Genomic DNA, 229,127 nt, shown 5'->3' on the forward strand with positions numbered 1-229,127 from the left:
TGGACGATGAGATTCGACATGATATGGGGGCGTATCGGTGACTGACGTAGGCCCATATGATGCCATTGGTCGGCACGCGGCGTGGAATGTTCGGAGGGGGAAAAGGGGAATCGGCGCGCGAGATTGACGGTGTTTGACGTTGGGCGTGAGCGGTACCGGCATGCCAACCGAGAAATCGTCCCGCAAAAAATGAAAACGACCTGCCGCGGCCAACTGGATCGGAATGGTTCCTTATCTCGTAAAATCGAGATCGGATTCCCGAATGCGGCCGTTCATGTCAACACCATCTCCCCAATCTCCTTTAAATGAAGATGTTTCTGCGAACGCTGACGGGCGGCCGTGGACGCATGATGAACTCCGTTCTTCCGTCGATGAATATCTCAAAATGCTCGAAAACGAGCGCACGGGGCAGCCATACGTCAAGAAAGCGGTGTACGACAGGCTGGCCGGAGAGTTCAATCGCACGGCGAAAGCCTTCGAGTACCGGATGCAGAACATTTCCTATGTGCTGGCGCTGATGGGCCGCCAATGGCTTTCGGGACTCAAGCCCGCAAAGAACGTCGGTGCGAACGGGGTGCTGATCGAGCAGTTCATTAATGAACTGGAGCAGCGGTCGGCTGCTCCGACCGTGAAATTCGAACTCGACGTGCGCGACGCGTTGAAAAAGACGCAGATTGCGCCACCACCGGGCAACGCGAATCCTGCTACCACCAGTGCGACCGTGACCCAAATTCGTCGTGATCCGTGGGTCAAGGCCTGGGTGCTCGCACAAGCAAACGGGACTTGCGAATGCTGTAGCGAACCCGCCCCGTTCAAGGGGGCCGACGGGCTGCCGTACTTGGAAGTCCACCACATCCGCAAGCTGGCGGAGCGAGGCCCCGATCTCGTATCGAATACGGTGGCCGTTTGCCCGAACTGCCACCGCGAGCTGCATTACGGCGAGAGCGCCCGACAACTCGTCGAACGCCTCTACGCGCGCCTGCCGCGCCTCGTTCGCGCGTAATCGGCGACGCTCGTCGGCCACGCGCTCACTGCGTCACCGCGCCGCTCGCATCCGCGCGGCGACCACCAGCGAGATCAGGCAGCCGACCGCCAGATAGCCGGCGACGAGGTGCCACGAACCGCCTGCCACGCTGACGAGGCCGACCGCGATGAACGGCGTGAACCCGCCGCCGACGACGCTCGCGAACTGGTAGCCGACGCCCGCGCCGCTATAGCGGTATTCGGCGCCGAACAGCTCGGTGAACAGCGGCTGCTGGACGCTCACGACCATGTCGTGTGCGGCGTTCGCCAGCAGGATCGAGAAGATCACGATCCACGCGATCGATCGTGCTTCCAGCGCGACGAAGAACGGCACCGCGGACGCGAGGCCGATCAGCGCGCCGATCAGGTAGATGCGGCGCAGGCCGTAGCGGTCGGCCAGCCACGCGAAGCAGGGGATCGTCACGCAGCTCACCGCACCCACCAACAGGCCGATGTTCAGGAACAGGTCGCGCGACATGCCGAGGTTCGTCGTCGAATAGCTGAGCGCGAACGCGGTGACGATATACATCGTGAACAGTTCGGCGAGCCGCAGCGCGACGATCAGCAGGAACGCCTTCGGGTGGCGCGTCAGCGCTTCCAGCACCGGCAGGCGCAGCTTGCGGTTGCCGTGCTCGACCTTCTCGACGAACTCCTGCGATTCGTCCATGTTCTTGCGCACCCACAGCCCGATCAGCACCAGCACGATGCTGAACACGAACGGCAGGCGCCAGCCCCACGACTTGAACGCGGCCTCGCCGAGCGTATGGCTCAGGATCGATACGATGCCGGTGGCCAGCACGAGCCCGACGCCGTAGCCGACCTGCACGCCGCTGCTGTAGAACGCTTTCTTCTGTTTCGGCGCGCTCTCGACGGCCATCAGCGCCGCGCCGCCCCATTCGCCGCCGACCGCGAAACCCTGGATCGCGCGCATCAGCACCAGCAGCACGGGCGCCCACCAGCCGATCGTCGAGAATGCCGGCAACAGGCCGATCGCGACCGTCGACAGCCCCATCAGCATCACGGTCAGCACGAGCATCCGCTTGCGGCCGAGCCGGTCGCCGTAGTGGCCGAACACGATGCCGCCCAGCGGCCGGAATAGGAAGCCGACGCCAAAGGTGGCGAACGCCGCCAGCGTGCCCATCGTCGGGCTGACTTTCGGGAAAAACTCGGAATTGAACACCAGCGCGGCGACGATCCCGTACAACAGAAAGTCGTACCAGTCGACGACGGCGCCGACGAAGCTGCCGACCGCGGCCTTGCGGGCCTGGCTGCGTGCTCGGGCGCTGGCGGCGGCGTCGAGGGTGTCGAAGGTGGGGGTCATGGCGATGTCTCCTGGCACGGCGCATCGTGGAATCGTGGCGGCGCCGCGTCCGATGCTGCATTGAAGTCGATGGGTGAACGGAGAATAGGGCGCGGGCCGCACGGCGGCAATTGGCCAATCGGATAATGTGCGCGATTATCGTTCAATTCCGTGCGATTACCGAACGCTTTTCGGGTTTGCACTAGGCGGCGCGGCGATATCCCGTTCGGCCGGGGTGTGCCGCCGTGAACGATCTGGTTAAAATCTGCAGCATCGACAACGCGCCCGTTCGGGGCGGATGCGAGGCCGCCGCATCGGCCGCGCATGCCGCACGCGACAGGCGCAATCGTCCCATCGACCGCATGCCCCCGGAGACTGGAATGCCCGGCAATTCCCACCCCTTGTCCAGCGATACGCCGCCCGTCGCCGATCCGGCCGCCAATCCGCTCGGGATGGCCGGCCTCGAATTCGTCGAATTCGCGGCGCCCGTGCCGGAAGCGCTCGCGCAGCGCTTCGAGCAGTTCGGGTTCAAGGCGATCGCGCGGCACGTCAGCAAGAACGTCACGCTGTACCGGCAGGGGCAGATGCATTTCCTGATCAACGCCGAGCCCGATTCCTTCGCCGCGCGCTACGCGGAGGAATACGGGATGGGTGTCTGCGCGATCGGGTTGCGGGTGGCGAATGCCCGGCGCGCGTTCGAGCGCGCGATCCAGCTCGGGGCGTGGGCCTTCGAAGGCGAAAAGGTCGGCGTCGGCGAGCTGAAGATCCCGGCGATCCAGGGCATCGGCGATTCGCACCTGTATTTCGTCGACCGCTGGCGCGGGCGGGACGGCCAGCGCGGCGGCGTCGGCGACATCTCGATCTTCGACATCGATTTCCGGCCGATCGACATCGCGACCGCGCATACCGATCTAGACTGCGCGGGCGTCGGCCTGCAGCAGGTCGATCACTTCACGCAAACCGTCGGTGCGGGCCGCATGCGGGAGTGGCTGGATTTCTACCACGACCTGCTGCATTTTCGCGAGATCCATCAGATCGACGCGCACTGGCATGTGTCGGAGGAGTCGCGCGTGATGGTGTCGCCGTGCGGCGCGGTGCGGATTCCGGTCTACGAGGAAGGCACGCGGCGCACCGAGCTGATGCATGCGTACCTGCCCGACCATCCGGGCGAGGGCGTGCAGCACGTCGCGCTGGCCACCGACGACATCCTGTCGTGCGTCGATGCGCTGCGTGCGAACGGCGTCGAATTCATCGAGCCGCCCGCACGCTATTACGACGACGTCGACGCGCGGCTGCCCGCGCATGGTGTCGATCTCGACGCGCTGCGCCGCCGCGCGGTGCTGGTCGACGGCGAGATCGGCAGCGACGGTGTGCCGAGACTGTTCTTCCAGACCTTCGTCAAACGTCGCCCCGGCGAGATCTTTTTCGAGATCGTGCAGCGCAAGGGGCACCACGGGTTCGGCGAGGGCAACCTCGCGGCCCTCGCCCGCGCGCGCGACGCCGGCTGAACGATCCGGCGGCGGCGGTCGGCACGCGGTTCGGCGCGGGGCGTTCGAAGTCCGTATCTGCGGCGGCGTAACTGCTTCGGTCCCGTCAGGACCGCCGGTCGACCGAGGGTCGAAGTATTGCGGCGAAGACCGACAGCCCGTCGCGGCCGGTCGGTTTGTCACGCCGGATCGCCCGCCGCGAGTTTGCGGCTTTGCCGACGCATGCCCGCGTATATCGCGTCTGCCACGTCCGCCGGAAAATCCGCTGGGATCTGCGCGGCGGCTTCGGCAATCGCGGGCTCCGTTCGTGTTGCGACGGCCGTCATCGCGGCCCGCACGTCGTCTTCGCTCAGGCCCACGCGCCGGCCCTGTGCGATCCAGTGGCGCGGCTGGATTTCCCCGATCACGTAGTGCCGGTTCTTCCCGCAGACGGCCATCGCCAGGCGCGCGCGGCTCGGCGGGATTTGATTGCGGCGCGTACCGATGATCGGATGCGCGGACAGCACGTCGTACAGCGGCGTGCTGCGATACGCATTACCGGGCAGGTGCGCGATGCTGAAATTCTTCGCGTGGCCGTCGATCGCCGCCAACACCCAGAACACGAGTTGTGCGACAAAGAAATTCATCCGGTCACGGGAAGCGTCGGCCGAATTCGCGAGGATGCCCATGATCGTCTCGATGCCGGGGCCGCCGTCCGTTTCGTATTTCGCCCCCGACGGCGTGCCGGTCGCCTGACACATGTCCTCCTGCGGCAGCCGCACGATCCACGAGCCGTCGCGCGACGGGCGCCGGTCGAAGCGCTCGACGATCAGCGCCTTCTGATCGTCGAACCGGCCGATATCGCACGGTGCGACCGGCAAGCCGTACGCGGCGACGATCTTCGAGCACAACCATTCGTTTTCGACGGACGTGCGCATGTCGGCCTGCATGTTGCCGACGCGCCCGAGCGGCAGCTTGAAGATGTGGGTCGTCGGCGTGCTGCCCGACGGCCGCAGCCAGCGGTTGCGCTGACGCAGCAGCGCCGTCTTTTCCTGCGCGCCGGCAATCGACAGGCGCAGGTCGCCGTCCGGTTCCCCGCGGCCGGGCAGCGGCGTCGCGGTCGCGTGGCGCAGCACATCGGCAACGGCTGCGTCGTCGAGCGGCGCGCCTTCGATTCCCTCGAGATTGACCGGTATCTCGTCGGGCGGCAGCATTTGGATCGCGCCGACGCAATCGCGGCCGATCGACGCGAGCAATTCGAACGGCGCTGTCGATCGGAGCCGGTAACGCTGCGCGATGCGGCGGCGGATCGGCTCGCTGTCCGGCAGCAGATTGTCGAAGTAGTCGGCCACGATCGCGCCCTGGTGCGGCTGGTTGCCGGGCGTGAAGGGCAGCGACAATGACAGTGGCCGGCCCTGGGGATCGTCAAGCCAGTCCGGCAGGTAGACGAGACGCTCGACCCCGCGCCGGATTTCCCAGTAGCCGACAGGAATGCCGTTCATCCACAGGTCGAGCCGGTTGCTGCGGGCGCGTGCGACCATCGTCACCAGTCCTCCCGCTCCGAGACGCGTGGCGTGGCCCGAGTCGTCGCTGTCGGGCGCATCCGCGCAGTTCCGGCGGCGGCCGCGGTCGGGGTTGTCGCGGCCGGGGTGCCGCGCTTGCTCGCGCCCGGCTGGCGGCGCACCACCGGTTCGGCAGCGGAAGCCGAATCGGCCGCTTCCGCCGGTGCATCCCGCTCGTCGAGGCTGAGCATCATGCGAACGCCGAGCGCGTTCATCACCTTGAAAAGCCGTTCGATGCTGACCGCGGACGGATTGGCTTCGAGCTGAGCATAAGATTGCTGGGTGATGCCGAGGCGGGCGGCCAGTTGTGCCTGCGTGAGCCCCGCGGATTTGCGGAAGCCGACGAGGATCGGGCGCAACTGGGTCAAGGTCTGGACAGGAAAGGCCATCGGGCGCTCCGCGAGATGACAGACGATCGTTTGTAATCGGAAAATACAGTCTATGGCATGTATCGTCAAAATACAAACTGCAGACTGTATTACCAAAAAACAAGCAATAGCCTGTTACACGCAGCCTAATCGGTCAATTCGCCTGTGGTCGTCGCGCACGACACCCGCGCATCGCCCCGTCACGCCGCCGGCGGAGCATACGTGTGCGTCGCGGGATGCCGTGCAAGACGTCCCGATACTCCATTGGGCGAAACCGTCCCATGCTGTATGCCGCGGCTGTTGTTCGGCGGCGCTCGTGCGGATTTTGCCCGGGAGTGTCGTGCCGCCCGGGTGGGCGGTAGCATCGGTACGCCAAGAACTCCATGCCGATGGCGACATCACGCAAAGGAGGCTCGCGGGGGCGAGCCTCTTCTTCATCCCGTGCAGTCGATCACGCGTATCGAAGCATCAACGCGCGGCGCGACTACCCGTGTTCACGACCCGCGCGTCGAGCGACTCGCCCAATCGGCCAATGCCGGCCACTGCGCACAGCCGCGCCGGATGAACCCTGCGCCCGTGCGGATCACGAGCGCGCCGATCGCGAGCGCGGCCAGATCGTCGAGACGGCCGAGGCCGAGCAGCGCCGCGCTCATCGCGAGCGCCGCGAGCAATGACGACAGCGCATCGGTGCGCACGTGCCAGCCGCTCGCCTCGAGCAGCGCGGAGCCGGTCTCGCGCGCCTTGCGCAGCATCCAGTACGACAGCACGGCCTTGCCGGCGAGCGTGACGGCAACCAGCACGATCGCGGTCGCGCCCGGCTGCACGACGGGGGGCGTATCGAACCGCGTCAACGCATGCCAGATCATCTGCGCGCCGGTCGCGGCCAGTAACGCGCCGAGGCCCGTGAGTGCGAGCGGCTCGTAGGTCGGGCGTCGCTCCGGCGGCAGGCGCGCGTCGAACCGGCAGGCGACGAGGATCAGCGCATCGGCCGCGAGATCGATCGCGGCGTGCGCGACGTCCGCGAGCAGCCCGGACGAATGCGCGGACCATGCCGCCGCCGTCTCGACGGCGAGCAGCAGCAGATTGACCGCGAGGCTGACGGCGAGGGCGCGGGACGTGGCTGTGTAAACGTGGGGCGCGTGGGGCGTGGCGCGCGACGGGCGCTGCATGGCGGATCGCTTGTCGGAATCGGGGCGGGTTCGAACGTTACCGGCCTACGGTGGCACGCGAATGACAGACGAAACGAAGGCGCTGGGCGAGGATTTGGCGCATGGCAATCCACTTACCGATAACCCGTCGCGCTCCACGCTTTCGCTCTTGCTGAAAAAATTACAGCACGCGTTCATTTGGTAGCGAATTCGACGGCATCGCTTGATGCTGCCGCGCCATCGACGCAGGCCGTTCGAGCGAGCGTCGAAGCGCGACAAGCGACACTGCCCGCTTGCGGCAGGACCGTGATTTGCTTGCGCGACGGCCCGGCATGTTCGCCCAAACGGCGTATGGGGCGGGTTCTCGCACGCCATCGGGCACCGCCGAGCACCGAAATGGACTGCCCACTCGCTCCAGCAACCAGATGCACGACAGCCAACGCCTTTCCCCGCCCGACACGATGCGCGAATCAAGCACGATCGTCGTCAGCCGCGTCGTTCATCCGGGGCGGGAAAGGCAATTCGATCGATGGGCGCGCGAAATCGACGCGGCAGCGCGGCGTTACCCGGGGCACCTCGGCAACGTTCGCCTGAGCGATTCAAGCGGCATCAACTACCTGATTTATCGTTTCGACTCGCCGGAGCACCTGCATGCGTGGGAGGCCTCCGGGGAACGGCGAAAGCTGGTTGCGAAGGGCGACCAGATATCGGACGAACATCGCGACGCCGCGATCGGCATGGATGCGTGGTTCGCGATCGCCGGCAAGCCCGCCACACCGAAGTGGAAGACGTTTCTCGTGACGTGGCTGGCCGTTTATCCGGTCCTGCTGTCGATCACTTACCTTCTGAATGCGCTCCTTCCCGCCCTGGAGCGTCCTGTCCAACTCGCGCTCAGCTCCGCACTCCTGACTTCGTCGCTGACCTGGATCATCATGCCGTTCCTCACGAGGCAACTTCGGCCATGGCTGCTCCGGGGCGTGAAGCAGGTCGACCGGTTGAGCGACCGACAAAGTAACGGATGACGACCCATGCAGAATGAACAATCGATGTCAGGGATGCCGGTGGCCGGCCTGCCCGCCGGTTTCGATCGACGATTCAGCCGGCACTACGCGCAGGTCGACGACGTGCGCCTCCATTACGTGACCGGCGGGCCGGACGACGGCGAGATGGTGCTCCTGCTGCATGGCTGGCCGCAAACCTGGTACACGTGGCGTCACGTGATGCCCGCGCTGGCCGAAGAGGGGTATCGCGTCGTCGCGGTCGATTACCGCGGCGCGGGCGAATCCGACAAACCGCTCGGCGGCTACGACAAAGCCTCGATGGCAGGCGACATCCGCGCGCTTGTTCGCCAGTTGGGCGCGACGCGCATTCACCTCGTCGGCCGCGACATCGGCGTGATGGTGGCCTACGCGTACGCCGCGCAATGGCCCGCCGAGATCGTGAAGCTTGCGATGCTCGACGTTCCGGTGCCGGGCACGCGCGTCTGGGACGAAGCGAAGGCCCGTGCCGATCCGCAGCTCTGGCACTTCGGATTGCATCAGCAGCGCGATATCGCGGAAATGCTGATTGCGGGCAAGGAGCGCGCGTACATTCTCGATTTCTACAAGAAGAGAACCCACGTCCCGCTGTCGGACGACGATATCGCCGTCTATGCCGCCGCTTATGCAGCCCCAGGCGCGCTGCGCGCCGGCTTCGAACTCTATCGCGCGTTTGCGCAGGACGAGACGCAGTTCAAGGCATTCATGCAGCACAAGCTCCCGATGCCGGTGCTGGCGCTCGCCGGCGACAAGAGCAATGGCACCAAAGAGATCGACATGGCTAGGGAACTGGCGCTGGACGTGCGCGGAGCCGTTGCGCCGAACACCGGGCATTGGCTGCCGGATGAGAATCCGGCCTTTCTGACACGACAGTTGATCGACTTCTTCAGGGAAGCGGCGCCCGGCCGCTGAAAGTCGGCGCGCTTCGTGCCGTCGTCGCACGCACGCTCGTGTTTCGTTGCCGCGCGTGTGGCGCGTGGCGCGATCGTATTTGTCCGGCTGCTGCCGTGCAAAGGGCGGCTGTCCCGATCCCGTGATTTACCCGTGCCGGCCGGCTGGGAATGCGGTTGGATGCCGGCCGCCTGCAGGCGGCGCACTCGGCGACTCAGTGGGCCATGACCCGGTAGGGGATTCCAGCATTTCGACGCCGCACCGCGCCACGCCGTAATCAGCGGGGCCGGGCGTGCACGTCTTCCGCCAGCCAATTCTCGACATTATAGAAATAATGTCAAATCGTCGCCGGCCGATGATTGGATATTTAACGGTTTACGTTATATTATTTACGAAATTCCAGACAACAATCGACCATGTCCGACCTCGCTGCCGCCGAACCCCGCCTGACCGCCGAAATCGAGCGCCTCAAGGCCGACTTCCCCAAAACGCGCGAGCTGTACCGCGAAGCCTGCGCGCTGCTGTTCTTCCGTTTCGGCATCACGCCGACGGCGAACCGCCTGTACCAGCTCGTTCGCAAGGGCAGCATGAGTACGCCGACGGCCGTTCTCGGCGAGTTCTGGGCCGAGCTGCGGGAAAAAAGCCGTGTGCGCATCGAGCATCCGGACCTGCCGGCCGATCTGCAGGCAGCGGCGGGCGAACTCGTCGCGGCGCTGTGGAACCGGTCGAGCACCGACGCGGCAGCGGCGCTCGACGCGTTGCGCACGGAAGTCGAAGCCCAGCGGGCCGCGGCGCAAACGGAAGTCGCGACGTTGCAGGCCGAACTGGCCCGAACCGAAACCGCGCTGGAGCAACGCACGGCCGCGCTGCTGGCTGCGCAGGTCCGCATTCAGGAACTGGAGCAGGCGAGGGCGGCGGACGATGCATCGCGGCAAGCGCTGCAAGCGGATATCGAACGCCTGAAGGCCGACAACGCGGAGGGCGATCGTGCACTCGCCGAGGCGCGTGCGGATTTCACCGCCCAACTCGACCGGTTGCGCGACGACGCCGGCCGCGCCGAGGAGCGGCTGCGCGCATCGGAGAAGCGGGCGCTTCAGGAAATCGATCGCGAGCGGCTCGCCGCCGCGCGATTGCAAAAGGAACTCGACGCGGCGACATCGCGCGCGGAACAACGCGATGCGCAGCAGCGGAAAGACACAGCCGCACTACAGGCTCAACTTGGCGACGCGCTGCATCGCTGCGGCGTGCTTCAGGGGCAGCTCGACGGCGCACTGGCGGCGGAGGCAGCGCGCGGCAACGAACTCGATGCATTGAGGCGCGAGATGGCGGCGCTGGTGCGCCGGCCGCCGTTGCGCGGCGTCAAGATCGCGCCGGCCGCCGAACGTAGCGAGCGACGGGCGCGCACGAGAAAGCGCGCCGGCGAGGCGCCGCGCTGACAGCGCAACCGAGTCGCCGCCATGACGCAACACGCGCATACGACTCAGACAGACGAGAAGCGCGCCAGCCAGACATTGGGCCTGCGACGGGGATCGGGTAAAGTGCCGCTCAACATGCCGGCTCGACGTTACTAGACGACCGGTCTAATCGTTGCTACCATACGCCATCATGAATGCATCGTCAGGCGCCGAAGTCCGCCAGCACATCCTGAATATCGCGAAGCCGATCATGCTCCACAAGGGGTTTTCGGCGGTCGGTCTGAACGAGATTCTCGCCGCGGCGGGCATCCCGAAGGGCTCGTTCTACCATTACTTCGGCTCGAAAGAGGCATTCGGCGAAGCGCTGCTCGAATCGTATTTCGAAGGCTATCTCGCGCATCTCGACAATCTGCTCGAGCAGCAGGCCGGCACCGGCGCCGAGCGGCTGATGACGTACTGGGGCAACTGGCTGCACACGCAATGCGCGGACGATCCGGAAGGCAAGTGCCTCGCGGTGAAGCTCGGCGCGGAAGTGTCGGATCTGTCGGAAGCGATGCGCACGGTACTGCGGCGCGGCACCAGCCAGATCATCGAGCGGCTCGCGGGCGGCATCGAGGCCGGCCTCGCCGACGGTTCGCTGAGCGGCGTCGACGATCCGTCGTACACGGCCGCGATCCTGTACGAGCTGTGGCTGGGCGCGACGCTGCTGGAAAAGATTCACCGCAACCGCAAACCGCTCGAAAGGGCGATGGTCGAAACGCGGCGCATGCTGAACCTGCCGCCGGCCGCGCACGACGGAGCGCAGTCGTAATCCGGGCGCGCATCGGCGCGCCTTGTTTTTGCCCTGATTCTAGACGACTGGTCTACTCAATCGTTCATGACGAATGCCTCACGCCGCGTTACGCTGTCCCCATCGCTCCACCCGCCTGCCTGCGACCGCACCGGCTCGATCGCCGATGGCGCCGCGGGCGCGCACTTCCCGCTGGTCCATCCCTGATCCGAGCGTGCCCACGCAGCACGTTCATTCCTGTTGACGGAGGCTCACATGCCGCAAAGCAAGACTGCAAACCGCCAGATCGTCCTGAATTCGCGCCCGGTCGGCGCACCGACGCCGGACAACTTCCGCGCCGAAACCGGTGACGTGCCGGTGCCTGGCGCAGGCCAGGTGCTGCTGCGCACCGTCTGGCTATCGCTCGACCCGTACATGCGCGGCCGGATGAGCGATGCGCCGTCCTATGCGCCGCCGGCCGAACTGGGGCAGCCGATGGTCGGCGGCACGGTCAGTCGCGTGGTGGCGTCGAACCTGCCGGCGTTTCGCGAAGGCGATCTCGTCGTGGCCGGAGCCGGCTGGCAGGACTATGCGCTGTCCGACGGGCGCGACCTGATCCCGCTCGGCCGCGACTTCGCGCACCCGTCGTACGCGCTCGGCGTGCTCGGCATGCCGGGCTTCACCGCGTACACGGGGCTGCTGCAAATCGGCGAACCGAAGGCCGGCGAAACCGTGGTCGTCGCCGCGGCGAGCGGCGCGGTCGGCGCGGTGGTCGGCCAGATCGCGAAGCTGAAGGGTTGCCGCGTGGTCGGTGTCGCGGGCGGCGCCGACAAGTGCGCGTACGTGACCGGCACGCTCGGCTTCGACGCGTGCGTCGACCATCGCGATCCGGCGTTTGCCGCCAAGCTGAAGGACGCGTGCCCGAACGGCATCGACGTTTATTTCGAGAACGTCGGCGGCGCCGTGTTCGACGCGGTGTGGCCGCTGCTGAACGACCATGCGCGCGTGCCCGTCTGCGGAATCATTGCGCACTACAACGATGCGGCATACGACGACAAGGCTGTGTCGACCGGCCGTGACCGCGTGCCGGCGCTGATGGGCGCGATCCTGCGCAAGCGCATCCGCGTGCAGGGTTTCATCATCCTCGATCACTATGCGACCGGCTATGCGCCGTTCCTGAAGGACATGAGCGAGTGGGTCGCGCAAGGCAAGGTGAAGACGCTCGAGGACGTCGTTCCCGATCTCGCCGACGCGCCGCAAGCGCTGATCGGCTTGCTCGCCGGCAAGAATTTCGGCAAGGTCGTCGTGCGGGTCGGCCCGGACGAATTGGCCTGATCCCTCCGCTCGACGACATACGACCACTGCACGCTGGCGTCGCGAGACGCCGGCTTGTGGCATGCTCGTTTCCGTTTTCAAAGGAGTGGAAAAAATGGCGCTTCACGTGATTGCTTCGCTGTTCCCGAAACCCGAACACGCGCAGGCCGCCGAGGCCGAACTGCGCAGCCTGGTCGCCAAGACGCGCACCGAACCGGGCAACCGGCGCTATGACCTGTTCCGCGAGCAGGACGGTTCGCCGAACCTGCATCTGTATGAAATCTACGACGACCAGGCGGCGTTCGACGCACACCTCGCGAGTCCGCATTTCGGCGAATTCCGCAGGAAGTCGGCCGACTGGTTCACCGCACCGTCGGTCATCAAGGTGCTGTCCGGCATCGACGTGGCCGAGTAACGACGCAAGCATGCAACACCACCGCCGCGGCTCGTCCGCACCCGGGCCGCGCGGCACCCGTTGCGCACGACGCAACGGCGACGACGACCACACGGCGCAGCGTGCCCCGTTCGCGCCGCTTCCCCAATACAACGGCCCCGGAGGCTGAATGATCACCCTCAACATCAACGGCGAAACCCGCTCGGTCGACGCCCCCGACGACATGCCCTTGCTCTGGGTGCTGCGCGACGTCGTCGGCCTCACCGGCACCAAGTTCGGCTGCGGGATCGCGCAATGCGGCGCGTGCACCGTGCATCTCGACGGCGTTGCCGCGCGTTCGTGCGTGCTGCCGGTCGCGGCCGTCGCGGGCCGCAAGATCACGACGATCGAAGCCGTCGGCGCGACGCCGGCCGGCCACAAGGTCCAGCAGGCCTGGCGCGAGCTCGACGTCGTCCAGTGCGGCTACTGCCAGTCGGGGCAGGTGATGGCCGCCACCGCGCTGATCGCATCGAACCCGAACCCGAGCGATGCCGACATCGACGCGGCCATGGCCGGCAACATCTGCCGCTGCGGTACGTACCACCGGATTCGCGCGGCCGTCAAACAAGCCGCGAAGGAGGCCTGACATGTCGCGAGGACTGATCGAAGCAGGTCGGGCCGGCACGGGCGTGTCGCGCCGGTCGTTCCTTAAACTTGGGATGTCGCTCGGCGCAGCGGCCGGCGGCGGCTTGCTGCTCGGCTTCAGCCTGCCGGCGGCGGGCGACGACGCACGCCGCTCGGTGATCGGCGGCGACGCAGCCGAACCCGCTGCGCCCGGCGTGTTCGCACCGAACGCCTTCGTGCAGATCGACCGCGCCGGCAAGATCACGCTCGTGATGCCGAAGGTCGAGATGGGTCAGGGCGTCTACACGGCGCTGCCGATGCTGATCGCGGAAGAACTCGAAGTGCCGCTGTCGAGCGTGACGCTCGACCATGCGCCGCCGAACGAGAAACTGTTCCTCGATCCACTGCTCGGCGGCCAGCTCACCGGCGGCTCGACGTCGGTGCGCTACGCGTGGGAACCGCTGCGCCGCGCGGGCGCCACGGCGCGCACGCTGCTGGTCGCGGCGGCCGCGAAGCAATGGAACGTCGATCCGGCCAGTTGCCGCGCGGCGAACGGCGAAGTGCAGCATCCGCCGAGCGGCCGGCGCGCATCGTACGGCCAGTTGGCCGACGCCGCGGCGAAGCTGCCGGTGCCGAAGGACGTCGTGCTGAAGAAGCCGGCGGATTTCAAGCTGATCGGCACGCCCGCGAAGCGCCTCGATTCGCCGGAGAAGGTCGACGGCACCGCGCAGTTCGGGCTCGACGTGCGCGTGCCCGGCATGCTGTATGCGGTGATCGTGAACAGCCCGGTGTTCGGCGGCACGGTCGCGAGCGTCGACGACACGGCCGCGAGGAAGATCCCCGGCGTGCGCCAGGTCGTGCGCGTCGACAACGCGGTCGCGGTGGTCGGCGATCACACGTGGGCCGCGAAGCGCGGCGCATCGGCGCTCGTCGTGAAGTGGAACGAAGGCGCGGACGCAAAGGTGTCGACGAAGGATCTTTTCGCGGATCTCGCGCACGCGGCGGCGAACGGCAAGGGTGCGGTCGCGCGCAAGGAAGGCGACGTCGGCAAGGCGTTCGCGAACGCGAAGACGCGCGTCGACGCCGTCTACGAACAGCCGTTGCTCGCCCACGCAACGATGGAGCCCGTGAACTGCACGGTGCACGTGCGCGGCGACGGCTGCGAGATCTGGGTCGGCACGCAGGTGCCGACCCGCGTACGCGACACGGCGCAGCAACTGACCGGGCTGTCGCCGGACAAGATCGTCGTGCACAACCACCTGCTCGGCGGCGGGTTCGGCCGGCGGCTCGAAACCGACATGGTCGGCCAGGCCGTGAAAGTCGCCAAACAGGTCGATGCACCGGTGAAGGTGATCTGGACGCGCGAGGAAGACGTCCAGCACGACATGTACCGCCCGTGCTACTACGACGCGATCTCGGCCGGCCTCGATGCGAACGGCAAGCCGGTCGCGTGGCAGCACCGGATCGTCGGCTCGTCGATTCTCGCGCGCTTCGCGCCGCCCGCGGTCAAGGACGGCGTCGATCCCGATGCGGTCGAGGTCGCGGCCGAACTGCCGTACGACCTGCCGAACCAGCTCGTCGACTACGTGCGCCAGGAGCCGCGCCACGTGCCGACCGCGTTCTGGCGCGGCGTCGGGCCCACGCGCAGCACGTTCGTCGTCGAGAGCTTCATCGACGAACTGGCCGCTCAGACCAAGACCGACCCGGTGCAGTACCGCCGCGCACTGCTCGACAAGACGCCGCGCGCACGCAACGTGCTCGACGTCGCGACGAAGGCGGCCGGCTGGGGCGCGTCGCTGCCGAAGGGGCAGGGGCGCGGCGTGTCGGTCATGCATGCGTTCGGCAGCTTCTTCTCGATCGTCATCGACGTCGCGGTGGACGGCGGCGAGGTGCAGGTCAAGCGCGTCGTGTGCGCGGTCGACTGCGGCATGTATGTGAATCCGAACACGATCGAGGCGCAGGTGCAGGGCGGCATCATCTTCGGGATCACGGGCGCGCTGTACGGCGAGATCACGATCGAGGACGGCCGCGTCGTGCAGACCAACTTTACCGACTACCGAATGATGCGAATCAACGAGGTGCCCCCGATCGAAGTCCATCTGGTGAAGAGCGGGGAGGCGCCGGGCGGGATCGGCGAGCCCGGCACCGCCGCGACCGCGGCGGCGCTGTCGAACGCGATCTTCGCGGCCACCGGCACGCGGCTGCGCAAGCTGCCGGTCGGCAACCAGCTGAAAACGGCCTGAGGGAGGGAACGACCATGCGACTTCTCACCCCGAACCTGAACCTGAATGCGCTCCGCGCATCGTTGCTCGCGCTGTCCGCCCTGGTGGTCGGCACGGGCGCGCATGCCGCGCAGACGGCGCCCGCCGACAGCGCGCTCGTCGCGCGCGGTGCGTATCTCGCGAAAGCCGGCGACTGCGTCGCGTGCCACACCGCGCCACGCGGCACGCCGTTCGCGGGCGGCCTGAAGATGGTCACGCCGATGGGCGCGATCTACACGACTAACATCACGCCCGATCCGGACACGGGCATCGGCGGCTATACCGAAGCCGAGTTCGCCGGCGCGTTGCGCAAGGGCGTCGCGAAGGACGGCCACAACCTGTATCCGGCGATGCCGTATCCGTCGTACGCGAAGCTGAAGGACGACGACGTGAAGGCGCTGTATGCGTACTTCATGCACGGCGTCGAACCGGTGAAGCAGGCGAACCGTCAGTCCGACATCCCGTGGCCGCTCAACATGCGCTGGCCGCTCGCGTTGTGGAACATGGTGTTCCTCGACACGACGCCCTACGCGGACAAGCCGGCGAAGGATGCGACGTGGAACCGCGGCGCGTATCTCGTGCAGGGGCTCGGACACTGCGGGTCGTGCCACACGCCGCGCGGCGTCGGCTTCCAGGAGAAGGCGCTCGACGAAAGCGGCGCGGCGTTCCTGTCGGGCGCATCGATCGACAACTGGTTCGCGTCGAACCTGACCGGCGAGCACAACACCGGGCTCGGCCGCTGGAACGAGGCCGACGTCGCGCAGTTCCTGAAGACCGGCGCGAATCAGCACGCGACCGCGTTTGGCTCGATGGTGAGCGTGATCAACCACAGCACGCAGGAACTGACCGACGACGATCTGGCCGCGATCTCGCGCTACCTGAAATCGCTGCCGGCGGCAGGCGGCACGGGCGCGCCGCCGTACCGCTACGATCCGAAGGCGACGCAGGCCGCGCTGGGCCGACCGGCAACCGATCCGGGCGCGAAGGTGTATAACGCTTACTGCCTGCATTGCCACGGTGTGGACGGGCGCGGCTATGCGCCGCTGCTCGCGCCGCTCGCCGGCAATCCGAACGTGCTCGAGGCCGATGCCTCGTCGCTGATCAACGTGACGCTGAACGGCAGCGACACGCTCGTGATCGGCGGCGTGCCGTCCGCCTATCCGATGCCGGCATTCTCGAACCAGTTGAACGACCGGCAGATCGCCGACGTGCTGACGTTCATGCGCGCCGGCTGGAACAACGGCGCGCCGGCCGTGCAGGCGGCGGACGTCGCGAAACTCCGCAAGGCGACGGCGGCCGCGCACTGAGCGCGGTCCCATGCGGAACGACGGCAGGCCGACGTGCCTGCCGTCTGCGCCGCCGGGCGGTTGTCAGCCCCGGCGGCGTTGCTCTTTCTGTCAACCGGCGCGCGGCCGCTCGCGGCAGCGCGCGTTTTATCGACGCAATGTAGGGGTGTCTGGATGGCTAACGTGACTTATACGGATACGCAACTGCTGATCGACGGCGAGTGGGTCGACGCCGCGAGCGGCAAGACGATCGACGTCGTGAACCCGGCGACCGGCAAGCCGATCGGCAAGGTGGCCCACGCGGGCATCGCCGATCTCGACCGTGCGCTCGCCGCCGCGCAGCGCGGCTTCGAGGCATGGCGCAAGGTGCCCGCGCACGAGCGCGCGGCGACGATGCGCAAGGCGGCCGCGCTGGTGCGCGAACGCGCGGACACGATCGCGCAGTTGATGACGCAGGAGCAGGGCAAGCCGCTCACCGAAGCGCGCGTCGAAGTGCTGTCGGCGGCCGACATCATCGAATGGTTCGCGGACGAAGGCCGCCGCGTGTACGGCCGGATCGTGCCGCCGCGCAACCTCGGTGCGCAGCAGACGGTCGTGAAGGAGCCGGTCGGCCCGGTCGCGGCGTTCACGCCGTGGAATTTCCCGGTCAACCAGGTCGTGCGCAAGCTGAGCGCGGCGCTCGCGACCGGCTGCTCGTTCCTCGTGAAGGCGCCGGAAGAAACCCCTGCATCGCCGGCCGCGCTGCTGCGCGCGTTCGTCGATGCAGGCGTGCCGGCCGGCGTGATCGGCCTCGTGTACGGCGATCCGGCTGAAATCTCGTCGTACCTGATCCCGCACCCGGTGATCCGCAAGGTCACGTTCACGGGTTCGACGCCGGTCGGCAAGCAGCTGGCCGCGCTCGCGGGCCAGCACATGAAGCGCGCGACGATGGAACTGGGCGGCCACGCGCCGGTGATCGTCGCCGAGGATGCCGACGTCGCGCTCGCGGTGAAGGCCGCCGGCGGTGCGAAGTTCCGCAACGCGGGGCAGGTCTGCATTTCGCCGACGCGCTTCCTCGTGCACAACAGCATCCGCGACGAATTCACGCGTGCGCTGGTCAAGCATGCCGAAGGGCTGAAGATCGGCAACGGCCTCGACGAAGGCACCACGCTCGGCGCGCTCGCGAACCCGCGGCGTCTGACCGCGATGGCGTCGGTGGTCGACAACGCGCGCAAGGTCGGCGCGAGCATCGAGACCGGCGGCGAGCGGATCGGCGCCGAAGGCAACTTCTTCGCACCGACCGTGATCGCGAACGTGCCGCTCGAAGCGGACGTGTTCAACAACGAGCCGTTCGGCCCGGTCGCGGCGATTCGCGGCTTCGACAAGCTCGAGGATGCGATCGCCGAAGCGAACCGTCTGCCGTTCGGTCTGGCCGGCTATGCGTTCACGCGCTCGTTCGCGAACGTACACCTGCTCACGCAGCGCCTCGAAGTCGGGATGCTGTGGATCAACCAGCCGGCGACGCCGTGGCCGGAAATGCCGTTCGGCGGCGTGAAGGATTCGGGCTACGGGTCGGAAGGCGGGCCGGAAGCGCTGGAGCCGTACCTCGTCACGAAGTCGGTAACGGTGATGGCGGTTTGACGACAGGTCGAGCGTAGTGAGGCCGCCGCTTCCGCGTATGGGGGCGGCGGCGTTTTTTTTGGCGCGTCGACCGACGGCGAACTTCAGCGGGTCGGCAGAATGCCCTCGAAGACGCCTCGCACTGCGCTCTGCTGGGCGGGAGTCAGATTTCCGTAGGCTGGCGGCACCGTGCCGCATTGGTCGCCCTTCGCGCTTTTGACCTTTTCTTTCGCGACTGCCCACTCGCCCGACAGATTGCCTTCGAATGTCATGCCGAAGGGGCTATTGGCGCCTGCCCTCTGGCCCCAGCCGTTCACCATCATGGTTTCCTGCGCGCCGCCCCACGCGAGCGGGTGCTTGCCGTTCTGCGACTCGCTGTGGTTCTGGCAGGACGAGGCATTCGGCACGCAGTGGCCCCCGATGATTTGCTCCGGCGTGGCCTGCTTCACGTCGGCCAGGTCCATCAGCATGTAGTTCTCGAGATTGACGAGATAGTCGCGATTGCTTTCGGCGATCAGGATCGCCGCCATCGCGTTGCCGAGCGCCTGATCGTTCGCGGCGGTTCCGCTCAGGCCGCCCGAGTAAACCATCTTCATCGCCTTGAGCAGGTCCGCCGGCTTCCTCTTTTCGGTGGCCTTGGCAAACATCGTCGGGTAGTCGCTGGCGAAACACGTGCTCGAGTTCCCGTTCGCTCGTCCCCAGAAGTGAATGTAGTTCGAGTATTGCCCGCCTCCACACTGGCGATAGTAAATGGCCTGGTTCATCGAGAAGAACTGACTGCGGCCTCCCGCTCCCGCGCATTGATAGGCCGCGAGACGCAGGAATTTCAACGGGCTCACGACATTGCCGAAGTAGTTGTCGCGCTCGGGACCCGCCGCAGGAAGGTGATCGTTCGCCCCGTCGCAACGTTTCGGGTCGGGCGGGGGCGCTTCCGTCCTCAACGGCGGATTGCCGGCAGTGGTGACTCGCGCGTTCGCGACGTTGAGCGCGGCTTCGCGCAACACATCCGCCGTTACGTAGAGCGGCCCTCCGCGCATGGCGACGGCATAGCAGGCGGTCGCCCCCTGCGCCTGCGCGGCGAAAGAAAGTGCGGCGGCAAACGAACATGCGGCGATCCCCAGGGTGCCGCCGATACGGTGACAATCGATATCCATGAACGGGCTCCAGTGATTCGTGAAAGGGAGAGGGCCCACGAGCGGGCATGCGTCAACGACAAGCAGGCACGGCCGATGGGCCGAAAGCGCTGCCCGACGTCATGGGATGAAGAACACAGGAGGAAGGGACGCTCGGGGCGAGCTGTTGTGAGCGGCCCGGGGGACGGAGGCGCGCTGTGCGTTTAGTCGCGCATCGTTTGGAGTGCGACCTGCGACGCGAGCGATATTGCAGGCCGCAGGTCCATCGCCTATGCTCTGATCAATACGAATATCGGGATTTCACGGAAGGCAAAGGCGCCTGCAATAAAAAAATGACTATCGCTGCGTTGCCGCACCGCCTCTCCGAAACGGGGATCACGCCAACATAACTTGCAACAATCGTCGCGAGGCGCCGCCTGATTGAAACAGTCGGCCCGTGGTTGGCTGCGCCTGCGATTTTTCGATCCGTTTGAAGGGGGCGATCGGCACGCGATCGACATGACTTTCCGACACCCAGGTCAGAACCTGGCAGTTTCAACAAACAACACAAAAGAGGGGCGCGTTTCGCACATTGACCACCAATACGGAGATCTCGTCATGACCAACTCGGTAGCTAATCAATTTGTCGATTGGGGTTCGGAGTTTCACAATCCGCCGTGGCAAGCGAACGACGGCATCGCGATTGCCCCCGGCGTTACAACCGTATTCGATCTTCTTACGGCCGACGGCGTATCGCCCGCTCTAAGCCCGCAATCGCAGGGTTCAGGCGCGAGCCTGTTCGTGACGGCCTTGGGTGGAGTAGAGGCGAACCAGGGCGGCAACGGATACTGGTGGGTGTATTTCGTCAACGGCCAGATGCCCGACGTCTCATGCGCGGTCTACACACTGCAACCCGGCGATAGCGTAGCCTGGGACTACAAGCACTACTCAAGCGGATTGAAACAGGCCGTTCATCCGCCGCTGGTCTGACGTCCGTCGCGCAGACCCATGCGATGCGGCCGGCATCCGCCCCTTCAATGCCGGCCGCTCCCCCGATAACTCTCGACTTCCGCATCGTAAGCCGCCAGGAACGCCTTGCCGAACACCGACGCGAAATCGTCTTCGATCGCGAACATCGTATCGCGATGGGTCGCCGCGTAGCGATCCCACATCCTCGCCTTGTACAGCGCGGGCACGCGCTTCTCGTACCAGCGCATCGCATCGTCGCGCTCGCGCAGCCGTTGCGGCGAAAAACGCGTCAGCAGGTCCATCAACGCGGCACGCATCCCGGCGACCATGCCGATCTGGTGCGCGTGCAGATCCTGGAACGCATCGCTGACCGCGCTTTGCGGCGACATGAAGCCCGGCAGCGGCAGGCCGAACATCTGCCGCAGCACGGCGCCGCCGTCCGGCAGCAGCTTCAGCGGGTTGTTCTCGCGATCGAGCAGCATCGTCATGTGCGCCTTCACCTCGCGCTTCAGGATGCTGCGCGACGACAGCAGCTCGACCGTGCCGTTCGCGAACAGCGCAAGCAACTGGCCCGCGATGTACAGCTGTTCGGCCGACCACTGATGCGATTCGGCGGCCGTATCGAGCCCCGCGCCTTCGAAGAACGCGTTCAGCAGTTCATCGGGCGTCGGCGGCACCGGCGCGTGCACGGCATGCTGCGCCGGTTCGTCGGCCGGCCGCGCTTCGGCGCGCGCGGCCGCCGGCTGCACGCGTACGTGCTGGGTCCATTCGGGCGCGTGGTCGGCCTGCGTCGAAGACGGCACGTCGCGATCCGCATTGCCGCGATCGACCGACGGCGCCGCGCCCAATGCGCCGAGATCGCCCGACGACTGCGCGAACAGGTCGAGCGGATCGGTCGACAACTGATTCAGGTCGCGTTGCGACGGCACGGGTGGTTCGGCCTGCACGGTGCGGTTCGTCGGCTGCGCCGGGGCCGCGCGTGCCGGGCCGCCCGGCCGGGTGCCGGCGTCCGACGGCTTGCCGCGCGGAGCGAGGCGATCCTGGAGCAGCCCCCATAGCCGATTGCCGGCGCCTTTCGCGTCGTCGCGCAAAGGCGGGGGCGAGGGTGCTGGTTGCAACGGTGCGGCAGCCTCCGGCGCGCGGCGCCTGTCGACGTGCACGTCGGTATCCGGCGCCATGTCGATGACCGAGGCGTCGCCGCCATCGTCGCGTTCCGCCCGCAGCACGTACGGCCCGATGCGGATGATGTCGCCGGTATTGAGCTGCCGCTCCTGCGCATAGCCGACCGCCTCGCGGTTCACCTCGATCGTCGAGACGCTGCTCAGGTTCTTCAGCAGGCACGCGTCGTCGCCGACTTGCAGCAGCGCCTGCAGCCGCGAAATCTGCCGCGTGTCGTCGCGCAGCACCAGATGGTTGTCGCTGGCCCGGCCGATGGTGCCGCCGGGCGGATGAAACACGACGGCGTCGTAAGAGTCGTTTTCGACCGGCTCGCCGGCATGTTCGATCACGATCAGTTGCATGTCATACGTCGCTCGGTGGATGTAGCGCTCGCGTGGAAACCGGTTCGTTCAGGATGACGACGCATGTCTGCGGCGCGCGAATTCGAACGCAGGCCCCCAGATCGGATGCCCCTTCTCGGCGGGGGACAAGTCGAAGCGCGGGTTGAGGTCGAGAATCTTCGAGAACTCGGCGCGGCACGGCGCGACGCGGTTGGTCACGCAATAGCTGAACGCGAGGAGCTTGTGCGCAGTGACCTGCGTGTCGGTGTCGGCGCCGTCGATCTCCTTCGCGCGGCTCAGGAGCGCGATCGTGCGCCCGTAGTCGCCGGTGTCGTATGCGGCGCGCGCGCTGTCGACCGTCGCGCGCGCGGCCGACTGAGTCGGGGACGTGCTGCACCCGGCCCCCAGCAACAACGCGCCGAGGAAAAGAACGATCGACGAACGGCCTTTCATTATTGAAATAAATAATTTGCGTAATTGGAAGGGGCACACACGCGCTGTTGGATTCTAGTGCCAATCATCGGGGTCGATGTTGCTGTTACGTTTTGTTTCAATTGGTCGATTCGATTTCACTTGAATGCTAAATCCACTACGAACTTCAGCCCTTGTGAATCCAAAAAAACGAACCTATAGTTCGCTGTGTTTTTCGGATTCGTCTGTTGTTTGGCCAGCGCGCGTCAATGCATGAAAAAACGGGCCATCCGTTCGGGCTGCGCGAATAGCCTGGCACATCATCAGCGTCGCCGAGCATTCCTTGCCCGGCGGGCGGTCGGCTTGTGCCCCGAGCCTATCCGACAGGTATCCACGCAATAGAACCGGGCCGCCATGGCGAACCGGTCGGGTTAATTTTTTCAGTTTAGTGATCAATCCCAATTCAATTACCTGTCATTTCGCCAAATCAACCTTCATAAACCCTGGGTGATCCGACCCGGCTTTTTGCGAGAATAATTTGCCGCACGAATTTTAATGTAAGGACAAGCAAGTTACGAAATTACGGTCGATTAATTGTCCCTTTTTAATCCGATCATCCGGTTCAGTTCTCGAAAACCGGCGAATGGCTATTGGGTCGCGAGGGTGGAATATGCAATGGCGGTCGAGCAGTTTCATCGTATGGGGATGCGTGCTGCTGTTTCCGGGGTGCGGTGCGACGGAGCACGCCGCCGCGGTGCCGTATGCAATCACGGTGGACGTCGCGCCCGACGTCAACCCTGACATGAATCGCAAGCCATCGCCGATCGTGCTGAAGGTATTCCAGCTCCGTGCCGCGTCGGCGTTCGACAGCGCGGATTTCTTCTCGCTGCAGGACAAGCCCGAGAACGTGCTCGGCGCCGACCTGCTCGGCACCGACCGCGTGATCCTGCGGCCGGGCGACTCGCGCACGCTGCACTATCGCGGCAATGTCGAGGCCGGCGCGATCGGCGTGATCGCCGAATACCGCGTGCTCGAAAAGAACCGCTGGCGGCTGACGGTGCCGCTGCCGCGCGCGAAGCAGCTCAATCTCTACAAGTTCTGGCAGACGTCTCCGGGCGAGTTGAAGCTGTCGATCTCGGTCAGGAACGGCGGCATCGCACTGAACGACGCGCGGGGGCGCTCATGACCGAACCGACGATGTCCGCGACGCCGGTCGCGGCACTGCGCCAGCGCGTGGTATGGACCGAAGGCATGTTTCTGCGGCCGCAGCATTTCCAGCAGCTCGAACGGCACTGGGAGCGCTACGTCGCGCTGCGCTGCCTGCCGCTGCAAGGCTTCTACTGGGGCTTCGACACGCTGGAAATCGATCGCGAGCAACTGGCGTTCGGCAAGGTCGCGCTGCGCACCGCGTCGGGCGTGATGCGCGACGGCACGCCGTTCGACCTGTCGCATCCCGACGATCTCCCCGCACCGCTCGACCTGCCGGCCGACGCGAAGGATCAGCTCGTCGTGCTCGCGCTGCCGCTGTGGCGCGGTGGCGGCGAGGAGGTGTCGTTCGGCGCAGGCGCCGGCGCCGCGAACGGCACAATCGTCGGAAATGCCGGAAACGGCAACGCGGACGTCGCGCGCTACGTCGTGCGCGAATACGAAGTGGCCGACGCGAACGCGGTCGCGCTCGGCCCCGCGCTGCTGCAGACGGGGCGCCTGAACGTGCGGCTGATGCTCGAAGCCGAGCTGACCGGCGACTGGCACGCGCTCGGCGTCGCGCGGATCGTCGAGCGGCGCACCGACGCGCGGCTGCTCGTCGACGACGGCTACATTCCGCCGCGGCTCGTCGCGCAGCGCGATGCCGTGTTGCTGGCCTATGCGCGCGAGCTGCACGGGTTGCTCACGCAGCGCAGCGAGGCGCTCGCGGAACGGCTGTCGGAGCCGGGGCGCGGCGGCGTGTCGGAAGTCGCGGATTTCCTGCTGCTGCAGCTGGTGAATCGCTATCTCGCGCTGACCTGGCATACGCAGCAGCATGTTTCGACGCACCCGGAAACACTGTTCTGCGACTGGCTGAAGCTCGCGTGCGACCTGAGCACGTTCACGGCGGCCGGCCGGCGTCCGCAGTCGCTGGCGGTTTACGTCCACGACGACCTGCGCACGAGCTTCGCGGAACTGATGACGGAACTGCGGCGGTCGTTGTCGACCGTGCTCGAACAGAATGCGATCCAGATCGAGTTGCGCGATGCGGGCAACGGCATCCGCGTCGCGACGCTCGCCGATCCAGCACTGCGCGACACGGCCGGCTTCGTGCTCGCGGTGCGCGCGGACGTGCCGGCCGACAGCCTGCGCACCCGCTTTCCCGCTCAGGCGAAGCTCGGGCCGGTCGAGCGGATCCGCGATCTCGTGCAGTTGCAGCTGCCGGGCATCACGATGCGCCAGTTGCCGGTCGCACCGCGGCAGATCCCGTATCACGCGGGTCATACGTACTTCGAGATCGACAAGGGTAGCGACCTGTGGAAGCAGCTGGCGCGCTCCGGCGGTCTCGCATTTCATTTCGCAGGCGAATTCCCGGGGCTCTCGATGGAGTTCTGGGCGATACGCGGGTGAGGGCGGGCATCGCGATGAATTCTTCCTCCGATTCGATCTCCGCCGGCGCCGGCGGATTCGTGCCGCCGAATCCGGGCGGCATGCATCCGGCCGCATCCGGCGCGCCCGGGATGGCCGGGCCGACGGCCATGCAGCCGCAGCCGGGCCGCTGGGCCGCGAGCGGCACGAACCCGCTCGTCGCGGCCGCAAACCCGCTGCTCAATCTGGTGCCGCAGATCCGCTCGACCGTCCATCATCCGAATCCGGCATGGCTGCGCGAGCATCTCGTCGTCGAGATCCGGCAGTTCGAGGCGCGCGCGCAGGAGGCCGGCGTGCCGTCCGAAGCGATCATCGGTGCGCGCTACTGCCTGTGCACGGCGCTCGACGAGGCGGCCGCGCTGACGCCGTGGGGCGGCAGCGTGTGGTCGTCGCACAGCCTGCTCGTGTCGTTCCACAACGAGACGTGGGGCGGCGAGAAGTTCTTCCACCTGCTCGAACGCCTGTCGCAGCAGCCGCGCCAGCATCTCGACCTGCTCGAGCTGCTGTATTTCTGTCTCGCGCTGGGCTTCGAGGGCCGCTATCGCGTGCTCGACAACGGCCACGCGCAGCTCGATGCGTTGCGCCGGCAGCTCGCACAGACGATCCGCTCGGTGCGCGGCGAATTCGAACCCGCGCTGTCGCCGCACTGGCGCGACGTCGTCACGCGCGACGTCGCGCGCCGCTTCGTCGTGCCGCTGTGGGTGTGCGTCGCGCTCGCGCTGCTGATCGGCTTCGGCGTGTTCGTCGGGCTGCGCATCGCGCTCGCCGGGCATTCGGATCGACTGTTCGCGTCGATCGACGCGCTGCACGTGCCGAAGCTGCAGCCCGCGCAGGCGCCGCCGCGCCCGGCGCCCGCGCCGCGCATCGCGAAGTTCCTGGCACCCGAAATCGCGGCCGGCCTCGTGTCGGTGCGCGACGCCGCCGATCGCAGCGTGATCGTGCTGCGCGGCGACGGGCTGTTCAAGTCCGGCTCGACGTCGGTGATCGACCGCTACGCGCCGGTGCTCGCGCGGGTCGCCGATGCGCTGAACAAGGTGCCGGGCAACGTGCGCGTGACCGGCTATACCGACGACACGCCGGTGCATACGGCGCGCTTCGCGTCGAACTGGGATTTGTCGCGCGAACGCGCGGAATCCGTGCGCAGCATGATCGCCGCGCGGCTCGACCATCCGGAGCGGCTCGCGGCGGAAGGGCGCGGCACGCTCGATCCGGTCGCGCCGAACGATTCGCCCGCGAACCGCGCGCTGAACCGGCGCGTCGAGATCACGCTGCTGCCGGCGCCCGGCAGCGCCGCCGTCGGCGCGACGCAAGGGGCCAACTGACATGAACCAGGCTGTCGCGCGTTTCGTCCGGCCGTTGCCGTCTCGGGAGATCTGGACCTTCGCCGGTCTCGTCGTGCTCGCGTGCTTCGTGTGGCTCGCGGGCCCGCTGTTCGCGTTCGCCGAGGTCCGGCCGCTCGAAAGCGGCTGGGCGCGCGGGCTGACGATCGCGGTGCTGTTCGTCGCGTGGGGCGCGCGGGTCGCGTGGCGAAGCTGGCGCGCCAGCCGCCTCAACGCACAACTGCTGAACCAGCTTCGCGAAGCCGCGCCGGGGCCGGCCACCGCGGGCGATCCGGCGAAGGCGCAGCTCGACGAGTTGCGCAGCCGCTTCGACGAAGCCGCGACGTTGCTGAAGAAAGTTCGCTTCGGGCAGGCCGACACCGTGCGCAAGGGCCTGCCGCGCTGGTTCGACCGGATGTCGCGCCAGTATCTGTATCAGTTGCCGTGGTACGTGTTCATCGGTGCGCCGGGGTCGGGCAAGACGACCGCGCTCGTGAATTCCGGGCTCAGCTTTCCGCTCGCCGAGCAGTTCGGCCGCGCGGCGATTCGCGGCGTGGGCGGCACGCGCCATTGCGACTGGTGGTTCACGAACGACGCGGTGCTGATCGACACGGCCGGCCGCTATACGACCCACGAGGGCAACCGTGCGCTCGACGAGGCCGAGTGGAAGGGCTTCGTCGACCTGCTGAAGAAATACCGCACACGCCAGCCGCTGAACGGCGCGATGCTGACGATCAGCGTCGCCGACCTGCTCGGCGCGTCGGAAGCCGAACGCACGCAGCACGCGATGGTGCTGCGCAAGCGGCTGCTCGAACTGCGCGCGCAGCTCGGCATCCGTTTTCCCGTGTATCTGCTCGTGACGAAAGCCGATCTGCTCGCGGGCTTCGCCGAGTATTTCGGCGCCTACGGCCGCGCCGAATGCGCGCAGGTGTGGGGCTTCACGTTCCCGCTCGCGCAGAGCGAGGCGCCGGGATTCGACCTGCGCGCGGCATTCGACCGCGAATACCGGCTGCTGCATCAGCGGCTGAACGACGGGCTGCCCGAACTGCTCGCCGCGCAGACCGACGCGCGCCAGCGCGAGATGACGTACCTGCTGCCGCAACAGATCGCCGACCTGCAGGACATGCTCGGCCAGTTCGTCGCCGAAGTGTTTTCCGTATCGAGCTTCGAGCCGATGCCGATGCTGCGCGGCATCTACCTGACGAGCGGCACGCAGGAAGGCACCGCGTTCGATCGCGTAATGAGCGGCATCAAGCGCTTCCTGAAGATCGAGGGCGTGCCGCCGGTCGCGCAGGTCGGCTCGACCGGGCGCAGCTTCTTCCTGAAGGCGCTGCTGCAGGAGCACATCTTCCGCGAATCGGCGCTCGCCGGCAGCGACCTGCGCTGGCATCAGAAGCGGCGCGTACTGCAGATCGCCGGCTACGTGCTGCTCGCGCTGGTGTGCGTGGCCGTGCTGGTCGCGTGGCTGCGCAGTTATTCGAACAACCGCGCGTATCTCGACCAGATCGCCGCGCGCGTGCCGGCCGTCGATGCGCAGATCGCTGGCGCGAAGTTCTCCGGCGCGTCCGACATCGCCCGGCTGCTGCCCGTGCTCGACGCGCTCGGCAGCCTCGCGAATGCGGGCGGCGTCGACCTGTCGCATCCGCCGCTCGCGTATCGGTGGGGGCTGTTCCAGGGCGAGAAGATCGACGAGGCCGTCGACGCCGTGTACCGGCGCGCGCTCGACGACGTGCTGCTGCCGATCGCCGCGAGCCGGATGGAGGCCGCCCTGCGCGACGCGCGGCCCGACGAAACCGAATACGCGTATGCGGCGCTGAAGGCGTACCTGATGCTGTACGACAGCGCGCACTACGATCCGGCGTTCGTGCAGGCCGTCGTCGATCTGGAAATGGAACGCTCGCTGCCGCCCGATTTCTCGCCGGCCGAACGATCCGCGTTGCGCGCGCATCTCGCCGCGCTGTTCGGCAACCGCGTCGCGGTGTCGCCGTATCCGATGAACGAGCGGCTCGTGGCCGACGTGCGCGACCGGCTGCGGCAGGTGCCGTTCTCGCAGCGGCTGTACCGGCAGCTCACGCGCACACTGCGGCCGGCGACGTCGGCGTTCGACTTCAGCGTCGCGCGTGCGGTCGGCCCCGATGCGTCGCTGGTGTTCCGCCGCCAGAGCGGCAAGCCGCTGGCGGAAGGCGTGCCGGGCCTCTATACGCGCAACGGCTATCGCAACGTGTTCGCGCCGCACCTGGGCGGCGAGGTCGAGGCGTACGGGCGCGAGGAAGTGTGGGTGCTGAATCTCGGGCTGTCCGAGATCCCCGGGCCGAACGACGCGGCCGCGTGGGCGCGCGACATCCGCCAGCTCTACCTGAACGACTACCTGAAGATCTGGGACGACTATCTCGCGGACATCAAGCTGCAGCGCACGGCGACGCTCGCGCAGAGCATCCAGGTCGCGCGCGCGCTGTCGTCGGCCGATTCGCCGCTCACCCGGCTGATGGTCGCGCTCGCGCGCGACACGGCGCTCGGCGATGCGCCCGGCGGGGCGCGCAATCTCGCATCGCGTGCGCAGGACAAGGTCGACGAGGCGCGCAGTTCGCTGTCGCAGATCTTCGCGGGCCAGGCCAGCGAAGCGAACCCGTCCGCGGCGGCGCCAGCGAGCCCCGAGCAGGTGGTCGACAGCCACTTTGCCGGGTTGCGCGCGTTCGCGCCGGGCAGCGGCGACCAGGCCCAGGCGTTCGACGCGGTGCTGAAGTCGATCGACGCGCTGTATACCTACCTGACGGCCACCGACGACGCACTGCGCAGCGGCGCGCAGCCGCCGCCGTCCGACGCGCCCGCGCGGCTGCGCGCGCAGGCCGGCCGCCTGCCCACGCCGTTCCGCGAAGTGCTCGACGACCTGTCGAACGTCGCGAACGGCAGCGTCGCGACCGTCGAGCAGCGCAGCGTCGCGCTGCGGGCCGGCGCGAACGTCGGCGACTTCTGCCGGCAGGCGATCGCGGGCCGCTATCCGTTCGCGCGCGGCTCGTCGCGCGACGTCGCGCCGGCGGACTTCGCGCAGATGTTCGCGCCGGGCGGGCTGATGGACGATTTCTTCCAGAAGAACCTGCAGTCGATCGTCGATACGACGTCGCACCCGTGGCGTTTCGCGAATCGCAATGCGGACGCCGATCCGTCGGCGGCCGCGATGCTCGCGTCGTTCGAGAAGGCCGCGGTGATCCGCGACGCCTATTTCAGCGGCGGGGCGCGCACCGCGCAGCTGAAGGTGCAGATCCAGCCGCTCGAAATGGACCCGTCTATCACCGAGATGGTGCTGGACGTCGACGGGCAGATCGTCCGCTACGCGCATGGCCCGCTCGTGCAGAGCGCGGTGGACTGGCCGGGCCCGCGCGGCAGCAATCAGGTGCGGCTGCAGGTGTCGGCGCAGGCCGGCGCGACCGACGGTTTCTCGACCGACGGGCCGTGGGCGCTGCACCGGCTGTTCGACCGCGCGGCCGTGTCGGCCGGACGCGGCTCCGACCAGATGATTGCGCGCTTCACGGTCGACGGCAAACCGATCGTGCTGCAGGTGAATGCGGGCAGTGTCCGCAACCCGTTCCGGCTGCCCCAGATGGAGTCCTTTACATGCCCTCCGAAGCCATGAGCCCGACATCGCCGCTCGCGCGCGCCGACGGCGACGCGCCGGCCTGGTACGGGAAAATTCCCGGCGCCGGCGACTTCGTGAACAGCCGGCTGCCGCATGCGCTCGCGCTCTGGTGGGAACGCTGGCTCCAGCAAGGGATGGCCGCGATGCGCCAGCGCGGCGCGGACGAGATCGAGCGCTACTACACGGTCGCGCCGGTCTGGAATTTCCTGATCCCGGCGGGCGCCGGCGCGTCGTGCGTGCAGCCGGGCTGCCTCGCGCCGAGCTGCGACCGCGTGGGACGCTACTACCCGGTGATCGTCACGCTGCCGATGCGCGCGGCCGATTACTGGAACGGGCTGCCGGACGCCGCCGATGCGTTCTACTGGCAGGTCGGCCATGCGCTGCTCGACGCGATCCGCCACGCGCGCGCGCCGGGCGATCTCGAGCGGACGCTCGAACGCGTGCGGCTCGCGCCCGGCAGCGGCAGGCGCGCGGAAATCATCGATGCGGCGCCTGCGACGTTGCCGGAACGGCCGGCGCTCGCCGCGTGGCCGGGGCTGTCCGGTTATTTCGATCCACACGGCGGCACCAGCTTCTGGTGGACCAACCGCGCCGACGGATCGCCGCTGCGCACGCATGCCCATACGGGCACGCCCGACAACGCGCTGTTCCTGACGCTGTTCGGCGGCGGCTAGCCACCGGCTGACGGTCGGCGGGCGCGGCGGACAGACGGGATGCGGTTTCGAGAGGTGGACATGAAGGACCCTGGATCGAGAGACAACGAGTACGACACGGCGACCCGCGGCGACGCATCCGAATTCGCGGTGCGGCCGCTGCCGCTCGGCCATCGCCTGGGCGAACTGCAGCTCGACGAGGTGCTGGGAATCGGCGGTTTCGGGATCGTCTATCGCGCGTTCGACCGCACGTTGCGGCGCGCGGTCGCGATCAAGGAGTACATGCCGTCGATGCTCGCGACGCGCGGCGGCGACTACACCGTGTCGCTGCGGTCCGAGCGGTTCGCGCAGGCGTTCGACGCGGGACGCGGCGCGTTCCTCAACGAGGCGCGCCTGCTCGCGCAATTCGATCATCCGGGGCTCGTCAAGGTCCTGCATTTCTGGGAAAGCCACGGCACCGCGTACATGGTGATGCCGTTCTACGAAGGGCGCACGCTCAAGCAACTGCTCGACGGCGGCATGCGGATCAGCGAGACGCAGTTGCGCAACATCGTCGCCGCGCTGCTGGGCGCGCTCGACACGCTGCATCGCGCGCAATGCTTCCATCGCGACGTCGCGCTCGACAACGTGCTGATCCGCCCGAACGGCAGCGCGATCCTGCTCGATTTCGGCGCGGCGCGCAAACGGATCGGCGATCTCGTCGACGACGGCGCGATGATGATCAAGCCCGGCTACGCGCCGATCGAGCAGTACACCGACGATCCCGCGTTCAGCCAGGGGCCATGGACGGATCTCTATGCGCTCGGTGCGGTGATGCACGCGATGATCACCGGGGAATTGCCGCCCGCGGCCGTTGTGCGCAGCATCAAGGACACGTACCGGCCGCTCGTATCGCGCGAATTGCCGGCCGGCGAGGTGTACAGCCCGGCATTCCTCGCGGCGGTCGATCATGCGCTGCAGTTGCGGATTCCGGATCGGCCGGAGTCGGTCGCGGCGTTCGCGGCGGAGCTCGGGTTGCGGGACTTCGACCGGGCGGGCGCAGGGTATGGCGCGGCGGTCGTGCCGCCGGCCGTCGATGCGGACAGGGGCGGGGAAGAGAAGGGCGCGGCTTCTGCTGCGTCCGGTACCGCGTCGGCTGCTGCGGCGGCGATCGGCGCGGGCGCGACGGCTTCGGGTCACACGGCGCATGACGTGCGGCCGCCGCCGCCCGCGCGTGCCGGCGAGGTGTCTACACCGTCGGATTCGCCGGCTGCGTCGCCGCAGGCGACCGACAGCAAGCCGGAGGCCGGCGCATCGTCCGCATCGACATCGGCATCGGCATCGTCGTCAGGCGGGGCATCCGCGCCGACCGGCCCCCAACGCGGCCCGGCACCCGCCGCATCACGTAACCGCCGCATCCCCGTCTACGCCGGTGCCGCGCTCGTCGCACTGATCGCCGTCGGCCTCGCCGCGACCTATCTGTCGCGTCCCGCTCGCGTCGCCGACGACGCCGCGCCCGCCGCGAGCCAGCCACAGGCCGGCACGTCATCACCCGCCAGCACGCCGGACGCCATGCTGGCCCAGCACGGACCGACGCCGACCGTCGTGCCGCCGTCGAGCCTGCCGGCCGGATCGTCGGCGCAGGTTCCGCCGCCGCCCGTGGCCGCCGCGCCGGCCAGCGCGCCTGCCGTCGAGGCCGCCGCCGCACCGCAGGTCGCGACCGCCGTCACGAACCCGGCCCCGTCGCAAGCCGGTTCCAGCGCCACCATCGCGCCCGCCGGCAGCCTCGACGCGTCGGAACGCGTCGTCAACGTGCCGCCGTCGGACGCTGCCGCGCCACCGATGACGCCGGCCCCTGCACCGAAGCCGCCGACGGAGGCCGAGACCGCCGTCGCCGCCGTCAACGTGCCGGCTGCCGAGCAACGTCCTCCAAAAACGCAGGAAACCGTCCAGGTGCGTTTCAACGTGCGGCCATGGGGCGACGTCTACGTGAACGGCGCGCGGCGCGGCGCGAGCCCGCCGCTGCGCTCGGTGTCGTTGACGCCGGGCGTCTATCAGATCGAGATCCGCAACGGCTCGCTGCCGCCGTTGCGTCGCACCCTGGCGGTCGACTTCGGCAGCAAACCGATCAATATCGACTATGCATTCGAATGACGTCAGCCAGGCGGCGCTGGCCGCCGCCGCGCTTTCCGCGTCGCCGCCCGGCGTGCCGGCGGCGACGCCGCGTGCCGACTTGATCGGCCTGCTGCTCGCGGATCTCGCGCCCGATGCGCCGTGCGGCCCGAACCTCGAATACGACGCCGAGTTCCTGCAGTTGCAGGAGCGCGCGACGCCGCGCGCCGAGCAGCAGTACGGCGACACCGTGATCCCGGCCGAGGCGCCCGACTGGCGCGCGGTCGAGCGGCTCGCGCTGGCGCTGTCCACGCGCACGAAGGACTTGCGCGTCGTCGCGACGCTCGCGCGCAGCTGGACCGAGCAGCACGGCGTTCCCGGCTATGCGGACGCGCTCGTGGTCGTCGCGAACTTGCTCGATCGCCGGTGGGACGACCTGCATCCGCGGCTCGACGCGGACGGCGAACCGGACCCCACGCCGCGGATGAACGCGCTCGCCGACGTGGCCGGCGCGCACGACTGCGCACGCGCGGCGCGGCGCCAGCCGCTGTTCGACGGTGGCCCGAGCGTGCGCGATGCCGAACGGCTGCTCGATGGCCGCGGCGAAACCGGCGACCCCGTGACGGGCAGCCGCGAAAGCCTGATCGCCGCGCTGTCGGCCATGCGAGACGACGGCACGACGCCGCTCGACGCAGCGCGCGCCGCGTTGCACGCGCTGGACGCGATCCGTGCGTGCGTGACGGACCGGCTCGGCCGCGAATGGGCGCCCGATGCCGGCGATGCGGAGAAGGCGTTGCAGCGGATCGTGCGCGACGTGCCGCTGCCCGAGCCGCAACCGGGCGCACCGGGCGGCACGGTGCCCGCGCAACAGGCGTCGTCCGGCGACGCGTCGCAGGCCGGCGCCGCACCCGCCGCGCCGGCGGCCATGCCGAACGTCCATGCATGGCGCGACGCCGAGGTCACGAGCCGCGACGACGTGCGAATCGGCCTCGACAAGATGTGCCGCTATTTCGAGCTGCACGAGCCGAGCCATCCGGCGCCGCTGCTGCTGCGGCGCGCGCAGCGGCTGCTCGCGCTCGACTTCTACGAAATCATCCGAGATCTCGCTCCGGAGAGCCTGCCGAAGCTGGACCTGTTGAGCGGCGAGCGGAGCGAATGAAGCGAACGAAGCGAACGAAAGGGGCCGCCACGCGGGCGGCGACGACGTACAGCGCAATCTGATCGATGTGAAGGAGTGGACGATGACGGACAGAACCAAGGCGGCTGGCAGCGGACAGAAGTTCATCGCGCGCAATCGGGCGCCGCGCGTGCAGATCGAGTACGACGTCGAGACCTACGGCGCCGAGCGCAAGGTGCAGTTGCCGTTCGTGATGGGCGTGATCTCGGACCTGGCGGGCAAGCGGGCCGAGCCGCTGCCGGACCTGCCCGAGCGCAAGTTTCTCGAGATCGACGTCGACAACTTCGACGAGCGGATGAAGTCGGTCGCGCCGCGCGTCGCGTTCCAGGTGCCGAATACGCTGACCGGCGAAGGGATGCTCAACGTCGACATGACGTTCGAGCAGATCGACGATTTCTCGCCGGCCGCGATCGCGCGCAATGTCGACGCGCTGCGTCGGCTGCTGGAGGCGCGCACCGAGCTGTCGAACCTGCTGTCGTACATGGACGGCAAACACGGCGCCGAACAGCTGATCGAGCGCGCGATCAACGATCCCGACCTGCTGAAGACGCTCGTGCGCGAACCGCGCGAGCCCGCACAGGGCGGCAACGTGACCCAACCGGAGGCCCGCGATGAATGACCCCGCCCAATCCCGCGCCGATGCGCGCGCCGCCGCGCAGCCCGAGATCGCGCACGACGCGTTCGCCGCGCTGCTGCAGAAGGAATTCAAGCCGAAGACCGCCGAGGCGCGCGAGTCGGTCGAGCGGGCAGTGCGCACACTCGCGCAGCAGGCGCTCGAGCATACGGTCGGGATGACGACCGACGCGTATGGCAGCGTCAAGCAGATCATCGCGGAGATCGACCGGAAGTTGTCCGAACAGATCAACCAGATCCTGCATCACGACGAATTCCAGACGCTCGAAGGCGCGTGGCGCGGCCTGCATTACCTGGTCACGCACACCGAGACCGACGAGTTGCTGAAGATCAAGGCGCTGCCGGCGTCGCGCAACGAGGTCGCGCGGATGCTGAAGCGCTACAAGGGCGTCGCGTGGGACCAGAGTCCGCTGTTCCGCAAGATCTACGAGGAGGAATACGGGCAGTTCGGCGGCGAGCCGTTCGGCTGCCTCGTCGGCGATTTTCACTTCAACCACAGCCCGCCCGACGTCGAGATGCTCGGCGAACTGTCGAAGATCGCGGCGGCCGCGCACGCGCCGTTCATCGCCGGCGCGTCGCCGGAGCTGATGCAGATGGATTCGTGGCAGGAGCTGTCGAACCCGCGCGACCTGACGAAGATCTTCCAGAACACCGAATACGCGGCGTGGCGCAGCCTGCGGCAGTCGGAGGATTCGCGCTACGTCGGCCTCGCGATGCCGCGCTTTCTGGCCCGGCTGCCGTACGGCGCGCGCACCAACCCGGTCGACGAATTCGACTTCGAGGAAGACACCGACGCCGCGAACCACGACCGCTATACGTGGGCGAATTCGGCCTATGCGATGGCCGCGAACATCAACCGTTCGTTCAAGCAGTACGGCTGGTGTTCGTCGATCCGCGGCGTCGAATCGGGCGGGGCGGTCGAAGGGCTGCCGAGCCACACGTTCCCGACCGACGACGGCGGCGTCGACCAGAAATGCCCGACCGAGATCGCGATCAGCGACCGCCGCGAGGCCGAGCTCGCGAAGAACGGCTTCATGCCGTTCGTGCACCGGAAGAACTCGGATTTCGCGGCATTCATCGGCGCGCAGTCGCTGTACCAGCCGGCCGAGTATCACGACCCCGACGCGACCGCGAACGCGCGGTTGTCCGGCCGCCTGCCGTACCTGTTCGCATGCTGCCGCTTCGCGCACTACCTGAAGTGCATCGTGCGCGACAAGATCGGCTCGTTCCGCGAACGCGACGACATGGAGCGCTGGCTGAACGACTGGATCATGAACTACGTCGACGGCGACCCCGTGAACTCGTCGCAGGAAACCAAGGCGCGCAAGCCGCTCGCGGCCGCGCAGGTGGTCGTCGAGGAGGTGGAGGACAACCCCGGCTACTACACGTCGAAATTCTTCCTGAGACCGCACTACCAGCTCGAAGGGCTCACCGTGTCGCTGCGGCTCATCTCGCGGCTGCCGACCGCGAAGGCGGCGAACGAGTGAGCGGCAACCGGCATTCAACCTGACATCGCACCGAAACGGAGACGGCAATGGGCGTGGCAATGTTTATGAAGGTGGACGGCGTGACCGGCGAATCGGCCGACGCGCAGCACAAGGGCTGGACCGATATCCAGTCGTTCACGTGGGGCGCAAGCCAGCCGGGCGCGATGGCGAGCGGCAGCGGCGGCAACGCGGGCAAGGCGAGCTTCAACGACCTCGTCGTCGCCGCGTACATGGACAAGGGCGCGCCCGCGATCATCAAGAACTGCGCGAACGGCAAGCACCTGTCGTCGGTCGAGATCTCGGCGTGCAAGACGGGCGGCACGCAGGTCGAGTTCATGCGCGTGACGCTGCAGGAAGTGCTCGTCACGGCCGCGCAGGTCGCGGGCGTCGATCCGGGCGACGCGGCCGACCGGCTGATGATGCATTACGGCTTTCAGGCCGCGAAGGTGAAGAAGCAGTACTGGCAGCAGAACGACAACGGCGGCAAGGGCGCCGAGGTGACGGTCGGCTGGAACATCAAGGAAAACAGCGAGATGTGACGGCGCGGAGACGACCATGGACGACCCGCAAACCCGCGACGGCCGGGAGGGCAACCTGCGCGACCGGCTGCAGCCCGCGCTGCTCGACCGGCTCACCGACGACGCGCCGCAGCGCGCGACGGAAGCGCACGGCGCGCAGTGGATCGGCACCGACCGCCTGCGCGCGGCCGTGCTGCGCGATCTCGCGTGGCTGCTCAACACGCGCAACGCCGAGGACGGCTTCGTCGACTGGTCGGCGTTCGCGCACGCGCAGGCGTCGGTGCTCAACTACGGCATGCGGCCGCTGGTCGGCAAGCCGATGTCGGGCGTCGAGCGGATGTCGGTCGAGGCGTCGATCCGCGATGCGATCGTCCGCTTCGAGCCGCGCATCGTGCCCGCCAGCGTCGAAGTGCGCAGCGTGATCGACGCGCCCGGCGGCCGGGCCGGCGAACGGCGCCACAACGTGCTGCTGTTCGAGATCCGCGGCACGCTGTGGTCGATCCCGCATCCGCTCGAATTCGTGCTGCGCTCCGACCTCGATCTCGAGACGGGCGCGATGTCGCTTCAAGCCGTGACGGGGGCCTGACGCGATGGATACGCGCCTGCTCGACTACTACAACCGCGAACTCGCGTACCTGCGCGAACTCGGCGGCGAATTCGCGCAGCAGTTCCCGAAGGTCGCCGCGCGGCTGCGGCTCAACGAATCGGGGCCGCCCGACCCGTACGTCGAACGGTTGCTCGAGGGCTTCAGCTTCCTCACCGCGCGCGTGCAGCTGAAGATGGACGCCGAATTTCCGCGCTTCACGCAGGCGCTGCTCGATGCCGTCTATCCCGGCTATGTCGCGCCGCTGCCGTCGATGGCGATCGTGCGGTTCGCGCCGATGATGAACGAAGGCAGCGTGGCGCAAGGCTGGCGGCTGCCGGCCGGCACCGCGTTGCGCGCACGGCCGGCCGCATCCGAGCAGACCGCGTGCGAGTTCCGTACCGCGCACGACCTGACGCTGTGGCCGCTCGAACTGACCGATGCGGCCGTTACCGGCGCACCGTCGTGGCTGCCGCGCGGCGCCGTCGCGGCGCGGCAGGACGTGCGCGGCGCGCTGCGCATCCGGCTGAAGGCGCGCGGCGGCGCCAAACTCTCGCAATTGCCGCTCGACCGGCTGACGTTCCATCTCGCCGGCCCCGAACGCGACGCGCTGCATCTGCTCGAACTGCTCGCCGCGCATACGCTCGGCGTCGTGTGTCACGACCCGGGGCAGCCGCCGCGCTGGCTGCACACGCTCGACGCCGACGCGATCGTCCACGAGGGTTTCGATCCGGCCCAGGCGATCCTGCCCGACGACGGCCGCAGCTTCCACGGCTATCGGCTGCTGCGCGAGTATTTCGCGTTTCCGGCGCGCTTCCTGTTCTTCAGCATCGGCGGGCTGCGCGCGGCGCTGGCACGCTCGACCGGCGACGAGTGCGAGCTGACCGTGCTGTTCGACCGCCACGATGCGGCACTCGAAGCGGCCGTCGACGCGCGCCACCTCGCGCTGAACTGCACGCCGGCCGTGAACCTGTTCGCGCGCCGCGCCGACCGCATTCCGCTGCAGCCGGGTGCACGCGAGCATCATGTCGTCGTCGACCGCAGCCGGCCGCTCGACTTCGAGGTCTATGCGGTGCAGCGGCTCGCGAGCGAGCAGCGCGACGACGGCCAGTCGCGCGAATTCCGGCCGTTTCACGCATCGTTCGCCGGCGACGACGGCAACTACGGCGCGTACTACACGGTGCGGCGCGAGCCGCGGCTGGTGTCCGCGCAGGCGCGCGCGAACGGCACGCGCACCGGCTACGTCGGCAGCGAGACCTACGTGTCGCTCGTCGACAGCCAGTGCGCGCCGTACGACGAGACGATGCGCTACCTGTCCGCCGATACGCTGTGCACGAATCGCGACCTCGTGCTGCTGCAGCCGCCCGGCGACGCGAATACGTTCACGCTGCGCGTATCGGCTCCGGTCGAGCGCATCGTCGCGATCCGCGGCCCATCGCGGCCGCGCCCGCCGATCGCCGACGCGCAAACCGCGTGGCGGCTGATCCGCCACCTCGGGCTCGCGCGGCACACGCTGACCGATCTCGACGACGACGAGGGCGCGCATGCGCTGCGCGAACTGCTCGGCCTGCATGCCGACCCGGCCGACGCGGCGATGCGCCGGCAGATCGACGGCCTGCAGCGCGTCGCGTTCTCGCCCGTGTTCCGCCGCCTGCCGGCGCTCGGGCCACTGATGTTCGGGCGTGGCGTGCAGGTCGACGTGACCGTCGACGATCACGCGTTCTCCGGCGACAGCCCGTTCCTGCTCGGCGCGGTGCTCGAACAGTTCTTCGCGCGTCACGTGTCGATCAACGCATTCGCCGAATGCGTGCTGACCAGCGCGCAGCGCGGCACGCTCGCGCGCTGGCCGGCGCGCATCGGCAGGCGGCCCGCGATATGAAACGCGACACGTCACCCGGCACTCGGCCCGCCGCCGAAACCGCGCGCCACGACGCGTGGTGGGCGCGGTTGCGTGCCGCGCCGCACGGCTACGACCTGTTCCAGGCGCTGCGCTGGCTCGATGCGCTGTCGCCCGGCCGCGCGCCGCTCGGCCATGGCACGCGACCGCGCGACGAGCCCGTGCGGCTCGGGCAGCAGCCGTCGCTCGCATTCGCGGCGTCGATGCTGGCCGGCATCCATGACGACGACGGCGCCGCGCGGCCGCGCATCGCGATCCACGGTTTCGGGCTGTTCGGCCCGAACGGGCCGCTGCCGACGCACCTGACCGAATACGCGCACGAGCGCGCTGCCCAGCACGGCGACCCGACGTTCGCCGCGTTCGCCGACCTGTTCCATCACCGGCTGATCCTGCTGTTCTACCGCGCATGGGCCGACGCGCAGCCGACGGTGAGCCTCGATCGCCCCGAGCGCGCACGGTTCGACGGCTATGTCGCGAGCCTGGTCGGGCGGGCGGCGCATGGCGACAGGCCGGCCGCGCAGGCCGATGCGGAACGCACGCCCGCCGACACGCTCGCGCCGCATGCGCTTTATTGCCACGCGGGCCATCTCGTGCGGCACACGCGCAACCCGGAAGGACTCGTGCAGATTGTGCGCCGGTATTTCGGCGTCGATGCGCGCATCGTCGAGCACGTGCCGCAATGGGTCGCGATCGAGCGCTCGCAGCGCTGCACGATCCGCGCGACGCGGCCGACCTTGCGCGTCGGCGCCATCGCGCTCGGCGTGGCGGTGCGCGACGCGCAGTCGCGCTTCCGGATCGTGCTCGGCCCGCTGTCGCTCGACGCGTACCGCCGCTTCCTGCCGGGCGGACCGCACGCGCGCCAGCTCGCGCAGTGGGTGCGCGAGTACGTCGGCATCGAATTCGACTGGGACGTGCAGCTGGAACTGGCGGCCGATGCGGTGCCGGCGATCGCGCTCGGTGCGCCGCAGGGCATCGGCCGCACCGCCTGGCTCGGGCAGCGGCTCGAACCGGGGCCCGCGCGCGACCTCGTCGTCCGCTACGACGTGCGGCGCGGCGGCACGCCCCTTCATCGCGAAACCGCCTAAACGGGAGTCGTCATGTCCGATATCGGCCGCGTCAACCTGTTCGGAAAACTGAATCCGTTCCTCTACGAGACGCTCGAGCAGGCGACCGGATTCTGCCGGCTGCGCGGCAATCCGTACGTCGAGCTCGCGCACTGGTTCAAGCAGATCCTGCAGCGGCCCGACGGCGACCTGCAGCGCGTGCTGCGCCGCTTCGACATCGATGCGGCGGCCATCGAGCGCGGGCTCGTCGCGGCACTCGACCGGCTGCCGCGCGGCGCCGGATCGGTGTCCGACCTGTCCGTGCACATCGACGACGCGGTCGAACGCGCATGGGTCTATGCGACGCTGAAATACGACGCGACACGCATTCGCGGCGCCGTGCTGCTGCTCGCGATCCTGAAGACGCCGCAGTTGCGCAACGTGCTGTTGGCGATCACGCGCGAATTCGAGCGCATCGTGCCCGACGTGCTCGCCGACGAACTCGAATCGATCGTCGACGGCTCGCCCGAGACGCAATCGGCGGCACAGGGTTCGCAGGCAGGCACCGGCGGCGACGCAGCCGTGCGAGGTACGCCCGCCGCCGACGGTTCGGCGCTCGCGCGGTTCGCCGTCGACTTGACCGCCCGCGCGCGGGCCGGCGAGATCGACCCCGTCGTCGGGCGCGACGCCGAGATCCGCCAGATCGTCGACATCCTGCTGCGGCGCAGGCAGAACAATCCGCTGCTGGTCGGCGAGGCCGGCGTCGGCAAGACCGCCGTCGCGGAAGGCTTCGCGCTGCGGATCGCCGCCGGCGACGTGCCGCCTTCGCTGCGCGACGTCGCGCTGTACCTGCTCGACATCGGGCTGCTGCAGGCCGGTGCGAGCGTGAAAGGCGAGTTCGAGAGCCGGCTGCGCGGCGTGATCGACGAAGCGATGTCGTCCGAGCGGCCGGCGATCCTGTTCATCGACGAAGTGCATACGCTGGTCGGCGCCGGCGGGGCGGCCGGCACCGGCGACGCCGCGAACCTGCTGAAGCCCGCGCTCGCGCGCGGCCTGCTGCGCACGATCGGCGCGACCACGTGGTCCGAGTACAAGCAGTACATCGAGAAGGATCCGGCGCTGACGCGGCGCTTTCAGCTCGTCCACGTGCACGAGCCGGAAGAAGCCGCCGCGCTGACCATGCTGCGCGGCCTCGCCGCGAAGCTCGAGGCTCATCACCGCGTGCTCGTGCTCGACGACGCGCTGCAGGCCGCCGTCACGCTGTCGCACCGGTACATCCCGGCACGCCAGTTGCCGGACAAGGCGATCAGCCTGCTCGATACGGCCTGCGCGCGCGTCGCCGTCAGCCAGCACGCGGTGCCCGCGCCGATCGAGGACGCGCGCCGCCGCATCGACAGCCTGCGCGTCGAACAGGAGCGAATCGGACGCGAGTGTGCGCTGGGCACCGGCGATGCCGACCGGCGCGGCGCGATCGATACCGACATTGCGACCGCGCAGACTGAACTCGACCGGCTCGATGCGCGCTGGCAAACCGAACGCGACGCGTTGACGGTGATCGTCGGCGCGCGCGCTTCATTGCTCGACGACGATCCGTCGCATGAGCTCGATGCGGACGCGCGCGCCGCCGCGCAGGCCAGTCTCGCTGCCGCGCAACAGGCGCTGGCCGACCTGCAGGGCGATGCGCCGCTGGTGTTGCCCGCCGTCGATACGCACGCGGTGGCGGCCGTCGTCGCCGACTGGACCGGCATTCCGCTCGGCCGGATGGTGCGCGACGAAACCCAGGCCGTGCTGAAGCTCGCCGATACGCTCGGCGAACGCGTCATCGGCCAGCGGCATGCGGTCGAACTGATCGCCGAGCGGATCCAGACCGCCCGCGCGAAGCTCGACGATCCGACCAAGCCGCACGGCGTGTTCCTGCTGTGCGGGCCGTCCGGCGTCGGCAAGACCGAGACCGCGCTCGCGCTCGCCGACACGCTCTACGGCGGCGAGCACAACGCGATCACGATCAACATGAGCGAGTTCCAGGAAGCGCATACCGTGTCGACGCTGAAAGGTGCGCCGCCCGGCTATGTCGGCTACGGGCAGGGCGGTGTGCTGACCGAAGCCGTGCGCCGCCGGCCGTACAGCGTCGTGCTGCTCGACGAGATCGAGAAGGCACATCGGGACGTGCACGAGATTTTCTTCCAGGTGTTCGACAAGGGCTGGATGGAGGACGGCGAGGGGCGCGACATCGATTTCCGGCATACCGTGATCCTGCTGACGTCGAACGTCGGCGCGGATCGCGTGATGCAGCTTTGCCGCGATCCCGAGCATCTGCCGGGCGTGCAGACGCTCGCCGATGCGTTGCGCCCGCCGCTGCTCGACGTGTTTCCGGCCGCGCTGCTCGGCCGGCTGACCATCGTGCCGTATTACCCGCTCACCGACGCGACGCTCGCGCGGATCGTCGCGCTGCAACTGCGGCGGATCGAGAAGCGGATCGACGCGCATCACGGGATCCGGTTGCGCTGCACCGATGCGGCAACCGCGTTGATCGTCGAGCGCTGCCGGACGATCGAATCCGGCGGCCGCATGGTCGATGCGATCCTCACGCATACCGTGATGCCGCGCATCAGCCGCGCGATCCTCGAGGCCACGCTCGAAGGACGCACGCTGGCATCGATCGAGGTGAGCGCGACCGATGGCGAATTCGCTTACCGGTTCGACGAGGAGGCCACGGCGTGAATCGCGTCTTCACACTCGACAGCCCGCACGGCGACGATCTGAAATTCCATACGCTCGACGGCAGCGAGGAACTCGGCCGGCTGTTCGAATTCCGGATCGAGGCGCTGGCCGACAGCCATAGCCTGTCGTTGAAGAACATGCTCGGCAAACCCGTGACGGTCCGGATCGAACAGCAGGACCTGTCGACGCGCTACCTGAACGGCATCGTCGCGCGCGCGTCGCTCGCCGGCCGGCGCGCCGAGCGGCATTACGGCTATGAGTTGATCGTACGCCCATGGCTGTGGCTCGCAACGCGCCGCTCCGACTGCCGGATCTTCCAGAACAAGACCGTGCCGGAGATCGTGCAGGAAGTGCTGTCGACGTATGGATTTCCGATCGAGAACAAGTTAACCGAATCGTATGTGCCGCGTCAGTACTGCGTGCAGTACAACGAAACCGATGCCGCGTTCGTATCGCGGCTGATGGAATTCGAGGGGATCTATTTTTATTTTCGGCACGCGACAGACAATCACACGCTCGTGCTGTGCGATGCGATGTCGTCGCATGTCGCGCTGCCCGGCTACGAGACGATTCCGTATATCCCGCGCGACCGCACCGCGATCGCCGACGAGGAACATATCGACGGCTGGCTGCCCGCGCAGGAGGTGAGCGTCGGCAAGCATCAGACCACCGACTACGACTATACGAAGCCGCGTGCCGATCTTTCGTCGCAGAAGGTCGATCCGCGCGGTCACGATCACGATAGCTTCGCGTCGTTCGAATGGCCGGGCGGCTATCGCGACGATGCGCCGGGTGCGCATTACAGCCGCGTGAGGCTCGAGGAACAGCAGGCCGAACATGAGCGGGCGAATGCCGATACCGATGTGCGTGGCGTGGCGCCCGGGTATCTGTTCACGCTGGAGCATTGCCCGCGCGCCGACCAGAACCGCGAGTACCTGGTCGTGCGGTGTCAGTACCGGTTTCAGGAGAACGCTTATGCGAGCGATCAGGGCGCGGAGGCCGTCGTACATCAGACGATGATGCTCGTGCAGCCGTCGAGTTTGCCGTATCGGTCGCCGCGCGACACGCCGCGGCCGCGGACCAACGGGCCGCAGACGGCGACCGTCGTCGGGCCGCCGGGTGAGGAAATCTGGACCGATCAGTACGGGCGCGTGAAGCTGCAGTTTCGTTGGGACAGGTACGGGCAGAGCAATCAGGATTCGTCGTGCTGGGTGCGGGTGTCGAGTCCTTGGGCCGGCGGTGGGTTCGGGGGCGTGCAGATTCCGCGGGTGGGCGACGAGGTCGTGGTCGATTTTCTGAACGGAGATCCAGATGAGCCGATCGTGACGGGCCGTGTTTATAACGGCGAGAAGATGCCGCCGTGGGGGCTGCCGGGGAGCGCGACGCAGAGCGGGTTGCTGTCGCGGTCATCGCCGGGTGGGACGACCGAGCATGCGAATGCGTTCCGGTTCGAAGACAAGAAGGGCGCGGAACAGCTGTGGATGCATGCGGAACGGAATTTCGATGCGGAGACGGAGGCCGATCATTCGCTTTCTGTCGGGAACAACCATACGCATACGGTCGGGAACGATGAAACGATGCAGGTGAAGAACAACCGGCAACGGAGTGTGGGGCAGAACGAGACGGTGAATATCGGGAAGAATCGGGTCGCGCAGATTGGGGCGGATGAGACGCATGGGGTAGGAGGGAATCGAACGCGAACGGTCGGGAAGAACGAAACCGTGACGGTCGCCGCGAATCGCGACGCGACCATTGGTGGAATACACACCGAGACGGTTGCGAAAGCCAAGACCGAAACGATCGGTGAAGGCAAGACGCTGAACGTCGGACAGATGTATCAGACGACGTCGCAAGACATGAAGACGCTGGTTGCGTCGGCGCATACCGAAGAGATCGGCACGCGTACGTCGACGATCGCGAACGCGCATACGCACACGGTCGGCGGCGAACACACCGTCAACGTCGGCGCGAACCACACGACGAGCGTACAGCATCAGGTGCTCGTCAATGCCGGCGATCAGCTTTCTCTCGTCTGCGGGATGTCCAGCATCGTGATGAAGAGCGACGGCACGATCACGATCCAGGGCGTCAACGTCGCATCGACCGGCACGAACACCCACAGCGTGAACGGCAAGACGGTGACGTCGTCGGCGACCGCCGAGCACACGGTCGAAGGCGCCGTCCTGAAACTGAACCCGTGACGGAGGTCCGCACGAATGCAGAACTGGCAGCCGACCAATCCGGTGGAGCGCAGGTTCATGGATGCGCATACGGACTGGATGAGTTTCGCGCAGGAACGCGACGCACGATTGATGATCTGGCAGACCGACGAGACGGATGCGGAGCTCGTGCGGCTGTATTTCCAGGTGCAGGATGAGACGTCGTGTGCGGTGCGGACGATGCGGGCATCGTTCGTCAATGAATCGAGCTATGCGAAAGCGCTGTCGGACGAGCTTGTTGCGTTCTACGAGAGTCGGCGTGACGGGTCCGAAGCGCAGGGTGTGCGGGCGGATTGGCAAGCGCCGTACGACGATGGCAAGAATCCCTTGCTGTATCTGTTCGCGGTTGCCGACAGCCTGATGCAACATCATCCGGACGTTTTCCCTGCGATGGTGTTCGTGCTCGAACCAGCAAAAGTGCGGGATGACGCGGCATGGGTGCAGTGGATGGATGGCTTGCTGTCGATCATTGCGGTCGCGCCGCAGCTCGCCGAGCGCGTGCGCTTTGTCGTGCCGCGTACTGATATCGCGCCGTTCGCAACGCTGATGCAACGGCATCGGGCTGCGGTGCGCGTCGTGCACGGCAAGTATTCGATGGCGAGCGTGCCGCGCGAATTGCTGGCGGAGTCGGGCGAGCGCGGGCCGAGCGGGGAGTTTCGACGGCATTTCGTGATGCTGACCGAGATGATCGAAGGCAACAATCCTGCTCGGCTGGAGGAACTGCGCGCGGCGGCACTGAAGGTCGCGGAGCGCGAACAGTGGTTCGATCAATGCGTGGTCGTGCATCTGATCGCGGGGGCCGCGTATCTGAAATGGCGTGATCGGGAGAAGGCGATCGCGGCTTACCGGAGCGCCGCCAGCAGCGGTATGCGCGCGGTCGAGGCGGGGCATCCGGCGGGGCACAAGCTCGTTGCGAACGGGTTGTTCGGCGAGGCGAGCGTGCATTTGACGCACAAGGATTATGCGCATTCGGCGTATTGCTATGAGCGTGCGGCGGCATCGACCACGGCTGCGAAGGACGGGCTGATGACAGTCGAGGCCTGGCGCATGAGCGCCGTGTGCTGGGAACGGGCAGGGGAGCGAGAGCATGCGCTGGAGGCGGGGTTCAATGCGCTCGATGCAGGGTTGATGATCGACGAGTCGATACGGGCGAACAGTAATCTGCCGATGGTTGTCGAGTGGATGGTGTCGCAATTGGGTGTGCAGGACCGGCGGCGTAACGCGCTCAGCGAGAAGGTCGCTGCATTGCGTAGTGGGCGTTGAGCGCGAGCGAGGGCGGAAATCGTGGCACTACCAGCCGTCAAGCATCTCGATCCTGTTGTCGGCGTCGACGTTCACTCGGTACTGGTCACGCCCGGTACACCACCGGTGTTCCTGCCGCATCCTCACGTCGGGTTCATGCTCGATCTGCGTGAATACGTTCAAGCCGCGAAGGCCGTGGTCGGCTGCATTGCGATGATGGTCGCGCAGGAGAAGGTGACCGAATACATCGAAGATCATCCGGAGGATGTGAAGAAGCTGGAACACCTGGCCGACGAAGCAAACCAGCAGGTCAATGAACTGATGGGTGGCGGCAAGCTGCCTGATTTCAAGGATGACCCCACTGTTGCGGAGGGGATGAAGTTCGCGAAAGAGGCCAACAAGATCAAGAATCGCATAAGTAATGATCTTGGCTCGAACGTCGGATCAGGGGGCAGCAGCGGCAGGCCGATTTTCGTGAACGGGATGATGCGCGCCACGGCCGGGACGCATGCGTACCACGTTCCGGGGTTGCATTTTCCGCTTGGCGAATCGTTTGCTCCACCGCCGGCGGACTTCGAGCCGTCGAACGACGGGGAGTCGTTCATGGGCAGCAAGACGGTGCTCGCCAATAACGATCCGATGTCGTATATGGCGTTGGAGGCGTTGAGTTGCTGGTCGATTGGGATGGAGCCGCCTCCGCACAATAGCGCGCATACAGATCGGACTTATCCGTCGATGCCGAGTTCGGTGATGCTGCCAATTCCGGCAGGGCGGCCGGTGTTGGTGGGCGGGCCGCCGATCATGAACATGGCGGCGGCGGCGAAGGGGTTGTTCAAGGCGTTTCGGGGATCGAAGTGGGCAAAGGCGTTGGCGGACAAGCTGCATTTGAAGCCGGGGTTTCTCAAATGCAAAGTGTTAGATGCAGAGCCCGTCGACTCGATTACCGGAGAAGTGATTGTACAGGAGCAGGACTTTACGATCGCAGGACGACTCCCCCTCGTATGGGATCGCTACTATGCAAGTCGGAATATCCACCGCGGAGCAATTGGAGTGGGATGGCAGACGCCCGCCGATATCCGACTTGAACTTATTCACCACCTGAACGGAGTTGGCATTTCCGCGCACTTCCCCGATCACTCAACGGCTTTCGACGCAATACCCAATACAGACGGATCGCCGATGCACATATATGACTGGCAGTACGGCTATTTTTTATACCGACGAGGCGAATGCCTTGTCTTACGCACGCGTGCAGGAATTGAACACGAGTTTGTATTATCCACACACTCGCAACATGCAATAGAAACGCTGAGAGGAAATACATCGATGATGTTGCCTGTCAAACGCGTGAGGGACCTCAATGGTAATTCTTGGGAATTCGAGCGCGGATCTGAGGGCAACCTTGTGCGCCTAGTCGAGTGGAAAGGAGAAGTGACAAGCGGACGCAGGATCGAGTGCGACGCATGCGCGAATAGTCAGGTGGAAGAGCAATCAAGGTTACTCACTGCGTTGACTTTGATCGATGCTGACGGCCATGCACATCCGCTTGTCACATATGAGCATGACCGGAATGGGAATCTGCTTGCCACACGCAACGCGATGGGGCAACCGCATCTTTTCGCTTATACGGATAGCCACCGGATGGTTCGACACACGAGTGCCCGCGGGATATCTTTTTATTACAGCCACCTGCAACACAGCGACGGAATTTGGCGAGTCGATCACGCCTGGGGAGAAAATAGAATCTTCGATTATCACTTTGTTTACGATGTCAAACATCATGAGACGAGGATTACCAATTCTCTGGGACACACAACAACGCTTCAAGCCAACGAGCGTGGTATACCGATAGCTCGCATCGATTCGCTCGGTGGTATATGGAGTTACCGCAGCGATACGCAAGGACGCGCTAATGCGGAAACTGATCCTGCGGGACAGACCACCATATGGACTTACGACTTATATGGCAATCTACTTGACCAGACATTACCAGACTACAGCAGCATACGCGTGAATTACAATGATAACCACAAGCCATTGCATGTGACAGATACGGGAACAAGACAGTGGCAATTTACATGGGATGACCGCGGCAATCTCATCGAACAGATATCGCCAACACGAGCACGCTCACAGTATGACTACGATAGCCTCGGACAACTGGTCTCACATACCGGCCCTTGCGGCGCCGTAACGCGCTTTGCCTATGACCGCGACGGAAATCTTACGGAGGTTGTCAATGCGCTTGGACACCGCGCCCGGTACACCTATGACGCGCGTGCTCACATCATTCATACGATCAACGCATTGAATCAAGTGAGTCGTTACGAATACGATCGCAACGGCGATCTGACTAGGGCGATAGAACCTGGAGATCGGGAAATTTCTTGCAGTTACGATGCTGATGGTAACCTAGTGCGTTACCGCGATCCTAGCGGTCTGATCACGCAATTCGAGCGCTCATCTCTTGGTCAAATCACGAAACGATTGGCACCAGACGGTAGCGTAGTCGAATATAGGTACGATACTGAGGATCAACTGATTGGTGTCGTTAATGAGCGTGGTGAATTGTATCAGTTGAAGCGTGACGCCTTGGGGCAGATCGTCGAGGAAGTCGACTATTGGGGGCAATCGCGGCACTACAAATATAGGGCGACGGGAGAGTTGCTGCGGAGCGTTGACCCGATAGGGCAAACAATCGAATACGAAACGGATGCGCTTGGCCGTGTAGTGCAAAGACGTTTGGCCGATCCGCGGCAGCCCGGCGGATTCCGTACGGAGACGTTCTCGTATGACTGCATTGGCAGGTTGAATGTTGCAGAGAATTCTAATACTCGAGTCGAACTGAAATATGACGCCGCAGGTCGCGTAGTTCAAGAAAAGCAGGGTAGCGATTTCACGATCGCCAGTGAGTATGACTCAGCAGGAAATCGTATCGAACGGCGGACCTGCCTAAATACAGGCGGTAGAATTGTCACGCATACGGTTCGTTACAAGTACGACATGCTGGATCTAGTCAGTTCCATTCAAATCGACGACGCGGAACCGATTATGTTCGAACGGGATACGCTCGGGAGAATTCGCACTGAACAATTGGGGGCTGAACTGTGCCGGGAATTGTCTTACACGTCGGAAGGATTGCTGGCAAAACAGACCTTGATTTCCGGTACCGGCGTATTGTCCGTTAACGAATACGTACATGACGCCAACGGTGAATTACTTGAGAAACGCGACTCTCGTTTGGGTCTCGATCTGTATCATTACGATCCGGTGGGTCGGCTAACCGAGCACCTCGAACCGGTAGGTCAACTACGGCGTTTTCTATACGATCCAGCGGGCGATCTCTTGAAGACGAGAGTTCGCCACGAGCCGAAAACCGGCGCATTCGATCAAAAATCGAAAACTTATATCTGGGCTCGAGAAGGTGAATATGATGGATTTTTATACACATACAACCGCGCTGGAGATTTGATTCAAAAACAGGGAGTCAACCAAAATCTGATATTGCACTGGGATGCATCAGGGCAACTAGTAGAAGTCGATTCGCTATGGTCGACGTCGTCACCGATGGATGGCTATCACACAATATATGAATACGATGCATTTCAGCGGCGCGTACGCAAGATCGTGAAAGCAAAAAATGATCGAGATGAATCAACAGCAATCGGAGAGAATGTCAACGCATCGTCCTATGAGTGTCGTTATTACTGGGATGCAGCCACGATGATCGCTGATTCAATTTCCAGTATCGATGAGAAATCGCAAGATAATTGTCCGAATTTTAAGCGGCAGATCTACCAAGGACATGAGTGGATTTACTACCCCGAAACCTTCCAGATCCTAGCCGCCTTGTACTGTAGTCGCCAGCAACAAGGCGGTCTCAGTTCATCAAGCACGGATGTTAACTATATCTCTGGAAAAACACTCGAAACACAAGCACCTTGCAAAAGTATAGTTTATTTATTCGATAACAATCCAAACGGCGCTCCAGTAAGAGTTTACGATCATCGCGGCACCTTGGTTTGGGAGGCTCGCTATGGAGCACTTGGAAAAATCCTTGAAATCAAAGCGGATGACATCGATCAATCAATTCGATTGCAAGGACAATTTTTTGATCGAGAATCTGGACTTCACTACAATCGACACAGGTACTATGATCCGGATATTGGGATTTTTATCAGCCAAGATCCTATCGGCATCGTCGGAGGATTAAATCCATATCAATTCGCCCCAAATTCCTTTAGATGGACCGATCCAACAGGATTGGAGAGGGATTTCCTGAATCGCGTACGCGCCACCATTACAATAGGAAATGGAAAACCTCGAACCTATGAAAGTGGCTCGAGAGGGCACGCCGAGCAAGACGCATTCTTTGCCAATTTACTAAACATCAAAAATCAGCACGTTACACTCACCGACATTGAAGGAGATTATCGCAGCAATAGCAGCGGAGATTATACCTTACCCGCGACGATCTGCACCGTTCGTTGCAGAAGTGAGTTGTTTTGGGGGGCGCATATTGGCGACGCTGCCTCCTTGACATTTCCAATGGTTATTAACAAAACATTCCGGAGAAATGTAACAATAAACCGAAGTCATTTTAAATATCTCGCAGAGGAAATGACGCGAATAGAGAAATCCACGACCCACGCGGGATCCCGAGCAAAAAAACAATGGGATGCGATAACGCGTTGCGAGCAAGGACAATGTAGCCACCCTTGACTGTCAGCACGCCGTGGCGCCGGAGTCAGGCTCTCCGGATCGAAAACACGTTGATAACCAAGAACAGGGCAGGATTCAGTTGGTTCACTTAAATATATTTGACATAACGTGAATTATCGATGGTTTTGGTTGTAGCAGCCATATCCTAATGTCGTGTTCTGGCTATTTACAGATGTCGTGTTTTTGACTGCTGGCATGCTGGACGGCTCGTTGAGCAAGCACGGGAGCCGACCATGCAGCCAGCCGGATTGGTGACACTGACGATGCGAGAGCTTGATCGACTCAAGGTGATCCAGGCTGTGGTAGACACGGGTTTGAAGCCAGGCCGTGCAGCCGAACGGCTGGGCCTGAGCGTGCGCCAGGTGGAACGGCTGGTTATCCGGTATCGCGAGCGTGGGCCCGACGGCGTAGCTTCGGGCCGTCGTGGCCGACCGGGCAACCGCAAGCTCGACGACGGGCTGGCGTTACGTGCCCTGACCGTTATCCGTGAGCGCTACGCCGATTTCGGGCCGACGCTGGCTTGCGAGAAGCTATGGGAATGCCACGGCATTCGGTTGGCCAAGGAAACGGTCAGGAAGCTGATGACGGACGCTGGGCTCTGGATCCCGCGCCGGCAACGACCACCGAAGGTGTATCAGCCGCGAGCACGCCGGGCGTGTCTGGGCGAACTGATCCAGATCGACGGCAGCGATCATCGATGGTTCGAGGAACGGGCGCCGGCCTGCACGCTGCTGGTGTACGTCGACGACGCGACGAGCCGGCTGATGATGCTGCACTTCACTCAGACCGAATCGACCTTCAGCTACTTCGAGGCCACGCGGACGTATCTGGAGCGCCATGGCAAGCCGGTAGCGTTCTACAGCGACAAGTACAGCGTGTTCCGCAATACGAGCGCCGGTAAGACAGGCCAGAGCGTCACGCACTTCGGCCGCGCGATGTACGAACTGAACATCGACACGTTCTGCGCGAACAGCAGCTCCGCCAAGGGCCGTGTCGAGCGAGCACATCTGACGTTGCAGGACCGACTGGTCAAGGAGCTACGATTGCGCGGGATCAGCACGGTAGCGGATGCCAATGCTTATGCGCCCTCCTTCATCGCCACGTATAACGAGCGCTTCGCGAAGCCGCCACGCAGCGGCTTTGATGCGCACCGGCCGCTGCGATCCGACGAGGATCTGGACCTACTGCTGACCTGGCGTGAGACACGCCGGGTGACGAAGGCGTTGACGGTGCAGTACGACCGGGTGCTGTACCTGCTGGACGATACGCCGGGGAATCGAGCGTGGATCCATCGCGACGTCGAGGTGTGGGAGTACCCGGATGGTCGGATCGAAATCCGAGCAGCCGGTCAGATATTGGCAGCTCAGTCGTATGACCGGCTGGCCGAAGTCGATCAAGGCGCCATCGTGGACCACAAGCGCCTGAGTCACGCGCTGCAAGTGGCGCAAGCGTTTCAAGCGCAGCGCGACAGCCGGCGGATCGGGACCGCGCCGTCGCGAACGCATCGAGGGCTTCCGGTGCGGGAGAACGAAGCGCAACCCGGCACCAAGAAACCGCGCCGGTTCACGGCGGCTGACATGGAGACGGCGATTCTGGAGGTCACATCAAACGCAGGAACTGAGCGGCGGTCTGCGAAGGCCCGCGGGTGAGCGTAAGCGCCCTGCTGCTTCAGGCTCGGCGCTTCAATGCTGAATGACGAGAAAGCGGATGAAACATGCGACATCTGTATTTAGCTGGCGCTACGACATCTGAATCCGGGTATGACATTGGTTGTAGTGGCTAGATTGAAATGTCCGCTTTTGGCTACATAGAAATGTCCGCTTTCGTGCCGCGTAAGCTGTTCGGCCGCCGGGTGTCCGGCGCCGGAGGCTGCGATGGCTGCAACGGAGCGGATCACGATGACGATGCGCGAACTGGACCGGTTCAAGGTCATTCAGAACGTGGCGGATGGCAGGCTCAAGCCGTGGCGCGCGGCAGAACGGCTGGAATTGACGACGCGGCAGATTCGCCGACTGGTTGCCCGGCTTCGGAAGCATGGCGTGGCGGGATTGGTATCGGGATTCACGATTGGCTTGTCAGTATCGCCTTTCGTCCGTCGATGGATTCGTAGGCCATAGCGTCGTCAATCAGATCAAGGCTGAATTCCTGACCGAGGCTCGTCCTGAACACGGGATCGACAATCACGCTCTCGAGCGCACTCAGGGCAGCCACCAACCTTTCATGCTCTCGCACCGTGCGGCTCTCGAAATTGCTGAAACGCTGCATCGAAAGATCTTTCATCATGAAGAGCGGCGCCGACACGGGAAACGGAACGGGTCCGGCCATCGTGCCGTAGAAATATACCGACGAGCGCATCGGCAGACAGGCTGCCATCTGGCCGGTCAGTGCACCGCCCACACCATCGAATACAGCCGTCGTTCCAAGCTCGGAGGACAGCTTTCCGAGTGTGTCGGTAAAGTCTTCATCGGCGCGCACGATATGCTCGATACCGTGGCGTTGCAGCGCCTCCTGCGCAGCCTGGCTCCTCACCATGGAGATCGCCGGCATATTTCTCTGACGAGCGAGTGCCGCGAGCGCCAGCCCCGTTGCCGCGTTCCCCGCCGTGGCAATCACGCCCCGATGCCCGGCCTCGGTAATCGTTTCGAGAAACGCATAGGCTGTGATCACGTTGACGAGCGACCCGCAATAGTCCCGTGCGCTGACGTGTTCGGGCAAGATCAGGCAACTCGTGCAAGGCACCTGCGCTTTTTCGCACCAAAGCCCGATGTTGTACGCGCTACGGTTCAGCGAGCGGTAGACAGCGACGCGTCTCCCCATATAACGCGCCGGGACACCGGCACCTGTCGCCACCACCGTCCCGGCGCCGGAAGCGCCCCACACGCCGTGCTGGCTGGGCGCGAGCGCTCTGCCATCCTCGGCCCGCATACGCAAAAATATCTTGTCGCCATGGTTGATAGCAGATGCCTCCATGTCGATCAGCACATGACCTGCTTCCGGCCGGCTCGGCGGCCGGATATCACGAACTTCCAACGAGCGTTCAGCGGTAACGCAGATAGCTTTCATGACGCGTTTCTCCAGCGGTAAACAGTGATGACGGTAACTGCACAGGCGGTAACTTAAACAAGTAGGCCCGTTGCCGAAACGCAGCCTCCCGGCATACCATCGATTCCAGTACAGAATGGATCGATACGAATACTCATGGATCGCCTGAACGCAATTCGCCTGTTTGTTCGGCTAGTCGAATGCGGCAGTTTTTCCGCCGTCGGGCGCGAGGAAGGCATTGGACAACCGACCGTAAGCAAGCAGATTGCCGCGCTGGAGGAGTATCTCGGCGCTCAGCTGGTGTTGCGAACGTCGCGTCAGGTGGTGATCACCGCGACGGGGCAGGCATTCTATGAATCGGCCAAGCCCTTGATGGAAGACTTCGATTCGCTGGAGTCGTCGGTCGGGACGCGACAGCAGTCTCCACAAGGCTTGGTGAGAGTGACGACCGCGCCTGCCTACGGCCGCCTGTGCGTGACGCCGCTCCTTCCCGGGTTCTTTCGACAATATCCGCACGTTGCGCTCGAATTATCCGTATCCGAGCGACAGGTCGACCTCGTCGGGGAAGGACTGGATCTGGCAATCCGCCACGGGCCACTGGTGGATTCCTCGCTGACAGCGAGAAAACTATCGGAGACGGAATCGCTGCTCGTGGCCAGTCCGGGCTATATCGCGGCTAAAGGCCGGCCTGCCCGGCTGGCCGACCTGGACGGACATACAGGCGTCGTCTTCGCCCGAAACCATGAGCGCCGCCCTTGGCGCTTCAAGGTCGGGCGAGAAATCGTTCAGTGCGTTCCTCAGGGGTCTTTTTTGACGGGTGACGCAGAGCAGGTACGTGCCGCGGTACTGCACGGGCTCGGCATTGCCCAGGCGCCACGATGGCTCTTCGGAGCGGAAATCGATACCGGACAAGTCGAAGTCCTCCTGCCCGAGTTTCAGCCGGAACGCATGGCAACCCACCTCGTCTATCCAGCCGGTCGACGCGTACCGACGCGAGTCCGGGTGGTGATCGATTATTTGATCTCGGCACTCGGAACATGACGTACAACGAGTCGCCCATCGAACGCAAAGGCATGTGAAGGCTCTTCTTGACGAGAGCGTCGGCACACCTGTCAACGCGATGGAAACCAAAAAGGGATGCGGCGACGAGCAGCGTCCCGAAAACGGCAAAATACGGAATCGACGAGGCCGCCACGATATCGATTCAACGGCGAGGCGGGACGTGCGGCAACAACAGGTACGACGCATGCTTGCTACCCGTCGCGACAGTGTCCGTGCCACCGTAAAGAGCGGGATCGCGATTGGGATGAGCGGCGAAGAACAGCCCGGAATGGCTGTCGTCCGGAAGATCGTAGTCTTTGGCGTGCACGATGGGCGCGCCGGGCCCATAGCCGAAGTCCTTCCCCTGGATCGTCAGGGCCAGGCGATATCCCTTGGGAATGACGATGCTCGTCGGCTCCGTGAACTCCACGTCGACCGGATACAGTTGTCCGGGCGTCATCGGCTCGGCAGCGAGGTGCGGATGAAACGGTTGCCAGGCCGCGGATTTCGCCGGGTCGATAGCCCGGTGCGACACGCGCAGATAGCCCAGATCGAGCGGTACGTTCGGATCGCTGTTTCCCATGAAAGTGACATCACGGCCTTCGGGATCGATGAGCCGAACCGCCGCGAAAATGTCCATATCCGCCGTCGAGGAACCGACCCACAATCGCAAAGCGATGGGACCCGTAAACTCCGTTTCGTCCGCAAACGGCGCGGTCGTAAATGTCAGCCCTTCACCTGAGCCCGACCAGGATTTCGCAGCCGGTGCGGCGGCTTCGAGCGCAGGCCCCATCGATCCGCTCGCTGCGTCCAGGTAGTAAGGTTCCCAGTTCGTGCCAGGCAACGGCCACGCCTTTTCGTTTCGCCATGTCGCACCGTCCGGGCGCCTGACCTGCACGGCGACACGGGGCTCCTGCTCCCAGCCATTGCCGATGCCTTTCAGGAAATGATCGAAGAAGCGCTTTTGCAGCGCCAGCGCCTGGTCCGAATAGAACGGCGTCAAGTGGTCGCCGGTCTGGATGCGCAGCCACTTCTGCTTGCTGGCCGCCGCAAGGTAACCTTGCGTGCCCCAGTCGGTCCAGTTGGCGACGTCGAGCAACGGCACCGTGACTCGGCTGCCGTCCGGTGTGCGCTCGTGATACCAGGCGTCGTCGAACGGATGCCTGGCGAAGGCGCCGACGGGATCGATGCGGTTGTCCTTCAGACGCTCCTGTGAAAGCGGTAAGCCGGTGTCCTTGCCGCCGCCGATGGAATCGACCAGCGGTGTCCCGGCGTTCCCGTTCTGGTTGGGCACGACCTGATGTTCCCACCAGAACTGCCACGCCACGTTGAGGATGCCGCCGTAGTAAGCGATCTCACGATATTGATCGAAGGCGCCTTCCCACGGCAGGATCGCGGCGAGGCCCTCGGGGTTGAGCGCGGCGACCTGATACTGGTTGATTGCGTGGAACGACGTACCGAGCAGACCGACCTTGCCGGTGCTCCATGGCTGATGCGCGGCCCAGGTAATCAGTGTCGCGTAGTCTTGCGTTTCGCGCGGCGAAAAAGGATCGAGCACACCCGGCGATGCGCCGGCGCCCCGCACGTCGGCGTGGATCACGACATAGCCATTCGGAACCCAGCGTTCCGGATCGGGCGCCTCGAAACGGATATATCGGCAAGACGACTTTTTGCACAGATCCGGATACTTTGCGATGAGCTTGGCCCACGATGTCTTGTACGCGGGCGCGTCGGCCATGCTGGTGTCTTTGCCATAAGGCCCCATCAGCATCAGCACCGGATAGCGGCCGGGCTTGTCAGGACGATAGATGTTGATGCTCAGCTTTGCGCCGTCGTTCATGGTCACCGGCACGTCATGATCGAAGCGCATCCCCGGCACGCCACTGTCGACGCGCTCGGCGTGTGCCGACGGCGCGAACGCGATGGAAAGAGCCGCAGCGAGCGGTGCCAGTCTGGTCAAACCCATCATAAGCACTCCTGGTTGTCGTGAAACCCACGTCGCCGTCCATTCAGACGGCCCCTCGTTTTCCGCGGGCACGGCAATCACGTGCGGATGCCGCGGTGCCGTGTCCAGGCACGAGAGACGTCAACGACGTACGTCGCGCAAGGAAGCGATCAGGTCGGTCATCAACTGCGGATGCAGCGGCTCCCAGCCCAGTCGTTCCCGTGTGGCCTGACTGGAAACCGGATTATCGGCACGGACGAAGGGCGCCAGCCAGCCAAAATGCCGCGCGGCGTCTTCGGCCGACAAAGACGCAACGCGGACGTCGAGGTGGCGTCCAATCGCCTCGGCGATGTCACGGAACGGAATGCCCTCTTCCGCCACGGCGTGATAGCGGGCGCCCGCCTCGCCGCTTTCGAGCGCGCGCCGGAACAGCAGCGATGCGTCGAGCCGGTGCACGGCCGCCCATCTGTTGTTCCCGTCCCCCGGATACGCGGAAATTCGCTTCTTCCGTGCAATTTCGATCAACCGCGTGACGAGCCCGAGCCGGGTCTCGTCATGCACCGACGGCGGCAGCCGAACAACCGTGGCGCGCACGCCGGTCGCAACGAGATCCAGTGCCGCCTGTTCGGATTGCGCCCTGAGGCCGCCCACCGTGCCGAGATCAGCGGCATCGGTTTCGCGTGCCGGTCGCCCCGGCGCCATCGCCATCGTCGGAAACGCGATGACCAGCGAGCCTTTCCTTGCTTCGAGTGCGCCACCGAATGTGTCGATGGCGCGCCGCTCCGCTCCGACGGCCGCAGTCGTGAATCGCGCGACGATATTCGCAGGGCGACCGCCGAACATGATGCGTACTCGAGTCCCCAGGCTGGCGTGCGAGAGCGCATGAAAGAAGGCGGTGTGAATGACGCCATCCGCCGCTGCCGCAGCCCGGCGCAGTACAGGGAGATCCTCGATCGTCCCGCGGCAGGCTCGAGCTCCCAAGGCTTCGAGTGAAGCGGCGGCATTGGCCGAGCGTACAAGGCTGCTAACCTCGTGGCCGGCATCGACGAGACTGCGAACGACAGCAGAGCCGATAAAGCCCGTCGCACCCGTGACAAATACGCGCATCACCCACCTCCTGATCGTTTCAACGACAGGTTAAGGATTTGGCGCGGGACGGACTATGGCGTAGAGTTCGCATTTGGTTTGAGATCGTTCGGAATTGATTCATGGACCCGCTATCGGAAGTGTTGTCGTTACTGAGACTGCGCAGCTATGTGTCTGGCGGCTTCGATGCGAACGGAGACTGGGCCGTGCAATTCGGCGCGCACGACGGCATCAAGTTTCACGCCGTGCTGCGCGGCGAGTGCTGGGTTTGGGTCGAGGGGCTGCCCTCTCCCGTGAAAGTGAGTGCAGGTGAATGCTTCCTGCTGGCGGGAGGAAAGCCGTTTCGCCTCGCCAGCGATCTGGCCGTCGAACCGGTCGACGTCCATACGCTGTTGCCGCAGGTCCCGGATGGGCGCATCGTGACGCACAACGGCGGGGGCCGGTTCCTGAGCATCGGCGGCTATTTCACGCTAGCCGAAGGCCAGGCCGATCTGCTGTTGGGCATGCTGCCGCCGCTCATTCATGTCCGCGAAGAAACGAATCGGGCAACACTGCGATGGTGCGTGGAGCGCATGCGGCAGGAATTGAGCGATGCGCAACCTGGAGATTTCATCGTCGCGCAGCAGTTGGCGACGCTGGTCCTTGTCGAGGCGCTACGACTTCATTTGTCGAACGAGCGCCATGAAAACGTCGGTTGGCTTTTCGCGTTGTCCGACAAACGTATGCGGGCTGCGATCGACGCCATGCACGCCTCGCCGGGTCGCAGGTGGACCTTGCAGACCATGGCCGAGCAAGCGGCGATGTCTCGCACGACGTTCGCGCTCCGATTCAAGGAGACGGTCGGGCTCTCGCCCATGGAGTATTTGACGCGGTGGAGAATGATGCTGGCCGCGGACCGATTGACCCATTCCCGCGATTCGGTTTCGGAAATCGGTCTCGCCCTTGGCTACGAGTCGGAGAAGTCCTTCAGCACGGCGTTCAAACGCGTGATGAACCGTTCTCCACGCCAATACGGTCGACAGCGAAAAGCCGGGATGGGCAATATTGACGTTGATGTGGAAGGAGTCGGGTAGAACACCAGGTTTCAATGTCGCCGCCCTTCACATGGGGGTGCCGGACTGCCCGGGCCAACGCAGCCGACTGGGTGCGTCCACCCGCGCCTCCTTCACGCCTCGTAATCCGTGCTTCTCGTCAGATGCTCCCACGTGTCGAGGTCGACCCTCAGGTCCTCGAGCTTGGCGCGGACGAGATCGAGCGCATCGCCTCCGATGACGAGATGCAGCGGCGGCCGATCCGATTCCAGCGCAGCGATGATGGCTCGACTGCCGCGCACCGGATCGCCCTGCTGTTTTCCGTGCCCGGCGAGCACACTGTCGCGAGCCTTGCCGGCTGTGTCCGCATAATCTTCGAGACGTATGCCGGACTGTTGCATCGATGCGCCCCGGAAATCGGTCCGGAATGCGCCCGGCTCGACGACCGTCACGCCGATGCCTAGCGGGCCAATCTCTTTCGCCAGGGTTTCGGAGAGCCCTTCGACGGCAAACTTCGTCATGTGATAGAAGCCTACGCCGGGGAACGTCGTCAGGCCGCCGACCGAGCCGATGTTGACGATATGTCCTGTCCGGCGCTTGCGCATGCCGGGCAGGGCCGCCTTGATCATGTTCCAGGTTCCATGGACATTCGTCTCGAACATCGCCCTGACATCGCTGTCCTCGCCCTCTTCGATCGCGGCCAGATATCCGTAGCCAGCGTTATTGACGAGCACGTCGACCGCGCCGAATCGTTCGTGGGCGGCGGCAACGGCGGCCTCTGCCTGCTCCTGGCTGGTCACGTCGAGCCGGACGGCCGCGACAGCGTCGCCATACGCGCGGACGAGGTCCTCGACGGCTGCCTCATCCCGCGCGCTTGCCACGACGCGATACCCGGATTCGAGCGCGCTTCGGGCCAGTGCCCGTCCCAGCCCCTTCGAACATCCTGTGATCAGCCACACCGCATTTTTCTTCAACATAGTCGCTCCTTTCGTTCGCCCCACCCGCCCTCGCCCGCCAACCGGCATCCCGTGTCACGGTGGCCTGCCGCAGCACCTTGACCGAATTTTAGTTACGCTTATTCTTTCGATCATCCCGGATAATTCGAACGAGCCATGCAATCCAATGGAAAGATCGCGCGAGGAAGCCTCGACGACCTGTCCGCCTTCGCGACGGTTGCGAGGACGCGGAGTTTTACGCGCGCGGCGGCCGAGCTCGGGGTGTCGAATTCGATGCTGAGCTATACGATCAAGCGGCTCGAACGGCGGCTCGGCATCGTATTGCTCGGACGGACAAGCCGCAGCGTCGCGCCGACAGAGGCGGGCGAGAAGTTGCTGCTGACACTCGAGCCGGCGTTGCAAGCCATCGACGCCACATTGGGCGAGTTGGGCCGCGCGCGCGACCAGGTCGCCGGTACGCTGCGCATCACCGCGACAAGACAGGCTTATGAGGCCGTTATCCGGCCCGTGCTCGACACGTTCGGCAACGCGCATCCCGACGCGGTCGTGGAGGTCATCATCGACTACCGATTTCGCGATATCGTGGCAGACCGCTTCGATGCCGGCATCCGGCTCGGAGAGAAATTGCAGAAGGACATGGTCGCGCTGCCCGTCGGGCCCGCGCTCCGGATGGTGGTCGTCGCCTCACCCGCGTACCTGGCGCGGTGTCCGGCGCCGAGGACGCCGGAAGACCTTGCCACGCACCGTTGCATCAACTATCGGATGGTCTCGGCAGATACGGTGTATGCCTGGGAGTTCGAGCGGGATGGCCGGCCACTGAAGATCGCCGTTTCCGGGCCGCTCACGTTCAACGAGCCGGACCTCATGCTTCACGCCGCAGCGGATGGGCTCGGGGTCGCTTATGTCCTGGAACACGAGGCGGCGGACTGGCTTGCGTCTGGACGGCTGGTCCGTCTGCTGGACGACTGGATGGCGCCCTTTCCGGGCTTTTATCTTTACTACCCGTCCCGCAAGCAGATTTCTCCCGTGCTGGCGGCACTCCTGACGCTTTTGCGCGCGCGACGACCTTCGTAGCCTCAAGCGCATCCATGGCCCGCCTCGGTTTTGCAACGCCTGACATTTGATGATCAGGTTTCAGTCGTCGCAAGGGGGGCGCGTGAGCGCTTCGACACGGCGACGCGTGGCGTCGGGATCCGCAATCCAGTCGCGAGAGAAGCCGAACGGGCATTCGGCGACGCCATTCGCGCCATCGCCGGAATGAATCGTGCCGGTATAACCGCGATGCCTTCCAGCGCCGCTTGAGAATCACAGTCGATGCAAAAATCGCCGACCGGTCGATGCGGATCCCATTCGATCGACGAACCTAGCAGCACGTCGAGCGGATGCACTTCGGAGCCGTCCGCGTTGCGGGCCCTTCCCAGCGTCAACGCGTCGGTCGGTACCGCGGCGGTTGCATCGCTGTCGAATCCGCGAAACGACGACAGCGCACGCTTCATCTGCGTCACATACTGAACCTGGTTGAAGCTATCGAAGCACTGAAACTGGTTTACGAATGCGATCGGTGCCCGGCGCGCCGTAGTGCGCGTGCAACGTCGCCTCATCGAGGCTCTCAAGGTACGCGCGGTACTGCGCGAAGTCGGCGGGCGTCAGGCGCAGCAGCGGCCGGGAGCGGCGATCATCACGCCGAGCGCCCGATCCACATCGGCCAGGATCCACCGCGCCCTCCGGCGGATGGCTGCCGCGGCGCATCGGGGCTGGAATCGCCTGAAAGCCTTACCCAGCAACGCGCTACACGATCCGGATACATTGAAATACAAAATATCGCATGCGATTTAATCGAACACGCTTGACGTAAGCGGCCACCAAGCGGAAACTGCATCGCATGCGATCGAATCGCATCTGAAACAAACACCCAACCGACGGAGCAAACGATGAGCAAGATCGACAAAGTACTGTACACGGGCAAGACGCATACGACTTCCGGCGGCCGCGACGGCGCGGCGCGCAGTTCCGACGGTCGCCTCGACATTCAGTTGTCGTCGCCGGGAAGCGCCGGCGCCGGCACCAACCCGGAACAGCTGTTCGCGGCCGGCTGGTCGGCCTGCTTCATCGGCGCGATGCAGCTTGCGGCGCGCGCCGCGAAGGTGACGCTGCCGGCCGATCTCGCGGTCGACGCCGAAGTGGATCTCGGCACGGCGGGCAACGCGTACTTCCTGCAAGCCCGGCTGAACGTGAGCGTGCCGGGGCTCGAGCGCGACGTCGCGCAACGCATCGTCGACGCCGCGCACCAGACTTGCCCGTATTCGAAGGCGACGCGCGGCAACATCGATGTCGACATCCGGATCGCCTGAACGTTGCATCGGGTGGCCGAGCGCCGCCACCCCGAATTCCCGATTCCTTTTCCATCGAGGTGAAACATGAAAACCCAATTGATCGCTGCCCTGCTCGTCGCTGTTTCGGCTGCCGTTGCCGCTCCGGCGTTTGCCAACGAATCCACCGTGACGCGTGCGCAGGTGCGCGCCGAACTCGCGCAGCTTCAACAGGCCGGCTATCCGCTGAACCGTGCGACCGACGCCACTTATCCGAATGATCTCCAGGCCGCGCTGACGCAGATCCACGCCGACGCAGCCGTCGCGACTAACGCCGCGACTGCCGGCTACGGCAGCGACGGCGACACCGCGACGCAATCCGGCCGCCGGCATGCCGTCAGCGTGGCCGAGCGCTCGGTGTACTTCGGTCACTGAGCACCACGCCTGATACGTGAACCCTGATTCCTTTTATCCCTGATTCCATTTTGTCGAGGTGAATGATGAAAACCCGCTTGATCGCCGCCCTTCTCGTGGCTGTTGCCGCTTCCGCCGCCGCACCGGCATTTGCCGACGAAGCCGTCGTGTCCCGCGCGCAAGTCCGCGCGGAACTCGTCCAGTTGGCACAGGCCGGTTATCGGCCGGGCCGCGCGAACGATCCGCACTATCCGGACGACCTGCAAGCCGCGTTGACGCGCATTCATGGCAGCAACGCGTTGGCGGCCGATACGGCGGCATCCGGTTACGGCAACGATGCCGCTGCCGCTACACAGTCGGGCAGCCGGCCGGCGACACGAGTCGCCGAACGCTCGATCTACTTCGGTCATTGAACGAACGCGCGAGCGGCGCCGATGGCCGGCGTGCGGTGCGCCCCCCTGAATTCCCGAATCCCTGTCGAGGTGAATGATGAAGACCCAACTGATTGCCGCCCTTCTCGTTGCCGTGTCGGCCTCCGTCGCCGCACCGGCCTTTGCCGGTGAAAGCACCGTCACGCGTGCGCAGGTGCGGGCCGAACTGGCCGCGTTGCAGCAAGCCGGCTACCAGCCGAATCGCCCCAACGATCCGAACTACCCGGACAATATCCAGGCCGCGCTGAACCGGATTCGCGACGACGGCGCCGTCGCGGCCGATACGCAGGCAGCCGGTTACGGCAGCGATGCCGGCGGCGCCACGCAGTCCGGCAGCCGAAATACGGTGCGCACCGCCGAGCGCTCGATCTATTTCGGCCATTGAGCGCGGTACGGCGCATTCGGTCGCCGAAGCCCATCATATAAAGCGCATGCGATGTAATCGCGTGCGCTTTTTGTTTGCGTTGCGCTGGTCTGCGTCGCCAGCGCTACCTGTTCGCCCTGTCCGGGATTATTCTGTGCGGCACCTCATCTTTTCCCCAAGGAGCCGCCGATGCCGGACGTCATGACCGGAAACGCGACAGGCGCTACGCACGTACTGGACCGGGTCGTCTGGAATGCGCTCACGGGCAGGCAACGCCGTTTTGCGCTCGGCGAGGGTCGCGCGCTGCGGTTCCCGACGGCCATCGCGCCGTTTGCCGCGATCGACGACACAAGCCCGGCGTCGTTCGACGCACTGCGCGGGCTGATCGCCGCACACGGGCCGGCGGCGCTCGTCACGCCGGATGAGATCGAGCCGCCCGCGGGAATGTCGGTGATCCGGCGCGCGACGTTGCTTCAAATGACCTGGCAAGGGACGCTCGATGCGGCACACGAAGCGGGGCATGTTCCGCTCGCCGAAGCCGACGTGCCTGACATGCTCGCGCTGACCGCTGCCGCGCAGCCCGGCCCGTTCGGCCCGCGCACGTTCGAGCTCGGTCACTACATCGGCGTGCGCAGCGACGGCCGGCTGGCCGCGATGGCCGGTCCGCGGATGCAGGTCGATGGATATACCGAGATCAGCGCCGTCTGCGTGGATGCCGCGTTTCGGCGGCAAGGGCTGGCGGCGCGGCTGATCCGGTCGTTGATCGCGACGATCGGTGCGCGTGCGGAAACGCCCTTCCTGCACGTCCTCACGACGAACCAGGTGGCGATCGAGCGCTATCTCGCGCTCGGTTTCGTCGTCCGTCGCGAGATGCACCTGCTGGTGCTGGACGATGCGCGTGCGTGACAATGCGGCCGGCGCGATTCACGCGTCGGCCGCTTGCCGTGCCTGAGTGTTTTTATGTTTCGGTCGACCGGATCAGGTTGCCGCGCAGCGCGACGATCGCCTTCTGCACCTTGGCGAACTCGTCCGGCTTCAGCCCGGTGGCTTCGACCAGGTTCATGTCGAGCCCCTTCTCGCGCACGCGGCGACCGCTCTTCGTCAGGCTGACGAGCACCTGGCGTTCATCGGACGGATCGCGATGCCGCTCCAGATAGCCCATCGCCTCGAGCTTCTTCAGGATCGGCGTCAGCGTATTGGATTCGAGGAACAACTTCTCGCCGAGCTGGCCGACGGTCTGGTTGTCCTGCTCCCACAGCGCAATGATCGTGATGTACTGCGTATACGTGAGGCCGAGCTCGTCGAGGATCGGCTTGTATGCCTTGCCGAACGCGAGGTTCGCCGAGTAGATCGCAAAGCACAGGAACTCGGACAGCTTCGGCGTGGCGGGCGACGGGGTTTCGGTCGGTTTCATGGACTTCCTCCAGCGACGCGAATGGTCGCAGACAACCGCATTATATATCGCATGCGATCTTATCGGAAGCATGATAATCGGTGCCGACAGGCTGAGGCGTCGCGCGCTCAGCCCGGCTTGCGGCGCTTGCCGGTTTGCTGACGGCTGACCGACAGCAACGTGCACTGCACCGGATGCGCGATTTCGGTCGCGATCCCGCCCGCGGCAAACAGCAGGATCATCAGCCAGCGTTTCATGCATCCTCCACGACCGAGAGGCTTGCCCCATCGGCGACCGTCGCGTCGAGCGCATACGGATCGACGCCGTCGAGGCAGCCGAGATTGACGCGCCAGCATGCCGGGTCCTTGCGGGTCTGGTGGAACGGATAGACGCCGCACCGGCTGCAGAAATAGTGACGGGCCGTGTGCGTATTGAAGCGATAGCTCGTCAGCGCGCCCTCGCCTTCGACGATCGTCAGGTTGGCGGCGGCGAACATCGGGCTCATCAGCGCGCCGCGCCGGCGGCACAGGCTGCAGTTGCAGCGCACGGCCGGCGTAATGGCCGTGCGGACTTCGAATTTAACGGCCCCGCAATGGCAGGATCCTTTGAACCAGGTAGCAGACATGATGGACTCCAAAACGGTCATGTCTGCTTTATAGCGAACCCGCGCGCGAGCGTTGTATTGCACTGTATCGGCGATCCGCGCAGATACAGGACATTGCAAATCCGCGGCGCGCGATCAGTCCAGCACGTGCTGCATCCGCTCGATTGCCTCGCGCATTTCGCGTTCGAGCGCCGCGAACAGCTCGGCGGCCGGCAGCGCGCGAACCAGCGGCGCCGCCTGCCCCGCCCATTGCGCGCCATAGCCGAATTCGCCCTTCGCCTTCGCGGCCGCATGCAGCGCCTTGCCCGCATCGTATGCGATCGGATACGCGGGCGTGGCCGGCGCGTGCGGGTCGTCGCCGAGCGCGGTCAGCCGGTTCGCGATGCCGCGCGCGACGCGGCCCGAGATCGCGCGCGTGAACGTGGTGTGGCGCGCCGCATCGCCGAGGATCGCGCGGCGATAGCCGTCGTCGATCGACGTCTCCGGGCACGCGACGAACGCGGTGCCGAGCTGGGCGGCCTGCGCGCCGAGCGCGAGCGCGGCGGCAATGCCTGCGCCGTCCATGATGCCGCCGGCGGCAATCACGGGCAGCGCGCATTCGCGCACGATCAGGCGCGTGAGCGCGAACGTGCCGAGGCGATCGTCGTGCGCGGTCGAATCGAACACGCCGCGATGGCCGCCGGCTTCGATGCCCTGCGCGACGATCGCGTCGATGCCGGCGGCGGCGATCTGGCGGGCCTCGTCGAGATTCGTCGCAGCCGCGAACAGCGTGATGCCCGCACGCTTGAGAGCGGCGATCACGCCTGCGGACGGCAGCCCGAAATGGAAGCTGACGACCGCCGGCTTTTCCTCGACGAGCATCGCCTGCATCGCGTCGTCCGCGACGAAGCTCGTGTAGATCTCCGACAGCGACGCGGGCGGCGCCGCGCCGTACGCGCGGAACGCGGGGGCGAGCCAGTCGAGCCATGCGCGCTCGACGGCCGCGTCGGCTTGCGCCGGACGGTGGCAGAACACGTTGATGTTGAATGGCCGGTCGGTGAGCGCGCGCGTGTCGCGGATCATCTTGCGCGCGCCGGCGGCGTCGGTCGCGCCGACGCCGAGCGAGCCGAGCCCGCCCGCGTTCGAGACGGCGGCCGCCAGCGCCGGCGTGCTGACGCCGGCCATCGGCGCCTGGATGATCGGGGCGCGGATGCCGAGCGTGCGCAACAGGGTTGTCCGGTGGTCGGTGGGTTGATTCATGTCGCTTGTCTCCTGATGGCGGCCGAAGCGTCGGCCGCACGTATCGCATGTCCGGTTTCATCCCTAGAATAGCGGACGGAGAAACCGCGTCCAAGGCCGTCAGCGTGCAGCGTTCGTCGAACGCTTCGCCGACATTCAGGCGGTTTGGCCGAATAACGAACAACATCATTACAACATTCATGAAAAGAAGAACATTTCTCGCGCTGCCCGCCGTGGCGGCGTCCGGCATGCTGGCCGGCTGCGCCGATTTCGGTCCCGTCACCAAGGAATGGATGAAGGATTCGAAATACGACGAAACGTTGTCGACCTTCCTGATTACCTCCGACGGCAAGCAACTCGTCGTGCTCGGCAAGCGGTATCACTACATCTTCGAGATGCCGCCGGGTCTCGCGACCGTGCTCACCGCACCTTATCGCACGAAACTGCGCACGGCGTTCGACGATTTCGACGCGCATGGCGACACGATCACCGGTCATTACACGATGAGACTGAGTCGTTCGGATGCGCCGGTCGGCTCCGACATTCGCAACCGTGCGGTCGCCGATGGTTTCAAGGAGAACTCGGGCCACCTGGAGTCGGAAGGCACGATCAGCGGCAAGCGCTATCTGCCGAACGACGTTACGCCATCGGCGGTCCCGCAGGCGTTCAATCACGAGTATGGCGTCACGGTGACGGAGAAGCTGTCGGCCGTCGGCAAGGGCGCCAAGCTCGCCCTGTCGCCGATCGCGATGGCGGCGGACGGCGCGCTGGGGCTGCTTGGCATCGCGCTGTTCCCGATCGCGTTGACGGCCTTCATCATCGTCGCGAGCTAAGGGGGGATCCATGATGAAATCCCCTGCTCGACACCTGTTCCGGATCGGCTGCATGGCCGCTTGCCTGGCATTCGCGCAACACGCCGTCGCCGAAGACGACTGGGACGCCGCTCGTCATGTCCGCACCGACTGGGTGTTCGCCTCGATGAAGCAAAGCGACGTGCGGCCGACGCTCGATCGCGCACTGGAGGATCAGGTGCGCTGGGCCGACCTGCCCGGCAATGCACCCGATGCCGGCGCGTTCCGCTGCACGAAGCTCGCGGTGCCGCCGCCGTCGGCCGCTGCCCAGGCGGCGTTCGACGCAGCGCCGTCGTCGCGCGGTCGCGATGCCGACAAGGCGTACGCGAAAGCCGCGTCGCTCGGCTCGTGGCGCGCGGCGGCACGTCTCGTCAACAGTTCGCTCGAAGACGAGGATTGGGAAGGCGCGCAGCCGGCGGTCGCGTGGCTGCTTGCGCATCACGTGCCGGCCGGATACAACAAGCTCGCGGACGTGATGCAGGCGATGTCGGGCTACGACGGCGACACGCCCGGCGAACGCATGAGGGGAATGATCGCGTCGTTGCGCTGGCGCGCGGCGCGTGAGGGCGACCCGGTCGCGCAGATGGAGATGGCCGATCTGTTCGAGAAGGTCGGCCACGACGAGCGCGTTGCCGCGCTGCGCGCGTGTGCGACGCAGCAGAATCCGGAACTGAAATGACGCGCGCACCGGTACGCCGCCGGTGACGGCCGGCGTACCGGTGCGCGACAGGTTCGTCGTGTTCTCCCGGAACACGATTTCAGCGGTGCTGCGCAAAGCGATCCGACGACACGAGCCTCATGGTTTTCCCGGCCCGGCCGGCTGCGCGCGAGCACATCGTGTCCGGCGCGCCACTCTCCGCCATGCAGGCTGCAACGGCCTGTCGCGCGAAGTCGGACTGTCGCGCGCGCCCCACCCTTTCTGCTCAGGAAAGGATGCTTGAAAGATCCGCAATTATCACGTGCCGCCGATTTGCCCACCATGTGTCGGACGATCGGCGCTGCCCGCATGGCCGGCTCTTGCACGAGCCCGGCGATGCCTGTCCCGCCGCGTCGAGCGGCCGACGCGTTACGCCGGCCGCGACCGGCCGGGCCCCGCGCCACCGCCTATCGATAATCAGGAGACACGATGAACAGCCAATCCCTCGACCTCGGCGACCATGCCGGCGGATCCGAATCCGCCCGGCCACCGGCCGCCTCCGCAGGCGCCGGCGCTGATGCGGCGGCCCTTCCCGGCCGCTGCGTCACGCTCGGCGATTTCATGGACGATCTGCCGGTCGGTGCGTTGCATCGATTCGTCGTCTGGGTGATCGGCATCGGGTTGTTCTTCGACATGTACGAGATCTTTCTCGTCAGTACGATCGGCTCCGCGTTGCAGCACGAATACGGGCTGAGCCGGCAAAGCGCCGATTTCAAGCTATTGCTGGCGTCCGCGTTCATCGGCATGTTCGTCGGCGCGATGTGCCTGGGCAGCCTCGCCGACCGTATCGGCCGGCGCAAGGCGTTCCTGCTTACCCTCGGCTGGTACAGCGCGTTCTCGCTGGCCGGTGCGTTTTCGGTGAACGCCGACATGCTCGTCGCGTGCCGGTTCCTGACCGGCATCGGCGTCGGCGCGATCTATCCGGTCGCCGACAGCTTCCTGTCCGAAATCCTGCCGAAGGACAAGCGCGGACGGCTCGCCGCGTGGGCCTATACGACTTCGTATGTCGCGGTGCCGCTCGTCGGCTTTCTCGCGCTGTGGCTGAACCCGCTGCAGGTGGCGGGCGTGGCCGGCTGGCGCATCATCCTCGCGATCGGCAGCCTCGGCGCCGTGTACGTGCTGCTCGTCCAGCACCGGCTGCCGGAAAGCCCGCGCTGGCTGCTCGCGCAAGGCCGCACGGCCGACGCGCACGCGGCGCTGCGGCGTTTCGCGGAAAGTGCGGGCGTGCGCGTGCCCGAACACTTCGCGGAACCGGTCGAGCCACAGCGGCCGCTCGGGCTCGGCGAGCGCATCGCGCTACTGCGCCGCCAACCGTATGGCGCACGCTACCTGATGCTGGCGATCTTTCACCTGCTCCAGGGGTTCGGTTATTACGGGTTCGGCACGCTGGCCGGCACGGTCGTGAAGAGCCGCGGTTTCGACGTGACGGACAGCACGCTGTTCATTGCGTTGTCGTTCGTCGGGTATCCGATCGGGTCGCTGCTGTCGATTCCGCTGCTCAACTGGATCGAGCGCCGCACGCTCGTGATCGTGTCGATCCTGTCGATCGCGGTGTTCGGGCTGTGCTTCGCGTATTCGGGCAATACCGTGCTGATCGTCGGCTTTGGATTCCTGACGACGTGCGCGTCGAACGTGTTCAGCAATGCATATCACGTGTACCAGGCCGAGATCTTCCCGGCGCGCGTGCGCTCGACGGCGATCGGCAGTACCTATGCGCTGTCGCGCATCGTCAGCGGCGCGCTGCCGTTCGTGTTGCTGCCGGTGCTCGGCAACTACGGCGCGGGCGCGATGTTCGGCGTGATTTCGGTCGCGCTCGGCATCGTCGCCGTCACGCTGCGCGTGCTCGGGCCGCTGACCACGCGGCGCAGCCAGGACGACATCAATCCGGTGTAACGCGGCGATCGGCGCGGAGCGCATGAAAGGCGTGCGCGACGCATCGCGTTTTAGCGCACTTACCGCGCGGACATGAAATCGAACAGCTTCGCGACGTCGGTCGTCAGCACCGTGCCCGCCTTCACGCCGACCCACAGCGTGCGCGTCGCCCACGCGTCGTCGAGCGTCACGACACCGAGCCGGGCCGCCCGCTCGCCGGTCACCGCATCGCGCGGCAGCACGCCGATGCCGAGGCCGGCTTCGATCATCCGGCTCACGCCGTCGAAATTCGATACCTGGATCCGCAGCTTCAGCGAGCGCTCGGCCGCGAACGCAGCGTCGGTCATGCGCGTGAGCAGCGAGCTGCCGTCGCTCAAGCCCACGTAGTCCTCGTCGAGCGTATCCGCGAAGCGGATGCTGTCGTGCGCGGCGAACCGGTGCGTGCGCGGCACGAGCAGCACGAGTTCGTCGCGCCGGTACAGGCGCCGTTCGATGCCGGGCGCCGGCACGTTGTCGGCGAATACGCCGAGATCGGCCTTGCCCGACGCGAGCGCGTCGACGATCTCGTGGCTCAGCCGCTCCTCGAGACTGACCTTGATGCCGGGATTGTCGGTGAGGAACGCGGCGAGATCGGCGGGCAGGAACTGGACGATCGCCGACGTGTTGGTCCATACGTGGATGTGGCCGCGCACGCCGGCGACGTAGTCGCTCATCTCGTGCGCCATCCGGTTGACCTGCTCGATCACCTTCGCCGCATGATCGAGCAGCGCGCGGCCCGCGGGCGTCAGCTCGACGCCGCGCGCATGCCGGACGAACAGCGCGCTGCCGGTCACGCTTTCGAGTTCGGCAATGCGCTTGCTGACCGCGGACAGCGTGAGCTGGCCGTGTTCGGCCGCCTTCGTCAGGCTGCCGTGCTCGGCGACGAGCGCGAACACGCGCAGCGACTGCAGATCGAAATGAAGCGGGTTCACCATGTCGAGGTCCTGGAAGGCCGTGCGGGGGACGCGGTCGGCGCGCCGGCCTGACGCCGATCATACGCCGCGCCAGGCGCGTGCGATATGGCGCGGCTAGCGCGGCGCGACGGCGTGCAATGCGGCGAGCATCGCGCCGTCCGGCGTCGCGAGATCGTCGAGCACCGCGAAGTGCTGCATGCCGGGCAGCCACGCGCGGGCGATCCGCTCGCCGGCGGCTTCGCACGCCGTCGCGTATTCGTCTGCTTGCCGGATGAGTTCGGGTAGTTCGGCGTCGCCGACCGCAACGACGGTCGGCGCGCCGCGCCCGATGTGATGCAACGGACTGCATGCGTCGACTTCGTGCGCGGTGAGCTGCAGTTTGTCGTTCAGGCAGCACAGCGCGATCGGTTCGAGATCGACGAGCGGACTGATCGCGAGCGCCGACACGACGGCCGGATGCGCGCGATGCATGGCCGTCAGGTGGCCGCCCGCCGAATGGCCGCTCAGGTGGATCGGCCGTCCCGAGATACCGAGGCCGGCGGGGTCGGCCGCGAGATGGTCGAGCAGCGCGCCGATCTCGCCGACGATATCGGTCATCGTCGCGACCGGCGCGAGCGTGTATTCGGCGAGCACGACGTCGTAGCCGCGTGCGAGCGGCCCGCTCGCCGCATACGCGAAATCCTCTTTCGTGCAGTGCTGCCAGTAGCCGCCGTGGATGAACACGAACAGCGGCGCGTCGGGCCGCCCGCACGGCAGCCAGTCGAAGCGCTGCGCGGGTTGCGCGCCGTAACGCAGGTCGCGGCGGCCGGGCGTCGCCGCGTACAGCGCCGCGCTGCGCGCCTGACAAGACGCGAGCAGCGCCGGGAAATCGGGAACAACCTTCGTGTTCAGGTACGCGGCGTCGAGCGCCGCGCGGTCCATGCCGCGATAGAGGATCGTCATTCGGGAAGCGCCTGGATCGGGTTGCGGATGCGCGGCGGGTTTGTCCGGTGCGCGCGGCGAAGGCGGCGGCCGGGCCGACGCCGTTGCGCCATTATCCGCAGCGCGGCCGCGCACGGCTATCCGGAATCGGCGGGCGCGGCGCCCGCCTGTCCGCTTTCGGCGAAGGACTGTCGCGCCGTGCGCGCAGCGTGCCGGTGCTCGGGCGGGCGGCCGAACCGTGTTCGTCAGATCAGCTCGGAGATTTCGATCAGGTTCAGGTCCGGGTCGCGCACGTAGACGGAGCGGATCTTCTGCGTCGCGCCCGTGCGTTCGACCGGCCCTTCGATGATCGGCCAATCGAAGCGCCGAAGGTGCGCGATCACGTTGTCGAGCGGGACCGACGCGATGAAGCACAGATCGAGCGCGCCGGGTACCGGCACATGCGCTTTCGGCTCGAATTCCGCGCCGCGCACGTGCAGGTTGATCTTCTGGTTGCCGAAACGGAACGCGAGCCGGCCCGCGCCGAAGGTTTCGAGCTGCATCTGCAGCACCTCGGTGTAGAAATGCTTCGTCCGTTCCGGATCGACGCAGGTCAGCACGAGATGATCGAGACGGTCAATCAGCGCCATGGAATTCGCTCCTGTTCCCGTTCATGTTCAGAAAGCGCGTTGCGCGGACATGTCGCCGGCGTCGGCACGCGGCGGCGGATGAAGGTCCGAGCGGCGCCCGGCCTTCAGGATCTGGCTCGGCACGTCATGCCCGATCAGCGCGGGCAGCCGTGCCGACACGGCGAGCACCGCCGCGAGATCGACGCCCGTATCGTAGCCGTCGAGTTCGAGCATGTGCACGAGTTCCTCCGTGCAGGCGTTGCCGGTCGCGCCCGGCGCATAGGGGCAGCCGCCGAGCCCGCCGAGCGACGCGTCGAAACGGTCGATGCCGGCGTCGAGCGCGGCGAGCGTGTTCGCGAGCGCCATCCCGCGCGTGTTGTGGAAGTGCAGCGTGAGCTGCAATGCGCCGAAGCGCTCGCGTGCGCGGCGGGACAATTCGCGCACCTGCGACGGAAACGCCATGCCCGTCGTGTCGCACAGCGTGAAGCCGTGCACGCCGAGATCCGCGAAGCGCTGCATCCACGCGAGCACCGTTTCGGCCGGCACGTCGCCCTCCATCGGGCAACCCATCGCGGTCGACAGCGACACGTTGATCGCGACGCCCGTGCCGCGCACCGCGTCGATCACGTCGCGCAACTGCGCGAACGACTGCTCGCGCGTCATCCGCAGGTTCGCGCGGTTGTGGCTCTCGCTCGCCGACATCACGAGGTTCACTTCGTCGACGCCGCACGACAGCGCGCGCTCGGCGCCGCGCACGTTCGGCACGAGCACCGTATAGACGACGCCCGGCGCGCGCGCGATGCCGTGCATCACGGCCTCCGCGTCGCGCAGCGCGGGAATCGCCTTCGGCGACGTGAACGACGTGACCTCGATCTTCGCGTAGCCGCAGGCGCTCAGCGCGTCGACGAGCGCAATCTTGTCGTCGGTGTCGACGAACGCCGCTTCGTTCTGGAAACCGTCGCGGGTCGCGACTTCGTGGAGATGGATTCGTTGCGGAGGGTGGGTCATGGCTTCGTCCCGGTGGCTGTTTCAGATCACGCCGCGCGTGCGCCAGTCGTCGCGCGTCGCCGCATCGATGCCGATCGATTCGAGCACCGCATCGGTATCCGCGCCGAGCGCGGGCGCCGGCCGCTCGATGCGTCCGGGCGTGGCGTCGAGTTTCGGCACGATACCCGGCACGAGCACGGGGGTGCCGTCGGGCAGCGCAGCGTCGACGATCATGTCGCGCGCACGGTAGTGCGGATCGGCCGCGATGTCGGCCACGTCGTAGATGCGCCCGGACGGAATGCGCGCGTCGTTCAGCGCGGCGAGCACGTCGTCGAGGTCGTGGCGGGCGCTCCATTCGCCGATTGCCGCATCGATGCGCGCGACCTGCGCGACGCGCCCGTCGTTGTGCGCGAGCGCCGGATCGTTGCCGAGATCGGGCCGGCCGATGAGTTCCATCAGGCGCCGGAAGATGCTGTCGCCGTTGCCGGCGATCAGCGCGTACCTGCCGTCGCGGCAGCGGTATGCGTTGGTCGGTGCGATGCCCGGCAGGCTGCTGCCGGCCGGCTCGCGCACCGCGCCGAACGCCGCATATTCGGGCAGCAGGCTTTCCATCATGTTGAATACCGATTCGTACAGCGCGACGTCGACGACCTGCCCGTTGCCGCCCTGCCGTTCGCGATGCCGCAACGCGAGCAGTACGCCGATCACGCCGTGGAGCGCCGACAGCGAATCGCCGAGCGAGATGCCGACGCGCACCGGCGTGCGGCCCGGCTCGCCGGTGAGGTGGCGCAGGCCGCCCATCGCCTCGGCGATCACGCCGAAGCCGGGGCGGTCGCGATACGGGCCCGTCTGCCCGAAGCCCGACACGCGCAGCATCACGAGCCCCGGGTTGATCGCGGACAGCGCGTCCCAGCCGAGCCCCCAGCCTTCGAGCGTGCCGGGCCGGAAGTTTTCGATCAGCACGTCGGTTTCGGCGACGAGGCGGCGTACGACGTCCTGCCCTTCGGGCGTGCGCAGGTTGAGCGTGAGCGAGGTCTTGTTGCGCGATTGCGCGGCCCACCAGACCGACGTGCCGTCGTGCAGCAGCCGCCATTTGCGCAGCGGATCGCCGGTGCCGGGCGGCTCGACCTTGATGACGTCCGCGCCGAATTCGGCGAGCATCCGGCCCGCGAACGGTCCGGCGATCAATTGGCCGAGTTCAAGCACGCGGATGCCGTCCAGGGGGCGTGTCATGACTGTCTCCGATGAAATCGTGTTGTCGATGACGGCGATCATGACGGCGTTCGCTCACGGCGAAAATCGATCGATGGTCAACCAGCCTTTCCGAAACGGAAAAGGTGTGCGACGACGCGAGCGCGACGTCGGCGGCGAGCCGCGGCATGTCGTATGACACGTACAAACAGAACGGCCCCGCTCGATTGCTCGAAGCGGGGCCGACCGAAGGCGGGGCTGTTGAATGCGGGGCTGCTTACGCCAGCGACTCGGCACGTAACGGGTTCGTGCATCCGTCCTGTGTTGCGGCCGGCCCCGGATACCTGATGGACGCTACGTCAAGCATTCGGACCGGCGGTGACGCGGAGCAAGTCCGAACAGCGGAAAAGCCGCTCAGTAAGCGGACATCTCGACGCAAGGATCGACCTTGGACGGCGAGCAGATGACCGAGTACTTGGCGCTCTCGCGCATCAGCGCTTCGCCTTCGTGCAGCGCGATCTTGATCTCGGGGTGACGCTCGTACGCGAGGAAGGCCGAGCACACGACGGCGGACATCACGACGACGGAAAACACAAATTTTTCAAGGGCTTGGAAACGTTCAGGCATGATTTGACCTTTCTCTCAGCCTGTGATTATACCTTGAGATAAGGGTTTTCCCTATAACCCTGCCCGCATACCGAGGATGCATTCAAACGAGATAGGCGCGGTGCTCGCGCCCTTTTTTATCGGAAAAATGCGGCGGTGCGGCCGGCGAGGCCGATGCCGTCGATCCGGGAGAAAGGAACGAAGGCTTACCGTCCGCGCATCACTGCGGCACCGACGCGCCGCTTGCCGCATTGCCCGGCCACGCCTTGCCGATATGGTCGATCAGCGACTTCGCGGTGCCCGTCACGAGCGCCGCGTCGACGCCCGACGTCTGCCACGAGCCGTCGGCCGCCTTCACGAAGGTCAGGTTCGCGCGCGACGGCGAGTAATCGGCGTTGCGCCACGTGACCACGACGTCGCACGAATACGTGCGATCGCCGAGTTTCTTGCAGTCGCCGTCGGGTTTCGCCGAGACGACGTCGGCCGACACGGGCAGCGGCTGGCCGAACAGCGCGTTCAGGCCGCCGTGGTTTTCCGCTTCGAGCGCGCGGCGCACGGCGGCATCGACGTCGCTCGATCCGGGACCGTCGTGGAGCAGGTTGCAGGCGGCCAGCAGCGTCGAGGCGCCGGCGAGTGTCAGCAGCGTTTGAAACTTCATGGATATCCGTCGATCGGGTGAACGCCGCGTAGTCTGCAACGTCCGCGTGTCATGCGCGGTATCCATTTGTAACCAATTGCACGCTGCCTGGCGACCTCGTGCGATCGTACGACGCCCTCGCCTCGCCTACTGCCGCTCCTGCTTCACGCGGCTCACAAGCTGGGTCGGACTGACGAACTGCAGCGCGATCACGACCCACACGAGCGTGATGGCCATGTAGATCATCGCCATCGCGTCGATCGACTGCGGCGCGCGCACGCCGGTCGAGAACACCGCGTAATACAGCGCGACGACGAGCGTCTGCGTGCTCGGGCCGGCGGTGAAGAACGTCAGCTCGAACATCCCGATCGTGCGCACCAGCACGAGCAGCCCGGCCGCGAGCATGCCCGGCACCAGCAGCGGCAGCAGCACGTAACGGAAATAGCGCCACGTGTTGGCGCCGAAGATGCGCGCGGCGGCTTCGAGGTTCGGATCGATCTGCTCGATGAACGGCGTCATCACGAGGATCACGAACGGCAGCGCCGGCACGAGGTTCGCGAGGATCACGCCCGGCAGCGTACCCGCGAGCCCGATCTTGTACATCACGGTCGCCATCGGGATCCCGTACGTGACGGGCGGCACCATCAGCGGCAGCAGGAACACCAGCAGCGCGAAGCGCTTGCCGCGGAACTGCACGCGCGCGAGCGCATACGCGGCGGGCACGCCGAGCGCGATCGACAGCAGCACGACCGCGCCGACCACCTCGACGGTCACCCACAGCACGCTCGCGAGCTGGAAGTCTTCCCACGCTTTCGCATACCAGTGCAGCGTGAAGCCCTGCGGCAACGGCGTGCCGAACCAGCGCGTCGCGACCGAGTTCACCGCGACGGTCGCGATCAGCAGCATCACGTTCAGCAGGAAGAACGCCATCAGCGCCCAGACGAGCGCCTTCCACGCGCGGCCGGCGAGGTTGCTTCTCATCCGGTGCGGCTTCCCCGTATCGACGGGCCGCGCGTCGGGTGCGTCGTGCTTCGGCGGCCACGTGCGAGCGGCATGATTGTCGGTCGCCATCAGCCCTTGCCTCCCGTCACCGCGCCCGTATAGAAGAAGCGGCGCGCGCCGAGCATCGACGCGACCACCAGCAACTGCACGAAGCCCATCACGATCGCGATCGCCGACGCGAGCGAATAGTCGTAGCTTTCGAACGCGGCTTCGGCGGCCGCGATCGAGATCACGCGCGTCGGGCCGGCCGGCGCGCCGAGCAGCACGGCCGACGGAAACACCGAGAACGCCTGCACGAACGACAGGCACGCGGCCATCGTGAGCCCCGGCACGAGCAGCGGCAGGTAGATCTGGCGAAACTGCTGCCACGGGTTCGCGCCGAGCGTCGCGGCCGCGCGCGCGAGCGTCGGGTCGATGCCGCTGATGTACGACAGCATCAGCAGGAACGCGAACGGAAACCCGGACACGATCAGCGACAGCAGCACGCCCCAGTAGTTGTGCGTGAGGCGCACTTCGTCCGTGTACAGGTGCAGCCCCTGCAGCGCCTGCGGAAACCAGCCGTTCGGCCCGAAATACGTGAGCATCCCGTCGGCGACGAGCACTGTGCCGAGCGTGACGGGAATCACGAGCAGCGTCGTGACGAACTTCTGGTACGGCGAATTGCGGCGCAGCGCGAACGCGACCGGCACCGCGATGCCGACGTTGAGCAGCGTCGCCGGCACCGCGAGCTTCAGCGTGACGAGCACGGTCGGCCACATCGCGGTGTCGGTGAAGAACTGCACGTAGTTCGCGAGCGCACCGCCGCCGTTCATCGGCTGGAACGACAGCACGAGGCCGTACGCGAACGGATAGATGAACAGCGCGGCGATGAATGCGAGCGCCGGCGTGACGAGCCAGGCTTTCGCGTCGCGCGGCGCGCCGCCGGTCGCGAGCGTGCTCATGCGGCCTCCGGGCGGGACGCCCACGTGCATGCCCCCTGGCGCAGCCCGTTCATCGCACGTCTCCCGCATAGACCAGCGTACGTGCCGGCGCCACGCGCAGCCGCAGCGGTTCACCTTCGGTGAACTCGCCGGCCATACAGGCCCAGATCGCGCCGAACGGAGTGACCGCGCGGATCAGCGAGTCGCGGCCGCCGTACTCGACCGTCTCGACGGTCGCGTCGAACGCATTGTCGGCGCCTTCTTCCGCGCGCTCGATGTCGTCGGGGCGCAGCGCGACCACGACGTCCTTCGCGTCGAAGCCGGCCATCGGCACGCCTGCGAGGCGCACGCCGCCCGACGCGACGCTCACGTGATCGCCGGCCATTCCTTCGAGCGTAAATGGCAGCACGTTGCGATAGCCCATGAAGCGCGCGACATGCAGGTTGTGCGGGCGCGTGTACACGTCCTTCGGCGACGCGACTTGCTGCACGACGCCCTCCTTCATCACGACGATGCGGTCGGCCATCGACAGCGCCTCGTCCTGGTCGTGCGTCACGTAGATCGTCGCGCGTTCGAGCTGCGTGTGGATGCGGCGGATCTCCGCGCGCATCTCGATGCGCAGTTTCGTGTCGAGGTTCGACAGCGGCTCGTCCATCAGCACGAGCGGCGGCTCGATCACGATCGCGCGCGCGATCGCGACGCGCTGCTGCTGCCCGCCCGACAGTTGCCCGGGCAGCTTGCCTTCGTGACCGACGAGCTGCACGAGCTCGAGCGCCTGCTGCGCGCGCCGCCGCGTTTCCTGCCTCGGCACGCCGCGCATCTTGAGGCCGAAGCCGACGTTGTCGAGCACCGACATGTGCGGAAACAGCGCGTAGTTCTGGAACACCATCCCGAAGCCGCGACGCTCGGGCGGCAGCACGTCGATGCGCGTATCGTCGAGCCAGATGCCGCCGCTCGTGAGCGGCTGCAACCCGGCGATGCAGTTCAGCGCGGTCGATTTGCCGCAGCCCGACGGGCCCAGCAGCGCGATGAACTCGCCGCGCCGGATCTCGAGGTCGAGCCCGTTCAGCGCGGCGACCTGCGCGCCTTGCGCATTGGTGAAACTGCGGCACACGCCGTCGAGCCGCAACCGTTCGAAACTGTGCTTCATTCCACGAACTCCATCGACGCGGGCGCCGCGGCGCCCGCCGGTTCAGGCGTCACTTCGACTTCTGCGAACCGATCTCGCGATCCCACTTCTGGAACGCGGCGACCATCGCCTGCGCGCTGAGCGGCTGCACGTGCGGGCGATCGGCGAGCAGCTTCGCGTATTCGGGGCGGCCGAATTTGTGCACGACTTCCTGGCTGTGCGCGGGCGCCATCTCGAGCGTCACGCCCTTCACCGCCGGGCCCGGATAGAAGTACCCGTCGTCGTAGGTCATCGCCTGCTGCGCCGGCTCCAGCAGGAAATTCATCAGCTTGTACAGCACGTCGAGCTTTTCCTTCGGCACGCCCTTCGGGATCACCATGTAGTGCGCGTCGTTGACCCAGGTCATGTTGTCGAACGCCTGGATCTTGAATTCGGCCGGCACGATGCCGAGCGCGCGCGGGTTGAGGTCCCAGCCCGTGACGGTCACGGTCATGTCGCGCGTGCCTTCGCCGAGCTCCTTCATCACCGCCGACGTGCCGCCCGGGTAATACGGCACGCAGTCGTTCAGCGCCTTCAGGAACGCCCAGGTCTTGTCCCAGCCGTTGATCGGATCCTGCGGATTCTTGTCGCCGAGCACGTACGGCAGCCCCATCAGGAACGTGCGGCCCGGGCCCGAGTTCGCCGGGCGCGCATAGATCAGCTTGTTCGGGTGCGCCTTGCACCACGCGAGCAGTTGATCGGGCGTCTTCGGCGGATTGCTGACCTTCGCCGGGTTGTATTCGAGGAGCGGGCCGGCCGGCATGTAAGTGACTTCGAGGCCGTAGCCCTGCGCGAGATCCTGCATCTTGCGCGGGCCCGGCGCGTACTTGTCGAGTACGCCGGGGAACGCGGCCGCGTTGTCGGGCAGGAGCTTCTGCCACAGGTTCTGCTCGATGCCGGCGGCGAGCGCGTCGGTGCCCGTCAGCACGAGGTCGATGTCGGAGCGCCCCGCCCCCTGCATCGCCTTGATCTTGCCCGGCAATTGCGGCGCGGGTGCGTTCGTGAACGTGACGTTCGCGACGAGATTCGGGTTCTTCTCCTTGAACGCCTCGATGGCCTTCTGCGTGAGCTGCAGGTTGCCTGCGACGTCGACGATGTTCAGCGATACGGGGGCTGCAACGGCCGCGGCGGCCGACAGCGCGAAGCCCAGTGCGAGTGCAATCCGGCGGACACGGCGAGCGATCGGGGTGGTGTTCATGTCTCCTCACTTCGGTCGGTGGATGGGACCTTTCTTGTCAGGAAATCATGACGGCGTTATACGATGTCGGTCAACAAAAAACCGCGGAAGGTGGGGCGGGACTTTCCCTGACAAAAGGCTTCCGTTTGTTGATGAATTGCGTGACGACTTGATTGAGTCGGGGTCGGGGAGCCGTTTGCGGAGCGTGTTAGGACGTCGTATCTCGATGCAAGACGAAAACGCATCGGACCGTATGCGGCCGTCAGCCGACGGAGACGCGTTGCTCGCCCGTGGCTTGCGGCACCCATCGTGAGCGGCGCCGAGCACGGCTATCACGCTGAGCGGCCGGTGCCGACCGTCGCCTGCATCGATTTCCCGGATCGGCTACAGTGGGCGCTTTCGGCGCGCTCCGCCCCGCCGCCGCGCCGCGAACCGTGCGCGAGCGCGGCGGCACGGGCGGGCGCGGATCATTCACTTCGACGAGCGAACCTTCATGCCCGACCTGTCCGCCTTTCCGATCACGCAAAAGTGGCCGGCCCAGCACCCCGACCGTCTCCAGCTCTACTCGCTGCCGACGCCGAACGGCGTCAAGGTGTCGATCATGCTCGAGGAAACCGGCCTGCCGTACGAGCCGCACCTCGTGCGCTTCGACACGAACGACCAGTTGTCGCCCGAATTCCTGTCGCTGAATCCGAACAACAAGATCCCGGCGATCATCGATCCGAACGGCCCCGACGGCAAGCCGCTGCCGCTGTTCGAATCGGGCGCGATCCTGATCTATCTGGCGGACAAGACGGGCCAGCTGATTCCGCAGGATCTCGCGGGCCGCTACGAGACGATCCAGTGGGTGATGTTCCAGATGGGCGGCATCGGGCCGATGTTCGGCCAGGTCGGCTTCTTCCACAAGTTCGCCGGCCGCGACTACGAGGACAAGCGTCCGCGCGAGCGCTACGTCGCCGAATCGAAGCGCCTGCTCGGCGTGCTCGACGCGCATCTCGCGAACCGCGAGTGGGTGATGGGCGACGCCTACACGATCGCCGACATCGCGATCTTCCCGTGGGTGCGCAACCTGATCGGCTTCTACGAAGCAGGCGATCTGGTCGGCTTCAGCGAATTCCGGCACGTGGCGCGCGCGCTCGACGCGTTCGTCGCCCGTCCGGCTGTCGCGCGCGGGCTCAATATCCCGGCGCGCGGTTAAGACCGGGCAGCAACGCGGGCTCGCTGTGTGGGGCCCGCGCGCGGCTCGAGCCGGCCCGCCCCATTGCGCGGCGGGCAGTTTTTTGCCCGCGCGGTGCGCCGACGTCACGCATCCGGCGGCGCTACTTTCCGTCAGGCGCTTCCGGCGCAGGATTTTCCAGCCCCGCCAGCAGCTTTTCCGGCAGTTGCGACAACTGCGCCTGTTCCAGCCGACAACGGCCAGCAGCGCTCGCCAGCATCTCGCGGACCTGACGCCCGCATGGGTCGCGATGGCGTGCCTGTGTGTCGCGCTATTCGCGCTGGCCGCAGGGTTTGCGCCGAAGCTGGCGCGGCACGCGGCGCGGATCTGAGCGACGCCGCGGGCCGGGCGCTGGCGCGTTCAGCCCGCGCTCGCGTACAGCGTCGAATCCGCGAACCCTTCGGCGTCGAGCACGCGCCCGATCAGGATCAGCGCGGTGCGCTCGATCTGCGTGCCCTGCACCTTGCCGACGATGTCGGCCAGCGTGCCCGTCACGCGTTCCTCGTCGGGCCAGCTCGCGCGATAGATCACCGCCACCGGGCAATCGGCGCCGTAATGCGGCAGCACTTCGTCGACGATGCGCGCGAGATGGCGCACGCCGAGATGGATCGCGAGCGTCGCGCGATGCGCGGCGAGCGCGCCGAGCGCTTCGCCTTCCGGCATCGTCGTCTTGCCCGCGAAGCGCGTGAGGATCACCGTCTGCGCGACGCCGGGCAGCGTCAGTTCGACGCCGAGCGTCGCCGCGCACGCGGCCGTGGCCGTCACGCCCGGCACGATTTCGTATGGAATCCCGAGCGCTTTCAGGCGGCGGATCTGTTCGCCGATCGCGCCGTACAGCGACGGATCGCCCGAATGCACGCGCGCGACGTCCTGCCCTTTCGCATGCGCGGCGGCGAGCAGCGCGACGATCGCATCGAGATCGAGTTCGGCCGTGTTGACGACCTGCTCGGCGCAATGACCGTCGAGCACGGCGGCCGGCACGAGCGAGCCCGCATACAGGATCACCGGACACGTGCGCACGAGGCGCTGGCCCTTCACCGTGATCAGCTCCGGGTCGCCGGGGCCCGCGCCGATGAAATACACCGTCATCGAAATTTCTCCGTCAATTCGTGGGATGACCGCTGCGTCGCGTCAGACGCGCGCGGCCGGATCGAGTGCGTCGACGAGCGCCGTGACCGAGTCGAACGCGCGATCGGCATCGGGCAGCGGCGGCCGGCGCAGCATCACGACCGGCAGCCTGCGTTCGCGCGCGACCTCGAGCTTGGCCTCGGTGGCCGCGCCGCCGCTGTTCTTGCTGACGACGACGTCGATACCCGCCAGCGCGAACAGCGCGCGCTCGCCGTCGGGCGTGAACGGCCCGCGCGCCGCAACGACCTGCGCGCGGGCATTGCCGGGGTGGGCATCGAGGCAGCGCACGAGCCAGAACTGGTGCGGCGGAATCGCATCGAGATGCGCGAGCGGTTCGCGGCCGAGCGTGAACAGCGGCCGTTTGAACGGGGCAAGCGCGGCCTCGATGCCGGCCCAGTCGTCGACCATGCGCCAGTCGTCGCCCGGTTGCGGCGTCCACGGCGCACGGCGCAGCGCCCATAGCGGCACGCCTGCATCGCGCGTGGCCGCCGCCGCGTTCGCGCTGATTTGCGCGGCGTACGGATGCGTTGCGTCGAGCACGAGGCCGATGCCGGCGTCGCGAAGATATGCGGTCAGCCCCGCCGCACCGCCGAAACCGCCGACGCGCACGTCGCAGCGCAAGTCGTCGGGCGCCTTGCCGAGGCCGGCGAGACTATAGACATGATGCGGACCAAGCGCGCGCGCGATTTTCAGCGCATCGCCGGTGCCGCCGAGCAGCAGGATGCGCGGGCTCATCGCGCCTCCCCGACGAAGCGGCCCTGCCGGTCGATCGCGAACATCTCGACCGCGACCGACGGCGGCACGATGTCGCGCGCCACCTGCAACGCGTGCGCGCAAACGAGATCGCCGAGCGGCACTCCGTCGGCCCGCGCCAGTTTCAACGCTTCCTGGCTCGTGTTCGCGGCGCGCATCGCGGCCTGCAGCGCATCGCTCGCGCCGGCTTCGGCCGCCCACTGCGCGAGCAGCGGCAGGTCGATGCTCGAATGGCGGCTGTGCAGGTCGAGATGGCCGGCCGCGAGCTTGCTCAGCTTGCCGAAGCCGCCGCACATCGACAGGCGCGCGACCGGCGCGCGCCGCAGGTGCTTGAGCACCGCGCCCGCGAAATCGCCCATCTCGATCAGCGCCATGTCGGGCAGACCGTAGTGCGCGCGCATCGCGTCCTCGCTCGCGTTGCCCGTGCAGGCGGCGATGTGCGCGATGCCGTTCGCCCGCGCGACGTCGATGCCCTGATGAATCGACGCGATATAGGCCGAACACGAAAACGGCCGCACGATGCCGGTCGTGCCGAGGATCGACAGCCCGCCGACGATGCCCAGGCGCGGGTTCATCGTCTTCAGCGCGAGCGCCTCGCCGCCCTCGACGCCGATCGTTACGTCGAAACCGCCCGCGTAGCCCTGCTCGGCGGCGAGCGCTTCCAGGTGCGTGGTCATCATCTGGCGCGGCACCGGGTTGATCGCCGGGTCGCCGACCGGCAGCGTCAGGCCCGCGCGCGTGACCGTGCCGACGCCCGGCCCCGCATGAAAGCGCACGCCGGGCGCCGCCGCGAGCGCGACGCGCGCGAAGATCAGCGCGCCGTGCGTGACGTCCGGGTCGTCGCCGGCATCCTTGATCGTGCCGGCTTCGGCGCCGTCGGCCGTGGCGCGGCAGAATTCGAGCCGCATCATCACGCGTTGTCCCTTCGGCAGCACGATCTCGACCGCGTCGTCTGTGCGGCCCGTGAGCAGCAGCCGCGCAGCAGCGAGCGACGTCGCGGTCGCGCAGCTGCCGGTCGTGTAGCCGAAGCGCAGCGGCGCGGGCCGTTCGGGGGTTTCGTCGCGCATCACGCGTCCATTGGGTTCGTTGCGTTCGACGGATTCGACATGGTCGACGAGTCGGCCGCATCGGGCTTGCGCACGTCGTACAGCGTGACCGGCAACGGCTGTCGCCACGTGTCGAAGCGGCCGAGCGGTTCGGCATGCGCGAGCGACACGCGCGTGAGCGTGCCGCCATGCGCATCGCGCCACGCGGCGAGCGCCGTTTCTCCCTGCAGCGTGACCGCGTTCGCGACCAGCCGCCCGCCGGGTTTCAGCGACGCCCAGCAGGCGTCGAGCACGCCGGGCGCCGTCGCGCCGCCGCCGATGAAGATCGCGTCGGGCGTGGCGAGCCCCGCAAGCGCATCGGGCGCCCGGCCCGCGACGAGTTGCAGGCCCGGCACGCCGAGCGTATCGCGGTTGTGTTCGATGAAGCGTTGCCGCTCCGCATGCGCTTCGATCGCGATCGCCTGGCACGATGGATGCGCGCGCATCCATTCGATGCCGATCGAGCCGCTGCCCGCGCCGACGTCCCACAGCAGTTCGCCGGGCGCGGGTGCGAGGCGCCCGAGCGTCATCGCGCGCAGGTCGCGCTTGGTGAGCTGGCCGTCGTGGCGGTACGCGTCGTCGGGCAGGCCGGGCGTGAGCGCGCGGCGCGGCGCGTCCGGGGCCGCCCGGCAGTCGAGCGCGACGAGATTGAGCGCGGCCGTTTCGGCGACGCTCCAGTCTTGCGCGAGGCCATCGATCCGTCGTTCGAGCGGGCCGCCGAGGTGTTCGAACACGCTGACGCGCGTCGGCCCGAAGCCGCGAGCGGCGAGTTCGGCCGCGACGGCGGCCGGCGTGCGGCCGTCGGCGCTCAGCACGAACAGGCGCCGGCCCGGCAGCAGGTGGCGGGCCAGCATCGCGAGCGGACGCCCGACGAGCGACACGGCGCCGACGTCCTGCAGCGCCCAGCCGAGGCGTGCGGCCGCGAGCGACAGCGACGACGGCGCGGGCAGCACGCGCCATTCGTCGGGAGAAAGCGCGCGGGCGAGCGTCGCGCCGACGCCGAACAGCATCGGGTCGCCGCTCGCGAGCACGCACACGGGCGCGCCGCGGCGCGCGAGCAGCCCCGACAGGTCGAACGGCGACGGCCATGCTTCGCGCGTCGCCCTCAGCCGCGCGGGCAGCATGTCGAGATGCCGTTTCGCGCCGACCACGTGCGTCGCGTCGAGCAGCGCGCGCCGCGCGTGGCGTCCGAGCCCCGCGTAACCGTCGTCGCCGATGCCCACTACCGTCAGCCACGCCGTCATGCATCCTTCCCCATCGTTCGATTTCATCGTGTCGCCGCTCGGCCGTGAAAGCGCCGATGCGGCCAGCGCCGATGCGGTCGTCCGCATTGCAAAAAACGGCATGGTACCGTGTTCCACCCCGCGTTTCATCTGCCCGCCCGTTCGCGCCCGACCGTTGCCGGCTTCGCCCGCCGCGAACCGCCAGCCGATCGCGAATCGTGGCCGAAATCGGGTATCCTACGGCCGTTCGTTCGCCGGTGCCCTTCGGGGCCGAAGAGGGAACACAGGGCGCCTCGCGCGCCGCTGTGGCTGCCCCCGCAACTGTAGACAGCGAGCCGATCCCCCTCATGCCACTGGTTTCACCGGGAAGGCCGGGAGCCGGCGCCGACCTGTCAGCCAGGAGACCTGCCGGCCAGAAAGTGCGTGCGTGCCAGTCGGCGTCGGGCGGGGTGTACCGATGCGTTGGCCGCGGCGCCACACTGTTCCGGTATCCCGTTGAGTTCCGCTCCCGATTCGATTCCTGCGTCGCCCGTCGTGCGCCCGTCGGCCTGCCCGGGGCTCGCGCGCGTGGTCGCGGCCGCCGATGGCGGACTGTGCCGGATCAAGCTGCCAGGCGGCCGGCTCCACGCGCGCCAGGCGCGCGCGATCGCCGCCGCCGCGCGCCTGTACGGGTCCGGCGCGATCGATGCGACCAATCGCGCGAATCTCCAGCTGCGCGGCATTCGCGACGGCGTGGCCGATGCGCTGATGCGCGCGTTGCTCGATGCGGGGCTCGGCCCGCGCACAAGCGCTGACGACGCCACGGCCGATGCGGTCGACACGGCCTCGCTCGCAGCGAGCGACGACGTCCGCAACGTGATGGTGAGCCCGCTTGCCGGGCACGACCCCGCCGCCCTCGTCGATAGCTACGCGCTCGCCGTGCCGCTGCTCGACATGCTGGCGAGCGAGCCGCGCCGCGGCGAATTGTCACCGAAATTCTCGATCCAGCTCGACGGCGGCGAAACGGTCGCGGCGCTCGATCATCCGCACGACATCTGGCTGGCCGCGTGGCGCCGCGGCGACGGCGCGGTACGCCTCGCGGCGGGGCTGGCCGGCTGTCCGCCGATGGCGCGCGGCGACCGGCCCGCTTCGGTCGACGTGTCGGCCGATCAGGGCGTGGCACTGGTTCGCGCGCTGCTGCTCGCGTTCCTCGATCTCGCGCCGGCCGACGTCACGCGGATGCGCGCATTGCTTGCGACGTGCGGCGAACGCGCGCTGCTCGAGCGCGCCCGGCACTACCTGCCCTTCCCGCTCGCGGCCGATCCGGCGCTTGCCGCGTGGCGGCGCACGCGTGTCGACCCTGCGTTGCGTTTCGGCGCGCACCCGTCGCGCGATACGGCGCGTTGCAGCATCGGCGCGCAATTCGCGCTCGGGCGGCTCGACGCGGCGCAACTGGCGCAGCTCGCCGCACTGGCCGAAGCCGACGGCGACGGCACGCTGTCGATGACGCCGTGGCAAGGCGTGTTCATGCACGGCGTGCCGAACGCGCGCGCGGCCGCGACGCGCGAAGCACTCGCGTCGCTCGGCCTCGTGTGCACCTCGACCGACCCGCTGGCGACGCTCGTCGCCTGCACCGGCAGCACGGGCTGCGCGAAAGCGCGCGCCGACACGAAACACGACGCGCGCGCGCTCGCCGCGCGCGTCGGCCATCCGCTCGACGTGCATCTGACCGGATGCGAGCGCCATTGCGCGCTGCCGCACCCGGCCGCACATACGCTCGTCGCGGTGGCGCCCGCGCATTACGACCTTTACCGGCGCGACGCGGCCGCGGGCCTCGGCGCCCCCCTCGCGCGCCATCTGACGATTGACCAGGTCGCGGTCCGACTCATGGACGCGCGGCACAGCCAGGACACCACCGATGCTTGACTACATTCGCGACGGGCAGGAAATCTACCGCCAGTCGTTCGCGACGATTCGCGCCGAGGCCGACCTGTCGCGGGTTCCGCCCGATCTCGAGAAACTCGCGGTGCGCGTGATCCACGCGTGCGGGATGGTCGACGTCGTGTACGACCTGCGCTTCTCGGACGGTGCCGGCACGGCCGGCCGCGCGGCGCTCGCGGCCGGCGCGCCGATCCTGTGCGACGCGAGGATGGTCGCCGAAGGCATCACGCGCGCGCGGCTGCCTGCGGCCAACCGCGTGATCTGCACGCTCGGCGAGCCGGAGGTGCCCGATCTCGCGCGACACCTCGGCACCACGCGTTCGGCCGCCGCGCTCGAACTGTGGCGCCCGCATCTCGCGGGCAGCGTCGTCGTGATCGGCAATGCGCCGACCGCGCTGTTCCATCTGCTCGACATGATCGACGCCGGCGCGCCGCGCCCCGCGCTGATCGTCGGGTTCCCGGTCGGCTTCATCGGCGCGGCCGAATCGAAGGCGATGCTCGATGCCGACAGCCGCGGCGTGCCGTACGTCGCGCTGCTCGGCCGGCGCGGCGGCAGTGCGATGGCCGCCGCGGCGGTCAATGCGCTGGCAACGGAGGTCGAATGACGAGCGCGCGCGGACGGCTGTTCGGCGTCGGGGTCGGCCCCGGCGATCCCGAACTGATGACGATCAAGGCGCTACGCGTGCTGCAGGCGGCGCCCGTGGTCGCGTATTTCGTCGCGAAGGGCAAGAAAGGCAACGCGTACGGCATCGTCGAGGCGCACCTGCTCGACGGGCAGACGCAACTGCCGCTCGTCTATCCGGTGACGACCGAGGCGCTGCCGCCGCCGCTGTGCTACGAGACCGTGATCGCCGATTTCTACGACACCGCGGCCGAGATCGTCGCGGCGCACCTCGATGCAGGCCGCGACGTCGCGGTGATCTGCGAAGGCGATCCGTTCTTCTACGGCTCGTACATGTACCTGCACGACCGCCTCGCGCCGCGTTACGACACCGAGGTGATCCCGGGCGTGTGCGCGATGCTCGGCGGCACGGCCGTGCTCGGCCAGCCGCTCGTCTATCGCAACCAGAGCCTGTCGGTGCTGTCGGGCGTGCTGCCCGAGCACGAACTGCGCGAGCGGCTCGCGCGGGCCGATGCAGCGGTCGTGATGAAACTCGGCCGCAATTTCGACAAGGTGCGGCGCGTGCTCGACGAACTCGGGCTCGCGAAGCGCACGCTGTACGTCGAGCGCGCGACGATGGCGAACCAGCGCATCGTGCCGCTCGACGAGGTCGATCCGATGGCGTCGCCGTATTTCTCGCTGCTCGTCGTGCCGGGGGAAAAATGGCAAGGATGACGACACCGCCCGCGATCGTGATTCTCGGCGCGGGCGCGCTCGATACCGCGCGACGGATCCAGGCGCGTTACCCGGGCGCCCGTGTGCACGGCCTCGCATCGCGCGTCGACGCCGACGTGCCGTTCGACGAACTCGGCGCGCACCTGCGCGAACTCTATGCGCGCGGCTTGCCGATCGTCGCGCTGTGCGCGGCCGGCATCGTGATCCGCTGCCTCGCGCCCGCACTCGCCGACAAGGGCGTCGAGCCGCCGGTGCTCGCGGTCGCGGAGGACGGTTCGGCCGTCGTGCCGCTGCTCGGCGGGCTGACGGGCGTCAACGCGATCGCGCGCGACATTGCCGAATGCGTCGGCGTCGCGCCGTCGATCACGACGAGCGGCGAACTGCGCTTCGGCGCGTGCGTGCTCAATCCGCCGGAAGGCTATGCGCTCGCCGATCTCGCGCAGGGCAAGCGCTTCGTGTCCGACCTGCTCGCGGGCGCGTCGACGCGCATCGACGGCGCCGCGCCTTGGCTCGACGCGGTTGCGCTGCCGCGCGATGCCGCGGCGGCGCACGCGATTCGCGTGACGCCCGACGCGTGGCGCGGCGCGCGCGACGAACTCGTGATTCATCCGCGCAGCGTGGTGGTCGGCGTCGCCGCGGATGCCGTGCATGCCGACGACGCGCTGGCCGTGCGCATCGCAGCCGCGCTCGACGCGCAGGGTCTCGCGCGGCTGGCGCTCGCGGCCATCGTCGCGCCGGCGTCGGCGATCGGCGACCCCGCACTGGAAGAAGCGGCGAGCACGCTCGACGTGCCGCTGCGTTTCATCGATGGCGATAGCGACCACGACGCGGCCGCCGATGCCGACGCCGCCACGCTGCTCGGCCGCGCGTTGCGCGTCACCTACACGATGCGTGCGGCATCGCACGGTCTCGCGTGCGCGGTCGCGTCGCATCCGGTCGACCCGGCCACGCTCGGCCGCGCACGCGGCCGCCTGACGGTGCTCGGTCTCGGCCCGGGCGGGGCCGCATGGCTCACGCCGGCCGCGCGCACGGCGCTCGCGGACGCGACCGACATCCTCGGCTATACGACCTACGTGAACATGGCCGGCCCGTTTCGGGCGGACCAGCGCGTGCACGGCACCGACAATCGCGAGGAAATGCAGCGCGCGCGCCATGCGTTCGAACTGGCGGCCGAGGGCCGGCGCGTCGCGGTCGTATCGTCGGGCGACCCCGGCGTATTTGCAATGGCCGCGGCCGTGCTCGAAGCGCTCGACGAAGCGCGCGACCCGCAATGGGCCGCGGTCGACCTGCGCGTGGAGCCCGGCATCTCGGCGTCGCTCGCGACGGCCGCACAGGCCGGCGCGCCGCTCGGCCACGACTTCTGCGCGATCTCGCTGTCGGACAACCTGAAGCCGTGGGACGTGATCGAGACACGCTTGCGGCATGCGGCGCAAGCCGATCTCGTGATGGCCTTCTACAACCCGATTTCGCGCGCGCGGCCGTGGCAGCTCGACCGCGCGCTCGATATCGTGCGCACGCATCGTGCGGCCGACACGGTGGTCGTGCTCGGCCGCGACATCGGCCGGCCGGGCGCGACGCTTTCGACGACGACCCTCGGCGCGCTACGCGGCGACCAGGTCGACATGCGCACGATGGTGATCGTCGGCTCGTCGACGACGCGGCGCTTCGCGATCGGCAACGCTCGCGAATGGGTCTACACGCCGCGCTGGTATCGCTGAATGCCGCCGCGCCGGGCGCGGCGCGCATACCGCATCCGGCGGCGCTCTCGCGTGAATGCGAATACGCGCGCACCGGTCATCGGCATGCCGGCGCGTCGCCGGTTCGCTGGAACCGGTCCATGCGCACCGCGTCGCGCAATCGGTCGGAAAAAGTGCCCGCCTGCGTTTCGAAATACGACCGAATCGGCAAATTCGTTACGTATCCGGAATCGAATAACAAAAAGAAGAACACCTAAATTCCCTATTCGCCGCGAATCCTCCAAGATAGGCACGCCGCCGACGGGGCACGTGCCTGCCCCGTCGGCGGCGATACGCAGGCCAGCGTATCCCTCTTCCATTTGGAGAACACAGAATGAACAACAATGTGTTGCCGCATTTCGTTCCGCGTGCGTTTGCCGCGGGTTGTCTGCTCGCGATGGCGAGCGTGTCGCAAGGTGCCGGCGTCTATGCGCCCTATGTCGACGTGACGCTTTATCCGACACCGCTGGTCGATCAGATCGGCGTGCGGCAGGGCATCCAGCAGTTCACGCTCGCGTTCGTGGTCGCGGGCAACGGCTGCGCGCCGTCGTGGGGCGGCGTGCAGCCGATCGGCAACGGCGCGAGCGGCGGCCTGCTGACCGCACTGTCCACGTCGATCGCGAGCTACCGCGCGAAAGGCGGCGAAGTCGCCGTGTCGTTCGGCGGTGCGAACGGCACGCCGCTGATGCAGGCGTGCTCGACGGTCCCCGCGCTGAAAACCGCATACCAGACGGTGATCGATACGTACGGCCTCACCCATATCGACTTCGACATCGAGGGCGCGTCGCAGCAGGACACGGCGGCGGTCGTGCGCAACTTCCAGGCCGTCGCGCAACTGCAGGCCGACTACGCGGCGAAGGGCAAGCCGCTGCACGTGACGCTGACGCTGCCGACGATGCCGACCGGGCTCACGCAGGACGGCGTGAACGTCGTCAACGCGGCCATCGCGAACAAGACCGCGTTCGATGCGGTCAACGTGATGGCGATGGATTACGGCCCGGCGAACCTCGACATGGGCGCCGCGGCGATCAGCGCCGCGCAGGCGCTCTACTCGCAGCTCGACACGGCGTTCAAGTCGGCCGGCCAGCCGAAAACCAATGCGCAGCTGTGGCAGATGGTCGGCGTCACGCCGATGATCGGCGCAAACGACGTGCAGGGCGAAACGTTCACGCTCGCGAATGCGCAGACCGTGCTGAACGCGGCAGTCGCGAACGGCTACGGTTTCTTCGGCAACTGGTCGGTCGGCCGCGATCAGGCGTGCCCGTCCGGCGGCACGTATGCGTCGCCGACCTGCTCGGGCGTCGCGCAGCAGCCGTACGCGTTCGCGGCGATCTTCAAGAAGCTCGATGGCAAGTGGGGAGCGGGCGTGACGCAGGATCCGAACTACGGCGGCGGCTCGGACGGCGGCACGCCGCAGCCGGGCGCACCGTGGGCGGCCGGTCAGGTCTATACGGCCGGCGCGACGGTCACCTACCAGGGCACGACGTATCAGGCGCAATGGTGGACGCAGGGCGACGTGCCCGGCCAGGCGGCCGTGTGGAAGCCGGTCGGCGGCGGCACGCCCACGTGGTCGGCGACGACCGCCTACTCGGGCGGCACGTGCGTGACGTATCAGGGCGCGAAGTATTGCGCGAAATGGTGGACGCAGGGCGACAACCCGAGCGCGGGCGGCGTGTGGGTGAAGTCGTGACGTCGTAACGGGCTGGCGCGTGACGCGCGGCGGGTCGTTTTCGGCGTGGCAGGACCGCACGCCGGCGGCGGCCCGCTGCCGTCTTCGGCGGGCGCCGCTGCCCTACCCGCGCGCGTGCTCGGCCAGCAGCCGCGCCTTCGCGTCGACGAGCAGCGCCGCATGCGTGTCGCGATGCTGGCGAATCCGCTCGGTCGGCCCGACGACCGACAGCCCGTACCAGTCGCCGTCGAGCGTCAGCGCGACCGCGATCGCCGACAGCTCGGGCGCGCTCTCGCCGAAGTTCTCCGCCCAGCCGAGTTCGCGAAACCGCGCGGTCTGCGCGACGAGCGCCGGCAGGTCGGCCACCGTCGCGTCGGTGAAGCGTTCGAACGGCAGTTGCGCGCCGAGCGCCTGCTGCGCATCGCTCGCGAGTTCCGCGAAGATCGCCTTGCCGATCGAGTTCGCATGCAGCGGGCGCAGCTCGCCCGGCTGGCGCGTATAACGGATCGCCTGCTCGGATTCGACGACGTCGAGGTACGTGACCGACGCGCCCTGGATCTTGCCGAGTACGGCGGTTTCGCGGCTCGCGTCGCGCAGCGCGACGAGGTGCGGATGGACGATGTCGACGACCGGATCGGTCGCGTCGATCGCGGCGGCGACCGTCTGCAGGCGCCGCGTCGGATAGTAGCCGCCGCGCTTGCGCACTTCGTACAGATAGCCGCGGCTCACGAGCGTGCGCGCCATCGCGAGGCAGCTCGACGCCGGCACATTGAGCAGGCGCGCGAGTTCGGTCAGCGGCAGCGGCCGCTGTTCGGCGGCGAACAGCTCGAACAGGTCGAGCGTGCGGGCAACGAGTTTGACGTCCATGACGAGCGCTTGATTCGGAACGGGAAACCGCGCGCGGGGCGAGCCGCCGCGCATCAGTACGACTTCGGCAGCCCGAGCACCTTCTCCGCGATGTAGCACAGGATCAGTTGAGGACTCACGGGCGCGAGCCTCGGAATCATACACTCGCGCAGGTAGCGCTCGACATGGTATTCCTTCGCATACCCCATCCCGCCGTGCGTCGCGATCGCCGTCTGGCAGGCCTGGAACGCGGCTTCCGCGCCGAGGTATTTCGCCGCGTTCGCCTCCGCGCCGCACGATTGGCCCGTGTCGTAGCGCGTCGCGGCCTTCATCACCATCAGCCACGCGGCCTCGAGCTGCATCCACGCCTGCGCGAGCGGATGCTGGATCGACTGGTTCTGCCCGATCGGCCGGCCGAATACGACGCGCTCGCACGCATACTGCGTCGCGCGGCGCAGCGCGGCCTGCCCCAGCCCGATCGCCTCGGCGGCGATCAGGATCCGTTCGGGGTTCAGGCCGTGCAGCAGATAGCGGAAGCCGTCGCCTTCGTTGCCGATCAGGTCGTCGCGCGACACGCGCAGGTTGTCGACGAACAGCATGTTCGAATCCACCGCCTTGCGGCCCATCTTCTCGATTTCGCGCACTTCGATGCACGAACGGTCGAGGTCGGTATAGAACAGGCTCAGCCCGTCGGTCGGCTTCGCGACCTGGTCGAGCGGCGTCGTGCGCGCGATGATCAGCATCTTGTTCGCCACCTGCGCGGTCGAGATCCAGATCTTGCGCCCGCTCAGCACGTAGTGGTCGCCGTCGCGGCGCGCCTGCGTGGTCAGGTGCGTGGTGTCGAGGCCCGCGTCGGGCTCGGTCACCGCGAAGCACGCCTTGTCGCGTCCGGCGATCAGCGGCGGCAGGAAGCGGGCCTTCTGCGCGTCGTTGCCGAACACCTGCACCGGGTTCAGCCCGAAGATGTTCATATGGACGGCCGACGCCCCCGACAGGCCGGCGCCCGATGCGCTGATCGTGCGCATCATCAGCGCCGCCTCGGTCATCCCGAGCCCGGCGCCGCCGTAGGCCGGATCCATCGCGATGCCGAGCCATCCGGCGTCGGCGAGCGCCGCGTGGAAATCGGCCGGAAACCCGCCCGCGCGATCGCGTTCGAGCCAGTAGTCGTCGCCGAAGCGCTCGCAGATTTTCTCGATCGCGCTTTCGATCGCGCGCTGGTCGTCGGTCAGGTCGAACTGCATGGACTGCTCTCCCGGCAAGCGTGAACGGCCGCGCCGCTCACAATGGAAACACGCCCGTCGCGACCGCGGCGAATACCATCAGCACGGTGGCGGCGAACAGGAACGGAATCGTGAATTTCTGATGCTCGGCGAGCTCGACGCCGGTCAGGCCGACGATCAGGAACGTCGCGGGCGTGAGCGGGCTTACCGGAAAGCCCGTGGTCATCTGGCCGAGCAGCGCGGCCTGCGCCATCTGGATCGGCGGCACGCCGAGCAGCTTGCCGCTTTCCGCGAGCACGGGCAGCACGCCGAAGTAGAACGAATCGGGATCGAACAGCAGGCTGAGCGGCATCGACAGCAGCCCGAGCACGAACGGCATGTGGCGCGCATGCTCGACCGGCACGTGCGCGACGACGACCTCGGCCATCGCCTTCAGCATCCCGGTGCCGGACATGATGCCCGTGAACGCACCGGCCGCGAGCAGTACGCTCGCCATCATCAGCGCGGCCTTCGCATGCGCGTCGATCCGCTCGCGCTGCGCCTGTACGTCCGGGTAATTGATCACGAGCGCGGCAACCGTGCCGAGCATGAACATCACCATCGGGTCGACGATGCCCGACACCAGCGTGACGAGCACGACGAGCGTCAGCGCGACGTTGATCCCGAATCGTCCCGGCCGGCGCAACGCGCGTTCGGCGTCGGTCAGCTCGCGCGGCGCGATCGCGAGCGACGCCGCGCCGGCACGGTCGAGCCCGAGCCGTTTCGCCTCGCGCACGCCGAGCACGTAGGCGGTGCCGAACACGAACGCGAGCCCGACGATCTGCACCGGAATCATCGGCGTGAAAATCGCCGAACCCGGAATGTGCAGCGCGGCCGACGCGCGCAGCATCGGCCCGACCCACGGCAGGAAGTTGACGCCGGCCGCCATCGACGCGACGCACGCGAGGATGCGGCGATCCATCCCGAGACGCGTATAGAGCGGCATCATCGCGGGCAGCGTGACGAGGAACGTGACCGCGCCCGAACCGTCGAGATGGATCAGCAGCGCGAGTAGGGCCGATCCCATCACGATGCGCGGCGGATGGCAGCCGATCACGCGCAGCACGCCGGCGATGATCGGGTCGAGCATCCCCGCGTCGGTGAGGATTCCGAAAAATAGAATTGCAAAAACGAACATCCCGGCGATCGGACCGATGTTCTGTACGCCGTGCACGACGAACTTGCCGGTCTGCAGCCCGAAACCGGCCGCGAGCGACGCGGCCACCGGCACGACGATCAGCGCGACGAGCGGCGACAGCCGCTTCGTGATGATCAGGCCGAACAGCGCGACGATGGCGACCGCGCCGATCCATGCGAGCATGATGCGTCTCCTCTTCAGCCGGTGCGCAAGTCGGTGCGTGTCGACGCGCGGGCCGGCGTGATGTGCGAATGATGATGTGTCGGCGCGCACGGCCATGCGCCGCGGTGCGGCGCGGCCGGCAGCCGCGATGCCGGTCAGGTCCGGCGGTCGTCGTCGTTGTCGTTGCCTTTTTCGTCCGCAAACACCTGCGCCGCATGTTCGTTCAGCGCAGGCGGCGGACGCCGGTACGTGGCCGGCGTGCGGCCGAGCTTGATCGGCGACGCGATGCCGCGATGCCGGCCCAGCTCGACCTTCATCCGCCGATGCGCGACATGCGGGTGGTCGAGCGCCGCATCGAGCCCGAGCACCGGCGCGCACGGCACGCCGCGGCGCATCAGTTGCTCGGCGAGCGCGGCGCCGTCGTGCGCGGCCAGCGCCGTTTCGAGCAGCGTGCGCAGCGCGGCGCGGTTCTGGCTGCGCGCGCGGTTGTCCGCGAAACGCGGATCGTCGAGCCACTCGCGTGTGCCGAGCACGTCGCACAGCGCGGCGAACTGCCCGTTGTTGCCGACCGCCAGAAAGATATCGACGCCCGCCGTCGGAAAGCTGTCGTACGGCGTGATGTTCGGATGCGCGTTGCCGGTGCGCACGGGCGCCTTGCCGGAATGGAAGAAGTTCGGCGTATGCGGATGGAGGATCGACAGCGCGCAGTCGAACAGCGTCGATTCGACGAACTGGCCGCGGCCGCTGACGTCGCGTTCGCGCAGCGCCATCAGCACGCCGAGCGCCGCGTTCAGCCCCGTGACGAGATCGACGATCGGCACGCCCACGCGCAGCGGCGCACCGCCGGCTTCGCCGTTGACGCTCATCAGCCCCGCGAGCGCCTGCACGGCCGCGTCGTAGCCCGGCAGCCCGCCGAGCGGGCCGTCCGCGCCGAAACCCGACACGCGGCAATGGACGAGGCGCGGAAACTGCGCATGCAGCGCGTCGAACCCGAGCCCCCAGCGCTCCATCGTGCCGATCTTGAAGTTCTCGACCAGCGCGTCCGCGTGTTCGAGCAGCCCGAGCAGCCGCTCGCGATCGGCCGGCTGCGTCAGGTCGAGCGCGATGCCGAGCTTGTTGCGGTTCACGCCGAGGAAGTACGACGCGGTGTCGCCGTCGAACGGCGGGCCCCACGTGCGCGTCTCGTCGCCGGACGGCGGTTCGATCTTGATCACTTCCGCGCCGTGATCGGCGAGGATCTGGGTCGCGTACGGCCCGCCCAGCACCCGCGACAGATCGATGATGCGCAATCCCGCCAGCGCGCCCTGCTGCTCGTGTTCCGCCATGCGTCTCGCTCCTGGTTCCGGTTGATCGGACTGCCGGTTCCGGCGGCCCGGCGCTTGCGGCGCGGCTGCTCCGGATTCGGTGAATAATTCTTGTGCGTGAATTTATATTCACACTCAGGAATTATGTTGTCAAGCCCGGATGGACCCGGCTGCCGCGCCGACCACATCGGCATGCGCAAGTGGCACACACCGAACGCACGCCGGTTGCGGTCGCGCCCCGCCGTTGGCTAAGCTGGCGGGCAATATTCATCCTCACCAATACAAGGCGGAATTTTCATGAAACGGTTATGGCTGGCGGCCTTCGTGCTGGCGTCGACGCTGGGCGTCGCGCACGCGCAAAACCAGACTTTCCACTTCGGCGAAGGACAAACCGGCATGCCGGGCGCGGCGCCACACGCTGCCGCGCCGGCGGCTCGGCCCGCGCCCGCACGCCGGCACGTCACAGCGCCGTCTCCTCATCACCGGCGTGCGGTTCACAAGCGCCGCCATTCGCGCCGCGCGAAGCCGGCGCGCAGCGGGATCTACACGCAAGCGTGAGCTGTCGTCCGTGGCGCGGCCAAGTGCACGCGACTGTCACGAACGGCAGGTAACATCGGCGCGGCGGCTTGCATGCCGTCGCCGCCTGCTGCCGGACCCCGCGCCGCCGACGTGTCTTTCCTCCACGATTCAGCACCTGTTTTGCCAGAACATGAGCACCGGGCCGGATACCCTCGCCGTCATCAAGGAACGCGCCACGATCGTGTGCCGCCAGCGCGGCAGCGTGCTGCTGGTCGCGCGCACCGCGGCGCGCTGGTCGCTGCCGGGCGGCACGATCCGGCGCGGCGAGACGCCGCTCGAAGCGGCGCAGCGGGAACTCGCGGAGGAAACCCGGCTGGAGGGGCTTGCGCTCGACTACGCGGTGCAGTTCGGCGGGCTGACGAAGCTGCATCACGTGTTCGTGGCCGACGTGCCGGCGTACCTGACGCCGCGCGCGAGCAACGAGATCGCCCGCTGCAAGTGGTTCACCGTCGACCGGCTCGACACGCTGCGAGCCAGCGTGCCGACGCGCAAGATCATCGAGTTGCTGCGGCTCGACTGTTTTTCCGCGTTCGTGAGCGGGCCGCTTCGCTGAGGTCGACGCCGGCTCGGGTTCCGAACGCGGCGATTACGCGCGCAGGAACGGGCCGGCCTTGCGTTCGAGCAGCGCGACGAGTTCGGGTTGCATGAACGCGTAGCGGTCGGGGATGTCGAGGCAGACGATCTTCCGGTGCTTCAGATGCGCGCCGAATTGCGCCGACAGGCGCGCCTTGTGCGCGTGCTCCATCACGAACACGATTTCCGCCCAGTCGAGTTGCTCGACGGACAGCCGTACGTCCGCGTCGGGCGCGAGGCCCGCGGAGTCGGTTTCGATGCCGGGCCACGCGGCGAACACCGCTTCGGCCGTCGGGCTGCGTAGCCGGTTGCGGCTGCAGATGAACAGTGCCCGTGTCATGTCGCTTCGCGGCCGCCCGAGCGGCCGGGTCAGCCTTGCGGAATCGTGCCCGGCCGGACGTACGCGAGCATGTGCGGCACGTAATCGGCCTTGCCGAGCTCGACGCCGTGATGGCGCAGGATCGCGTATGCAGCGATCGCGTGGAAGTAGAACTGCGGGAGCGCCCAGTCGCGCACGTACTGTTCGCCCGTCATGTCGAACGCGATCCCGTTCGGCAGTTCGAGCGTGATCGGCAGCGCTGCGCCGCCGTCGAGCGCATCCGGCGCGAGTTCGCCGAGAAAGGCAAGCGTGCCGGCGATGATCGCCTGCGCATCGTCCGGCGAACCGGGTTGCGCATCGGCGTTCCAGCCCGCTTCGCGCAAGGCCAGCAACGCCGCCGGCAGCGGCTCGCCGCGCAGCCGGTGGACCGGCTCCATCGCCTGGAAACACGAGAAGCGCACCTGGGCGGCGAGCGGATACATGTCGGGCGCCAGCCTCAGCGTCATCACCGCGTCGGGTTCGCCGCCGGCGGACTGCCGGTGCGCGACGGCCTTGTCGAGCCACGCGGACTGCGCGCGCAGCATCTGGGTGTAGGTCGGAACGAGAAGTTGGGTCGGTGACACGCGTGCGCTCCTGTTCTGGGGTTCGCGCAACACGATAGCAGCGTCGGCGCGAACCTGCATCCTGGCCGGGCGCCGCCGTGTGCCGTCACGGCTTGCCGTGACGCGCCACGAACCGGTCGAATTGCGATGCGAACGCCTTGCCGTCGCGCGCGCTGAACGGCGCCGGCCCGCCCGTGTCGATGCCCGCGCTGCGCAACTGGTCCATCATCGCGCGCGTCGACAGGCGTTCCTCGATGTTCTCGCGGCTGAACCAGTTGCCGCGCGGGTCGAGCGCATGCGCGCCCTTGTCGAGAACGGCGGCGGCCAGCGGGATGTCGGCCGTGATCACGAGATCGCCGGGTTCAGCCAGCTCGACGATGCGCGCATCGGCCACGTCGAAGCCGGCCGGCACCTGCACGGCCTTGATGAACGGCGACGGCGGCGTGCGCAGAAACTGATTCGCGACCAGCGTCACGTGGATCTCGGCGCGACGCGCGGCGCGAAACAGCATGTCCTTGATGACGGCGGGACACGCGTCGGCATCGACCAGTACTTGCATGGCGGGGGTTTCCAGTGGGCAGAAGCGGGAGCAGAAGCGGCGATCATAGCGCACCGCCCGCCGGCCATCAGCCGGCGAGATCCATGCGAAGCGCGTCGGCCGTCACCCACTGCGCGCCCCACGCCGCGGCGAGCCGCACGCCCTGCCCGATCGGCACGGCCGCATCGTCAAAGTCGACGAACACGACGTGATCGGCCGCCGCGGGTTTGGCCGGCGTGTCGCGTGTGCGCCCGTCGGACAGCACCCACAGCCAGCGCGCTTTGCCGGGCTCGCGCCGGGCCGCGCGGGCGAGCAACTGCGCGACGGCCGCGATGCCGTCCGCGAGCGGCGTGCCGCCGCCGCCGTCGACCGGCTCGAGCCAGCGCGCATTCCACCAGCGCGGCACGGCCGGGCCGAAGCGCCGCGCGGCGCCGTTGCCGCCGAAGCAGACCAACGCGGTTTCGACGCGCGCGCGCGCGGCCTGGTCGAAATACGCGACGATCAGCCCCTTCGCGAGCGCGAGCCGGTCGCGCGACAGCATCGACGCCGAACAGTCGAGCACGAAGCAATGCAGCGCGTGCGGCGTGCCCGCGCGTTTGCCATAGCGCAGATGATCGCGATGCAGCGGGCCGCCGCGCTTCGCGGCGAGCGTCGCCGGCCATGCAATGGCAGTGCCCGCGCGCACCGTGCCCGGCACACGCGCCGCTGCGCCTGACTGCCATCGAGGACCGCGAATCGCGTTCGCGGCGGCGCCGGCTCGATGGCTCAGCGTTTTTTTAGCGGCAGCGGCACCACGCTTTTCACGTCGCGCAGCCCGACCGGTTCGGGCGGCAGGTAGCCCCAGTCGCCCTGCGATGCCGACGCGTCGGCCTTCGTGTGGCCCGTTTCGGGCGGTCGGTCGTCGGGCCGCTGGCGCGGCTCCGGCGGCGAACGGTCGTCGCGTTCGCGATCGTGTTGCGACGACTGGTGCGACGGCGGCGGTCCCGCGTGGCGCCGGTGCCGCAGCACGGCTTCGGCCACGCGCTCCACGTGCGACACCGTCACCGCCGCGGCCTGTTCCAGCGCGGCCAGCGCACGCGCGGCGCGCAGCATCACGAGATCGGCACGCAACCCGTCGACGGCCGCGTCGATGCACAGCGCGCTGACGCGCGCATGGACCGCATCGTCGAAATCCAGCGCCGGCAGCCGGGCGCGCGCCGCGTGAATCCGCTCCGCGAGTTCGCGCTGAGCGGACGTGTGATGCGCGCGAAACGCGTCGGGATCGAGATCGAACGCGAGTCGCGCCTTCACGATCCGCTCACGCTGCACGGCGTCGAAGCAGTTCTCCAGTTCGACCATCAGCCCGAAGCGGTCGAGCAACTGCGGGCGCAGCTCGCCCTCCTCGGGATTCATCGTGCCGACCAGCACGAAGCGCGCGTCGTGCGCGTGCGACACGCCATCGCGCTCGACGATGTTCACGCCGCTCGCGGCGACGTCGAGCAGCGTGTCGACGAGCCCGTCGGCGAGCAGGTTCACTTCGTCGACATACAGCACGCCGAGATGCGCGCGCGCCAGCAGGCCAGGCCGGAAGCGCACGCCGTTTTCGGCGAGCGCATGCGCGAGATCGAGCGTGCCCGTCACCTGCTCGTCGCTCGCCGACAACGGCAGCGTGACGAACTGCCCTTCCGGCAGCAGCTCGGCGAGGCCGCGCGCGGCGGTCGATTTGGCGGTGCCGCGCGGCCCGCTGACGAGCACGCCGCCGAGCGACGGGTCGATCGCGGCAAGCAGCAGCGCCTGCTGCAACGCGCCCTGCGCGACGAGCGCCGCAAACGGAAAAACCGCGCGGGCGCGGTGCGTCGTCGGATCGGTCATCGCCGTCCCCCTTCCTGGAGTTGTTCGCTCTCGAGCCAGACCGATTCGATCCGTTCGCGATAGTCGCCCGGCTGCTGCCACAGGCCGCGCTGCATCGCCTCGACGAACCGTTCGCAGATGCCGTGCAGCGCCTTCGGATTGTGCCGTTCGAGGAATGCGCGCGTGTCGTCGTCGAACAGGTACGCGTCGGCGACGAGCGCGTACTGGTGATCGGACAGCACGCGTGCGGTCGCGTCATAGCCGTACAGGTAGTCGACGGTCGCGGCCAGCTCGGCCGCGCCCTTGTAGCCGTGGCGTTTCACGCCGTCGAGCCATTTCGGGTTGACGACGCGCGAGCGGATCACGCGCGCGATTTCCTCGCGCAGCGTGCGCATCTTCGGCGCGGCCGGGTTCGCATGGTCGCCGTGGTAGAGGCTCGGCTGCTGTCCGGACAGGTGGCGCACCGCCGCCGTCATCCCGCCCTGGAACTGGTAGTAGTCGTTCGAATCGAGGATGTCGTGCTCGCGACTGTCCTGGTTCTGCACGACGACGTCGATCGCGGCCAGCCGTTCGCCGAACACGTCGGGCGCGGCGTCGCCCGCGCTGTTCTGCGCGTACGCATGGCCGCCCCATTGACGGTAGGCGTCCGCGAGATCGGCGTCGGTCTGCCAGCGGCGCTGGTCGATCAGGTCCTGCAGGCCCGCGCCGTAGCTGCCCGGCCGCGCGCCGAACACGCGCCAGCCGGCGCGGCGCCGCGCTTCGTCGGGCGCCACGCCCTGCGCGATCCATTTCGCGCGTTCGCGCTCGATGCGCGCGCGGATCGGGTTCAACGCCTCGGGCTCGTCGAGCGCGGCGACGGCCTGCACGGCCGCGTCGAACAGGTGCATCAGGTTCGGGAACGCATCGCGGAAGAAACCCGACACGCGCAGCGTCACGTCGATGCGCGGCCGGTCGAAAATCTCGATCGGCAGGATCTCGAAGTCGGTCACGCGATGGCTGCCGTGCGCCCATTTCGGCCGCACGCCGATCAGCGCGAATGCCTGCGCGATGTCGTCGCCGCCGGTGCGCATCGTGGCCGTCCCCCAGACCGACAGCCCGATCGCGCGCGGATAGTCGCCGTGATCCTGCAGATGGCGCTCGATCAGTTGCTGCGCGGATTTCAGGCCGAGCGACCACGCAGCCTGGGTGGGCACCGCGCGCGTATCGACCGAGTAGAAGTTGCGGCCCGTCGGCAGCACGTCGGGACGGCCGCGCGACGGCGAGCCGCTCGGCCCCGGCGGCACGAAACGGCCGTCGAGCCCGCGCAGCAGCTGACGCATTTCCTCGCCGCCGCAGGCGTCGAGCGCGGGCAACAGCATCGTGCGCACGCGTTCGATCACCGCGAGCGTATGCGGCCATTCGCCGGGCGGCGTCGTATCGGTACCGCGATTGCCGCCAGTGGCCGCACACAGCCCGTCCAGCCATTGCTGCGCAAGCCGTTCGAGCCGCTCGCGCGTATCGCCCGCATGGCGCCACGGCGACGCGTCGAGCGCTTGCAGAACGGTGGGCCGCGGCCCCGTCCACGGCGCGGCCCAGTCGGCCGCGAGCGGGTCGAAATCGTCGCCGAGCGCGAGGTCGCGCGCGAGCGCGCCGATCAGCCCGGCCCGTTCGCCCTTGCCGTCGCCGACCGGAAAACGGGCGAGCGCGAGCAGCGTGTCGCGCCGCTGACGCTCGACCGGCGACGCGCCGAACACGTGCAGCCCGTCGCGAATCTGTGCTTCCTTCAACTCGCACAGCCATGCATCGACCCGCGTGAGTAGCGCATCCTCGTCGCCCGCGTCGCGCGGCGGCGACACGCTCAGCTCGTCGTGCAGTCGATGCTCGGCGATCGTCGCGAGGATCGTCTTGCGCAGCAGCTTCGCGCGCCGCGCATCGACCATCAGCGCTTCGTAGTATTCGTCGACCTGCCGTTCGAGATCCTGCAGCGGGCCGTAGTTTTCCGCGCGCGTGAGCGGCGGCATCAGGTGATCGACGATCACGGCCTGCGCGCGGCGCTTCGCCTGGCTGCCCTCGCCCGGATCGTTGACGATGAACGGATACAGGTGCGGCAGCGGCCCGAGCGTGAGGTCGGGCCAGCACGCGTCGGACAGCGCGACGCTCTTGCCCGGCAGCCATTCGAGATTGCCGTGCTTGCCGAGATGGATGACCGCGTCGACGCGATACGCATCGCGCAGCCAGAAATAGAACACGAGATACGCATGCGGCGGCACGAGCTCCGCATCGTGGTAGCTCGCGTAGTCGTTGTCGTCGCGCGAGCGCGACGGCTGAATGCCGACGAACACGTTGCTCGCGCGCCAGCCGGCGATCGTGAAACGCCCTTGCCGCAGCGTCGGATCGGCTTCGGGCGGCCCCCAGCGCGCGTTCAGCGCGTCGCGCACGGCCGCCGGCAGCCGCGCGAAATGCGCGACGTAGTCGGCCAGCGGGAAGCTCTGGAACGACGGTCGCAACGCATGCACGGCCGCGTCGTTGGTCACGCCTTCGGTGAGCCGCGCGATCAGCGCGTCGCCGTCGGGCGGCAGGTCGGCCACCGTATAGCCCGCGTCGCGCAGCGCCGCGAGCACGCGCAGCGCGGAGGCCGGCGTGTCGAGCCCGACGCCGTTGCCGATGCGGCCTTCGCTTTGCGGATAGTTCGCGAGAATCAGCGCGATGCGCTTGTCGGCATTTTCCAGCGTGCGCAGCCTGCACCAGCCGCGCGCGAGCGCCGCGACGAACGCGATCCGCTCGGCATCCGGCTGGTAGCGCACGACGTCGACCTCGGTATGCGGGCAGCGATACGCGAGCCCCTTGAAGCTCACCGCGCGCGTGACGATGCGCCCGTCGACTTCGGGCAGCGCGATATGCATCGCGATGTCGCGTGCGTGCAGGCCCTGGTTGTCGGCCACCCACGCGTCGCGATTGCCGCCGGACAGGATCACTTGCAGCACCGGGGCGTCGCCGGCGAGCACGTCCGGCTCGGCAGCGTCGATAGCGCCCGCGGCGAACGCCGTCGTATTCAGCACGAGCGCGACGTCGTGCGTGTCGCAGAGTTGCGTGATGACCTCGCGGCTCACCGCGTCCTTCAGCGACGTCACCGCGATCGGCAGCGGATTCAGTCCTTCGCCGATCAGCGCGTCGGCCAGCGCGTCGAACACGGCCGTGTTCGCGGCCTGCCAGTGCGCGCGATAGAACAGGATCGCGACGACCGGCGCGCCGGGCGTCCAGCGCGGCCGCCAGTCGTCGACGCTCGCGCGGTCGCGCGCCGGGTGATACAGCGCGGCGGCCGGCAGCGGGCGCGGCGGTTCGGGCTCGTCGCCGAACCCGAGCGTGTGAAACGCGATGCTGCGCAGCAGTGCGTCGGCGTTGTGCACGCCGCCTTCGCGCAGATAGCGCCACCATAGCCGGCAAAGGTCGGCCCCGACCGTGCTCTTCGCGACGAGGTTCGGGTCCTCCTGCAGGTCGCCCGAGAACATCGCGAGCCGTTGTCCGCGCTTCGACGCGAGCGACACGGCTTGCTCGATGCCGTACGGCCAGTACGCTTCGCCGCCGAGATGATCGATCACGACCGTCTTCGCGTGACACAGCACGTCGTCGACGTAGAAATCGACCGACGCCGGCTGCCGCAGGAACGTGACGTTCGCGAGCCGCACGCTCGGGAACCCGGCCGGCAAGTGCGGCACGACGCTCGCGAGCAGCGACAGCGTCGTGTCGGCCGAACTCAGGATCACGATGTCGGCCGGTTGCTGATCGATCCGGACGACGCCCTGCGTATCGTCGACGAAGCCGCCCGGCGTGGTGCGCAGCAGATGCATCGTGCGTTACGCCTGTTGCGGCTCGGCCGCGCACGCGGCGTCGAACGCGCGTTGCAGCGCGGCCGCGTCGAGATCCTCGCCGATCAGCACGAAGCGGCTCGCGCGCGTTTCGCCGTCCTGCCAGCGGCGATCGAAATAGCTGTCGAAGCGGCGGCCGACGCCCTGGATCACGAGCCGCATCGGCGCGCCGGGCAGCGCGGCGAAGCCTTTCGCGCGGTAGATCGTGTGCGCTTCGACCACACGCTGCAGCGCGGCGATCGTCGCTTCGCGCGTGCCGGCGTCGCCCGACACGACCACCGAATCGAAATCGTCGTGATGGTGATCGTGATCGCCGTCGTCGGCCGAGCCTACGCCGGCCGCACCATGATGGTCGTGACGCAGGTGGATCGTTTCCTCCGACGCCGATTCGAGGCCGAGCAGCATCGCGAGGTCGAGCTCGCCGCGCGTCGCGCGCACGATCTTCACCTGCGGCGGAATCTCGTCGCGGATCGCGGTTTCGATCCGCGCGAATTCGGCGTCGCCGACGAGGTCGGCCTTGTTCACGATCACGAGATCGGCGGACGACAGTTGATCGGCGAACAGTTCGTGCAGCGGCGATTCGTGGTCGAGGTTCGGATCGGCGCGGCGCTGCGCGTCGACGGCCTGCGGGTTTTCCGCGAACTGGCCGCTCGCGGCGGCAGGCCCGTCGACGACGGTCACGACCGCGTCGACCGTGAAGCTGTTGCGGATCGTCGGCCAGTTGAACGCCTGCACGAGCGGCTTCGGCAGCGCGAGGCCCGACGTCTCGATCAGCACGTGGTCGATGTCCGCGCGGCGCTCGACGAGCGCTTCCATCACCGGATAGAACTCTTCCTGCACGGTGCAGCACAGGCAGCCGTTCGCGAGTTCGTACAACTGGCCCGATGCCTCGCCCGGTGCATCGTCGCAGCCGATGCCGCAGCCCTTGAGGATTTCGCCGTCGATGCCGAGCTCGCCGAATTCGTTGACGATCACCGCGATGCGGCGGCCTTCGGCGTGCTGCAGGATATGGCGCATCAGCGTCGTCTTGCCGCTGCCGAGAAAGCCCGTGACGATCGTGACGGGAAGCTTGCGTAGGGTCATGGTAGGTCCTGTGACGGAAATGGAATCAGGCCGGGATCGTCGCGTCGGGGGCGGCGCGGCCATTCATGAGGCGGGACGCGGGAAGGTCGCCGCGCAGTCCGGCCGGACAGCCGCAGGACGAGCGGGACAACGAATCGGGCATGGTGCTTCCTTGCGAACGGTCGACATCGTGAATGCCAACACGGCTGCCGCCGGCCCCGCCCGCGCCGCCTGCCGTTCGCCGCGCCGGCCGGGCACGTGCGCGGCGGCGGATGGGCGAAGGAAGCGTCGAACACCGGGCGTCGGGCCTGCTGCGGCCGTGGACGATGCGCCGCCTCCCCGCGGCGCTGAACCCCAACGTTTAGGCCGGTATCCGGGCTGACGAACACGCCGCTTCGCCTTCCCGGATACGCGCGGCATCCAGTGGCGGTCGTCCGCATGCGCACGGCATGCGGCGAAGCGGCGCTGTATCGCGCTGCGCGCGACACGTTCGCTTACCGTTGCGGGGGCAGCACAGGTTGGCTCGACTGCGGCGCAGGCAGGCTCCCTGTTTCCCGTTTAACTGCGTGCGCCGGAGCGGCGCGCGCGAGCACCAAAACGCGTGCGAGTGTAGGCGGCGGTGCGGGGAGCGTCAAGGCGAGCGTCCGGCGGCGAACGCGAATGATTGTCGTTTTCAATTGCGTGAGATAAACTTCGCCCGACAACGACGCCAACAAACGCGCAACGGTCATGTGAGGCAATCACTCAGTTATCCTTAAATTCTCATGTCGAAACGACAGATATCGGGGCGGCGTTTTCCTTTGCTTGCCCTGTCGCTGTGCTCGATCGCCGGCGTTGCTGCCTGCCCTGCCGCGGCGGCCGAGTTCGACGACGAACTGCCCGCGCTCGAGGTGCGCAGCCGACGCCATCCGAACGATCCGCGCGTCGAAAGCGTGACCACGGCGACCCGCACCGCGAGCGATCCGCGTGACGTACCGCAAACCATCGACAGCGTCCCGGTCGAGGAAACGCTGTCCTATGGCGGCCGCACGCTTGCCGACGCGCTGGCCGGCGTGCCGGGTGTGTCCAATACGTCGGATACGCGCTTCGATTCGTTCCGCATTCGCGGCTTTTCCGCCGCGGGCGACCTGCTGCTCGACGGCATGCGAGACGACGCGCAATACGTGCGCAGTCTCGGCAATATCGAACGCGTCGAAGTGCTGAAGGGGCCGGCGGCGGTGCTGTACGGGCGCGGCAGCGGCGGCGGCGTCATCAACCGGATCACCAAGCAGCCGTTGCCGGAAAACTTCGGACATGTCTCGGCGGCAACCGGCAGTTATGGACGGCTCGGCGCCTCGGTCGATCTCAACCGGATGCTGTCGAGCGCATGGAGCATGCGGCTCAATGCAGGGCGCGAACACGCAGGCAGCTTCCGCGACCACGTCGACGGCACGCGCCAGTACGTCGCGCCGTCGATCAAATGGCAGGACGCGCGGCGAAGCTGGCTGCTGCAGTTCGAATACGACACGTACGAACGCGTGCCCGATCGCGGCATGCCGGCGCCGGTCGCCGCGGTCGACGCGGCCGGCAGGCCGTTCGCGTTCTCGCTGCCGTCCGCGCCGCGCGCGACCTTCTTCGGTACGGCGGGCCGCGACACCATCCGCGACCAGAACATGAACTGGCGCTCGGTCTTCACGCACGTGCTCGACGGCGACTGGAAACTGCGCCATACGCTGGGCGTGCTGGACTTGCGCAGCACCTTCGACAATACCTACGTCACGCAAAGCTATGTCACGAAGCCGCGCGACTACCGGCACGTGCAACGTGCGCGCTACCTGCAGGACATGACGCATCTCAACGTGCAGACCGGCATTGAACTGAGCGGCAAAGTCGCGACCGGCCCCGGCTTGCATCATCTGCTGTTCGGCATCGAATACGGCTGGCAGAAACGCTCCCCGACGCTCTGGCAGGCCGGCGCGGCGCCGGTCCCGATTACCGGACCGGACCGTCTCGCACCGGTCGGTTCGCCGCCGCGCCCGTATGCGATGAATCGCCATCGCGTGAGCGACTACGCGATCTTCGCGCAGGATCGCATCGACCTCGGGCGAGCGTGGAAACTGCTCGGCGGCCTGCGCGGAGAACGCTTCGACGTCGATTCGACCAATGCGCTGAACGCGCTGCATGCGCGGCGCACGACGACGGCATGGAGCCCGCGGCTCGGCGTCGTATGGTCGCCGGCCGGCGCGCACAGCGTGTATGCGTCGTACAGCAAGAGCTTCGCGCCGGTCGGCGGCGATCTGATCGGCATCACGCCGGACGCGCGCGGCAACACCAACGATCTCGGCCCGCAATACAACCGCCAATACGAGATCGGCGTGAAAAGCGACTGGCGCGATGGTGCGCTGAGCACGACACTCGCGCTGTTTCAGCTCGATCTGTACAACCGCCGCGTCGCCGATCCAGTTCGGCCAGGCTTTTTCGACCTCAACGGCCTCGAGCGCAATCGCGGCCTGGAACTGGGCGTCGCCGGCCGGCTCACGGGCGACTGGTTCGTCCGCGGCGGCATCGGCTGGCAACACGCGCGGGTGGTCGACGCCGAGCCGAAGTACGCGGGCAAGCGCTCGGCGGGCGTGTCCGGGTCGAACGGCAGCTTGTTCGTGAGCCATGCGCCGCTGCGCGGGTTTTTCGCCGAACTCGGGCTGGTGTACGAGGGAGCGCGTTACGCCGATCGCGACAACCTGCTCGAACTGCCCGCATACGTCCGCTGGGACGGCAAGGCCGGATATCGCACGCGCGACTTCGAGGTGACGCTGGCGGTCGTCAATCTCACCGATCGCGACTACTACGCGAATGCGACGGGCCTCGCGCAGATCATGCCCGGTTCGCCACGCACGTTCACGCTGACGGCGGCGTACAAGTTCTGACCTCGCGGGCCGCGCCGGCGCCCCGCGCAAGCGGCCGGCCGGGCGGTTCGTGCGTTGCACGCCTGTGCTATCGTATGCGCCGCGTTCGGTGCTCGCATGCGCATTCCGTGCATGCAGTTAAACGGGAAACAGGAGGCGGATATCCGCCCGGCCTGTGCTGTCCCCGCAACGGTACGCCGCCCGCGCAACGCGCTTTCCCGCGCGTGCGCCCAGACCGCCCGCGATGCCACTGCCCTTGAACCGGGCGGGAAGGCTGCGGCCTGGCAAGCGGCCAGCCCGGATACCGGCCGACGCAAGGGGCGAGCGCGATGCTCGCCGAACGCCCGATCCGCGGGGGACGGATGGGGTGCGCATTCCACCCGCGTTCGCGCGGGTTTCGCCCGATCCGTCATGCACTGCCAGCCCGCCGGCCGCCGATGTGCCGCCCGCCTTCCCCGTTCCACCGCTTCGACACGGTGCGCGCCGTGCCGCGCGCGATGAGCCGCGCATGGCTCGTCGGCGCCGGCCCCGGCGACGCCGACCTGCTGACGCTCAGGGCCGTGCGCGCGATCGGCGCGGCCGACGTGCTGCTCGTCGACGACCTCGTGAACCCCGACGTGCTGCGCCATGCGCGCGCCGATGCGCTGATCGAGCACGTCGGCAAGCGTGGCGGCCATGCGTCGACGCCCCAGGAAGCGATCGTCGCCGCGATGCTCGCGCATCTGCGCGCGGGCCGCAGCGTCGCGCGGCTCAAGGGCGGCGATCCGTTCGTGTTCGGCCGCGGCGGTGAGGAACTGGTCGCGCTCGGCGCGGCGGGCTTTCCGGTGGAAGTCGTCAACGGCATCACCGCGGGCATCGCCGCGCCGGCCGCGCTCGGCATCCCGGTCACGCACCGGGGCGACGCGCAGGGCGTGATCTTCGTCACCGGGCACGGCGCGGGAGCCGACGAGCCCGACTGGCACGCGCTAGCGGCGACGCGCATGACGCTCGTGATCTACATGGGCATCCGCCGGCTCGACGCGATTGCCGCGGCGCTGCGCGACGGCGGCCTGCCCGGCGCTACGCCGTGCGCGGCAATCGAGAACGCCACGCGCCCCGAACAGCGCCACGTGCTCGCGACGCTCGATACGCTCGTCGAGCGCGTCGGCGCGGCCGGTATCGGTTCGCCGGCGATCGTCGTCATCGGCCGCGTCGCGGCGCTCGCCGACGATCCGGCGGTGCGTGCGGCGCTCGGCGGTCGCGCATGATGCGCGTCGCGCTCGGCGTCGGCTTTCGCGCTGGCGTCACGGCCGCGCAACTCGATGCCGCGATCCGCGCCGCACTCGCGCGCTATCCGGCCGCCGAACCGGCGCTCGTCGCGACGCTCGCGGACAAGGCACTCGCCCTTGCGCTGCGCACGCTGTGCGCGCGCCGTGGCTGGCCGCTCGTCGCGTTCGATGCGGCGCAACTCGCGAGCCGTCCGGAACTGGCCGCGAGCGGCCCGTCGCACGCCGCGCTGGCCCGCTTCGGCATCGCGGGCGTGGCCGAGCCGTGTGCGCAGCTCGCGGCGCCGCGCGGCCGGCTGCTCGGCCCCAAATCCATCCGGGACGGCGTGACGGTCGCGCTCGCCGGCCCGCTCTGAACCCATTGTTTCGCTTTCGACAGGACGATTCCCGATGAAGACCGATTCCGAATCCCATCAGCGGATGGCCGAACGCCGCCGCGCCGGCCACGAGAAGAAGCAGGCCGCCGCCACTCAGGAAAAGGGCCTGCTGATCGTTCATACCGGCAACGGCAAGGGCAAGAGCACGGCCGCGTTCGGGATGGCCGTGCGCGTGCTCGGCCACGGCATGCGGCTCGGCGTCGTGCAGTTCATCAAGGGGGCGCTGCACACGTCCGAGCGCGACTTCCTCGGCGCGGTCGCGGAATGCGATTTCGTGACGATGGGCGACGGCTATACGTGGAACACGCAGAACCGCGACGCCGACGTCGCGACCGCCCGCAAGGGCTGGGACGAGGCGCGCCGGATGATCGAAAGCGGCGACTACCGGATGGTGATCCTCGACGAGCTGAACACCGTGCTGAAATACGAATACCTGCCGCTCGACGAAGTGCTCGCGACGCTCGTCGCGCGTCCGGAGTCGGTACACGTCGTGGTCACCGGGCGCCACGCGCCCGATGCGCTGATCGATGCGGCCGATCTCGTCACCGAAATGCGGCTCGTCAAGCACCCGTACAAGGAGCAAGGCGTGAAGGCGCAGCGCGGCGTGGAGTTCTGAGCATGCCGGCCTGCCCCGCGCTGTTCGTCAGCGCGCCCGCGTCGGGCCAGGGCAAGACGTCGGTGACGGCCGGCCTCGCGCGGCTGCACCGCCGGCTCGGCCGCCGCGTGCGCGTGTTCAAGACCGGGCCCGATTTTCTCGATCCGATGCTGCTCGAACGCGCGAGCGGGGCGAGCGTGCATGCGCTCGACCTCGGGATGGTCGGCGAGGCCGGGTGCCGCGCACTGCTCGCCGAAGCCGCGCGCGACGCGGACCTGATCCTGATCGAAGGCGTGATGGGGTTGTTCGACGGCACGCCGAGCAGCGCCGATCTCGCGGCCGCGTTCGGCGTGCCGGTCGTCGCGGTGATTTCGGCGAAGGCGATGGCGCAGACGTTCGCGGCGATCGCATTCGGGCTCGCGCGGTTCCGGCCGGGGTTGCCGTTTCACGGCGTGCTGGCCAACCGCGTCGGCTCGGCACGGCACGCGGAATTGCTGCAACAGGCGTTGCCCGACGAACTACGCTGGCTCGGACACGTGCCGGCCGATGCGGGCATCGCGCTGCCGGAGCGGCATCTCGGCCTGCATCAGCCGGCCGATATCGACGATCTCGACGCGCGGCTCGATCGCGCGGCCGATGTGCTCGCGCGGACGGCGCTGGCCGATTTGCCGCCGGCCGTCGCGTTCGCGGAACCGGACGTGGCCGTGCCGCTGCCGCGCGCGCTCGCCGGCAAGCGGATCGCGGTGGCGCGCGATGCGGCGTTTTCGTTCATCTATCCGGCTAATCTCGCGCTGCTCGATGCGCTCGGTGCGGCGCTGCGATTTTTCTCGCCGCTCGCCGACGAACCCGTGCCCGACGATTGCGATGCGCTGTTTTTGCCGGGCGGCTATCCGGAACTGCATGCGGCAACGCTTGCGGGAAGTGCAACGACCGTGCGGACGATTCGCGCCCATGCGGCAGCCGGCCGGCCGATCGTCGCGGAATGCGGGGGGATGGTGTATCTGTGCGAGTCGCTGACCGATGCGGACGGCTCGACGACGCCGATGCTCGGCCTGCTGCCGGGGCATGCGACGATGCAGCGCCGGTTCGCGGCGCTCGGCATGCAGCAGCTCGATACGCGCACCGGGCCGATGCGCGGTCATACGTTCCACTATTCGCGGCTCGCGACGCCGCTGGAACCGGTCGCGAGCGCCGCGCGCCCCGACGGCGCGCGGGGCAGCGGCGAAGCCGTCTATCGCAGCGGCGCGATCGTCGCGACGTACATGCACATGTACTGGCCGTCGAATCCGGATGCGGTCGTGGCGTTGTTCAGCGGCGATGCGTTCTAGATAGTTCGATGCGGCGCGCGGATCGAGGCCGCACAAGTCATACCGGGATGGTGGGCCGCTTTGCGACGATCGCACCGCTCGACGTGTGCGGCTACGGATGTCGTTCGATGTCCATCCGCTGATGCAGGACCCGAAGCATATCGATCGTGTCATTCGTTTCACGATAGAACACGACGTGAGCGCCAACGGCATACCGGACATACCCATCCCGAACAATGCAGGTCCGCGCATTCGGCCGCTCCGGCAACCTCGTCTCCGTTACACGAGGAACGCCTCCGCCAGCTTGACCCAGTACGACGCGCCGGTCGGCAGCACCGCATCGTTGAAATCGTAGCCGGGGTTGTGCACCATGCAGCCGCCCTCCCCGTCACCGTTGCCGATGATCAGGTAGCACCCCGGCCGTTTTTCAAGCAGGAATGCGAAATCCTCGCTGCCGGTGAGCGGCACCATCGCGTCGATCAGATTGGCTTCGCCGACCCATTCGCGTGCGACGCCGCACGCGAACGCCGTCATCTGCGCATCGTTCACGAGCACCGGGTAGCGGCGCTGGTAGTCGATCGTCGCACTCGCGCCGAACACGGCCGCCTGCGCATGCACGACCTCGTTGATGCGCGTTTCGAGCAGGTCGCGCACCTCGGGCTTCAGCGCACGCACCGACAGGCGCATCTGCGCGCGATCGGGAATCACGTTCGGCGCCTCGCCCGCATGGATCGCGCCGACCGTGATGATCGCCATGTCGAGCGGCGACACGTTGCGCGATACGATCGTCTGCAGCGCGACGACGATGTGCGCGCACACGACGACCGGATCGATTGCCCGGTGGGGCACCGCGCCGTGACCGCCGCGGCCCTGCACGTCGATGACGACGGTATCCGACGACGCCATGAACGACCCGGGCAGGAAACCGAATTTGCCGGTCGGGAAGCCCGGCATGTTGTGCATCGCGAAGATCGCGTCACACGGAAATTGCTCGAACAGCCCTTCGTCGAGCATCTTCTTGGCGCCGCCGAGCCCTTCCTCGGCCGGCTGGAAAATCAGGTTCAGCGTGCCCGAGAAGCGGCGTTCGCGCGCGAGGTGTTTCGCGGCTGCGAGCAGCATCGCCGTGTGGCCGTCGTGGCCGCATGCGTGCATCTTGCCCGCGATCGTGCTCTGGTACGGCAGGCCCGTCGCTTCGTGGATCGGCAGCGCGTCCATGTCAGCACGCAGGCCGAGGCGTTGCTTGCCGTCGCCGACTTTCAACTGGGCGACGACGCCGGTACCGCCGAGCCCGCGATGCACGGTGTAGCCCCACGACTGCAATTGCTGCGCGACGAGATCGCTCGTCGCGAATTCCTCGAATCCCAGTTCGGGGTGGGCGTGGATGCGATGCCGAATCTCGATCATTTCGTCGGCAAGGCCTGCGGGGATCACGCTGTGCGTCACGGTGTCGTCTCCTGATGTGCGATGGGGAACATGCAGGCAACGATAGTCGATTCGGCAGCAACCGGGCAGACGGAAAGTCGTCGCGGTAGCAACTGATGGTTGCTATATGGCCATAAGGCTTACGGTACGGGGGGCCCGGCCGTCCGGACGAGTGCCGCGGACGATCCGGGCGCGCGAAACTGTGCGTTCACCGAGATTTTTCGTGCGGGAGTGCGTGGTCGTGGTCGTTCGTGTACCGGAAATACTGCCTTTACCTCAGTGGCTTATGAGATTTTGTTCACTCTTTGACGATTGTACATTTTTTGTGTACGCTGATAAAAAAGTGAACAAGCGATCCTCGTCGATGCCCAGGAATACCACTCTCCCGATGTCGGAACAGCAGGTGCTCGACGAAGCGTGCGCCGCGTTCGGCCGCGTAACCCGGCGCGTCAGTGCGCGGCCCGTGCGCGTGCCGGCGCCATACCGCGCGCGTGCCGACGCGATGATCCGCTTCGACGTGGCAGGACAGGTCGTGGAGATGCCGGTCGCCGTGAGCCTTCGTGTCGAATCGCTGGCGGACGCGCTCGCGGAACTGCGTCGCCGCGGCGGCGGGACCGCACACGCCTCCGGCGAGCGGCCGCTGATGCTGGTCGCGCCCTACCTTTCCGCCGAACTGGCCGCCAGCCTGATCGACCAGGGTATCCCGTTTCTCGACACCGCCGGCAACGTATGCCTGATCCAGCCGGAAGCGACCGTCATGATCGCGGGCCGGCCGAAACCTGCCCGCGCGCCGCGCCGGCAGGCGTCACGCGCGACGACGCCGAAGGGGCTCGCCATGATGTTCGCGCTTGCGACGCAGCCGGGCCTCGTTGCGCAGCCGTATCGGGGGATTGCGGCCGCGTCGGGCGTCGCGCTCGGCACGGTCAATCTCGCGATGGACGATCTGATCGCGCGCGGCCTCGTCGGGCAACGCCGCAACGGCGAGCGCCTGATTCCCGACTGGCCGCGCTTCGTACAGGAATGGGTCGCGCTGTACCCGAGCCGCTTGCGCGCGAAGCTGTCGAGTCGCCGGTTTGCCGGCCTCGCGCCCGACTGGTGGCGCGGCTTCGATTTCGCGGCTTTCGATGCGCAACTCGGCGGCGAGCCGGCGGCCGATCTGCTGACGCATGATCTGAAGCCGGCCGCGATCACCGTCTATACGCACGGCGCCGTGCCGAACCGCCTGCTGCTGCAGGGCCGCCTGCGTCCCGACGCGCGCGGAGACGTCGAAATTCTCGAAGCGTTCTGGCCGCGCTCGCCGGCGCTCGACTGGCGCGAGCAAGATGTGCCGCTCGTGCCGCCGCTCCTGATCTATGCGGATCTCGTCTCGTCCGGAGACAGCCGCAATCTTGCCGCCGCCGAACACATCCATGACCGATACCTCGCCCACCCGCCCGCTTGAAGTCGATGCGAGCCGGCCGCTCGAGCCGGCGGCCGTGGCGCTGCTGCAGTCGGTCGGCGCGGCCTGCGCGCAACTGGACGCGGCATTCGTCGTGGCCGGCGCGACCGCACGCGACATCCTGATGTGGCATGTCCACGGCATCCGGCCGGTGCGTGCGACGCGGGACGTCGACGTCGCGGTGTGCGCGATCAGCTGGCCGTTCCATGCACGGCTCGTCGATGCGCTCGTCGCGACCGGACGATTCGCCCGCGCGCCGAAGCATCAGCAAAAACTGCTGTTCGACAGCGGTACGCAGGGGTTTCGCACGGAACTCGACCTGGTGCCGTTCGGGCCGCTCGAAGCGCCGCCCGGCGAAATCGCATGGCCGCCCGGCGGCGATTTCGTGCTGAACGTGCTGGGTTTTCAGGAGGCGGTCGATACCGCGCTGACCGTGTCGATCGGTGCCGGCATCACGGTGCCGGTGGCGAGCCTGCCGGCGCTCGCGCTGCTGAAGCTGCTCGCGTGGAAGGACCGGCGCGCCCGCCAGAACAGCGACGCGTACGACTTGCTGTTCCTCCTCACGCATTTTCACGATGCGGGCAATCGCGAACGCATCTGGGACGTCGCGCCCGACCTGCTCGAACGATACGGCTTTCAGCCGGAGCTGGCGGCAGCGGCGCTGCTCGCGCGCGATGCGAAGCGAGCCGCGTCGCCGCACACGCACGATGCGGTCCGCGCGCTGTTGTCCGACGAGGCGACTTACGCGACGCTCGGGCAGGACTTGCAGGCCCGCGCGTTCGCGCTGTTGCCGGGTGAATTCAATGACGACGCCGACCGGTATCTCGATGCGTTCCGCAGTGGCTTCCTCGCGGATCCGCCCGTTCGTCGGGCATGACACGCCGCCGCGCGACAGCAATACCATCGTGCATTCACTGCGTCAGGCCGACGCCGCCCAGTCTTCGAGCGGCAACCCCGCGACACGACTGAATTCGCGACTATTGTTTGTGACGAGCACCGCACCGGCTGCAATCGCGTGGCCGGCGATCGATGCATCGTTCGCGCCGATCGGCGTGCCACGTGCGGCAAGGTCGGCGCGAATCGCGGTCGTTGCATCGATCGCCGCGGTATCCCACGACAGCACGCCGTCCAGCCGCGCGACAAAGCTCGTCACGAGTTCCGCATGCTTCGGTGATGCCTTTCTGCCGACCGCACCGAACCGCATTTCGGCATAGGTCACGGCCGACACGACGATCCGGTGCTGTGCGTTGACGCACGACTGCAACCGCGACAGCACCACGGGCGGCCGCTCGCGCATGATGAACGAACAGATGTTCGTATCGAGCATGTAGAGCGTGGTCACCGGCTGGACTCCGTCGGCGCATCGGCGTCGCCGGACAGGTCGAAGCGACCGGACTCGATGACGGCCGGGCGTTCGGCAAGGAAATCGGCATCGGCCAGCGGTTCGTTCGCGAACGACAGCCACGTGGGACGTACCGGCCGCAACAGCAGCGTATCGCCCTCGCGGCGGATCTCGAGTTCCGTGACGCCCTCGAACTCCATGTCCTTCGGGATGCGGATTGCCTGGTTACGGGCGTTCTTGAAAATGGAAACGGTGCGCATGAGCCACTCCATGGGAGTACGATGCGCCCATTGTAGACATATGCTGGCATATGTCAATTTAGCGGGATGCGAATCTGCCGCTGCGTCCCACGTTGCCGAGGATGTCTGATTCATGCTGCCAGCCTGTCGTCGAGGAGAGGAGCGATCCATTCTTCATGACGCAGGCCGCGCCGTCCATATACCGGACGGCCAACGCATGTGCATCGCAAGGCCGCGCACACCGTCGTCGCACCGACGCTGCGCGCCGCCCCCGTCATGGCAACCGGAAAGTGTCAAAGAACGTGTCGCGCTCGATCACGGTGAGCGCCGCGCGCTTGTGCGGGAAATCGAACTCCTTCAGCGTGTAGAACCCGAGTCGATGCATGTACGCGATATGCCGCACGTGGTCGACGCGCGGCTCGCCGACGAGCCGCTGCGTGCGCGGTTCGTCGACGAACATGTAGTGCAGCACCCCGCTCCACCACGCATGCAGCTTGCCGGCGCTCTGGAAACGCGAGTCGCCGATCAGCAGGTGCAGCCCGCGATCGTAGTCGTGCGCATCGTAGAACGGCGCGAGGCGGTCCTCCTTCGCCCAGTAGAACTCGAAATAGCCGAACGGCGTGTCGTCGAAATAGCCGATCGTCGGGTGCATGTGCGGATCGGCCAGCCGTTCGGCGAGATACGCCGCATGCTCGTCGCGCGTGCCGCGCTGGTCCCAGAAATGCGCGACACGGTCGAGGTTCATCCAGTGGCTGAACAGGTCCGCGTGTGCGTCGACGTCGACGGTGCGCAGGCTGAACGTCATGCCGACCTGCGGCATGGCGCGGGCGTAAATCTCGCCGGCCGGCGACGGCGGCCGCACCGGATGCCGGTGGCCGTTCGTGATCGCGTAGCGCAGCGGCATCCCGCCCGACGCAGGCGCCTTCAGCCACGGCCGCGGATTCTGCCAGAACGTCGTGCGCGACACGGTGAGCCGCAGCGTGTCGCCCGCGACCTGCGCGCCGTCGATCACGCCTTCGCGCACCGCTCGCGCCACGTATGACGCGACGGCCCCCGCACTGGCGCCACGGAGCGGCACCGAGATCGTTGCCGCGTCGTACCGCGTGTCGGTGTTGAACAACGGGACGAACGCCGCGAGCAGCCCGTCCGGCGAGTCGTCGGGGCGCCATGCGTCGAGCGTGTGCTCCGCAACCTGCGTCGCCTGGTCATGGGCGGCACCATCGAGCGCCGCGGCCACTTCACCTTCGACGGCGTCGGCTGCGCCGGCCGGTTTCGTCAGCGTGTCTTGCATCACAGTGCTCCCGCGTCGTGGCGATCGGCGAGCACGTGCAGCCCGCGTTCGAGCGCCGGAAACAGGCTGCGCTGGAAGTTGTTCCAGCGCAGTTCGAGAATCGTGTCGTCCGGCGCGATCGGCGTGTCGAGCACGTCGCAGATCACCTCGCCGGAATCGATACCGTTGTCGACGTAGTGGAACGACGCGCCCGTCATCGTCACGGGCTCGACGGACGACGTCGCGCCGGTGGCCCAGTCGACCCGTTCGCCACGTGCGCCGTGCAGCGCGTCGAGCGTCGCCCACGCGCCGCGCCGCTGGTACGGCGAATCGTCGGCCGTGATGCCCGGATGGATGTTCGCGATGCGCCGGTGAAAGCGCGCGCCCGGCCGCACGAGTTCGTCGAGGATCACGAGCAGCCCGTCGAGCACGACGATGTCGGCGTCGAGTTCGAGCAGGCGCTCGAGCAGGCGGCGCTCGAATGCCTGTTTGCCGGCCACGCGCTCACGTGCATCGCGCGGCAGCCGCCGGTACGTCGACGCAATCGTGCAGAACAGTTCGTCGACGGGGCGGCCTTGCACCGTCAAGCCTTCCGGCAGAATCCACGGGCGGCCCGGCGTGCGCGCGAACCCGTAATCGGCCACTTTCGCGCGGTCGGCCGGCGACCCGTCGTCGTCGTCGACGATCACGCCCTGGAGCGTGTAGCGTTCGCCGAGCGGCGAATCGTTCAGGCGCTCGACGAGGAATTCGAGCGGCGCCTTCATGTAGCGCGTGCCGCCGCGATAAGCGACCGGCTGGCCGGCACGATCGGCCGCGCCGTTGCGCAGCGACTGGATGTAGACGAGATTTTTCTTCGGCATGGATGCGTCGTGGAAAAAAGCGGACGAAGGCGCCGCGGCCGGCCCGCGCCGGCCACGAAGGCCGGCCGGCGCGCCGCGGCGCGCGACGTCACCAGTTGTATTTCGCGGTCGCGATCACCGTGCGGTCGGTCCCGAAAATGCAGACGTTCATCGACTGGCAACCGCTGATGTAATGGCGGTTGAACAGGTTCGTCCCGTTCACGGCGAAGCGCCAGTTGCGCGTGTCGTAATGCAGGCCCGCGTCGAACAGCGTGACGCTCGATACCGTGAGCGAGTTGTCGGCCGCACCGGCCGACGCGCTCTGGTAACGAATGCCGCCACCGAGGCCGAAGCCGGCGAGCGGCCCCGTGTGCCACGTCCAGTCGGTCCACAGCGACGCCATCTGGCGCGGACGCGGAATGTCGACCGGCCAGTTGTTCACCGTACCGTCGTTGGCCTGTACGTTCTTCACGTCCTGATAGACGTACGACGCGATCACCGACAGGTTCCGCGTGACCTTGCCGGTCGCGCTCAACTCGATCCCGCGCGAACGCACCTCGCCCGTCTGCACCGACTTCGTGCCGGTATTGTCCTGGCTCGGCAGCGCCGGCGTGAGCACGTTGGTCTGGTTGATCTGGTAGATCGCCGCGTTCAGCATCAGGTTCTTGCCGGGCGGCTGCCAGCGCAGGCCGGCCTCGATCTGCTTGCCGCGCGTCGGCTGCGGCAGCCCGCCGCCGAGCAGGTTCACACCGATCAGCGGATTGAACGACGTGGCGTAGCTGATGTACGGCGACAGCCCGTAATCGCCCTGATACGTGAGGCCGACGCGGCCGGTGAACGCCGTGACGTCCGCTTTCGTCGACGTACCGGCCGCGCGGTCGTCCATCCGCATGTTGACCCAGTCCTCGCGGCCGCCGAGCGTCAGCGTCCAGCGGTTCCATTTGATCTGGTCCTGCGCGTACAGGCCGAACGTGTTCATCGTCGTGTACGTGTTGGTGCGGAACGTGGAGTCGGGCGTGAACACCGCCGTCGTGACGGGCGTGTACACCGGGTTGTAGAGGTTCAGCGTCGGCGCGGCGGCCAGCCATTCGCTGTCGGTCGCGGTCTGGCGGTTGTACTGGAAGCCGAGCAGCAGCGTGTGCTGGAGCGGCCCCGTCGCGAAGCGGCCCTCGAGGTTGTTGTCGATGTCGAAGCGGCTGTAGTTCATCTGGAACACGCCGGCCCAGCGCGACACGTCGGTCGTGCTGCCGTCGACGAAGCCGTTGCCGAACACCGAACCGTTGTCGAGCGACAGATGCATCAGGCGCGTGTTCTGACGGAACGTCCAGGCCGGCGTCAGGTTGCGCTCGAACTGGTAACCGACCGACCACTGCTTCTTGCGGTAGTAGTTGAAGTCGCCGTCGCCTTCGTAGATGTCCTTGTTGATCTGCCCGTTCGGGTTCGGCAGCACCGTGCCCTGCGCGGGCAGGAAGTTCGACGAGATGTCGCCCCAGTCCTGCAGGTACGTCGCGGACAGCGTCAGCGACGTATCCGCGTCCGGGCGCCAGCGGAACGACGGCGCGAGCGCGACGCGCTGGTCGTTGTTCGGGCCGGTCAGTGCGTTGCCGTCGCGCGCGACGCCGACGAACCGGTACGCATACTTGCCGTCCGGATCGAGCTTGTCGCCGACGTCGATCATGAACTGCTTGCGCGCATAGTTGCCGATCTGCACACCGGCTTCGCGCACGCGCTCGCCGTCGGCGAGCTTGGTGTGCACGTCGATGATCGCGCCCGGATCGCCCGCGCCGTACAGCACCGAGGTCGGCCCGCGCAGCACGCTGATGCTGTCGATCATGTACGGATCGACGCGCCAGCTCGCCAGGTTGATCGTGTTCGGCACCTGCAGCCCGTTCACGTACGCGGTCGGCGTGAAGCCGCGCAGCGCCGCGTACCAGTCGGAGCGGTTGTCCGACCCGTACGACGAGAAGCCCGGCACGTAGCGCAGCGCCGCGTTCACGTCGGTGGCGCCGGTCATCTCGATCTGCTGCGCGGTGACGACGTTGATCGTCTGCGGGATCTCGTTGAGCGGCGTATCGGTCTTGGTGCCGGTCGTGCTGCGCTTCGCGACGAGCCCGACCGTGCCGTCTCCTGCCGAGGCCGCGTTGACGGTGATCGCCGGCAGCGTGCCGTTTTGCGCGCCGGTCGACGTATTCGCCGTCGCACCGTCTTGCGCACTGCTGGCCGGCGCCGCGGCGCCTGCGTTCACGGCCGGCGCCGTCTGGGCGTAAGCGTGCCCTGCCGCCGCCGTACCGAACGCCACGCTTGCCGCGGCTGCGATCGCACGCAAACGCGTGCCTGTTGCCCACTCCATCTTCTTCTGCTCCACTTTTTTCATGCGGTCTCCGACCGCGCCTTTGTCAAAGAGCGAAAGCCATCCGGCCCGCGCTCACCCCGTTGTTCGGTCGTTTTTCATGCGTTGCCCGGGCCGCGCCTTCGTCATGCGCGGGCGCGATCCCGTCTTCGAGCGACGCGCAGATTTCGTCCGCGCGGCGCGCCAGTACCGACAGCAGCGTGTCGGACAGGCCGTGGCTGTCTTCGCAGCAGCCTTGCAGATAGATGCGCGGCGCGAAGTGCTCGGGCGTCGCGAGCAGGTAGTCGCGCGTCACGTCGCCGCGCGTGAGCGCATCGCCCAGATGCGGCGCGAGGCCTTCGAGCAGCGCCGAATGCGTGTCGCGGCGGTAGCCGGTCGCGAGCACGAGCGCGTCGAAGCGCTCGACGCGCGTGGCGCCGCTCAACCGGTCGCGCAACGTCAACTCGATGCGGCCGTCGGCGGTGCGCACCGCGGCCTCGATCGCGCTGTTTGCGAGCAGCGCATGACGCGGCGTGCCGTCGATGCGCTGCAGGTAAAGCATTTCGTAGATCTGCTCGATCAGCGGCCGGTCGACCACCGCGTAGTTCGTGTCGCGATAACGCTCGAGCAGCGCGCGGCGCGCGTCGTGTGGCTGCGCATAGACGACGTCGGTGAATTCGGGGCTGAAGATTTCGTTGACGAACGGGCTGTCGTCGGCCGGCTTCAGGGCGCCCGCGCGCATCACGAGGCTTGCGTCGACGTGCGGGAAGCGGCGCGCGAGGTCGATGAACACCTCGGCCGCGCTCTGCCCCGCCCCGATCACCGCGACGCGGCGGCGCTCGCCGTCGGGCGATGCGACGAGCCGGTCGATATCGGTCAGGTAAGACGACGAATGGATCACGCGGTCGCGGCCGAGCGCGGCGAACGCATCCGGAATCGCCGGCGTGCCGCCGACGCCGACCGACAGCGCCCGCGTGACGCGCTGGCGCTCGTGGCCGGCCGCGTCGCGCGACAGCACGCGCAGTGCGTCGATTCTCGCGCCATCGCCGCGCACGGGCTCGATTCCCAGCACGGTCTCGCTGTAATGGACGCGATCGTCGAACGCCTCGGCAACCCAGCTCAGGTAGTCGTGGAATTCGACGCGGGTCGGATAGAAGTTCTTCAGGTTGACGAATTCGTTCAGCCGGCCGCGTTCGAACAGGTAGTTGATGAACGTGTAGCGGCTTTTCGGATCGCGCATCGTGACGAGATCCTTCAGAAACGAGATCTGCATCCGGCAGTCGTCGAGCAGCATCCCGCGATGCCAGCCGAACTCCGGCTGGCGCTCGACGAAGCAATGGGCCAGCGTGTGCGCACCGCCGCGCTCCGCGAGGCGCACGGCCAGCGCCAGATTCGACGGCCCGAAGCCCACGCCGATCAGGTCGAATACGGTTTCTCTCTGCATGTCTCAGCTCCCTTGTCGATGAATCCGGCCCGTCAGACGTGACGGCCGGAGAAGAACGTCTCGCGCAGCGTGCGCATCCACAGCGGCTGCGCATCGGCCAGCGCGAGGCGGCGCTGCCGCGCGAAGCCGTGCCGCGCGAGATGGTCGGCAACCCGCGTGTGGCCGGCCGGAACGGCACAGCCGACCGCTTCGGTACGCAGGTCGTCGAGAAACAGGTAATGCACGACGGACGGCAGCCAGCCGGCCACGCGGTGCGGGCCGCGCCAGCGCGGCTCGCCGACCAGCATCCGCAGCCCGCGGTCGTAGTCGCACGCCGCGACGTGCGGCGCGAGCGCGTCCTCTTTCAGCCAGAACGCTTCGAAATACGCGAACGGCTCGCCGTCGAAACAGCCGACGAGCGGCGTGACGTGCGGATCGGCTTCCTGCGGGCCTTGCACGCCGCATCGCGCGGGTCGTGCGGCCGGCCAGCCATCGCGTACACGCGGCTCGTCGAACCAGCGCGCGAGCCGCTCGGCGTCCTCCGCCGGCTGCCAGCCGCGCAGCGTGAAGCGCACGCCGAGCGCCGGCAGATCGCGCGCGTAGACGTCGCCGCGCGGTGCGGGCGGCCGGCGCGGATGACGTCGGCCGTCGGTGATCGTCGGCAGCGTCGCGCACGGCAGAGGCGCGCCGATGAGCCACAGATCGGCCTGTTGCGCCCAGCCGTCGCGCACGCAGCGGCCGCCGTCGGCGAGGACGCCGCTCGCGCGCAGCGCGTCGAGCGCGACCGCCGGCCACGCGGCCGGGTCGAGCCGGATCGCGGCGTGGCGCGCGCTGTCCGAAAACGCCGCGGCCAGTGCGGCCAGCAGCGCCCGCCGCTGGTCGGCCGGCGCCGCGCGATGGTTGTAGGCGACGAGGCGCAGCGCGCCGTCGTCCGCGAGTTGCGCGCGCAGCAACTGCGCGCCGATCCCGTCGCCCTGCGCGACGCGGATCTGCGCGCCGTCGCGCACGGCGAACAGGCCGTCCGCGAACGCGAGGCGGTAGGTATCGAGCATCGTGAATCCGTCCGGACGCACCTCAGCCAGCATGGCGCGCCTCCTGTCCCGTTTTCGTTTTCGCTTGCGCATCGAGCCGCGCGCCGAGCGCCGCGAGCGTCGGCGCCGCGAACACGTCGGCGACCGTCAGCGTGTGACCGGAACGGCTTGCGGCGTCGACGAAGCGCACGACGTCGAACGATGTCACACCGGCTTCGAACAGGTCCGTATCGGGCTCGGGAGCGGCCGTCGCGAACGTGTCCGACCACAGCGCGGCGAGCACGGCGGCGGCATGCGACGGCATTGCGTGGGGCCGTGTTGCGCCGCTGGCGCGTGCGTTGAACGCAGCGTGCGTGTCGGCGCGCGCATCGGGCGCGCCGAGCGCGGCTTCCGACGCACCGGCGAAACGCGCGACTTCGTCGTGATACAGATCGACGAGTACGTCGACGAAATCGCGCGCGAGCAGTTCGTCCGCATACGAGAACGCGGCGCTCACGCGGCCGTCCGGATGCTCGACGACGTCCAGCTCCAGCGTGAACACGACGCGATGGCGCACGTCGTCGAATTCGGCCAGCGACAGGCCGGCCCAGTCGCGCGCGGCCGCACCGGTCGGGCGCAGGTAGTTGAACATCACCTGGAACAGCGGATTGGCCTGCGCGGCACGCGGCGCGCGCAACGCGGCCACGACGTCGGCGAACGGCACGTCGGCATGCGCATACGCGGCGAGCGCCGTGTCGCGCACTTGCGCGAGCACGTCCGCGCGACGCGCGGCCGGGTCGATCCGCGTACGCACGACGACCGAGTTGATGAACAGGCCAAGCGCCGCGCGGGCCGCGTCGCCCGTAAGCTCGCGCGTCGATGCAAGCACGCCGACCGGCTGGTCGGCCGCGCCCGTCGTGCGGAACAGCGCGGTGTTGAGCGCCGCGTGCAGCAGCATCGGCAGCGTGGCGTGCGCGGCCGACGCGGCGTCGCGTGCGGCGCGAATCAGTTGCGCATCGAATTCGAACGCGATGCGGGCCGCGCGCCATTGCGGCAGGGCCGGCGCGTCCGCGCGCTGCGGCAGCACGCGCGACGGCAGATCGGCCAGTGCGTCACGCCAGTACGCGACTCGGGCCGGATGGCACGGCGCGGGCAGCACGAGTGGCACGGCCGGTTGAGCGGCTTCGTCGACCGGTGCTACGTCGCCGCGCACACGGGCGACGTAGCGGGCGCGCACCGCGTCGAGCCACAGCTCGATCGATTCGCCATCCGACACGATGTGGTGAATCGTCACCGACAGTACGTGATCGTCCGCACCGAGCCGCAACACGCGGGCACGCCACAGCGGCGCGTCGGCCGCGAGATCGAACGGCGCGAGCGCATCCGCGTCGGTCAGCGCGACCGCGCGGGCCAGCGCATCGTCTTGGGCCGACAAATCGATCATCGGCAGATCGACGGCGATGTCTGCCTCGATCCGCTGGCCCGGCAGCGTACCGTCGCGAGCGACGAGCCGCGCGCGCAGCGCCGGATGCACGGCCGCCGCATCCGAGAACGCCGCGCGTAGCGCATCGACGTCGAGCGGACCGCGCACGCGCAGCGCGACCGGAATGTTGTATGCGGCGCTGTCCGGCTGCGCGCGCCACAGGAACCACAGGCCGAGTTGCGCGGGCGACAGCGGCCACACGCCGTGCGCATCGGGTTTGGCGACCGCGACGCCCGGCGCCGCGGCACCGGCATGTGCCGCACGTGGCGCGTCGGCCACCTGCAGTGCGTACTGCGCGAGCACCGGCGCCTCGAGCAGCGCGCGCACCGGCACGTCGCGGCCGAGCCGTTCGGCCACCCGCGTCGCGACGCGCACGGCGGCGAGCGAATGGCCGCCGAGATCGAAGAAGTGATCGCCGCGGCCGACGCGCTCGAGATTCAGCACGTCGCACCAGATCGCCGCGAGCGCGGCTTCGTCACCGTCGTGCGGCGCCTCATATGCCCGTTCGACACGCACGGGCGCCGGCAGCCGCGCGCGGTCGACCTTGCTGTTCGCGTTGCGCGGCAGCGCGTCGAGCACGATCAGTTGCGCGGGCACCATGTAGTCGGGCAGCGTGCGGCGCAGGTGCGCGTCGAGCGTCGCGGCTTCGACCGGCTGCGCGGCTGCCTGCGCCTCGGCGGTCAGTTCGACGTACGCGACGAGCTGCGCGAGCGCGCCCTGCCCGTGCACGACCGCGCATGCTTCGCGTACCGCGTCGTGCGCGGCGAGCTGCGCTTCGATTTCGCCGAGTTCGATGCGCAGGCCGCGCAGCTTCACCTGGTGATCGACGCGGCCGATGAAATCGAATACGCCGTCCGCGCGACGCCGCACGAGGTCGCCGGTACGGTACAGTCGCGCGCCCGGCGCGCCGTACGGATCGGGTACGAAGCGCTCGGCCGTCAGCGCGGGGCGGTCGAGGTAGCCGCGTGCGACGCCGATCCCCTCGCCGCCCAGATACAGTTCGCCGATCACGCCGACCGGCAGCGGATGCAGCCGCGCGTCGAGCACGTGCGCGGTGCGCGCGCCGACCAGCGTGCCGATCGGCAGATACGCGGCGTCGCCGAGCTTCGCGAGATCGTCGCCGGGACGGAACATCCACAGCGTCGGCGTGATGACCGTTTCGGTCGGGCCGTAGCCGTTGACCACGCGCACGTTCGGCAGCGCACGGCGCAACATCGCGAACGCCTCGCGCGACGTCGCCTCGCCGCCGACGGTCAGCGAACGCAGCGTCGGCGGCGCGCCGTGCGCGAGCGCCCATTCGGCGAGCTGTGCCGCGCAGCCGGGCGGCACGTAGGTCATCGTCACGCCGTCGCGGATCATCATCGCGCAGGTCTGCGCGGGCGGCCACAGTACGTCGGCCGTCACCGACACGGCGGCGCCCGACATGTATTGCGAAAACCAGCCCTCGTGCGCGCCGTCGAAATTGACCGACTGAAACAGCAGGAACACGTCGTTCTCGCCCGCGCCATAACGCTCGGCGATCGCCGCGCAATGCAGCGCGAACGACGCATGGTCGACGATCACGCCTTTCGGCTTGCCGGTCGAGCCCGACGTGTAGATCGCGTAGGCTGCATGGCCCGGCAGCACGTCGGGCAGCGCGACACCCGCGGCTTCGTCGAGTGCATCGATTTCGTCGGCGCGCCACACGCGCAGTTCCGGCAGCTCGGGCAGCGACGCGGCGCTCGCGGCGTCGGTCAGGACGTGCACGATGTTCGCGTCGCCGACGATCTGCGCGAGCCGTTCGCGCGGATGAGCCGGGTCGAGCGGCACGAACGCGGCGCCCGACTTCAGCACCGCGATCAGCGCGACGAGCAGGTCGACCGAGCGCTGCAGCGCGACGCCCACACGCATCTCGGGGCGCACGCCGGCCGCCACCAGATGGCGCGCCAGGCGAGCCGCGCGTGCATCGACTTCGCCGCGCGTCAATGCGCGATCGATATCGGCGACGCCGCGTGCATCGGGCCGCGCGCGTGCATGCGCCGCGATGCGTGCATGCACCGGAACGAACGGCTCGGCAGCGCTCGCGCCGGCCGGCGCGTTCCACGCGAAGAGCTGTGCGCGCTCGTCGGCAGGCAGCCAGTCGAGATCGCCGATCGACTGATCCGGGCGCGCGAGCGCATCGGTCAGCAGCGTGACGAAGCGCGCGGCCAGCCGGGCGATCGCATCCGCGTCGAACAGGTCGAGCGCGTAGATGAAGGCGGCGTCGAAGGTGCCGTCCGGTGTCGCTTCGACGGACAGCGTCAGGTCAAATTTCGCGGACGGCGTACCCGACGGCAGCAACACGGCCGACGCCGCGCCGAGTGCCGGCAGCGCGCGGCGTTCGCCGTACGCGGCCATCACCTGGAACAGCGGATGGTGGCTGGCGCTGCGCGGCACGCCGAGGGCGTCGACCACCTGCTCGAACGGCACGTCCTGGTGCATCTGGGCGTCGACGAGCGCGCGCTGCGTACGCGCGACCAGCGACGAGAAATCGCCGTTCGCGGGCACGTCGACGTCGATCGCCAGCGTGTTGACGAAGAAGCCGATCAGGCCGGCGACTTCCGCGCGCTCGCGGTTCGCGGCCGGCACGCCGACGCAGATCCGTGCGTCGCCGGTCGCGCGCGCCAGCAGCGCGTCGAGCGCCGCGAGCAGCACCGCGAACGGCGTCGCGCCGGACGCGGCCGCGAATGCGCGCAACTGCGCACCGAGGCGCGCGTCGAGTGAAAACACATGACGCGCGCCGCGCGCACTGCGCCGCGCCGGCCGTGCAGTCGCGCCCGGCAGCGTCAGCACGCCGCGCTGCGGATCGAGCCGCTCGCGCCAGAACGCGAGCTGACGGTCGCGCTCGCCGGCGTCGAGCCAGCGGCGCTGCCACAGCGCATAGTCGGCGTACTGGATCGGCAGCGGCGCGAGCGGCACCGGCTCGCCCGACGCATACGCGCGATAGAACGCCGCGAGTTCGGACAGCATCACGCCCGACGACCAGCCGTCCGACACGATGTGATGCACGGTCAGTGCGAGCCAGTGATGCGTCGCGTCGAAGCGAATCAGATGCGCGCGCACGAGCGGCGCCGTGCCGAGATCGAACGGTTCGGCTTCGTCGGCCATTGCGACCGCTTCCGCGCCCGGCACGCGCTGCGCATCCGGCAATGCGTCGAGATCGGTTTCGCGCCACGGGCAGCGCAACGGCGCGTGGATCGTTTGCGTGACGCCGTCCTGCGCTTCGTCGAAGGTCGTGCGCAGCGCTTCGTGGCGCGCGATCAGCGCATCGCATGCAAGGCGAAGCGCATGCGCGTCGAGCGGTCCCGTCAGCGCCAGGCGCTCGGTGATGTGATAGGCGTCGGGCGTATCGATCAGCCGCGCGTGCAGCCACAGCCGCGTCTGCGCGAACGCCGCCGGCACGCGGTCGCCGCGCGCCGTGCGCGGCGGGATCGGCAGTACGCGGAAGTCGATGCCGGCCGCGCCGAGCTTGTCGATGAAGACCGCGCGCTGCGCGTCGGGCAGTTGCGCGAAACGCGTCGCGAGCGCGAGCCAGTCGGGTTGAACCTTCGTCATCCGTCGTCCTTATTGGGTTTCCAGTTCGCCGAGCAGCGCATCGATCGCGCTCGCCGCATCGGTCGCGCCGCGTGCCGCGCAGGCCGCGTCGATCGCTTGCGCGCAGCGCGCCAGCGTGCGCGTGTCGAACAGCGTGCGCAGCGGCAGCGCGAGCCCCCAGTGCAGATTGGCCTGCGCGTGGGCCTGCGTCGCGAGCAGCGAGTGGCCGCCGAGCAGGAAGAAATCGCCGTCGCGGCCGATCGCGTCCACGTGCAGCACGCGCTGCCAGATTTCGGCGAGCGCCCGCTCGGTATCGGTCGCGAGTTCGACGGCTTCGGTCGCTTCACGCACCGGCGCGGGCAGCGCATGGCGGTCGCACTTGCCGTTCGGCGTGACGGGCAATGCATCGAGTTCGATCAGCTGCGACGGCACCATGTACGCCGGCAGCTGCGCACGCAGTGCGTCGAGCAGCGCCGCGCGGTCGAGCGGGCCTGCGTCGCCTCGGGAGACATAGCCGACCAGTTGCTCGTCGCGCACGATCACGACCGCATCGTTGACGCCCGGCGCCGCGCGCAGCAGCGCCTCGATCTCGCCCGGCTCGATTCGCTGGCCGCGCAGCTTCACCTGCGTGTCGACCCGGCCGAGGTAGTCGAGCGCGCCGTCCGCGCGGCGGCGCGCGAGGTCGCCGGTGCGGTACATGCGTGCGCCCGGCACGAACGGATCGGGTACGAAGCGCTCGGCCGTCAGCGCCGGACGGCCGAGATAGCCGCGTGCGAGGCCCGCGCCCGCCAGATACAGTTCGCCGGTCGCGCCGGCCGGCACCGGCTGCCACGCGGCATCGAGCACGTGCAGTTGCAGGTTCGCGATCGGATGGCCGATCGGCACCGCGACCGCGTGCGCGTCGTCGGGGCCGCAGGTCCAGTGCGACACGTCGATCGCGGCTTCGGTCGGCCCGTACAGGTTCACGAGCGTCGCGTTCGGCAAGAGGCGGGCCATCTTCGCGACGAGTTCGGGCGCCAGCGCCTCCCCGCTCGCGACGACCAGGCGCACGCTGTCGCATTGCGCGGCGGCCGGGAAATCGTCGAGATGGGCGGCGAACGCGGCGAGCATCGACGGCACGAAATGCAGCACCGTCACGCCGTGCGCATGGATCGCGGCCGCGAGACGCGCCGGATCGCGATGGTCGCCCGGCGCGGCGATCGCGAGCTTCGCGCCGATCGCGAGCGGCCACACGAATTCCCACACCGACACGTCGAAGCCGAACGGCGTCTTGTGCAGCACGACGTCGTCGCGCGTCAGCCGGTATGCGTGCTGCATCCACGCGATCCGGTTCGCGAGCGCGCCGTGCGTGTTGCCGGCGCCCTTCGGCTTGCCGGTCGAGCCGGACGTGTAGATCAGGTACGCGAGCTGGGCGTCGTCGATCGTAGTGGCTGCATCGTCCACATCGCCCGCTTCGTCGGCCAGCAGATCCGCCACCGTCAGCAGTTGCGTCTCGGCACCCTCGCCCAGCGCGGCCTCGACCTGCTCGCGCAGATGCGCCTGCGTGATCGCGACGGCCGGCTGCGCGTCGCGCAGCAGGTAAGCGATGCGCTCGGCCGGATAGTCGGGGTCGACCGGCAGGTACGCGGCGCCGGCCTTCAGCACGCCGACGAGCGCCATCACCATGTCGAACGAGCGCTCGACGCACAGCGCGACCGGCGTGTCGGGCTGCACGCCGTGCCGGCGCAGCGCGGCGGCGATGCGCGACGTGCCGGCGTCGAGTTCGCGATAGGTCGCGCGCTGCACGCGGCCTTGAGCGTCCGCATATTCGAGCGCGATCGCGTCGGGCGTCGCGCGTGCCGCGTCGACGAATTGCAGGTGCAGCGGCTGCCGTCGTTCCATCGGCCAGGTACGCGCGGTGTCCTGCGCGCGCAGCAGCGCATCGCGGGCCGCATCGTCGGCGATCGACAGCGTGCCGAGCCGCACGTCCGGCGTACGGGCCAGCGCATCGAGCGCGCAGGCGAAGGCGCGGTGCCAGGTCTCGACCTGATGCGCGTCGATGCGCGCGGTGTCGTAGCCGTAGTCGATCGTCAGTTCGGCGCCGCTTTCGATCACGAGCGTCAGCGCGAAATCGGTCGATTCGATGCTGCGGATGTCGCTCAACGCCAGCGCACGCGGATCGCCATCACGCGCGGTGTCGTCCACCGGATAGTTCTCGAATACGACCAGCGTATCGAACAGTGCGCCGCCCGCCCCGCGCGCCCAGCGCTGGATGTCGGCCAACGGCGTGTGTGCGTGTTCGGCGGCGGCCGCGTTCTCGCGCTGCAGCGTTTGCAGCCAGTCGGCCGCACGTTGCTGCGGCGCCGGCGCGGTGATCACCGGCAGCGTGTTGATGAAAAGACCGAGCACCGAGTCGACGTCCGCGAGCGCATCGGGACGGCCCGCGACGGTTGCGCCGAACGCGACGGCCGGCTGGTGCGTCATCCGCTGCAGCGCAAGCGCCCATGCGCCCTGCACCAGCGTGTTGACGGTCAGTTTCAGCACGCGGGCCGTCTGCGCGACACGTGTCATCGTGTCGGCATCGAGCGTCGCGCGCCACGTGACCATCTCGGCGTCCGCGCGGTCGGCCGTGCGTTCCGCAATCAGCGTGGGCGCGTCGAGCCGTGCCAGGCGCCCGGTCCAGAAGCGCTCGTCGGCGTCGCGCTCGCGCGTGCCGAGCCATGCGATGAAGTCGCGATAGCGCAGCGCCGGACGGCTCGCGAACGGCGACACGGCATCGGGGTCGCGGTAGTCGCGCAGCACGTCGGCGAGCAGGCGAGCGGTGCTCCAGCCGTCGAGCAGCACGTGGTGACGCGTCCATACGACACGCCATGCGTCGTCCGTCACGCGGATCAGCGTGAGCCGCATCAGCGGCGGCTCGCGCCAGTCGAAGCCGCGCGCGCGGTCGGCCGCGAGCCACGCGTCGAAATCGGTGTCGAGCGTGTCGCCGCGCGTGCGCCAGTCGAACTGCTCGACCCGCATTTGCGCGTGGCGATGCACGCACTGCAGCGGCGCGGCTTCGTCCGGCATCACGCTCGTGCGCAGGATGTCGTGACGCGCGACGGACGCATCGAACGCGGCCGCGAGCCGGTCAGCGTCGAGCGCCGTGGCGGTCGCGACGAGCTGGTTCACGTAGCTCGCGTGGCCGGGCGCGAACAGCGCATGGAACAGGATGCCCTGCTGCATCGGCGACAGCGGATACACGTCGTCGATCGTGCGCCAGTCGAGCGGCGCGCGTTCGATCGCGGCCTGCGTGAGACCGGCGGCCTGCGCGAGCGGGAAATCGCCCGGCGTCGCGCCGGCGCCGCGATGCGCGACGCGCGACGCGCATGCATCGACGAGTTCGCGCAGCGCGGCCGCGAAGCGTTCGGCGAACGCGTCGATCGTCGCGCGTTCGAATTGCAGCGCACCGTAGACCCAGTGAACCTTCAGCGTGCGCGCGCCGTCGCCGTCCGTGTCGAGGTACGCATGGATCGCGAGCGTATTGCCGAGCGGGCCTTGGGGATCGCGCTCGACGCCGGTGCCGCCGAAACGCGGGACGAGCGTTGCATCGCGCGGCGCGTCGAACTGGCCGAGATAGTTGAACGTGACGCGCGGGCGCGGCACGGCGGCCAGCGTCGCGCGCGTCGCCGCATCGCCGTAGCATGCGAGCACGCCGAAGCCGAGTCCCTTGTGCGGCACCGCGCGCAGCGTGTCCTTGACCGCGCACAGCGTGTCGCGAACCGTCGCTTCGACCGGCAGCGTCACCGGGTAATGGCTCGTCAGCCAGCCGATCGTGCGGCTGGCATCCGCGTCGTCGAACAGCGCCTCGCGGCCGTGCCCTTCCAGTTCGACCCGACACGATGCGGCGCCGCGCGCGCCGGCCAGCGCCAGCGCGAGCGCCGCGCCGAGCAGCTCGATCGTCTGCGTGCGATAGGCCGCGTGCGCGTCGGTCAGTGCGGCGCGGGTCAATGCCGCGTCGATCGTCTGCACGACGACGGCCGCATCGGCGTTCGTCGCCGCTGCGTCCGGGTGATCGGGCACGATGTCGCTGCCGTGCGCCATGCCGGCCCAGTAGGCGGCTTCGGCGGCGAACGGCGACGCCGGCTCCGTTGCGGCGCGGGCAAGCCGTGCGGCCCATGCGTCCGCGCGCAGGCCCGGTTGCGACAGGCGGATCGACGTGCGCTCGCATGTGGCGCGGTAGGCCGTGTCGAGGTCGTCGAGCAGGATCCGCCACGACACGCCGTCGACGATCGCATGGTGAATCGCGAGATAAAGTCGCGTCGAACCGTCCGGCAACCGTGCCGCGCACGCGCAGGCGAGCGGCCCGCTGCCGAGATCGAGACGGCGCTGCAGCGCATCGAAGCGCGCCAGCGCGTCGGCTTCGTCGCGTGCGGCGACTTCGACGAACGGCAGCGCGTCGTACGGCTTCGCCGCATCGCTCGCGTGCCACGTGCCGTCCGCGCCGCGTACGAAGCGCTGACGGAATGCGTCGTGATGTGTGAGCAACGCGTCGAATGCGCGTGCGAACGCATCCGCGTCGAACGCGCCGCGCACATCGAAAGACACCGACTGGTTCCAGTGGCCGCGGCGCGGGATATCGAGCGCGAAGAAGCGCTGTTGCGCGGGCGTCAGGATCGGCGTGGCAGCCGGCGCGGCAACGGCAGGCGCGACTGCGCCTGCAAGCTGCACGGCGACGGCCGTGTCGTCCGTTTTCGCGATGCGAGCGAGTTCGGCGACGGTCGGCCCGTCGAACAGTTGCTTCGGCGTGAAGCGCACGCCGCGCTTGCGCGCACGGGCGATCACCTGCAGCACGAGGATCGAATCGCCGCCGAGTTCGAAGAAATTGTCGTCGCGGCCGACCTTCGGCGCCTTCAGCACGGCCTGCCAGACGTCGGCGAGGACCGTCTCGACCGCGCCCCGCGGCGCATCGCCTGACGCGACCGCGACCGGCACGGCCGCCAATTCGCGCAAGGCCGCGCGGTCGATCTTGCCGTTCGCCGTCACCGGCAGGCGCGCCAGGGCGACGAATTGCGCGGGCACCATGTAGTCGGGCAGCTTGGCGGCGAGCGCGGCGCGCACCGCGGCTTCGTCGAATGCCGTGCCGTCGCGCATCACGACGAACGTCGCGAGCCGCAAGCGGCCATCTTGCTCGATCGCGAGCGTTTCGGCCTGCGCGATCGGGCCGGCCGCACGCACGGCCGCACTCACCTCGCCCGGTTCGACGCGGTAACCGCGGATCTTCACCTGGTCGTCGATCCGGCCGAGGAATGCGAGACGGCCGTCCGCGCGCAACCGCACGCGGTCGCCCGTGCGATACAGCCGTGCGCCGGGCGTGAACGGATCGGGCACGAAGCGCTCGGCGGTTTGCGCCGGACGCCCGAGATAGCCGCGCGCGATGCCCGGCCCACCCAGATACAGCTCGCCCGTCGCGCCGGCCGGCACGCAGGCGCCGAACGCGTCGAGCACCAGCGCGCGCGCATTCGGCAGCGGCAGGCCGAGCGGCACGCCGCTCGCGGGGTCGCGCGCGTCGGCGGCAATCGACGCCGTGTTGCACGCGATCGCGCCGACCGTCGCTTCGGTCGGCCCGTAATGGTTGATCACGCGGCAGGCCGGCGCGAGCGCGGCCAGCCGTGCGACGAGGGCCCACGTGAGTGTTTCGCCGCCCGTGACGAGCGCGTGGCGCGGCAGCACGTCGGCCGGCACGCGCGCATCGAGCAGCGCCTGCAGGTGGCTCGGCACGATCTTCAGCACGCCGACGTCGCGACCCCGCATTTCGTCGGCGAACCGATCCGGATCGAATGCGCACGCGGCCGGCAGCAGATGCAGCGTGCGGCCCGCGCACAACGCGCCGAACAGCGTCGTGTGGCCGAGATCGGCGGCGACGGTCGAGACCATCGCGAACGACGCGTCGGGTGCGAACGCGAGTTCGTCGAGCATCCCCTGCACGTAGTCGGCCAGCGCGCCGTGCGAGACGACGACGCCCTTCGGCGTGCCGGTCGACCCCGACGTATAGATCAGGTACGCGCCCTGTTGCGGGTGCGGCACGACGCGTACGCCGGCCGCATGGGCGAGCGTCGCGTCCTGCGCGAGCGCGTCGACGTCGAGCGGCTGTGCGTCGAGGCCGGCCGGCCATGCGACCGGCTCCGCGACGAGCGCCCAGCGCGCGCCGCAGTCCGCAGCCGCCGCGGCGAGTCGCGCGGCCGGCTGCGCGGGGTCGAGCAGCACGGCCAGCGCGCCGGCTTTCAGCGCGCCGAGCAGGCCGACGACGAAACGCGCCGAACGCTCGATGCAGACGACGACCGCCGCTTCGGCAGCCACGCCGCGTTGCGCCAGCGCCCGCGCGATGCGGTTCGATGCGTCGTCCAGTTCGGCGAACGTCAGCGAAGTCGATGCGTCGGAAAGCGCGATGCGATGCGGATACGCGGCCGCCTGCCGTGCAAATGCGGCGACGATGTCGGCATGCTCGATACGCAGCGCACGGCCGTCGCGCGGCTGGCGCGACGCAGCCGATGCATCGCACGGCAGCGCGGCCGTCGTGTGCCGCGGATCGCGCGCGGCCGCGCCGACGAGCGCCGCATAGCTGTCGAGCCACGCACGCGCGGTATCGGCATCGATGCAGTCGGTCGCATAGGCCGCGACCAGTTCGATCCCGTTCGCGTCGTCGGTGAAATCGAGCGCGAAATCGAAGCGTGCGGCGAGATCGGGCCCCGGCGTCGCGACCGCCGTGGCGCCCGGCAGCACGCTGTCGTGCCGCGCGTCGAACTGCTGCGCGAACTTCACTCGCAGCCATTCGTCGCCGCGCTTGACGGGCGGCTTCACCGCGTCCACGACGCGCTCGAACGGCACGTCCTGGTGCGCGACCGCGTCGAGCGCCGCGGTACGCGCCGCGTCGACGAGCGCGCGGAACGGCAGCGTCGGCGCCACGCGTACGCGCAGCGCGACCGTATTCAGGAAAAGACCCAGCAACGCGCGCGTTTCGGGGCGCTGGCGATGCGCGACCGGCACCGCGACGACCACGTCCGTTTCGCCGGTCAGGCGCGACAGCCACGCGTCGAGCGCGGCCAGCAGCACCGTGAAGACAGTGGCCTGTGCGTCGCGTGCAAGTTGCCGCACGTCGGCCGCGACCGCATCGGGCAGGCGCACCGACACGCGTGCGCCGTGCAGCGTGCGTACCGCGCCCGGCTGGCGGTCGACCGGCAGCGCGAGCGGGCCCGGCACGTCGCGCAGCGCGCCGCGCCAGTAGTCGAGCTGGCGCTCGCCCTCGCCGCCGGCCAGCACGTCACGCTGCCAGTCCGCGTAGTCCGCGTACTGGATCGGCAATTCGGGCAGCGACGGTTCGCGGCCTTCGGCATACGCGCGGTACGCAGCCGACAGTTCGTCGAACGCGCAGCGCGAACTCCAGCCGTCGGTGATTGCGTGATGCGCGGTCAGCAGCAGGCGGTGACGATCGTCGGCGAGCGCGATCAGCGTCGCGCGCAGCAGCGGGCCGCGCGCGAGGTCGAACGGCTCGGCCGCATCGCGCTCGGCGAGACGGGCGGCTTGCGCGTCGCGGGCGGCGGGCGGCTGGTCGCGCAGGTCGACCGCGGTGATCGGCACCGGCAGATGCGCATGAATCCGCTGCATCACGACACCGTCGTCGTTGTCGACGAGCGTCGTGCGCCATGCCTCGTGACGGCCGATCACGTGATCGAGCGCACGCTGCAGCGCGTCGCGGTCGAGCACGCCGTCGATCGTCCAGTGTGCGGCGATGTGATACGCGGCGCTTGCGTCGCGCGTTTGCGCGAGCACCCAGAAGCGTTGCTGTGCGAGCGATGCTGCACGGTCGATGTGCGGCGCACCCGATGTGGCCGCATCGGCCGGCGCACGGCGCGCGGCAATCGCGGCCAGCGATTCGCCGGTCTCGGGTTCCGCACGGTCGACCGTTTCGGCCAGTTCGGCGAGCGCTGGATCCGCGAACAGCGTATCGAGCCGCAGATTCACGCGCACGGCGGCACGGATCGCGGCCTGCAACTGCATCGCGGCGAGCGAATCGGCGCCCAGCGCGAAGAAGCGATCGTCGCGCGACGGCGTGACGTCGAGGCCCAGCAGCGTCTGCCAGAGGCCCGCGATCCGCTGTTCGGTCGGCGTGCGCGGCGCATCGCCGGCAGCTTGCGTCGCGTCGCGCGCGGCGGCGATCCGCTCGCGCAGCGCGGTACGGTCGAGCTTGCCGTTCAGCGTGTACGGCAGCGCATCGCAACGCACGAACCGGTGCGGTTGCCACGCGGCCGGCAATTGCGCGGCCACGTGCGTCTTCAATGCGGCATCGTCGGCCGGCGCGCGCAGCGCGACGCACGCAATCAGCCGCGTCGGCCCGTGGGCGGTGTCGGCTACCACGGCCGCGTCGGCCACGGCCGGGTGCGAGCGCAGGCATGCGGCGATTTCCGCCGGCTCCACGCGCACGCCGCGCACCTGAACCTGATCGTCGAGGCGGCCGAGATAGTCGAACGCGCCGTCGTCGCGCACGCGTGCGAGGTCGCCGGTGCGATAGACGCGCGCGCCGGGTTCGCCGTGCGCATCGGGAATGAAACGTTCGGCCGTGAGCGCCGCGCGACCGTGATAACCACGGGCGACGCAGACGCCGCCGAGCAGCAGCTCGCCCACCCCGTCGGCTTCGGCGCCGCCGATGCGGGCGACACGCGGGCCGATCACGCGGCCGATCGGCAGCGACGCATACGCGTCGTCCGCGGCCAGCAGCGGCGTTTCGCCCGGCTCGACCGGCCACAGCATCGGCGAGATCACGGCCTCGGTCGGCCCGTAACCGTTGATCAGGCGGACTGCCGGGAACGTGCGGCGCACGAATTCGAACGCCTGCTGCGGCAGCGCTTCGCCGCCGAACGCGAGTACGCGCAATGCCGGCGGCACGCCGTCGCGTGCGGCGACGGCTGCGAACTCGCGCAGGTAAGCCGGCGGAAATGCCGCGACGCTGACCGCTTCGCGCACCATCAGCGCATGCGCGGCGTCCGGCGCGAACGGCTGCGGCGGCGCGACGACGATGCCGGCGCCGACCGCGAGCGGCGCGAGCCAGCATTCGTGCGCGGCGTCGAAATTGACCGACGCGAAATGCAGCAGACGGTCGCCCGCCTCGATCGGCAGCGCGGCCGCGAGCGCGTCGCAATGCGCGGCGAGCGGCCCGTGCTCGACGACCACCGCCTTCGGCGTGCCGGTCGAGCCCGACGTATAGATCATGTATGCGGCCGAACGCGGATGCACGGCCACGGTGTCGTCATCGAACGCATCATCCTGCGCGACGCCCGATGCATCGGCCGTCGCATCGAACGCGTGTTCGAACGGCGTGCCGAGCGCCGCCCGGCCGGCCGCGTCGACGATGCCGTGCCGCAGTTGCGCGTCCTGCACGATCCAGTCGAGGCGTGCGCTCGGATGGCGCGGATCGAGCGGCACGAATACGCCGCCCGCCTTGAGCACGGCCAGCAGCGCGACGAACAGTTCGCACGAACGTTCGACACACACGCCGACCCGCACTTCGGCGCCGACGCCGGCCGCGCGCAGTTGCCGGGCGAGTTGCGATGCACGTGCGTCGAGCGCGCCGCGCGACAGGCGCAGGTCGTTCTGGAAAGGCACCGCGATGGCGGGTGCGTCGGGCGCGAGGCGCGCCAGTTCGCGGATTCGGTGATGCAGCGCAGTCGGGAAACTCGTCATGTGCGTGAAGTCCTTCGGTCCGGCCGCTTCGGCCAAGTCTCGGGGCCGCTTGGGGCGGCTTCACTGGTGTGACGAACGGCGCGGCCGATTTTTTACCGTTTTGCACGCAAAGTGCGTGCGGTCGATTTTTTTGACGATGGGGCTAAATATTTGCGCGGCCCGTTCGTCTATCAGGGAGGAAAGCCGCAACGGCGCCCGTTCCGCCCGCGGCTTTCGCGTCAGATTTTTCGCTTCCCGCGTTATTACCCGCCTTCCCTTTACCGACGTTGCCGATGACAGCCGCCCACGAGCCTTCTTCCCCGCCGTCCCTCGACGCTTCCCCCGGCCGCCCCGCGGCGCGCCTGATCCTTGCGCTGCTGCGCGAAAGCCGCGTGTCGCTCACGCTGGCGCTCACCGCATGCGTGCTGAACGGCGTCGCGAGCGTGCTGCTCGTCGCGACGCTGAACCGCGCGCTGTCGCAACCGGGCGCGGCCGATGCGTCGCTCGCGTGGCGCTTCGCCCTGTGCGCGGTGATCGCGCTCGTCACGCGGATCGTGTCGGGCACGCTGTTTGCCCGCCTGTCGCAGGACACGATGGCGCGGCTGCGCGTGCATCTGGCGCGGCGCGTCGGCGCGGCCGAATTGCGCGACATCGAACGAATCGGCGCCGCGCCCGTGCAGTCGGTGCTGACCGACGACGCGACCAACGTGTCGATGCTGTTCTTCGCGTTGCCGAACCTGGTCATGCACGGCTCGATCGTGTTCGGCTGCCTCGGCTATCTGGCGTGGCTGTCCTGGCCCGTGTGCGTGCTGGCGCTGGCCGCGATCGTCGCCGGCTCGCTCGGCTATCACACCGGCGACCGCCGCGCGATCGCGTCGCTCGAAGCCGCCGGCCAGGCGCAGGACCGCCTGTTCGGCTATCTCGGCTCGCTGTTCTCCGGCGCGAAGGAGCTGAAGCTGCACGATGCGCGCGCCCGCCAGTTCGTCGACGGCCAGCTCGGCGCCGCGATCGGCGAAGTGCGCGACCACCGCCGCCGCGCGTTCAGCGCGTATGCGGTCGGGGTCGGCTGGATCATCTTCCTGTTCTACGTGTTCCTTGGCGTCGCGTCGTTCTGGCCGCAGCTCGGCGTGCATGCCGACCCGGCCACGGCCGCCGGCTACGTCGTCGTGTTCCTGTTCATGCTCGTGCCGCTCGACGGACTACTGAACAACCTGCCGACCGTCAACGCGGCGCGCGTGTCGCTCACGCGGATCGAAGGCGTGATGGCCGAATTCGGCGCGCTGCGCACGGTGCCGCCCGCGGCCGATGCGCCCGACGTGCCGCCGGCCGGCGCGGTCACGCTGCGCGGCGTCACGCACGCGTATTTCCACGAGCGCGACGAACGGATGTTCAGCATCGGGCCGATCGACCTGACGATCAAGCCGGGCGAGCTCGTATTCATCGTCGGCGGCAACGGCAGCGGCAAGACGACGCTCGCCAAGGTGCTGACAGGGCTTTACGAGCCCGAGCAAGGCACGATCGAGGTCGACGGCCGCACGATCGGCTGGCGCGAGCGCGCGGCCTATCGGCAGCGCTTCAGCGCGGTGTTCAACGATTTCCACCTGTTCGATGCGCTGCTCGGCATCGTCGACCCGGACGATCCGTCGCGCGCGCAGGCCGATGCGCGGGCGAACGCGCTCGTCGCGAAACTCGCGCTCGACCACAAGGTGAAGGTGGTCGACGGCGCGTTCTCGACACGCGCGCTGTCGACCGGGCAGCGCAAGCGGCTCGCGCTCGTCGTCGCGTACCTGGAGGATCGTCCGTTCTATCTGTTCGACGAATGGGCGGCCGACCAGGATCCGTCGTTCAAGGCCGTGTTCTACGAGCAACTGTTGCCCGAGCTGCGCGCGCGCGGCAAGGCCGTGATCGTGATCACGCACGACGACCGCTACTTCGACCTCGCCGACCGTCTGCTGAAGCTCGACAACGGGCGCATCGTCAGCGACACGCAACCGGCGCGCCTGCGTGCGCAGGATGGCGTTGATGCGCTGAGCGCATAAAGCAACAGTCGATCGAAAAATCGCCGACACGCTGCACTGGCAGTGTGTCGGCGATCGTCGTTTCGGCGGGGAATCGGGCTGACGTGCGGCGAAAAGGAAAACGCAAGTCACTCGTCGCCAAGCGAGCACAACGCCTTGCCGGTTAGCGCGGCGTCCTCCAGCGGCATCCTCCGCGCACTCAGCGCACGGACGGCAGCTTCAACATCGTGTCGGTCATCACGTCGGCCAGCTTCAGCGCCGACATCGGTCCGCCGAAGCCCCAGATGTTGCGCTCGATCAGGGCGATCCGGTGCGCCTTCAGCGCGGGCACGAAACGCCACACCGGCGAATCGAGTTTCGTCGACAACGGCACGTCCATCCCCGACGCGGTCACGAACAGCACGGCGAGATCGCGCTGCCGCAGTAGATCGGCCGACGTCACGTACAGCGTGCCTTCCCGCGTCGGCTTCTTCGGCCACGGGTCGAGCCCGAGCGCCCGCGCGAGGCCCGCGGACGTGCTGTTGCCCGTATAGGCCCAGTAACGATCGGGCAAGCCGAGATCCTGCAGCAGCGCGACGCGCTCGCCGTTGCGGCCCGCGGCCGCGAGCCGCGCCGCATTGCGCGCGATGCCGGCGTCGAGTTGCGCTTCGACGGCCTGCGCGCGCGCGTCGCGCCCCGTGACCGCGCCGATCGTCCGGAAGATCTGCCGCATCCAGTCGAGCTGCGTGACGAGCACGCCGCCTTCCGACACGTTAGGGCTGAACTGGAACAGGATCGTCGGCGCGATCCGGTCGAGCGCATCGAAGATCGGCGCATGCCGGAAACCGACACCGATGACGAGATCCGGCTTGACCGCCGCGATCGCCTCGAGCCCCGGCTCCTGCCGCGAGCCGATGTCGGTCACGTGCGCGAGCTGCTCGCTCCGGTAGCCGAGCCAGCCCGGGTAGAACGCCGTATCGGCCATCCCGACCGGCACGATGTCGAGCGCGATCACGCTTTCCGCGAACATGAAGTCGAGCGCGACCACGCGCCGCGGCCGCACGGGCATCGTCGCGCTGGCCTGCGACACGACGGGATTGCCGGCCAGCGACACGGCGCGTTGCGTGCCGCCGGCGACCGAGGTCGCGGAAACGGCCGCCGCCGATGCTGAGAACGCGCCGCAGCACGCGGCCCCGAGTGCACCAAGCGCGCCGAGTGTACCGAGCGCGTGCCGCCGGCCGATGCGCGTCACCGGATCGCGTCCTGCTCGGCCAGCGCCGCGTCGTCCATCGTCAGTAGCAGGGGGCAGCTTCCACACAGTTGCGTTTCTCCAGGGATTTCGTAGCGCAGGCAGCACACGCGGCGCGCGCGAAACGGCGTCGGCAGCAGCGGCGAGCGCGGCACCGCGTCGCGCACCGGCATGCGCAGCGGATTCGGCTCGCCGTGCACGCAGGTCGAACCGAACAGCCAGTTCGCGTCGCCGACGGGATCGGCCGCGCACGACAGCGAACGGCAGGTAGCGAGCAGATAGTCGAGCAGATTGCCCGCGTTGCTCCACAGCACGCGCGGCGTGACGCGCCCCATCGCCGCGAGCAGATCGATCACCGCGCCGAGATGCGCGATGAGCCCGGCATAGCGCGGCTCGGGATCGTCGCACGGCGCACCGAGCGCATCGTTCGCGAAATACAGCGCGGCCGGCATCCCGTCGTCGAGCGCGACGAACGTGCGCTCGGGTGTCATGTCGAGCGGCCGGCCGAGCGTCAGCGCGGCGACGACACCGGCCGGCACCGCGCGGCCGAAATAATATTTGCTCCATTGCGACATCAGCGCCCGCGCGTGCTGCGTCGGATCACCGCCGTAATGGTCGACCATCGCGCCGAGCACGGCATCGCGATGCGCGGGCAACGCGCTGACGGGCACGACGATGCGGCCCGACGCGTGCGCATCGTCGGGCATGCCGAGCCACACGACGTCGAGGTGTTCGGCGAACGGCTGCGGCGCGAATGCCGAAAAGCGCGTGGCACGCGCGCCGTCGAGCGACGGCGTCATCGCCCCGCGCGCCGGGCGCGGCGCCCCTCGAGAATCAGCAGCCCGAGCAGGTACGGCGCGCCGATCAGCGCGGTCAGCACGCCGGCCGGCACTTCGCGCGGCGCGACGACGGTGCGCGCCGCGAGATCCGCGACGCCGAGGATCAACGCGCCGCACGCCGCCGCGAGCCACAGCCGCGTGCGATGCCGGCGCGCGCCGAGCATCGTCGCGACGTGCGGCGCCATCAGCCCGATGAAGCCGACCGGCCCGACCGCCGCGACCGCCGCACACGCGGCGAGCGTCGCGATCGTCAGCGCGAGCGGTCGCAGCGCCGCCACCGGCAGACCAAGCGCGGCCGCCTGATCGTCGCCGAGCGCGAGCATGTCGAGCGGTTTCGCGAGCCACGCGAACACCGGCACCGCGAGCACGCACCATGGCAACAGCATCGATACCTCGCCCCAACCGCGGCCATACGTGCCGCCGACGAGCCATACGACGAAGCGCGCGGGCTGCACGCTCTCCTGCGTGATCAGCCATTGCGCGAGCGTGGTCCACAACGCGCCGATCACGATGCCGGTCAGCGCGACCGCGAGCGGCGCGTAGCGATGCCGGTGATTCAGCGCGAGCGTGATCGCGAGCGACAGCCCGCCGCCGATCAACGCCGCGGCGGCAAGCGTCACGTGGCCCATCAGCGGCCACGTCGACAACGCGAACAGCGTGACGAGCCCCGCGCCCTGCGTGACGCCGAGCACTTCGGGGCCAGCGAGCGGATTGCGCACGACGCTCTGCATCGCGACACCGCTGACGGCCAGCAACGCGCCGGCAAGCAGCGCGCACAGCAGGCGCGGCATGCGCAGGTCGATCAGCATGCGCGCGAGCGCATCGTGATCGGACAGCGCGGCCGACCAGCGCGCGGGCGACAGCCATTCGGGGCCGGCCGACACCCCGACAAACACCACGAGCGCGGCGGCAACGACGAACAGCGCCGTGCGCAGCGGCCAGCCGAGCCGTTCGAGCCAGCCGACGAGCCGCGTCGATCCGCCGCCCGCCGCGCGTTCGGCATCCGCGTGCAGCACGCCCGACCACGCGGCTCCGCGCCGGATCATCGCGAGCATCAGCGGCGTACCGACCAGCGCGATCGCGACGCCGGTCGACAGCGTCGCGTCGAGGCCCGACGCGAGCACCGCGCTGTCGGTGACGAGCACGAGCGCGCCGCCGGCGAGCGCCGACAGCGGCACCAGCACGCCGAGCCGCGCCGCGCGCGCGCCGCGCACCTGGCGCAGCAGGTTCGGCGCGACGAGGCCGACGTACGACAGCGGGCCGGCGATGCTGACGGCCACGCTCGTGAACGCGACCGCGACGACAGTCGCGGCGAGTCGCGCCGCATCGACGCGCACGCCGGCCGCGGCCGCCGCATCATCGCCGAGCATGAGCGGATTCAGCGGCCGGATCACGAACGGCAGCGCGACCAGCGGCACGACAAGCCAGCGCGCGGCGAGCGCGAGGCCCGTCGCGCCCGGCTGGTACAGGCTGCCGTTGGTCCACAGCGCGGCGCCCGCGATGTTCTGCTCGAAGAACGCGAGCACGAGCGTCGACAGTGCCGCGAACAGCAGCATGCACACGCTGCCCGCGAGCACGAGCCGCAACGGCGTCGCACGCCAGCCGCCCGCCGCGACGATCGCGCACGCGGCGGCGGCGAGCCCGCACACGAACAGCAGCGGCACCGACGCGACGCCCGCCAGCGCCGGCACGAGCATCGCCGCGAGCAGGCCGAGTTGGGCCCCACCCGTCACGCCGAGCAGGTCGGGCGACGCGAGCGGATTGCGCGTGAGCGACTGGAACAGCGCGCCGGCGATGCCGAGGCAAGCACCCGCGACGAGCGCGGCCGCGACACGTGGCAGATTGAGGTCGAACAGGAATACGTGCGCGAGCGACGCAGCATCGCTGCCGGGCGCCGCATCCCACCACACGCGCAGATCGGGGGCAATCCGCAGCGCCGCGAGCAGCGCGATCAACGCGACGAGGCCGAACGCGATCGCACCGGCCCGCCCCGTCGTCGCCCCGTTGCCCGTCGCCGCGAGGCGCTTGCGCATCGCGAACGTCGTCATACGGCTAGATCCCGATCGAAGACGCCGGCCGCCTGCGGCGCGCCGTCGGTCGACGGCCCGTAGGCCGGCACGCACATCGGTGCGCCCGTGCGCGGGTGCGCGAGCTTCAGCATCTCGACGCCGAACGCCGCGCGCAGCCTCGCCGGATCGAGCATCGCGTCGGGCGTGCCCTGCGCGACGAGGCGGCCCGCGCGCATCAGCACGATCTCGTCGCTGTATGCGGCCGCCTGGTTCAGGTCGTGCAGCACCCACACGATCGTCAGCCCGCGCGTACGGTTCAGCGCACGCAGCGCATCGAGGATGTCGAGCTGGTGATGAATGTCGAGATAGGTCGTCGGTTCGTCGAGCAGCACGATCGGCGCCTGCTGCGCGAGCGCCATCGCGATCCACGCGCGCTGACGTTCGCCGCCCGACAGCGCGCCGACGTCGCGCTCCGCATCGTCGGCGAGGCCGCTCGTCTGGAGCGCCTCGTCGATGGCCGCATGATCGATCCGCGACAGGCCGCGCAGGAAGCCGCCGTACGCATAGCGCCCATACGCGACGAGCTCGCGCACCGTGAGGCCCGACGGAATCTGGTTGAACTGCGCGAGCATCGTCAGCTCGCGCGCGAGCGCGCGACGGCGAAACGACGCGAGCGGCTTGCCGTTCACTTCGACATGGCCGGCGCGCGCGGGCTGCAGGCCCGCCAGCGTGCGCAGCAGCGTGCTCTTGCCGCAGCCGTTCGGTCCGCACAGCGCGGTGACGCGGCCGGCCGCGATCGACAGGTCCAGCCCGTCGATCACGACATGGTCGCGATATCCCACCGACAGCCCGCGCGCGGCAAGCGCGGCGGTACTACGCGTCATCAATCCTCCGTTCGGTCGCGCGGGACCGTGTAACTCCGCGCCATCGCGACGACGACCTTGCGCGGCCCCTCGAACGGGTCGCGTGCATGCGCGGTCAGCATGTTGTCGAGCATCAGCACGTCGCCGGTGCGCCACGGGAATACGATGCGCTGCTGGTCGAGCACGCCGCGGATCTCCGCGAGCGCGTCGGCCTCGAGCGGTTCGCCGTCGCCGTAATACACGTTGCGCGGCACGTTCTCGAGCCCGACCGCGTCGACGAGCGCTTCCTGCATGTCGTCGTCAAGCGCCGACAGGTGAAACAGGTTCGCCTGGTTGAACCATACGCGCTCACCCGTATGCGGATGGCGCGCGACCGCCTGGCAGCGCTCACGCGTGCGCAGCAGCAACTCGCCGTCATCGTCGGTGCGCCACGCGCATTCGATGCCGCGCGCCGCGCACATCCGCTCGACGTCGGCCGGCTCGTCGGTGCCGAACGACTGCTGCCACGGCAGATCGAGCCCCTGCCCGAAATTGCGCACGTACAGCAGCTCGCGCTTCTCGAAGCGCGCGACGAGCGCCGGATCGAGTGCGCGGTACACGGCACGGCTGTCCGCGATCGGCGTCGCGCCGCCCTTCGGCGCGGCGAGCGCGCAGTGGAACCAGATCCGCAGCGGCCATTCGCGCGTGTACGACTGCTCGTTGTGCAGCGGAATCGCGCGGTGCGGCGGGTATTCGGTCGACGTGTAGACAGCGCCTTCCACCTGGGTGCGCGGCGTCGATGCGTATTCATAGCCGATCAGCGGATCGCCGAACGATGCCGCGAATTGCTGGAACGCGTCGATCGACGGCACGCGAAAGCCCGTGAACAGCACGCCGCCCGCCCGTTCGAGCGTGTCGGCCGCGATCTCGCGCGCCAGCGGCGCGACGTCGTCGATCGACATTCCGTCGTTGCCGCGCGGCGACACGACGGTGGGCAGCCCCGGCTCGATACGCAGGTCGTCGAGCGTCGGCAACGAAAGCAAGGTCATGCAACGTCCTCTTCAGGTGGCGCGCCGCACCCGCGGCGCTGCAGGTCACGACGCGCGCGTCGCGCGCTCGCCGTCCATCGCGCGGCGCAGGCTCGCCGGGCGCATGTCGGTCCAGACGGCCTCGATGTGCGCGAGACAGTCGGCCTTCGGGCCGCTCACGCCCACTTCGCGCCAGCCGGCGGGCACGGGCCTGAACGTCGGCCAGATCGAATACTGTTCTTCGTCGTTGATGACGACCGTATAGACGAGATCGTCGGTGTCGGCGGAAGGCGTCGGGGCTTGCGTCATGATCGGAAATCGCTGGGCGGTTGAAGGAGGCGAAGCGGCGGATGCGGCCGCTCCTGTCTGATAGACGGTTGGCCGGCGCGTTTTTTTACCGTCGCCGCGCGCGCCCGCCCAGGAACACCGGGCATGCGACGCCGCGATGGCATGCGTCCAGGCATTCCGCGCAGTGGCGTTCCGCATCGCGCACCATGAAATGCACGAGCGTCTGCGACACGTTCAGCGCGCGCGCCGCGGTCTGCAGCGTCTCCTCGCGCAGCCGCACCATCTCGAATGCCGCACGGCTGCGCGCCGGCAGGTCGTCGAGCGCGGCCCACACGCGCCGCAGCGTGTCGCGCGTCATCAGCGCGGCTTCCGGCGTCGGCTCGGGCGACGGCACGTCGAAGCCGTCGTCCTCTTCCGTGTGATAGACGTTTTCCAGGCTCTGCCGGCGGCATGCGTCGATCGACGCGTTGCGCACCATCCGCGTCACGTACGCGACCGGCTGGCGTACCGCGTCCTGGTTCGGGAATTCGACGAGCTTCACGAACACGTCGTGCACGACGTCCTCCGCGCGGCTCGCGCAACCGACGAAGCCGCGCGCGACGTTGACGAGCATCGCGCGATGCGAGATCAGCACGTCGAGCAGCGCGCCCTGCGCACGAGGCTCGGACGCCCGGCGCGCACGCGGCGCGGCGCGCGGCGGCAGATCCGGATAACTGCCGAGGAACGGGTTTGCCGCTGTCGCCGCCCGTCGGTCGAGCACTTCCGCCATGGCCATCGATCTGCTCCGTCAAATTCCGAGATAACGGAATTTAACGTAAACGCAAATCATTCTCAATCTGATTACCAGATACCCATTCCAGCTGTCAGGATTTGTCTGAATAATTGACGGGATCGGGGTTCGGGCAACCGTGATCGTGCGATGCCGGCCGCGACATCCCATAAGCTTTCGACATGAAAGGCGCCCGGCAATGCCGGATCGCCCGGCGGACGGCTTGCGACCGACTGTCGGCGCCGGCCGCCCATGCATGCGTCAATAGATGAACAACCGGATCGTCGCCGTCGCATCGAACCGTCCGATCTTCGGTGGCCCGAAAGACTTCAGCACCGCGTCCATCAGCACGCTCTGATTCATTACGTTGGACGGGAATTGCGCCAGCGTGAACTGTTCGTTGAACGGAATCGACTTGCCCGCGCTGTCTTCGATCCCGATACCGAAGTTGCTGTCCTTCGCGGGCACCAGCAAGCCGTTCCGAACCGGATAGCTCGTTTCGAAGTACCCGTCGACCCGTACCGCGACGTTGCATTTCTTCGTCAGCGACAACGAGAACCGCTTGCGCGGCACGGCCGGCAGGAACCCGTTGCCGACCGCCTGCACCTGGCCGAAATTGACGATGCCCGGTTCAGGCGTCACGAGCACGTCGACGAAGCACGGCGTCGGCTTGAGGTTGCGCAGGCCGCTCAGCCGGTACTGGAAGCTCGGGCTGTACGCGTTCAGCCCGAACTCGCCGTCGAACTGGAACACCGTATAGATATCGCTCGGCGGCTGGACCCAGTTGCCCTTCTTGCGGACTACAACCTGGTAGTCGATGCTGATGCGCGTCTGCTGGCACCGCCCGCGATCGAAGTCGTACTTGCTGCACGGCGGCACCGCATACCCGGTGAATACCCCGCCGCCGCGATTGCTGGTCTTGTCGAAATAGTCGATGCCCTTGTAGCGGATACCGATCTCGAGCCCCCATGCGGCGGGGTTCGTGCGATTCGGGTTCGCGTAAAAGTAAATATTGTCGACCACCTTCAGGCTGCCGGCGTCGCCCAGGTCCTTGTAGCAGTACCCCGACGTCGTACGCACCGGCGAGACCCAGATCACGTAGCCATCGGGCGCATCGGTCGGATACGACGCAACCCCGCCGATCGGCTCGGTCAGCGAAGTCGCACCGCTGTTGGTCAGGCAGCGCAATGCCCAGGCGGGCTGCACGGCCACGATCAGCAGCGCGAGTACGGCCCAGCGCAGCCACTCCACTGGCAACCCCCGTTGACGCACTGCCCCGCTCATTTCTTCACGCTCTTGCACACACCCGCGTCGCACGCATACTCGACCGCCACCTGGCCGCCGTAATCGTCGATATGCGTGACGAACAGCGTCGACGGCGTCGCCGCCTTGAACGGCACGTCGGCCGTGCTCATCGGGCTCACCATCACCGGGTCGATCGGCACCGGCGCTTTTTGCGCGCCCGTGTTCACGGCGACCACCGTCACGTGGTACGGCGTCGGGTTGTCGAACACCAGCGTGTGCGCGGCCGCATCCACCCGCAGCGTCATCGGCAGCGTCCAGTCCTCGTCGCGCGCGGGCTGCACGGCCTTCGGCCGATAGAACAGCTTCATCTGCGTGTGCAGCGCGATCTGCAGCGTGTTCGGCGTATCGGTCTTCGGCGGCACTTCGCGGATGTTCAGGTAGAACACCGTTTCGCGATCGGCCGGCAACTGCGCACCCGGCAGCTTCGCGATCCGCAGCACGTTGCGCTCGTTCGCCTCGACCCGCTGCAGCGGCGGCACGACCATCAGCGGCGACGTGATCTTGTTGCCCTTCGCGTCCTCGAGCCACGACTGCACGAGATACGGATACGTCGTGCTCTTGTTGGTGATCGTGACGATCGCGGCCTGCTCGCCTTCGTTGAAGATCACGCGCGTGCGGTCGGGCACGATCGCGGCATGCGCCGCGCCTGCCAGCACCGCTCCGACGGCCGCGAACACGCACAGCGCGCGCCGCGGGAAAGAAAGGGAGAAAACGTTCTTCATCGCTGGATCCATGGAAATCAACGTTCGACCCGCGCGGCCGCCGCATGCGACTCGCCGGGTGTCCGGCACGTCATCGGAATCGGCGTGCCTTCGAGTTGGAGTTGGTTCGGCAGTGCGTCGATCGTGCAGAGCGTGCGTTCGCCCGCCCGCACCGCCAGCGTGGATTTCGGCTGAACCTGGGTCAGGAACGCCGCACCGCCTTCGCCGACGATGCCGAGTTCCCTGCCGTTCGCCGCGTCCTGCACCGACGCACCGAACGGCAGCGGCTTGCCGGCCGCGTCGGTCAGCGTCAGGTACAGGTTGCTGCCGCGCGCGGCGGAAAACTTCACGAAGCCGATCGCGCCGTCGGTCAGCACCATGCGCTGGATCGGGTTCGTCACCTGCACTTCGAGCGGCAGCTTCTCGACGTTGACGGTCGCCTCGTACACGTTGTACGGCGAGATGCCGTCGAGCACCGCATAGCCGCGCGAATCGGTATGCGTGAGCGTGCCGGACAGCGGCACGTCGGGCACGCCGTCGGTCGACACCAGCAGCCGCGTATCGCCCGCATTGCCGTTCGCGTGCGCGGACACGCCGTACTGCGTCGCGACGAACGAGCCGTCGACTTCGAGCGACGCGGCCGCATACGCATTGGCGAGCGTCGACGCCTGCGCGGTGAGCTGGTACGCCGAGGTGCGCTGGCGGTAGCTCGCGTTCGCCGATGCGCGGCCGTCGGTTGTGCCCGCATTGACCTGGTACGCGCGGCCGGCCGGATCGTCGTAGATGTAGCCGGCGTTCACGCTGGTGCTGCCGCCGCCCGTCGTCAGGTTCGACGTGACGGTGTGACGGCCGCCGATCGGCAGCGTCGCGGTGACCGAGAACTGGTTGCCGCTCGCGCCCGCACTCTGCGTGCGGAATGCCGACACGCTGACGTTCAGGTTGCGCAGCGTGCCGATCGAGAACGCGCGCGTGAGCGTCAGGCCCACGCGCTGCTCGGACGAGCGTGCCCAGTAGGTCGTCTGGTCGTACGAGAAATAGGTCGACGTATCGCCGAAGCGCTTCGACAGCGTCGCCGAATAGCGCTGCTTGCTGTTGGCGAGGCCGTACGCGGTGGGGTCGCCCGAGAATTGCGCGAAGTTGGTGTACTCGCGCTCGGAGAAGCGATAGCCGAAAAAGCGCACGTCCGCGTCGAGCCCGTCGAAGTGCTTCGAATAGTTGATGCGATACGAGTTGCCGTTGCGTGTCGCGCCGTTCCACCACAGGCGTGCCCGCGCGTGCGTGACGTCGGCCGACACCGCGCCGAAGGTGCCGAAATCGCGGCCGACGCCGAGCGCGACCGACGTGTAGCCCGACGCCGCGATGAAGCCGCCATAGGCGGTGACGTCGAACGGCAGGCCGTACGCGATTTCGCCGAAGCCGAAGAACGGCGTGATGCCGGCGCCGCCGAACAGGCGCGGCTTGCCGACCGCGGCCTTGTAGCGCAACTGGCCGGTGCGCGCGAGGAACGGCACGGCGGCCGTCGTCACCTGGAAGCGCTGCACGCTGCCGTCCTCTTCCTCGACCGCCACGTCGAGCGTGCCCTGCACGCTCGTATTGATGTTCTGCAGCGCGAACGCGCCCGGCGACACGCGCGTCACGTACAGCACGCGGCCGGCCTGCGACACGGTCACGGTCGCGTTGGTGCGCGCCACGCCCGAGATCAGCGGCGCATAGCCGCGCAGCGACGGCGGCAGCATGCGGTCGTCGCTGCGGATCGACGCGCCCGTGAGCGCGAACGTGTCGAAAATGTCGGAGCTTAGATAGTCGTCGCCGAACGTCACCGTCGACTGGATCGACGGCAGCGCGCGAAAGGCATAAAGCCGGCTGAAGCGGAACGTGCGGTCCGCGTACGCCGTATTGCCCACGTTCGATTGCGCCTGGTAGTCGCCGCGAAAACGCCACGCATCCCAGTTCGCGCCGACCGTCCCGTAGGCCTGGATCGAATTCGTCTGCCCGCCGCTCGCGCCGAAGTTGCGATTCGTGTTCGCGATCACGCGATAGTCGAGCATCGCGCCGGGAATCCCTTCGGACCAGTGGTCCGGCGGCAGGTAAGTCGAATCGGTGAATTCGAGCGCGGCCTGCGGAATCGTGATCTTGAGCCGCCCGTCGCTTTTCAGGTAACGCACGGTCGCCCCTTCGATCGCAGCCAGGTCGACGCAACTGCCGCCCCGGAAGCGCGGCAGGTCCTTGACCAGCGACGGCTTCAGGCCGAACCGCGCGACGAGCTCCGCTCGCAGGCACGGCTTGCCCGCGCCCGTCGCATCGACGGCCACGAATTCGATCGGCTGCAGTCCGAGGTACAGGTCGTTGACCTGCACGTCGAGCATGTACTCGCCGGGCAACGTGAAGTCCGGCTGCGAGAACTGCGACAGGTCGACGTTGCTCGTTCCGTCGATGTCGAGGAACGACGAATTGAATTCCGTCGCATGGCTCTGGCTGCCGACGACCAGCACGGAGACGCAAAGGAAGGAATGTCTGATTCGCACGCGGCGCTACCGGGAGTCCGAGGAGAAGAAAGGAAGGGAAAATGAACGAGGAAGGGTGCGTGCACCCTTCCCCGGTGCGGCGGCTTACTGGTAACGGACAGTGAAGTTCGCGACGCCGTCGGCGGTACCCGGCGTCACGCCGGCTGCCGTCGCTTCGTACATCGCCGCGAAGCGCGCGGTGTTCGTGCCGTTCTGCAGCAGCGTCGGCGCCTTCTGCTCGGCGCCGTTGTCGAGGTATTCGCCCGACGCGGCCTGCAGGCGGATGCCGACATTGCTTGCCGAACCGATCGTGGCGAGCAGCTTCGGCTGGCCGGCGCTCGACGTGCCCGTGAACGTGAAGTACGCGTTCTGCGCGATGCTGGTGTCGCAGTCGGTCAGCTTGATGTCGAACGACACCGGATCCGACTTGTCGCCGGCTTGCTTGAACTTGTTGGTGGGCACCTTGCCGAGCTGCACGGTCTGGTTGACCGAGTTCGAATCGATGCCGCATGCGCCCGCGACGATCTCGCCCGTGAAGTTGATCGTGCCGGTGCCCGCCGCGAAGGCCGAGGTGGACAGGGCCGCGAGTGCGACAGCGCTCAGGATGGATTTTTTCATGACGTTTCCCGTAAGGAGTGCAAATGGAATGGATGACGTGGCGGACACAAACGGCAGCGTGTGGTGGCTCCCGTCCGACACGAGGCGGCATTATCGAGATAACCGTGAAAGATTTCTGTAAATCATTGTCAAATGCATCTGACAATGTTCGATTTACCCCTCTAGAACCTCATTATTTCCTTTCCATTTTCAATTGCGAACTTTTTATCCGCAGTCCTTTTTGATTTTCAGGAACCGATTGAAGATTAAGGGAATTTCTTGCCGATAATCGTCTCCACCGTGCCCCTCTTTGTTGGCAGAGGCTTGCGCCAAACCTCCGCTCAAAGGACAAAACATTGTCCAGTACCGCCATCGTTGTCCGATCGCAACGCGGATATCGAATCATTTTCAACTGACAGGAAATTAACGACGGCATTTCACCAATACGGATTTATCGCGCAAACGATTGCGAAAAAATACAAACGTTTTACTGCGACACTTTGCCGCCACCATTGATTCCAATTCATTGATTAATTCGGTCGTCAATTACCGATCGGGAATCGCCCGCCTGCGCGGCCGCCGGAACACGCGTGGCATGCCGGATAGGATGAGATGGAAAAGGAAGAGACGCAGCACACGTGTGCGCCGCGGGCGACACGATTGGTCTATGGATGCGGGCGGCGGCGGAAGCAGCTCTTGCTCCTGCCTGGAGATGAAAGCGAAGCCTGGACCAGTGAAAGGAAGCGCCGATGAAGATCGGCAGTACCGCGGGCAGCGCGCCCTGCAGAAGCGGCGGCCGCACGTCGAATCGTACGGCCGCCGTCAGGTCGCCCGACACGCCGCGGTGTCAGGCGACCAATCGCACATCACGCGGAAGCCGCGGCCTCCGCCGATGCCGGCGCCCAGCCGCCGCCGAGCGCACGGTACAGCGCGATCGCGTTCGCGAGCCTGAGCTGCCTGAGCCGGATCAGCTCCTGCCCCGACTCGTACGTGCTGCGCTGCGCGTCGAGCAGTTCGAGATAGGTGGCGACGCCGCCCGCATAGCGACGCTCCGCGAGCTTCAGCCGCGCGCCGTCCGCCGCATACACGTCCTGCTGCGCGGCAAGCTGCCGGTCGATCCAGTCGCGCGCGGCGAACGCATCGGCCACTTCGCGAAACGCGGTCTGCACCGCCTTCTCGTATTCGGCGACCGCGATGTCCTTGCGCGCGTGCGCGACGTCGAGGTTCGCGCGATTGCGTCCGCCCGCGAAAATCGGCAGCGTGATACGCGGCGCGAACGTCCATACACTCGTGCCGGCCGCGAACAGGTTCGAGAACGCGTCGCTCACGGAACCGTAGTCGGTCGTCAACGCGATGCGCGGGAAGAACGCCGCGCGCGCCGCGCCGATGTTGGCGTTCGCAGCCTTCAGCCGCGCCTCGGCCTGCCGGATGTCCGGCCGCCGTTCGAGCAATTCGCTCGGTGCGCCCGGCGCCACGGGTGCGATCGACAGCGTGTCGAGCGCGGTCGCGTCGTCGGGCACGTTGCGCGCGAAATCGCCCGCCAGCAATTGCAGCGCCCGTACGGCCTGCGCATGCTCGCGCTGCAGCGCGGCCTGCGACGCGCGCGCGGACGCCACCAGCATCTCGGCCGAGCGCAGCTCGATCGCGTCGCTCGTGCCGGCGGCATAGCGGCGTTGCGTGAGCGCGGCCATCCGCTCGCGCGCATCGAGCGTGCGCTGCGCCAGCGCACGTTGCTCGTGCAGCGACCGCTCCGATACGTACGCGCCCGCCACTTCGGCGATCACGCCGATGCGGACCGTGCGCTGCGCGTCGGCCGTCGCGAAATATTCCGCGAGCGCCGCGTCGGACAGGTTGCGCACGCGGCCGAACAGGTCGAGCTCGTACGCGCTGACGCCGACGCCCGCGCGATACAGCCCGCTGATCGCGCTTTCGCGCACGACGGGATCGTACTGGCGCGCGCGCTCATACCCGAGCTGCGCATCGACCGACGGCATCAGGTCCGCGCGCTGCACGCCGTACAGCGCGCGCGCTTCCTCGAGCCGGCCGGCCGCGATCCGCAGGTCGCGGTTGTTCGCGAGCGCCGCGTCGATCCACGCCTGCAGCGCCGGATCGGTGAAATACACATGCCAGTCGTCGAGCAACGCGGCATCCTGCGCGGCGGCCGGTTCGGCCGCCGGCACGGTATTGCCGTCGCCCGGCGCATAGCTCGCCGGCACCGGCGCCGCCGGGCGCTCGTAACGCGGCGCGAGCGAGCACCCGGCGAGCGCGAGCGCGGCCGCCAGCACGACCTGAACCCGCCGCGCGGCGCGTACGTTCAGCGCAAACATCATGGTTGCGAACCCTCCATCGTCGCCGGCCGCGACCCGCCGCGCCGGCGCGGGCCGACGTCGAACAGGCGGCCGACGATCACGAAAAACAGCGGGACGAGAAACACCGCGAGCACAGTCGCCGTGATCACGCCGCCGAGCACGCCAGTGCCGATCGCCATCTGCGCGCCGGACGCGGCGCCCGACGCGAACGCGAGCGGCAGCACGCCGACGCCGAACGCGAGCGACGTCATCACGATCGGCCGCAGTCGCAGGCGCGCGGCCTCGAGCGCGGCGTCGACGAGCGACATGCGCTGCGCCACGAGATCCTTCGCGACTTCGACGATCAGGATCGCGTTCTTCGCGGACAGCCCGATCGTCGCGATCAGCCCCACCTTGAAATAGATGTCGTTCGGCATCCCGCGCAGCGTCACGCCGAGCACCGCGCCGATCACGCCGAGCGGGACGACCAGCATCACCGCGAACGGAATCGACCAGCTCTCGTAGAGCGCCGCGAGCGCGAGGAACACGACGAGCACCGACAGCGCGAACAGCATCGGCGCCTGCGCGCCCGACAGCCGCTCCTCGAACGACTGCCCCGACCACGCATGGCCGATGCCGGCCGGCAGCGTCGCGGCGATCCGCTCGATCGCGCTCATCGCCTCGCCGCTGCTGTGGCCCGCCGCGGCCGAGCCGTTGATCGTGAACGACGGATAGCCGTTGTAGCGCGTGAGCTGCGGCGGCCCGAGCGTCCAGTGCAGCGTCGTGAACGCCGCGAGCGGCACCATCTCGCCGCGCGCGTTGCGCACGCGCAGCTTCCTCACGTCGTCCGGATCGAGCCGGTGCAGCCCGTCGGCCTGCACCATCACGCGCCGCACCTGCGTGCCGTGCATGAAGTCGCCGATATAGTCCGAGCCGAACATCACCGCGAGCGTCGTGTTGATCTCGTCCATCGACACGCCGAGCGCGGACGCCTTCGCGCGATCGATGTCGAGCTTCAGTTGCGGTGCGTCCTGCGTGCCCGCGAACATCAGGTCGGTGAGCACGCGATCCTTGCCGCCCGCCGCGAGCAGTTGCTCGCGCGCGGCACTGAACGTCGCGTAGTCGAGCCCGCCGCGATTCTGCAGCCGGAAGTCGAAGCCGCTCGACGAACCGAGATCGGGCAGCGCCGGCGAGTTCATCGCGAACACCGTCGTGTTCGGCGTACCCGCGAAGCGCTCGTTGATGCGCGCGACGATCGACTGCACGTGATCGAGCGCGGCCTTGCGCTCCTTCCAGTTCTTCAGCGTGACGAAGATCATCCCGCCGTTCGGCCCTTCGCCGTACAGGTTGAAGCCGCCGAGCGCATACGTATAGGCGGCCGGCTCGTCGCGGCGGATGCTCGACTCGACCCGGCGCACGCTCTGCATCGTTTCCGCGAGCGGCGTGCCTTGCGGGCGAATCACCATCACCATGAAGTTGCCCTGGTCCTCGTCCGGCAGGAACGCGGTCGGCAACTGCGTGAGCATCAGCGCGGCGGCCGCGGTCAGCGCGCCGTACACGACGAGCCAGCGCAGCGGCTTCTTCAGCATCGTGCCGACCCGCGTCGCGTAGCGCTGCGTCGCGCGCGCGACGAAACGGTTGAACCAGCCGAAGAAGCCGCGCTTCTCGTGATGGCCGCCGGACACCGGCTTGAGCAGCGTCGCGCACAGCGCGGGCGTCAGCGACAACGCGAGGAAGGCCGAGAAGCCGATCGATACCGCGAGCGACAGCGCGAACTGCCGGTAGATGTTGCCCACCGCGCCGCCGAAGAACGCCATCGGCACGAATACCGACGTCAGCACCACGGTGATCCCGACGATCGCGCCGCTGATCTGCTTCATCGCCTTGACGGTCGCGTCGTAGGGCTGGAGCCCTTCCTCGACCATCAGCCGCTCGACGTTCTCGACGACGACGATCGCGTCGTCGACGAGGATGCCGATCGCGAGCACCATCCCGAACATCGTCAGCACGTTGATCGAAAAACCGGCCGCATACATCACGCCGAACGTGCCCGCGAGCGCGACCGGCACGACGAGCGTCGGAATCAGCGTCGCGCGCAGGTTCTGCATGAACAGGAACATCACGAGGAACACCAGCACGCCGGCCTCGATCAGCGTCGTGACGACCTTGTTCATCGACACGCGCACGAACGACGACGTCTCGTATGGGATCTGGTATTTCACGCCCGGCGGGAAGTACGCGGACAGCTCGTCCATCGTCGCGCGCACGCGCTTCTCGGTGGCCACCGCGTTCGAGCCAGGCGCCAGCTTGATGCCCATCCCGGTCGCGACCTTGCCGTTCACGTACGACGGATAGTTGTAGTCGTTGCCGCCGAATTCGACGCGCGCGACGTCGCGCAGGAACAGCGCGGAGCCGTCGGCCCGCGCGCGCAGCGCGATCGCACCGAAATCGGCCGGTGTCTTCAGCGGCGCGTCCGCGAATACGGTCGCCGCGATCGGCGCGCTGTCCGGCACCGCGCTGCGGCCGATGTCGCCGATGGTCACGCGCGCGTTGTGCGCCCGCACGGCCGACGCGATGTCCGATGCGGTGAGGCCGTGCCCGGCCAGCTTCACCGGGTCGGGCCAGATCCGCATCGCATATTCGGCGCCCCAGAACTGCACCTTGCCGATACCCTCGACGCGGCGCAGCGCCTGCACGACGTTCGCCGACGCGTATTCGCCGAGCTGCACGGCGCTCATCCGGCCATCGTCGGACGTCAGCGATACGACGAGCTGAATGTTGTCGGCGGCCTTCTCGACCTGGATGCCGTCGCGGCGTACGGGCTCGGGCAGGCGCGCATCGACCGTCTTCAGCCGGTTCTGCACTTCGACGGCCGCGAGATCGGCGTTCACGCCCTGCTTGAACGTCAGGTACAGCGACGCGGCCCCCGCGCTGCTCGTCGCGGACGTGTACAGCAATCCCGGCGCGCCGTTCATCTCGCGCTCGATCAGCGCGGTCACCGATTCCTCGACGACCTGCGCGGACGCGCCCGGGTACGTCGCATAAATGCTGACGACGGGCGGCGCGATGTCCGGGTACTGCGCCACGGGCAGCGCGCGGATCGCGAACAGGCCGCCCAGCATGATGAAGATGGCGATCACCCACGCGAAGACGGGGCGATCGATGAAGAAACGTGCCATGTTGGTTTGAACCGGTCAGGTTTGACGGGCGGCCGCCTGCGAAGCGGCCGCTGCCGGCGCCGCCTTCGACGGCGGCGCCTTCTCGACGGGCTTGACGACCGTATCGGGTGCGAACTGCGCGGCGTCGTCGACGATCACGCGCTCGCCGCCCGCGAGGCCGCGCGTGATGCGCCAGTCATGGCCGCTCATCCGGTCGGCCGTGACTTCGACGTCCTTGACCTTGCCGTTCGCGTCCACCACGCGCACCGACGTACGGTCGGTCGTGCGCAGCAGCGCGTCGCGCGGCACGAGGATCGCCCGCTGGTCGACCGCCGTGTCGAGTGCGATCCGCACATACGCGCCGGGCAGCAGCTCGCGCTCCGGGTTCGGGAACAGCGCGCGCATCGCGACGGTATCGGTGGTCGGATCGACCGCGAGATCGCTGAACAGCAGCTTGCCCTTCAGCGAATATGCGGTGCCGTCGGCACGCAGTAGCGTGACCGCGACGTCGTGCTGCGCGATGCCCGTCGCGCGCCCGCTCTTCACCGCGCGACGCAATGCGTCGACGTCGGCGGCCGGCTGCGAGAAGTTCACGTAGATCGGATCGAGCTGCTCGACGGTCGTGAGCGGCGTCGCCTGGTCCTGGCCGACGAGCGCGCCCTCGGTCACGAGCGCGCGCCGTGCGCGGCCCGCGATCGGCGCGGTGACGGTCGCGTAGTCGAGCTGCAGTTGGGCCCGCGCGAGTTCGGCCTTCGCCGATGCGACCTCGGCCTTCGCCTGCGCATCGGCCGCGACGGCCTCGGTGTGGTCGCGCTCGCTCACCGCGCGATCGCGCACGAGATCGTCGTAACGGCGGCGCTTGTCGACCGCCGCGAGCGCGGCGGCCTGCGCCTTCGCGAGCGCGCCCTGCGCGGCGTCGCGCGCGGCCTTCAGCGGCGCGGGATCGATGCGGAACAGCACCGCGCCCTGCTTCACTTCCTGGCCTTCCTCGTAAGTACGTGCGGTGACGATGCCCGCGACCCGCGCGCGGACCTCCGCCTGCCGGTATGCGTCGAGCCGGCCCGGCAGTTCGACGGTCATCGGCACGGCCGTCGGGCGTACCGTCACGACGGTGGCCTGCTTCGCGGTCTCGGGCGCCGCGCCCTTGTCGCTCTTTCCGCATCCGGCCACGGCCAGCAAGGCCGCGAGCGCGAACGGCGCCAGCCGCATGCGGCGCCACAGGGTGCGTTTGTTATTCATGTTCTGACCTCGGATCATGCGCCGCCGATACAATGCGGCGGCTCAGGGTGGCCGATTATAATCAGTCACGACTGATTAAATACATGCCGCTTCAATCCGGCCCCCGCATTGTCTCAATAAAACGACAGCGAACTGTAAGGAACTTCACGACATGGCCCGCAAGACCCGGGAAGAATCGCTCGCCATCAAGCACCGGATCCTCGACGCCGCCGAGCTCGTGCTGCTCGAGCGAGGCGTCGCGCAAACCGCGATGGCGGACCTCGCCGAGGCCGCCGGGATGTCGCGGGGCGCCGTCTACGGCCACTACCGCAACAAGATGGAAGTGTGTCTGGCGATGTGCGATCGCGCGTTCGCGCGCACCTCGGAAGGTTTCGATGCGGGCGACGGCCTGCCGCCGTTCGCGACGCTGCGGCGCGCCGCGTCGCACTACCTGCAGGAATGCGGCGAGCCGGGCCCCATGCAGCGCGTGCTCGTGATTCTCTATACGAAGTGCGAGCAGAGCGAGGAAAACGGCGCGCTGCAACGGCGCCGCATGCTGCTCGAGCTGCAGATGCTGCGCATCACCAAGGCGCTGCTGCGTCGCGCGATCGCGGCCGGCGAAGTCGCCGCCGATCTCGACGTGCATCTGGCCGCCGTCTATCTCGTGTCGCTGCTCGAAGGCGTGTTCGCGTCGATGATCTGGACCAACCGGCTGCGCGGCAACCTGTGGAACGACGCGGAGGCGATGCTCGACGCCGGTTTCGACGCCGTCCGCACCTCCGCCGCCCTGCGCCGACGCGCGCAAAAATTGCCGGCTTGACGAAAATCGTCGTAACAAATGCTGATTTAACCCAACTTACCGCACTGCGAAACGAATGAGCTGACCCCCTTTAAAATTTTTAACGTTTCGCGGAACATCGGTAGACTGACGCTGTCATCTTTCTTTAGCGTCTTCGTGATAACCGGGTTCGACCCGGTATGCACGCCGCCGTTCGAAGCGGGCCCGCCCCGCGCGTTGGGTCGAACGGAAACGACACAGGCCCCTGGCGGGGCCTGTTTTGTTGCACGCCCGCCGCCCGCCCCGTCGCCGTTCGACGATGTGCCGCCGGCGGCCCCCGCCCACACCCCTTTGAACCGCTTTCCTGGATGTGGACACCTTGGTCAAGTCTGTCGCAACCCCTGACGCCGTCGCGCCCGGTCGCGCGCAGCGCGCCGTGCGCGCGCTCGTGCCGGCCGCCGTGCTCGGCGCCCTCGCCGCATTCGGCCTCGCCGCCGCGCTGCCGGCCGTGTCGCAACTCCCGGGCGCCGTCGACTCGGGCACGGCCGCGCTGCCGCAGCGCGTGCTGTCCGATACGCCGTTTCCCACCGCGCAGCATTTCGTGGCGAGCGAGCTCGCCCGCACGATCGGCGAGCGCAACGAACACGTCGATCGCAGCGATCGCAGCCTGCAGCCGGGCCTGTTCGCGCCGCTCAGCGCGCATCGCAACGACATGCTCGGCTACGCGAGCCTGTTCCAGTTCGCGTCGCCCGAACACCAGCAAGGGATGCGCGCGGGCGACATCGACCTCACGCTGTCCGACACACTGAACCGTCTCGATGTGCCGCCCGAAGTGCGTATCCAGCTCGGCGATCTCGTCACCGGCAAGGTTGCGATGCGCGCGAGTGCGCAGCGCGGCGACTATTACCGCCTCGCGTTCGACACGAACGACGGCACGCCGCGCCTCACCGCGCTCGAGCTGCGCGTCGCCGGGCGCACGTTCGGCGCGATCTGGTTCCGCGCGCCGGGCGCCGAGCACGGTGCGTACTACACGCTCGACGGCTCGCCGCTCGAAGCCGCCGCGTTCACGATGCCGGTCAAGTGGACGCGCATCAGCTCGTTCTTCGGCGAGCGCATCCATCCGCTGTCGCAGGCGATGGCGTTCCATACGGGCGTCGATCTAGCCGCGCCGAGCGGCACGCCGGTCGATGCGGCGGCCGACGGCGTCGTGTCGTTCGTCGGCACGGATCCGGGCGGCTACGGTCGCTATGTGATCGTCGATCATGCGGACGGCTATTCGACTTACTACGCGCACCTGTCCGCGTTCGCTCACGGGCTCAAGACCGGCGAAACGGTGAAGCAAGGCCAGCGCATCGGCTCGGTCGGGATGACCGGCGCCGCAACGGGCCCGCACCTGCATTTCGAGGTGCGTGTCGCGAACGAGCCGGTCGACCCGCTCGTCACGCTCGCGAGCGCGCAGACGGCGCTGTCCGACATGCAGCTCACCGCGTTCCGCCAGGAAGCCGCTCAATGGCGCTTCCGCCTCGCGTCGATCAGTACGACGCCGTTCGCGTTCGCGCAGAACGACGGGCCGCTGTGGGGCGATTTCGCCACCGGTCCGTCGACGCTGCGCGCCGTCTTCGACACGCACTACTCGGCGTCGTGACGCACGCGCCGCGCGCGGCGGCGCACCGTCACCGCGCCGGTTCCGTGTACTCGACCGTCGCCTGCGCCGCGCGTTGCGCACGCGGGCGACGCGACAACAACCACCGCGCCGCGCCGTCGAGCGACGTGCACAGCACCAGATAGATCACCGCGACGAACAGGAAGATCGGCGCCGGATACACCATCAGCCGGTTGTTCACCTGCGTCGCGACGAACGACAGTTCCGGCACGCCGACGATATACGCGAGCGACGTGTCCTTCACGAGCGCGACCCACTGGTTGACGAACGAAGGCGTCATGATCCGGATCGCCTGCGGCAGCAGCACGTAGCGCACCGTCTGCCAGCGCGTGAGCCCGAGCGACAGCCCGGCCTGCCATTGCCCGTCGCCCGCCGCGACGATCCCCGCATGCACCGCATGCGCGAGATACGCGCCGCCGATCAGCGCCAGCGCGCACACGACCGTCGCGAGCCCCGGCACGTCCATGTGCAGTAGCACGGGCACCAGGAAATACGTCCAGAAAATCAGCATCAGCACCGGAATCGCGCGAAAGAAGCCGATGAACGCGAGCAGCAGCACGCGCGCCGGGCCGCGTGCAAGCGCCATCGCGACGCCGAGCGTCACGCCGAGCACGGCCGACGCGATCGCGGACGCGAGCGCCAGCAGCAGCGACAGCGCGGCGCCGCCGAGCGGGCCGTCCGGAAACGCGCCGACGAGCAGGTACGGCAAATTGGAGAGGAGCAGCGAAAGGTCCATCGTCAGCGCCCCGCTCCGAGCCGGTCGCGCCATTGCGTGGCCGCATACGCCCCGGCCTCGATCGCGGCCACCGCCGCGACGTACAGCAGTGTCGCGACGCCGAACGCGGCGAACGTCTTGAACGTTTCGGTCTCGACCTGCCGCGACGCATACGACAGCTCGGCGACGCCGATCGCCATCGCGAGCGACGAGTTCTTCACGAGATTCATGTATTGGCCGAACAGCGGCGGCAGTGCGATGCGCACGGCCTGCGGCAGCACCACGTAGCGCAGCGACTGCATCGGCGTGAGGCCGAGTGCGGCTGCCGCATCGTGTTGCGCACGTCGCACGCCGCGCAGGCCGGCTTCGCATTCCTCGGCGACGAAGGCAGCCGTATAGGCGCTCAAGCCGACCCAGCCCGCGACGAATTCGAACGACGGCCACGCGAGCGTGAAGGCGCCCGCGCTCACCGCATGGCGCGCGTTGAGCCACGCGATCCACGTATCGGGCAGCAACGACGCGACGCCGAAATACCAGAACAGCAACTGCACGAGCAGCGGCGTGTTGCGAAACGCGACGACGTATGCGGCGGCGACCGTGCACGGCGCCCTGCCGCGCGCATGCCGCATCACGGCGAGCACTAGCCCGCCAACGGTCGCGGCGACGGCCGACGCGGCCGCGAGGCCGAGTGTCAGCAGGAAGCCCTGCCAGAGCCAGGACAGATATTTGGGAGCCAAGCCGAGCATGCCGTGGCGTGCGTACGAAGCGCACGTTCTGATGAAAACGAAAAGCGCCGCACGGCCGATGTTCAGGCCGATCGCGGCGCACGTGCGGGACCGCTCAGGTCTTGTCGCCGATACGGAAAATGCGCGTGAGCGGCGTTTTCGTCGTCGGCCCGAACCATGCGTCGTAGATCTGCACGGCGCGACCGTTCGCCTCGAGCCCCTTCAGCGTGTCGTTGACGAAGCCGAGCAGGCGCGTCTCGCCCTTCGGCACGCCGACGCCCATGTAGTCGTTCGAGATCGTGAACGCCGGGATCTCGTAGTTCTGCTTGTCGGGCACGTTCGCGAGCAGGCCGATCAGCTTCGGGCCGTCCTGCGTGATCGCCTGCACGTTGCCGGCGCGCAGCGCGGCGAACGCGAACGGCGTGTCGTCGTACGCGACGATCGTCGCCTTGGGGAATTTCTCGCGCAGCGTGATCTCGTTGGTCGTGCCCTTGTCTGCGCCGACGCGCAGGCCATTCAGTTGGTCGGCCGATTTCAGCACGCCCTTCTTCGCGAGAAACTGCTGGCCCGACGAGAAATACGGAATGCTGAAGTCGACCTGCTTCGCGCGCTCATCGGTGATCGTGAAATTCGCGAGCACGAGGTCGACCTTGCCGGACGTCAGGAACGGGATGCGGTTCGCGGGGTTGGTCGGTTGCAGTTGCAGCTTCACGCCGAGCTTGTCGGCCAGCGCCTTCGCGTAATCGACGTCGAGACCGACGATACGGTTGCTTTTCGCGTCGACATAGCCGAACGGCGGGTTGCTGTCGAACGTCGCGACGCGCAGCACGCCGGCCTTCTTGATGTCGTCGAGACGGTCCGCATGCGCGACGGTGCCTGCGGTAACGAGCGCGACCCCGACGAGCCACGCAGCGAGCGTGTTGATTTTCATGAGCACGACCTGATTTGTTATGAAGGCCGCCGCGGATCGCGCGGCGGCCCGGTTCGAAAAACATCGCGACGGAGTGTGTCGTCGCGAAGCCGCTAACGTATCAGCGCGTGCGGCGAATCCGAACCAACAAATGGTGCTTTGCTCTGCGGGTTTCGTGATGAGGCACGGGACGCATTTGCCGCGCGCGTTCATCGCGCCGGGCCGCGCTCCCGGTCACTCGCCGCCGTCCTCCGTGCCGTCCGCGGCGGACACCGCACACAGGAATTCGCCGTCGCCATCGTCCCGCAGGTAGTCGAGCGAACGGTCCATGCTCAGGAACGACAGCGTGCCCGATGCGCCGAGGGCAAACAGCGTACGGCGATCCGGTGCGAAGATTGTTTGCGACACGCCGGCCGTGACCGGAAATTCGCCGACCGTGCGGCGCGTCGCGGTCTTGATCACGCGCAACGGCTTGCCGTCGTATCCGGTCACCGCGATCAGCGTGCCGTCGCCGTTGCCGTCGAAGCCGTGCATCGACGTCTGGCAGACCGGATAGCTGCCGCGCGCGGTGAGGCTCGACGCGTCGCGCCACTGCACCGCCGACGCGTTGTAGAACCACGTTCCCGCGCCGTTCGCGCCCGGCGTCGCCTGAATGAAATCCTGGTCGACCGGATAGGTCTGGACCGGCGCATTCGTCGCCGTATCGAACGCAACGATCGCGCTCTTCTGCATTGCGTATGCATACAGTCGCCGGCCATCGGGCGACAACCACATCGACAGCGCCCGGCCGAACTCGACGCCCGCCGCGTCGTGCTCGCCGAGCGGCAGCGTCGCGACGACCTGCGGCCAATGCGCGAGGCTGACGACGGAGATCGTGTCGTCCAGGCTGTTCAGCACGTAGAGCCTGTCGTTCGACGCGGACGCGACGATCGCGCGCGGAAACCGGCCAAGCGCCACGCCGTCGACGATCGCCCCGCTGTTCAGGTCGATGCGTACGAGCCCGTTCTCGCGCATCGACGCGACATAGGCGTAGCGCTCGTCCGGACTCACGTACACGCCGCTCGCGCCGCGCCCGCGGCACATATTGCCCGGGCAGCCGTCGAGCCCCGTCTTGAACGGCTCGCCCGCGATCGTGCGCACGACCGCGCGTCGGTCGACGTCGACGACGACGAGCGTGTTCGCGTCGATGTCGGTCACGTACAGGCGCTTGCCGGTTGCGCCGAGCACCATCGCGTACGGCGACTTGCCGACCGGCACGACCGTGCCGGCGGCCTGCTCGGCCGACACCGGCGCGGGACGATGCTGCTCGTCGTCGCGGATCTGCGCGTCGATCGCGGCCGCCTGCCGTTTCGCCTGACGCTGTGCGGCATCGTGCGCCATCTCTCGATCCATCTCGACGCGCCATGCCTGCAATTCCTCGCTGCCGGCCCGCTGCGCGGCGAACAGCATCGCGACGCTGCCGAGCACCGCGAGCACGAGCGGCACGACGACACCGCCGCGGACCTGCCCCGACCGGCCGGCCCCGTAGATCAGCCAGCCGGCGACGAAGCCGGCGATCACGCCGCCGAGATGCGCGGCCTGGTCGATGCCGCCGATGAAGAAGCCCGACAGCAGATTGATCGCGATCACCTGCCCGACCGCGCCGAGGTTGATCACGACCGGCGCGTCGTTCCCGCCTTCGCGCGCGCGGCGCAACGCGAAGGCCGCGGCCGCACCGGCCAGCCCCATCAGCGCGCCCGACGCGCCGACGCTCACGACCGGCTTGATGCCGCTCGTCTGAAGCGCGACGCCGAACGCGAGGCTGGCGCCGCCGACCTCGTGATAACCGTGCCACAGCGCGCTCAGCAACGAGCCGCCGAGTGCGGACAGCAAGTATGCGACGCCGAATCGCAACGTTCCGCCGACGCGTTCGAGCACGGTGCCGAGCACGACGAGCATGTACAGGTTCAGCGCGAGATGCATCCAGCCGCCATGCAGGAACGCACTGGTCAGCAGCCGCCACGGCTGCCCGGTGAGTGTATAGGGCGCGAAGTTCGCGCCCCAGTCGAGCAGTAGCCCGTTCGATAGCGGGCCATACGACGCTTGCCGCCACATCAGCAGGAAGACGACCGCATTGACGACGGCCAGCAGAATCGTCAGCCACGGCATCGGATGTCGTTGTTCTCTCATGGGGATCTTGGTATGGGTTGCCGCGCGCAAGCCGCGCGAGCGCCATTATATTTCGCGTCCCGTCACGAGAACGTGGCGACACCAGCCGACGGAGCCGGGATAAAAAAACGCCCGCTGCACGCAGCGGGCGCGAATCCCAGTCAAGGAGGTGTCACACGAACTACACAGCCAGATTAAGGACATCGCGCGCCGCGGACAACGAATCGATTTCCATATCGATATGACGCGGCATGCTCACGCCGCACGCCTCGGGCGAACGGCGGATGCCGCCGCGCGCGTCATCGCACGCCGCAAAAAAAACGTCCCGCCAACCGGCGGGACGTTCGTCATCGTGCAGGTACGCGCGACGCGCGGCCGATCACGGCTCGTGGCGCAGATACCCTTCCTTGCTCGGATCGCGCATCCGCCACGACACGATCAGCGAGATCGCGCACAGCACGGTCACGTACCAGTAGAAGGTTTCCTCGCTGCCGATCGACTTGAACCACAGCGCGACGTACTCGGCCGAGCCGCCGAAGATCGCGTTCGCCACCGCGTACGACAGGCCCACGCCCATCGCGCGCACTTCCGGCGGGAACATCTCGGCCTTGATGAGGCCGCTGATCGACGTGTAGAAGCTGACGATCGCCAGCGCAACCGTGATCAGCACGAACGCGGCCACGGGGCTCGTCACGTCCTTCAGCGCATGCATCAGCGGCACCGTGCCGATCACCGCGAACGAACCGAACAGGATCATCGACGTGCGGCGGCCGATCTTGTCCGACAGCGCGCCGAACACCGGCTGCATCAGCATGTAGACGAGCAGCGCGACGGTCATCACGTTGCTGGCCGTCTTCGCCTGCATGCCGGCCGTGTTCACGAGGTACTTCTGCATGTACGTCGTGAACGTGTAGAAGATCAGCGAGCCGCCGGCCGTGAAGCCGACCACCGTGAAGAACGCGCCCTTGTGCTGCCACACGCCGCGGATCGTGCCGGCATCCTTCTTGTCGCGCGATGCACTCGTCGACGTCTCGTCGAGCGACTTTCGCAGGTACAGCGAGATCAGCGCGGCCGCCGCGCCGACCACGAACGGAACGCGCCAGCCCCACGCTTTCAGCTCGGCGGTCGACAGCGTCTGCTGCAGGATCACGAGCACCAGCAGCGCGCACAGCTGGCCGCCGATCAGCGTCACGTACTGGAACGACGCGAAGAAGCCGCGACGGCCCTTCAGCGCCACTTCACTCATGTAGGTCGCGCTCGTACCGTACTCGCCGCCCACCGACAGGCCCTGGAACAGGCGCGCGACCAGCAGCAGCGCCGGCGCGAGCGCGCCGATCTGCGCATAGGTCGGCAGCACCGCGATCACGAGCGAGCCGCCGCACATCATCAGCACCGAGATCATCATCGCCGCGCGACGGCCGTGACGGTCGGCGATGCGGCCGAACAGCCAGCCGCCGATCGGCCGCATCAGGAAGCCGGCCGCGAACACGCCGGCCGTGTTCAGCAGCTGCGTCGTCGTGTTGCCGCTCGGGAAGAAAGCCGGCGCGAAGTACAGCGCGCAGAACGAGTAGATGTAGAAGTCGAACCACTCGACGAGGTTGCCCGATGAGGCGCCGACGATGGCGAACACGCGCCGCCGGGTATCTTGCGCGGACAGCGCAGCTTGGTCGGTCTGGACGTCCATGGATTGGTCTGTTCCTTTTAGTACTTTCTGGGCGAGACGGCTGGGGCCGCCGCGTGCGGTCGCACGTGGCACCGGTTCCGGTGCTTGGCGCTACGGGATTTTAGCGAAATGTAAAGTAACAAGCGCTCCGGGTTCGTCCGGATGTAGAAAATTTTTCTCCCGCTAGGCGTTCGTCATATGAAAACGCCAGCCCCCAGGCTGGCGTCCGATGCAAACATTTCGACCGCGACCGATCACACGCGCACTTCCGGCGGCACGTAGCGGCACTCGTAGCGCTTGCGCACGGTGCCGGCCTCGTCGACGCTTTCCAGATACACGTCGAACTGCCAGAGCCGCGCCATGTGCTTGAGCACTTCCTCGCTGTCGTTCGACAGGTGGCGGTTGTCGGTCATGAAGTGACGCAGCGTGAGGCTGCGGTCGCCGCGCGTGTTGACGGCCCAGACCTGGATGTTCGGCTCGCGGTGATGGATGTCGTACTGCCGCGACAACGCCTGCCGCACGTACTGGTAGCCGGATTCGTCGTGGATCGCCGATACCTCGAGCGAATCGCGCATGTCGTCGTCGAGCACCGAGAAGAGCCGCATCTCGCGAATCAGGTTCGGCGACAGATACTGCGCGATGAAGCTCTCGTCTTTGAAGTTGCGCATCGCGTAGTGCATCGCCGGCAGCCACGGCGTGCCCGCGATCTCCGGAAACCACTTGTAGTCCTCCTCCGTCGGCGCCTCGCAGATCCTTCGGATGTCGCTCATCATCGAGAACCCGAGCGCATACGGGTTGATCCCGCTGTAGTACGGCTTCGTGACGGGCGGCTGGTAGACCACGTTGCTGTGCGAATGCAGGAACTCCATCATGAAGCCGTCTTCCAGCTTCCCCTGGTTGTACAGCGTGTTGAGCAGCGTGTAGTGCCAGAACGTCGCCCAGCCTTCGTTCATCACCTGCGTCTGCCGCTGCGGGTAGAAATACTGGCCGATCTTGCGCACGATGCGGATCACTTCCCGCTCCCACGGTTCGAGCAGCGGCGCATTCTTCTCCGCGAAATACAGCAGGTTCTCCTGCGGCTCGGGCGGATAGCGGTCTTCCTGCTCCTCCGTCAGCTCGGGCTTCTTGCCCGGCAGCGTGCGCCACAGTTCGTTGACCTGCGACTGCAGGTACGCCTCGCGCTCGCGCCGCAGCGCCGCTTCCTTCGACAGCGACGGTTTCTGCGGCCGCTTGTAACGGTCGACGCCGTAGTTCATCAGCGCATGGCACGAGTCGAGCAGTTCCTCGACGCGATCGAGGCCGTAGCGCTCCTCGCATTCCGCGACGTAGTTCTTCGCGTACACGAGATAGTCGATGATCGCGTGCGCGTCGGTCCACAGCCGGAACAGGTAGTTGCCCTTGAAGAACGAGTTGTGCCCGTACGCCGCGTGCGCGATGACGAGCGCCTGCATCGTCATCGTGTTCTCTTCCATCAGATACGCGATGCACGGGTTCGAATTGATGACGATTTCGTAGGCCAGGCCCATCTGGCCGCGGCGGTAGCTCTTTTCGGTCGCGAGGAAGTGCTTGCCGAACGACCAGTGACGGTAGTTGACGGGCATCCCGACCGACGCATACGCATCCATCATCTGCTCGGCGCTGATCAGTTCGAGCTGGATCGGGTAGATGTCGAGCTCGTATTGTTCGGCGACCTGCGAGATGTGCGTGTCGTATTCCTCGAGCAATTCGAACGTCCAGTCGGACGGGCACGGCAGCGGCTTGCGTTCGGCAACGTTCATACGCGCTTCCTTTTGCCCGGAACCGGGCAAGTCGGCGGCCGGCGGCGGCGTCTCGGCCTGCACGCGTTGCTGCGGTGCGGCAGGGCCGGCCGTGTCGTCGCCGGAAGGACGCGGCTCGTAGCCGCGCGACTCGTTGTGCAGATGGCGGGTCGTCATGACATTTCCACCTGCTTTTCGAACAATTCGCGAAACACCGGGTAAATGTCCGCAGCCGATTCCACTTTTTTCATCGCGAGATGCGGTTGCGACAGGGCCAGTTGCGCGTATTCCAGCCACAGGTTCTGCTCTTCCGGCGCGACCTGGATATACGCGAAGTAACGCGTCTGAGTGAGGATATCCTCTTCCAGGATTTTGCGACACTTGGGCGAATCGTCAGTCCAGTTGTCGCCGTCGGACGCCTGCGCGCCGTAGATGTTCCACTCGGTCGGCGAGTAGCGTTCGCTCATCACCTTGCGCATCAGTTCGAGCGCGCTCGACACGACCGTGCCGCCGCTTTCGGTCGAATGGAAGAAGGTATCTTCGTCGACTTCCTCGGCGCGCGTGTGGTGACGGATGAACACCACTTCGATGCGCTCGTAGTTACGCTTGAGGAACAGGTAAAGCAGGATGAAGAAGCGCTTCGCGAGATCCTTGCGCTGCTCGTCCATCGAGCCCGACACGTCCATCAGGCAGAACATCACGGCCTGGCTCGACGGTTGCGGCTGCTTCACGCGGTTGACGTAGCGCAGATCGAACGGATCGATGAACGGAATCCGCCAGATGCGCCCTTTCAGGTGATGAATCTCGGCCTCGAGCGTCGCGATTTCCGCGCGACGGTCTTCGGGGTCGCTCTTCAGCGCCTCGAGCTGCGCCTCGAGCTCGCGCAGCTCGTTGACGAGCGGCGAGCCGAGCGCGATGCGCCGGCCGAGCGCGCTGCGCAGCGAACGTACGACGTCGATGTTGTTCGGCGTGCCTTCCGCCGACCAGCCCGCGCGCACGTTCTTCCAGCTCGGCACCGTCAGCAGGTGCGTCTTCACGAGGCGCGGTAGCTCGAGATCGTCGAAGAAGTACTGCATGAACTCGTCGCGCGACAGCTCGAACACGAAATCGTCCTGCCCTTCGCCCTCGTTGCTCGCCTGACTGCCGCCGCCGCCCGAGCCGCCCTGCGGACGCGGAATCTTGTCGCCGCGCACGTAGTCCTCGTTGCCGGGGTGCACGTATTCACGACGCCCGCCCGGCGCGTGCCGGAAATTCGGCTCCGCGATGTCCTTGCGCGGGATCGTGATGCTCTGCGTGCTCTGGATATCCTTGATGCTACGGTCGCGCACCGCGTCGGACACGGCACGACGAATGTAGTTCTTGACGCGACGCAGAAAGCGTTCGCGATTGGCGATGCTCTTGTTCTTGCCGGCCAGCCTGCGGTCGATGATTTGATGAAGCACTCCCGGTCTCCCGCTCGAAAGTCGATCTGCCGGGGCACTCGCCGCGCATGCCGTCTGCCGTCATGCGGGCGGCGCCTCTGAAAGCGCCCGTACGGACTCGCCGTCCGGGCGCGATACCGCGCGTGTCATGACGACTTGCGCACGCGCAGGTACCAGTCGCAAAGCAGCCTCACCTGCTTCGGCGTATAGCCCTTCGCGACCATCCGGTTCACAAAGTCCTCATGCTTGCGCTGCTCCTCCGCCGAACCCTTGGCGTTGAACGAAATCACCGGCAACAGTTCCTCGGTGTTCGAGAACATCTTCTTCTCGATCACGACACGCAACTTCTCGTAGCTCGTCCACACGGGGTTCTTGCCGGCGTTCGCCGCCCGTGCGCGCAACACGAAATTCACGATCTCGTTGCGGAAATCCTTCGGATTGCTGATCCCGGCCGGCTTTTCGATCTTCTCCAGCTCCGCGTTCAGCGCGGCGCGGTCGAAGCTCTCGCCCGTGTCGTGGTCGCGGAATTCCTGATCCTGGATCCAGAAGTCCGCATACGTGACGTAGCGATCGAAGATGTTCTGGCCGTATTCCGAATACGATTCGAGATACGCCGTCTGGATCTCCTTGCCGATGAACTCCGCGTAGCGCGACGCGAGCACGTCCTTCACGAAAGACAGGTACTTCTGCTCGGTCTCCGGCGGGAACTGCTCGCGTTCGATCTGCTGTTCGAGCACGTACATCAGATGCACCGGGTTGGCCGCGACCTCGCTCGTATCGAAGTTGAACACGCGCGACAGGATCTTGAACGCGAAGCGCGTCGATACGCCGGTCATCCCTTCGTCGACGCCCGCGTAGTCGCGATACTCCTGGTACGACTTCGCCTTCGGATCGGTGTCCTTCAGGTTTTCGCCGTCGTACACCTGCATCTTCGAGAACAGGCTCGAATTCTCCGGCTCGTGCAGGCGCGACAGCACCGAGAACTGCGACATCATCTTCAGCGTGCCCGGCGCGCACACGGCTTCGGCCAGCGACGAATTGCGGATCAGCTTCTCGTAGATCTTGATCTCTTCCGACACGCGCAGGCAGTACGGCACCTTCACGACGAAGATCCGGTCGAGCAGTGCCTCGTTGTTGCGGTTGTTGCGGAAGGCCTTCCACTCCGATTCGTTCGAGTGGGCAAGAATCACGCCGTCGAACGGAATCGCGCCGAACCCTTCGGTGCCCTTGAAGTTGCCTTCCTGCGTGGCGGTCAGCAGCGGGTGCAGCACCTTGATCGGCGCCTTGAACATTTCGACGAATTCGAGCAGGCCCTGGTTCGCGAGGCACAGGCCGCCCGAGTAGCTGTATGCGTCGGCATCGTCCTGCGCGTACTGTTCGAGCTTGCGGATATCGACCTTGCCGACCAGCGACGAGATGTCCTGATTGTTCTCGTCGCCCGGCTCCGTCTTCGCGATGCCGACCTGCCGCAGGATCGACGGATAGCGTCGCACCACGCGGAACTGGCGGATGTCGCCGTTGTATTCGTGCAGGCGCTTGACGGCCCACGGACTCAGGATGCTTTTCAGGTAGCGGCGTGGAATGCCGTACTGTTCCTCGAGGATCGGACCATCCTCGTCGTAGTCGAACAGCCCGAGCGGCGATTCGTTGACGGGCGAGCCCTTCAGCGCATAGAACGGCACGCGCTCCATCAGTTGCTTCAGACGCTCGGCGATCGACGACTTGCCGCCGCCCACCGGGCCCAGCAGATAGAGGATCTGCTTCTTCTCTTCAAGACCTTGCGCAGCGTGGCGGAAATACGCGACCACCTGCTCGATCACCTCCTCCATTCCGTAGAACTCACGGAATGCCGGATACACCTTGATGACCTTGTTCGCGAAGATCCGCGACAGGCGCGGGTCGTTGCGGGTATCGATCTGTTCAGGTTCCCCGATTGCTTCCAGCATGCGTTCACCCGCCGTCGCATACGCGGATGGATCGTTCTTGCAGAGCGCGAGATACTCCTCCAGCGAGAGCTCTTCCTCTCGCGTTTTTTCGAAGCGGTTCGCGAAGCTGCTGTAAATATCCATGCTACCTCCCTCGCCTGAGTCTGAAGACGTGCCTGCCTTCGTACGACTGCGCAGAAGCAAGCGCGTTCGAATTCATCCTAAACCCTTTCTTATTTTTTTTCACGAACTCTTCGTATGAAGTTCGTCATTCTCGACAACACCGCTTGGACAACGCATTTCGTCGTTTTACAATTGACCTCCCGAGCCGCAGAAACTGCATCCGCCGCGTCTCGTCGAACATCGAAACGGCTCGTGCGTTGGACACCTCCGACGTCGCCACTTCCCCCCTTCATCCCTATACGTTCGAGCGGCCGCGTGCGATGACACGCCGCGCGCACCGTTACAAATTTTTTTCGCAGTCCCTTACGGACATACCCGTACGACGAACGCGGGAACATGACGCGCACGCAGCGCATCCGCGCGAATTCGTCGGTGCGAGACGCGCGATGCGCGATGCACGTGCCGATGCCCGATCGATCGTCCGTGCTGTCACATTCGGCTGTCGCAGAAACGACGACGCCCGCGGATCGCGGGCGTCGTTCGTCACCAAATGGGGATAGATACGCGGCGCGCGCGGATCAGAACGTCTCCCAGTCGTCGCCGCCGGCGGTCGCGGCTGCCGGCGCGGGTGCGGACGCAGCCGATGCGGCGGCAGGCTTGCGCGCCGGCATCGCGGCGGCCGCGCGTTTCGGCGCGGCATCGCGTTCGATGCGCGCGGCAGTCTGTACCGGCGCAGCCGCCGGCGCGGAAGGCGCACGCGGCGTGTGCCGCGCCACCGCAACGGCGGTGCCCGCGGGCGCCGCTTCGTCGTCGAGCTGGAATACCGCCGCCGTTTCGCGCAGGCGGGCCGCCTGTTCCTCGAGCGACTGCGCGGCGGCCGCGGCTTCCTCGACGAGCGCCGCATTCTGCTGCGTGACCTCGTCCATCTGCGCGACCGCGCGCGCCACCTGGTCGATCCCGCCGCTCTGCTCCTCGGACGCCGCCGCGATCTCGCCCATGATGTCCGTCACGCGCTGGACCGCGCCGATCACGTCGTTCATCGTGCGCCCGGCTTCGTCGACCAGCGTCGAGCCGGTCCGGATCCGCTCCACCGACGCGTCGATCAGCGCCTTGATTTCCTTCGCCGCGCTCGACGAACGCTGCGCGAGGCTGCGCACTTCGCCGGCGACGACCGCGAAGCCGCGGCCTTCCTCGCCCGCCCGCGCGGCTTCGACGGCCGCATTCAGCGCAAGAATGTTGGTCTGGAACGCGATTCCCTCGATGATCGCGATGATGTCCGCGATTTTCGCCGAGCTGTCGTTGATTTCGCCCATCGTGCCGACCACCTGGCCCACCACCGTATTTCCCTTGTTTGCAATGTCGGACGCATTCGCGGCCAGCGAGCTGGCCTGGCGCGCATTGTCCGCATTCTGCTTCACGGTGCCGGTCAGCTGCTCCATGCTCGACGCGGTTTCCTGCAGCGCGGCGGCCTGTTCCTCGGTACGCGACGACAGGTCGATGTTGCCGGCCGCGATCTGGCGGGCCGCGGTCGCGATCGACTCGCTGCCGCCGCGCACGGTGCGCACCGTGTCGACGAGCCCGCGCTGCATCCTCGCGAGGCCTTCCAGCAACCGCCCCATCTCGTCACGCCGGTCAACGACGATCGGCCGGCGCAGGTCGCCCGCGGCGATCGCGTCGAAATGTGACAGCGCATCGGTAATCGGGCGGCCGATCGCGCGGCTCAGCGTCAGCCACGACAGCACCGCGGCGGCAACGCCAGCCAGCAGCACGACGATCAACAGCACGCGTAACGTGTCGAACATCGATTCCGCGCGATTGAAGCTCGCCTGCGCATCGGTGAACTGGAAGTTGCGCAGCGCTTCGCCGGCCACGGCCAGCTCGTTGTAGCGCACTTGAAGCTGCTTTGCGCCGTCGCCGATCCGGTCATGATCGCCCGTGCCGATCGCACTCGCGAACGCGTCGCAGGTGTCCTGCAGCACCTTGCGCCGGGCGGCGACGTCCTGGGCGAGCCGGTCCTCATCGGCGCCGCTCGGCAGCGCGAGGTACTTCTGCCACCACGCGTCGGACTGCGTGCGCATCGTGCGGCTGCGCTCGACGGCGACCGCCGCGTCGGGCGTGCCGGCCAGCAGCGCCGCGCGGTCGAGCGCGAGGCGTTCGCGCGCGGCGAACATTTCCGCGACCGACACGTCGACCGCGCTCGGCATCTGGTTCGTGAAAATCTCGCGCGTCGAATCGTTCGAACGCGTCATCCCGTACAGACCGAGCACGCCGGTGACACCCAGCAGTACCGCCAGAAACGCCATCGTCAAACCGATGCGCGCACGAATCGTCAGGTTCCTGAACACCATCATCCATCCTGTATTGCGTCGTCATGAACGGGCCCGGCCCGTTGGCTCGAAGCATTGCTTCACTTGGTGCATTTACGACCGTGCGGCGCATAACTTGATGGGTTTCGCGTCATTATTTCGAATTATTTGTCTGTTTATTACAAATCGCTGAATAATTGACGCAATTCGGGCCAGGACGGAGAACAAGAGAAAGGCCGCCGACGCACGGCGAGCCGCGGCCCCGACCGTCTCGTGCGACGGACGGGCCGTGGGGCGGAATCGGAAACCGGGGATCCGGCCCTAGTCGGCCAGTTCGGCGCGGGTCGGGATCGACGGCTGCGCGCCCGCGCGCGTGACCGACAGCGCCGCCGCGCGTTGCGCGAAGCGGATGGCCGTGTCGACGTCCGCGCCGGCCGCGAGCCGTGCGGAAAAGCCGCCGATGAAGGTGTCGCCGGCCGCCGTCGTGTCGACGGCCTGCACGGCCGGCGCCGGGTAGTGTCGCGCGGTGCCGTCGGCCGTCAGCGCGAGCACGCCGCGCGCGCCGAGCGTGACCAGCACGTTGCGCGCGCCGCCGGCCTGGAGCGCCCGGGCGGCGGCTTCGGCCTGCGCCGGGTCGCGCACCGGCAGACCGGTCAGCGCGGCCGCCTCGACTTCGTTCGGGATCAGGTAATCGACGAGCGGCAGCCAGCCGTCCGGCAGCGGCGCGACGGCCGGGGCCGGATTGAGCACCACCGTGCGGCCGAGCCGACGCCCGGCCGACAATGCCGCGAACACCGCGTCCGGCGGCGTCTCGAGCTGGCAGATCAGCACGTCGGCCGCCGCGAGCGCGGCCTCGTGCCGGGCGATCGTGTCGGTCGTGACTTCGCCGTTGCCGCCCGCGACGATCACGATCGCGTTCTGGCTCGCATCGTCGACGACGATCAGCGCGACGCCGGTCGACGCCGACGCGCTCGTCGCGAGCCCCCTGCAGTCGATTCCCTCGGCCTCGAGGCCCGCGCGCAGGGCCGCGCCGTGCGCATCCGCGCCGACGCAGCCGATCATCGCGACCTGCGCGCCGAGCCGGGCGGCGGCGACGGCCTGGTTGCCGCCCTTGCCGCCCGCTGCCTGCGCGAACGCATGCCCGGCAAGCGTTTCGCCCGGCAGCGGCAGTCGCGGCGCCCGTACGACGAGATCCATGTTGAGGCTGCCGACCACCGTCACGCGGCCGGCGCCCGTTGCGCTCGCCGTCATGCGCGAGCGCCCGGCGCGGCCGGCTCGCGGTAGACCGCCGTCGATTCGCGCAGCACGAGGCGCGGCGACACGACGCGGCGACGGCTCGGCACGGCGGTCGAACCGCCGCCGATCCGTTCGATCAGCGTCTGCGCGGCCATTTCGCCGAGCGCGCGCACCGACTGGCCGACCGTCGACAGCGCCGGATACGTGTAGCGGGAAAATTCGATGTCGTCGAATCCGATGATCGAGCAGTCGTCGGGCACGCGCATCCCGCGCTCGGCCGCCGCGCGCAGCGCGCCGACTCCCATCAGGTCGTTGCCCGCGAAGATCGCGCTCGGCCGCACCGATTCGAACAGCCGCGACGCCGCGTGATAGCCGCCCAGGCACGAGAAATCGCTTTCGGCGATCGCGCCCGGCACGATGTCGACCCCGCGCTCGGCCATCGCGCGGATGAAGCCGTGCACGCGCATCGCGCTGACGGCGGTGTCGGTCGGCCCGGTGATGCAGCCGATCTTCGCGTGTCCGAGTTCGAGCAGATGGCGCGTCGCCAGATACGCGCCGCGCTCGTGGTCGATCTGCACGAGATCGGCCGCGAGCCCCTCGATGTTGCGGTCGACGACGACGAGCGGCGCGTGGATATCGGCGAGCGTCTGCGCGAGCACCGCGTCCTCGCCCGCCGACGCGACGATCAGCCCGTCGATGCGCTTTTCCTGCAGCACGCGCAGGTAGTTGCGCTGCTTCACGGGATCGTCGTCCGAATTGCAGAAGAACACGCAATAGCCGTTGGCCGCACACTGATCCTCGATGCCGCGCGCAAGCTCCGCGAAGTACGGATTCGTGCTGTTCGGCACGACGAGGCCGATGGTCGCCGTCGAACGTGCCTTCAGCGAGCGCGCCACGGCCGACGGCACGTAATTCAGCTCGCGGATCGCGCCCTCGACCTTCGCACGCACATCCGCGGACACCGGCCGCGAATTGTTCACCACGTGCGAGACGGTCGTAAACGACACGCCCGCCATGGCCGCCACATCCTTGATCGTCGCCATTTCCCGTTTCTCTCTGGTCTGTTCTGTGTGTCTTGTTACCGCACGCGCGTACGCCGGCTGCGATACGTATCGAGCACGACCGCCACCACGATCACCGCGCCCGTGATGATCCGTTTCGTCGGCTCGTTCGCCCCGATCTGCGCCAGCCCCGCGGCCAGCACGGAGATGATCAACACGCCGAAGAACGTGCTGATCACCGAGCCGCGCCCGCCCATCAGGCTCGTGCCGCCGATCACGACGGCGGCGATGACCTGCAGTTCGAGGCCCGCGCCCGCGTTCGGATCGGCCGCCTCGAGCCGCGAAATCTGGAACAGCGACGCGAGCCCCGCGAGCGCGCCCATCAGTGCGAATACGAGAATTTTATACGGCCGCGGGTTAACCCCTGCAAGTCGCACCGCTTCCTCGTTCGTGCCGATGCCGATCAGATAGCGCCCGAACACCGTGCGCGTGAGCACGAACTGGGCCGCGATCATCACCGCCACAGCGATCAGGAACGCCGGCGAGATGCCGAGCGCGATCGGGTTCGACAGGAAATCGAATGCGTCGCCGATATACGCGGTGCGCGAATTCGTCAGCTGGTACGCGAGGCCGCGCGCGGCCTCCAGCACGCCGAGCGACACGATGAACGACGGAATCCGCCAGCCGACCGTGACCGCGCCGGTCAACGCGCCCGTCGCGGTCGCGACCGCGATCCCGATCAGCGCGGCCGGCAGCGGCCCCCACTGCCATTTCAGCGCGGCGACGCTGACCATCGACGCGGCGAGCGCGAGCACCGAGCCGACCGACAGGTCGATCCCGGCGATGATCAGCACGAAGGTCATCCCGACCGACATCACGACGAGATCGGGAATCTGGTTCGCGATCGTGCTGAACGTGTCGTAGGTCAGGAAATGCGAACTCAGCACCGAGAACAGCGCGATCATCGCGGCCAGCGCGCCGGCGAGGCCGAGGTAGTTCGACAGGCCGAGCCGCGTGCCGGACAGCGTGCGCGCGCGGCGCCCCGTCACGTCCTGCTGCGCGCCTGCGTCGGTCGGGGATACGGGTGGCTGGGTCATTCCTGTCGTCCTGTCGTCGAAGTGCCCGGAGCGGCGCCGCGCGCCTGCCCCGCGTCCGGATGCTGCATGGCCGCCGCCGGCGTCTCGCGGCCGAAGCCGGCGAACGCCGCGGCCAGCAGCGCATCCTGGGTCCAGTTGCCGCGCTCGAACACGGCCGTCATGCGCCCGGCCGACATCACGCCGATCCGGTCGCAGATCAGCATCAGCTCGCGCAGGTCGCTCGATACGACCACGAGCGCGCGGCCTTCGCGCGCGAGCGCGCCCATCAAAGTGTAGATCTCGAATTTGGCGCCGACGTCGATCCCGCGCGTCGGCTCGTCGAACAGCAGCACGCCCATGTCGCGCGCGAGCCAGCGGCCGATCACGACCTTCTGCTGGTTGCCGCCCGACAGCTCGCCGACCGGCTGCGTCGCCCCGTGCGTGCGGATCCGCAGCGCATCGATCTGCTGCTCGGCGAGCGCCGTTTCGCGCGCCGAATCGACGATGCCGCCGCGCGCGAGCCGGTCGAGCTGGCCGAGCGACACGTTCGCGGCGATCGGCTGCGACAGCAGCAGCCCTTCGCCCTTGCGATCCTCGGTGATCAGCGCGATGCCCAGCTTCACCGCATCGGCCGGCGACGCGATCCGCGCCGGCTTCAGCGGCTGACCCACCGCGATCGCCCCGGCATCCGGCGTATCGGCGCCGTAGATCAGCCGCAGCAGCTCGGTGCGCCCCGCGCCGATCAGCCCCGAGATGCCGAAGATCTCGCCCGCGCGCACCTCGAGCGAGACGTCGCGCACGGCCGTCCCGCGCGTGAGACCCGATACGGCGAGCCGCGGCGCGCCGAAACGACGCTCGCCGAGATCGATGTGTTCGCCGATCTCGCGTCCGACCATCAGCGTGACGAGCCCATCGGACGTCGTCGCCGCCATGTCGCCCGCATGCACGAGCCGGCCGTCGCGCAACACCGCGACGCGCTCGGCGACGCGAGCGAGCTCCTCGAGCCGGTGCGAGATATAGACGATCGCGACGCCGCGCGCCTTCAGCCGGTCGATCTGCTCGAACAGCAGCTCGACTTCGCGCGCGGTCAGCATCGCGGTCGGCTCGTCGAGAATCAGCACGCGGCAGTCGCCGATCAGGTTGCGCGCGATCTCGACCATCTGCTGGTGGCCGATGCCGAGCGCGCCGACCGGCGTATCCGGATCGACCGCGTCGAGCCCGACCTGCGCCATCGCCGCGCGCGCGTCGTCGCGCAGCCGCGCGCGATCGATGATTCCGAAGCGCCGCGGCAGGCGGTTCAGGAACAGATTTTCGGCAATGCTCAGCGTCGGCAGCAGGTTCAGCTCCTGCATCACCATGCGTACGCCGAGCGCCTCGGCCTGCGTGCGGCTCGCCGGCGCATAGGCCTGGCCGCCGAGCTGCATCGTGCCGGTGGTCGGGTCGACGAGCCCGCCGATGATCTTCGACAGCGTGCTCTTGCCGGCGCCGTTCTCGCCCGTCAGCGCGAGCGCCTGGCCCGCGTCGAGGGTCAGCGTGACGTCGGCGAGCACGGGTTCGGCATAGGTCTTGCCGATGCCGGATACGGACAGCACGGGGTGGGCTGAACGGGAGGGTTGGAAGGTCGGTTCCATCGCGATCCTGGTTGCGGCCGCGCGCACGCGGCGCGCGGGGGTGACGCTCACAAGTGCATGTGCATGCAGTGGCCGTGATCGCGCTCACACCGGATAACGGCCGCCGCGCCGGATTCTTGAGGGCGGCGGCCGGACCGGTGCGGCGTTACTTCGTCACGAGATCCACCGGCGTCTCGACCACGCCGGACATGTCGGCCTGCTTGCGATGCTCGGCGATCGCCTTGAGCGCCGTGTCGATGCCGAACACGGCCTGCTTCGCCGCGTACTGGTCGGCGGTCGCGAGCACGCGGCCGTCCTTCAGCATCGGCTTGATCGCATTGATGTTGTCGTAGCCGACCACGAGCACCTTGCCCTGCTTGCCGGCCGCGCGCACGGCCGACACGGCGCCGATCGCCATGTTGTCGTTGCCGCACAGCAGCGCCTTCAGGTTCGGGTATTCGTTGAGCATCGCGGCGGCCACCGCATTGCCCTTGTCGATTTCCCATTCGCCCGACTGCACCGACACGACCTTCATCCCGCCTGCCTTCATCGCGTCCTCGAAGCCGGCCGTGCGCTGCTGCGCGTTGGTGGTCGTCGACACGCCTTCGACGATGCCGACCTGGTCGCCCGCCTTCAGCCGCTTCGCGAGGTAATCGCCGATCTTGCGCGCGCCCTTGCGGTTGTCCGGGCCGACGAACGGCACGTTCAGGTTCTTCGACTTCAGCACGTCGGGATCGAGCCGGTTGTCGATGTTCACGACGACGATGCCGGCGTCAACGGCCTTCTTCACGACCGGCACGAGCGCCTTCGAATCGGCCGGCGCGAGCACGATCGCATCGACCTTCGAGACGATCATCTGCTCGACGATGCGGATCTGGTTCGCGGTGTCGGTCTCGTCCTTGATGCCGTTGGTGATCAGGTCGAACTGGTTCGCGTTGTGTTTCTGGTATTCCTTCGCGCCCGTTTCCATGGTCAGGAAAAACTCGTTGGCGAGCGACTTCATCACGAGCGCGACCTTCGGCTTGGCGGCGGATTGCGCGTGGACAGCCGGTGCGGCGGCCACCGCGACGGCGGCGAGCGCGGCGGTCAGGAAGCGACGGCGAAAGCGGACATTCATACACATCTCCTGGCGACTGGCCCGAAGGGCCGGATTGTTGTTTGGTTGTTGTTTTAATGTGAGCAAACGTTTGCGCCACACTACCCGGGCAATGGCCATCGATGCTGCTGTCGGTACCACGGAATGGAAGCGAGGCAGACGGCCGACTGCCTGGCGCGTGCTGTCGTTGACGCGCCACCGCCGGCGGGGACGCCGGCGGAGTGAAGGCTATGCTGTACCGATTCGCTTCGGCGCGCAACCTGTCTGATCAATATTTAAGGGTTTATTCGGAGCGCGCAAGCGCGCTTCACGATGCGCAAATACGACACTTGCGATGCCGGCGGCGGCCTGCCGAAGCGCTTCGCGCGCCGGCGGGCCGATGATGAAGCGGTTCGGCGCGAACAACGCGATCGGCACGCGGATCGTCGGCGTCCACCGTCCCGGTATGGGGTCGACCGTGACGGAACCGGCGATGCGTCCGGCGCTGCTTCGCGAATGAGAATGGCTGCCGATCTTGCGTTCCGCGCCGAGGGTCGGCGTTGCGGATCGTTCTTGTTTTTCTGTTGGCACGGAAACGCGTGTCGATGGTCGTCGCCTGACGCGACCCACCTGATCGGAAGCCTCGGCTGAGGCTCCAGACGCGACCGACGGCGGCAATCCCCCGCCGCCGCCCGGTACGGGGTACGGCAGCCTACGCATGATGCATGTCGCACCGTCCGCGGCATCGGCCCGGACGGCGCACGACACGCGCGGGTCAGACGGCTTCGCGCAACTGCCCGGCAATCTCCGCTTCGTTCAGATGCGGCGCGAACATTTCGATCAGCCGGTACGCATACGCACGCAGGAACGCGCCCTTGCGCAACCCGACCCGCGTCGTGCTCGCCTCGAACAGGTGCTGCGTATCGAGCGCGACGAGCCCCGTGTCGCGCTGCGGATCGTAGGCCATCGCCGCGACCACGCCGATCCCCATTCCGAGCTCGACGTAGGTCTTGATCACGTCCGCGTCGATCGCGGTCAGCACGACGTCGGGCACGGCGCCCGCCTGCGTGAACGCCTGGTCGATGTGCGAGCGCCCCGTGAAGTCCTGGTCGTACGTGATGATCGGGTACTCGGCAATCTCCTCGAGCGTCAGGTTCTCGCGGCCGACGAGCGGGTGGCCCTTCGGCACGACGACCGTGTGGTGCCACGAATAGCACGGGAACGTGACGATGTCCGGATAGCGGTCGAGCGCCTCGGTCGAGATGCCGAGATCGGCCTCGCCGTTCAGGATCATCTGCGCGATCTGTTGCGGGCTGCCCTGGCGCAGCGCGAGATGCACCTTCGGAAACACGTCGGTGAACTGCCGGATCACCTTCGGCAGCGCGTAGCGCGCCTGCGTGTGCGTCGTCGCGACGACGAGGTGGCCGCTGTCCTGATCGGCGAACTGGCGCGCGACGCGGCGCAGATTCTCGGCATCGAGCAGCATCCGCTCGATCAGCTGATGCACCGCCTTGCCGGGCTCCGTGAGCCCCGTCAGCCGCTTGCCGCGCCGAATGAAGATGTCGACGCCCAGCTCATCCTCCAGATCCTTGATCTGCTTCGACACGCCCGACTGCGACGTGTACAGCACGTTCGCGACTTCCGTCAGGTTCATGTTCTGGCGCACCGCTTCGCGCACGAACCGCAATTGCTGAAAATTCATGGGTATGCCTCTTAGGCTGTCGTTGTTTGATTGTCGAATCGGAGCGAATCCCGCCCTCTGCCCTGCATTGTCTCGTCAACGCGCGGGAAACACCCGCACGGCGCGCGGCACGGCCGTCGCGCCGTCGCCGACCTGCAGCGAAAGCGCCCGCCATGCATCGCGGTCGAGTTCCGCCTCGAGCGCGCCGCCCGCGCGCGTCTCGAGCTCCACGCGCACCGAACCGCCGAGCGGAATCACGCGCCGCACGTCCACCGCGATGCCGTCGCGGTGACCTTCGCCCGCCGGCCACAGCTGCAGATCGTGCGGCCGCACATACGCGTTCGCGGGGCCCGCGAAATCGGCATCGACCTCGATCGGCGCAGCCGCACCCTCGGCGACGAAACCGCGCCCGGCAACCGTGCCCGGCAGCCGGTTCGCCGCGCCGAGGAACTCGTACACGAACGCGCTTTGCGGATGATCGTAGACGTCCTGCGGGCTGCCGACCTGCTCGACGTGGCCTCGGTTCAGCACGACGATGCGATCGGCCACTTCGAGCGCCTCTTCCTGGTCGTGCGTGACGAAGATCGTCGAGATGTGCAGGTCGTCGTGCAGGCGACGCAGCCAGCCGCGCAGTTCCTTGCGGACCTTCGCATCGAGCGCGCCGAACGGTTCGTCGAGCAGCAGCACCTTCGGCTCGACCGCGAGCGCGCGGGCGAGCGCGATGCGCTGGCGCTGGCCGCCCGACAGCTCGGACGGGTAACGCTGCGCGAGCCAGTCGAGCTGCACGAGCTTGAGCAGCTCATGCACCTTCTCGCGAATCGCGGCTTCCGACGGCCGCTCGCGGCGCGGCTTCACGCGCAGGCCGAACGCGACGTTCTCGAACACCGTCATGTGGCGAAACAGCGCGTAGTGCTGGAACACGAAGCCGACCTGACGGTCGCGCGCGCCGACCGACGCGACGTCGAGCCCCTGCAGCACGACCTGGCCGGCGTCCGCGTGCTCGAGGCCCGCGATCACGCGCAGCAGCGTGGTCTTGCCGCAGCCGGACGGCCCGAGCAGCGCGACCAGTTCGCCGGGCGGAAAGTCGAGCGACACGTTGTCGAGCGCCGTGAAATCGCCGAAGCGCTTCTGAAGGTTACGGACGGTGATACCCATTCTGGTTGCCTCTTTACGATTTCGACGAAACGGTGCCGACCGGGCCGGCATGTGCGGGAACGGCGTCGGGCGCGTCGGCCAGTTCGGCCGCGAGATGACGCTCGGCGAGCAGCTTCAGCGCGAGCGTGACGAGCGCGAGCAGCGCCAGCACCGACGCCACCGCGAACGCCGCCGCGAAGTTGTATTCGTTGTACAGAATCTCCACGTGCAGCGGCATCGTGTCGGTCACGCCGCGGATGTGGCCCGACACGACCGACACCGCGCCGAACTCGCCCATCGCGCGCGCATTGCACAGGATCACGCCGTAGAGCAGGCCCCACCTCACGTTCGGCAGCGTCACGCGGCGGAAGATCTGCCAGCCCGACGCGCCGAGCACGCGCGCGGCCTCTTCCTCGTCGGTGCCTTGCGCCTGCATCAGCGGAATCAGCTCGCGCGCGACGAACGGGAACGTGACGAAGATCGTCGCGAGCACGATGCCCGGCACCGCGAAGATGATCTGCACGTCGTGATCCTGCAGCCACGGCCCGAACCAGCCCTGCGCGCCGAACAGCAGCACGTACACGAGGCCCGAGATCACCGGCGACACCGAGAACGGCAGGTCGATCAGCGTCGTCAGCAGCGCCTTGCCGCGGAATTCGAACTTCGCGATCGCCCACGATGCGCACACGCCGAACACGAGATTCAGCGGCACCGCGATCACGGCGACGGTCAACGTCAGCTTGATCGCCGACCACGCATCGGGATCGGCCAGCGATTCGAGATAGAAGCCGACGCCCTTGCGCAGCGCCTCGACGAACACCGCGGCGAGCGGCACGACGAGGAAGAACGCGAGGAACGCCAGCGCGATGCCCGTGAGCAGCCAGCGCACGACGCGCGACTCGCTGACGGGGTCGAGCCGCTTCGCGGCGCGCGCGGCCGGCGACGGGGTTTTCAGCACGGCGGTGGCCTCCTGGCTCATTGCTGGCCTCCTGCCGCGACGGCGTTGACGACGTTGACGGCGGCGGGCGCCGGACCGCTCGCGCCCTTGCTCGTCCTGCGCTGCAGATACCACTGCAGCGTGTTGATCAGCAGCAGCATCAGGAACGACACGACCAGCATCACGACCGCCAGCGCGGTCGCGCCCGCGTAGTCGTACTGCTCGAGCTTCGTGATGATCAGCAGCGACGTGATCTCGGATTTCATCGGCACGTTGCCGGCGATGAAGATCACCGATCCGTATTCGCCGAGCGCGCGCGCGAACGCGAGCGCGAAACCGGTGAGCAACGCCGGCAGCACGGCCGGCAGCACGACGCGTCGGAACGTCAGCCAGCGCGACGCGCCGAGGCACGCGGCGGCTTCTTCCTGCTCGCGCTCGAAATCCTCGAGCACCGGCTGCACGGTGCGCACGACGAACGGCAGCCCGATGAAGGTCAGCGCGACCAGCACGCCGGCCGGCGTGAACGCGATCTTGATGCCGAGCGGCGCCAGGTACTGGCCGACCCAGCCGTTGGTCGCGTAGACGGCCGCGAGCGAGATGCCGGCCACCGACGTCGGCAGCGCGAACGGCAGATCGACGATCGCATCGACGAGACGCTTGAACGGAAACGTGTAGCGCACCAGCACCCACGCGACGAGGAAGCCGAACACGGCATTGATCAGCGCGCCGCCGAGCGCGGCCGAGAACGTCAGCCGGTACGACGCGAGCACGCGCGGCGACGTGACGGCGGTGACGAACTGGTCCCACGACAGCGTCGCGGTCTTCAGAAAGGTGGCGGCGAGCGGAATCAGCACCACGAGGCTCAAATAGGCCACCGTGATGCCGAGTGTCACGCCGAAACCGGGCAGCGCGCTCGGCTTGCGAAAGGTGTACGTCGTCATCGGATGCTCTTGCTGGGTCGATGCTGCTCACGGGCCCGACGCAAACGCCGGCGCAGTGAATCGCGCCGGCGCCCCGTCGGGGATGCGGCGCGCTGTCGTGGCGCGCCGCTTGTCGTTATGTCGTTATGGCGTTACTGCGGCTTGTAGATCGAATCGAACACGCCGCCGTCCGCGAAATGCGTCTTCTGCGCATTCGTCCAGCCGCCGAACGTGTCGTCGACCGTGTACAGCTTCAGCTTCGGGAACTGCTTGGTCAGCTCCGCCGGCACGCTCTTCGAACGCGGCCGGTAGTAGTTGCGCGCCGCGATTTCCTGGCCCTGCGGGCTATACAGGAAGTTCAGGTAGGCCTCGGCCAGCTTGCGCGTGCCCTTCTTGTCGACCACCTTGTCGACCACCGCGACGGGCGGCTCGGCCAGGATGCTCACCGACGGCACGACGATCTCGAACTTGTCGGTACCGAATTCCTTGACCGACAGGAACGCCTCGTTTTCCCAGGCGATCAGCACGTCGCCGATCCCGCGCTGCACGAAGCTCGTCGTCGCGCCCCGCGCGCCCGAATCGAGCACGCCTGCGTTCTTGTAGAGCTTCGTGACGAATTCCTTCGCCGTCTGCTCGTTGCCGCCCGGCTTGTGCTGGGCGTATGCCCATGCGGCCAGGTAGTTCCAGCGCGCGCCGCCCGAGGTCTTCGGGTTCGGCGTGACGATCGAGATGCCCGGCCTGGTCAGGTCGTCCCAGTCCTTGATCCCCTTCGGATTGCCCTTGCGCACGAGGAACACGATCGTCGACGTGTACGGCGACGCGTTGTCGGGCAGGCGCTTCTGCCAATCCTTGTTCACGAGCCCCTTGTTCGCGAGCGCGTCGATGTCGTACGCCAGCGCCAGCGTGACGACGTCGGCCTGCAGGCCGTCGAGCACCGAGCGCGCCTGCGCGCCCGAACCGCCGTGCGACTGCTTGAAGTTGACGGTTTCGCCCGTCTTCGCCTTCCACTCCTTGCCGAACGCCTGGTTGAAATCCTGATACAGCTCGCGCGTCGGGTCGTACGACACGTTCAGGAAGGTCGTATCGGCCTGCGCATGCGTCGCGACGCCCAGCGCCGCCGCCGCGCCCAGCGCGAGTGTTGCGATCAGGCGGCCCACTCCGCCCACCAGCCCCGTATTGCGCTTCGCCATCCTTGGTTCTCCAGTGTTGTCGGTATTGCGATGTCGGGCCAGTCTAGCGAACGGCTTACATGATTAAAAATAATCGTTCCTCATTTTTTAATACTCAAAAGTGCTAACGCATACGGGACGGACGGTTGCGACGGACAAACCGGCGTCCGGGCGTCGCGAAATCGCGCCGGAACCGGCGCGATCGCGTCGAACCTCAAGTAACACTTGAAATTCACCAAGTACTGTATAAAAATACAGCTCACTGTCTATCCATACAGTTAAGCCATGACCAAACTCACCGCCCGTCAGCAGCAAGTGTTCGACTTGATCCGTCGCGCGATCGAGCGCTCCGGATACCCGCCCACCCGCGCCGAGATCGCGGCCGAACTGGGCTTCAGCTCGCCGAATGCGGCCGAGGAGCACCTGCGCGCGTTGGCGCGCAAGGGCGTGATCGAGTTGGCCGCCGGCGCATCGCGCGGCATCCGGCTGCTCGGCATCGACGACGCCCCGCACCAGTTCACGCTGCCGCACGCCGGCCTGATGCAACTGTCGCTGCCGCTCGTCGGCCGCGTCGCGGCCGGTAGCCCGATCCTTGCGCAGGAGCACATCTCGCACCATTACGCGTGCGATCCCGCGCTGTTCACCAGCAAGCCCGACTATCTGCTGAAGGTGCGCGGCCTGTCGATGCGCGACGCCGGCATTCTCGACGGCGATCTTCTCGCCGTGCAGAAGCGCACGGAAGCGAAGGACGGCCAGATCATCGTCGCGCGTCTCGGCGACGACGTCACGGTCAAGCGCCTGATGCGCCGGCCCGGCGGCCTGGAGCTGATCGCGGAGAACCCGGATTACGAAAACATCTTCGTCAAGGCCGGCAGCGCGGATTTCGCGCTGGAAGGCATCGCCGTCGGGCTGATCCGCTCGGGCGAACTCTGACATTCCGTCTCGCTAGGAGAACATCATGGAACGCCTTGCCCGCCTGCTGCCTTTCCGTCAATTCGGTCGCCTGCGTCATCTGCGCGGCCGCACGCCCTGCGCACCGCTGTCCGCGGCGGCGCCAGTGCAAGAAGAAGTCGCAGTCGAACGGCAGGCGTCCCTGCTGCCGTCAGCCCTCCCCGCGTTCGCACGGGTATCGCTGAACGCCGGTCTGAACCACGCGGAACCCGCGCGCCGCGCGCCGGTGCGCGTCTATCACGGCCGATCGCGCCTGATCATGGTGGGCACGATCGATGCCGTGTGCCGGATGATCGATCGCTGCATCGCAGAGGAACGATCGGCCACGCCGGGCGGTCTCTGATTGCGGAACATTCCCGCACCGGAGGCAACGTGACTGAATCGGCGCGCCGCGCACGGCGACTCAAGCCCCTGTTGATCACCGTGCTGATCGTCGCCGTCATTGCGACGCTCGGCTATGCGTATGCGTCGCCGTACGTCGCGCTCGGTCGCCTGAAATCGGCAATCGATGCGCGTGATGCGCAGGCGATCAGCGAGTATGTCGACTTTCCGTCGCTGCGCGTCAGCCTGAAGCAGCAGGTCACGGAAGAGTTGATGCGCCGGATCGACGCAGTGAAGAAAAACAATCCGTTCGCGGTGATTGGCGCGCTGATCGGGTCCGCCCTGATCGGCCCGCTGGTCGATGCGTATGCGACCCCGGAAGGCGTCGCCGCGCTGATGAGCGGATTGCCGCCACGCGGCAATCCGGGCGAGCGTCCGCCCGAGTTGTCAAATCAGCCGTCCGCAGGCAATGCGCCCGGCAACACGCCTGCCGCACCGCCCGCCAATCCGGCGGCGCCGGCAAGTGCCAGCGTACCGAGCGGAAACACGGCGGCTTCGGCGGCATCATCGCCGACCCCCGCGCCCGCCGCACCGGCCAGCCCGAACGAAGCCACGCAAGCGCCGCCCCAGCAGCAAACCAGCGCGGGCTACCGAAATATCGATGAATTCGTCGTGACGTATCAGCGCAGTGCCGACGGCACGCGCTATGCGGCGATCTTCCACCGCTTCGGGCTGTTCTCGTGGAAATTGTCCGGAATCGACCTGCACGCATAGGGCCGCGCTCGACGCGCGCCCTGCCGGGCAGTGCGACGCCTGGCCGGCATGCATCGCCGGTCAGGCGGCCATCCAGCCTTTAGATCATTTGCCGTTCGCCATGGCCGCTTCACGCTCGCGCGCGATTTCGGCCTTCTGCTCTTCCGCCGACGAACACGCCACCAGAATGCTGCAGTTCACGCGATCGAGCAGTTGCGTGTTGCCCGACCCCATCCACCATCTCGACAATCCGCTGCGGCACCGGTGGCCGACGACGACGAGATCGACCTTCAGCTCCGACGCGAGATTCGCGATTTCGTCGATCGGATAGCCGAACGCGAAATGGCCTTCGGCCTGGACGCCGCGCTCGCGCAGCCAGTTCACGCCTTCCTGCAGGATTTCGCGCGCGGTTTCCTCGAAGCGGCCGCACGCCACATCGGTCAGCAAACCCGCGCTTTGCGCAATGCTCGAACGCATGTCGACGACCGACAGCAAATGCGTTTCGGCCTTCAGGTCCATTGCGAGATTGGCGCCGCAACGCAGCGCCTTGCGCCCTTCGAGCGTGCCGTCGTAACACAGCAAAATCTTGTTGTAGCTAGCCATGGAGCCTCCCTATCGCGACAACGAGCCTACGCATTCATCATGGTGCGCCGCAATTCAGGACGCAAGGGATGGAAAACGCTGATTCGCCCCGCGCGGCGCATGCGCGATGGTGCGGCGCACGATCGGCGCGCACTTGCATCGCACCGTGCAGGCATGCGCTGAAGCGATGCAGCCGATGCACTAGAATGGCCCGTTCCACCTCCAGCGGGCCACCTCGCGCCGGCGTCGTATGCTTCGGCCATGCCCGTGTGACACGCATTCGCGCGATCCGTTCGCCAACCCGCCACGCACCGGGCAGCGGAACGGCCCGCTTACAACGACAACCCGCCCATGTCCGTCGCACCGATCGATTTCCGCAACGTCGAAAAGCACTATGGCGACAAGCTCGTCGTCAACGGTCTGTCCTTCAACGTGAAGGCCGGCGAATGCTATGGCCTGCTCGGGCCGAATGGCGCCGGCAAGACCACGACGCTGAAGATGCTGCTCGGCCTCGCGCACCCCGATGCAGGCACCATTTCGCTGTGCGGAGAACCGGTTCCATCGCGTGCGCGACATGCACGCCGGCGGGTCGGCGTCGTCCCGCAGTTCGACAACCTCGACCCCGACTTCACGGTCCGGGAAAACCTGCTCGTGTTCAGCCGCTATTTCGGGATGTCGGCGCAGGCCGCACGCGCGCTCGTGCCGCCGCTGCTCGAATTCGCAAAGCTCGAGAACAAGGCCGATGCGAAAGTCGGCGAGCTGTCGGGCGGCATGAAGCGCCGCCTCACGCTCGCCCGCGCGCTCGTCAACGATCCCGATGTGCTGGTGCTCGACGAGCCGACGACGGGCCTCGATCCTCAGGCGCGGCATCTGATGTGGGAGCGGCTGCGCTCGCTGCTCGCGCGCGGCAAGACGATCCTGATCACCACGCATTTCATGGAAGAAGCCGAGCGCCTGTGCGATCGGCTGTGCGTGATCGAGGAAGGCCGCAAGATCGCCGAAGGCGCGCCGCACGCACTGATCGAATCGGAGATCGGTTGCGACGTGATCGAGATCTACGGGCCGGAGCCGGCCGCGCTGCGCGACGAGTTGTCGGCATTCGCGAAGCACACCGAGATCAGCGGCGAAACGCTATTCTGCTATGTGACCGACCCCGAACCGATCAGCGCACGACTCAAGGGCCGGACGGGGTTGCGCTATCTGCATCGCCCGGCCAATCTGGAGGATGTGTTCCTGCGGCTCACGGGCCGCGAGATGCAGGATTGATCGACCATGGACGTCCGTAACTATTCCGCCACCGCGCGATCGGCCCCGCCGCGCGAATCGCGCTTCGCGATAGCGATGCCGGCGAACGCCAGCAACTGGATCGCCGTCTGGCGGCGCAACTATCTCGTGTGGCGCAAGCTCGCGCTCGCGTCGATGTTCGGCAATCTCGCCGATCCGATGATCTATCTGTTCGGGCTGGGTTTCGGGCTCGGCCTGATGCTCGGCCATGTCGACGGCGTGTCGTATATCGCGTTCCTCGCGGCCGGCACGGTCGGCTCGAGCGTGATGATGTCCGCGAGCTTCGAATCGATGTATTCGGGTTTCTCGCGGATGCACGTGCAGCGCACGTGGGAAGCGATCATGCATACGCCGCTCGCACTCGGCGACATCGTGCTCGGCGAGATCGTCTGGGCAGCCAGCAAGGCGATGCTGTCGGGAGGCGCGATCATGCTCGTCGCGGGAGGGCTCGGCTACGCGCGGTTTCCGTCGATGCTCGCGGTGCTGCCCGTGATCGCGCTGGCCGGCCTCGCGTTTGCCAGCATCGCGATGATCGTCACGGCGCTCGCACCGTCCTACGATTTCTTCATGTTCTATCAGACGCTCGTGCTGACGCCGATGCTGCTGCTGTCAGGCGTGTTCTTCCCGATCACGCAGTTGCCGCCGCTCGCGCAGCACGCGGCGCAGGCGCTGCCGCTCGCGAACGCGGTCGAGCTGATCCGCCCTGCGATGCTCGGCCGGCCGGCGGCCGACATCGCGCTGCACGTCGCGGTGCTCGCCGGCTACGCGTTCGGCGGGTTCCTGCTGTCCGCGTGGCTGTTCCGGCGGCGGATGATGCGCTGACGGCCGGCGCGCCGGGCACCGCGCACCGGGCGCCGGCTTCATGCGACGACGTTACTCGTCGTCGTCGCTCCACGGAATTTCGACGTCGGTCAGGAACGCGACGGTCGCGAGCGGGCCGCCTTCCTGGCGGCCGAGCTTGCCGTCCGCGCGATGCCATTCGACGCGGAACTGCGTGCCCGGATCGTCGGCCAGCAGATAGACCGTGCGCAGCTCTTCCTTGTCGGCTTCGTCCACCGGGCCGTCGAACGACACCAGCATCTTCTGCGGCCACAGGCCGTTGACGGGATCGTAAATGCGATCGCCTTGCGGAATGTCGATGCTCGCCTCGACACCGATCGTTGCGGAGGCCTCGATGATCATCGTGCCGAGTGCATGCAGCACGGCAGTCGCCCGCGCGGAATTGGCCTGGCGGATCGCGAGATCGCCGCGCGTCAGCGCCTTTTCGAGTCGAGGATGGATCTTCGGTTGGGTCATGCGTTTTCCTGTTTGCTTCTTGTAAAAGGCGCCGCACACGTGAAGCGGCGGCGCCGGATGAATACGACGATGGCGCGCTCCGGGTGCGCCGTTTGCATGCGTCAGAACCCGAACGCGATCGCGAGCAAGCCGCTCGCGATCCCGAACACGACGACGAGCGTCGCGACGATCGCCAGCATGTAAGGCTTGAACGAACGCGCGAGCATCGCGAGCGACGGCACGCTGATCGGCGGCAGCGTCATCAGCAGCGCAGCGGCCGGACCGACGCCCATGCCGAGCGACAGCATCGCTTGGATGATCGGCACCTCGCCGGCCGTCGGGATCACGAACAGCATGCCCGCGACCGCGAACGCGACGATCCAGCCGAGATGATTGCCGATGTCCGGGCCGATATGCGGGAACAGCCACGCGCGCGCGGCGCCGAGCAGCAGCACGAGCACGATGTATTCGGGCACGAGCCGCACGGCCATGCGCGCGAGCAGCTTCACCCAGCGGACGAACGGATTGCCGGCCGCGGCCTGCTCGGCCGCCAGCGCGGCGAGCTGCGCATCGTCGATGCTGCGGTCTTCGGGACGCGCGATGCGGTTCAGCAGATAGCCGATCCCGAACACCATCGCGATGCCGAGCACGAGGCGCAGCGCGCTCCAGTGCCAGCCGAGCACGAAGCCCATGAACACCAGCGCCGCCGGGTTCAGCACCGTATTGCCGAGCCAGAACGCGACCGCGCCGCCGGGCGACGCATGGCGCGCACGCAAGCCCGCCACGACCGGCGCCGCGCAGCACGTGCACATCATCCCGGGCAGCGACAGCAGCCCGCCCGCGGCGACGCTGCCGAAGCCCGTGCGGCCGAGCACGCGCGCCACCCAGTGCGCGGGCAACAGCGCCTGCACGGCCGAGCCGAGCAGCAGGCCGAGCACCATCGCCTGCCAGATCGCCTTGCCGTATGCCCACGCGTAGTCGAGCGCCGCCTTCAGCGACGGTTCGGGCGCGGCCGCGGATGTGCCCATCAGGATCGACTGGCCGATCGAATGGTGCTCTGCGGCAACGAACGCCTTGTTGTAGTACGGGAACCATTTCACATAGAACAGGCCCGCGATCGCGATCAGCAGGAAGGTCATCCAGCCGAGCGCCGGAGTGGGTTGGGTACGTGTGGTCGTCATCGTGCGGTGGTCGTCGATTGGTCTTTGTCGGTTGCGGTTGTCGCGCCGGCGGCAAGCGCGGCCGACGCGGGCAATCCGGCTTGCGCGAGCTCGGCCAGCAGCGTGCGCGCCTGATCGCGCACGTCGGCTGCGTTGGGCCGGAACGTGAACGTCAGCGCCCGGTTCGGCTTGTTGTACGTCGCGCGGTAAGTGCGCGCATAGGCGGGATCGTAATGCTTGTCGATCAGTTCGGCGAACAAATCGGCCCGCGCGCCGGTATCGATCAGCCCCTTCCAGCGCGTCACCTCTTCGCGGCTGTGCAGGCCGATCAGCCGATGAAGCTGCGCCTTGAACGCGTCCGGGTCGTCGAACAGGTGCGCGTAATCGTCGAGCAGGAACGCGATCCGCTCGTCGTGGGCCGCTTCGACCTGCACCCACGGCCCCGCGTGAAACGCTTCGATCAGCGCGATCGGCAACTGCACGAGCCCGATCCTGCGGCTTTCCGACTCGACGAATACCGGCCATTCGGGGTCGAAACGCGCCAGCGTCTCGACGAGCCCCGAATCGAACCCTTTTTGCGCCGGCTGCGGCTTACCCGGCAGCGCGCCGAGCAGCGAGCCGCGATGACAGGCGAGCGCTTCGAGATCGAGCGTCTGCGCGCCCACGTCGCGCAGTGCATTCAGCAGGCGGGTCTTGCCGCAGCCCGTATGGCCGACGAGCGCGATATAGCGAAAGCGCGTCGGCAGCGAGTCAAGCGTCGCGCACACCGACTGGCGGTACGCCTTGTAGCCGCCGTCGAGCTGGCGCGCCTTCCAGCCGATCAGGTTGAACCAGGTCGTCATCGAGCCCGAGCGCTTGCCGCCGCGCCAGCAGTAGATCAGCGGGCGCCAGTTGCGCGGCCGGTCGGCGAACGTCGTGTCGAGATGGCGCGCGATGTTGCGCGCGACGATCGCCGCGCCGACGCGCGTCGCCTCGTACGGCGACACCTGCCGGTACATCGTGCCGACGAGCACGCGCTCTTCGTTGCTGAGCACGGGCGCGTTCAGCGCGCCGGGAATATGGTCCTCGGCGAACTCGAGCGGCGTGCGCACGTCGATGATCTCGTCGAACTCGCCAGCGCGATCGAGGGTGACAATCAGGTTCTTCAATTTGGCGTCGAACAGGGGCGATGCGGCTCGAAGAGCCGCATGGGCATGGAAAGGCGGATTGACGATTATCTCACGGGCCGGCGTCCCGGGCGTCGCGCGGCAGTCGGCGGCGGCGAGGCGGCCTGCATCGCATCGATCAGGTGGTCGCGGAACGCGCGCACCGACGCGGGCAGATCGCGTCCCGCCATCGTCTGCACCTGGATGCTGCGTTCGCGCAATTGCGGGTTCGTCAGGGGCACGGCGACGAAGCCGTCCGCATCGGAGCGATCGCGCACCGACAACAGCCCGGTGAACATCACCGCGCCCGTGCGCCGCGCGTAGCCGTACATCGCCGCGGTGTTGTTGCTCGTCAGTTCGGGCTCGAGCAGCAACCCGTCGAGCGCGCATGCGATGTCGATCAACTGGCGCACCGTCGTGCCGGCTTCAGGCAGCACGTGCGCGTGCCGCGCGACATCGGCAAGCGACACCGCGTCGCGCGCCGCGAGCGGATGATCGTGCCGGACCAGCGCGAAGACCGGCGCGCGCTCGGTGTGGTCGACGCGCACGCCCTTCTCCGGCGCGAGGCTGAAGGTCAATGCGATGTCCGCATCGCCGTCGCGCACGCGCCGGGTCGCGTCCGCCGGCGACACCACCCACACCGTGAAATCGACGCCCGGATGGCGCGCCTTGAAGCTCGCGAGCACGCCGGGCAGGAAATCGATCGCGAATCCTTCCGAGCACGCGATCTTCAGCAGGCTGCCGTGCAGCGCGTCGAGCCCGCCGATGTCCTTCATCACGTGTTCGGCCTCCAGCAGGCTGCGCTGCGCGAATGCCAACAGCCGCTCGCCGGCCTCCGACAGCGCCATTCCGCGCGGCCGCCGCTCGAACAGCGGCGCGCCGAGTTCGCTCTCCAGCTTCGCGATCTGGCGGCTGATCGCCGACACGGCCACGTGCAGCCGCGCGGACGCATCGCTGATCGAGCCGGTACGCGCTACCTCGACGAAATATCGCAACGCCAGACCATGCAGGAAAGCCGCCATCGTTCTGTCTCCGCGCCGCATCCGGCCGCGCTGCTTTGCCTTTTCGGCAAAGAAAGGTTCGAAATTCGATTATTGTGACAAAAAAACCGGCTTTCTAGAATCGATCGCACTTCACGTTGCGGGCACGGCCCGCGCACAGCGAACCATCAGAGGAGACACGATTTGAGCCGCAACGCCGCCATCCAGCATGCACTGAACCAGTTCGAATCCGGCGCGTTCTTCACCACCTTGAGCCGCCGCGTCGGCCTGCGCACCGAAAGCCAGGAAAGTGGCAGCGACGCCGCGCTGCGCGCCTATCTGACCGACGAGATCGCGCCCGAGGCCGCCGGCCTCGGTTTCACGTCGCGCATCGTCGAGAATCCCGTCGACGGCGGCGGGCCGTTCCTGCTCGCGTCGCGCCACGAAGACGACGCGCTGCCGACCGTGCTGATCTACGGCCACGGCGACGTCGTGCGCGGCTACGACGCGCAGTGGCGCGCGCCGCTGTCGCCGTGGACGCTGACGGCCGACGGCGACCGCTGGTACGGCCGCGGCAGCGCCGACAACAAGGGTCAGCACACGATCAACCTGGCCGCGCTGGCGAGCGTGCTCGATGCGCGCGGCGGCCGGCTCGGCTTCAACGCGAAGCTGCTGATCGAGATGGGCGAGGAAACCGGGTCGCCGGGCCTCGACGCGCTGTGCCGCCAGGAGCGCGACGCGCTCGCGGCCGACGTGCTGATCGCGTCCGACGGCCCGCGCATCGCCGCCGCGCGCCCGACGGTCTTCCTCGGCTCGCGCGGCGCGGTCAACTTCAAGCTGAGCCTGCGCGCCCGCGACGGCGCACATCACTCCGGCAACTGGGGCGGACTGCTGCGCAACCCGGCGATCGTGCTCGCGCATGCGCTCGCGAGCCTCGTCGACGCGCGCGGCGCGATTCGCGTCGCGGGGCTGCGCCCCCCGCCGATCCCGGCCGCGGTGCGCGACGCGCTCGCCGATCTTTCGGTCGGCGGCGGCCCCGGCGATCCGGCGCTCGACGCCGACTGGGGCGAGCCCGGCCTGTCCGCCGCCGAGCGCGTATTCGGCTGGAACACGTTCGAGATTCTCGCGTTCAAGGCCGGCAACCCCGAGCACCCCGTCAACGCGATCCCGCCCGTCGCGTATGCGCATTGCCAGTTGCGCTTCGTCGTCGGCACCGACTGGGAAGCGCTGCCTGCGCACCTTCGCGCGCATCTCGATGCGCACGGCTTCGCCGACATCGAGATCGACGTCGAACGCGGCGCGCCGGCGACGCGCGTGCCGCCGGACGATCCGTGGGTCCGCTGGGCCGTCGCGTCGCTCGCGCGCACCACCGGCAAGAAGCCCGCGATCCTGCCGAATCTCGGCGGCACGCTGCCGAACGAGGTGTTCGCCGACACGCTCGGGCTGCCGACGCTGTGGGTGCCGCACTCGTACCCGGCGTGCTCGCAGCACGCGCCCGACGAGCACCTGCTCGCCAGCGTCGTCAGCGAGGGGCTGCAGATGATGGCCGGCCTCTTCTGGGATCTCGGCGACGACGCGCCGCCCGTTCGCCGCGCGGCATCCGCCGCGGCCGGCGCCGCCCTGTAACGCGCTTCGCCCCTTTCACGGGACTGCACACACGATGAATACGACCACCCTGACCTCGCAGGACGCCGCGCGCCCCAGCGCCGCGAAGATCCGGCGCATCATCTTCGCGGCGTCGATCGGCAACGCGCTCGAATGGTTCGACCTGATCGTCTACGGCTTCTTCGCGGTCACGATCGCCAAGCTGTTCTTCCCTGCCACGAGCGAAGCGACGTCGCTGATGCTGACGCTCGGCACGTTCGGGCTGTCCTACCTGATCCGGCCGATCGGCGGCTTCGTGCTCGGCGCGTACGCGGACCGCGCGGGCCGCAAGGCGTCGCTGCTGCTGTCGATCGCGATGATGATGGCCGGCACGCTGTTGATCGCGCTGATGCCGACCTACGCGTCGATCGGCATTCTGGCGCCGCTCGGGATCATGCTGTCGCGGCTGATGCAGGGCTTTTCCGCGGGTGGCGAATTCGCGAGTTCGACCGCGTTTCTCGTCGAGCATGCGCCGCAGCGGCGCGGCTTCATGTCGAGCTGGCAGTTCGCGAGCCAGGGCCTCGCGACGTTGCTCGCGTCGGGCTTCGGCGCGCTGCTGACGGCCACGCTGAGCTCCGCGCAACTCGAAAGCTGGGGCTGGCGCGTGCCGTTCCTGTTCGGCCTCGCGATCGGCCCGGTCGGGCTGTACATCCGCCGCTACGTCGACGAAGGCGTCGAGTTCAAGACGCAGGCACGCTCCGAAGCGCCGGTGCGCGAGCTGTTCGCGGACCAGAAGGTGCGGCTGCTGCTGTCGACCGGCGTGCTCGTGATTTCAACCGCGATCAACTACATGATCCTGTACATGCCGACCTACGCGATCAAGCAGCTCGGGCTGCCGGCATCGACGGGATTCGCGGCGACGCTCGCGACCGGCTTCGTGCTGACGCTCGTCACGCCGGTCGTCGGCCATCTGTCCGACCGCACCGGGCGGATCCGCATGATGGCGGTCGCGGCCGTGCTGATGCTCCTGACCGTGTGGCCGACGTTCGCATGGCTCACACGCCACGCGTCGTTCGCGACGATGCTTGCCGCACTGGTCTGGATCGGCGCGCTGAAGGCGATGTATTGCGGCGCGCTGCCGGCGCTGATGGCCGAACTGTTCCCGTCGCAGACACGCGCCACCGGGCTCGCGGTCAGCTACAACACCGGCGTCACGCTGTTCGGCGGCTTCGCGCCGTTCGTCATCACCTGGCTGATCAGCACGACCGGCAACCGGCTGTCGCCGGCGCTCTATCTGATCGGATGTGCGCTGCTGAGCCTCGCCGCGCTGTTCGTCGCGCGCACGCGGCTGAAGATGCGCTGACGCGGGAAGCGACGGCGCGGCAATGCGCCGCCGACGCGGCCCGTCGCGGCATCGCTGCCGCGCGGGTCGCGCGCCGTTTACGGCGCCGGATTCGGCTGCCGTTCGTGCAATGCGTCGATTTCGGCGAGGATCTCGTCGGACAGCGTCACATCGATGCTGCCGATGTTCTCCTTCAACTGCTCGAGCGACGTCGCGCCGACCAGATTGCTGCGCACGAACGGGCGGCTGTTGACGAACGCGAGCGCCAGTTGCGCGGGCGACAGCCCGTGACGCTGCGCGAGCGCGACGTAACGCGACGTCGCCTCGACGGCCTGCGGCTTGCTGTAGCGCTGGAAGCGCTCGAACAGCGTGATGCGCGCGCCGGCCGGACGCGCGCCGTTCTCGTACTTGCCGGACAGCCAGCCGAACGCGAGCGGCGAATACGCGAGCAGGCCGACGCCGTCGCGATGCGTGAATTCCGACAGCCCGTTTTCGAACGTGCGGTTCAGCAGGCTGTACGGATTCTGGATGCTCGCGATGCGCGGCAGCCCCAGCCGCTCGGCCGCGCGCAGGAACTGCGCGACACCCCACGGCGTTTCGTTCGACACGCCGATCGCGCGCACCTTGCCGGCCTTCACGAATTCCGCGAGCACGCCGAGCGTTTCCTCGATCGGCACCGTGTACGCGTCGTCGACCCACGGATACGCGGGTCGGCCGAACGTGGTCGTGCTGCGGTCGGGCCAGTGGAGTTGGTAGAGATCGACGTAGTCGGTCTGCAGGCGTTTGAGGCTGCCGTCGAGCGCTTCGGTCAGGTTCTTGCGGTCGAACTGGTTGCCCTCACCGCGAATATGGCGCGGATTGTGCGGCTGCCGCGCCGGCCCCGCGATCTTCGTCGCGAGCACGATGCGGTCGCGCTGCGCGCGATGCTGCGCGATCCAGGTGCCGATGTATTGCTCGGTGCGGCCCTGCGTGTCGGGCTTCGGCGGCACCGGATACATCTCCGCGGCGTCGATCAGCGTCACGCCCTGCCCGAGCGCATAGTCGATCTGCTCGTGCGCGTCGCGCTCCGAATTCTGCTCGCCCCACGTCATCGTGCCGAGACCGATCAGGCTGACCTGGATGCCCGAGTCGCCGAGTGTGCGGTATTCCATGCTGTTCCTGTCGCGTCGGTGGAAAGCAGGAACGCTATCACATCGACGCGATTGCTTCAGGCGGGCGCCGCGCACGCTTACGAGCGTGCCTTGCGGGTGCCCAGCGGTCACGCGCCTGCTCGGACGACGGTGCTGCCGCCTTGCGTCACTGCGGCCGCTGGATGAAGCAGGTCGCCGACGCGTGCGCGACGATCTTGTCGTCCGGCGTCTTCAGCGTGCCCTCCGCGACGCCCAGCGAACGCGAGAGGTGAATCACGCGCCCTTCCGCAATCAGCTCGACGTCGCGCGGCACGGGCCGCAGCATCTTCACGTGCAGATCGACGGTGCCGTAACCGACGCCCGCGTCCAGCATCGAATGCACCGCGCACCCAGTGACCGAATCGAGCACCGTCGCGGCGAACCCGCCGTGCACGCCGCCCAGCGGATTCAGGTGCCGACCGTCCGCCCGCGCCGAAAACTTCACGTAACCGAGCTCGACGTCGAGCGGACGCATCGGGATCGTCTCGGAAATCGACGCAAGGGGCGCGTCGCCCGACGCGGCGGCACGCAGCAGATCGAGGCCAGACAGGGAAAGCGGATTCATCGGGTTGTCTCCGGGTTGAAAGCGCGTCGCCGCGCGAGTAAGTTCTAAATTGGAACTCATTATTGTCAACGATACCGGCCGTTGTCAACGCGGCTGAGCGTGTTGCGACCGAAGGTGGGTTCTATAATCGAACCCGCTATTTCGCTGAACCGCCGCAAGACCGCCGCAAGAGGCAAGAGACTCGACGATGAAATGGGACGACATCGGCACGCTGAACTGTTCAGTCGCACGCACGCTCGCCGTGCTCGGCGACCGCTGGACCATGCTGATCCTGCGCAACGCCTTCCTCGGCTGCCGCCGCTTCGATGCGTTCCAGGCCCAGCTTGGCCTGACGCGCCACGTGCTGGCCGAACGGCTCGCGCGGCTCGTCGACGAAGGCGTGCTCGTGAAGCGCGCGTATCAGGAACGCCCGCCGCGCTTCGAATACCGACTGACGCAAAAGGGCCTCGACCTCTACCCGGCGCTGCTCGCGCTGATGGCGTGGGGCGATCGCTGGAAGGACGACGGCCAGGGGCCGCCGTTGCAATTGCGCCACCGGACCTGCGGGCAGTTGATGCACGCGGTGACCGTATGCTCGGCCTGTGGCGAACCGCTCGACGCACGCGACGTGCAGCCAGAGCCTGGGCCCGGATGGATCGCGACCGACGAAGCGGGGGCGTCTGCAGAGACGGATTGACGATGCGCTGCGCGCGAATGTCTGGCTGACGCGCCCGTTGCACGTGCTTCGGCGACAAGCCGCATTGAGTCCCCGTCCGTCCGACCGGGTGCACGCATTGCTCGCACTCGCGTGCCCTGCAACGGCGCATGCAATCGCATGCCATCGCCGGCCCTATCCGCTATCCGTCGACCACCCCGCTCGCACCCACGAGCTGGACAACGCAACTTTGCGTCCCCCCACCACCCCTGCCGATCATCGCGCGCACCGTCGCTTCGCATCCGCACGTGACCGGGCCGCCACGCGTGCGTTACACTCACGGCCCGCTGTCTCGAAATTATTCGCTGTCCAAGATGTTGTCGCGCAATCGCCTCGCTGCCGCCTGTCTCGCCGCTTCCCTGCTCGCCACACCCTTCGCCGCCTTCGGCAAGACGCAAAGCGAATCGCTGCTCCAGCAAGCGATCGATCTCGTGTCGCGATGGTTGCCGGCCCCCACTCACGAAGCACCCGCGACCCAGGTCGTCGAATCGGCATTCTCGCCCGACGGCGGCGCCGAGGCGCTCGTGCTGAAAGCGATCGGCGCGGCGCGCAGCTCGATCCGGGTCGCCGCCTACTCGTTCACGTCGCCGCCCGTCGCGCGCGCGCTGCTTGCCGCCAAGCGCCGCGGCGTCAATGTCGCGGTGGTCGTCGACGACAAGGGCAACCGCGCGAAGAGCAGCAAGCAGGCACTGAACCTGCTCGTCAACGCGGGCATCCCGACGCGCACGATCGACGCCTATGCGATCCATCACGACAAGTACCTCGTGATCGACGCCGAGCACGTCGAAACGGGTTCGTTCAACTACAGTGCGTCGGCGGCCAGCCGCAATTCCGAGAACGTCGTCGTGGTCTGGAACAATCCGCAACTCGCGTCGCGCTACCTCACGCACTGGCAAAGCCGCTTCGACCAGGGCACGCCGTACCGCTCCAGCTACTGACGCGCGACACGCGCTTTCGCCCCGCGCTCGACCGCCCGCATTTTTGCCGCCGTGTTGCAGATGATCGGCGAGCATGGCGCGATGTTCAATTCGGCCAAATGGCCAGCATGCCAATTCGCGAAGCGCCCCTCACGAGCGACGACGCCGCGTTCAATGGATTTCAGGCACCCGCCCGATCGCTGCGCCGGCATGCGCGCCCGACATACAGTGGTTCGCGTGCCCGTCCGCACCGCTTGCCGAATTCGCCGACAAGCCGTGATCGCCCATGGGCAGCACCCTGCTCACGCAATCGGTGCTGAACATCAGCGTGTTCTGAACCAGCGGGTAAAGGAGATACAGCGCAAACGCGAGATAGCCCGCGTACAGAATTCGAACCATGGTGCGATGGGATGTGATGAACGATTGGACTCGTCCTATTTACGGCATGGCGACGCGCACCTTGAGGTATCGCCTGTGCGATTCCGCATCGGAACGAAACACGGTGCGATGACACCCGCTTCTCACGGCATCTTCGCCGACCCTCCCGAGCCCCCTCACCGCAGCCGCGAGACATGAAGCGTGGCGATGCATCGAGGAATGCGCGATACTGTTCAACGTACGACCCATGACGGCCCAACGGCCGGGACAAGAGGCAAGGCCCATGCAAATCGCACCGACACCGACCGACGAGGCGGCCCGGCTCGATACGCTTCGTTCGCTCTCGATCCTCGATACGCCACCTGAAGAGCGCTTCGATCGCCTGACGCGTCTCGCGCGACGGCTGTTCGACGTACCGATCGCCCTCGTGAGCCTCGTCGACGAGAATCGCCAGTGGTTCAAGAGTCGTGCGGGACTCGACGCCACGCAGACGCCGCGCGACGTGTCGTTCTGCGCGCACGCACTGCTCGCGGGCGATACGATGGTGATCCAGGATGCACTGAACGACGATCGCTTCCACGACAACCCGCTCGTCACCGGCGCGCCCGGCATCCGCTTCTACGCCGGCCGGCCGCTCGCCGCACCGAACGGCGCCCCCATCGGCACGCTATGCCTGATCGACACGCGGCCGCGCTCGCTCGAACCCGACGAACTCGCACTCCTCGGCGATCTCGCCCACATGACCGAGCGCGAGATCGCCGCGCTGCATTTCGCGACCACCGACGAACTCACGCAGTTGACGAACCGCCGCGGCTTCGAGATTCTCGCCCGCCATGTGCTGAGCCTGTGCGATCGCGTCGGCCGCCACGCCGTGCTGCTGTTCTTCGACCTGAACGATTTCAAGGCGATCAACGACCGCTTCGGCCATGCCGAAGGCGATCGCGCGCTGAAGGCGTTCGCCGAAACGTTGACAGACGCGCTGCGCGACAGCGACGTCATCGCGCGGCTCGGCGGCGACGAGTTCGTCGCGCTGTTGAGCGCCACCGATCCGTCCGACGTCGCCCAGCCCATCGAACGCGTGACGCAGGCGCTCGCGCAGCGCAATGCAGCCGACTCACGCGGCTACGCGATCCGTTTCAGCGTCGGGCACGTTGCGTACGATCCCGCACGCCATCGCACCGTCGCCGACCTGCTCGCATCGGCCGATCACCGGATGTACGAACACAAGCAGCGCGGCAAGACGGCCGGCGCATGACCGCGGACGCGCCGCGCCGCCGCGGCGCAACCAGGCCGCCGCTCGGCCGCGGTCGTGCAGTGACGTCGGTCAGCTTCCGCAAGGCGGCGCGCTAGCCATTGCGTCCGCGATCTGCTCGGGTGTCAGGTCGCGCTGATGGGTCGCCAGCGACCAGCGATGCCCGAACGGATCCTCGACCTGCCCGTAACGATCGCCCCAGAACATGTCGGCGGCCGGAATCGTGATCGTCGCGCCGGCCGCGACCGCCTTTGCGATTGCGGCATCGGTATCCGGCACGTACAGATGCAGGCAGACGGGCGTGCCTTTCAGCGCCTTCGGGCCCATCGCACCGTGTTCGGGCATTTCATCCACCAGCATCAGCGTCGAATCGCCGATCGCAAGGCACGCATGCGCGAGCCGGCCGTCGGGCATCGCGAGGCGAAACCGTTCGGTCGCGTTGAATGCGCGCTTGTAGAAGTCGATGGCTGCGGTTGCGCCCGCGCAGATCAGATGCGGGGTCAGCGTGCGCATCCCTTCCGGGATCGGCTTGACGGACGTGGGCATGGTGTCGCTCCTTCAGTCGGTTGTCGTATCGAAAATCGGGACGGACGCGCGATGCGCACGCCTCCGATGCTACGACGGACGACTCCCGCGGAAATCGACACGACACACGAGATTTTTTGTTTGGTTGAGCCACTGGGTGCACCGAGCGCCCCTCGGGCCTCGTCAGCCCGTTCGGTCGGCCGGTTCGTCCGGCAGGCCGAACTGGCGGCGGCAGGCCTCCAGCAACTCGGCCACCGCGTCGAGCGGAAGATCGGCAAACCGGGCGATCGGCAGCATCACACCACCCGGCACCTTCGTGCGCGACGAATGTGCGGAGAACTGGTAGCCGATGTAATGATTACCGGCGACGCGGACGATCCGGAATTCCGTGACGTCACGCCACGGCGTGACAGGTTTTTCGCGGGCGGAACCGATCAGCCGGAAGCCCGTCTCGTCGACCTGCAGCGCCATCTTGCGCCGCGACGAGACGAACAATGCGGCACTGGACAACCCCAGCAACGCGGCCAGCGCCGCCACCGGCCAGAGCGTCGGGGCGGCCACATAACCGCACAGGCTCGCCGCGGCCAGCCCCGCACACACGACCGCCCTGCTTTTCAGGCTTCGGCCGTCGACTGCCAGCGTGACCGGCAACGAGCCGGCGACCGTTCCCGCGACGGGATCGACGTGCCAGCCGGAATTCGTCGTTTCGCGTTCGTTCATTGCACGCCTGCTCGTGCCGACGCCCGCCGGTCCATCGACTCGGGCGGCATGTCGGGACTCCGATCCCGTTTGCGCGAATCACGCGCCATTGCGCCGACGTCGGTCAATTGCATACCTTGACGGTACCGTTGGTCGTGCATTGACCGACGGCCCAGTGGCTCTGCCCAGCCAGACGAGGCGCGAGCCCCATGCCGCGAATCGGCGCGGCCGGCGGCGAAGACGCGGGAACGGTCGCCGACGCGGTCTCGGGCGACGGTTGCACGGGCGTCGGGCCGGACGCGGTCTGACAGGCGGCAAGCGGCAAACAAAGCGCGAATGCCAGCGGGGCGATGGCGGTTCTGGGCAGGGTCATGGACGCGTTCTCGCGATTCGTTTCGGGTACCGTCGTAGTCAGATCTGCGGCAGATCGCGCAATGTGCGCGACTCGCTCGTCGCATCGATGTCGAGCTCGATGCCTTCCGACGCATCGCGATACAGCACGCGCTTCAGCCTGGGGCCGATTGCGGTGGTGTCCGATGCCGAGAAGATCGCGCGGACATCGCCACCGGACGCGAGCGCGCGCGCCACGTCCGCCACCGGGGCCTCGCTGGGCGCCGCCGCCCACGAGCGATCGGCCGGGTTCACGGCCGCCCACCGCACGTGCGTCACGCGCGCGCTGAGCGGATCGATTCGGACACCATTCACCGCAAACGTCGACATCGGCATCTCCCTTGAATTTTTGCGGCCTGCCGCATGCATGCGGCGAGCGGCGAACAGCCCGGACCTCGCCTGCGCGGCGCGCACGGCCCGCGATCACGTGCGCGGCTCCGGCCAACGCGATTTTCGATGATACATTGAGACGCTTTGCAACCGTCAACAGACAATCGTGTACGGGAGAAACACATGAGCGACGCCTGGGGAACCTTCCCTGCCAGAATGGGCGACCATCAGGCTTTCATCAGCTTCAACCACGGCTTCGCGGAAATCGCGGATGGCGATCCGCGCACGTCGGTGCTCAGCGTGCGCATCCCCTTTGCACATCCGTCGCCCGAAGGTCTGCCGACCGGCGACGAATACGCCGATCTCGCAAAGATCGAGGCTCTGCTCGATGCCGCGATCACCGCGAAAGGCGGCGTGCAGGTCGGCCGCATCACCGTCGACGGCAACCAGGATTTTCTTTTCTACGTGCCGTTCGACGAAGAGGCGGCCGCGGAGATCGTCGACTCGCTGGCCGACCAGACGACCTATGCGCTTCAGTACGCCCATCAGGACGACCCGGACAAGACGACATACTGGCAGACGCTCTACCCGACCGACGACGACTGGCAGATCATGCGCGACATGCGCACGCTGGATGCGCTGCGGCAGCAAGGCGACGTCCCCGACGTGAACCGGCGCGTGATGCACTGGGCGTACTTCCCCGACCCGAGCGACGCGCACCAGTTCGCGGACTGGGCCGAAGCGAAAGGCTATCCGGTTGAATCGGTCGCGCCGACCGAAGACGGCAAGTCGGCGGTGCGGTTTTCGCACGAAGGCACGACGGCGCTCGCCGACATCACGCGCCATACGATCGCGCTCAATCGCGAGGTGCGCGCACTCGGCGGCAACTACGATGGATGGGAAACGAGCGTCGAACAGGCGGGCTGAGCGGAGCGCCATGCCCGTGGCGCGACGTGACGTCACGCAGGCGACGCAAAAAACATCCCGGCAGCGTTGTTGCGCGCCGCCGGGATCAAGGCATCGCCGGCAAAAAACGGCGATGGGCCTGAGGGTTCGCTCAGGCACGAGGAAAGCAATTCGTACGGATCGGGCGAACGGATGTCGGGATGCGCACGAGTGCCGTCGCACAGCCCGCCGAACGCCTGTCCGGTTCCACCGACGCAGCCTTCCGGCGTCGGGGGGCAAAAAGCCCCCGCTCCTGCGCGAGCGAGCGGGGAAATGGTTGACCGGGCCGGGGAAGAACGGTCAACCGGTCAAATTGTGACCGCGGGTCGCGCGGCGGTCTGTGCGGCAACTCACCCTTTGGTGACAACGTGACGGCATCGGCATGCTCGCCTGCCGGCGAATACCGTCATGATTCAAGCGCGGCGCATTGCTTGCCGGCATCGTTGACGAAGAGCCCGGCGACAGCGCCCGCCTTTTCATTCCAGCGTTTTATTTATTTTTAACTCAAGTCGATTTTTCATACCCGGGCGCAGTTTCCGGTAAGTCGCGGATATTGTCAAAGCAGGATTATTCTATTTTTTTTGTGCGATACGATTTCCGCGTCATTTTTTCACGCGGAATTTCTTGCGCACAATGATCTGCATCACGAAAATACGAGTTCGTTGCTACAACGAGCCATTGGAAAACCAGTCGCCAACCATTTCGATCCAGTCGAGATTGCAGATGATTTCACTAGCGGCGTCGGAGGCGATGCCGGCTGTCGACGCATCTGCCGCCACTGCGCCGGTTGCCACCGCGCTCGCCTTCGCAATCTCGGTTGATGCGACGGGCCTCGGATCGGCAAGCCGCTCCAGCCAGTCGACGATATTGGCGCGCGCGTCCTCCTCATCGGCGAAATCGCTTCGCTCCAGAAAACGATCGAATACGATCCACGCGAGCGTCTTGCTTCGCACGTCGGATTCGAGCCGCCTGTCGACAACGGCGGTACGGCCGGACGCCGTGATTTCGAGCGTTGCCGTGAAGCAGTAATCGAGATATTCGATCTCGAGTTTCGACGACATGGTTTCTCCGCTCAACGTGCCTTCTCAATTTTCATGATGCCCGGCGCCCGACGTGCTTCGCAACACCGTGTGAATCTTGCGTGAATTTCGCGCAGGGTTTCATTCTCGCTGGCAGTATCGCGATATTCTCGCGGCCTGTCGATATGGACCGTCAACGTATGACCGGTCTCATTTTTTGCCGGTTAAGCTGTAAGTCGCTCGCTTTCCTATTTTTGGTATCGGCGTGCAGTGCAGCTGTCCGCGCTGCTAAACTCGAGTCACAAAGACTGCTTGCGCCACCAGAGGAAATAATGACGCTCGCTCATGCACGACAAGGCGGCGTAGATGTCTGGATCGTCCAGCTTCCCGGGCACGCTCCCTATGCTTACACGCACCTCAAGCGGGTATTTTCGTCCGACGACTCTCGACATCGGGTCGTGACGATCGACCTGAAGAAGCTGCTGACCTGCGCCGACCGCGACACCACCGACTATGTGCTGCCGTCGGTTCAGTACTGGGCGCCTGGAAAGGCCGCGGGTATTCGCGAATTCCTCGATCCGAACCAGGACCGGATTCCGGACATGCCGTTCATCACGTTTCGCGAGACGAGAACACGAACGTTGCTCGGCATTCCCGGCCTGTCGAAAATCGGCGTCGCATCGTTCCGTAACGGCCAGCATCGCGCGCGCTATCTCGCCTATGCCGGCGCGACGATCTTGCCCGTCGAAATCCACGAGACCGAAGCCGATTTGCTTCTCCGGTATTGCGGAGAGTAATGGCACAGTCCATTCGGCTTTCACCGGCCGCGATGCCGTAGCGGCCGGCCGCGGTTGCACGCGCGCGCGCCGCGCGGCGATGCCGGCAAGCGTTCAAGCCTGGATCGCGTAAATCCGGTCGGTGACTTCCGTCCGGCCGATGCGGCTCGTTTCGACACCGGCCAATTGCCAGCCGTTGTGTTCGTAGAACCCGATCGCACGCACGTTGCCCTCCAGCACTTGCAGATGGACCTTGTCCACGCCAATCGACCGGGCCCATGCGCGAACGGCTTCGATCATGCGCTTGCCCGTGCCGCTGCCGTGATGAGACGGATGAACGTGCAGGCAATCAAGCAACACACCAAGCGCCGGATCGACGGGGCGTTCGGCGCTGACGAAGCCCACTGGCTCGCCATTCGACTCGGCGATCAGCACGAGGCCCCACTCGCTCTCGCTGCGATCGAGATATTTGCGCCACCGGACCGCGTGCTCCGTCGGCACCTCGTCGGACAGATAGGCGGCCGGAAGGATGTGGCTATAGGCGGTTTGCCAGCTCAGCGTGTGCAGGCGAGCAATGTGGCTCGCGTCGTGCGCCGTCGCGGCGCGCAGTGTGGTCCGGGTGTCCGGCATCGGTGGCAACTCCTTGTGCTCGTTCTCTTGATCGGCATGTGTCTTCGCAAAATATACCGCGCTTCTGCGGGATGCATTTCGCCGGGGCTCGTCGTCGGGAGGCCGGCACGCGGGCAAAAAAATCCCGACACCTTCTCCGGTCGTCGGGATCGAACGGCCCTGCAAAGCATGAGGGCACGAGGAAGGTCACACATTACATGCATGTAAGACTGCTGCGCTTTGTCGGTTTACGCCAAGGCCCTGTGCGATTCCGCCAATCAGCCGGTTGCGAGCGGTCGTAAACGAAAAAAGCCTGCTCGCGTTTTGCGCGAGCAGGCAAGAAAACGGATCAGCATTCGAGGCACGAGGGCTGTCCAGGCAAGATAACGGCACGGCGGGCGGGAACCTTAGGGGGAAAGAAGCGTCGCGGGCAAACCTGATACGAAGGTTGTCGGCGCAACTACACGGAAACGCGATACGAAGCACACCCGGGGGCCTCGTCGCCCTCTCCGTCATTCACATCGGAGATGCCGGACAAGCGGCGCTATCGGTCGATACCACGCATGTTCACACGCCCGATTTCGACACCTGCACGGACTCGATGACGATTTCGTGACCGTCGAATTCATCGCTACGGCATTCGATTCTCTCGTGCATAGGGCGGCCCCTTCCATGCGCTTGATGTTGTTGTCGCGCCGAGCGCTTTACGTAATCGTTCTTTTGAAGCGCGAAGCCGAGATGGCATCACGGTTGATTCATTGAATACGGTGTGCCATTCCGTTAAAGACGCCGTGACCAAAACACACCGTGGGTGCGTCCGAACGCCAGAAAGCAAAAAGCCCGGTTCATTGAACCGGGCTTTTTGCTTGAATTCGTTGGGGTGGCTGATGGGACTCGAACCCACGACGACAGGAATCACAATCCTCTCATCCATGTATTCCTGGATGTTGACCCATATTCCAAAACCAACCCAAACCATTGTCATCATTGAATTTTTCCAGCAAACCGGTTACAGAATCCTGTTGACCTCTGTTGATTGATGTGCCAATAATGGGGTTACACGGCAGTTACATGACTCTCATGTAACCCGAAACCCGCGGGTGGCGCAGTGGCAAAGGTCAATTTCACGGCAGGTCGCGTCAACGGGCATAGCTGCCCGGCTGGCAAGTCGCAGGCGTTTCTCTGGGACAGCGGCGCGTCCGGCCTCGGCCTCCGTGCTACGGCTGCCGGCTCACTCGCTTACATCTTTCAAGGCAAGCTGAACGGGGCGACCGTGAGGGTCACGATTGGTTCGCCGAAGGACTGGAGCATTGACGCTGCCAGAGACGAAGCGCGCCGCCTGCAACGTCTGATTGACGCCGGAAAGGATCCGCGTGAAGAAGCCGCCGAACAGCACAAAGCACGCGAAGCGCGCAAAGCTGAGGCGCGCCGCCAAGACGTGACGCTCGCAGATGCTTGGAAGGCGTACATTGACGCTCGCCGTTCCAAGTGGAGCGACCTGCATTACCGTGACCATGTGGCACTCGCCAGTGCCGGCGGCCAGCCGAAAAAGCGCGGCAAAGGGCTAACGGAGCCCGGGCCCCTCGCAACGCTAATGCCACTGAGGCTTTCGGACCTGAACGCCGAGCGCGTCGGCGACTGGCTGGCCGAGGAGGCCGCTCACCGTCCGGCACGTGTACGGCTGGCCTTCAACCTGCTGCGCATCTTCGCAACGTGGTGCGAGTCGAAAGCTGAATATCAGGGGCTCATCGACCCGCAATCCGTCGCGACCCGCCTTTCGAAAGATGCCCTGCCAAAGCAGGCTGCCAAGACCGATTCCATCCAGCGCGAGCAGCTGGCCGCATGGTTTGATGCCGTGCGCCAGCTCAGCAATCCGGTGATGGAGGCGTATTTGATAGGTTTGTTGCTAACCGGCGCGCGCCGTGAGGAATTGGCCGAATTGCGCTGGGACGACGTGGACTTTCGGTGGCGCAGCCTGCGCTTAAAGGACAAGGTGGAAACCGAGACAGGCCGAGTGATTCCCCTCACTCCCTACCTTGCCGGTGTCTTGGCTGAACTGAAACGCATCAATGACACGCCGCCGAATGTCCGCCAGATGCGCAGCCTTGAGGCTAAAGGTGAAACCTGGCAGCCGTCAGAGTGGGTATTTTCGAGCAAGACTTCAGGGGATGGCCGCTTGGCCGCACCGAACAACGCTTTGCATCGCGTGTGCGGGATTGCCGGTATCGCGCCCGTGACATTGCACGGCCTGCGCCGTTCGTTCTCAAGCCTTGCCGAATGGACTGAAGTCCCGTCGGGCATCAAAGCCCAAATCATGGGACACAAGCCTTCAGCCATTGCTGAGCGACATTACAACGTGCGCCCGCTTGACCTTCTGCGCAAGTGGCACGACAAACTGGAGGCGTGGATCCTCGATGAAGCGGGCGTTGAATTCACGCCGGAACCGGAGAGGCCAGGACTAAAGGTAATTACCGCTGCCTGACGGTATCAGGCGAAGCGGCGGCGCGGGTGCTGGAACACTTCGCGCCGCCTGACCACAACACGGCCTAATTGGAGGTCCGTACCATGGCTACTGCCAATTCTACCGGGCGTGCGCGTCCGGCTCGCGAAATTACTGGCCTGCACGTTGTACCGGGGGAGTCTTCGGCACCGTCCGATGATGAGGCGAAAACTCCTGTCAATCTCGCCTCGCTTCCCCGGAAAGAGGCGCTCAAGTGCGCTCGCATTGCTGGCCGCCAGATTCTAGGCGATGGCGATGCGCTCCAACCTGTCGCAGACACCATATGGATTGAGTGGCTCAACGCCAACGCGCCAATAGCCGTCGGTCAGTCAGATAATGAGTTCGGTGAATTGATAGATGCAATGGGCAACGAGTTTTTTGCCGGGATGGCAGAAGGCTGTGAACTGTTTCAATCGATAGGTCAACCCCAGGATGGTGACCGCGCACTTGGCCGCGCCGAAGGCTTTCTGGTCAAGGAATCTGCCCTCGCATGGAAGCTTCACAACGTGCTCGCTTTCATGGTTGAGGCAGTGCCATCGGACGCGCCCGACGGGCTGCCCGTGCAATGCATGCTCGCCGACCTGCGGAATGACATGGACGAACTCGCTACCAGACTTCAGGGCCTCGCTCACCGCACACGCGATGCAGAGGAGACGGACCGTGAATAACGCGCAGGTTCTAACACACCCGGCGTTTGACCGCCTGCCGGAACTGCTAGTCGAGCTGCAGCTCAACAACTTTCCGCGAGACTGACGGGCCAACTCTGCGCCTAGCTTATCGGCGCATCTTTCATTCAGGAGCCAACATGAGGCTCGAACAATACGAAACGCGCGACCGCGCTTACGGCGCATGGCATCGCGCGCCTTCGATTCGCCGATATTTGCAGGCGGCTCAAGCCGAATCTCTCACGATGGTTGACCTCGATTCGGTGCTGTTCACGGAGTACGACAACGGCGCCAAGGTTCCCTTGGCCCTGGTTGAAGTAGCGCGCGACATAGGACAGGAGAAGCCGGCCGGAGTGATACAGCATTTGGCGCAGCTTGCCGATGTACCTGCCTATGTCGCGCTATACACACCTTCCGATGCGGCGAATCCAGCGAACCCAAACTGGTCGGACATCATGGCTTTCCGGGTAAAACGCCTGTGGCCATCCCCCGAACCTGGTTGGCGCGTTCTGTCACCGGCGCAATGGGCGCGGGCGCTGGTGCAGATCCGCGGATGGCAAATGCGGCGGTTCGAGGTTCGCGAAGCAGCGAACGATGACCGATACTGAATCGGGGACCCTCCCCAGGAGAAGCATCATGAGCAAAGCAGCGAACCTCCAAACACCTCACTCTCTCATATGGCAAGGCGACGATATTGGCCTAGCTGTTGATAGCGACGTCACCGTCTCTCTGCGCGACCCCGCAATGCCCGGCGGCGCGTGGCACGTCTCGCTAGCCGACACGCTTGATGTGTTTGACCGGCTCGATTCATACGGTCGGCAGCGCATCGAATTAGCACTGCGCTTTGCTGCCGAACACGGCTATCTGAGTGCCAACGATATGGCGGTGTGGGAAGAATATGTGACGCACGGCGCACTGCGATGGGTGCCCGTCACTCGAGTCACGGACGACAGCGGCGAGCACACCTATACCGGAGAACCGTTCTTAGAACATAGCGCGGCGCTAACTGCAGCACAATCCATGTGCGATGCATTGGGCGGCGTATGGTCTGGAGCGCGCCGAATGATTGACCACGGAGCGATGTAGCAGAACAACCGAGATAACTCGGGCCGCTTTGCTCCTGCCTAGCTCGACGGGGCGAAAAGCCGGAAACCTTCACCGGCCTGGCAGGGGCATCCTCATGAAGGGTGCACCGGAAGGCGTGCAGATGGCTGAAAAGGTCAATTTTTGGGTCGACGACGGCAATTCGCCGGTTATCGACTGCGAAGAATTCATTGCGGCGTTCGTTCGCGCCAAATATCGGGATGGGTCCAACTTGGCGCCCGAAGAAAATGATGGCATTCGGGAGGCCACTGCCGAAGTGTTGCGCGAGTCCATCGGGTCTGCTGTACAAAGCGGCACGCTCGAGCCTCGCGGCCGCGACATGCTTCCTCTACGTTTCGGCATCCCGCAGCGCGCACAGTTCGAGCCGTTCAATGGCTTGTACTTCGAGAGAGAATCTTTCCTTGCCTTCGCAAAGGAGGCATGGCTCGTCAGCAAAGCTGACAACTCGCCTCCTACAGCAAATCCGCCGCAATCCGCGCAGGCAATCACCGTCGAGGACCTCGCATGGATGATTGCTGTTCAGCGAGCCGACCAGACCACAACTCACGCGCATGGCCTCGACGCTCGCGACGGGTTGCACCGAACAATTGAAATCGCCCTACAGGTACGCGGCCGGACCCCGGAAGGCATTCCCGGCGTTATCCCTCAAATAGCCGAAATGGTCCGATGCAAACAGATTACGTTGCACGGACCTGACGGCATTGAAGTACCTGACGCCGCCGATATTTCGGCATGTCCGGCGGCTTGGTGGTTGACCGCCGAGGACGCGCAGCAGGTCTTGACTGCCCTGTGTCAGTCGGTTCGCAGGTACACCGTCGACGACGCGGCGGACATTATCGCAATGCGAGTTCATCCGCAAGACGTCGAGGCACAGCGTGCTCTGCAGTCATCGCTGGTCGAGCGGATGGAATACGCTATAGAACAAGGGGAACTCCTGGCAAACGAGCGCCGGAAAGACGGGGAAATCCTGCTGAACGAATACACCGTGGATGAATGGTGTGCCCGCGAACAGTTCCCCTTCCGTCTAGGTTTGATTGCGCAGGTCGACGTCGAGCAAGCTGCAATGGAAGCGGCTGGGCGCCGCACGATTGAAGATGTTGCGCTGGCGCTTGCCAAGGAAACAGGCACCGAGGCGGCGCGCTGGGAGTCCACGCTTGTTGCCGAAATCAGGGGCGGCGCGCTGCCATTGAAGAATCCGCGCGACCTTGGTGACTTCCTGCCTTATGCCGTTCCGAAGAATCTCCGCACGTTCTATGACCGTGTGGACATTGCCGACGTGAACAGGCTGCTCGACTCGCGCCCTGAATGGCGTGTGACTTATCAGTTCCGCACCGATGCGGCGGCGGCGCCTGCATCTGCTGTCGAGGTGGAAGCCGCACCCGCTAGACCGCCACTGCAACAGCGGCATCAAGAGAACGAAATCCTACGTGTTATCCGCGAACTCGGCGAAGATCCGGCGAGGCTTCCGAAGCAGACGCCCGGCAAACCCGGCATCAAGGCCGCAGTCCGTGCCAAGCTGGCATTTTCGGGGAAAGTGTTTGATCTTGCCTGGGAACGGCTGAGAAAGAACGGAGAAATTGCGGACGCGCAGTAGCACTCCCTCAAATTGAGGTAGCGAGGGAGGGTTGCGAGGGACCCTACTGAGGGAAATTGAATAGGCATCGTCATCAACGAATCCGCTCGATGCGGAAAGGAAAAGACGATGCACGCGACTCTCACAACGCCGGTCAATACGGCGCTGGCCGCGCACCGTATCGAGGCCGTTCTACCGACCGACGAAGCGGCAGCCGCACTCAATCGCAAACCGCAAACCCTTCGCAAATGGGCCTGCCTCGAAAACGGCCCAATTCGTCCCGTTCGCATCAATGGCAGGCTGGCCTGGAAAGTAGCCGACATCCAGGCACTCCTGGGCGGGGAGGCGTAAATGAAAAACGCCCAACCGACTAAGAGCCAATTGAGCGCGAAAGAGCAATGTGATTTTACCGGAACGCGTAGCCCGCGTCACTTGCGTGCACTTCGAGCATTGCTGGCATCGCCGGCCGGATTGGCGCGTGAAGAACTGGACCGCGTAGCTGGGTGCAGCAATGGCCCCGCGCTCGTCGCAGACCTGCGCGCCAAGGGCCTCGAAGCGCCCTGCTTCATGCGCACGGTGCACGACCGCGACGGAAAAGAAGTTGAAGCCGGCGTTTATGTCCTGACTGAGCGCGACCGAAACAAGGTCGGCCGCTGGCTCGCTGCGCACGACCAGGTGGCCGCATGATGAATGGTCACGACGCTGCGCGCGCACGTGATGCCCTGTATTCGCTCGACGCCGGATGCTCCCGCAGTGAATGGGTAAGCGCGGGCATGGCAGCAAAGGCTGCCGGACTATCCGAAGCCGATTTTGTCGAGTGGTCTTCCACTGGCGCCAATTTCGGCGGTGAGCGCGATGCCAAGTCCGCGTGGAAGAGTTTCAAACCCAATGGCGGCATTGGGCCGGGCACGCTGTTCAAGATGGCAATGGACGCTGGTTGGCGCGACATACACGCGCGCAACACGATGCCGGCGGCGCGGGTGCCGGTCGCGAAATCCACGAAGGTCGATGCTCACCTGAAACCTCGCACTGACCTGGCTGCGACGTTCGAAGGCTATCCCCCCGCGACGGCCGAGCATCGTTACATCATTGCGAAGCGCGGCAATCCTGACGGCCTTCGCATGGTGCCGGCGCACGACGACCTTGCCATCGGCGGCCAACGTGTCGCCGGATGGCTTGCCTTGCCAGCGCGCGCGCTCGACGGCACCCTCCGCACGATTCAATACATCCCACCGCCTGGTACTGGGAAGAAGCTCAACGCTCCCGGTGCATCGTTCAGCGATGGCCTGTTCGTGGTCGGCAACATCGCGCCGGACAGCACGCTATACGTATGTGAGGGCATCGGCCAAGCATGGGCGTGCGCCAAGGCAGACTATCATGCCGCCGCGGTGGTTACGTTCGGCGCTGGCCGCACTCGTCCTATCGCCAAGCTGCTGCGCAAGCAATTTCCGGGGGCGCGCATTGTCATCGTTACCGACCGAGGCAAGGAAGCAGACGCCGAAGACATCGCCCGCGAGATTACCGGTGCGTGGGTCGAAATGCCTACGGACAAACCGGCCAACTATGACGCCAACGACTTCGAGTCCGACCACGGCACCGATGGGCTTGCGGATCTGCTGCGCGCCGCCAAAACCCCGCCCCTGCGTTATCGACTGCAATCGGCCGACGACTTGCTCAGCGCACCGCCGCTTCGCTGGATGGTTCAGGGCGTGCTCCCCGCCTCTGGGTTTGCTGCCGTCTATGGTCCGTCCGGTTCCGGGAAGTCGTTTCTCGTCCTCGACCTCTGCGCGGCCATCGCGGCCGGCGCTGAGTGGTTCGGGCGGCGCGCGACCGCAGCTCCCGTCACCTACGTATGCCTCGAAGGCGAAGCCGGCCTTGGCAAGCGGGCGAAGGCGTGGAGCATCCGCAAGCAATGCAGCCTGCCGAGCCGCCTTCGGTTCGTCACCCAGCCGCTCGACCTGCGGCAGTCCGAAGACGTAGCCGACCTGTGCGCAGCCGTGTTGACAGCCGATGGTCGTGATGGGCTGCTTGTCATCGACACTCTGAACCGCGCTGCGCCTGGTACGGATGAGAACTCCAGTGTAGACATGGGCCAGCTCATCGAGGCCTGCAACGTGGCACAGCGCCGGCTTGGCGGCGTGGTGCTGCTCGTTCATCACACCGGCAAGGATGGCGCAAAGGGGCTACGCGGTCATAGCAGCCTCTACGCCGCGCTCGACGCCGCGCTCGAGGTTTCGCGCAATGAGGGGCGCCGGGAATGGAGCGTAGCCAAGAGCAAGGACGACGCCGACGGAGGGCGCAACGCGTTCGCTCTGCGCGTGGTGGAACTGGGCGACGACGAGCACGGAGAACCGGTTACCTCTTGCGTCGTTGAGCCTGACGAGGGCGCGAAGGAAGTAGCGCGCATAAAGCTTCCCCAGGGCGGCAACCAGCGCATTGCACTCGACGCCCTCGCGGAGCCATTGCGCCAGTCCCAGAACTTCGGTAAAGGCGACGCGCCGCCGACCCACCCTTGTATCGAAATCGAGGCCGCTGTCCGGTTGGTGGCATCAACCCTGACATGCGAACCACGGAAGCGTAACGAGCGTGCCAGGGCGGCTGTAACCGGGCTTGTCGCGAACGGAATCTACGGCTCCAGGGACGGCTGGCTATGGCGCAAATGACCCACCCTCCCCACCCTTCCCGGAGTCCGTCCCGTTCCCGCCCGTATCTATATATACGGAGCGGGAGAAAACGGGACCCAGAAACTCCCGAAACGGGATGAAACGGGACAAAACGGGAATCCGCGTTGTGAATGATCTGCGCGGGTGTGGATGAGCGATGCAGGCGGCTTCGGTCGTGAATTTTTCAGGAGCATTTCAGAGAAATGACGCGATTCAGGAAAGGCGAAAGCGGCAACCCGGCCGGGAAACCGAAAGGCACCCGAGACAAACGCACAGCGCTCCGCGAACTGTTGCAGCCACACGCCGCGGACTTGGTGCAAAAGGCTGTCGAGCTTGCCAAGGCTGGCGATACGACCGCGCTTCGAATTTGCATTGACCGGTGCATCCCCGTCGTCAAGGCAAAGGATGCGCCCGTAGACCTACCTGAGCTGACGGGCACGCCGTCTGAGCAGGGCGAGGCGGTCATGCGCGCGATGGCGCTCGGTCAAATTACGCCGGATGAAGCCAACGCAGTAATGCAGGTGATTACGGCCCAAGTGAGGATCATCGAGGCCGACGAACTCGAGAAACGAATTGCAGCCTTGGAGGGCACGAAAGATGGCAGCTAGTAGCCTCAAGTCGCGCATTGAACGCCTGGAGCAACAGCGCGGGGGTATCGAACCGCTAATCGTCGTGATTCGCCGCTTCGGTAAGTTCGAACAAGGTCCCGGCGTCTTCGTCGATGGCCTTTTCTACCCATGCCCTCCCGGCGAATCCGTCGATGAGATTGAGCAGAACGCTATTAGAGAAATCAATCGCGATGGCACGCGAAAGCTAATCGTGGTCAGGCGCGCCGAAAAATCGGAGGTCGAGTGATGACCCCTACCACATCTACGGACCTTGATTCGTTAGCTGAAGTAGACGAGTTCCAAGTCGCATTCATGCGTCGCCTGTCATCGCAGTTCCGGTTAGTGCTGGGGATGCTCAGCATGGTCCGCGACAACTTGCCCCGCGATACGCCGATTGCCTTCGACGTTGAAAACATCGTCATCCACCTACGGACGTTGCACGACTACGCCAGCGCCGAATTTCCGAGGCTTCCGATTCATCCCGACCCGCATGAGCGGGCGGATGAAGCAAACGAGCCTAGTCAATCAGCCCAACCGAAACTGTTTCATTAATCATTCGAGGCACGATATGCGCACCACTACACTGCTTACGCCTGATACCCCGGACTTGCCGCTCCACGCCTTCCGGCGACTGCCTGGGCACGCTCGGCCGGCAACACTCGAGGGCGGCGGAAAAGGCGGCGATGCACCGTCCGCGCCGGATCCGTGGCAGACCGCCGCGGCTACGACGTTCACGAACCAGCAATCGGCTGCCTACAACAAGGCACTGAACCTAAATAATTATTCGAATCCATTCGGTTCACAGCAGACGACGCAGGTCGGCAGGGACCCAAACACAGGAGCACCTATCTACGGGACGACCATCACGGCCAATCCTCAGCTCCAGGGGATGCTTACCGGTCTTCTAGGACAGGTCGGACAGAGCGGTTCGATTAACCAGAACGCGATGAATGGCCTGAGCGGTTTGGCTGGGCTGTACCAAGGCCTCAACCAGCAACTTTCCGCCCTTGGCTCATCTATGAATCCGCAAGCGGCGCAACAAGCGCAGCAGCAAGGCCAGAACGCCGCATATGCTGCCCAGACCCAATATCTCGACCCTCAGTTTGCACAGCAGAAAACGGCTCTTGACGCGCAGCTTGCGAACCAAGGGCTGACGCAAGGTTCTGAGGCGTACAACAACGCTCAGAATAACTTTGCTCTGCAACGTCAACGTGCATATAGCGATGCTGCCAACCAGTCGATTCTGACGGGTTCGCAAATCGGCTCGCAGAACCTCCAGAACCAGCTTGCCAACCTGCAATCGCAGTCGGGTCTGCTGGGCATGATGGGCCAAAACCTAGGCCAGCAAGCAGGGCTCTATGGCCAGCAAGTCGGCATCGGGCAGGCGCCGTATTCGAATCTGCAGACCATCGCGCAGATGATTCCTGGATATTCCGGTACCGGCCAATCTGCGGCGGCACCAGCAGATATTGCGGGGTATATGAACAATGCCTACCAGGCGCAGTTGGCAGGCCATAACGCCGACGTCTCGAGCGCGAACTCGACCATGGGCACCCTCGGAATGCTGGGCGGCGCCGCGATGATTGCATTCTGACGTTAAGCGAAACAAGTGGCGGAGGTTACACAATGACTGACCATATTTTCGACTCGGCGCTGAGCCAAGCCGCGCAACGCGAAATCGCTGAAGCGATGTCAACGCACCAGCGGCCCGTGCTGAAATTCTCCGGTGGAAAGGATTCGCTGGCCTGCCTATATTTGATTCGTCCGTGGTGGAACCGCGTAACAGTTCTATGGGCGAACTCTGGGGATGCTTATCCTGAAACAGTCGAGCAGATGCAGCGCATCCGCGAGCTTGTTTCGAACTTCGTAGAAGTCCCGGGACCGGGATACATTCGCAGCCACGAAGTTGAGCAGACATTTCCTGCGGATATGGTGCCGTGGACCGCGACGGCTATCGGGCGCCTCTGCAGCCCGAATGCGCCTCGCTTCAAAGTGCACTCGACGCTCGAGTGCTGCGCCGCGAATGTTTGGGCTCCGATGCAGAACAAAATCAGAGAACTGGGCGCTGACTTGGTAATACGTGGAGAGCGTGAGAGCGAGGCGCACCGGCCGCCGATTACAAACGGAATGGTCGACCCGCAGAACGGCGGCACGCAACTGATTCCGATACGGGGATGGTCGAAAGACGATGTGTTTTCGTATCTGCGCGCCCAAGGTGTTGAACTGCCTCGGCAATACGCCTACGGCATGGGTTCGCTCGACTGCCTGCATTGCACGGCTCACCTCGTGGAAGCAGGCGGCAAGCTTCGCTATCTGCGCGACTTCCATCCCAACGTCGCCGTGGAGTACGAGAAGCGCCTACGCCTGATTCAGAGCGAGCAGGAATGGCACGCCCGCCTGGTGAAAATCGCTCTGGGAGAACTGGAGCCGTCGACCGGTGAAGGAATAGCCGACTGACTAGGTTGATGGATCGCGCTTGCCCACGGCCCCGCAATGGCCAAAGAACCGTGAAAGACCGCACCTCTCTGTCAGAACAGAGGCAAAACAGCAAACGCTGAACGCCGGTTCGGCGCTTTGAAATCAATCAAAGGAAATCAAACGCCGGACCGAGTCAGCCTGCAAAAAACTCCCAGCGTCAATTGGTTGGCACGACCGGACAGAATCATTCTCGGACAGATACACGCCCGCGACGGACTAGTTTTCCGTGCCCGTAAAAAAGGCCTCGAGTTTTCAGACCAATACGTGCGTGCGCGCGCGAGGCTACGAGTCCCGAAAATACGTCTTGGCGTCGATATTTTCTACGGTGCGCCTCACCTGCTGGTCATCCATCTGCATGACGTTGAGGCGTTGTTCGATGCGGTTTAATTTCGTCGAGACGGACTGTAGTTCCACGAGGATCAAAATAACAAGAATTGCAAGCCAATGAGCGTTGGCCCAGTCCCAGGCGGCCCCGATGCCGCTGACTGTCAGCGCGAATATTCCCCATAACCAGTCCATTTCTCGTTCTCCTATCGTGCCGGTGTCTTTCTGCGAAATCCCCGCCGAATCCAACCTACAGAAAAGAAAAACGCCCCGACCGAGCCACTTACCCACGCGACGAAGGACACTGTTGCAATAGCCACGTCTCGCTTAGATACGGCAATAGCGTCGTCTCGTTTGCTCGCTAATTGCGCCGCGCTTAATGCCCCGGTCTTTGCACCATCGGCACAATCCCGGTACAGCAATTGGCCGAACGCGTCTGAAGCACCAGGCTGCCCAGCTGCTAGCGTCTGTCGGCAGGACTCCGCGGCGTCGAGCGCAGTGCGATATTCCTGGTTCGCACGCCGCTCAGCCGATTGGACCCTGTCCGTATAGGTCCATGCAGCGATGACACTCATCGCAACCGTCAACACCACCCAGATTCTGGTCCACCCGCCCATTTTGCCCCTTACCCCGTTCAACTTTTAGTCGAATGGTAACGGATGGCGGATGGGTTGCGGTGATAGGACCGACACCTTCTCCGACGTTAGAGAAGAGTCATGCAGCCGTGATGAGCTGTCCGACGTTACAGGAGCGCTGCTAGAGAATTGCTGTCACGCGCAGGTCAGACGCGCACAAAATCTCTGGAATTTGGAGTGATGCCGCCGGAGCCCAGTATTCTTTCGCAAGTTGCTCATTCAACGCCATGAACGAAGCGCTCGGATTGAAGCGAAATGGACCTGAAAGCAAATGCCAGTCCGCTTGATGCGTCACGGCCTCCATTGTGACGAGTTCAACTGCATATAGCTTCGGGTTGGGAACGAGCGAATGCATATTAGCGACGGCTAGAGCGCGGTCGGCAAACGCAAACGTGCAGTTCCAGCGGCTTGGCAAATGCGGAGCGATGTCCCGCCTTACTTGCTCGAGCAAGAGTTCACTGGCGAGCCGCCAGCCTTTGTACGCGCCGTCCGTTGAGCCCGCATCGAATTGGTAAGTACGGAGCGCATTACCCCACCGCCCGCGCTGCACCACGTCGCCAACCGTGAATTGATGGTTGGAGATATGGAAGTACGGCATCCTGGATAGCCTCGCGATTGACGAAATCCGGTTACACAGCGGTTACACGGACTCCAGAAAGCAAAAAGCCCAGTCGCAATGACTGGGCTAAGTGCTTGAATTTGTTGGGGTGGCTGATGGGACTCGAACCCACGACGACAGGAATCACAATCCTGGACTCTACCAACTGAGCTACAGCCACCACTGATACTGCTTTCTTCGCTTCGCTGTTTTGTTTCAGCAGCGAAGAACAAGATTATACGAAGTCTTTTGAATCTTGCAAAGCCTTTTTTTCAAAAAATTCTTCGGCTTCGTTCAGATGCGCGCGTGCCTCGTCGAACACGGCCAGATCGCCGCGTGCGAGCTTCTTGTTGTCGGACAGCACGCGACGCCAGCCGCGCGCGCCCGGCATGCCACGATACAGCCCAAGTGCGTGCCGCACGATCGCGCCCAGGTAGGTGCCGCGCTTCAACTCGGCCGCGCAATACGCGATCAGTTGCGCTTCAGCCTCTTCACGCGTGGGCACCGCTGCGGTCGACCCGTAGAAGCGCGCATCGACCTCCGCCAGCACGTACGGGTTGTGATACGCCTCGCGGCCGAGCATCACGCCATCGACGTGCTCGAGATGCTGCTCGACTTCATCGAGCGTCGTGATGCCGCCGTTGATCACGATTTCCAGCGACGGAAAATCGCGCTTCAACCGATACGCATAGTCGTACTTGAGCGGCGGGATCTCGCGATTCTCCTTCGGCGACAGCCCCTTCAGGATCGCGTTGCGGGCATGCACGACGAACGTTTCGCAACCGGCCTCGGCCACCGTGCCGACGAAATCGCGCACGAATGCGTAGTCCTCGACCGCATCGACACCAATGCGGTGCTTGACCGTCACCGGCACCGACACCGCATCGCGCATCGCCTTCACGCCGTCGGCGACGAGCTGCGGCTCGTTCATCAGGCATGCGCCGAACGCGCCGCGCTGCACGCGCTCGGACGGACACCCGCAATTCAGGTTGATTTCGTCGTAGCCCCACTGTTCGCCGAGCTTCGCCGCGCGCGCGAGATCGTCGCGCTCGCTGCCGCCCAGTTGCAGCGCGACCGGCGATTCGCTCGGCGTGAACGCAAGATGCCGCTGGGCATCGCCGAACAGCAGCGCGCCCGTCGTGATCATCTCCGTATACAGCCACGTATTGCGCGTCAGCGTGCGGTGGAACGAGCGGCAATGACGGTCGGTCCAGTCGAGCATCGGCGCGACGGATACACGGCGGGGAGGAAGCGAGGACGGAACGGACATGAATTCGGGTACAGGCCAGGCGGCACGGAAACAACCCAATATTTTACCGCAATACGGGCCGTGCCCGCCCGACACGTGCGCCAGGGCCTGTTCACGCTAATAACGGGCTTGCGCTGGCCCCCAGAAGGGCCGAGCGCAAGGATTGCGACGAAGCGAATACTCGACGTATTCGCGAGGAGCATGACGCGGCGATCGGCCCTTCTGGGGGCCAGCCCCACGAACGAATTTTTTCCAAACAGGGGAACGTGCCTTTCCGCCCGCATGGCGGCGTCGTTCGTCGTTGCAATAGCGACGGCTATTGCGCCTCCTCTCTCCTTGCCCTCCGGGCGGAAAGGCACGTTCGCAAGCCCGTTATCAGCGTGAACAGGCCCTAGCCCTAGCCCAGTTCCGCATCGACCGCCCGGCGCGCCTCGTCGAGCACGCGCTCGATCACGCGCCGCTCGGTCAGCAGCATCCCGTCGACCTTGACCAGCCGCCAGTCGATCCGCACGGCATCGCCCTGCAGCACGCGATAGTGCGCATGCTCACCGTCCCAGACCTGCTCGGTCTTCACCTCGATCTCGAAACCGCGGTACGGCTCGCTGAAATCGCCGAGGTCGCTGCCTCTCGGTTCCATCGCACGCTCCGAGGCGACGCCGCGCCAGGCCGCCCGAGCAGCCGGCGCCGCGCGCTCAATCGTATTCGTCGGACAAAAAGGACCGGCCATCGGCCGTCAGATCGACCCGGTCGGCCGTCGCCAGATAGATCAGCCCGTCGTTCAGCAACGCATGGACGACGTCGTCGAACGCGGCGGGAACCGGCCGGCTGTCGCCGAACTGGTCGATCCATTTCAGCGCCTCGATGGCTTCGGGGGAAAGGATGGGGGTCATGCGTTCGCCTCCGGCATCGGTGTCGTTCCATCCTAGCACTTCGTCCGGGAGTCGAATACCGAGGCAAACGCGCTGCGCGAATGCAAATGCGGCGCCGTCGGGCACGTTGTCTGCCCGGCGGCGCCCCGATGCACGACACACGCGCTCAGAGGCGCGCGATCGAGACTTCCGTCGACTTCACGAGCGCGACGACTTCGGCGCCGACCTTCAGTTCGAGTTCGTCCACCGAACGGGTGGTGATCACCGACGTGACGATGCCGAACGGCGTCTCGACGTCGACTTCGGAAACCACGGACCCGCGAATGATCTCCTTGACCTTGCCCTTGAACTGGTTCCGTACGTTGATTGCAGTGATGCTCATCGGGATGATCGCTCCGAAGAAAAAAGTCTCAGAACGGGCGGCCGGAGCCGCCCGGAATTAAACGGCCCAGCGGATTTGCCCGGCCGGCCGAACCTTGTCTGCTTCACGCTCCGCGTCTTGAACGGCCGCGCCGGGGCCGCCGGCGAGCACGCGTTTCAGCACGCGATCCTCCAGCGCCGCGAATGCGGCCGACGCACGGGCACGCGGCCGGTCGAGCGGCACCGGCTGGTCGAGCGCCACGCGCCCCTGCTCGATCAGCAGGATGCGGTCGCCGAGCGCGACGGCCTCCTGCACGTCGTGCGTGACGAGCAGCGCGGTGAACCGGTGCTCGCGCCACAGGCGCTCGATCAGCGCATGCATTTCGATGCGGGTCAGCGCATCGAGTGCGCCGAGCGGCTCGTCGAGCAGCAACAGTTGCGGCCGGTGCACGAGCGCGCGGGCCAGCGCGACACGCTGCCGCTGCCCGCCCGACAATTGCGCGGGCCAGTCGTTCGCGCGCTCCAGCAGCCCGACTTCGTCGAGCACCGCGCGGGCCTGGTCGCGCGCGCCGCGGCCGAGGCCCAGCATCACGTTCTGCAGCACGGTCTTCCACGGCAGCAGGCGCGCATCCTGGAACATGATCCGCGTATCGAGCACGCCGCCGCCCTCGCCGCGCCTCACGAGCGCGCCGCTGCTCGGCTGCTCGAGCCCCGCGACCAGACGCAGCAGCGTCGACTTCCCGCAGCCGCTGCGGCCGACGATCGCGACGAAGCTGCCGCGCGCGATGCCGAGCTCGACGTTGTCGAGCACCGTGCGGGCGCCGAAGCGCTTGCTGACGCCCGACAGCGTGACCGCGTCGTCGGGGGCCGGGCTGCCCGCCGCACGCCGCCGCGCGAGCGGCACGACCGATGCGCCGCCGTCGCGCTCGAGGATCGCCGCGTCACGCGCGTCGCCGTCCGCGACGCGGGCCTGCGCCAGCTCGGCCTCGAGGTCTGCGCCGGCGAGCGGGCCATAGGCGGCCGCCGAAGTCGTCGCATTCATGCCTTTGCTCCTGATTGATAAGCGGGGTGCCAGCGCAGCATCACGCGTTCGAGCCATTTCGCCAGCACATCGGCCAGCTTGCCGAGCACCGCGTACAGCAGGATGCCGACCACCACCACGTCGGTTTGCAGGAATTCCCGTGCGTTCATCGTCATGTAGCCGATGCCCGACTGCGCGGAGATCGTCTCCGCGACGATCAGCATCACCCACATCAGCCCGAGCGCGAAACGCACGCCGACGAGGATCGACGGCAACGCGCCGGGCAGGATCACGTCGCGGTACAGCGCGAAGCCGCGCACACCGTAGCTCTTCGCCATCTCGATCAGGTTCGCGTCGACCGAGCGGATCCCGTGATACGTATTGATGTAGACGGGGAAGAACACGCCGAGCGCGACGAGGAACAGCTTCGCCTTCTCGTCGATGCCGAACCACAGGATCACGAGCGGGATCATCGCGAGCGCCGGGATGTTGCGGATCATCTGGATCGTCGAGTCGAGCGCGACCTCGGCGGCCTTCGACAGCCCGGTCGCAAGCCCCAGCGCGAGGCCGACGCCGCCGCCGATCGCGAAGCCGAACAGCGCGCGCCACGTGCTCACTTTCACATTCGCCCACATTTCGCCCGACGTCACGAGCGACCAGGCCGCGCGCACGACCGCCACCGGCTCGGGCAGCACGCGGGTCGACAGCCAGCCGGTGCGCGCACCGACTTCCCACACCACCAGCAACGCGAGCGGCACGAGCCACGGCGCGACGCCGCGCCATGCGCGAGCGGCCACGGCGGCGCCCGTCGTCGATGTTTTCGTTGTCATCGCAAGCCTCCGTTGCTCAGCTCTGGCTCGTCTTCGGCAGATAGTTGTTGCCGACGATCTCGCCGAACGGCCCCGACAGCGGGCCGGCCGCCTTCTCGACGCCCTTGCCCTTGATCAGCGGGAACACGAGTTCCGCGAAGCGATACGACTCCTCGAGGTGCGGATAGCCGGACAGGATGAACGTCTCGATGCCGAGATCCGCGTATTCGCGCATGCGTTCCGCGACCTGCTCGGGATTGCCGACGAGCGCCGTGCCGGCGCCGCCGCGCACGAGCCCCACGCCGGCCCACAGGTTCGGATAGACCTCGAGCACCTCGCGGCCGCCGCGCTTGCCGCCGTGCAGCGCGGCCATCCGGCGCTGGCCTTCCGAATCCATGTTCGCGAACGCTTTCTGCGCACGCGCGATCGTGTCGTCGTCGAGCCGGCTGATCAGCCGCTCGGCGTCACGCCATGCCTCGTCCTCGGTCTCGCGCACGATCACGTGCAGGCGGATGCCGAACTTGATCTTGCGGCCGCGCGCATCGGCACGGGCGCGGATGTCGGCGATCTTCTTCGCGACGGCCTCGGGCGGCTCGCCCCAGGTCAGGTAGGTATCGATGTGATCGGCGGCAATCGCATGAGCGGCCGGCGACGAGCCGCCGAACCACAGCGGCGGATGCGGATGCTGCACGGGCGGATAAAGCGCCTTGCCGCCTTTCGACTGCAGGTGCTTGCCGATGTAGTCGAACCCGCCGTTGTCGTGCGACGCGGCCAGCAGCCCACGCCAGATGTTCAGGAAATCGTCGGTGATCTCGTAACGCGTGTCGTGATCGGCAAAGAGGCCGTCGCCTTCGAGCTCGGCCGCATCGCCGCCCGTGACGACGTTGATCAGCAGGCGGCCGCCCGACAGACGGTCGAACGTCGCGGCCATCCGCGCGGCCAGCCCCGGCGAAGCGATGCCGGGGCGCACGGCGACCAGGAACTTCAGGCGCTGCGTTGCCGGAATGAGGCTCGACGCGACGACCCACGCATCCTCGCAGGAACGACCGGTCGGCAGCAGCACGCCGTCGTAGCCGAGCGTATCCGCCGCCACGGCAACCTGCTTGAAGTAATCGTAGTCCGCGGCACGCGCGCCTTCGGCCGTGCCGAGATAGCGGCTGTCGCCATGCGTGGGGATAAACCAGAACACATTCATCTGCTGCTCCTGCTTGACTGTCACTGCCAAAATTTGAAAAAACGTCGCCCTGCTCGCGTCGCGAATGAGCGACGCATGCATGGAGTGCATTCGAATCGGGATGGCTCGCCGGTGAGGCCGTGCAGCGGACGAGGACGCGATCGCACGGCTGTTTCCGGGAAATCAGTCTAGGGATCGGTCCAGGGCTTTGGAACGATTTTTTTGAGCTTAGGTTTTCCGCTTTCGTGATTAGCGCGACGCTGGAGCGAATATCGCGGCGGCCGGGCTCTATAATGGCGCACCTATCCGAATAACTCCGCGCGCCCGGCCCCGCCGTGCGCGCCTGCGGTGCACTCATCGATGCAGAAAGTCATCCTGCCATTCCTGTCCGGCTTCCTGGCCGCCCTGTTCTTCCGCGAGGCCACGCTCGCCCTCCTTCACACGGCCGACCTGATCGCCGCAACCGGCTTCTCGACACAACCGTTCGCGCCGCTCGGCATTCCTGAATTTGTCGCGAATGCGCTGATCAGCGCGTGCTGCGCGATTCCGATGGCATGGCTGTTGCGCGTCTCGCCGGAACGCGAAGCATCGTGGATCGGCGCGCTCGTGTTCGGCGGTATCGTGCTGACGGCCGCCCGCGTGTTCGCGATCGATCCGCTGCGCGGCATCTGGCCGTCGGGCAACATGATGCCCGTGCTCGCGGCCGGCTTCGCGGCGAACGCGGTGTGGGGCTTCGGCGCGCTCGTGTTCATGCGCGCCTTCATGTCGGACGACGCGGGCGACGAATAACGTCGGCGCGGGCGACGCACCCTTCGGGCTCGGGCCGGCCGATGTCCATGAAAAAGGCCGCGTGCATGTGCACGCGGCCTTTTCGTTTCCGTGTCGCGGCTGATGGGCCGCGCGGGTCGGCCCGATCGACGTCAGTCCTTCAGCTTGCGCAGCGGATGCGTGTCGGGCGTCCACGGGCTGTCGAACATCGCGAGCACGTCGGCGCGGCCGACGTCGGCGGTCGACCTGAAACGCCACACGGGCTGGTGATCCTTGTCGACGATCAGCGCGCGCACGCCTTCGATCACGTCGCCGCGCGCGAAGGTCGAGCGCGTGAGATCGAGAT

General features: G+C 67.0%; 200 protein-coding genes, 1 tRNA gene, 3 pseudogenes and 3 riboswitches (2 of these 207 running past the window's edge). Of the genes and pseudogenes, 90 read left to right on the forward strand and 114 right to left on the reverse strand.

What is annotated here, in order from left to right; translation table 11 throughout:
• Nucleotides 1-20: the 5' portion of a UDP-N-acetylglucosamine 1-carboxyvinyltransferase gene (locus HWX09_RS00545; RefSeq protein ID WP_027783030.1), read on the reverse strand. The gene continues 1,282 nt to the left of window position 1, outside the view; 20 of the gene's 1,302 nt are visible here — the first part of the coding sequence; the start codon lies at nt 18-20; its stop codon lies beyond the left edge, outside the window.
• A 242-nt stretch (nt 21-262) separates the two neighbouring features.
• Here HWX09_RS00545 and HWX09_RS00550 point away from each other — a divergent pair, with 242 nt between their 5' ends.
• Entirely contained in the window at nt 263-1,003 is a 741-nt protein-coding gene (locus HWX09_RS00550) for an HNH endonuclease (RefSeq protein WP_230469094.1), read from the forward strand.
• 33 nt (nt 1,004-1,036) lie between these two features.
• Here HWX09_RS00550 and shiA read toward each other — a convergent pair whose 3' ends face one another.
• Nucleotides 1,037-2,344: a shikimate transporter gene (gene shiA / locus HWX09_RS00555; RefSeq protein WP_027783032.1), complete on the reverse strand. Its 1,308-nt coding sequence runs from the start codon at nt 2,342-2,344 to the stop codon at nt 1,037-1,039.
• 359 nt (nt 2,345-2,703) lie between these two features.
• Between shiA and HWX09_RS00560 the strand changes: the two genes are divergently transcribed.
• Nucleotides 2,704-3,831: a VOC family protein gene (locus HWX09_RS00560; RefSeq protein WP_027783033.1), complete on the forward strand. Its 1,128-nt coding sequence runs from the start codon at nt 2,704-2,706 to the stop codon at nt 3,829-3,831.
• Between the two features lie 158 nt (nt 3,832-3,989).
• On the opposite strand, the gene HWX09_RS00565 is transcribed toward HWX09_RS00560, so the two are convergent.
• From HWX09_RS00565 to HWX09_RS00575, 3 genes are all read right to left on the reverse strand, one after another.
• Nucleotides 3,990-5,330, reverse strand: coding sequence for a type II toxin-antitoxin system HipA family toxin (locus HWX09_RS00565; RefSeq protein WP_027783034.1), 1,341 nt, complete (start codon nt 5,328-5,330; stop codon nt 3,990-3,992).
• Nucleotides 5,331-5,332: 2 nt separating this feature from the next.
• Nucleotides 5,333-5,740, reverse strand: coding sequence for a helix-turn-helix transcriptional regulator (locus HWX09_RS00570; RefSeq protein WP_027783035.1), 408 nt, complete (start codon nt 5,738-5,740; stop codon nt 5,333-5,335).
• A gap of 473 nt (nt 5,741-6,213) precedes the next feature.
• On the reverse strand, nt 6,214-6,888 hold the full coding sequence (locus HWX09_RS00575; RefSeq protein ID WP_027783036.1) for a cation diffusion facilitator family transporter: 675 nt from the start codon (nt 6,886-6,888) through the stop codon (nt 6,214-6,216).
• A 404-nt stretch (nt 6,889-7,292) separates the two neighbouring features.
• On the opposite strand from HWX09_RS00575, the gene HWX09_RS00580 reads away from it, so the two are divergent.
• From HWX09_RS00580 to HWX09_RS00625, 10 genes are all read left to right on the forward strand, one after another.
• Nucleotides 7,293-7,889 (forward strand): membrane protein, encoded by a 597-nt coding sequence (locus tag HWX09_RS00580; protein ID WP_027783037.1) that lies wholly within the window; start codon nt 7,293-7,295, stop codon nt 7,887-7,889.
• 33 nt (nt 7,890-7,922) lie between these two features.
• On the forward strand, nt 7,923-8,816 hold the full coding sequence (locus HWX09_RS00585) for an alpha/beta hydrolase (RefSeq protein WP_063831200.1): 894 nt from the start codon (nt 7,923-7,925) through the stop codon (nt 8,814-8,816).
• A 395-nt stretch (nt 8,817-9,211) separates the two neighbouring features.
• Nucleotides 9,212-10,231 (forward strand): DNA-binding protein, encoded by a 1,020-nt coding sequence (locus tag HWX09_RS00590; protein WP_027783039.1) that lies wholly within the window; start codon nt 9,212-9,214, stop codon nt 10,229-10,231.
• Between the two features lie 169 nt (nt 10,232-10,400).
• Nucleotides 10,401-11,021: a TetR/AcrR family transcriptional regulator gene (locus tag HWX09_RS00595; RefSeq protein WP_027783040.1), complete on the forward strand. Its 621-nt coding sequence runs from the start codon at nt 10,401-10,403 to the stop codon at nt 11,019-11,021.
• Between the two features lie 234 nt (nt 11,022-11,255).
• A complete protein-coding gene (locus HWX09_RS00600) occupies nt 11,256-12,314 on the forward strand; it encodes an NADP-dependent oxidoreductase (RefSeq protein WP_027783041.1) in 1,059 nt (352 codons plus the stop codon).
• 94 nt (nt 12,315-12,408) lie between these two features.
• The gene (locus tag HWX09_RS00605) at nt 12,409-12,708 is read left to right on the forward strand and encodes a putative quinol monooxygenase (protein ID WP_027783042.1); all 300 of its coding nucleotides are present in this window, start codon (nt 12,409-12,411) and stop codon (nt 12,706-12,708) included.
• Nucleotides 12,709-12,856: 148 nt separating this feature from the next.
• Nucleotides 12,857-13,312, forward strand: coding sequence for a (2Fe-2S)-binding protein (locus HWX09_RS00610; protein WP_006479019.1), 456 nt, complete (start codon nt 12,857-12,859; stop codon nt 13,310-13,312).
• A gap of 1 nt (nt 13,313) precedes the next feature.
• Entirely contained in the window at nt 13,314-15,533 is a 2,220-nt protein-coding gene (locus tag HWX09_RS00615) for a xanthine dehydrogenase family protein molybdopterin-binding subunit (protein ID WP_027783043.1), read from the forward strand.
• A 14-nt stretch (nt 15,534-15,547) separates the two neighbouring features.
• Entirely contained in the window at nt 15,548-16,858 is a 1,311-nt protein-coding gene (locus tag HWX09_RS00620; protein ID WP_027783044.1) for a cytochrome c, read from the forward strand.
• Nucleotides 16,859-17,011: 153 nt separating this feature from the next.
• Nucleotides 17,012-18,457: an NAD-dependent succinate-semialdehyde dehydrogenase gene (locus tag HWX09_RS00625; protein WP_027783045.1), complete on the forward strand. Its 1,446-nt coding sequence runs from the start codon at nt 17,012-17,014 to the stop codon at nt 18,455-18,457.
• Between the two features lie 83 nt (nt 18,458-18,540).
• Here the strand turns inward: HWX09_RS00625 and HWX09_RS00630 are convergent, their stop codons facing one another.
• Nucleotides 18,541-19,590: a hypothetical protein gene (locus HWX09_RS00630; RefSeq protein ID WP_027783046.1), complete on the reverse strand. Its 1,050-nt coding sequence runs from the start codon at nt 19,588-19,590 to the stop codon at nt 18,541-18,543.
• Nucleotides 19,591-19,989: 399 nt separating this feature from the next.
• On the opposite strand from HWX09_RS00630, the gene HWX09_RS00635 reads away from it, so the two are divergent.
• Nucleotides 19,990-20,538, forward strand: a complete 549-nt coding sequence (locus HWX09_RS00635) for a DUF4430 domain-containing protein (RefSeq protein WP_155257323.1) — start codon at nt 19,990-19,992, stop codon at nt 20,536-20,538.
• A 44-nt stretch (nt 20,539-20,582) separates the two neighbouring features.
• Here the strand turns inward: HWX09_RS00635 and tagH are convergent, their stop codons facing one another.
• Both tagH and HWX09_RS00645 read right to left on the reverse strand, forming a co-directional pair.
• Nucleotides 20,583-22,037 carry a type VI secretion system-associated FHA domain protein TagH gene (gene tagH, locus HWX09_RS00640; RefSeq protein ID WP_027783048.1) on the reverse strand — a complete coding sequence of 485 codons (1,455 nt, stop codon included), beginning with the start codon at nt 22,035-22,037 and terminating at the stop codon, nt 20,583-20,585.
• Between the two features lie 48 nt (nt 22,038-22,085).
• Nucleotides 22,086-22,469 carry a TssQ family T6SS-associated lipoprotein gene (locus tag HWX09_RS00645; protein WP_027783049.1) on the reverse strand — a complete coding sequence of 128 codons (384 nt, stop codon included), beginning with the start codon at nt 22,467-22,469 and terminating at the stop codon, nt 22,086-22,088.
• Nucleotides 22,470-23,097: 628 nt separating this feature from the next.
• Between HWX09_RS00645 and tssJ the strand changes: the two genes are divergently transcribed.
• From tssJ to HWX09_RS00740, 19 genes and pseudogenes are all read left to right on the forward strand, one after another.
• Nucleotides 23,098-23,613 carry a type VI secretion system lipoprotein TssJ gene (gene tssJ / locus HWX09_RS00650; protein WP_027783050.1) on the forward strand — a complete coding sequence of 172 codons (516 nt, stop codon included), beginning with the start codon at nt 23,098-23,100 and terminating at the stop codon, nt 23,611-23,613.
• Nucleotides 23,610-25,022: a type VI secretion system baseplate subunit TssK gene (gene tssK, locus HWX09_RS00655; RefSeq protein WP_027783051.1), complete on the forward strand. Its 1,413-nt coding sequence runs from the start codon at nt 23,610-23,612 to the stop codon at nt 25,020-25,022. The genes tssJ and tssK overlap by 4 nt, the downstream gene beginning before the upstream one ends.
• Before the next feature lie 14 nt (nt 25,023-25,036).
• Nucleotides 25,037-26,362 carry a DotU family type VI secretion system protein gene (locus HWX09_RS00660; RefSeq protein ID WP_027783052.1) on the forward strand — a complete coding sequence of 442 codons (1,326 nt, stop codon included), beginning with the start codon at nt 25,037-25,039 and terminating at the stop codon, nt 26,360-26,362.
• Between the two features lies 1 nt (nt 26,363).
• Nucleotides 26,364-29,990 (forward strand): type VI secretion system membrane subunit TssM, encoded by a 3,627-nt coding sequence (gene tssM / locus HWX09_RS00665; protein ID WP_027783053.1) that lies wholly within the window; start codon nt 26,364-26,366, stop codon nt 29,988-29,990.
• Nucleotides 29,972-30,667 carry a type VI secretion system-associated protein TagF gene (gene tagF / locus HWX09_RS00670; protein WP_051421349.1) on the forward strand — a complete coding sequence of 232 codons (696 nt, stop codon included), beginning with the start codon at nt 29,972-29,974 and terminating at the stop codon, nt 30,665-30,667. Before tssM ends, tagF begins: the two co-directional genes overlap by 19 nt.
• A gap of 60 nt (nt 30,668-30,727) precedes the next feature.
• Nucleotides 30,728-32,779, forward strand: a complete 2,052-nt coding sequence (locus HWX09_RS00675) for a serine/threonine-protein kinase (protein ID WP_027783055.1) — start codon at nt 30,728-30,730, stop codon at nt 32,777-32,779.
• The gene (tssA, locus tag HWX09_RS00680; RefSeq protein ID WP_080681258.1) at nt 32,766-33,896 is read left to right on the forward strand and encodes a type VI secretion system protein TssA; all 1,131 of its coding nucleotides are present in this window, start codon (nt 32,766-32,768) and stop codon (nt 33,894-33,896) included. Before HWX09_RS00675 ends, tssA begins: the two co-directional genes overlap by 14 nt.
• 82 nt (nt 33,897-33,978) lie before the next feature.
• Complete coding sequence (gene tssB / locus HWX09_RS00685; RefSeq protein WP_034185379.1) at nt 33,979-34,533, forward strand: type VI secretion system contractile sheath small subunit; 555 nt, start codon at nt 33,979-33,981, stop codon at nt 34,531-34,533.
• Nucleotides 34,526-36,034, forward strand: coding sequence for a type VI secretion system contractile sheath large subunit (gene tssC / locus HWX09_RS00690; RefSeq protein ID WP_027783057.1), 1,509 nt, complete (start codon nt 34,526-34,528; stop codon nt 36,032-36,034). The genes tssB and tssC overlap by 8 nt, the downstream gene beginning before the upstream one ends.
• 47 nt (nt 36,035-36,081) lie before the next feature.
• On the forward strand, nt 36,082-36,573 hold the full coding sequence (locus HWX09_RS00695; RefSeq protein WP_027783058.1) for a type VI secretion system tube protein Hcp: 492 nt from the start codon (nt 36,082-36,084) through the stop codon (nt 36,571-36,573).
• Between the two features lie 16 nt (nt 36,574-36,589).
• Nucleotides 36,590-37,138, forward strand: a complete 549-nt coding sequence (gene tssE, locus HWX09_RS00700; protein WP_034185290.1) for a type VI secretion system baseplate subunit TssE — start codon at nt 36,590-36,592, stop codon at nt 37,136-37,138.
• 4 nt (nt 37,139-37,142) lie between these two features.
• Nucleotides 37,143-39,014 carry a type VI secretion system baseplate subunit TssF gene (gene tssF / locus HWX09_RS00705; RefSeq protein ID WP_027783060.1) on the forward strand — a complete coding sequence of 624 codons (1,872 nt, stop codon included), beginning with the start codon at nt 37,143-37,145 and terminating at the stop codon, nt 39,012-39,014.
• On the forward strand, nt 39,011-40,117 hold the full coding sequence (gene tssG / locus HWX09_RS00710; protein ID WP_034185380.1) for a type VI secretion system baseplate subunit TssG: 1,107 nt from the start codon (nt 39,011-39,013) through the stop codon (nt 40,115-40,117). Before tssF ends, tssG begins: the two co-directional genes overlap by 4 nt.
• A gap of 12 nt (nt 40,118-40,129) precedes the next feature.
• Nucleotides 40,130-42,796: a type VI secretion system ATPase TssH gene (tssH, locus tag HWX09_RS00715; RefSeq protein WP_027780691.1), complete on the forward strand. Its 2,667-nt coding sequence runs from the start codon at nt 40,130-40,132 to the stop codon at nt 42,794-42,796.
• Nucleotides 42,793-44,997, forward strand: coding sequence for a type VI secretion system tip protein VgrG (gene tssI, locus HWX09_RS00720; protein ID WP_027780692.1), 2,205 nt, complete (start codon nt 42,793-42,795; stop codon nt 44,995-44,997). Before tssH ends, tssI begins: the two co-directional genes overlap by 4 nt.
• A gap of 15 nt (nt 44,998-45,012) precedes the next feature.
• The gene (locus tag HWX09_RS00725) at nt 45,013-46,278 is read left to right on the forward strand and encodes a hypothetical protein (protein WP_027780693.1); all 1,266 of its coding nucleotides are present in this window, start codon (nt 45,013-45,015) and stop codon (nt 46,276-46,278) included.
• A 21-nt stretch (nt 46,279-46,299) separates the two neighbouring features.
• Nucleotides 46,300-50,979: an RHS repeat-associated core domain-containing protein gene (locus HWX09_RS00730; protein WP_230469033.1), complete on the forward strand. Its 4,680-nt coding sequence runs from the start codon at nt 46,300-46,302 to the stop codon at nt 50,977-50,979.
• A gap of 233 nt (nt 50,980-51,212) precedes the next feature.
• Complete coding sequence (locus tag HWX09_RS00735) at nt 51,213-52,628, forward strand: ISNCY family transposase (RefSeq protein WP_027780694.1); 1,416 nt, start codon at nt 51,213-51,215, stop codon at nt 52,626-52,628.
• A gap of 225 nt (nt 52,629-52,853) precedes the next feature.
• A pseudogene (locus tag HWX09_RS00740) lies at nt 52,854-53,039 on the forward strand (helix-turn-helix domain-containing protein); the annotation flags it as partial.
• A 1-nt stretch (nt 53,040) separates the two neighbouring features.
• On the opposite strand, the gene HWX09_RS00745 reads toward HWX09_RS00740, so the two are convergent.
• Nucleotides 53,041-54,042, reverse strand: coding sequence for a zinc-binding dehydrogenase (locus HWX09_RS00745; protein WP_027784484.1), 1,002 nt, complete (start codon nt 54,040-54,042; stop codon nt 53,041-53,043).
• A gap of 135 nt (nt 54,043-54,177) precedes the next feature.
• Here HWX09_RS00745 and HWX09_RS00750 point away from each other — a divergent pair, with 135 nt between their 5' ends.
• Nucleotides 54,178-55,062, forward strand: coding sequence for a LysR family transcriptional regulator (locus HWX09_RS00750; protein WP_027784483.1), 885 nt, complete (start codon nt 54,178-54,180; stop codon nt 55,060-55,062).
• 163 nt (nt 55,063-55,225) lie between these two features.
• Here HWX09_RS00750 and HWX09_RS00755 read toward each other — a convergent pair whose 3' ends face one another.
• Both HWX09_RS00755 and HWX09_RS00760 read right to left on the reverse strand, forming a co-directional pair.
• Entirely contained in the window at nt 55,226-57,031 is a 1,806-nt protein-coding gene (locus HWX09_RS00755) for a CocE/NonD family hydrolase (protein WP_230469135.1), read from the reverse strand.
• Between the two features lie 117 nt (nt 57,032-57,148).
• Nucleotides 57,149-58,114 carry an SDR family oxidoreductase gene (locus tag HWX09_RS00760; RefSeq protein WP_027784481.1) on the reverse strand — a complete coding sequence of 322 codons (966 nt, stop codon included), beginning with the start codon at nt 58,112-58,114 and terminating at the stop codon, nt 57,149-57,151.
• Between the two features lie 101 nt (nt 58,115-58,215).
• Here HWX09_RS00760 and HWX09_RS00765 point away from each other — a divergent pair, with 101 nt between their 5' ends.
• Nucleotides 58,216-59,166, forward strand: a complete 951-nt coding sequence (locus HWX09_RS00765; RefSeq protein ID WP_027784480.1) for an AraC family transcriptional regulator — start codon at nt 58,216-58,218, stop codon at nt 59,164-59,166.
• A 92-nt stretch (nt 59,167-59,258) separates the two neighbouring features.
• Here HWX09_RS00765 and HWX09_RS00770 read toward each other — a convergent pair whose 3' ends face one another.
• Nucleotides 59,259-60,101, reverse strand: coding sequence for an oxidoreductase (locus tag HWX09_RS00770; RefSeq protein WP_027784479.1), 843 nt, complete (start codon nt 60,099-60,101; stop codon nt 59,259-59,261).
• Nucleotides 60,102-60,236: 135 nt separating this feature from the next.
• Here HWX09_RS00770 and HWX09_RS00775 point away from each other — a divergent pair, with 135 nt between their 5' ends.
• On the forward strand, nt 60,237-61,154 hold the full coding sequence (locus HWX09_RS00775) for a LysR family transcriptional regulator (RefSeq protein ID WP_230469134.1): 918 nt from the start codon (nt 60,237-60,239) through the stop codon (nt 61,152-61,154).
• A 60-nt stretch (nt 61,155-61,214) separates the two neighbouring features.
• Here the strand turns inward: HWX09_RS00775 and amiE are convergent.
• Nucleotides 61,215-61,364, reverse strand: a pseudogene (gene amiE / locus HWX09_RS33495) (aliphatic amidase); the annotation flags it as partial.
• 647 nt (nt 61,365-62,011) lie between these two features.
• On the opposite strand from amiE, the gene HWX09_RS00785 reads away from it, so the two are divergent.
• From HWX09_RS00785 to HWX09_RS00805, 5 genes are all read left to right on the forward strand, one after another.
• Nucleotides 62,012-62,431 (forward strand): organic hydroperoxide resistance protein, encoded by a 420-nt coding sequence (locus tag HWX09_RS00785; protein WP_027784477.1) that lies wholly within the window; start codon nt 62,012-62,014, stop codon nt 62,429-62,431.
• A 66-nt stretch (nt 62,432-62,497) separates the two neighbouring features.
• Nucleotides 62,498-62,824, forward strand: a complete 327-nt coding sequence (locus tag HWX09_RS00790) for a DUF4148 domain-containing protein (protein ID WP_027784476.1) — start codon at nt 62,498-62,500, stop codon at nt 62,822-62,824.
• A gap of 65 nt (nt 62,825-62,889) precedes the next feature.
• Nucleotides 62,890-63,216, forward strand: coding sequence for a DUF4148 domain-containing protein (locus tag HWX09_RS00795; protein WP_027784475.1), 327 nt, complete (start codon nt 62,890-62,892; stop codon nt 63,214-63,216).
• Nucleotides 63,217-63,289: 73 nt separating this feature from the next.
• Entirely contained in the window at nt 63,290-63,619 is a 330-nt protein-coding gene (locus tag HWX09_RS00800; protein WP_034185417.1) for a DUF4148 domain-containing protein, read from the forward strand.
• Nucleotides 63,620-63,787: 168 nt separating this feature from the next.
• Nucleotides 63,788-64,504: a GNAT family N-acetyltransferase gene (locus tag HWX09_RS00805; protein ID WP_027784473.1), complete on the forward strand. Its 717-nt coding sequence runs from the start codon at nt 63,788-63,790 to the stop codon at nt 64,502-64,504.
• Nucleotides 64,505-64,556: 52 nt separating this feature from the next.
• Here the strand turns inward: HWX09_RS00805 and HWX09_RS00810 are convergent, their stop codons facing one another.
• The 4 genes from HWX09_RS00810 to HWX09_RS00820 form a co-directional block, all read right to left on the reverse strand.
• Complete coding sequence (locus tag HWX09_RS00810) at nt 64,557-65,012, reverse strand: MarR family transcriptional regulator (RefSeq protein WP_089500189.1); 456 nt, start codon at nt 65,010-65,012, stop codon at nt 64,557-64,559.
• Nucleotides 65,013-65,119: 107 nt separating this feature from the next.
• Nucleotides 65,120-65,248, reverse strand: a complete 129-nt coding sequence (locus tag HWX09_RS33790; RefSeq protein WP_267896641.1) for a hypothetical protein — start codon at nt 65,246-65,248, stop codon at nt 65,120-65,122.
• Nucleotides 65,245-65,616, reverse strand: coding sequence for a GFA family protein (locus tag HWX09_RS00815; protein WP_027784471.1), 372 nt, complete (start codon nt 65,614-65,616; stop codon nt 65,245-65,247). Before HWX09_RS00815 ends, HWX09_RS33790 begins: the two co-directional genes overlap by 4 nt.
• A gap of 114 nt (nt 65,617-65,730) precedes the next feature.
• The gene (locus HWX09_RS00820) at nt 65,731-66,834 is read right to left on the reverse strand and encodes a nitronate monooxygenase (RefSeq protein ID WP_027784470.1); all 1,104 of its coding nucleotides are present in this window, start codon (nt 66,832-66,834) and stop codon (nt 65,731-65,733) included.
• On the opposite strand from HWX09_RS00820, the gene HWX09_RS00825 reads away from it, so the two are divergent.
• From HWX09_RS00825 to HWX09_RS00835, 3 genes are all read left to right on the forward strand, one after another.
• Nucleotides 66,807-67,646, forward strand: a complete 840-nt coding sequence (locus HWX09_RS00825; protein WP_230469133.1) for a 5-formyltetrahydrofolate cyclo-ligase — start codon at nt 66,807-66,809, stop codon at nt 67,644-67,646. The two genes, HWX09_RS00820 and HWX09_RS00825, sit on opposite strands and share 28 nt — an antisense overlap.
• A 10-nt stretch (nt 67,647-67,656) precedes the next feature.
• A complete protein-coding gene (locus HWX09_RS00830; protein ID WP_230469132.1) occupies nt 67,657-68,343 on the forward strand; it encodes a hypothetical protein in 687 nt (228 codons plus the stop codon).
• A 447-nt stretch (nt 68,344-68,790) separates the two neighbouring features.
• Entirely contained in the window at nt 68,791-70,254 is a 1,464-nt protein-coding gene (locus HWX09_RS00835) for an MFS transporter (protein ID WP_027784467.1), read from the forward strand.
• 59 nt (nt 70,255-70,313) lie between these two features.
• Here HWX09_RS00835 and HWX09_RS00840 read toward each other — a convergent pair whose 3' ends face one another.
• From HWX09_RS00840 to HWX09_RS00860, 5 genes are all read right to left on the reverse strand, one after another.
• Nucleotides 70,314-71,207: a LysR family transcriptional regulator gene (locus HWX09_RS00840; RefSeq protein ID WP_027784466.1), complete on the reverse strand. Its 894-nt coding sequence runs from the start codon at nt 71,205-71,207 to the stop codon at nt 70,314-70,316.
• 93 nt (nt 71,208-71,300) lie between these two features.
• The gene (locus HWX09_RS00845) at nt 71,301-72,128 is read right to left on the reverse strand and encodes an alpha/beta hydrolase (RefSeq protein WP_027784465.1); all 828 of its coding nucleotides are present in this window, start codon (nt 72,126-72,128) and stop codon (nt 71,301-71,303) included.
• 224 nt (nt 72,129-72,352) lie between these two features.
• Nucleotides 72,353-72,736 carry a VOC family protein gene (locus tag HWX09_RS00850; protein WP_027784464.1) on the reverse strand — a complete coding sequence of 128 codons (384 nt, stop codon included), beginning with the start codon at nt 72,734-72,736 and terminating at the stop codon, nt 72,353-72,355.
• A gap of 27 nt (nt 72,737-72,763) precedes the next feature.
• Nucleotides 72,764-73,723: a hydroxymethylglutaryl-CoA lyase gene (locus tag HWX09_RS00855; RefSeq protein ID WP_027784463.1), complete on the reverse strand. Its 960-nt coding sequence runs from the start codon at nt 73,721-73,723 to the stop codon at nt 72,764-72,766.
• 21 nt (nt 73,724-73,744) lie between these two features.
• Nucleotides 73,745-74,935: a CaiB/BaiF CoA-transferase family protein gene (locus HWX09_RS00860; RefSeq protein ID WP_027784462.1), complete on the reverse strand. Its 1,191-nt coding sequence runs from the start codon at nt 74,933-74,935 to the stop codon at nt 73,745-73,747.
• Between HWX09_RS00860 and HWX09_RS00865 the strand changes: the two genes are divergently transcribed.
• Complete coding sequence (locus HWX09_RS00865) at nt 74,934-75,092, forward strand: hypothetical protein (protein ID WP_155257358.1); 159 nt, start codon at nt 74,934-74,936, stop codon at nt 75,090-75,092. The two genes, HWX09_RS00860 and HWX09_RS00865, sit on opposite strands and share 2 nt — an antisense overlap.
• Before the next feature lie 215 nt (nt 75,093-75,307).
• On the opposite strand, the gene HWX09_RS00870 is transcribed toward HWX09_RS00865, so the two are convergent.
• The 6 genes from HWX09_RS00870 to HWX09_RS00895 all read right to left on the reverse strand — a co-directional run bounded on the left by HWX09_RS00870 (nt 75,308) and on the right by HWX09_RS00895 (nt 80,424).
• The gene (locus tag HWX09_RS00870) at nt 75,308-75,520 is read right to left on the reverse strand and encodes a hypothetical protein (RefSeq protein WP_027784461.1); all 213 of its coding nucleotides are present in this window, start codon (nt 75,518-75,520) and stop codon (nt 75,308-75,310) included.
• A gap of 199 nt (nt 75,521-75,719) precedes the next feature.
• Entirely contained in the window at nt 75,720-76,157 is a 438-nt protein-coding gene (locus HWX09_RS00875) for a hypothetical protein (RefSeq protein WP_027784460.1), read from the reverse strand.
• Between the two features lie 126 nt (nt 76,158-76,283).
• A complete protein-coding gene (locus HWX09_RS00880; protein ID WP_027784459.1) occupies nt 76,284-77,207 on the reverse strand; it encodes an ABC transporter permease in 924 nt (307 codons plus the stop codon).
• The gene (locus HWX09_RS00885) at nt 77,207-78,079 is read right to left on the reverse strand and encodes a sugar ABC transporter permease (RefSeq protein ID WP_027784458.1); all 873 of its coding nucleotides are present in this window, start codon (nt 78,077-78,079) and stop codon (nt 77,207-77,209) included. Before HWX09_RS00885 ends, HWX09_RS00880 begins: the two co-directional genes overlap by 1 nt.
• A gap of 49 nt (nt 78,080-78,128) precedes the next feature.
• Complete coding sequence (locus tag HWX09_RS00890) at nt 78,129-79,208, reverse strand: ABC transporter ATP-binding protein (RefSeq protein ID WP_027784457.1); 1,080 nt, start codon at nt 79,206-79,208, stop codon at nt 78,129-78,131.
• Between the two features lie 49 nt (nt 79,209-79,257).
• On the reverse strand, nt 79,258-80,424 hold the full coding sequence (locus HWX09_RS00895; protein WP_027784456.1) for an extracellular solute-binding protein: 1,167 nt from the start codon (nt 80,422-80,424) through the stop codon (nt 79,258-79,260).
• Between the two features lie 472 nt (nt 80,425-80,896).
• Here HWX09_RS00895 and HWX09_RS00900 point away from each other — a divergent pair, with 472 nt between their 5' ends.
• Both HWX09_RS00900 and HWX09_RS00905 read left to right on the forward strand, forming a co-directional pair.
• Nucleotides 80,897-81,601 (forward strand): glutathione S-transferase N-terminal domain-containing protein, encoded by a 705-nt coding sequence (locus HWX09_RS00900; protein WP_027784455.1) that lies wholly within the window; start codon nt 80,897-80,899, stop codon nt 81,599-81,601.
• A gap of 229 nt (nt 81,602-81,830) precedes the next feature.
• Nucleotides 81,831-81,950 (forward strand): annotated as a pseudogene (locus tag HWX09_RS00905) (MFS transporter); the annotation flags it as partial.
• Between the two features lie 29 nt (nt 81,951-81,979).
• Here the strand turns inward: HWX09_RS00905 and cobM are convergent.
• From cobM to HWX09_RS00925, 4 genes are read right to left on the reverse strand one after another with little or no spacing between them, the layout of a single operon-like run.
• Nucleotides 81,980-82,708 carry a precorrin-4 C(11)-methyltransferase gene (gene cobM / locus HWX09_RS00910; RefSeq protein WP_027784454.1) on the reverse strand — a complete coding sequence of 243 codons (729 nt, stop codon included), beginning with the start codon at nt 82,706-82,708 and terminating at the stop codon, nt 81,980-81,982.
• Between the two features lie 42 nt (nt 82,709-82,750).
• The gene (locus tag HWX09_RS00915) at nt 82,751-83,482 is read right to left on the reverse strand and encodes a cobalt-precorrin-6A reductase (protein ID WP_027784453.1); all 732 of its coding nucleotides are present in this window, start codon (nt 83,480-83,482) and stop codon (nt 82,751-82,753) included.
• On the reverse strand, nt 83,479-84,567 hold the full coding sequence (locus HWX09_RS00920; RefSeq protein ID WP_027784452.1) for a cobalt-precorrin-5B (C(1))-methyltransferase: 1,089 nt from the start codon (nt 84,565-84,567) through the stop codon (nt 83,479-83,481). Before HWX09_RS00920 ends, HWX09_RS00915 begins: the two co-directional genes overlap by 4 nt.
• Nucleotides 84,567-85,829, reverse strand: coding sequence for a bifunctional cobalt-precorrin-7 (C(5))-methyltransferase/cobalt-precorrin-6B (C(15))-methyltransferase (locus HWX09_RS00925; protein ID WP_027784451.1), 1,263 nt, complete (start codon nt 85,827-85,829; stop codon nt 84,567-84,569). Before HWX09_RS00925 ends, HWX09_RS00920 begins: the two co-directional genes overlap by 1 nt.
• 217 nt (nt 85,830-86,046) lie before the next feature.
• Nucleotides 86,047-86,236: riboswitch (cobalamin riboswitch) on the forward strand.
• A gap of 106 nt (nt 86,237-86,342) precedes the next feature.
• Here HWX09_RS00925 and cobG point away from each other — a divergent pair.
• From cobG to HWX09_RS00955, 6 genes are all read left to right on the forward strand, one after another.
• Complete coding sequence (cobG, locus tag HWX09_RS00930) at nt 86,343-87,713, forward strand: precorrin-3B synthase (RefSeq protein WP_027784450.1); 1,371 nt, start codon at nt 86,343-86,345, stop codon at nt 87,711-87,713.
• Nucleotides 87,706-88,332, forward strand: coding sequence for a precorrin-8X methylmutase (locus tag HWX09_RS00935; RefSeq protein ID WP_027784449.1), 627 nt, complete (start codon nt 87,706-87,708; stop codon nt 88,330-88,332). Before cobG ends, HWX09_RS00935 begins: the two co-directional genes overlap by 8 nt.
• Complete coding sequence (locus HWX09_RS00940) at nt 88,329-89,063, forward strand: precorrin-2 C(20)-methyltransferase (protein WP_027784448.1); 735 nt, start codon at nt 88,329-88,331, stop codon at nt 89,061-89,063. The genes HWX09_RS00935 and HWX09_RS00940 overlap by 4 nt, the downstream gene beginning before the upstream one ends.
• On the forward strand, nt 89,060-90,781 hold the full coding sequence (gene cobJ / locus HWX09_RS00945) for a precorrin-3B C(17)-methyltransferase (protein WP_027784447.1): 1,722 nt from the start codon (nt 89,060-89,062) through the stop codon (nt 90,779-90,781). The genes HWX09_RS00940 and cobJ overlap by 4 nt, the downstream gene beginning before the upstream one ends.
• Nucleotides 90,751-91,017, forward strand: a complete 267-nt coding sequence (locus HWX09_RS00950) for a hypothetical protein (RefSeq protein WP_027784446.1) — start codon at nt 90,751-90,753, stop codon at nt 91,015-91,017. The genes cobJ and HWX09_RS00950 overlap by 31 nt, the downstream gene beginning before the upstream one ends.
• A gap of 116 nt (nt 91,018-91,133) precedes the next feature.
• Nucleotides 91,134-92,489, forward strand: coding sequence for a chitinase (locus tag HWX09_RS00955; protein WP_027784445.1), 1,356 nt, complete (start codon nt 91,134-91,136; stop codon nt 92,487-92,489).
• A 102-nt stretch (nt 92,490-92,591) separates the two neighbouring features.
• Here the strand turns inward: HWX09_RS00955 and HWX09_RS00960 are convergent, their stop codons facing one another.
• From HWX09_RS00960 to HWX09_RS00975, 4 genes are all read right to left on the reverse strand, one after another.
• The gene (locus HWX09_RS00960) at nt 92,592-93,335 is read right to left on the reverse strand and encodes an IclR family transcriptional regulator (protein ID WP_027784444.1); all 744 of its coding nucleotides are present in this window, start codon (nt 93,333-93,335) and stop codon (nt 92,592-92,594) included.
• Between the two features lie 53 nt (nt 93,336-93,388).
• Entirely contained in the window at nt 93,389-94,555 is a 1,167-nt protein-coding gene (locus HWX09_RS00965) for an acyl-CoA dehydrogenase family protein (RefSeq protein ID WP_027784443.1), read from the reverse strand.
• A gap of 37 nt (nt 94,556-94,592) precedes the next feature.
• Complete coding sequence (locus tag HWX09_RS00970; protein ID WP_027784442.1) at nt 94,593-95,894, reverse strand: citrate:proton symporter; 1,302 nt, start codon at nt 95,892-95,894, stop codon at nt 94,593-94,595.
• A 134-nt stretch (nt 95,895-96,028) separates the two neighbouring features.
• Nucleotides 96,029-97,198 (reverse strand): CoA transferase, encoded by a 1,170-nt coding sequence (locus HWX09_RS00975; RefSeq protein WP_027784441.1) that lies wholly within the window; start codon nt 97,196-97,198, stop codon nt 96,029-96,031.
• 276 nt (nt 97,199-97,474) lie between these two features.
• Here HWX09_RS00975 and HWX09_RS00980 point away from each other — a divergent pair, with 276 nt between their 5' ends.
• Together HWX09_RS00980 and HWX09_RS00985 are read left to right on the forward strand one after the other, a co-directional pair.
• Nucleotides 97,475-97,735 carry a hypothetical protein gene (locus tag HWX09_RS00980; RefSeq protein WP_027784440.1) on the forward strand — a complete coding sequence of 87 codons (261 nt, stop codon included), beginning with the start codon at nt 97,475-97,477 and terminating at the stop codon, nt 97,733-97,735.
• A gap of 151 nt (nt 97,736-97,886) precedes the next feature.
• Nucleotides 97,887-98,309 (forward strand): NUDIX hydrolase, encoded by a 423-nt coding sequence (locus HWX09_RS00985; protein WP_027784439.1) that lies wholly within the window; start codon nt 97,887-97,889, stop codon nt 98,307-98,309.
• A gap of 33 nt (nt 98,310-98,342) precedes the next feature.
• Here the strand turns inward: HWX09_RS00985 and HWX09_RS00990 are convergent, their stop codons facing one another.
• The 7 genes from HWX09_RS00990 to cobW form a co-directional block, all read right to left on the reverse strand.
• Nucleotides 98,343-98,669 carry a low molecular weight protein tyrosine phosphatase family protein gene (locus tag HWX09_RS00990; RefSeq protein WP_027784438.1) on the reverse strand — a complete coding sequence of 109 codons (327 nt, stop codon included), beginning with the start codon at nt 98,667-98,669 and terminating at the stop codon, nt 98,343-98,345.
• A gap of 29 nt (nt 98,670-98,698) precedes the next feature.
• Nucleotides 98,699-99,331 (reverse strand): DUF1993 domain-containing protein, encoded by a 633-nt coding sequence (locus HWX09_RS00995; RefSeq protein ID WP_034185416.1) that lies wholly within the window; start codon nt 99,329-99,331, stop codon nt 98,699-98,701.
• A gap of 25 nt (nt 99,332-99,356) precedes the next feature.
• Nucleotides 99,357-99,809: a YaiI/YqxD family protein gene (locus tag HWX09_RS01000; RefSeq protein WP_027784436.1), complete on the reverse strand. Its 453-nt coding sequence runs from the start codon at nt 99,807-99,809 to the stop codon at nt 99,357-99,359.
• Nucleotides 99,810-99,876: 67 nt separating this feature from the next.
• Nucleotides 99,877-100,485, reverse strand: coding sequence for a VWA domain-containing protein (locus HWX09_RS01005; protein ID WP_027784435.1), 609 nt, complete (start codon nt 100,483-100,485; stop codon nt 99,877-99,879).
• A 68-nt stretch (nt 100,486-100,553) separates the two neighbouring features.
• Entirely contained in the window at nt 100,554-101,639 is a 1,086-nt protein-coding gene (locus HWX09_RS01010) for an AAA family ATPase (RefSeq protein ID WP_027784434.1), read from the reverse strand.
• The gene (gene cobN / locus HWX09_RS01015; RefSeq protein ID WP_027784433.1) at nt 101,636-105,445 is read right to left on the reverse strand and encodes a cobaltochelatase subunit CobN; all 3,810 of its coding nucleotides are present in this window, start codon (nt 105,443-105,445) and stop codon (nt 101,636-101,638) included. The genes HWX09_RS01010 and cobN overlap by 4 nt, the downstream gene beginning before the upstream one ends.
• 6 nt (nt 105,446-105,451) lie before the next feature.
• Nucleotides 105,452-106,546, reverse strand: a complete 1,095-nt coding sequence (gene cobW, locus HWX09_RS01020) for a cobalamin biosynthesis protein CobW (protein WP_027784432.1) — start codon at nt 106,544-106,546, stop codon at nt 105,452-105,454.
• A gap of 325 nt (nt 106,547-106,871) precedes the next feature.
• Nucleotides 106,872-107,137: riboswitch (cobalamin riboswitch) on the reverse strand.
• 188 nt (nt 107,138-107,325) lie between these two features.
• Between cobW and HWX09_RS01025 the strand changes: the two genes are divergently transcribed.
• The 5 genes from HWX09_RS01025 (at nt 107,326) to HWX09_RS01045 (ending at nt 112,972) form a co-directional block, all read left to right on the forward strand.
• The gene (locus tag HWX09_RS01025; RefSeq protein WP_230469131.1) at nt 107,326-109,428 is read left to right on the forward strand and encodes a TonB-dependent siderophore receptor; all 2,103 of its coding nucleotides are present in this window, start codon (nt 107,326-107,328) and stop codon (nt 109,426-109,428) included.
• 69 nt (nt 109,429-109,497) lie between these two features.
• Nucleotides 109,498-109,735: riboswitch (cobalamin riboswitch) on the forward strand.
• Nucleotides 109,736-109,844: 109 nt separating this feature from the next.
• Entirely contained in the window at nt 109,845-110,654 is an 810-nt protein-coding gene (gene cobA, locus HWX09_RS01030; RefSeq protein ID WP_175888550.1) for a uroporphyrinogen-III C-methyltransferase, read from the forward strand.
• The gene (locus HWX09_RS01035; RefSeq protein WP_027784429.1) at nt 110,651-111,028 is read left to right on the forward strand and encodes a cobalamin biosynthesis protein; all 378 of its coding nucleotides are present in this window, start codon (nt 110,651-110,653) and stop codon (nt 111,026-111,028) included. The genes cobA and HWX09_RS01035 overlap by 4 nt, the downstream gene beginning before the upstream one ends.
• Before the next feature lie 34 nt (nt 111,029-111,062).
• Nucleotides 111,063-111,665, forward strand: coding sequence for a cob(I)yrinic acid a,c-diamide adenosyltransferase (gene cobO, locus HWX09_RS01040; RefSeq protein ID WP_027784428.1), 603 nt, complete (start codon nt 111,063-111,065; stop codon nt 111,663-111,665).
• A 2-nt stretch (nt 111,666-111,667) separates the two neighbouring features.
• Nucleotides 111,668-112,972, forward strand: a complete 1,305-nt coding sequence (locus HWX09_RS01045; RefSeq protein WP_027784427.1) for a cobyrinate a,c-diamide synthase — start codon at nt 111,668-111,670, stop codon at nt 112,970-112,972.
• A 91-nt stretch (nt 112,973-113,063) separates the two neighbouring features.
• Here HWX09_RS01045 and HWX09_RS33500 read toward each other — a convergent pair whose 3' ends face one another.
• The gene (locus HWX09_RS33500) at nt 113,064-113,219 is read right to left on the reverse strand and encodes a type II toxin-antitoxin system RelE/ParE family toxin (protein WP_230469130.1); all 156 of its coding nucleotides are present in this window, start codon (nt 113,217-113,219) and stop codon (nt 113,064-113,066) included.
• An 11-nt stretch (nt 113,220-113,230) separates the two neighbouring features.
• Nucleotides 113,231-114,394, reverse strand: a complete 1,164-nt coding sequence (locus HWX09_RS01055; RefSeq protein ID WP_027784426.1) for a M20 aminoacylase family protein — start codon at nt 114,392-114,394, stop codon at nt 113,231-113,233.
• 343 nt (nt 114,395-114,737) lie between these two features.
• On the opposite strand from HWX09_RS01055, the gene HWX09_RS01060 reads away from it, so the two are divergent.
• Both HWX09_RS01060 and HWX09_RS01065 read left to right on the forward strand, forming a co-directional pair.
• Nucleotides 114,738-115,814 carry a type IV toxin-antitoxin system AbiEi family antitoxin gene (locus HWX09_RS01060; RefSeq protein WP_027784425.1) on the forward strand — a complete coding sequence of 359 codons (1,077 nt, stop codon included), beginning with the start codon at nt 114,738-114,740 and terminating at the stop codon, nt 115,812-115,814.
• Nucleotides 115,783-116,688 (forward strand): nucleotidyl transferase AbiEii/AbiGii toxin family protein, encoded by a 906-nt coding sequence (locus HWX09_RS01065; RefSeq protein ID WP_027784424.1) that lies wholly within the window; start codon nt 115,783-115,785, stop codon nt 116,686-116,688. Before HWX09_RS01060 ends, HWX09_RS01065 begins: the two co-directional genes overlap by 32 nt.
• 42 nt (nt 116,689-116,730) lie before the next feature.
• Here HWX09_RS01065 and HWX09_RS01070 read toward each other — a convergent pair whose 3' ends face one another.
• The 9 genes from HWX09_RS01070 to HWX09_RS01110 all read right to left on the reverse strand — a co-directional run bounded on the left by HWX09_RS01070 (nt 116,731) and on the right by HWX09_RS01110 (nt 138,994).
• The gene (locus tag HWX09_RS01070; RefSeq protein WP_027784423.1) at nt 116,731-117,153 is read right to left on the reverse strand and encodes a PIN domain-containing protein; all 423 of its coding nucleotides are present in this window, start codon (nt 117,151-117,153) and stop codon (nt 116,731-116,733) included.
• Nucleotides 117,150-117,413 carry a type II toxin-antitoxin system VapB family antitoxin gene (gene vapB / locus HWX09_RS01075; RefSeq protein ID WP_051421414.1) on the reverse strand — a complete coding sequence of 88 codons (264 nt, stop codon included), beginning with the start codon at nt 117,411-117,413 and terminating at the stop codon, nt 117,150-117,152. The genes HWX09_RS01070 and vapB overlap by 4 nt, the downstream gene beginning before the upstream one ends.
• A 253-nt stretch (nt 117,414-117,666) precedes the next feature.
• Entirely contained in the window at nt 117,667-118,683 is a 1,017-nt protein-coding gene (locus HWX09_RS01080; RefSeq protein ID WP_027784422.1) for a GNAT family N-acetyltransferase, read from the reverse strand.
• On the reverse strand, nt 118,683-119,522 hold the full coding sequence (locus HWX09_RS01085; protein ID WP_027784421.1) for a N(5)-hydroxyornithine transformylase PvdF: 840 nt from the start codon (nt 119,520-119,522) through the stop codon (nt 118,683-118,685). Before HWX09_RS01085 ends, HWX09_RS01080 begins: the two co-directional genes overlap by 1 nt.
• An 88-nt stretch (nt 119,523-119,610) precedes the next feature.
• Entirely contained in the window at nt 119,611-121,875 is a 2,265-nt protein-coding gene (locus tag HWX09_RS01090; protein ID WP_027784420.1) for a TonB-dependent siderophore receptor, read from the reverse strand.
• Between the two features lie 22 nt (nt 121,876-121,897).
• Entirely contained in the window at nt 121,898-123,274 is a 1,377-nt protein-coding gene (locus HWX09_RS01095) for a lysine N(6)-hydroxylase/L-ornithine N(5)-oxygenase family protein (RefSeq protein ID WP_027784419.1), read from the reverse strand.
• Nucleotides 123,275-123,306: 32 nt separating this feature from the next.
• Complete coding sequence (locus tag HWX09_RS01100) at nt 123,307-124,338, reverse strand: GNAT family N-acetyltransferase (RefSeq protein ID WP_027784418.1); 1,032 nt, start codon at nt 124,336-124,338, stop codon at nt 123,307-123,309.
• Nucleotides 124,328-129,319, reverse strand: coding sequence for a non-ribosomal peptide synthetase (locus tag HWX09_RS01105; RefSeq protein ID WP_027784417.1), 4,992 nt, complete (start codon nt 129,317-129,319; stop codon nt 124,328-124,330). The genes HWX09_RS01100 and HWX09_RS01105 overlap by 11 nt, the downstream gene beginning before the upstream one ends.
• Before the next feature lie 9 nt (nt 129,320-129,328).
• Complete coding sequence (locus HWX09_RS01110) at nt 129,329-138,994, reverse strand: non-ribosomal peptide synthetase (RefSeq protein ID WP_027784416.1); 9,666 nt, start codon at nt 138,992-138,994, stop codon at nt 129,329-129,331.
• 272 nt (nt 138,995-139,266) lie between these two features.
• On the opposite strand from HWX09_RS01110, the gene HWX09_RS01115 reads away from it, so the two are divergent.
• Nucleotides 139,267-141,012: a cyclic peptide export ABC transporter gene (locus tag HWX09_RS01115; protein ID WP_027784415.1), complete on the forward strand. Its 1,746-nt coding sequence runs from the start codon at nt 139,267-139,269 to the stop codon at nt 141,010-141,012.
• Between the two features lie 178 nt (nt 141,013-141,190).
• Here the strand turns inward: HWX09_RS01115 and HWX09_RS01120 are convergent, their stop codons facing one another.
• The 14 genes from HWX09_RS01120 to HWX09_RS01185 form a co-directional block, all read right to left on the reverse strand.
• Nucleotides 141,191-142,222 carry an iron-siderophore ABC transporter substrate-binding protein gene (locus tag HWX09_RS01120; protein WP_027784414.1) on the reverse strand — a complete coding sequence of 344 codons (1,032 nt, stop codon included), beginning with the start codon at nt 142,220-142,222 and terminating at the stop codon, nt 141,191-141,193.
• Nucleotides 142,219-143,019 carry a siderophore-iron reductase FhuF gene (fhuF, locus tag HWX09_RS01125; RefSeq protein ID WP_027784413.1) on the reverse strand — a complete coding sequence of 267 codons (801 nt, stop codon included), beginning with the start codon at nt 143,017-143,019 and terminating at the stop codon, nt 142,219-142,221. Before fhuF ends, HWX09_RS01120 begins: the two co-directional genes overlap by 4 nt.
• The gene (gene fhuB, locus HWX09_RS01130; protein ID WP_027784412.1) at nt 143,016-145,106 is read right to left on the reverse strand and encodes a Fe(3+)-hydroxamate ABC transporter permease FhuB; all 2,091 of its coding nucleotides are present in this window, start codon (nt 145,104-145,106) and stop codon (nt 143,016-143,018) included. The genes fhuF and fhuB overlap by 4 nt, the downstream gene beginning before the upstream one ends.
• The gene (locus tag HWX09_RS01135; RefSeq protein WP_027784411.1) at nt 145,103-145,951 is read right to left on the reverse strand and encodes an ABC transporter ATP-binding protein; all 849 of its coding nucleotides are present in this window, start codon (nt 145,949-145,951) and stop codon (nt 145,103-145,105) included. Before HWX09_RS01135 ends, fhuB begins: the two co-directional genes overlap by 4 nt.
• Nucleotides 145,951-146,958, reverse strand: a complete 1,008-nt coding sequence (locus HWX09_RS01140) for a TauD/TfdA family dioxygenase (RefSeq protein ID WP_027784410.1) — start codon at nt 146,956-146,958, stop codon at nt 145,951-145,953. Before HWX09_RS01140 ends, HWX09_RS01135 begins: the two co-directional genes overlap by 1 nt.
• A 45-nt stretch (nt 146,959-147,003) precedes the next feature.
• Nucleotides 147,004-147,246: an MbtH family NRPS accessory protein gene (locus HWX09_RS01145; RefSeq protein WP_027784409.1), complete on the reverse strand. Its 243-nt coding sequence runs from the start codon at nt 147,244-147,246 to the stop codon at nt 147,004-147,006.
• An 85-nt stretch (nt 147,247-147,331) separates the two neighbouring features.
• Entirely contained in the window at nt 147,332-148,000 is a 669-nt protein-coding gene (locus HWX09_RS01150) for an RNA polymerase factor sigma-70 (protein ID WP_027784408.1), read from the reverse strand.
• 255 nt (nt 148,001-148,255) lie between these two features.
• On the reverse strand, nt 148,256-149,278 hold the full coding sequence (locus tag HWX09_RS01155) for a fimbrial protein (protein ID WP_027784407.1): 1,023 nt from the start codon (nt 149,276-149,278) through the stop codon (nt 148,256-148,258).
• Nucleotides 149,275-150,021 (reverse strand): molecular chaperone, encoded by a 747-nt coding sequence (locus HWX09_RS01160; protein WP_027784406.1) that lies wholly within the window; start codon nt 150,019-150,021, stop codon nt 149,275-149,277. Before HWX09_RS01160 ends, HWX09_RS01155 begins: the two co-directional genes overlap by 4 nt.
• Nucleotides 150,022-150,038: 17 nt before the next feature.
• A complete protein-coding gene (locus HWX09_RS01165; protein WP_027784405.1) occupies nt 150,039-152,492 on the reverse strand; it encodes a fimbria/pilus outer membrane usher protein in 2,454 nt (817 codons plus the stop codon).
• Between the two features lie 117 nt (nt 152,493-152,609).
• Nucleotides 152,610-153,122 (reverse strand): fimbrial protein, encoded by a 513-nt coding sequence (locus HWX09_RS01170; RefSeq protein WP_027784404.1) that lies wholly within the window; start codon nt 153,120-153,122, stop codon nt 152,610-152,612.
• 845 nt (nt 153,123-153,967) lie between these two features.
• Nucleotides 153,968-155,428, reverse strand: a complete 1,461-nt coding sequence (locus tag HWX09_RS01175; RefSeq protein WP_027784403.1) for an efflux transporter outer membrane subunit — start codon at nt 155,426-155,428, stop codon at nt 153,968-153,970.
• Nucleotides 155,428-158,568 (reverse strand): multidrug efflux RND transporter permease subunit, encoded by a 3,141-nt coding sequence (locus tag HWX09_RS01180; protein WP_027784402.1) that lies wholly within the window; start codon nt 158,566-158,568, stop codon nt 155,428-155,430. The genes HWX09_RS01175 and HWX09_RS01180 overlap by 1 nt, the downstream gene beginning before the upstream one ends.
• Nucleotides 158,569-158,583: 15 nt before the next feature.
• Nucleotides 158,584-159,786, reverse strand: coding sequence for a MexX/AxyX family multidrug efflux RND transporter periplasmic adaptor subunit (locus HWX09_RS01185; RefSeq protein WP_027784401.1), 1,203 nt, complete (start codon nt 159,784-159,786; stop codon nt 158,584-158,586).
• A gap of 151 nt (nt 159,787-159,937) precedes the next feature.
• Between HWX09_RS01185 and HWX09_RS01190 the strand changes: the two genes are divergently transcribed.
• Together HWX09_RS01190 and HWX09_RS01195 are read left to right on the forward strand one after the other, a co-directional pair.
• A complete protein-coding gene (locus HWX09_RS01190; protein WP_027784400.1) occupies nt 159,938-160,585 on the forward strand; it encodes a TetR family transcriptional regulator in 648 nt (215 codons plus the stop codon).
• A gap of 337 nt (nt 160,586-160,922) precedes the next feature.
• Entirely contained in the window at nt 160,923-162,188 is a 1,266-nt protein-coding gene (locus HWX09_RS01195; RefSeq protein WP_027784399.1) for a M23 family metallopeptidase, read from the forward strand.
• 28 nt (nt 162,189-162,216) lie between these two features.
• On the opposite strand, the gene HWX09_RS01200 is transcribed toward HWX09_RS01195, so the two are convergent.
• From HWX09_RS01200 to HWX09_RS01295, 20 genes are all read right to left on the reverse strand, one after another.
• On the reverse strand, nt 162,217-162,942 hold the full coding sequence (locus tag HWX09_RS01200; protein WP_027784398.1) for an amino acid ABC transporter permease: 726 nt from the start codon (nt 162,940-162,942) through the stop codon (nt 162,217-162,219).
• A 2-nt stretch (nt 162,943-162,944) separates the two neighbouring features.
• Nucleotides 162,945-163,667, reverse strand: a complete 723-nt coding sequence (locus HWX09_RS01205) for an amino acid ABC transporter permease (RefSeq protein ID WP_027784397.1) — start codon at nt 163,665-163,667, stop codon at nt 162,945-162,947.
• Nucleotides 163,668-163,761: 94 nt separating this feature from the next.
• Entirely contained in the window at nt 163,762-164,577 is an 816-nt protein-coding gene (locus HWX09_RS01210; protein ID WP_027784396.1) for an ABC transporter substrate-binding protein, read from the reverse strand.
• A gap of 213 nt (nt 164,578-164,790) precedes the next feature.
• Nucleotides 164,791-166,725, reverse strand: a complete 1,935-nt coding sequence (locus HWX09_RS01215; protein WP_027784395.1) for a rhomboid family intramembrane serine protease — start codon at nt 166,723-166,725, stop codon at nt 164,791-164,793.
• 358 nt (nt 166,726-167,083) lie between these two features.
• Nucleotides 167,084-168,388, reverse strand: a complete 1,305-nt coding sequence (locus HWX09_RS01220; protein ID WP_027784394.1) for an MFS family transporter — start codon at nt 168,386-168,388, stop codon at nt 167,084-167,086.
• Between the two features lie 233 nt (nt 168,389-168,621).
• Nucleotides 168,622-170,301, reverse strand: coding sequence for a SpoVR family protein (locus HWX09_RS01225; RefSeq protein WP_027784393.1), 1,680 nt, complete (start codon nt 170,299-170,301; stop codon nt 168,622-168,624).
• Nucleotides 170,298-171,566, reverse strand: a complete 1,269-nt coding sequence (locus HWX09_RS01230) for a YeaH/YhbH family protein (protein WP_027784392.1) — start codon at nt 171,564-171,566, stop codon at nt 170,298-170,300. Before HWX09_RS01230 ends, HWX09_RS01225 begins: the two co-directional genes overlap by 4 nt.
• Nucleotides 171,567-171,691: 125 nt before the next feature.
• Nucleotides 171,692-173,614 (reverse strand): PrkA family serine protein kinase, encoded by a 1,923-nt coding sequence (locus HWX09_RS01235; protein ID WP_027784391.1) that lies wholly within the window; start codon nt 173,612-173,614, stop codon nt 171,692-171,694.
• 557 nt (nt 173,615-174,171) lie between these two features.
• Nucleotides 174,172-175,941 carry a methyl-accepting chemotaxis protein gene (locus tag HWX09_RS01240; RefSeq protein ID WP_027784390.1) on the reverse strand — a complete coding sequence of 590 codons (1,770 nt, stop codon included), beginning with the start codon at nt 175,939-175,941 and terminating at the stop codon, nt 174,172-174,174.
• Between the two features lie 279 nt (nt 175,942-176,220).
• Entirely contained in the window at nt 176,221-177,150 is a 930-nt protein-coding gene (rbsK, locus tag HWX09_RS01245) for a ribokinase (RefSeq protein ID WP_027784389.1), read from the reverse strand.
• Nucleotides 177,147-178,178, reverse strand: a complete 1,032-nt coding sequence (locus HWX09_RS01250; protein WP_027784388.1) for a LacI family DNA-binding transcriptional regulator — start codon at nt 178,176-178,178, stop codon at nt 177,147-177,149. Before HWX09_RS01250 ends, rbsK begins: the two co-directional genes overlap by 4 nt.
• Before the next feature lie 35 nt (nt 178,179-178,213).
• Entirely contained in the window at nt 178,214-179,233 is a 1,020-nt protein-coding gene (locus HWX09_RS01255) for an ABC transporter permease (RefSeq protein ID WP_027784387.1), read from the reverse strand.
• Nucleotides 179,230-180,843, reverse strand: coding sequence for a sugar ABC transporter ATP-binding protein (locus HWX09_RS01260; protein WP_027784386.1), 1,614 nt, complete (start codon nt 180,841-180,843; stop codon nt 179,230-179,232). The genes HWX09_RS01255 and HWX09_RS01260 overlap by 4 nt, the downstream gene beginning before the upstream one ends.
• Nucleotides 180,844-180,988: 145 nt before the next feature.
• Nucleotides 180,989-181,939, reverse strand: a complete 951-nt coding sequence (locus tag HWX09_RS01265; RefSeq protein ID WP_027784385.1) for a sugar ABC transporter substrate-binding protein — start codon at nt 181,937-181,939, stop codon at nt 180,989-180,991.
• A 207-nt stretch (nt 181,940-182,146) separates the two neighbouring features.
• Complete coding sequence (locus tag HWX09_RS33505; RefSeq protein WP_230469129.1) at nt 182,147-182,488, reverse strand: hypothetical protein; 342 nt, start codon at nt 182,486-182,488, stop codon at nt 182,147-182,149.
• Nucleotides 182,489-182,672: 184 nt separating this feature from the next.
• The gene (locus HWX09_RS01275; RefSeq protein WP_027784384.1) at nt 182,673-183,599 is read right to left on the reverse strand and encodes a CysB family HTH-type transcriptional regulator; all 927 of its coding nucleotides are present in this window, start codon (nt 183,597-183,599) and stop codon (nt 182,673-182,675) included.
• Between the two features lie 75 nt (nt 183,600-183,674).
• The gene (locus tag HWX09_RS01280; RefSeq protein WP_027784383.1) at nt 183,675-184,733 is read right to left on the reverse strand and encodes a sulfate ABC transporter ATP-binding protein; all 1,059 of its coding nucleotides are present in this window, start codon (nt 184,731-184,733) and stop codon (nt 183,675-183,677) included.
• A gap of 13 nt (nt 184,734-184,746) precedes the next feature.
• Nucleotides 184,747-185,691 carry a sulfate ABC transporter permease subunit CysW gene (gene cysW, locus HWX09_RS01285; RefSeq protein ID WP_027784382.1) on the reverse strand — a complete coding sequence of 315 codons (945 nt, stop codon included), beginning with the start codon at nt 185,689-185,691 and terminating at the stop codon, nt 184,747-184,749.
• The gene (cysT, locus tag HWX09_RS01290) at nt 185,688-186,590 is read right to left on the reverse strand and encodes a sulfate ABC transporter permease subunit CysT (RefSeq protein ID WP_027784381.1); all 903 of its coding nucleotides are present in this window, start codon (nt 186,588-186,590) and stop codon (nt 185,688-185,690) included. The genes cysW and cysT overlap by 4 nt, the downstream gene beginning before the upstream one ends.
• 131 nt (nt 186,591-186,721) lie before the next feature.
• A complete protein-coding gene (locus HWX09_RS01295; RefSeq protein WP_027784380.1) occupies nt 186,722-187,759 on the reverse strand; it encodes a sulfate ABC transporter substrate-binding protein in 1,038 nt (345 codons plus the stop codon).
• A 264-nt stretch (nt 187,760-188,023) separates the two neighbouring features.
• Here HWX09_RS01295 and lexA point away from each other — a divergent pair, with 264 nt between their 5' ends.
• From lexA to HWX09_RS01310, 3 genes are read left to right on the forward strand one after another with little or no spacing between them, the layout of a single operon-like run.
• Entirely contained in the window at nt 188,024-188,671 is a 648-nt protein-coding gene (lexA, locus tag HWX09_RS01300; RefSeq protein WP_027784379.1) for a transcriptional repressor LexA, read from the forward strand.
• Between the two features lie 25 nt (nt 188,672-188,696).
• Complete coding sequence (locus HWX09_RS01305) at nt 188,697-189,032, forward strand: hypothetical protein (RefSeq protein WP_006476078.1); 336 nt, start codon at nt 188,697-188,699, stop codon at nt 189,030-189,032.
• 29 nt (nt 189,033-189,061) lie between these two features.
• Nucleotides 189,062-189,784, forward strand: a complete 723-nt coding sequence (locus HWX09_RS01310; protein WP_027784378.1) for a DUF2939 domain-containing protein — start codon at nt 189,062-189,064, stop codon at nt 189,782-189,784.
• A gap of 84 nt (nt 189,785-189,868) precedes the next feature.
• Here the strand turns inward: HWX09_RS01310 and HWX09_RS01315 are convergent, their stop codons facing one another.
• The gene (locus tag HWX09_RS01315; RefSeq protein WP_027784377.1) at nt 189,869-190,366 is read right to left on the reverse strand and encodes a universal stress protein; all 498 of its coding nucleotides are present in this window, start codon (nt 190,364-190,366) and stop codon (nt 189,869-189,871) included.
• A 330-nt stretch (nt 190,367-190,696) separates the two neighbouring features.
• Here HWX09_RS01315 and nodI point away from each other — a divergent pair, with 330 nt between their 5' ends.
• A complete protein-coding gene (nodI, locus tag HWX09_RS01320; RefSeq protein WP_027784376.1) occupies nt 190,697-191,611 on the forward strand; it encodes a nodulation factor ABC transporter ATP-binding protein NodI in 915 nt (304 codons plus the stop codon).
• Between the two features lie 6 nt (nt 191,612-191,617).
• Nucleotides 191,618-192,451 carry an ABC transporter permease gene (locus HWX09_RS01325; RefSeq protein ID WP_027784375.1) on the forward strand — a complete coding sequence of 278 codons (834 nt, stop codon included), beginning with the start codon at nt 191,618-191,620 and terminating at the stop codon, nt 192,449-192,451.
• A gap of 51 nt (nt 192,452-192,502) precedes the next feature.
• On the opposite strand, the gene HWX09_RS01330 is transcribed toward HWX09_RS01325, so the two are convergent.
• The 4 genes from HWX09_RS01330 to HWX09_RS01345 all read right to left on the reverse strand — a co-directional run bounded on the left by HWX09_RS01330 (nt 192,503) and on the right by HWX09_RS01345 (nt 196,231).
• Nucleotides 192,503-192,925, reverse strand: coding sequence for a hypothetical protein (locus tag HWX09_RS01330; protein ID WP_027784374.1), 423 nt, complete (start codon nt 192,923-192,925; stop codon nt 192,503-192,505).
• Nucleotides 192,926-193,026: 101 nt separating this feature from the next.
• Nucleotides 193,027-194,085 carry a permease gene (locus tag HWX09_RS01335; RefSeq protein ID WP_027784373.1) on the reverse strand — a complete coding sequence of 353 codons (1,059 nt, stop codon included), beginning with the start codon at nt 194,083-194,085 and terminating at the stop codon, nt 193,027-193,029.
• Entirely contained in the window at nt 194,082-195,212 is a 1,131-nt protein-coding gene (mnmH, locus tag HWX09_RS01340; RefSeq protein WP_027784372.1) for a tRNA 2-selenouridine(34) synthase MnmH, read from the reverse strand. The genes HWX09_RS01335 and mnmH overlap by 4 nt, the downstream gene beginning before the upstream one ends.
• 65 nt (nt 195,213-195,277) lie before the next feature.
• Nucleotides 195,278-196,231 (reverse strand): LysR substrate-binding domain-containing protein, encoded by a 954-nt coding sequence (locus HWX09_RS01345; RefSeq protein WP_027784371.1) that lies wholly within the window; start codon nt 196,229-196,231, stop codon nt 195,278-195,280.
• Nucleotides 196,232-196,393: 162 nt separating this feature from the next.
• Between HWX09_RS01345 and HWX09_RS01350 the strand changes: the two genes are divergently transcribed.
• Nucleotides 196,394-197,815, forward strand: a complete 1,422-nt coding sequence (locus HWX09_RS01350) for a M20 family metallopeptidase (RefSeq protein ID WP_027784370.1) — start codon at nt 196,394-196,396, stop codon at nt 197,813-197,815.
• 34 nt (nt 197,816-197,849) lie between these two features.
• Nucleotides 197,850-199,136, forward strand: a complete 1,287-nt coding sequence (locus HWX09_RS01355) for an MFS transporter (protein WP_027784369.1) — start codon at nt 197,850-197,852, stop codon at nt 199,134-199,136.
• Nucleotides 199,137-199,213: 77 nt separating this feature from the next.
• Here HWX09_RS01355 and HWX09_RS01360 read toward each other — a convergent pair whose 3' ends face one another.
• The gene (locus HWX09_RS01360; RefSeq protein WP_027784368.1) at nt 199,214-200,266 is read right to left on the reverse strand and encodes an NADP(H)-dependent aldo-keto reductase; all 1,053 of its coding nucleotides are present in this window, start codon (nt 200,264-200,266) and stop codon (nt 199,214-199,216) included.
• Nucleotides 200,267-200,411: 145 nt separating this feature from the next.
• Nucleotides 200,412-200,849 carry a PaaI family thioesterase gene (locus HWX09_RS01365; protein WP_027784367.1) on the reverse strand — a complete coding sequence of 146 codons (438 nt, stop codon included), beginning with the start codon at nt 200,847-200,849 and terminating at the stop codon, nt 200,412-200,414.
• A 187-nt stretch (nt 200,850-201,036) separates the two neighbouring features.
• Between HWX09_RS01365 and HWX09_RS01370 the strand changes: the two genes are divergently transcribed.
• Nucleotides 201,037-201,525: a helix-turn-helix domain-containing protein gene (locus tag HWX09_RS01370; protein WP_027784366.1), complete on the forward strand. Its 489-nt coding sequence runs from the start codon at nt 201,037-201,039 to the stop codon at nt 201,523-201,525.
• A 332-nt stretch (nt 201,526-201,857) separates the two neighbouring features.
• Entirely contained in the window at nt 201,858-202,481 is a 624-nt protein-coding gene (locus HWX09_RS01375; RefSeq protein WP_027784365.1) for a phospholipase D family protein, read from the forward strand.
• A 150-nt stretch (nt 202,482-202,631) separates the two neighbouring features.
• Here the strand turns inward: HWX09_RS01375 and HWX09_RS01380 are convergent, their stop codons facing one another.
• A complete protein-coding gene (locus tag HWX09_RS01380) occupies nt 202,632-202,859 on the reverse strand; it encodes a hypothetical protein (RefSeq protein WP_027784364.1) in 228 nt (75 codons plus the stop codon).
• Nucleotides 202,860-203,121: 262 nt separating this feature from the next.
• On the opposite strand from HWX09_RS01380, the gene HWX09_RS01385 reads away from it, so the two are divergent.
• Nucleotides 203,122-204,093: a sensor domain-containing diguanylate cyclase gene (locus tag HWX09_RS01385; RefSeq protein ID WP_027784363.1), complete on the forward strand. Its 972-nt coding sequence runs from the start codon at nt 203,122-203,124 to the stop codon at nt 204,091-204,093.
• 69 nt (nt 204,094-204,162) lie between these two features.
• On the opposite strand, the gene HWX09_RS01390 is transcribed toward HWX09_RS01385, so the two are convergent.
• The 4 genes from HWX09_RS01390 to HWX09_RS01400 all read right to left on the reverse strand — a co-directional run bounded on the left by HWX09_RS01390 (nt 204,163) and on the right by HWX09_RS01400 (nt 206,034).
• On the reverse strand, nt 204,163-204,636 hold the full coding sequence (locus HWX09_RS01390) for a VOC family protein (RefSeq protein WP_027784362.1): 474 nt from the start codon (nt 204,634-204,636) through the stop codon (nt 204,163-204,165).
• 162 nt (nt 204,637-204,798) lie between these two features.
• On the reverse strand, nt 204,799-205,335 hold the full coding sequence (locus tag HWX09_RS01395; RefSeq protein ID WP_027784361.1) for a hypothetical protein: 537 nt from the start codon (nt 205,333-205,335) through the stop codon (nt 204,799-204,801).
• A 103-nt stretch (nt 205,336-205,438) separates the two neighbouring features.
• Nucleotides 205,439-205,687 (reverse strand): hypothetical protein, encoded by a 249-nt coding sequence (locus tag HWX09_RS33940; RefSeq protein ID WP_080681337.1) that lies wholly within the window; start codon nt 205,685-205,687, stop codon nt 205,439-205,441.
• A 38-nt stretch (nt 205,688-205,725) separates the two neighbouring features.
• Complete coding sequence (locus tag HWX09_RS01400; protein ID WP_027784360.1) at nt 205,726-206,034, reverse strand: hypothetical protein; 309 nt, start codon at nt 206,032-206,034, stop codon at nt 205,726-205,728.
• Nucleotides 206,035-206,217: 183 nt separating this feature from the next.
• Here HWX09_RS01400 and HWX09_RS01405 point away from each other — a divergent pair, with 183 nt between their 5' ends.
• Nucleotides 206,218-206,961, forward strand: a complete 744-nt coding sequence (locus HWX09_RS01405; RefSeq protein ID WP_027784359.1) for a DUF695 domain-containing protein — start codon at nt 206,218-206,220, stop codon at nt 206,959-206,961.
• A 683-nt stretch (nt 206,962-207,644) separates the two neighbouring features.
• Here HWX09_RS01405 and HWX09_RS01410 read toward each other — a convergent pair.
• Nucleotides 207,645-208,040 (reverse strand): hypothetical protein, encoded by a 396-nt coding sequence (locus HWX09_RS01410; protein WP_027784358.1) that lies wholly within the window; start codon nt 208,038-208,040, stop codon nt 207,645-207,647.
• Nucleotides 208,041-208,330: 290 nt separating this feature from the next.
• Between HWX09_RS01410 and HWX09_RS01415 the strand changes: the two genes are divergently transcribed.
• Nucleotides 208,331-208,795, forward strand: coding sequence for a hypothetical protein (locus HWX09_RS01415; RefSeq protein WP_027784357.1), 465 nt, complete (start codon nt 208,331-208,333; stop codon nt 208,793-208,795).
• Between the two features lie 93 nt (nt 208,796-208,888).
• Here the strand turns inward: HWX09_RS01415 and HWX09_RS01420 are convergent, their stop codons facing one another.
• Nucleotides 208,889-209,404, reverse strand: coding sequence for a GNAT family N-acetyltransferase (locus tag HWX09_RS01420; RefSeq protein WP_027784356.1), 516 nt, complete (start codon nt 209,402-209,404; stop codon nt 208,889-208,891).
• Between the two features lie 610 nt (nt 209,405-210,014).
• Nucleotides 210,015-210,371: a hypothetical protein gene (locus HWX09_RS01425; protein ID WP_155257357.1), complete on the reverse strand. Its 357-nt coding sequence runs from the start codon at nt 210,369-210,371 to the stop codon at nt 210,015-210,017.
• A 120-nt stretch (nt 210,372-210,491) separates the two neighbouring features.
• On the opposite strand from HWX09_RS01425, the gene HWX09_RS01430 reads away from it, so the two are divergent.
• The 13 genes from HWX09_RS01430 (at nt 210,492) to HWX09_RS01490 (ending at nt 220,953) form a co-directional block, all read left to right on the forward strand.
• A complete protein-coding gene (locus HWX09_RS01430; RefSeq protein ID WP_027784355.1) occupies nt 210,492-211,865 on the forward strand; it encodes an integrase family protein in 1,374 nt (457 codons plus the stop codon).
• Between the two features lie 83 nt (nt 211,866-211,948).
• Complete coding sequence (locus HWX09_RS01435) at nt 211,949-212,551, forward strand: hypothetical protein (RefSeq protein ID WP_155257356.1); 603 nt, start codon at nt 211,949-211,951, stop codon at nt 212,549-212,551.
• A gap of 137 nt (nt 212,552-212,688) precedes the next feature.
• Nucleotides 212,689-213,156, forward strand: coding sequence for a hypothetical protein (locus HWX09_RS01440; protein ID WP_027784353.1), 468 nt, complete (start codon nt 212,689-212,691; stop codon nt 213,154-213,156).
• 28 nt (nt 213,157-213,184) lie between these two features.
• Nucleotides 213,185-213,634: a hypothetical protein gene (locus HWX09_RS01445; RefSeq protein ID WP_155257355.1), complete on the forward strand. Its 450-nt coding sequence runs from the start codon at nt 213,185-213,187 to the stop codon at nt 213,632-213,634.
• A gap of 94 nt (nt 213,635-213,728) precedes the next feature.
• Entirely contained in the window at nt 213,729-215,246 is a 1,518-nt protein-coding gene (locus tag HWX09_RS01450; protein ID WP_027784352.1) for a hypothetical protein, read from the forward strand.
• Between the two features lie 108 nt (nt 215,247-215,354).
• Nucleotides 215,355-215,576: a helix-turn-helix domain-containing protein gene (locus HWX09_RS01455; protein ID WP_080681336.1), complete on the forward strand. Its 222-nt coding sequence runs from the start codon at nt 215,355-215,357 to the stop codon at nt 215,574-215,576.
• The gene (locus HWX09_RS01460; protein ID WP_080681335.1) at nt 215,577-215,912 is read left to right on the forward strand and encodes a hypothetical protein; all 336 of its coding nucleotides are present in this window, start codon (nt 215,577-215,579) and stop codon (nt 215,910-215,912) included. It abuts the gene before it with no gap.
• On the forward strand, nt 215,909-217,888 hold the full coding sequence (locus tag HWX09_RS01465; protein WP_027784350.1) for an AAA family ATPase: 1,980 nt from the start codon (nt 215,909-215,911) through the stop codon (nt 217,886-217,888). The genes HWX09_RS01460 and HWX09_RS01465 overlap by 4 nt, the downstream gene beginning before the upstream one ends.
• Nucleotides 217,889-218,091: 203 nt before the next feature.
• Nucleotides 218,092-218,496: a DUF5681 domain-containing protein gene (locus HWX09_RS01470; RefSeq protein ID WP_027784349.1), complete on the forward strand. Its 405-nt coding sequence runs from the start codon at nt 218,092-218,094 to the stop codon at nt 218,494-218,496.
• The gene (locus HWX09_RS01475; RefSeq protein ID WP_027784348.1) at nt 218,486-218,743 is read left to right on the forward strand and encodes a hypothetical protein; all 258 of its coding nucleotides are present in this window, start codon (nt 218,486-218,488) and stop codon (nt 218,741-218,743) included. The genes HWX09_RS01470 and HWX09_RS01475 overlap by 11 nt, the downstream gene beginning before the upstream one ends.
• The gene (locus HWX09_RS01480) at nt 218,743-219,048 is read left to right on the forward strand and encodes a hypothetical protein (RefSeq protein WP_027784347.1); all 306 of its coding nucleotides are present in this window, start codon (nt 218,743-218,745) and stop codon (nt 219,046-219,048) included. Before HWX09_RS01475 ends, HWX09_RS01480 begins: the two co-directional genes overlap by 1 nt.
• A complete protein-coding gene (locus HWX09_RS01485; protein ID WP_175888551.1) occupies nt 218,999-220,090 on the forward strand; it encodes a tail fiber domain-containing protein in 1,092 nt (363 codons plus the stop codon). Before HWX09_RS01480 ends, HWX09_RS01485 begins: the two co-directional genes overlap by 50 nt.
• A gap of 32 nt (nt 220,091-220,122) precedes the next feature.
• Nucleotides 220,123-220,953 (forward strand): phosphoadenosine phosphosulfate reductase family protein, encoded by an 831-nt coding sequence (locus tag HWX09_RS01490; protein ID WP_051421392.1) that lies wholly within the window; start codon nt 220,123-220,125, stop codon nt 220,951-220,953.
• A gap of 303 nt (nt 220,954-221,256) precedes the next feature.
• Here HWX09_RS01490 and HWX09_RS01495 read toward each other — a convergent pair whose 3' ends face one another.
• The 10 genes from HWX09_RS01495 to ssuD all read right to left on the reverse strand — a co-directional run bounded on the left by HWX09_RS01495 (nt 221,257) and on the right by ssuD (nt 228,034).
• Nucleotides 221,257-221,493, reverse strand: coding sequence for a hypothetical protein (locus HWX09_RS01495; RefSeq protein WP_027784346.1), 237 nt, complete (start codon nt 221,491-221,493; stop codon nt 221,257-221,259).
• A 561-nt stretch (nt 221,494-222,054) separates the two neighbouring features.
• Entirely contained in the window at nt 222,055-222,531 is a 477-nt protein-coding gene (locus HWX09_RS01500; RefSeq protein ID WP_027784345.1) for a hypothetical protein, read from the reverse strand.
• 105 nt (nt 222,532-222,636) lie between these two features.
• Nucleotides 222,637-222,712, reverse strand: a tRNA-His gene (locus HWX09_RS01505).
• Between the two features lie 54 nt (nt 222,713-222,766).
• On the reverse strand, nt 222,767-223,753 hold the full coding sequence (gene dusA, locus HWX09_RS01510; protein WP_027784344.1) for a tRNA dihydrouridine(20/20a) synthase DusA: 987 nt from the start codon (nt 223,751-223,753) through the stop codon (nt 222,767-222,769).
• Nucleotides 223,754-224,177: 424 nt separating this feature from the next.
• Nucleotides 224,178-224,417 carry a hypothetical protein gene (locus HWX09_RS01515; RefSeq protein WP_027784343.1) on the reverse strand — a complete coding sequence of 80 codons (240 nt, stop codon included), beginning with the start codon at nt 224,415-224,417 and terminating at the stop codon, nt 224,178-224,180.
• A gap of 55 nt (nt 224,418-224,472) precedes the next feature.
• Nucleotides 224,473-224,670, reverse strand: coding sequence for a hypothetical protein (locus HWX09_RS01520; protein WP_027784342.1), 198 nt, complete (start codon nt 224,668-224,670; stop codon nt 224,473-224,475).
• 145 nt (nt 224,671-224,815) lie between these two features.
• Complete coding sequence (locus tag HWX09_RS01525; RefSeq protein WP_006476104.1) at nt 224,816-225,031, reverse strand: TOBE domain-containing protein; 216 nt, start codon at nt 225,029-225,031, stop codon at nt 224,816-224,818.
• 57 nt (nt 225,032-225,088) lie between these two features.
• A complete protein-coding gene (locus tag HWX09_RS01530; protein WP_027784341.1) occupies nt 225,089-226,051 on the reverse strand; it encodes an ATP-binding cassette domain-containing protein in 963 nt (320 codons plus the stop codon).
• Nucleotides 226,048-226,860 (reverse strand): aliphatic sulfonate ABC transporter permease SsuC, encoded by an 813-nt coding sequence (ssuC, locus tag HWX09_RS01535; RefSeq protein WP_027784340.1) that lies wholly within the window; start codon nt 226,858-226,860, stop codon nt 226,048-226,050. The genes HWX09_RS01530 and ssuC overlap by 4 nt, the downstream gene beginning before the upstream one ends.
• 16 nt (nt 226,861-226,876) lie before the next feature.
• Nucleotides 226,877-228,034, reverse strand: coding sequence for an FMNH2-dependent alkanesulfonate monooxygenase (gene ssuD / locus HWX09_RS01540; RefSeq protein WP_027784339.1), 1,158 nt, complete (start codon nt 228,032-228,034; stop codon nt 226,877-226,879).
• Nucleotides 228,035-228,373: 339 nt separating this feature from the next.
• Between ssuD and HWX09_RS01545 the strand changes: the two genes are divergently transcribed.
• Nucleotides 228,374-228,802, forward strand: a complete 429-nt coding sequence (locus HWX09_RS01545) for a hypothetical protein (RefSeq protein ID WP_006484223.1) — start codon at nt 228,374-228,376, stop codon at nt 228,800-228,802.
• A gap of 131 nt (nt 228,803-228,933) precedes the next feature.
• Here the strand turns inward: HWX09_RS01545 and HWX09_RS01550 are convergent, their stop codons facing one another.
• Nucleotides 228,934-229,127, reverse strand: the end of a protein-coding gene (locus HWX09_RS01550) for an enoyl-CoA hydratase/isomerase family protein (RefSeq protein ID WP_027784338.1). 961 nt of this gene lie beyond the right edge of the window; only the last 194 of its 1,155 coding nucleotides appear in the window; its start codon lies off the right edge, out of view; the stop codon is at nt 228,934-228,936.

The organism is Burkholderia sp. BCC1208, assembly GCF_902833095.1.
In the GTDB taxonomy this organism is placed as follows: Bacteria; Pseudomonadota; Gammaproteobacteria; order Burkholderiales; family Burkholderiaceae; genus Burkholderia.

Bases quoted from the DNA above. Each gene is read 5' to 3' on its own strand.
- HWX09_RS01440 (WP_027784353.1), top strand. From the start codon at position 212,689: ATGAGGCTCGAACAATACGAAACGCGCGACCGCGCTTACGGCGCATGG.
- HWX09_RS01180 (WP_027784402.1), bottom strand. From the start codon at position 158,568: ATGGCACGTTTCTTCATCGATCGCCCCGTCTTCGCGTGGGTGATCGCC.
- HWX09_RS00935 (WP_027784449.1), top strand. From the start codon at position 87,706: ATGCTTGACTACATTCGCGACGGGCAGGAAATCTACCGCCAGTCGTTC.
- HWX09_RS00900 (WP_027784455.1), top strand. From the start codon at position 80,897: ATGCCCGACCTGTCCGCCTTTCCGATCACGCAAAAGTGGCCGGCCCAG.
- cobO (WP_027784428.1), top strand. From the start codon at position 111,063: ATGAAGACCGATTCCGAATCCCATCAGCGGATGGCCGAACGCCGCCGC.
- HWX09_RS00870 (WP_027784461.1), bottom strand. From the start codon at position 75,520: ATGCCTGAACGTTTCCAAGCCCTTGAAAAATTTGTGTTTTCCGTCGTC.
- HWX09_RS01360 (WP_027784368.1), bottom strand. From the start codon at position 200,266: ATGGAATACCGCACACTCGGCGACTCGGGCATCCAGGTCAGCCTGATC.
- HWX09_RS01495 (WP_027784346.1), bottom strand. From the start codon at position 221,493: ATGGACTGGTTATGGGGAATATTCGCGCTGACAGTCAGCGGCATCGGG.
- HWX09_RS01175 (WP_027784403.1), bottom strand. From the start codon at position 155,428: ATGTTTGCGCTGAACGTACGCGCCGCGCGGCGGGTTCAGGTCGTGCTG.
- vapB (WP_051421414.1), bottom strand. From the start codon at position 117,413: ATGCGCACCGTTTCCATTTTCAAGAACGCCCGTAACCAGGCAATCCGC.
- HWX09_RS00890 (WP_027784457.1), bottom strand. From the start codon at position 79,208: ATGAAGCACAGTTTCGAACGGTTGCGGCTCGACGGCGTGTGCCGCAGT.
- HWX09_RS01110 (WP_027784416.1), bottom strand. From the start codon at position 138,994: ATGACGAGTTTCCCGACTGCGCTGCATCACCGAATCCGCGAACTGGCG.
- HWX09_RS00965 (WP_027784443.1), bottom strand. From the start codon at position 94,555: ATGCAGTTCGACCTGACCGACGACCAGCGCGCGATCGAAAGCGCGATC.
- HWX09_RS01365 (WP_027784367.1), bottom strand. From the start codon at position 200,849: ATGAATCCGCTTTCCCTGTCTGGCCTCGATCTGCTGCGTGCCGCCGCG.
- HWX09_RS33940 (WP_080681337.1), bottom strand. From the start codon at position 205,687: ATGACCCTGCCCAGAACCGCCATCGCCCCGCTGGCATTCGCGCTTTGT.
- HWX09_RS01100 (WP_027784418.1), bottom strand. From the start codon at position 124,338: ATGCTGGCTGAGGTGCGTCCGGACGGATTCACGATGCTCGATACCTAC.
- HWX09_RS00915 (WP_027784453.1), bottom strand. From the start codon at position 83,482: ATGAGCCCGCGCATCCTGCTGCTCGGCGGCACCGGCGATGCGCTGAAA.
- HWX09_RS01525 (WP_006476104.1), bottom strand. From the start codon at position 225,031: ATGAGCATCACTGCAATCAACGTACGGAACCAGTTCAAGGGCAAGGTC.
- HWX09_RS01305 (WP_006476078.1), top strand. From the start codon at position 188,697: ATGGAACGCCTTGCCCGCCTGCTGCCTTTCCGTCAATTCGGTCGCCTG.
- HWX09_RS01435 (WP_155257356.1), top strand. From the start codon at position 211,949: ATGGCTACTGCCAATTCTACCGGGCGTGCGCGTCCGGCTCGCGAAATT.
- HWX09_RS00605 (WP_027783042.1), top strand. From the start codon at position 12,409: ATGGCGCTTCACGTGATTGCTTCGCTGTTCCCGAAACCCGAACACGCG.
- HWX09_RS01275 (WP_027784384.1), bottom strand. From the start codon at position 183,599: ATGAATTTTCAGCAATTGCGGTTCGTGCGCGAAGCGGTGCGCCAGAAC.
- HWX09_RS01095 (WP_027784419.1), bottom strand. From the start codon at position 123,274: ATGCAGAGAGAAACCGTATTCGACCTGATCGGCGTGGGCTTCGGGCCG.
- tssA (WP_080681258.1), top strand. From the start codon at position 32,766: ATGCATTCGAATGACGTCAGCCAGGCGGCGCTGGCCGCCGCCGCGCTT.
- HWX09_RS01140 (WP_027784410.1), bottom strand. From the start codon at position 146,958: ATGACCTTGCTTTCGTTGCCGACGCTCGACGACCTGCGTATCGAGCCG.
- HWX09_RS01460 (WP_080681335.1), top strand. From the start codon at position 215,577: ATGAAAAACGCCCAACCGACTAAGAGCCAATTGAGCGCGAAAGAGCAA.
- HWX09_RS01045 (WP_027784427.1), top strand. From the start codon at position 111,668: ATGCCGGCCTGCCCCGCGCTGTTCGTCAGCGCGCCCGCGTCGGGCCAG.
- HWX09_RS01480 (WP_027784347.1), top strand. From the start codon at position 218,743: ATGACCCCTACCACATCTACGGACCTTGATTCGTTAGCTGAAGTAGAC.
- rbsK (WP_027784389.1), bottom strand. From the start codon at position 177,150: ATGACGGCGAGCGCAACGGGCGCCGGCCGCGTGACGGTGGTCGGCAGC.
- HWX09_RS01420 (WP_027784356.1), bottom strand. From the start codon at position 209,404: ATGCCGGACACCCGGACCACACTGCGCGCCGCGACGGCGCACGACGCG.
- HWX09_RS01470 (WP_027784349.1), top strand. From the start codon at position 218,092: ATGACGCGATTCAGGAAAGGCGAAAGCGGCAACCCGGCCGGGAAACCG.
- HWX09_RS00800 (WP_034185417.1), top strand. From the start codon at position 63,290: ATGATGAAGACCCAACTGATTGCCGCCCTTCTCGTTGCCGTGTCGGCC.
- HWX09_RS01295 (WP_027784380.1), bottom strand. From the start codon at position 187,759: ATGGCGAAGCGCAATACGGGGCTGGTGGGCGGAGTGGGCCGCCTGATC.
- HWX09_RS00860 (WP_027784462.1), bottom strand. From the start codon at position 74,935: ATGACACGCCCCCTGGACGGCATCCGCGTGCTTGAACTCGGCCAATTG.
- HWX09_RS01205 (WP_027784397.1), bottom strand. From the start codon at position 163,667: ATGCTCGGCTTGGCTCCCAAATATCTGTCCTGGCTCTGGCAGGGCTTC.
- cobM (WP_027784454.1), bottom strand. From the start codon at position 82,708: ATGACGGTGTATTTCATCGGCGCGGGCCCCGGCGACCCGGAGCTGATC.
- HWX09_RS01520 (WP_027784342.1), bottom strand. From the start codon at position 224,670: ATGACCCCCATCCTTTCCCCCGAAGCCATCGAGGCGCTGAAATGGATC.
- HWX09_RS00895 (WP_027784456.1), bottom strand. From the start codon at position 80,424: ATGAACACCACCCCGATCGCTCGCCGTGTCCGCCGGATTGCACTCGCA.
- HWX09_RS01060 (WP_027784425.1), top strand. From the start codon at position 114,738: ATGCCCAGGAATACCACTCTCCCGATGTCGGAACAGCAGGTGCTCGAC.
- HWX09_RS01240 (WP_027784390.1), bottom strand. From the start codon at position 175,941: ATGGTGTTCAGGAACCTGACGATTCGTGCGCGCATCGGTTTGACGATG.
- HWX09_RS01385 (WP_027784363.1), top strand. From the start codon at position 203,122: ATGCAAATCGCACCGACACCGACCGACGAGGCGGCCCGGCTCGATACG.
- HWX09_RS01000 (WP_027784436.1), bottom strand. From the start codon at position 99,809: ATGCAAGTACTGGTCGATGCCGACGCGTGTCCCGCCGTCATCAAGGAC.
- HWX09_RS00580 (WP_027783037.1), top strand. From the start codon at position 7,293: ATGCACGACAGCCAACGCCTTTCCCCGCCCGACACGATGCGCGAATCA.
- HWX09_RS00735 (WP_027780694.1), top strand. From the start codon at position 51,213: ATGCAGCCAGCCGGATTGGTGACACTGACGATGCGAGAGCTTGATCGA.
- HWX09_RS01145 (WP_027784409.1), bottom strand. From the start codon at position 147,246: ATGACGCAAGCCCCGACGCCTTCCGCCGACACCGACGATCTCGTCTAT.
- HWX09_RS01530 (WP_027784341.1), bottom strand. From the start codon at position 226,051: ATGAATGCGACGACTTCGGCGGCCGCCTATGGCCCGCTCGCCGGCGCA.
- HWX09_RS00805 (WP_027784473.1), top strand. From the start codon at position 63,788: ATGCCGGACGTCATGACCGGAAACGCGACAGGCGCTACGCACGTACTG.
- HWX09_RS00815 (WP_027784471.1), bottom strand. From the start codon at position 65,616: ATGTCTGCTACCTGGTTCAAAGGATCCTGCCATTGCGGGGCCGTTAAA.
- HWX09_RS00595 (WP_027783040.1), top strand. From the start codon at position 10,401: ATGAATGCATCGTCAGGCGCCGAAGTCCGCCAGCACATCCTGAATATC.
- HWX09_RS01445 (WP_155257355.1), top strand. From the start codon at position 213,185: ATGAGCAAAGCAGCGAACCTCCAAACACCTCACTCTCTCATATGGCAA.
- HWX09_RS00615 (WP_027783043.1), top strand. From the start codon at position 13,314: ATGTCGCGAGGACTGATCGAAGCAGGTCGGGCCGGCACGGGCGTGTCG.
- tssB (WP_034185379.1), top strand. From the start codon at position 33,979: ATGACGGACAGAACCAAGGCGGCTGGCAGCGGACAGAAGTTCATCGCG.
- cysW (WP_027784382.1), bottom strand. From the start codon at position 185,691: ATGAGCCAGGAGGCCACCGCCGTGCTGAAAACCCCGTCGCCGGCCGCG.
- HWX09_RS01465 (WP_027784350.1), top strand. From the start codon at position 215,909: ATGATGAATGGTCACGACGCTGCGCGCGCACGTGATGCCCTGTATTCG.
- HWX09_RS01415 (WP_027784357.1), top strand. From the start codon at position 208,331: ATGACGCTCGCTCATGCACGACAAGGCGGCGTAGATGTCTGGATCGTC.
- tssF (WP_027783060.1), top strand. From the start codon at position 37,143: ATGGATACGCGCCTGCTCGACTACTACAACCGCGAACTCGCGTACCTG.
- HWX09_RS00830 (WP_230469132.1), top strand. From the start codon at position 67,657: ATGATGAAATCCCCTGCTCGACACCTGTTCCGGATCGGCTGCATGGCC.
- HWX09_RS00980 (WP_027784440.1), top strand. From the start codon at position 97,475: ATGAAACGGTTATGGCTGGCGGCCTTCGTGCTGGCGTCGACGCTGGGC.
- tagF (WP_051421349.1), top strand. From the start codon at position 29,972: ATGCCCTCCGAAGCCATGAGCCCGACATCGCCGCTCGCGCGCGCCGAC.
- HWX09_RS00940 (WP_027784448.1), top strand. From the start codon at position 88,329: ATGACGAGCGCGCGCGGACGGCTGTTCGGCGTCGGGGTCGGCCCCGGC.
- HWX09_RS00865 (WP_155257358.1), top strand. From the start codon at position 74,934: ATGACTGTCTCCGATGAAATCGTGTTGTCGATGACGGCGATCATGACG.
- HWX09_RS00745 (WP_027784484.1), bottom strand. From the start codon at position 54,042: ATGAAAGCTATCTGCGTTACCGCTGAACGCTCGTTGGAAGTTCGTGAT.
- HWX09_RS01475 (WP_027784348.1), top strand. From the start codon at position 218,486: ATGGCAGCTAGTAGCCTCAAGTCGCGCATTGAACGCCTGGAGCAACAG.
- cysT (WP_027784381.1), bottom strand. From the start codon at position 186,590: ATGACGACGTACACCTTTCGCAAGCCGAGCGCGCTGCCCGGTTTCGGC.
- lexA (WP_027784379.1), top strand. From the start codon at position 188,024: ATGACCAAACTCACCGCCCGTCAGCAGCAAGTGTTCGACTTGATCCGT.
- HWX09_RS00660 (WP_027783052.1), top strand. From the start codon at position 25,037: ATGAATTCTTCCTCCGATTCGATCTCCGCCGGCGCCGGCGGATTCGTG.
- HWX09_RS01220 (WP_027784394.1), bottom strand. From the start codon at position 168,388: ATGGACGTCCAGACCGACCAAGCTGCGCTGTCCGCGCAAGATACCCGG.
- HWX09_RS01115 (WP_027784415.1), top strand. From the start codon at position 139,267: ATGACAGCCGCCCACGAGCCTTCTTCCCCGCCGTCCCTCGACGCTTCC.
- HWX09_RS00760 (WP_027784481.1), bottom strand. From the start codon at position 58,114: ATGCGCGTATTTGTCACGGGTGCGACGGGCTTTATCGGCTCTGCTGTC.
- HWX09_RS00590 (WP_027783039.1), top strand. From the start codon at position 9,212: ATGTCCGACCTCGCTGCCGCCGAACCCCGCCTGACCGCCGAAATCGAG.
- HWX09_RS00565 (WP_027783034.1), bottom strand. From the start codon at position 5,330: ATGGTCGCACGCGCCCGCAGCAACCGGCTCGACCTGTGGATGAACGGC.
- HWX09_RS00575 (WP_027783036.1), bottom strand. From the start codon at position 6,888: ATGCAGCGCCCGTCGCGCGCCACGCCCCACGCGCCCCACGTTTACACA.
- HWX09_RS01035 (WP_027784429.1), top strand. From the start codon at position 110,651: ATGATGCGCGTCGCGCTCGGCGTCGGCTTTCGCGCTGGCGTCACGGCC.
- HWX09_RS00885 (WP_027784458.1), bottom strand. From the start codon at position 78,079: ATGAGCACGCTCGCGACCGGCGGCGCGCCGCGCGACGCGAAAGCCTGG.
- HWX09_RS00695 (WP_027783058.1), top strand. From the start codon at position 36,082: ATGGGCGTGGCAATGTTTATGAAGGTGGACGGCGTGACCGGCGAATCG.
- tssG (WP_034185380.1), top strand. From the start codon at position 39,011: ATGAAACGCGACACGTCACCCGGCACTCGGCCCGCCGCCGAAACCGCG.
- HWX09_RS00775 (WP_230469134.1), top strand. From the start codon at position 60,237: ATGCAATCCAATGGAAAGATCGCGCGAGGAAGCCTCGACGACCTGTCC.
- HWX09_RS00985 (WP_027784439.1), top strand. From the start codon at position 97,887: ATGAGCACCGGGCCGGATACCCTCGCCGTCATCAAGGAACGCGCCACG.
- HWX09_RS00875 (WP_027784460.1), bottom strand. From the start codon at position 76,157: ATGAAGTTTCAAACGCTGCTGACACTCGCCGGCGCCTCGACGCTGCTG.
- HWX09_RS00570 (WP_027783035.1), bottom strand. From the start codon at position 5,740: ATGGCCTTTCCTGTCCAGACCTTGACCCAGTTGCGCCCGATCCTCGTC.
- HWX09_RS01280 (WP_027784383.1), bottom strand. From the start codon at position 184,733: ATGGGTATCACCGTCCGTAACCTTCAGAAGCGCTTCGGCGATTTCACG.
- HWX09_RS01515 (WP_027784343.1), bottom strand. From the start codon at position 224,417: ATGGAACCGAGAGGCAGCGACCTCGGCGATTTCAGCGAGCCGTACCGC.
- HWX09_RS01410 (WP_027784358.1), bottom strand. From the start codon at position 208,040: ATGTCGTCGAAACTCGAGATCGAATATCTCGATTACTGCTTCACGGCA.
- tagH (WP_027783048.1), bottom strand. From the start codon at position 22,037: ATGCAACTGATCGTGATCGAACATGCCGGCGAGCCGGTCGAAAACGAC.
- HWX09_RS01085 (WP_027784421.1), bottom strand. From the start codon at position 119,522: ATGCCGAAGAAAAATCTCGTCTACATCCAGTCGCTGCGCAACGGCGCG.
- HWX09_RS00625 (WP_027783045.1), top strand. From the start codon at position 17,012: ATGGCTAACGTGACTTATACGGATACGCAACTGCTGATCGACGGCGAG.
- HWX09_RS01225 (WP_027784393.1), bottom strand. From the start codon at position 170,301: ATGACGACCCGCCATCTGCACAACGAGTCGCGCGGCTACGAGCCGCGT.
- tssE (WP_034185290.1), top strand. From the start codon at position 36,590: ATGGACGACCCGCAAACCCGCGACGGCCGGGAGGGCAACCTGCGCGAC.
- HWX09_RS01405 (WP_027784359.1), top strand. From the start codon at position 206,218: ATGAGCGACGCCTGGGGAACCTTCCCTGCCAGAATGGGCGACCATCAG.
- HWX09_RS00610 (WP_006479019.1), top strand. From the start codon at position 12,857: ATGATCACCCTCAACATCAACGGCGAAACCCGCTCGGTCGACGCCCCC.
- HWX09_RS01235 (WP_027784391.1), bottom strand. From the start codon at position 173,614: ATGGATATTTACAGCAGCTTCGCGAACCGCTTCGAAAAAACGCGAGAG.
- fhuF (WP_027784413.1), bottom strand. From the start codon at position 143,019: ATGACGCCGTCGCTCGACGGCGCGCGTGCCACGCGCTTTTCGGCATTC.
- dusA (WP_027784344.1), bottom strand. From the start codon at position 223,753: ATGCTCGACTGGACCGACCGTCATTGCCGCTCGTTCCACCGCACGCTG.
- HWX09_RS00970 (WP_027784442.1), bottom strand. From the start codon at position 95,894: ATGCTCGCATGGATCGGCGCGGTCGCCATCGTCGCGCTGTTCGGCCTG.
- HWX09_RS00725 (WP_027780693.1), top strand. From the start codon at position 45,013: ATGCAGAACTGGCAGCCGACCAATCCGGTGGAGCGCAGGTTCATGGAT.
- HWX09_RS01390 (WP_027784362.1), bottom strand. From the start codon at position 204,636: ATGCCCACGTCCGTCAAGCCGATCCCGGAAGGGATGCGCACGCTGACC.
- HWX09_RS01545 (WP_006484223.1), top strand. From the start codon at position 228,374: ATGCAGAAAGTCATCCTGCCATTCCTGTCCGGCTTCCTGGCCGCCCTG.
- HWX09_RS01325 (WP_027784375.1), top strand. From the start codon at position 191,618: ATGGACGTCCGTAACTATTCCGCCACCGCGCGATCGGCCCCGCCGCGC.
- HWX09_RS00960 (WP_027784444.1), bottom strand. From the start codon at position 93,335: ATGGACGTCAAACTCGTTGCCCGCACGCTCGACCTGTTCGAGCTGTTC.
- HWX09_RS01210 (WP_027784396.1), bottom strand. From the start codon at position 164,577: ATGAAAATCAACACGCTCGCTGCGTGGCTCGTCGGGGTCGCGCTCGTT.
- HWX09_RS00600 (WP_027783041.1), top strand. From the start codon at position 11,256: ATGCCGCAAAGCAAGACTGCAAACCGCCAGATCGTCCTGAATTCGCGC.
- HWX09_RS00765 (WP_027784480.1), top strand. From the start codon at position 58,216: ATGGACCCGCTATCGGAAGTGTTGTCGTTACTGAGACTGCGCAGCTAT.
- HWX09_RS01080 (WP_027784422.1), bottom strand. From the start codon at position 118,683: ATGCAAGACACGCTGACGAAACCGGCCGGCGCAGCCGACGCCGTCGAA.
- cobW (WP_027784432.1), bottom strand. From the start codon at position 106,546: ATGACCCTACGCAAGCTTCCCGTCACGATCGTCACGGGCTTTCTCGGC.
- HWX09_RS00955 (WP_027784445.1), top strand. From the start codon at position 91,134: ATGAACAACAATGTGTTGCCGCATTTCGTTCCGCGTGCGTTTGCCGCG.
- HWX09_RS01315 (WP_027784377.1), bottom strand. From the start codon at position 190,366: ATGGCTAGCTACAACAAGATTTTGCTGTGTTACGACGGCACGCTCGAA.
- HWX09_RS01170 (WP_027784404.1), bottom strand. From the start codon at position 153,122: ATGAAAAAATCCATCCTGAGCGCTGTCGCACTCGCGGCCCTGTCCACC.
- HWX09_RS01330 (WP_027784374.1), bottom strand. From the start codon at position 192,925: ATGACCCAACCGAAGATCCATCCTCGACTCGAAAAGGCGCTGACGCGC.
- HWX09_RS01265 (WP_027784385.1), bottom strand. From the start codon at position 181,939: ATGAATGTCCGCTTTCGCCGTCGCTTCCTGACCGCCGCGCTCGCCGCC.
- HWX09_RS00790 (WP_027784476.1), top strand. From the start codon at position 62,498: ATGAAAACCCAATTGATCGCTGCCCTGCTCGTCGCTGTTTCGGCTGCC.
- HWX09_RS00645 (WP_027783049.1), bottom strand. From the start codon at position 22,469: ATGAAAGGCCGTTCGTCGATCGTTCTTTTCCTCGGCGCGTTGTTGCTG.
- HWX09_RS01380 (WP_027784364.1), bottom strand. From the start codon at position 202,859: ATGGTTCGAATTCTGTACGCGGGCTATCTCGCGTTTGCGCTGTATCTC.
- shiA (WP_027783032.1), bottom strand. From the start codon at position 2,344: ATGACCCCCACCTTCGACACCCTCGACGCCGCCGCCAGCGCCCGAGCA.
- HWX09_RS01490 (WP_051421392.1), top strand. From the start codon at position 220,123: ATGACTGACCATATTTTCGACTCGGCGCTGAGCCAAGCCGCGCAACGC.
- HWX09_RS01345 (WP_027784371.1), bottom strand. From the start codon at position 196,231: ATGGCGGCTTTCCTGCATGGTCTGGCGTTGCGATATTTCGTCGAGGTA.
- HWX09_RS01215 (WP_027784395.1), bottom strand. From the start codon at position 166,725: ATGAGAGAACAACGACATCCGATGCCGTGGCTGACGATTCTGCTGGCC.
- HWX09_RS00785 (WP_027784477.1), top strand. From the start codon at position 62,012: ATGAGCAAGATCGACAAAGTACTGTACACGGGCAAGACGCATACGACT.
- HWX09_RS01105 (WP_027784417.1), bottom strand. From the start codon at position 129,319: ATGACGAAGGTTCAACCCGACTGGCTCGCGCTCGCGACGCGTTTCGCG.
- HWX09_RS01355 (WP_027784369.1), top strand. From the start codon at position 197,850: ATGAATACGACCACCCTGACCTCGCAGGACGCCGCGCGCCCCAGCGCC.
- HWX09_RS00950 (WP_027784446.1), top strand. From the start codon at position 90,751: ATGGGTCTACACGCCGCGCTGGTATCGCTGAATGCCGCCGCGCCGGGC.
- ssuC (WP_027784340.1), bottom strand. From the start codon at position 226,860: ATGACAACGAAAACATCGACGACGGGCGCCGCCGTGGCCGCTCGCGCA.
- HWX09_RS00845 (WP_027784465.1), bottom strand. From the start codon at position 72,128: ATGACGATCCTCTATCGCGGCATGGACCGCGCGGCGCTCGACGCCGCG.
- HWX09_RS00585 (WP_063831200.1), top strand. From the start codon at position 7,923: ATGCCGGTGGCCGGCCTGCCCGCCGGTTTCGATCGACGATTCAGCCGG.
- tssJ (WP_027783050.1), top strand. From the start codon at position 23,098: ATGCAATGGCGGTCGAGCAGTTTCATCGTATGGGGATGCGTGCTGCTG.
- HWX09_RS00920 (WP_027784452.1), bottom strand. From the start codon at position 84,567: ATGCGCGACGAAACCCCCGAACGGCCCGCGCCGCTGCGCTTCGGCTAC.
- HWX09_RS00675 (WP_027783055.1), top strand. From the start codon at position 30,728: ATGAAGGACCCTGGATCGAGAGACAACGAGTACGACACGGCGACCCGC.
- fhuB (WP_027784412.1), bottom strand. From the start codon at position 145,106: ATGACGACGTTCGCGATGCGCAAGCGCCTCGCGGCGACGGGCAACGGG.
- HWX09_RS01155 (WP_027784407.1), bottom strand. From the start codon at position 149,278: ATGAGCGGGGCAGTGCGTCAACGGGGGTTGCCAGTGGAGTGGCTGCGC.
- HWX09_RS01250 (WP_027784388.1), bottom strand. From the start codon at position 178,178: ATGGCGACGATCAAGGATGTGGCGGCCATGGCGGGCGTGTCGTTTACG.
- HWX09_RS00880 (WP_027784459.1), bottom strand. From the start codon at position 77,207: ATGGCGACCGACAATCATGCCGCTCGCACGTGGCCGCCGAAGCACGAC.
- HWX09_RS00810 (WP_089500189.1), bottom strand. From the start codon at position 65,012: ATGAAACCGACCGAAACCCCGTCGCCCGCCACGCCGAAGCTGTCCGAG.
- HWX09_RS01425 (WP_155257357.1), bottom strand. From the start codon at position 210,371: ATGATGACAATGGTTTGGGTTGGTTTTGGAATATGGGTCAACATCCAG.
- HWX09_RS01450 (WP_027784352.1), top strand. From the start codon at position 213,729: ATGAAGGGTGCACCGGAAGGCGTGCAGATGGCTGAAAAGGTCAATTTT.
- HWX09_RS00750 (WP_027784483.1), top strand. From the start codon at position 54,178: ATGGATCGCCTGAACGCAATTCGCCTGTTTGTTCGGCTAGTCGAATGC.
- HWX09_RS01135 (WP_027784411.1), bottom strand. From the start codon at position 145,951: ATGACGCGTAGTACCGCCGCGCTTGCCGCGCGCGGGCTGTCGGTGGGA.
- HWX09_RS00925 (WP_027784451.1), bottom strand. From the start codon at position 85,829: ATGACGGCGTGGCTGACGGTAGTGGGCATCGGCGACGACGGTTACGCG.
- nodI (WP_027784376.1), top strand. From the start codon at position 190,697: ATGTCCGTCGCACCGATCGATTTCCGCAACGTCGAAAAGCACTATGGC.
- cobA (WP_175888550.1), top strand. From the start codon at position 109,845: ATGTGCCGCCCGCCTTCCCCGTTCCACCGCTTCGACACGGTGCGCGCC.
- HWX09_RS01375 (WP_027784365.1), top strand. From the start codon at position 201,858: ATGTTGTCGCGCAATCGCCTCGCTGCCGCCTGTCTCGCCGCTTCCCTG.
- HWX09_RS00560 (WP_027783033.1), top strand. From the start codon at position 2,704: ATGCCCGGCAATTCCCACCCCTTGTCCAGCGATACGCCGCCCGTCGCC.
- HWX09_RS01185 (WP_027784401.1), bottom strand. From the start codon at position 159,786: ATGAATAACAAACGCACCCTGTGGCGCCGCATGCGGCTGGCGCCGTTC.
- HWX09_RS00975 (WP_027784441.1), bottom strand. From the start codon at position 97,198: ATGGCGGAACACGAGCAGCAGGGCGCGCTGGCGGGATTGCGCATCATC.
- HWX09_RS00850 (WP_027784464.1), bottom strand. From the start codon at position 72,736: ATGGCGCTGATTGACCGTCTCGATCATCTCGTGCTGACCTGCGTCGAT.
- tssM (WP_027783053.1), top strand. From the start codon at position 26,364: ATGAACCAGGCTGTCGCGCGTTTCGTCCGGCCGTTGCCGTCTCGGGAG.
- HWX09_RS00620 (WP_027783044.1), top strand. From the start codon at position 15,548: ATGCGACTTCTCACCCCGAACCTGAACCTGAATGCGCTCCGCGCATCG.
- HWX09_RS01260 (WP_027784386.1), bottom strand. From the start codon at position 180,843: ATGGAACCGACCTTCCAACCCTCCCGTTCAGCCCACCCCGTGCTGTCC.
- HWX09_RS00990 (WP_027784438.1), bottom strand. From the start codon at position 98,669: ATGACACGGGCACTGTTCATCTGCAGCCGCAACCGGCTACGCAGCCCG.
- HWX09_RS01485 (WP_175888551.1), top strand. From the start codon at position 218,999: ATGAAGCAAACGAGCCTAGTCAATCAGCCCAACCGAAACTGTTTCATT.
- HWX09_RS00770 (WP_027784479.1), bottom strand. From the start codon at position 60,101: ATGTTGAAGAAAAATGCGGTGTGGCTGATCACAGGATGTTCGAAGGGG.
- HWX09_RS01335 (WP_027784373.1), bottom strand. From the start codon at position 194,085: ATGACGACCACACGTACCCAACCCACTCCGGCGCTCGGCTGGATGACC.
- HWX09_RS01065 (WP_027784424.1), top strand. From the start codon at position 115,783: ATGACCGATACCTCGCCCACCCGCCCGCTTGAAGTCGATGCGAGCCGG.
- ssuD (WP_027784339.1), bottom strand. From the start codon at position 228,034: ATGAATGTGTTCTGGTTTATCCCCACGCATGGCGACAGCCGCTATCTC.
- HWX09_RS00840 (WP_027784466.1), bottom strand. From the start codon at position 71,207: ATGGTGAACCCGCTTCATTTCGATCTGCAGTCGCTGCGCGTGTTCGCG.
- HWX09_RS00630 (WP_027783046.1), bottom strand. From the start codon at position 19,590: ATGGATATCGATTGTCACCGTATCGGCGGCACCCTGGGGATCGCCGCA.
- HWX09_RS00995 (WP_034185416.1), bottom strand. From the start codon at position 99,331: ATGCAGGTTCGCGCCGACGCTGCTATCGTGTTGCGCGAACCCCAGAAC.
- HWX09_RS01150 (WP_027784408.1), bottom strand. From the start codon at position 148,000: ATGGCCATGGCGGAAGTGCTCGACCGACGGGCGGCGACAGCGGCAAAC.
- HWX09_RS00820 (WP_027784470.1), bottom strand. From the start codon at position 66,834: ATGAATCAACCCACCGACCACCGGACAACCCTGTTGCGCACGCTCGGC.
- HWX09_RS01370 (WP_027784366.1), top strand. From the start codon at position 201,037: ATGAAATGGGACGACATCGGCACGCTGAACTGTTCAGTCGCACGCACG.
- cobN (WP_027784433.1), bottom strand. From the start codon at position 105,445: ATGCATCTGCTGCGCACCACGCCGGGCGGCTTCGTCGACGATACGCAG.
- HWX09_RS01500 (WP_027784345.1), bottom strand. From the start codon at position 222,531: ATGCCGTACTTCCATATCTCCAACCATCAATTCACGGTTGGCGACGTG.
- tssK (WP_027783051.1), top strand. From the start codon at position 23,610: ATGACCGAACCGACGATGTCCGCGACGCCGGTCGCGGCACTGCGCCAG.
- tssC (WP_027783057.1), top strand. From the start codon at position 34,526: ATGAATGACCCCGCCCAATCCCGCGCCGATGCGCGCGCCGCCGCGCAG.
- HWX09_RS01255 (WP_027784387.1), bottom strand. From the start codon at position 179,233: ATGACCCAGCCACCCGTATCCCCGACCGACGCAGGCGCGCAGCAGGAC.
- HWX09_RS33790 (WP_267896641.1), bottom strand. From the start codon at position 65,248: ATGAAACGCTGGCTGATGATCCTGCTGTTTGCCGCGGGCGGGATCGCG.
- HWX09_RS01200 (WP_027784398.1), bottom strand. From the start codon at position 162,942: ATGGACCTTTCGCTGCTCCTCTCCAATTTGCCGTACCTGCTCGTCGGC.
- HWX09_RS01090 (WP_027784420.1), bottom strand. From the start codon at position 121,875: ATGAAAAAAGTGGAGCAGAAGAAGATGGAGTGGGCAACAGGCACGCGT.
- HWX09_RS01160 (WP_027784406.1), bottom strand. From the start codon at position 150,021: ATGAAGAACGTTTTCTCCCTTTCTTTCCCGCGGCGCGCGCTGTGCGTG.
- HWX09_RS00795 (WP_027784475.1), top strand. From the start codon at position 62,890: ATGAAAACCCGCTTGATCGCCGCCCTTCTCGTGGCTGTTGCCGCTTCC.
- HWX09_RS01190 (WP_027784400.1), top strand. From the start codon at position 159,938: ATGGCCCGCAAGACCCGGGAAGAATCGCTCGCCATCAAGCACCGGATC.
- HWX09_RS01400 (WP_027784360.1), bottom strand. From the start codon at position 206,034: ATGTCGACGTTTGCGGTGAATGGTGTCCGAATCGATCCGCTCAGCGCG.
- HWX09_RS00755 (WP_230469135.1), bottom strand. From the start codon at position 57,031: ATGATGGGTTTGACCAGACTGGCACCGCTCGCTGCGGCTCTTTCCATC.
- HWX09_RS01395 (WP_027784361.1), bottom strand. From the start codon at position 205,335: ATGAACGAACGCGAAACGACGAATTCCGGCTGGCACGTCGATCCCGTC.
- tssH (WP_027780691.1), top strand. From the start codon at position 40,130: ATGTCCGATATCGGCCGCGTCAACCTGTTCGGAAAACTGAATCCGTTC.
- HWX09_RS01455 (WP_080681336.1), top strand. From the start codon at position 215,355: ATGCACGCGACTCTCACAACGCCGGTCAATACGGCGCTGGCCGCGCAC.
- HWX09_RS00855 (WP_027784463.1), bottom strand. From the start codon at position 73,723: ATGACCCACCCTCCGCAACGAATCCATCTCCACGAAGTCGCGACCCGC.
- cobJ (WP_027784447.1), top strand. From the start codon at position 89,060: ATGACGACACCGCCCGCGATCGTGATTCTCGGCGCGGGCGCGCTCGAT.
- HWX09_RS00550 (WP_230469094.1), top strand. From the start codon at position 263: ATGCGGCCGTTCATGTCAACACCATCTCCCCAATCTCCTTTAAATGAA.
- HWX09_RS00835 (WP_027784467.1), top strand. From the start codon at position 68,791: ATGAACAGCCAATCCCTCGACCTCGGCGACCATGCCGGCGGATCCGAA.
- HWX09_RS01010 (WP_027784434.1), bottom strand. From the start codon at position 101,639: ATGACCGATCCGACGACGCACCGCGCCCGCGCGGTTTTTCCGTTTGCG.